The following is a 230,686-nucleotide window of genomic DNA, read 5'->3' as shown; positions in this document are numbered from 1 at the left end:
GAAGTACAGGAATACCCTACACTTTTAATTCTTGATGATAACGGAAAAGTACTTTTTCGTTCGATAGGTTACCTGGATGCAAGGCAACTGATGGCTTTTGGGAAAAAGGCTTTCAACAGCGTTTTAAAATAATGGTTATTGTATATCATATACAATTATGAAAAAGCCCTGAAGTCATCAGAAATCAAAATTGAACATTAAATTTACGTATGCTAATAACAGATTCTGGAAATAATACCACAGATAACAGTGCAGTTAACCCCCATCATTGGGTGAGCAGGTACGCCGATTACCTGTACACATACGCTGTTTTACGCATAAATGATGACGATTTGTCTAGAGACCTGGTACAGGAAACCTTTTTAGCAGCGCTTGAACAAATGCAGAATTTTAAAGGTATTAGCACAGAAAAGACCTGGCTTACGGCGATTTTAAAAAACAAAATAATGGATGTGTATCGGTCGAGGTCGAAAGGCCTTGTAAAAGGCGTTAAGAGCATAAATCCTGATGGCATTGATACCGGTTTTTTCGATGATGATACCGGCCATTGGAATGATCAGCACCGGCCTGCAAATATGGGTATTGAACAGGCAGACGCTGTGGAAAATAAGGAATTCCAGCAAATCTTAACAGCCTGCATGAATAAGCTGCCTGATCTATGGCGTGCGGTATTCTCTATGAAGCACATAGATGATGAAAGCACTGAAATGATTTGCAGTGAACTGAAACTCAGCTCGTCAAATTTTTGGGTCATCGTTCACAGAAGTAAGATCAATTTGAGATCCTGCCTTCAAAAAAACTGGATTTAAATCAATACAGATGAAAGAATTAAGCGAAGCGGAGTTAAAGAAAATAGACTACAATTGCAGAAAGGCGACTTTTTTAATTGAGAAGCAGCAAATTGCAAATATAACACAGACGGAAAAAATGGAGTTAAAGATACACCTGGCCGGATGTTCCATTTGTGTAACCTTCATGCAGCAAAGTGCGGTGATTAACCAGATGGCCAGGAAACTTTTTGATCCGGATTCCGGGGCATTGAAACTGGCTAAAGGATTTAAAGAACAGCTCCAAAAGCAAATAAATAGTCAACTTTTATAGCATTTATGGAATAATTATCACTCCGGCCCGGCTATACCGGTCGGCACTGCTCCGGCTTTTCTGTAGTTAACCATGAATACACCTGTAGAAGTGAGTTTACGCTCAACGATTTCAAAAGCTGCGGGTATGGCTCCATCATTAAAGAGGCGTTTGCCTTTTCCTAATACTATGGGGTGTATGTTGAGCCATAACTCATCTACCATATCGTGCTCAAAAAGGAGTTGAACAACCTCGCTGCTTCCCCAGATTTTGATATCTGAGCCTTCAGAATCCTTAATTTCTTTTATAGCTTCGATGTTTTTTAAGAAGACTACATTGCTCCATTCGGTCGTTTTTACTGTATTTGTAAGTACATATTTAGTTACTTCGTTAATCCCTGGCCAATGATCAGCGTGGGCAGGCCAATATTTCTCCCAAATATCAAAGGTCTTACGGCCCAGAAGCAAGTCGGCCCGCTCCAATTGTTTTTGCATAATGACTGCTGAGTCCTCATCACCATAAGGTGCAACCCATCCACCGAGTTTGAAATCGTTAGACATGTCCTCCTCCGGACTACCCGGACTTTGTATCACCCCATCTATGCTAATGAATGACAGAACGGTTATCTTTCTCATTTCCCTGATTTTTATCCTTTATTTATAATACAAAGTTCCACCATTTGATTCAAATAATAGAGGTGTACACCTGACATTTTAAAGGGCGAAACACGACAGGATAATAGATTGTCTTGGGGCTTAGATTCTGTGGCCTTTTATACCCGTGTTCGTAACGCTTGATATCGGTATGCGCTGCAAGGCATGTCGAATAATGCAATACCAAATTATCTAAGTAATTTATTTTTCTTTACTTTTAATATGCTATGAGAAAATTATTTCTAACCTATATACTTCTCTTTGCGCTTAGTGCAGGTGCTCAGGAAAATAATATTGACTTATCCGAACTTAAAAAAAATGGTGCAAAGGTAAGTTTAAGCCAAAAAATTATTAGCCTGTCCTGGCCAGCTGGTCGAGATCAAATGGGTAAAATTACTCTGGATCTTGAAAATGGCCATGCATTGCTTAAAAGTATCCATCTGGGAAGAGGAAAGTTATTAAGAGAAATTGCATCGGATCTAGATCCGGCATTCGTACTCACGATAGGAAAACGTTCATTGAGCCCGTTAAGTGGGGGCTGGGATGTGTTTTTCGATCGCGTACCTAAGAAACCTTTTCAATCCTACCCGGTTATCCTTAATAAAAGAAAAGCAAAAGTTAGCTCTAATGGGCAGCAGACGGTAATTTCTATTGAAGGGGCTAAAGCTGATCGTTTCATGGGTTCGGTTGAAATAACCCTGTATAACGGAAGTCCACTTTTTAATATTGCAGCAGTATTATCCACCGATTCAGATTCTACGGCAATACTTTATGATGGGGGCTTAGTCAACAATAATGCTTTATGGAAATCGATGGCCTGGGCGAACGTTCATGATAAGCTTCAGCGGGTATCGACTTCGGCGGCAGATACCAGCAGGAATATTGAAGTAAAATACAGGACCATTATCGGAGAAAATCCTGAGGGAAGTTTAGCTTTATTTCCACCGCCACACCAGTATTTTTATCCTCTTGATGAAGCGTTTAATTTAAAATTCACCTGGTATGGGAAAAATTTCCATAAACTCATTCCAAAATTTGGAATGGGAATCCGGCAAGATCCTTATGGTGATAATAGGTATGTGCCGTGGTTTAATGCACCTCCAAAAACACAACAACGCTTAAATTTTTTCTGTTTATTAGATACGGGTAATGCGGCTTCGGCTTTAGCGGAGGTGAAAAAATTTACGCATAACGATTCATACAAACCAGTAGACGGTTATAAAACATTAGCCACACATTTCCATAACGAATTTATTTCAGAGGTGGTTCTTTCAGGCAAACCCGTACCAGAAAAACCTGAATTTGTTGATGTGTTTAAAAAACATGGAATAGATATCGTGAAGCTCGCAGAGTTTCACGGACCAGGGCATCCGAAAGGACCTGATAACGACCGACTAAGAGAACTCAGTGCGCTGTTTGAGCAAACCAAACGTTTGTCTGATGATAGTTTATTGCTCTTACCTGGTGAGGAAGCAAATAATTTTTATGGGGGACATTGGTTGGCCTTCTTTCCAAAGCCGGTATACTGGGTGATGTCGCGAAAGCCACAAGAATCGTTTTTACGTGAAGACCCGAAGTTGGGTAAAGTATATCATGTCGGAAACAAAGAAGAGATGCTTAAATTACTGGAATTGGAAAAAGGCCTTGCATGGACAGCCCATGCGAGAACAAAGGCTTCAACAGGATATCCGGATGCATATAAACAGGAGGACTTCTTTAAATCAGAAACTTTTCTGGGCGCTGCCTGGAAAGCAATACCAGGGGATCTTTCTATTCCGACCCTCAGCCAGCGTGTTTTAAGATTGATGGATGATATGGCGAATTGGGGCTTGCGGAAGCATGTGATCTCCGAAGCAGATATTTTCACTGTCACCCATCAGAACGAGATGTATGCACATCTTAATGTCAATTATCTGCAGCTAGATCACCTGCCAAAATATGAACAAGGTTGGCAGAGTGTTCTGGATGCGATGCGCAAGGGAAAGTTTTTTGTTTCAACAGGAGAGGTGCTTATACCCGCATTTACTATCGATGGTAAAAAATCCGGAGAAACCCTGACCTTACCCGCCAGTGGAAATGTAAAGTTAAGTATGAGTTTAGACTGGACTTTCCCGATGAACTTTATTGATATCGTATCAGGAGATGGAAAGCAAATTTATCGTAGGCGCATCAATTTAAATAATACCCGTGCGTTTGGCAGAAAAGATTTCAGCTGGCAAATAAACCTTACAGGCCGTGAATGGGTTAGAGTTGAGGCTTGGGATATCGCGGCAAATGGCGCTTTCAGTCAAATGATGTGGCTGGATAAGTAGCGTGATTTCCTTTGCAAGACTAGTTCTAACACATGTTCTCGGACCGTAAGAGCTCTGCCCGTTCTGATACTATAAACCTGAAGGAAGAGCATCATCATTCCTTAAAGATTTTGTAAACCAGACCAGACAGTTTAATGGCCGTTTGCCTTCCCTTTCTTCCCGGACAGAACGCTTCAAAATCATGCGGAGCGTAAAAGTTTAACGGCTTGATGTTAATTCTGCTAATCAAAAGAATATAGATGCCGCCACCATCCTCAACAAAGACGTTCGTAGTTTTTGTTACCGGGCATCCGGAACCTTCTGCCGCATCGTCTTTTATTTCCCAGAGCCTCAGCTTTACCACATCATTCCACAGTTTTTTGATTGTATCCGGGTCAATATTCCTGATAATAAAGTAGCGGTTGAGTGCCACAGGTTCATTTGCATAGTCACTATAGTCTTTAGTTAAAATTGCCCGGCCAATTGCCCTCGGTACTTTGCTGTTGATTTTACGATGTTTCGGACGCTCGTATGCATAGGCATTTATGGTGTCTCCCTTTTTGCTTAAGAAGTGCAATAGCGGACCGTGGTTCCATACGCTGGGGTACTGGATGATGATCGTGGTATCCGCAAGCTTTTGCATGGTATTTGCAATTTTACTATCGTTAAGCTGCGTTTGCGCACTTCCAAATAGGAACATGCTTAATAGTAAGAGAAGGGCTAAACAGGTTTTCATGATTTAAAGATGTGGAAGGTGGGTAGAATCCATAATGTCTCCTTATCTTTTTCCTCTGCTAAACATGCATATCTCTTTATTACATTTGCTCCATTATGTATTTGTTATGGCTTCTTCTATGTTCTATGAATTTTGTCCATCAAATGAATTTAAAGAAAGACAATATGCCCCTTCGCCATAGACTTTATGTAATTTATTTTTTGTAAAACTTTGATGCATAACCACTTTCGTCTAAGAACTTTTTAAAGTCTTTTATGTGAAGGATATCTGATATCGCTTTTTTCCTATCGGTTGCTTTTTCATAATAGGCTTCTGTAATTTTATATCCAACCCAGTAGCCAAGGTCAGGCGGGTATCCATTTTTGGGTTTGTAATTATACATCCAATCATGGCTATCCTCCCGATCGTGCATGATTGCTGTGAACTCCAGCCATAATTTAGCTTCATTCGCATTGCCATAACGATGTGTTTGTTTATTTGGGCCTCCGCCAGAAATGAGCTCCCCTATGAAATCAGCACTGCCTTCATCAATACAAGCAGCGAGCAGATCCAGACTTCTCTTTGGAATACTATCCTGCTGGTAGTGGATAAGTTCATGTGCAACAATATAGGGAACTGACGCTGATTGAATCATTTCGGCTCCTATGATTAAGCCTTTTGGATTGGAGTGCCCTCCGGAATTAAACCGGCCAATCACGAAATATACATTAGGGTAGACTGCCTTAGGATAAAGATACTTTAATGCCATAAATGCCGCCCTGCATTGCTTCTCATTGTCTAACATGCTCAGGCTGTTCAGCCTGGCTTTTTCATAGTCATTTTTCCGTTCCCGAATTGTGTTAAGAAGAGCAGTTGCATTTTCTATTCTGCCTTTCATAAATGCCCGTACACCGGCGGAGCCCTGTTTTAGATAGCTATCTTCAAAAGGGTTGGTCTGTGGTTCTGTACCCATCTTATCAAACGCTTTCCAAAAGTTAGTTACGTCTGTTGTTACAAATGATGCCTTAAGCGGATCGGAAACAGATTGTGCAGAGGAAAAATCGGAAAAGAAGATGATGGCAAAAAGTGTTAATAAAGCATTTTTCATATTAATTGGATAAATCTAATCTAAGACGATATAAATTTAAAGTAGGTTGCAGTATCTACGTTATTTGAAATGCATTAGTCACAAGCGGGACCCTTGAGCCAGACTGAATATAACAATAAAAGGGATTTTTAATCCATGCTACAAATCTTCAATTTTCAAAAGCCGATTTAGCAGATTACAAACAGGTCAGACAAGGAGTGTCCTTACGCTTTACTTGTCAAGAAGCCTTCTCCACAAATTCCCCTTTTTCTGATGCCACCTGATTTCCCCATTCAACGATTGCTTTTAAAACAGGTATAAGTGTTTTTCCGAAGTCCGTCAGGCTGTAGACGACTTTAATTGGTGGCTTTTTGCCGTATACCGTTCTTGCTATCAATCCGTCTTTTTCCAATTGCTTCAACTGCAAACTTAAGGTCATTTCGGTAATATCTGGTGCCTCTTTTCGAAGTTCGCTATACCGTTTTTCGCTATCCTGTAAATGATACATAATCACAGTCTTCCATTTACCGCCGATCAGGTCCATCGCAAGGCTCACTGTACAGGGATAAATCTTTCCTTTTAGTTTGATGTGATCAGCAATACACTCTGTTTTCATTTTTTTATCCGAGCTATCCATTTGGATAGTTATTGCAAATATATTTTACTAACAATAGTTTTGCAACTAAAATTTTTATAGTATAAATAAACGAATAAATTATGGCCCTAATTATTTTGGCACATCCTGATTTTGAAAAGTCATTTGCCAATAAAACCATCATAGAAGAAGTAAAGAAGAGCAGCCTGAATGTGTCCATCAGAGACATTTCGGGCTTATATCCAGATTATAAAATCGACCCAATTGCTGAGCAGCGCGCATTAGAGGAACATGAAACCATAGTTTTTCAATATCCCTTTTATTGGTATAATATGCCGGCGATATTAAAGCAATGGTTCGATGTGGTGTTTGAATACCAGTTTGCATACGGTTCCAGGGGCGACAAATTAAAAGGTAAGAACTTTATACCAAGTTTTACTGTCGGTGCCCCCGAACATGGATATAAAACATTAGCGGAGCATCATTTTCGGATAAATGAATTTTGTAAAAACATGGAACAAACGGCCTATTACACACAAATGAATTATATAGATCCCATTTATTTTCATGGTACCTCTTTAACAGCGGGACATACAGTGGAAGAAGTAACTGCAAAAGCAAAAGACCATGCAAAAAAATTGATAGCCAGTTTGAAGGTATTGGAGTAGAAGGCTTTCAATGTTTTTCTTATAAAACTTAATCGACATCAGTAGCCAACCCGCTGAAGCATTTATACTATAAGGAGAGTTGCGTTATGTTGCACCCAATTGCAAAAAAAAATATAAATGGAGTGCGAAAAAAGCGTCTGCTCATTTTTTAAATGGCAGGCGCTTCATGTTATCAACTTAAATTATTTAAGATTTGATGAATTCTAATATGTCTTTATTAATCGTTTCGGCTTCCGTAGTTGGCATACCATGTGGAAAACCCGGGTATGAAATCAATTTTCCATTTGGTAAAAGTTTTGCTGCTCTTGGTGCCTGGTTAAAAGGAACAATCTGGTCGTCTTCGCCATGTAGTACCAAAACCGGGATCTCCACGCTTTTTAAATCTTCTGTAAAATCAGACTCTGAAAATGCCTTAATGCCTTCATAATGCGCCAAAACTGAGCCCATCATGCCCTGGCGCCACCAGTTGTGTTTAACGCCCTCTTCAACTTTTTTACCATCACGGTTCCATCCGTAAAACGCTATCGGGAAATCGTAAAAATACTGTGCCCTGGTAAAACCTGTACCTTGACGAATTTCATCGAAAATTGCCAATGGAACGCCTTCTGGATTGCTTTCGTTTTGAATCATAATCGGGGTAACTGCGCTAATTAATACCGCTTTAGCAACACGTTCTTTTCCATATTTAGCTACATAACGAATTGCTTCTCCACCACCTGTTGAGTGCCCAATGTGGATGGCATCTTTTAAATCGAGGGCCTCCGTTAGTTCAGCCACATCGGCAACATAAGTATCCATGTCATTACCCGTTGCACTTTGGCCCGAGCGACCATGGCCACGGCGGTCGTGCGCGATTACCCTATACCCTTGTTTTAAGAAAAACATGAGTTGAGTGTCCCAATCATCCGCAGATAATGGCCATCCGTGGTGAAAAACGATTGGTTGACCTGTTCCCCAATCTTTGTAATAAATTTCTGTTCCGTCTTTTACTTTAATTGTACTCATGGTTTGATTGTTTAATTCAAAATAGTTATGATGTAATTTAACTCTCGCCTGCAATTCTGGTGGAATAGAAAAGCGGGCAGCTGCCAACACCATTATAATACAATATAAGTGCCTTTTTATAAAGCAATGATAATTAGGGTTTTATGATTTTTGCTTTCTTTTTCAATTACGTTATATCGTTAATTTACGAAGCTTTCAGTAAAATGGGGTGAGACAACAGTAGTGAGACGCTGTCAATCAACGAACTCAAATTTTATTCCCAGCTTCTTGATTTTAGAATTTAAGGTTGTGGATGGAATCTTAAGCATTTCTGCCGCCCCGCCAGTACCAAATATTTTACCGCTACACTTTTTTAAAATGCTGAGAATATGCTCTCGTTCCATTTCTTCCATGGTTTTAATTTTAAAATGCTCAGTTTCCAGAAAATCGATCGGAGCAGCTTTACCAGGTAGATTTACGGTTGTTATGGTGTTTCCCTCAGTTAATAACATCGTTCTTTCTATCAGGTGTTCCAATTCCCTTATGTTTCCGGGCCATTCGTATTGATGCAGGTTGAATAATGCCTCGCTTGTTATGGAGCTAACGGATAGGGATGATTTTTTCTGGTATTTGTTGATGAAATGTTCTACCAGCAATGGAATATCCTCTTTTCGCTGCCTTAATGCCGGCAACTCTATGGGGAAGACATTTAACCTGTAATACAAATCCAAACGGAAGCGGCCTTCAGCAACTTCTTTTTCGAGGTTTCTATTGGTCGCCGTAATAATGCGAACATTTATTTTCCTGGTGTAATTTCCGCCTAAACGCTCAATTTCTTTTTCCTGCAACACCCTTAATAATTTTACTTGTGCCTCTAATGGCAATTCGCCAATCTCATCCAAAAAAATAGTGCCACCATCTGCTTGTTCAAATTTGCCGATGCGTTTGCCATTTGCACCCGTAAAGCTTCCTTCGGTATGGCCAAAAAGTTCGGAGTCGATAAGGCTCAGCGGCAAGGCTGCGCAATTAACGGTTATCAAAGGCTTGTGTTTACGCAACGACAAGTTGTGAATCGTTTGTGCAATCCTTTCCTTCCCGGTTCCGCTTTCTCCCAAAATGAGCACCGATGTGTCATTTGGAGCAACTGCTTCGATTTTTTTGAAAACACTTTGTAACAAATGGCTGTTGCCAATTATACCATCGAAGCCCTTAAAGATTTCTGCTGCGGGTTTTTGTTTAACAGTTGTTCTATCCGTGCCGTTGATTGCAGTTTTCGGCACTTCAATTACAGCATCTTTTGTGTAGATGACTTTATCAACAACTTGTGTCAGGCTAGTTTTTAATTGAGTGATGATTGCCTGATGTGTATTGGTATATATGGCTGATAATTGATGGAAGAATATGGCCTGAAAAACTTCCTCATCTCTTTTGAATTCGGTAAAAACGGCAGATTCCAGATTGTAGCTATCTGAAAGGGATTGTACCCACAACGAATTCATTCTTAGTTTCCTAAAATCGTAACCGTTAAATATAACTTTTCCATTGTGCTCAATGGCTGCGTTATTCCAGGCTTTAAAATCGCGTTTAGCAGTATTGGTTTCCTTTAATAAATCTTCCTGATTCAGAATGTTGAAACTTCCATTAGCTAAGCGTATAATATTAATGTCCTTTGCGCTTGTTTTCGGATTGGATCTGGTAATCCAGAGAAAGTTAAATGGGATAAGGGTTTGCAAAACGTTGCTTATTTGCTTTAGTTTTTCAAAACCTGATTCGTTTTTTTGAATGATAAGCTCAATTTGTTTCGTGACTGATGTCGCTTCATGTTGAGCATATTTTAAATTTTCCTCATGTCTGTACGCTGCAATATCCAGCATAACCATCAAATCCTGCTCGCGAAAAGGTTTTACAAGAAATCCGTAGGGCAGGGTAGCCTTTGCAGCCTCTAAAACCGTTTGGTTGGTATTCGCGGATATATATATGAATGGGATATTCATTTTAGTAAGCTGCGCTGCCAAATCTATTCCGGTTTCGTTGCCTTGCAGAAAGATATCAAGCAAAACCCACGATGGTTCCTTTGCGGCAATTAATTCTAATGCTTTTACCACCGATGGTGCTATGCCGCAAACCTGGTAGCCCGCTTTTTCGAGCATCAGACTCAAATCGTTAGCAACAATAAATTCATCTTCTACAATCAGGATTTTTTGTTTCATGTTATTCATCAGAGCGTGTTTCAAAACCATTATTAATTGATAGTAGCGTTTGTTAATAGTATGCTACAAGCGTTTTATATTCAATTTTTTAATTTTAGAGTTCAGTGTCGTTGCTGGTATGCCTAATAATTCTGCGGCACCACCGCTGCCGGCAATCTTTCCTTTACATAGGTCTAAAACTTTCATAATGTGTTCTTTTTCATTATCGATAATTGTTTTTATACCATTTTGCGTACTTGGAGCGTCAGATGGATCGATTTCCAGCTGACTTGCGTCTAGTTTGCCTTTTGAGGAAAGCAGTATACTACGCAGAACAACGTGCTCCAGTTCTCTGATGTTGCCTGGCCAATCATAGTGCATTAGCCTGTCAATATAATCCTGAGGAATCTCCGGAATGTTTTTACCCACGGCATTGGCATGTTTTTGTACAAAATAATCAATCAACAAGGGTATGTCAGTTTTTCGTTGTTGAAGTGTTGGCATGTGAACCGGGAAAACATTAAGCCTGTAAAACAAATCGAGCCTGAACCTGCCCCTGGTGATTTCCTTTTCTAAATTAAGATTTGTAGCCGCAATGATTCTAAGGTCGACGGAAATAGGTCTTCTACCGCCAATACGTTCAATTTCTTTTTCCTGTAAAACCCTTAGCAGTTTGGATTGTAAATCGAAAGGCATTTCTCCGATTTCATCAAGAAAAATAGTGCCGCCATCGGCTTCTTCAAATTTTCCGATCCTCGTATTTATGGCTCCTGTAAATGAGCCTTTTTCATGTCCAAATAAAATAGATTCGACCAAATCGGGCGGCAAAGCGGCGCAATTTACCGCTACAATGGGTTTGTTATTTCGGTGAGATAAGCGATGCAGACTCTTCGCAATCTCCTCTTTTCCTGTTCCGCTAGCTCCGGTAATCAACACGGATGTATCGGTTGGCCCCACAATTTTAATTTTATCCAAAACACTAAGCAACGCGGTACTTTTACCAATGATATTTTCGAAAGCCTTTATGGTAGTTGGTTTGCTACCGCCCGTAGCAAGTCCTTTTTCTGTCGCTTTAGCATCTGCTTTCTCCATCTCAATCATGTGAACGAGCTTCTTTTCTAAAGTGCCCGAAAGGAAATTGAGTAATTCCATGTGGGCAGGCTGGTAAATGTTTTCCGTTCTGCTGTAAAATGAAAAACTAATCTGGTCGCCATTTTCAAGGTGATAGGTTTTGACCATATTTGCGTTAAGGCTGTAGGTAACGGCAATAAGATTTTTCATTGGTGCGGCCTTTTTTACGGCTTCAAAGTCGCCGCCAATGTAAATCGAATCGGCTGTGGTTTCGTGTACGAGCTTATTTAGTTCGTTATACTCATTTTTACTTAAACCGGTATAGGTCAAAAACTCATCCACATTAAACATGTCATACTGATCGAAGTGCTTTCTGGTAATTCCAATTTCACTGTAGCGTTTACCATCTTTTGCGATACCGGAGAGGGCAATAAAATCAAAAGGAATGTAGGGCTGAAACGCACTGGCAATGGCAAGGATTTTCTTTTGCCAGGTTAACGACTTTAATGAAATATCGATAATAAAATCCTGCATGAAAAGCTCGCTGCTCAATTTCATATTGTTGCTGTTTTCTTTGCGATACCTTGCAATATCGATACTGAGCAGCACATCACGGTCGCGGTATGGCTTTACTATAAAACCATATGGACAGGTAGATTTTGCTGCTTCCATCACTTTTTCGTTAGAATTAGCTGAAATGTAAATAAAGGGAATCTCCCTTTTCATTAGGTCATGAGCCAAATCAATTCCCGTAAGTTTGCCTTTCAGGTATATATCAAGAAGCACCAGATCCACAGCTTGAGTTTCGAGTATGATGTGGGCGTTTTTAACCGAGTTGGCAATGCCAGCTACCTGATAACCTGCGCGCTGTAAAATCATTTGTAAATCGTGAGCAACAATAAACTCATCTTCAACTATCAAAATTCTTTTAATCATCATTTATTCGTTAAAAAGCTTTACATCCTCCGGTGTATTCTCAAAAGTTAGGCTTACCAGGACACCTCCGTTATTTTCCATTCTAAAAACGCCATCAATCTGTGCACTTAATCCTTTCATTAATGTTAAACCCAGCGTGGGGCTTTGTTCATAATCAAAATCCGGTGTTAAGCCTATGCCGTTATCTTTAATCATCAACTGATAAAGGCTAGGTTCCTTTTCTTTCAAACTGATTTCAATTTTTCCGTACTGGTCATCTGGAAAAGCATACTTGAAAATATTCGTTATGGCTTCATTGATAATTAAACCGAGAGGAACGGCTTTTGAAATATCCAGTTCGAGGTTCAAAATGTCCAGCTCGAAGTTTATTTTTTTATCATCAGTAAGACTTTCTTTAAGATATTCTATCAGTTCTACAACATAAGGTTGGATGTTTATAGTTGATACCGTATCTGTTTGATAGAGTTTTTGATGGATTAAGGCAATGCTTTTTAACCTATGCTGACTTTCTCTTATTGCTTCTATAGCCGCTGCATCTTCGAGGTAATAACTTTGGCTGTTTAACAAGCTCATGGTAAGTTGTAAATTATTTTTAACCCGGTGGTGAACCTCTTTTATCAGACTTTCTTTATCTTCAATCAGCTTGTTTTTTTGTTTAACATTTACTTCCAGCTCGGCATAGGCGAGGTCTATATCTGCTTTTTTCCTTAACAAAGTATCATGAAGCTTCTGTTTTAACCTAAACCTGCCATAGATTAATGCTAGTACGACGGTTAAAAAAGCTAAGCCGGCTATGGTTGCATTTTTAATTAACTGAATACGGTTAAGCTCCTGGCTTTGCAGCTGTGATTTTTTCCGCAAGATTTCATTTTCGTTTTCCTTTTGTGATGCCTGGAACTCAATTTGCAACCTTTCAATGGCGTTTAAATTTTCCTGGCTCAGCATAGAATCCCTCAGTTTATGAAAAGTTTGCAGGCGAACAATTGCTTCTGCCGGCTTATTTGTCGACATATCGATTTTGTATAGAATTTCATTTAACCTAATTTGCCTTGGCAAAGTCATGCTTATCTGATTTTCCCTTGCCATTTCGGCAAACTTCAGGGCCAGCTGGTACTGGTTTTTGGCAAAATAATATTCACTTACTGAAAAGTAAATAGAGGTTTGAAATGTATTGGAGTAAGTTTTTAATTTAGAATCTTCAAGTAATTTATCGAAATATCTTTTGGCTATGTCGTATTTCCCTAGTGCCGTGTAACACTCTCCAAATCCCAGAAACATAAAACACTCATGTCCGCTGGAGGGATCGTTAACTTCAATCCAGGTCTTTTCGAGAATTGACAATGCTTTTTTTGCCTGGCCTAATTTTATCATCTGACTTGCAATTGAATATGCAGTAACAAAGCGGTAAGGGTCTTTTTTGTCCTGCCGGATTAGAGTTTTGCTATACCAGGCAATACTTTCATTTGATTTACCCATTGCTTCATATGCCGATCCAACGCGGTTCAGATAGGTGTCCAGTACTTCTTCACGGTTTGTTTGAGCAGTTTTTACACTTAAAAGCGCATAATTCAACGCTTTGCTGAGTTCTCCCTTTCTTTCATAAACAGCCGAAAGTAAGTCGTATGCCATTGGCAAGTCCGGAAGTTTAAATTTTTTATCCAGTGCGATAACTTCAGCGAGTTCTTTTATAGCTAAATCAAACTGCTCTTCCTCCAGATGGAAATCGGCCATTGATTTTAAAAGGGTAGCTTCCCTATATTTTTCGTCAAAAGTTGTCCCGACTTCCTTGTATAATTCGTATGCCCTGACGGCCCTATGGTAAAAGGTCTTGTTTTTATAATCCGACGTTGTATCGGGTACATTTCTGTAGTAAACAAACCAGCCATTCGCCTCCAAACGTTTGTTGCCTATTGCTTTTGCAATTGCAATGGCCCTTTCGTAAACAATACTTTGTTTATTTCTTAAATGCTGCTCGCCGTAAAATCCGCCATAAACCATCAACGTATTGTATTCGCTTTTTGCTGAATTGATTTGTTTGCTTAACAACAATGCTTGTTTAAGATATCTGGAAGCGTTGGCTAAGTTTTTGCCTTCATTCGTGCCTTGTTTGAGGAAGTGTTTGGCGAGACTGTTAAGGTACTTAACACGATTGGTATCCGGGTTCGATTCTTTAAGAAGTGAAGTTAATCTCTGAACAGAGTCCTTTGTTTCCCTGTTCATTGATGGGTTTTGGCCGTAAATCGAATTGTTTTTAATAAGAATTAAAGCGGAAACACTGATGCAAATCAACATTTTTTTAATGTAAAGATTAGCAGGTGAATTTTTTAGCAATAGGTTAAATCTCATTATGGACGATTACTTATTTAGAATGTGTTCCCTTTTAATTTTTAATTTTTTTATTTTCGAGTTTAGCGTTGTTGCTGGTATATTTAACATTTCGGCGGCGCCGCCAATACCTGATATCTTTCCCTTACAGCGTTTTAATACCGAAAGTATATGATCTCGTTCGTTTTCGTGGATAGTCTTTATTTTTTGCTCGTCACCGATGCTGACGTGCTCATTTCTATCAATTTTTGGAAGGTGGATATCCTTTAGGACAGTGTCCGGGCTAAGTAAAATGCTTCTTTCTATTAAATGTTCCAATTCCCTGATGTTTCCCGGCCATGAATATAACATGAGTTTGTTTAATGCACTTTTTGAAATCCCGATTACCCGGCGACCGGTTTTTTTTGAAATGCGCCCAATAAAATGTGCCGTCAATTGGGCTATGTCTTCTAGTCTTTCTCTGAGTGGGGGCACAGAAATTGGGAATACATTTAAGCGGTAGTATAAGTCGGCCCGAAAGTTTCCCTTTTCTACTTCTTTTAATAAATTTCTATTAGTGGCGGCAATAATTCTGATATTCGTTTTAATTATACCCTTGCCGCCAATACGCTCAATTTCTTTTTCCTGGAGCGCTCTGAGTATCTTTACCTGTAATTCCAGCGATAATTCCCCAATTTCATCTAAAAAAAGTGTGCCGTTGTGGGCGAGCTCAAATTTGCCGATGCGACGTTCTGTTGCGCCGGTAAAACTACCTTTCTCATGACCGAAAAGTTCGCTTTCTGCCAAACTTGAAGGCAGTGCGGCGCAATTAATTTTAACCATCAACTCATTTTGTCTTGGCGAAGCATTGTGAATTGCCCTGGCAATAAGTTCTTTTCCGGTTCCGGTTTCGCCTAAAATGAGCACGGTGCTGTTCGAGCTGGCCACATGTTCAATCAAATGGAAAATTCCCTTTAGCGATTCGCTTTGACCGATAATTTCAGAATGCTTATATTTTTGCTGAATTTCCTCCTGTAAATAGCTTTTCTCGTCTTCCAGCTTTTGTTTGTATTCATTAATTTCATTGAGCTGGCGTTCAATTTTTTCATTCGCCAGGATGTTCGAAATCGCTATTGAAATCTGAAGGGAAATGCCATAGAGTAGATCGAAGTAAATGTTCGATATGCTATTGAGGTTTCTGCTATATAAATAGAAGAAACCAATGCATCCGGAGGCATCGATCATTTTCAAACCGATCATTTCTTTAATGCCTCTATTGTGCCAAAAAGCCAGCCACGCGGGCGCGTCATTCCAGGTAAGAACTTCTTCAACGTTAAAAACGATAGGTTTTTGTGCTGAAATCATGGCTCTGCACATGCCGTCGTCAAGACTATATTTTCTTGACGATTCGGGTGGAATCCCGGCAGTTTTTGGGAAATCTCCTTTTTGATTGTAAACGAAAGCGCTGTGTGTTTCCTTGTCCTCGTTTATTAAACAGATAACAAAATCATCAAAAGAAAATAGTTTTTTGAGTTTTTGGTCGATTACCTTAAAAAGGTCATGCTTATTTCTGATTGAAGCAATGGAATTGCTCAACGATAAGAGTACTGTGTTTTCCTTTTCTTTCTGTTTGAGCTTTTTCGCTAAAACGACATTTTCGTTTGCAAGGGATAAGTGATCATCAGCGCTACTGCCGCTATGCTTATCATTTTCGAATAAATTACCCTTGCTTTTCATTCCGCTAAAGTAGGCTTTATAATTTTAAATACTCATTTTGACGCATAAAAAAAAAGTAGCGAAATTTCGCTATATGTAATTTTTATTAACTGATAATTAGATGATTAAATGAATAAAAATACATTTATTATTTCGCTTATTTTCGTTAATATGCTATTTAATCAGGTGATTATATCCTCCTTGTAAAACCCTTTATCGTTTGTTTTTAAAATTTCAATGTTCAGGCCTATGCTATGTTATCGCAAAAGCTTTCTCTTGCCGAATTCGGGTTCTGGTTTCGTAAATCGACGATATATGGTTAAACAAATTTTACAGAATTTTCGTAAGTAATTGTTTTTGAGTGTATTGTCTGGTGGTATGTTTCTTGGAACAGTGGGGTAAACAAAAATAATTTATTATGAAACCATCACCAGACTTATTATCTCCGGAAAATCATGCATTAGTATTGATCGATTTTGAGGGACAAATGGCTTTTGCAACGAAAAGTATCTCCATTACCGAACTTCGCACCAATGTGGCCATTATTTGTGGCGCATCGAAAATCTTTAATGTACCAACTATTGTAACCACAGTTGCTGAAGAATCTTTTGCTGGCCCTGTTTTTCCTGAAATTGAAGAATTTTATCCTCAGGCTACTTCAGGTTATATCGATAGAACTTCAATGAATACCTGGGAAGATGAGCCTGCTTACAAAGCGATTACAGGTACGGGAAAAAAGAAAATCGTTTTGGCGGGCCTTTGGACAGGCGTGTGTATTGTTGGTCCGGCTTTATCGGCAATATCAGAGGGATATGATGTATTTGTTATTACCGATGCTTGCGGCGATGTAAGCACTGAAGCACATGAAAGAGCAATTCAGAGAATGGTACATGCCGGTGCAAAACCAGTTACATCTGTACAATACATTCTTGAGCTGCAAAGAGACTGGGCCAGAACAGAGACTTATGTGCCGGTAACCGATTTGATGAAAAAATACGGTGCAGGTTATGGAATCGGCATTCAGTACGCACACAAAATGGTTAAACACTAATTCTCACAATTATAAAATGAGAATTAATTATCCCCGTAAGCTGCTTAAAGTAACCATTTGTTTCTGCTTTTTAACAGCAGTGGCATTTGGCCAAAGCATTAAGCTAATGCGCTACGATGAGGATTATAGCAAGCTGAAAGATTCGGGCAGGAACTTTTACAATACACTAAAGTTCCTGCCGCTTTCAGCCAATAAAAAAGTTTACTTAAGCTTAGGTGGCGAAATCAGAGAAGAATTTGGTGGTAAAGTAAACGAGGACTGGATAAAAGACCAGGGTTTTAACAAATCTTTTCTGCAGCGTTATTCGCTTTATGCCGATTTGAATATTGGAGAAGGGCTTCGTTTTTTTGCTCAGCTAAACAGTGCCTTAGAGAACGGCAGCAAATATGGTCCTTCGCCGGTAGATGAAGACCGGCTTGCGGTTCAGAATCTGTTCGCAGAATATAAAATACGTAAAGATTCGTCAAATACTTTATCGGTTAGAGTCGGGCGACAAGAGCTAAATTATGGTTCGGGAAGATTGATCTCAGTAAGAGAAGGAACCACTGTCCGCCAGTATTTTACGGGCGCTAAATTAATGTACGCGACGCCACGGTTCGCTATTGATGTATTTGTATTAGAGGCTGATGAAGTGAATTTTGGCGTTTTTGATAATCGTCCAAGCCATCAGGCTAATTTGTGGGGTGCTTATTCAAACCTCATCATCCCGAAAGGCGGAAATTTCGATTTCTATTATTTAGGTATCAGAAGAGATAATGCAGAATTTGAAGAGGGGACGGAAAAGGAAATAAGGCATACACTGGCAACGAGATATTGGAAAAATGGAGGTGGGTTTATCTATAATTTAGAGGCCGCATATCAGTTCGGGAATTTTGGCGAGGGCGATATCAAGGCCTGGACAATGGCCATTGAGCTGGGTTACACCTTTGAGGAAATGAAGTTTAGGCCATCAATCAATTTACGAAATGACTACATCTCGGGCGATAAAATTGCGGGCGATGGAAAACTGCAAACCTTTAATCCCTTGTACCCAAAGGGTGGTTATTTTGGTTTTAATCCACTTATCGGACCATCAAATTTAATTGATTTACACCCATACGTAACGCTCCAATTAACAGATAAATTAAGTGCCCAGGCCGACGTGGTTTTTAACTGGCGGTATGCCTTAGGTGATGGTATTTATCGCCCGAGTGGAAATTTTAATACAGCCGGTTCGCTTTCCGATCATCGCTTTATCGGTACAACTTATTTGCTTAGTGCAGATTATAAATTCAATAATCAATTCTCATTTAGTTGCGGAGGTCAATATTTCAAGGTTGGCGATTTCATTAAAGACATTGTACCGCAATGGGATAACTCTATATTTTTTAATACCCAGGTATCATTCAAATTTTAAAAATAAGAACATGAAAAATAACATCACGAAACTAACAAAATCAATAAGCCTGATTATAATTTCTGTATGGATTACAGGAGCAGCAGCATTTGCGCAAACCACCACGGCAATTGGAACGGCCAAAGTTTGGGGTACAGTTGATGGAATAGCCATTGAAGGTGTGGTTCAGGGACCATCGGCACAGGTGAGCGATTTACAGATTGCCTGTGTTTTCGAATACACCGAGGGCGACATCTTTAACACACCGCCAGCACTTCCGCCAGCCTTAAATGGCTTGGTGCACTTAGACCAGGATATGAAAGGTTTACTGACTGAAATACGCAAAAGCGGAAAATTTTTGGGCCATGCTCATGAAACATTGCTAATTACGCCTCCCAAAGGCACTATTGGTGGTAAACGCCTGCTTTTAATCGGTCTTGGAGATAGAAATAAATTTACGCCGGAATTAATGACTGGTGTTGGAAGTGTTGCCATGAGAGAGGCTCTCAAACTGGGTGTAAGCAATTTTTCCTTCGCAAGCGATTTGAAAGATGCCGGTATTGACTCGCCAACGGCATTAGTTGCCGGTAATGTAGTTAAAGGAATTTTCGAAGCTTATCGTACCCAGCTTTGGTTGAAAGACAAGCAAATGGTGATTCTAAAACCAATCTCAAAAGTAATTCTTTTAGCTGGTCCGGCTTTTTTTACCACTGCCGGCGAGGGCATTCAAGCTGCTATTTCGGCAATAAAAAATTAATGATTAAAACGGAGAAATATGATAGTCGCAGATATGATTTTGTTCAATGGTAAAATACACACCATTGCTAAACATCAGGGAAAAATTACAGCCGTTGCCATAAAAGAGGGAAAGTTTGTTGCTGTTGGTAACGACGCCGATGTGATGGCATTTTCGGGCTCGAATACAAAGCTTGTAGATTTAAATAAAAAACGTGTGGTTCCAGGAATTAATGACTCACACATCCATTTAATTCGTGGCGGTTTGAATTTTAACCTGGAACTGCGTTGGGATGGTGTGCCGTCACTTGCCGATGCTTTGCGCATGTTAAAAGAGCAGGTCGATATAACGCCATCGCCGCAATGGGTACGCGTGGTAGGCGGTTGGTCGGAGTTTCAGTTTGCCGAAAGACGCATGCCTACCTTAGCGGAAATTAATGCCATTGCGCCGGATACGCCGGTTTTTATTCTTCATCTTTATGACAGGGCTTTTATGAACAGGGCCGCATTAAAGGCTGTTGGTTATACAAGAGATACACCTGCGCCTCCGGGCGGAGTAATTCAAAGGGATGCCAATGGTGAACCTACAGGATTGATTATTGCCAGTCCGAATGCCATGATTTTGTATTCCACACTTGCAAAAGGTCCGAAACTTTCCCACGAACATCAGGTCAATTCTACCCGTCATTTCATGACAGAACTGAACCGTTTTGGCATTACCAGCGTAATCGATGCCGGTGGTGGTTTTCAAAATTTTCCCGATGATTATAAAGTTGTGGATGAATTGAATGCACAGAAACAACTTACTGTTCGCATAGCTTACAATTTGTTTACTCAACGCCCAAAGCAGGAATTCGAAGATTTCGACAACTGGACAAATACCGTAAAATTGTATCAGGGCGATGATATGTATCGCCATAATGGGGCAGGCGAGATGTTGGTTTTTTCAGCAGCCGATTTTGAGGATTTTCTTCAGCCACGACCAGACCTTGCCGATAATATGGAGCCGGAACTGGAGCGTGTTGTGCGTTTGCTAGTCGAAAAAAGATGGCCATTCAGGTTGCATGCCACTTATAATGAAAGCATCGGCCGATTTCTAAATGTTTTTGAAAAAGTAAACCAGGATATTCCTTTCGCAGGTTTACCATGGATATTCGACCATGCTGAAACGATTGACGAGCGAAATATAGAACGCGTAAAAGCTTTAGGCGGGGGTATTGCGATTCAGAGCAGAATGGCCTATCAAGGCGAATACTTTACCGAACGCTACGGGGCGAAATCAGCCTTACAAACACCACCTGTTAAAAAGATGCTCGAAACGGGCGTTCCCGTTGGCGGTGGCTCTGATGCGACAAGGGTAAGTAGTTATAACCCCTGGGTATCGATGTTTTGGCTAACGGCGGGTAAAACCATTGGGGGCTTAAAGATCTACAATGAGGAAACCGTTCTTAGCAGGGAAACTGCCTTGGAACTTTACACCAGAGGCAGCGCCTGGTTTTCCAATGAGCAGCAAAAGAAAGGCGATATTCAGGTCGGAATGCTTGCCGATTTAGCCGTTTTAAATCACGATTATTTCGAAGTTTCCGATGAACAAGTAAAAAGTATCGAATCAGATTTAACTGTAGTCGATGGCAAAATTGTATATGCCAAAGGTGATTTTTCTTCCTTTTCGCCGCCCAAAATCCCGATTCTGCCAGATTGGTCGCCAACCAACAATTATAATGGTTATTACTCTGCATCCACGCACAAAACCAATCAGCAGGGCAAAACAAAAGGGCTAAATGGAGCGGCATCGGTTCTTGCGATGGTACATTCTTGTGTTGGCAGCTGTAATGTTCATAATCATAACCACGATGCGGTGCGGACAAGCAATTTGCCGGTCAATAATTACACTGCTTTTTGGGGTGCATTGGGTTGCTCATGCTTTGCTTTTTAACCTATGGAAAATGTTATAAAATACCTGCTGTCTTCAGATTTAGGATCAGAGGTAAACAATTGGGCAGTTTTAGTTTTTAGGGTGCTGCTTATGCTGGAGCTGTTCAGGGTTCACGGCATGAAAAAGTTTCGTGTTCAAAACGGCGAGAAAGAGCACGTACCAAATCCTTTGGGTTTGCCTGATAAGTTAAATGGTTTGGTAGCAACTTTTTCTGATACGGTAGTGCCATTTCTTGTTGCTTTGGGCGTTGGAACACGGGTTTTTCTTTTACCATCAATAGGGGTAACTGCAATTGGTTATTTCGTAGTACACAGAAAAGATTCAGTTGAAGTGCGCGATGTGCCTTACATGTACACACTGGCAATGCTGTTTTTATGGGTAATTGGCCCGGGAACTTTTTCAGTTGATAATTATTTACTTAATCACATTTTTAATTAATACTAAACAAATCAAAATTATGGAGGCTAAAATTGGAATCAGCGCAGATAACCTTGCCAAGGTTGCGCACTCGTTAAGCAAAATTCTTGCAGATGAATACGTTTTATATACAAAAACCAGGAAAGCACACTGGAATGTTGTTGGTCCGGATTTTTACAATAAACACAAGTTTTTTGAGGAGCAATACACGCAATTAGAAGATATTGTCGACGCCGTGGCAGAGCGTATCCGCAAGCTGGGGCATTATGCACCGGCATCGCTTAAGCAATTTTTAGAACTAACACATCTAACCGAAGATGATCGCGGTAACAACGATGCGCCGACTTATATTAAAACATTGCTTGCCGACCATGAAAGCATTTTAATCCATTTAAGAGAAAACATTGATAACTATGCCGATGCACTAAAAGATGCCGGAACAAGCGATTACATTACAGGTTTAATGGAAACCCATGAAACCATGGCCTGGATGTTAAGGGCACATTTATCTTAAACAAAATGGAAGAAAAACAGAATAATATCTGGTTCGTAACGCTGGTTTTAACCATCATAGCCGGCTATTGCGATACCATAACTTTTGTAGCCGCAGATAAAATTTTCTCGGCACATGTAACCGGAAACTTTATCGTGTTCGCCTACCAGATGATTAAGGGTTCGGAGGGCGACGCATGGATTAAACTGTTAACATTCCCGGTTTTTATGCTGTCGGTAATGGTTGGCGGATGGATATCAGCAAGGTTTTCGAACAGGCATTTTCTGCTTTTGTGTGAGGGCATTATCCTTTTACTGGCCGGTATAATTACTTATTCGCTTGGCTACATTGAAAATGGCGAAATCACCTGGCCAATGTACCTGGTAACCATGATTGTGGTTTTTGCCATGGGTTTACAAAATGCTTTCGGAAAACTTTTTGCAAAAGAAACATTCGGTCCAACCACTATGATGACGGGAAATGTAACGCAGTTTGCACTCGATATCAGGTCCTTCTGTAATTCAGGGTTTAAGAATGCCGATTTCCTTTCAGGCGTAAACAAGGGCTTAGTTACGCTCGGAGGCTTTTTGATAGGCTGTTTACTCGGCGCATGGGTTGGCAGGCTTTTCGGCCTTGGTGGCATTTTATTGCCGGGAGTTGCCATGGTCATCTGCTATTATGTTTCCAAACCTTTATCAACAGAAGTTAAATCTTAGTTGGTGGCGATAAAAAGAGTAAATAAAAACCACAGTTGATGCATTAATGAAACAGCAATGGAAAATCAGGAATATAGTATCAGAAATAACGAAGTCAATTTACAATTTGAAATCGAGGTGGAGGGCGAAATTGCCTATTTAACGTACCGGTTTTACAAAAAGAATATTGCTTTCATGCATACTTTTGTGCCCGAAAAACTGGCTGGAAAAGGCCTTGCATCCGCCCTGGCTAAACACGCGTTTGATTATGCAAAAACACATAAAAAACTGGTCATGGTTTATTGTCCTTTTGTCTCAAATTTTATTAAAACACATACCGAATACTTACCGCAAATAGATAAATCTTATCAGGGCAGGTAAATAATTTATTACTAAAAATACTAAAATTATGAATAACAATATTTTGGGTCTGCATCACATAACCGCGATTGCAGGCAATGCACAACAAAATTTCGATTTTTATACGAAAACCATGGGTTTAAGATTGGTTAAAAAAACGGTGAATTTTGATGATCCAGGAACTTATCATTTGTACTATGGCGATGAAGCTGGCCATGCGGGTACCATCCTTACTTTTTTCCCCTGGGATGGAATCGGCCCGGGTACTGAGGGTGTTGGAATGGCAACTGAAATTGGTTATTCGGTACCTGCCGGAAGCCACGAATTCTGGTTGGAAAGATTTGGCGTTGCAAACGTAAAAACCAAAGAAATTGTAGAGCGTTTCGATGAGCAGGTACTGGCATTTAAAGACCCTGATGGCTTATCGTTAAGCTTAATTGTACCCAAAACTGCCGATAGCAGAGCGCCTTGGGAAACCAGTGAAATCAAAAAAGATACCGCAACCAGAGGTTTTCATAGCACCACCTTAACCTTGCAAAGCATTGATGAAACAGCAAAAGTTTTAACCGATTTATTTGGCTATCGCTTATTGGCGCAAGAGGGAAATCGTTACCGCTTTATTACGGATACGGTTGAAAATGCGGCCATTGTCGATTTACTCGAAGTTCCATCTGGCCACCGTGGTAGAAATGCTGCAGGCACAAACCACCACGTCGCTTTCCGAGTAAAAAATGAAGATATACAAATGGAAATGAGAGAGCAGATTTTGAGTAAAAACCTGCAAATTACCCCGAAAATAGACCGCGATTATTTTTACTCACTTTATTTCCGTGAACCGGGAGGGGTACTTTTCGAAATTGCAACAGAAAATCCAGGCTTTACCGTTGATGAGCCTTTAAATGAATTGGGAATGCATTTAAAATTGCCACACCAACATGAGCATTTACGGGATGATTTGAATAAATTACTTCCAAAATTAAATTAAAGGTTATGGCACAGGTAAAATTAAACACTCAGCAAGGCGAGCCAAGTTCATTCGATATTTATGATGAGGATGGGAAAGTTGGTGAAATGATTTTTGACATCGAAGGAACAAATTTAACGGTTTACCACACGGAGGTAGAGCCCGAAAAAGAGGGTTTGGGTTACGCGAAGCAATTGCTAGATGCAATGGTCAACTACGTTCGCGAAAACAAGTTAATGGTCATTCCAATGTGCCCTTATGTGCATATCCAGTTTAAGCGGCACGAAGATTTGTATAAGGATATCTGGAATAAAATAAACGAAGAATAGGAATGAAAGAAATTATAAAATCGGGTCTGAGCATCAGCGAGGCAAAAAAAGTGCTGATTATGATTCATGGCCGCGGTAGCAATGCACAAGATATTTTATCGCTGGCTACAGAACTAAATGGAGGTTCTTTTGCCCTTGTTGCGCCGCAAGCACCTGGAAACAGCTGGTATCCGCAATCATTTTTAGCGCCGAGAACAGCAAATGAGCCGTCGTTTTCTCACTCGCTAAAGCTAATAAACGATGTGGTTTTATACCTCGAAAGTGAAGGCTTTCAAAAATCACAGATTTACTTTTTAGGTTTTTCGCAAGGTGCCTGCTTGTCTTTAGATTACGTTGCCAGCCACGCAGGTCGTTACGGTGGGGTTGTGGCCTTTACCGGGGGCCTAATTGGTGAGGTGGTAGACCATCGCAACTATCACGGCGATTTTGATGGAACACCAATTTTTATTGGCAGCAGCGACCCCGACATGCACGTGCCGGTAGCAAGGGTAAAAGAAAGTACGGCTTTGCTCGAAAGCATGGGCGCCAGGGTCACCGAAATCATCTACCAAAATATGGGGCATACCATTACCCAACATGAAATTGAGCAGGTTAATAAGTTAATTTTTAACGATTAGCTTGTAGAATATGGAAAAGGAAACCGCCAGGATAGAGGCTTTTAGTGATGGTGTTTTTGCAATTGCGATTACCCTGCTGGTGCTAGAACTTCATATCCCTGAGCTTAAAATGGGGGATACTTCTATTCATTTACTTGAAGCGTTGAAAAAACAATGGCCAGGTTATGTCGCCTTTATTATTTCCTTTTTTAGCATTTTTATTGTTTGGGTTAACCACCACAAAGTATTCAAACAGATTTACAAGCGAAACACAGGGCTCATGTTCGCCAACGGACTTATCTTGTTCCTGGTTTCGCTTGTTTCCTTCCCGAGCGCACTACTAACCAGATTTTACTTAAGCGGTTCGAAGCAGCTTTCGGTTACCATTTATACGGGCATGTTTGTACTGGTTAACCTTGCTTTCAATTTGCTGTGGCAACAGGCTAGCAGCGATAAAAAATTACTGCGTCCGGGAATTAGTGATACAGCAATCCGGGAACTTCGAAACAACTACCTCTATGGTTTCCCAACTTATCTTGCGGCATTTATTACCTCCTTTTTCTATCCGGATGCGGCTTTGCTCATCTGCATCTTATTATGGATTTTCTGGGCAATATCTTCAAAGAAAATTAACTTTAGCGAATCACCTGTTGATTGATTGGTGATCCTAATGAAACATATAGCTATCCGAAAAAATTACGAATAAACGGCCTTTAAACCACAAAAATAAACAGGTTCCTTTGTTCTGTTCCATCCCCGAAACAGAACTTTAAGTAAGAAAGCATGTAGTTAACCACCCTATAGTAACAGCAGGGTTTCCTAAGCCTTCATAGGATGCTGTCGTTGAAATCTCCTTTGATCCTTCGAGGATTTTACCACCTTTTTTAATTCGGAAAATTATTTAACAAAAATTCATCTGGATGAAGCTCTGCACAGAAAAAACCCTCCGGTTTTCACAGGAGGGTTTGCAGGCCCAGCGGGGTTTGAACGCCGTTACCGCACTACTGGAAAATTACCCCCGTCGATATGGTAATTTGTGCCTGTGATATAAGAGGCATTCGGAGAAACGAGGAAGTACACCAGTTCTGCAGTCTCCTCCGGGCCGGCCATTCTGCCCAGCGGTACACCGCCCACACGGTTGAAAAGATTCTGCGTCATTTCATCCACTGAAATTCCTGCATTCTTTGCCAGATCATTAAGAAAGCTGGACATGGCTTCGGTTTTGTTGAGGCCGGGCGATACCGTTACAACCCGCACGCCCTGTGGCGCCACCTCGTCTGAAAGGGTTTTGCTGTAAGCATTCAGGGCCGCCTTGGCCGAACTGTACGCCATGGTAGATTCCCATATTGGGAATTGGCCGCTGGTAGAGGAGATGTGAATGATAACACCATTTTTGCGGGCCAGCATCTGGGGAAGCAATGCTTTGTCCAGTCTGACAGAAGAAAATAGGTTTACTTGAAATGCCTGGTCCCAATGTTCATCACTTAGTGTACTGAAGCCACCTCCCGGAAAAGTGTTTGCACCCATGTTGTTGATCAGGATGTCTACGCCGCCAAATTGTGCCGTAATTTCTTCTGCTACCCGGGTTACATCCTCCGGCCGGGACAGGTCTGCTGAAATGAAGTGATAAGGCAAATCTGCCTCATCCGGCTGATTACGTGCCGTAATGATCACGGTAGCACCTGCCGCTGCTAATCTGGCTGCAATCGCTTTGCCTATCCCTTTTGTACCACCAGTTACAAGCGCGGTTTTGCTGGCGAGATTTTGATCCATTTTTTCTTGATTATCCATATTCCTGAAATTAGTTTACTTTTGTTTCGCAAAGAAACTAAAGCCTGACCAATCATTCTGGAATCTGCCTGATATTAGTGGTTACCCCCGATGAAACTAAAGGCAAATAGTGGTAACATAAAGGTAACCAATGAGAAAAGCACTTCAAAACCCCGACAACTGCGCCGTGGTACGCACGATGGGATACATCGGCGGGAAATGGAAACCCATCGTATTGATCAGGATATTTACTGTTGGAAAAATCCGTTTTGGTAAACTGGCGGTACAAATGCCCGATATTTCCCGGAAGATACTGACACAGCAGCTCAAAGAACTGGAAGAAGACCGCCTGATCATACGGCACAGCTATATGGAAAAGCCACCGCGGGTAGAGTATGAACTGAGCGAATTGGGCAAAACGTTGATTCCGGTGCTAAAAGCGATGAATGACTGGGGAGAGCGGATGGAAAATCCGGATGCATGTCCAACATGGAATCCGGTTATATGATTCAACAGTGCTATGCTGGTGCGAGTTTTTAACTCGTACCAATATAAAGCCATATTTCTGATACTGTTCGTAGCATCTCGCTACGAATTTTGTTTGTCCTGGGCCGAACCGGCTTTGATAATGCATTCCGAATCCCGATAGCTATCGGGATGTAGGCCGGGTTGGAGTAGAACGGGAACACAGTGCTAAAGCTTAGCTAAGTGGAAAAGCACCAGTAGAAGGGCAGGAATAGTTGATGAACCACCCCAACCCCTCCTTGAAATAAGGAGGGGAGTTTTCCCTGTGCTAGTGCGAGTTTTTAACTCGTAACACTACATGAAAAAGCCATAGTTCTAAAATTTATAATTTCTTTTCAGGAAAAAATTGCCTGGAAGTTGAATTATAATTATTGCACCATAAAACTTACCGTTTTGACGGATTGTTGATTAGCAGAGAGTAGAATAATTTTATTGTTCGTATTAAATGAAAAAGCAGGCAGCATTGTGTATGAACTAAGTTCAACATCGAGTGGTTTTGCAAAGTTTATGGGATTTTCCATCAAGCCATCATTGGTAATAGATATAGCAACAGGTACTTTCAGGTTAGTTCGGGATGGATCATTAACGTATTTGCCGTACTGATCGTTATAAATTACGGTGAGTTTGTTATTTATGATTCCTGAAGCAAAGGTTAAATCATAGCCTGTGTTTTTGCCATTCCAGTTTCTGTTAAGTTCCATTTCAAATTTTTTGTTACCATCAGGGCTGTAGCCCGTAACAACAATATTTTGGTATTTAAGGCTGGTATTTCGCTCTGTAGTATATTGAGCCAACTGCGTTGATGTTGCGCGATCCATCTCTGACTTATATTGTTCTCCCAGCAAATAAAAGGTATCTCCGTTAAACTGTAAGTCTTTCGCCACAAGATTGGTAATCTTTTTTTCAGATTTAAAAGTTTTTACTTCATTGGGTACAGCTGAATTAAATGTCCAGGTTCCTGCAATTGCGGGGTCTCCGACCGAAAATGTACTCTTTGTTTGCGTATAGCCTGCTATAATCAACTCACCTTTAGGATTTAGCTTACTGGTATAGCTCATATTTTTTATAGTTGGATCTGAAATCATTACAGGTATAATGCTTGGCCCGGTTTTTTCTGAAAACTGAAGCAGAACCGGATACCGATAGGTTTTATCATTTTCAATTTTGGTAAGGTAAAAATCAGCGTTATTGGAAATGAAAAATTCATCAATGTAAAGTTCTTTTGTAAAGCCCTGAAAGCTGAACTTTCCCTTTGACGTTTCTTTGAGGTTTTCATCAAACAGAAAGTATTCTATCTCGTCTGCTACGTCTTTTTGATGTGGGCTAATCGCCAATACAGCGAGTTTTTTGTTATCTGGGCTAATTGCAATTCTAAATCTGCCTGCATTTAAGATTTTTGTATAACGAATAGTTGCAATTAACTGGCCTGTGGAAGAAAGATTTCCAGCCCCATCAATTGTTCTTGCTGTGAGGCTGTTAATGCCTTCATTTTTATTCTGGTTATCCGTGAATGCAATCGGACCATTACCAATCGCGACAACCTTTGTTAGTCCGGACATGTTGCCCATAACGCCCGGATTGACCATGATTTCCTTTGGACTGCCCAACAACCCGTTTTTATCAACACTGATGAGTGTCGTTATTTTATTGAATTTTTCCGTTCTTTGGAAAACGAAATAATCGCTTTTTGCTGTTTTATATGTTAACAATTCAGCATCTTTACTGGCAGTGAATGTTGAACTGTTGCTCCCCTGGATAGCTTTAATCTGAGCAATGGAAGACATGCTGAAAAGAAATAGAAATAATAAGATGTAGTTTTTCATTTGAACGTTCTTTAATTTAGTGATTGTCTTTTTTTAAGTTCGGCGAACCTGATATCATAGTCCAGCTTTATTCTTCTATCCTCATTAGCCATACTCATGACATTTATTTTCTCCAGGTTTATCTGGCCCTCCCGGACATTGCCGGTTGCATAATAAGCTTCCAGTAGATTGAAATAGATGCCCATTGCGATTTCTTTATTAATCCGGCTTTTTTTGTTATTGAAATCAGCCTCTTTTAACGCAGAAATCCAAAGTGCGCAGGCTTTATTTAATTTCACACCAGCGCTGAGCTCGTCCTGCTGCAGCAGGAGTAATCCAGACGATGCTTCATTGAATGCAGTAGTGAGGTCTTTATAATTATCGTCTGCATTTTTTATGTAGTACAAATTAACCGTCCTTTTCACACTGGAATAACCATACCGGTCATTAAGCAGGTTACTTAAAAACTTAAAATTTTCCTGGAGTATCTTTTCTTCGTTTGTTTTAATGAGTAGCTCAGAATTTACTGTTGTGTACCGGTCAGAGCTTGGAGATTTATAAATTTTATAACTATTAAGCTCAGGCGGGGTAAGGCTCAAAATTTCTTTTCCTGCCGGATCATAAACTTTAACAGCCATAGGATGACGGTACGAAAATTCATTGTGGTAAGAAATTATTTTTTTTGTGCTTGAACTTCCGTTTGCAAATACTAAACGGCTATCTTCCTCACTGACGTTTCGGGGAACGGTATTGTCGAAACCATATAGCAGGATTAAAATTTTTATTGCATTTTCTTTTTCCTTCTGAAAACCATCTAGTTGGATATAAGTATCTGCCAGTGTCTGATAATCATAGGAAGATTGCAGTCTTGGAGGGTCAATATTTTCAAGATAAGGCTTCGCTATGATTTCAGGTTGAGGCTTACCACTTTCTAAAAGAGATTTTTCAAGAATTTTAGTCCCGAGCTTTTTTTTATTGTATTCGGTAATTGCCTTAGCGTACCTTTCATTAGCATCTTTCTGTAAACCTGAATAGGCAGCCATTTCTTTGTCGAATTTAGATTGAGCCATTTTTTTTTGCGTATGGTAATCATCAAGCAACTGTTTGTTCTTCGTTTCGTACGCGGCTTCGATATTGACCTGGTAATTCCTCGCGCCTTTCAGAGACGATGAAGGCAGACGGTTATAACTATAGATGATGCTTTCAGTTTTCAGTTTTTGCGCATAAATAGCGTTGCAAAAAAATGTGAAGCATAGCCAGGATATTGCCTTAATTATTGCTTTCATGTAGATTGTAAGTAAGTATTGATTGTTACTGTTTTTTCAATTCCACATGGGTATTATATTCATTAATAATACTTTCCATATTTAGAATACCATAACCTTTTTCTTTGCCGTCTACTTTTTTGGCAAGTTCAGCGTCGTCGTTAATTAATTTTAGGATGCTTTTTCTAAATGATAAAGCAAGAGAAGATGGGTTTACGGGTTCCTCATCACCCTTTGCCCAAAGCATTTGCGCATTGGGGCTATAATAAATATAGGTTGAGATTGCACCTGGTTTGGAGAGATATACAAAATGTTGTTCCGCTTTACCAAATTTCAGCGTGCCGCTATAGCTCATGCTTTTATACTGTTGATTTTCTACAGAAAATCCTTTTAACTCGGTCGGCTTATAGCGTTTGCGCGTCCGTTCATCACGATAGTCCGAATAATAAATGCACTCTTTCTGATTGTCTATGTTATTACCATTCAAAATATAACCGTTGAGCAATTTTCCATCAAGAGTTGTTATGGTTCCGGGATAAATTTTAAAAGATAATTCCGGCCTGGTGTAATCCTGTGCATGCAGAGTAAGGGACAGGCTCACCATCAGCAGGAGCCCTGTAATTATTTTTTTTATCATGTAGCATTAATTTAAATTGTTTAAAAATACGAAAAAAATCATATATATGGAATCTATTGGACTACATAACACGTGACGGAAAGCCATATCCTTTGAAATTCGATGGCTAATAGTTGTCTCTACGATGGTGTTTTCGAGCTGGCTATGTTGACAGAAACAGTGGATTGAAGGGATACAGCAACCATATTCCCATTGAAAGTTATTCATTTATCAGTTTTTGTTTCACCAACCGAAAAACCGGCCTATAATTTAATTTATATGAAGAAATTAAGAAGATGAAATTTAGGCTGGTTGGTGAGCCACCAACAAGGTAATTAAATTTTTATTTAGTTTATGGTGCCTCTGTTCGTGTCCTCACGAAACGAAACTATACTAATGGTTCGTGAGGACACGCACCATGGCGAGGCAGAAGGCTTTCCCAGCCCATCCTTTCTAGCGCAGTCGAGAAAGCTTTTTACGGAGCAATTATGTCAATAACTGGACAAATATAAGATCGTAGCGGGACGCTACGACCAGTATAAGAGTTATTTTCCTTATAATTTATTAAGGCAGCAACTTTACCGGGTCCAGGTTGTATTCCAGTTTCCAGCGATCCACGACCGGCTGTTCCAGAGCGATCTGGCGGTATTCATCCGGGCTCATGATCGGTACGCCGTAGATAATGGGATAATTTCGCTTACAGCTGCCGCAGCTCAGGATACCTTCAATCACATTCTGGTCAATATCCTGTGTGAGTATTTGTAATTGCAGGTCCTGCTTATCGAAGGGGCAGCACAATTTGGCTATGGTATTTAGTTTCATAAATTGTTAACTTAATGCGTTTTGATATAATTTTACTTTGGTGAAAGGATCAGCTGCGCTCATAATACCGGAGATCACGGCCACCCCGTCAAAGGGTGTCAGTTGCCGTAGCGACAGCATATTTTCAGGCGTAATCCCGCCTGAAACGAATAAAGGCATATTGGTCAGCTCAACGGCGGTTTTAACGAGCGATGGCATTACAATCGTGCAGCTTCCCGCGGAGGCGGAGGGGAACATGGCGCAGAACGAGATGTAGTCCAATCCATTTTTATCAGCCCATCGTACCACTTCCAGGTCTCCTGAACAGGTTATCCCAGCAATAAAGGATCTCGCTACTTTTTGTTTTATATCATCGTAATCCGGGGGCAGGGCATCAAAATGTACCCCATCCAGTTCGGGCGTGCTGATCAGCAATTCCCAGTCGTTATCGATGAGCAGTGGTACCCGGTAAAAACGGCATATTTTGGAGACGGCGGCAACGCAGGCCTGCTTATCTGATCCGGGTAACCAGTGGTTCCATAGCTGTACAGCGTTGATGCCCGCTTTTAAAGCAGCTTCCAGTCTGGCAAGCATCAGCGAACTTTCCATAGCCGGATCGATCACCAGGTAAACGCCTCCGGTTATTTTTAGCTTGTCCGTCATTTCCAGCCTTTTTTTAAGGCCCCAAAAAAAGCAGCCCAATAAGGGTCCTTTTCATAATAGGGCATGGGTTCATCCCGGCCTTCCGCAACCAATCGTGCGCCTTTGATACTTTCTGTAAACTCGCCGATTACGGTGGCTTTGATCTGCTTATCGGCAAGCGCCGACAATACCTGTTTTTCGCCTTCGGGCCGCACCGCCATCACCATTGAGCCTGCACCAATACAGTAACGTTCGTCGATACCGAACAGGCCGGTTACCTCTTGTTGAGCCTTACCCGAAGGTAAAGCCTCGTTAACGACTCGTACGCCAAGGTCCGATGCCCTGCTCATTTCATAAACCGCGCCCAGCACACCGCCTTCGGTAACATCGTGCATGGCCCTAACCATGCCTGTTGAGGCTGCTGCCAGGGCGTCTGGTAAGGAGGAGGTTTGGTGAAACATTGCGCAGCACTGGTCGTAAACTTCTTTACCCAATTTGCTTTGTACCGTTTCCGGGAAGCTCATGGCTAAAATGGCTGCCGAAGATAGGGCGCATTCCTTAGTTACGATGATCAGGTCACCGGCTTTAGCATTACTGCTCACAAGGATATCGTTCAGCGGCGCGGTCAGCAGCATGGTGCCGCCTCCGGCAATCGTGGAGTGCTGACCTTCAATGCTGCCGGTATGTCCGCCAGTTATGGCCACACCGATTGCCTTACAATAACGATGAACATACTCCCAGTAAATGGTAAATTCCTCATTGCTTAACCATGGCGGCAGGTTGAGCACCATTTGCGTGTACATCGGGGAATGCCCGGTGGTGGCCATATCGTTGGACATCAGGTGCACCGACAACCAGGCCGACTCCATAAGTCCTAAGGATGGAATAAGGGAAAGCGGATCACTCGTCATCGCCAGGCCGGTACCGTTGCCAATATCAATTACCGATACATCTACGCCGAAGCCTGGTCCGTGCAGGATATTGGAGCGGGCGAAGCCCAGCCGTGGTAAAATCAGTTCATCAAAACCGCCGCCCGATATTTTTCCGGAAAATTGAGACATGCGCTCTTAATCGTTAAATTTTACATACAAACCGAAAAAATCGCCTACCGGCACGCTCCACTGCTGCACGGGGAACCATTCAGGCAATCCGGTACAAGTCCATTCCAGGCTGTAACTGCGGCCCTGCAAGGCTTCATGTATCTTTTCGGTTAATAATTTTGGCGTATAAAAGGTCGCCGTTACATAGAATGGGTTCTTACCAAATAATTGCTGTACCCTGCGGCGCAGTACCTTAGGTGAATTCCGGTTCATCATGCCGAAGGCGATACCATGCCGGCCCACGCGGGCGGCTTCCCGTATCACTTTAACCGGATCACGGTAATATTCGAAGGTGGTGATAAAAGCCAAGGCATCAAAGGTATGGTCCTTAAAGGGCATGTAATGCGAATCGGCATTTACCAGGTCGCCTTTAAATAAATGCACCGCCTGCCCCAGCATAAAAGGGGAGAGGTCGCCACCTGTCGCTTCGATGCCAATCTCCTGCCACCAGCGGGTAAAACGCGTAGTGCCACAGCCAAATTCCAGTAACTCCTTCACCCGTGGGTCTTTACCCAGCAGCTGTGCCATTACCTTCTTCTGCCATACTTCCGCACGCTTATAGCGCCCTTCGTACCATTGTTCGTAAGTGTCGGTGTGTTCGCGGTTAAAAAACCACTCTTTTCGTCCCTGCCAGTTAGTGAGCTTTTTGGTCATCAAACCAAAATCGCCCTGTTGCTTCAATTCCATTTTCAAAAGGTATTTAAATGTAAAAAGCCTTGCTTCCATTTGCTACGGGGAACGTAGCAGAAACAAGGCTTTCTTATTGAACGGCAACAATGCTGCTGATAAACAATCCTGGCCATGCATCCCTACGCCGGTATTATCCGTATCAGGTTTATCGGGTATCATCTCAGCCTCGCTTTTCAGCAAAAGCACCCCGTGCAAGTAGGCGCAAGGTAAGTGATATTTAAAACATTTGCAAATCAACAAGATGGTTGCATGACCTCAAAAATGCCCTCCATATTCCTTCCTGGTTAAAGCGAAACGGTTTTACGAGAAACAAAAAAAAAGTTTCTGTAGAAAATGTTTCTCCTGGAATAATTTGAATAAAAATTTAACGCATGAAAGATTGAGGGAGAAGCAGGATTGAGATTTGCAGGCCCCGCCATCTAGCGCAAGCGTCCCGCTTGTGCTTAAGTTTTATTATTTTTTTTAGGTTTATATTTTTACTTGCATAAGCTTTGCAATTTCTATATACATTACAAGCTTGTTTAGCATAGAATTTCATGATCCATGTTTATTTCATTGAAAATTTGAATATATTAGTCACAAGCGGGACGCTTGCGCCAGACTGGGGAGGTGTTGATAATGAAATGATTAATATTATTATTAATTGAAATAAGCTCTTCACTAGCGCAAATCATTAGTGGGCATGGGAATGTGAACTGGCTGACTTGTGCCTTCATAATACTTAGCTGGCAAATCTTATTAAGATATACTTAGCATTTTTACCATAATTCGGTTGAAGCAGGACTATTAGCAATCCATCAGATTAATGTATAGTATCGCTATAGATTATGAAGAAGGTAAAGGATTGATAGATATTGATCTGTTAATTTAACGAAAGCACAAGTCGGTTGTTTGCTTAGGCCGAGACTCTAGACTTGCGCTAGATGGGATTACAGATTTAACTTAAGTTAAAGGATATTTACTTAGAAATAAGAAAGGCGAAATACAAAGAGTAATAAGATTCAAATTATGATAAGACATATGCTTCCCTCTAGTATCAATTAATATGCTTTTTTTATTAAGCAATGGTTCTCACCTTTTTAATTTATGATATACCCCCTAAAGGTAAAAATGCAAATTGTTAAACTTTAGAATGGAGATTCAATTTCTGAGTCTTCAATTTTAATCTTAAACTTTCTAATAAATCCTAAGATTGGATCATCTTTATCAATTGAATCAATATCGCCACCAACTTCCTTTGTAAAAAACTCAGATAAATCATTCTCATTAATTTTTTCCCCAAGTAATAATCCAAGAGTAAATGATAATTTAATGTCAAATTCATTTCTAGGACTGGTTCTTGCTGCTCCAATTCTTGCTTCCAGCTCAATAATATTTTGTGAAGAAGAAATTTTTGAATTTTCATTAAGTAATTCACATAACGCCCAACATTCGTTTCTATATAAATGGTATTCTTTTTCAATAGACCATTTGAATAAAATTGCATCAACAAATGCTTGAGTTAGATTTTTAGGCAAAATTTTTGATTTAGCCGACCAGATAATTGCCCAACACAATGAGAAAGACAAATGTCGATTTGTTGAGAATTTTAAAAGGTCAAGTACCAGCTCAAACAGCTCTTTAGGGGGAGAAAGATCTTTAGATCTTTGGTTAGACGGAAGTGATATTTCAAATGCATAAACCATCAATGCGAGAGAACCGCAACATTGTTGATCATATTGCTCATTTTTAAGTAATGATAAAATTTGCGGATAAATTCTTGTGTTTTCCCCTGCAAATAAGTCAAACAAGTAAATACCCCCAAGAGTAGAGCCTAATTCAGAAATATACCTTTCATCAGTTTCAGAGAAAAAACACTCAAAAATTTTTCTTCTAAAAGCTGGTCCAAATTTGTTCTTAAGTAAGATCTCATTTACTCCGTTATCTAATATATTATATGTATTCTTAGAAAACCATTCTAAGCCTTTGTTAAGTAGATCAGGGGTTATTTGAACTTCATTAGCTAAACATAATGACAGTAGGGTTGGTGCCAACTTTTCTGTCTTTCTTTCGTGTAGTTCTGCATTCTCAGCAATATCTTTTGATTCATCAATAAGGAAATTTATTAATTCTTTAGCATTTCTCTCAAGTAATACAGCAGCCAGAGGTATAACCTCTTTCCAATTTTCATTGTTTACATGAGCTTTTAAAATATCAACGACTTCTAGATTGATTTCTTCCATAGGAAGATATTTTTTTACAACTGCTTTAGCTGTTAAATATTCTTGAAAGCTCAAATGTAAAAACTCGTAAACTGCAATTAATCCCGTACCTACCTTTTTATGCCCAGAAAGAATTAGTAAGCTACTTCTTGATTCTACTCTTTTGATAAATTCTGCAGGACTAATATTTGTGTATCCTAAAATTTCTGGTAGTTGTTTTCTTGCATCAATTAAACACTTGCTAAGTTCGTCGCCTGTTATCGTTTGCTTTCCATTTTTTGTCATCCAATAAGCTACAAAACAAAGTTGGGGTTCAGCTTCCTCTATATCTAAAATTTCATGCCCCTCTACATTCCATGTAACAAGAAGCAATTTTATCATTTCTTGATATAAGATACTTCTCTTGGTTGGTAAATATCCAGCCCATCTTTTAACAAACATTAGAGTGGTTAGCAATAACGGATTTTCAGCTAAAGCTTTGATACGATTATCTTTCAAAATAAGTTCACTTAATTTATTTGCCTCAATTTTTGTGTTCTCAGAATCATCTAAAATCGCTGTATGCCATTTTAGACATAATTCTTGAATCTCAAAACTATTAAGGTTTGATACAGCATACTTTTGACAATAAGAAGCTAAAGAACCAGCCACTACCCTGAAACCTGCTTCCCTTGACGTTACTATAATATTTATATTGGGATATGTGGCAATAAAAGTTCTAAGTTGGTTTATAAAAATAATTCTATTTTGATCCTCGGCTATCTCATCCAAGCCATCAATCAGTAGTAGTGCAGTACCATTTTGCAATGAGTTGGACACTAAGCGCTTAAATCCTTCAGTGCATGATTGAATTTCAGCTCTGGCCGGAATAGCATGAATTATATCTGTTATACTCCAACTGACCTTTTCTCCTAATTCCCTACATCTTAAAAAAATAGGAAACCAATTTATTTCTGGTAACCCATCATTAATTTTTTGTCTTCTTTCAGGAAATGCATATGAAATTGCTATCCTCTTAATAAGAGTTGACTTGCCGCCGCCTGGTTTCGCCAACAAAGCAAGACGGGTGTTCTTTGACAACAATGTACCTATACTCTCACGTATATTTCTACGTCTTTTCAAACCTTCTTTTTCGCCTTCCATTTGAGAAGACGTAAAGTGTAATGGGATAAAGATATTTTCAAGCTTTACTCTAACAGAACCAGCTTCTTTATCCGTAGGGAGCCCCTCAAAATGTATATCTCCCAATTCATGATCGAGATATTTGAAGTATTTTTCAGAAGTTTCCCTAAGATTATCAGTTACATGGTTTTCAGCATTTATTAGCTCCAAATCTGAAAAAAGTTTATTTGATTCTAGATCTTTTAAAATAATCTCTTCCGCTAATTCTTTCAATAAGGGCTTTCCTTCTGCATGAACAAATGCAACATGAGTAATATTCTGTGAGGTATAAGAAGAAAAGTATATTGCCCAAATCCATCCTTTATCATATGCTAATAAGTCCATTTGGTCAAAAAGCACCAAATTTTTAACATACTTAGATACAGCTAAAATTGCTTTTTCATAGGTAACAAGAACTTTTCCTTTTATCAATTCATCAACAAGTTTTTCTGGCTTTATTAAAATTACTCTAGAATTATTGAACTCGGTTTCCTGCTCAATAGCGGTCTCCTTAAAACCAGAAACTGATATAAAATAACCAACAAGACCTGCATCAGGATTGGCTGACTTCCCAAGTTTTCTTTTTTCTGCATCAATAACCCCTACAAATTTATTAATATCAGCTCCTCCAATGGTCGCGGCATGGGCTTTACATTCAGCAATTGCGACCTTATTTTCAGTACGATGCCAAGAATTTAGATCTATTTCTCTACCAGATTTATGAATATTTATTCTTGGCTCATCGTACCCAAGGGTGTGGAAAAGATCTTTCATTAATCTTCCAAACAGATCACCCTTCTTATTGGAATCATTTTCTAGTATTTCTACATTTCTTAATCTCATGAATAGCGTTATTTAAATTACAATGATAATTATTAAAATTGTAAACATGTAACACCATTTTATGCTTAATTTTTTAATTCATATTATATTTCTAAAAACCTCTTCAAAATTATCTAAATCTAATTGAAGGTAACTACATAAAAATCGTAGTTTCAGAATTCTATGACTAGACAGAAACTCATAATTCTTTTGACCTTAACTTATTTGAAGATAATAGGTTAGTTTGGAATGAGGCATTGCAAATGCTATAATATTTAGAATATCGATAGCCTCACTGGCGCAAGTCTTAGTGGGCGGGGAGTGTGGGCTGGCTGACTTGTGCCTTCATAATACTAAGATAGCAAAACTCTTATTAAGATGTACTTAGCATTTTTACCATAACCCGGTTGAAACAGGATTGGTAGCATTGCGTCAGATTATTTGTACAGTAGCGCTATAGCTTGTGAAGGAGGTAAAGGATGGATAGATATTGATCTGTTGATTTAACGAAAGCACAAGTCGGTCTTTTGCTTAGGCCGGGGCTCTAAGACTTGCGCTAGATGGTATTTTAAATAACTAATGAGAAACTTATAACTTGAGGGTATGAAGCCCCTCACTGGCGCAAGTCTTAGTGTGCGGGGAATGTGGGCTGGCTGACTTGTGCCTTCATAATACTTAGGCGGCTAAAATCTTAATAAGCTGTACTTAGCCGCGTTAAGCTATTTTATAAATTGATGATCTGCTATAATTCTTTTATGATTATGAAGTGGTGGGATTGATAGATATTGATCTGTTGATTTAACGAAAGCACAAGTCAGTCGTTTGCTTAGGACGGAGCTCTAAGACTTGCACTAGATGGGCTAGATGGGGTTTTTAAACTGCGCTGGTAGAACTATCAACTGCAAGTATAAACCTATCAACTGCAAGTATAATGTTGTTAACTGCGCTGATAGAACTATCAACTGCAAGCATAAACCTACCAACTGCAAGTATAATGTTGTGAACTGCAAGCATAGAACTATCAACTGCAAGTATAAAACTACCAACTGCAAATATAATGTTGTTAACTGCGCTGATAGAACTATCAACTGCAAGTATAATGTTGTGAACTGCAAGCATAGAACTATGAACTGAAAGTATAGAACTATCAACTGCGAGCATAATGTTGTTAACTGCGTTGATAGAACTATCAACTGCAAGCATAAACCTACCAACTGCAAGTATAATGTCGCGAACTGAAAGTATAGAACTATGAACTGAAAGTATAGAACTATCAACTGCGAGCATAATGTTGTTAACTGCGTTGATAGAACTATTAACTGCAAGTACAAAACTATCAACGGCAAGTATAGAACTGCCTTCATTTGTGCACCATTCTTCAAAAAAATTTCGTTAATTATTTTATTGTTTTTATCTTAGTTGTGCAGAACAGTAATTAACAATATCTTTTAACTTAATCGGAGAAACATAAATAAATTAAAAATTTCGCAATATTCCTGAGTGAGCGGCTTAGACCCGCATCTTTCAATATCTCTGAAAAGAGTTAATTGTTGTTCTGCAGCACTCAGGAACTTTTTTATCAAATGTTATGCAGAACAACAATTGTAAAAACCCAAACACACAGTTCCCAAATCAGGTAGCAGCTGTAACAGAATTCCGGAAACTGATTGAAGCCTATTTCGATATGGTTAGTTTATCGGAAGTGAATCAATTCCTTACTGAAATGCTTAGCGCAGCTATCGGGCCCGATCCGCGCTCTGGCAAACGCAAACCCATTACCATTGCCAACGCCCTTTATGATGTAAATAATATCATCAGCCTGCTTACCAAAACAAAACTTTTGGCCAATGAAGAAACCTTTCAGCGTTATGCCATAAATCCGGCTTATCACCTACAAGCTGTTGGCCAATTTGATGTGGCGCATCTTTCTGAATTATTATATGTTGGATTAAATGCCTACATCTTTCAGGATGAGGATTTTGAAGGCGCAACCTTAAAATTTTCTGCCGAAATTACTGCCGCATATAAAATGATTTATGATTGGCTGTCAGACTGCGATGCCTGGTGTAATGCTGTTGAGTGTTATGAATATAATGAAACTGCCGGTTTAGCAGCTACCCCGCACTGGCGCAAGTCTTAGTGGGCAGGGGAATGTGGGTTGGCTGACTTGTGCCTTCATAATACTTCGCTGGCAAAATCTTATTAAGATGTACTTAGTATTTTCACCATAACCGGTTGAAGCAACGGGAAATTACTTTTAAAACATTTGTAAAAATTAATTAGACACGGAAGCACAGAAATCACGAGGAGATTAAAGTTTTTCCGTGTTTCCGTGGCAAACACAATGCTTAGGCATGCGCAGAAAGAGGAAGAATTATCAGAGAATAGTTAAAGCGATTTCCCTGGGTTGAAGCAGGATTGGTGGCATTCCGTCAGCTTATTTGTATAGTAGCGCTATAGATTATGAGGAAGGTAAAGGATTGACAGATATTGATCTGTTAATTTAACGAAAGCACAAGTCAGTCCTTTGCTTAGGCCGGGGCGCTAAGACTTGCGCTAGATGCGGAACGCTTGCGCCAGACTGGGGTCTTCAAAATTTGGCTGTTATACGGTAGTTACAATTTACCAAGCCATATAATGTCTTGACAATACTTCACTTCTACTTTTCCTAATCTCCCCAATCAAATTTAAAGGTTATGGATTTTATTGTTATTTTTGTGTAGAGCAGTTTTCTGTTAACATGCTTGTTAAACTAAGAGTAATGACAGTTGCGACGAAAAATATTATAGACACATATTCTTCCTTATTTGAGGGTTTGGATTCATTTACCAAACTGGAACTAATAGAACGTCTGTCAAGATCACTAAAGAAAGAAAAGGACACCAAGGAAAAAGCATTTTTTAAATCATTTGGTGCTTTCCCTGAAGGCAAATCGGCTGAAGTTATTAATGAAGAGATCAAAGCATCCAGAACTTTCAGGGATAAAGACCTTAAATTCTAATGCAATATCTTTTAGAAAAAGTACCTGCGTATTCTATTTAAGAGGTAAACTTGATCTTGCTTCTATCATACCCCTCACTGGCGCAAGTCTTAGTGGGCAGGGTGAATGTAGGCTGGCTGACTTGTATCTTCATAATACTTAGCTGGCCAAAATCTTATTAAGATGTACTTAACCGTTTTTTTTATAAATTGATGATCTGCTATAATTCTTTTATGATTATGAAGTGGGGGGATTTATAGATATTGATCTGTTAATTTAACGAAAGCACAAGTCAGTCCTTTGCTTAGGCCGGGGCGCTAAGACTTGCGCTAGATGGGGAATAAATATCGATGATGGAAGGGCTTTATCGACTGTGTATTTTTTCTATCTTTAGCTAATTTTTAAGTTAAATTACGCATGCAACAGTCTGTATTAATTCGCAACAACGTAAATATTACAGGAGATGGAAAAGAAGTGATACTTTTCGCTCATGGCTTCGGATGTGACCAGAATGCGTGGCAGTTTGTTGTAGATGCCTTCATAGATGACTATAAGGTTATCTTATTTGACTATACTGGTTCTGGTCAGTCAGATATTAATCAATACATTTCAGCCAAATACAGCACTTTAGATGGATATGTTCAGGATGTGCTTGAAATATGTGAGGCATTGGATTTAAGAGATGTAATTTTTATTGGTCACTCTGTAAGCAGCATGATCGGCGTTTTGGCAGCAAATTTAAAGCCGGAATACTTCTCCAAGCTCGTTCTCGTAGGCCCTTCCGCGAGGTACCTGAACGACGGCGATTACATAGGTGGATTTGAGAAAGATGATTTGGAAAATCTATTTGAATTTATGGATAGTAATTATCTTGGCTGGTCAAGTACGATGGCGCCTGCGATTATGGGCAATGCAGACAGACCTGCCTTGGGGGGATTTTTGACGGAGAGCTTTTGTTCAACAGACCCCAAAGTAGCCAGGGACTTTGCAAGGGTCACTTTTTTTTCTGACAACAGGGCCGATCTATCAAAACTTAAAATACCAAGTCTGACTCTACAATGTGCTGAAGATATTATCGCACCAAACAGCGTCGGGAAATATGTTCATCAACATGCTCCCGGTAATGAGATTGTTATGTTAAATGCTACAGGACACTGCCCGCACATAAGTGAGCCCGAGGAAACAATTCGTGCCATAAAAGCGTTCATCAACTAATACAATTCCATTAACAAATCGATGAACGGCAAAAACAGGTACTGGAAACCCTCATTGATACAGATGAGTTATATCATAGCGCTCCATGTGGCTACTTTTCCCTATCACCAAGAGGAGAAATTCTTAAGATAAACAAGACCTTGCTGAATTGGTTAGGGTATACCGAATTAAACTTACTTGATTCCCGTTTTTCAACGCTCCTACCAAAAGGAGGACAGATGCATTTTGAGATGTTCTTTTTTCCTATGCTGAAAGTTGATGGCATTGTAAAGGAACTCAGCTATGATATTCTAAGAAAGGACAAAACTCCACTATCTGTGCTTCTGAACGCAAACACTATCCTTGATCAGAACGGTAACATCCGGGCGATTAATGTCGTGGTTACCGATGTTACCGAGCGCCGAAACTATGAAAAAGAGCTCTTAAAGGCAAAAAACCTGGCAGAAAACGAACAGAAAAGACTCGAGTTCATGGCAGACCTTGCTCCGGAGATGATTTGGACGGCGTCATCCACAGGGCGAATCAGTTATGTCAATGCCCGTTTTTGTCGATACTTCGATTGTGAAGAAAAGGAAACAAGAACTTTATTTGTCCTTTCCAAGGTTCATAAAGAAGATTTGAAACACCTGCTTCGCAGCTGGTATAAGAGTCAGTCTACAGGCATGGAGCTAAATGAAACCATCAGACTCATTAACCGAGATGGGAATTATGAATGGCACCGGGTGAAGGCAGCCTTGTTCGTCGAAAAAAACGGAGATCAGACCAACTGGTTTGGGTCTTGTACAAATGTTGAGGAACATGTCAGGCAACTTAAGAAAAAAGATGACTTCATTAATATTGCAAGCCATGAACTCAAGACACCGATTACGAGTTTAAAAGCTGTTCTTCAGCTTATGCAGCGTATGAAGGCCGAAACCAGTGAGCGAATGTCGGGCCTGATCGATAAAGCCAACCATAGTGTTTCAAGAGTCACCGAAATGGTTGATGACCTGCTCAATGCCAGCCAGATGAACGAAGGTCAGCTGAAATTAAACAAAAAAATATTTAATGTCTTCGATATGATTGGTGCATGTGTGCATCACCTCCGTTTAGAGAATAATTATCAGATTAGTACTATTGGCGACGAAAACATATGTGTCACAGCTGATGAGGGCCGCATTGAGCAAGTAGTAAATAACTTTATCACTAATGCAATTAAATATGCCCCACAAAGTCAGCTTATCACTATAAATGTGGTGGCTATTCCAGGATTTGTTCGTGTGGAGGTTATCGATAAAGGGGATGGTATACAGCCAGATAAGATTCCATATCTGTTTGATCGCTATTATCAGGTCAATTCAGCTGGCAGCAAATATTCGGGGCTTGGCTTGGGCCTATTCATCTGTGCAGAGATTATCAGACAACATGGCGGGCAAATAGGAGCAGAAAGCAAAATCAACGAGGGTAGCTTATTCTGGTTTACCCTGCCATTATAGTTATATCTTTCATCTTTGAACTATATTTTATCCGCAACATATTCCCTGCTAGTCCAGGCATAAGGTGATTGGATAAGTTATGCTGGTACGCGTTTTTAACTCGTACCAAAATAAAAGCCATTTAGAAAATTTAGAATTGCAATCTCAAATTTCATAATTTTTGAGACATAATAACTTTTCGAAAACTTAATTCGTTTTGAAGATATGCGTCAGAAATCCCCACACTGGCGCAAGTCTTAGTGGGTAGGAGAATTTGAGCTGGCTGACTTGTGCCTTCATAATACTTAACTGGCCAAAATCTTATTAAGATGTACTTAGCCGTTTTTTTATGAATTGATGATCTGCTATAATCCTTTTATATTTAAGCATGAGTACAAAATATAAGTTTCATGAACCAACAGGAATATATTTTGTTTCTTTTGCTGTGGTAGGCTGGATTGATGTTTTTACCCGATCAATTTACAGAGATCTTTTACTGGAAAGTTTATCTTATTGTAGAAAGGAAAAGGGTCTTAACCTGCATGCCTGGGTAATTATGAGCAACCATGTTCATTTAATTATAAGCAGTAGGGAAGATTATCTATTGCCTGATATTATGCGTGATTTAAAGAAATATTCATCATTCAGGATATTGAAAGAAATAAAAGAAAACACGATGGAAAGCAGGCGTGAATGGATGCTTTATCTGTTTTCAAAGGCCGGGCAACAAAACAGGAATAATAAAAACTTTCAATTTTGGCGACAGGATAACCATCCTATCCAACTGGATCCGCATCTCAATATGTTTGAAGAACGGATTAACTATCTTCACGATAATCCGGTTGAAGCAGGATTGGTGACAAGCCCGTCAGATTATTTGTATAGTAGCGCTATAGATTATGAAGGAGGTAAAGGATTGATAGATATTGATCTGTTGATTTAACGAAAGCACAAGTCGGTCCTTCGCTTAAGCCGGGGCTCTAAGACTTGCGCTAGATGGGAAATTTTTTAGCGTATCAGAAAATTGAAGGAGGACCAGGATTTTTTATAAGCTAGGCTATACTTCCTGGCCATACACTATTCTTACAAAGGAATAGCAAATACCTAATAACAGTAAGAAATAAACAGTCTTTTTTCTCTTAAAGACCAAATAAATGGCACATGAAGTTAACGCTAGCATCACTATTCCTTCAATTAACATTACTTTTGAATAAAGCCGCCCGCTTTCATAATACCAGGGATTACCGTTAAATATATAATTATTCGCTTTCTTTTCTATAACAACCGACCACCATTCGGACATCCCAACAAAACACCAAAAGGCAAATAAACAGATTGTAGATAAACCTGCTGCAAGTAAAACGCCTGCTTGAAACTTTGGTGCTAAAATATCCATTTTATTTTTTAGGTTAGGTTAGTTTTATATTTCCCATCTAGCGCAAGCGTCCCGCTTGTGCTTAACTTTTATTAGCTTTTTTAGTTTTATATTTTAATTGTATAAGCATTTGCACGTTGTGACAACACATTAGGTCACTGTTGAAACTTCTTATTGGCTAGGCAAGTTGAATAATTTGCTTGTTTAAACAATGGCCTAACTGCCAACGAAAGGCGTTCCGGTGCCAGTTTCGAGGTAGGCTTTTAAGCTGGTTACAAAGGAATGCCACCCATCTGAACAAATCTTATAACATCCAACATCGGGTGTAAGTCCTATATGTTTCAGCAATAAATTTGTTTTGCCCGCTTGTTCTGATATATGCCATTCTATCGTTGTATGCAGCCATTCTTTTTTATTTTCAAGTTCTGGTAAATCGATTAAAGTGTCGATAACCTCCCAGACAATAATTTTATCAGAAATTATTTCTTTAACAAGCATGGTTTTGAAAACGGCGTGTCCAAAACGTACGGTAAAGACATTTCTAATATTGTTAGACTCACCTTCGAACATGGAGGTCCACCATGAAGGAATCTCTTCTGTGATGCCTTTAAATACCTGATGAACCGGCGCTTCAATAATCGTGTTTAGTTCATAATTATTTTGTTCGGGATGGCTTTTTGATAATTTGTTTATAAGTTGATTCCATCCATCTTTGAAATTAAGCAGCGAAAAATGGGGATTGTCTTTAGGAAAGGTATCTATCCCGGTATGCTTAAGGATCAGCAAGGTTTTGCCGGATTCTTCTGTAAGTTCGAACTTTACGATTGAAATCCCGGGATAGCCTTCGTACCTCCAGCTGTAGCTGAGCATGGTTCCAGGAATTACTTCAGTTACCTCACACAAATGCAAATAATGAACATCATCTTTATGACCTCCGGAAAATTGAAATTTAAATCCAACTTCAGCTTTAAAGTCTCCAAAGTCATAAAACCAATCTTTGATTTCATCGGGATCGGTCAAGGCCTTCCAGACTTTATCTTTACTTGAGTTAAATAGTCGTTCGATTACGATTGTATGATTATCCATCTGCTTTTTATTTAATTAATTTCATTTTTTATCCAGATGCGCTTGAAGTGCGTCTAATTTATCCGTCCAGAACCTTTTGTATTGGCTAATCCAATCCGAAACCTCGACTAAATTTTCGAGTTTTGCCTCGCAGAAACGTTCTCTCCCAACCGAATTAACTTTAATCAATCCGCACTCCACCAGGATTTTTATGTGTTTAGAAATTGCTGGTCTGCTGATATCAAATTTCTCAGCAACAGCATTTAGATTCATTGTCTTTGTATTGAGTAAATTGATAATTTCCCTTCTGGTGGGATCAGAAATTGCCTGAAATACATCTCGTCTCATTTTATGATATTTAAAAATCGTGTAATCGTTCGGTTACAAATATATATATTACCAAATGGTTACGCAAATTTATTTGTCAATGCGCTTTCTTAGCACACAGAAGTTTGTTTTGTCGTTTGCGAGGCAAATTTATAAATGATAGGAATACGCCTGCTAGTGCGAGCAGATTGTAATTAGATAAGTTGTGCTGGTGCGTGTTTTTGACTTGTGCCAATAAAATCTATTGTAAATTTGAATTGCGGTCTTAAATTGTGTAAGCTCAATTATTTTCTAAGAAAATACTAAGAACCGCTTTAAAACCTATTTTTTCCAAATGTTTTAAATCCAACTCCGAAAGTTAGGAGTGGAAAGAACAAGAAAAATTTGGTCGGGAAAGACAGCAAAATTTAAAGTTCCTGCCGAACAAACCACTCCACATACTGTGGCAGGACGGTACCAGCATAATAAGGCAAATTCATAAGTAAATATGGTTTTCGACCCGGTGTAATTGCTTTCTCGATATTGAAATTGCCTGCATACATTCGTATAGCATAAGGATGATCAGCAGCATCTATGAACTGGTGAAGTGATTTCAGACTCCCCGTACTTCCCGATTTTACTTCTATAGGAATAACCAAATCCTTCCATGTAAAAAGTAAATCAACTTCTGCATTTGACTGCGTTTTTTCCCTAACCCAGAAATTTGGCTTATGTGCTGATATACTTTGAAGAGATATAAGTTCCTGTGTTATTAAATGAGGTATAACGGCGCCTTTGTAAGCACTATTCAAATCGTTCATAGCTAACATTTCTAGTTGTATTCCAAGAGAATAATTAACCAAACCAGTATCCAGAAACTGCAAGCGCGGCGATTTCTTCAAGTCTGTTTTTAAAGGTGGACGTAAATCTGTTGTGGGATAAATCAATCGGATTATTTTAGCATCATCAAGTGTTCTGAACGCTTCTCCTACCTCCCTTGATCGGTAATTGGAATTTCCAAACGACTGAAATTTGACACGTTCATCAAGATAAAGTGGAGCAGTGTCCATCAGATGTTTAATAATCTTTCTTTCAGTATCATTAGAGGTGTACTTCTCAACATCATTTTTATATGTCCCCCAAATGCTTTCATACGTCCTTGGCAAGTCTGAAAGGTTCTGTTGCTCTATATCTATCTTGATTACTTCCGGCATTCCACCAATAATTGCGTAACGATGAAAAGCATCCATTGACAATTTATGAGCAACGGGCTTTACCGGAACAGACAGTAAGTATTTTAACAGATTTTCTTTGTCTATAGCCTTTAGGTATTCTTGAAAAGGATGAAGGTATAAGAATTCCACTCTACCCACTGGGAAACTTTGTACCTTTTGCATTGCAAACTCCAAAAGAGAACCAGCGCTAATCACGTGAAGTTCTGACAATTCTTCATAGAAGTAGCGCAATAACTGGATTGTTTTAGGACTTTCCTGAATTTCATCAATAAAAATAAGCGTATCAGAGATAGCAGACGACGGGATAGCATGTGCTAAAAACAACGCTTCTAAAATCGTTTGAACATCATCAAAATAATGCCTATCATCAAGCTTTTCCAGATTGAGTATAATTTTATACTGATAAGTTCTGGCAAAATTTCGAATCAGTGTCGTTTTCCCAACCTGTCGTGCACCTCTTATGATGAGCGGCTTACGATATCACTTAATTTCCAACTATTAAGATAACTTTCAATGTTTCTTTTAAATGACATAGATGGATTAATTTTTGCGTTTGTAACAAAACAAACCCATATTGACTTACATTTTGTAACAAAACAAACCAATAACAGGCGAGTTTTGCAATAAAACAAGGCCAATTACAATGGGGTTTTGGTATTTTAAAGAATTAAATACGAAAATTATGGCCTGGAAATAGAATCAGACAAAAAAAGCCGATTTTCTTATCGAAAAACGGCTTTTTAAGCAGTGGGCCCACCTGGGCTCGAACCAGGGACCAAAAGATTATGAGTCTTCTACTCTAACCAGCTGAGCTATAGGCCCCGAAAAAAACATCGTTTTTTGCGATTGCAATGTTACAAATTTGCTTTCGATTTTGGAAAAATTTTTAACTAAATTTCAAAAAATATTATTTTAACTTCATTCTCAGGTATTTACCAATTTCTAAAACAAAAACATGAATAAAATAGTATAGTTGTCGTTATTGTAAATTATTTATTCCTTTGCTTTGATGCCGCTGTAAATCTTAATTTATGAAATTTAACGTAATTTTATAGCAAATACGGAGTTTGGCACTGTCAGGAATAATTTCCATCAAACAATTAATTAGAAACACCCACATGGATTATAACCAGCTACAAATAGATGTAGAAAAACACGTTATCAATTATTTTAATACCCACCAGGATTCACGACTGGTTTACCATAACCTTCAGCATACCAAAGATGTTGTAAAAGCATCCCATCAGATTGCAAATCATTATCAGTTAAGCGATGAAGATTTTTTTATCATTACGGCTGCGGCCTGGTTTCATGACACCGGCTATTTTGAAGACGCTTTAAATCATGAAGTTAAGGGGGCCGGACTTGCCAACAAGTATTTAGAATCCATTGGTGTAAAAGAGGAGATAAGGGCTAAGGTTTCAAATGCCATATTGAGCACTAAAATCCCTCAAAAACCGACGAACCAGTTGGAAAACATTTTGTGCGATGCGGACCTGTTTCATTTGGGTAACGAAGATTTCAGGAAAAAAGGCAAACTGATGCATAAGGAAGCTGAATTAATTTACGGTAAAGACATCAGTAAAAATGAGTGGCGCATAAAAGACATTCAGTTTCTCGAATCGCAGCATTACCATACAGATTATGTCAGGTTGTTGCTCGACGATCAGAAACAAAAGAACATCGATAAAATAAAGAATAAGCTTTCCGAACAGAAAGAACAGGTGGATTTCAATGAAGCACCAACGGCACTGACAACGCCCGCAGTTATCGTTCAGGAAAAAAATAAAAAGGACAAAAAGGAAAAGAAAGATAAGGATGAACGGCCTGATAAAGGCATTGAAACCATGTTCCGAATCACCTCAGCGAACAACCAGCGCTTAAGCGACATGGCCGATAATAAAGCACACATTTTAATTACCGTGAACTCCATTATGCTTTCTTTAATAGTGAGTTTACTCTTAAGAAGGTTGGAAGATCACGGGAACTTGATTATTCCTACCTTTATTTTGCTAATTGTGAGCTTAACCTGTGTTGTCGTCTCCATTTTATCGACCAGACCAGCCATCCCACCGGGCGTTTTTACACCGGAGGATATGGATAACAAAAAAGTTAACCTGCTTTTCTTCGGCAATTTTTATAAGATGTCGCTCCCTTCCTATACCGATGGCATGCTTAAAGTAATGAACGATAAAGATTTTTTATACGGCACTTTAATTACAGATGTTTATTCGCAAGGCGTTGTTTTGGGTAGAAAGTATAAATTAATCAGGCTGGCCTATAATATTTTTATGTTTGGTTTAATTGCCGCAGTTTTAGCATTTGTTGTGGCTTATGCAGCTTACGGTAAACTTTAATGGGACAAAAAACAGAAACAGCTTTGTTTAACAGGGATTTAAGCTGGCTCAAATTTAACGAGCGCATTTTAATGGAAGCGGAGCGGGAGACGGTTCCGCTGTTGGAAAGAATAAAATTCCTGTCTATCTTTTCCTCCAATTTAGATGAATTTTACCGCGTTAGGATGCCGGTTTTGCTGGCCCTCGAAAAATTAAGTAACCGGGAGGATAACGATATTAAAATCGAAGCCGATTTACTGAATACGGCAAACGCACTCATAACCGATCAGCAGCAGCGTTATGGAAAAACGTTAAAGGAAAACATTATTCCACAATTAAAGGCCAATCACATTAACCTGGTTTACGGAAAACCTTTTCCTGCTGGCATAAAAAAACAGGTTACCCGGTATTTTTTAAGTCAGGTTCTGGCGTTTATGCAACCCGTGTCCCTTACTTCGGAAACGAATTTTTTCCCTTCAAATAATGCACTATACTTTTTGGTCACCTTGAATAAAGAAGGCAATGAGCAGTCTGTTATTTTAAATATACCCTCAAATGAATTAGCCAGGTTTTATAAAGTTGAACTGGAAGACGAAACTTACGTGGTTTTCCTGGACGATATTGTTCGGTTTCACCTGGATTTAATTTTTAAGGATGCCGAGATAACCGGTTGTTTTAGTTTTAAAGTTACCCGCGATGCGGAAATCGACTTAAAAGATGAATATTCAGGAAGCCTGTCAGAACAATTAGAAGCCCAGCTTTTAAAAAGAGATTCGGGCCTTGCTACCCGCTTTCTTCACCAGCCGGGCATTCCTAAAAATGTATTGGTTTTACTCAAGAAGATTTTTAACCTTAAAAAAGCCAATATGGTGGAAGGCGGCCAGTACCATAATCTTAAAGATTTTATGGGATTTCCGGTCAGCAATTCTAAACTTTCTAATGCATCCTGGCCGAAATTATGCAATACGGATGTTGTAAATGGCAGTTTAACTGATGAGATTGTAAAAAATGACATCATCATCCATACGCCTTATCAAAGCTACGACAGCGTTTTACGTTTTTTTAATGAAGCAGCCATCGATCCGGATGTTCAGGAAATTTACCTGACGATTTACCGCGTGGCAAGCGATTCGAAAATCATCAATGCACTGATAAGTGCGGCAAAAAATGGCAAGAAGGTTTTCGTATTGGTGGAGCTCAAAGCCCGTTTCGATGAAGCAAACAACATTAAATGGGCAAAGAAGATGAAGGCTCAGGGCGTTGAAATTGTGTACAGCGTAACCGCCTTGAAAGTTCATGCAAAAGTTGCACTGGTTAAGCGTAAAACCGGGAATAGAATGCTGTATACGGGTTTACTGGCGACCGGAAATTTCAATGAGAGCACGGCTGCATTTTACACTGATCATATTCTGATGACGGCGAATAAAGCCATTTTAAGGGAAATTGAGCTCCTGTTTATTTTTCTGGCAAAAAGGGTTAAGCCTTCCTCAGCAGATTTGATAAAATTCGAACATATTTTAGTGGCGCAATTTAACCTCCAGCAAAAATTTATCGAATGGATTGACCGGGAAATTGCCCATGCAAAGTCTGGCCATGAGGCATCAATTACGATTAAATTAAATAACTTGGAGGAGAAAGTTTTAATCAATAAACTTTATGAAGCCTCGCAGGCTGGCGTAGAGATTACGATGCTGGTTCGTAGCATTTGCAGGTTAATTCCCGGCGTAAAAGGCCTTAGTGAAAACATTAAAGTTATCCGCATTGTCGATCGTTACCTGGAGCATGGCCGTGTGTTTATCTTCAATAATTTAGGTAAGCAGGAAGTGTATCTCGGCTCTGCCGATTGGATGAACCGTAATATTTATCGGAGGATCGAGGTTTGTTTTCCGGTTTACGATGAGAAAATTAAGACCGAAATTTTGAATTTGGTCGACATCCAGAAACAAGACAATGTACAAGCCGTTGTTATTGATGCGCAAATGAATAACATCCCAGTTAAAAAGGATGGAACGCTTATTGCATCACAACACGATATTTACGAATTTTTAAAAAATTAGCTTAAACATCCGATGAAAAATTTTAAATTGTATACCAGCTCTGTGCTTTCCGCCTTACTACTGGCTTTCTTTTGTATTTCATGTGCGAACGGGGAAAAAAAGGATAAAAACAGTAAAAAGGAAGTTAAGGAAGAAACAGCGCAATCTGCTTTGCCTTACGACCTTGAAAATCCTGTTAAATACAATATGCCTCAAAACCTGTTCGAAATTTCGGGCATTACATTTCACAATGGCGATCCCAAACAGGTTTTTGCCATTCAGGATGAAGATGGGGATTTGTTTTATCTAGGTTTGAACGACAAAGCATCTAAGTTTACAAAATTTGCTGGCACAGGCGATTATGAAGATTTAGCCATCCTGAAAAACCAGGTTATTGTACTTAAAAGTAACGGCGAGCTTCATATTTTTCCACTTTCAGGGATTGACAAGCCAGAGGTTGATAATGTGGTTAAAGTCAAAGATTTGGTTCCAAAGGCGGAGTACGAAGGTTTAGCTGCCGATGAGAAAGCGGGTAAAGTATACATTCTGACTAAAGCCAGCAAGGCTGACGATAAAAATAAAGCTACCAGTATTTATGCTTTCGATTTTGGTGCGGATAATTCTTTAAAGCCTGCAGGCGAATTCAGCTTGTCATTTGATGACTTAGAAAAGCTTTCCGGAGAGAAAAAAGTTAAATTTAAGCCTTCCGCCTTAGCGAAAAATCCGGCTACAGGGGAGTGGTATATTTTATCTTCAGTAAACAAGATGCTGGTTATAACCGATGCCGATTTTAAAATTAAAGCAACTTATTCATTAAAAGGCGGTAACTTTAATCAACCTGAAGGTATTGCTTTTGATAAGGATAGCAACCTGTACATATCCAATGAGGGTGGTACATTAGCTTCAGGTGATATTTTACAGTTTAAGCTTAAGAAGTAATTGATTTGAGGCTGTGTTATGAATATAGAATTATCAGCCTGAGCTTGTCGAAGGAATGTTTAAATGCCTAACAAAGCGTTTCAACAAGCTCAACTTGATAATGCTCGGGTAAATCACCATTAATGATACAGCCTCATATACAACCATATACCTTGATATATGGTATACCTAATCCAACATTATGATTAAAAATTTTACGCTATCTATATTTTTTCTGTTCATCAACTTAATCGCATTCGCACAAAATGACATAAAATACCGTGTCATATTGTTTGGCGATGCAGGTGAGATGAATCCCGCCCAGATGCAGGATTTAAAAAATGCTGCTAAGCAAATCATTCCCAAAAAAACCACCGTTGTTTACTTGGGTGATAATATTTACCCAACAGGAATGGGTTTGCCGGGTAGTTTGGAAGAGGAAGACACTAAGAAAATTTTACAATCGCAATTTGCACCCATGCGGGAAAAAGGTGCTGCGGTTTATTTTGTTCCTGGCAACCACGATTGGGACAAATCCGGACCAAAAGGTTTAGCGAAGATTAAAGCACAGAATGATTATTTAAAACAGCAGAATGACCCGCTGTTAAAACTCATCCCTGAAAATGGCTGCCCGGATCCGGTGGCCATAAATTTAACAGATAAATTAACCATAATTGCATACGACAGCGAATGGTGGCTCTTTCCTTACAATAAATCCAATCCGAACGGCGAATGCGAATGCCGGACTAAAGATGAGGTTTTAGTTAAAATGGAAGATTTACTGGAAAAAAATAAAGGTAAAGTCATCCTTCTGGCATCACACCATCCTTTTCAAAGTTACGGTCCGCATGGTGGTTATTTTAACCTGCGCAATCACTTTTTCCCTTTAACTTCTTTGAATAAAAATCTATACATCCCAATGCCAGTTATTGGCTCTGTTTATCCGCTTTTGCGTTCCACTTTACTGAGCCCTGAAGATTTAAATCACCCAGCTTATAAAGACCTGATAAAATCGGTTACCGGCGTATTTGGTGATTACCCCAATGTAACTTATGTGGCGGGCCATGAACATGGATTACAGCTTATAAAAGGCAAGCAGTTGCAGATCGTTAGCGGTTCCGGCTCAAAGGTTTCTCCGAATAAGGAGGGTAAAACATCGTTGTTTCACGAGATGCAGCAAGGATATGTTATTGCCGATCAGTTAATGAACAACGATATGCGTTATACCTATTATGTTTATGCAGATACCTGCGTAAATCAGGTTTACAGCTATACCAAGAAATTTGAAACTGTTAATCAAAAGATAAGAAACCGGGATAAGCCCATTGTTGCGGATAGCATAATGGTCAGCATTAAGCCCGAGTACGATAGCGTTGGCCGTTTCCACCGTTACATTTTCGGGGAAAATTACAGAAAGGAATATGCACAAAAAACCAAAGTTCCGGTTTTAAGGGTTTCGCAAATAGCGGGTGGCTTGAAAGCAACGCAAAGGGGCGGAGGGAATCAATCCAGGTCGTTAAGACTGGAAGACAAAAACGGCAAGGAGTATGTTTTACGCAGCGTGGAGAAATTTCCGGAAGTGCTTTTGCCTGAACAGTTGAGGCAAACCTTCGCCAAGGATATCATAAAGGATAACATGTCGGCACAGCATCCTTTTTCGGCCTTAGTAGTGCCGGAACTGGCAAAAGCCGCTGGTATTCCGCATAGCAACCCCATAATCGGATGGGTTTCGCCTGATGATAACCTTGGAGAATATGAATCTGCCTTTGCAAATACCTTATGCCTTTTAGAGGAGCGTGAACCGGTGGGTGAATCAGACAGTTCTCCAAAAATGGATAAAGAACTAACGGATGATAACGATAATACGTTAGATGGGCCGGCATGGCTTAGGGCCAGGGCATTTGATGTATTATTGGGCGATTGGGACAGGCACGAGGATCAATGGCGATGGAAAGAAACCAAAAAGGATGGCGGTTCACACTATGTTCCGGTTCCCCGGGATAGGGACCAGGTCTTTTTCAGATCAGACGGCGCCTTACAACGCTACACGCAGTCTTCTTCTTTATTACCGATGATGCAGGGCTATGAACGGGATATTAAAGATATTAATTGGTTTTTATGGGAAGGCCGCGAAATCAGTAGTCGCTGGACAGCCAACATCAGCAAAGCCGAATGGGACAAAACGATAATAGAGTTTTGTTCGCTTTACAATGATGCCGTATTTGAAAAAGCTTTAAGGAAACTTCCTGAACCCAGTTACTCGCTTCACCACGATGCGCTCATCGCGCAGATGAGGAACCGGATCGCTAAACTGCCAAAGTTGATGGATGATTATTACCATTTTTTCAACAGGATTGTCGATATTGAAGTAACCAATAAAAATGAACTTATTGAGGTAACAGATGCACCTGAAAAAGCTTTAAAGGTTAAAATCAATAAAATTTCCAAGGAAGGAAATATAAAAGATGAACTGTTTAACCGCGTCTTCGATCCAAAAGTGACTGAAGAAATTCGAATTTACATGCATAATGGTAACGATAGTCTGATATTGAATAATAAAACATCAGCTATCAAAATCAGAATTATTGGTGGTAAGGGAAATAAAATTTACGATTTTGCAAACAGCAATGGTACGGTGAAACTTTATGGCAGGACAGATAAAGCAACCTACAAAGGTGATGATGATGATAAAATCAGGAAAATTATTTCTAATGATACATCAAACTTCAGTTACATTCCAAAAGATATGTACCGCAGGCGATCATATAATTTAAATGCTGGTTACAATAATGATGATGGAATTTTACTTGGATTAGTTTACAAACAAACGAATCCCGGATTCAGAAAACAGCCTTACGGCAATTCACAAACGGTTTCTTTTCTACATTCTTTTTCTACGAAGGCATTCAGGTTTAATTACAGAGGCGAATGGTTAAAAGCGTTAGGCAAGGCAGATTTTTTAATTAAAGCCGATGCTTATGCACCGAACAATACCCAGAACTTCTTTGGCGTTGGTAATGATACGCGTTTTGATGAACATGGCGATGAAATTAGATATTACAGGGCGAGATTTAACCTTTACCAGGTCGATCCTTCTATCAGGTGGCGCAGGCCGAAATCAACGTTTAGTGTGGGCCCATCATTTCAGTATTATAAGTTAAACCAGGAAGATAATGAGGGCAGATTTATTACAAGTGGCGCGCCATTGGGTTCTTCAGATAGCTTAAATGTTCGCAATGAAAAGATGTTTGCAGGTGCAATTGTTAATTTTACGAATAATACCCGCGACAATGATTTACTGCCAACACTGGGTAGTTATGTAGATTTTAAATTGCTGGGTTATAAAGGAATTAACAAATATTCAAATTCCTTCGGGCAGTTTACGGCAAGCATTGCATTGTTTAAAAACCTGGATGGACGTAAAGCATTTATCCTGGCCGACCGTTTTGGTGGTGGTATTACGGTAGGGAAACCGGCGTTTTATCAGTCGCAATTTCTAGGCGGACAAGGGAACTTACTCGGTTACCGTCAATTCAGGTTTGCCGGCGATCACAGTTTCTATAATAACCTGGAACTTAGGGCTAAACTTGGAGATTTGGTTAGCTATGTACTTCCGGGTCAGGTTGGCTTATTGGGATTTTATGATGTGGGCAGGGTATGGACTAGGAATCAGAGTTCTGATACATGGCATCATGGTGTAGGCGGCGGTGTCTACTTTGCGCCTGCATCATTAACAGTTGTCCGTTTTGTAGTGGGCCATTCGAGCGATGGCTGGTACCCTTATGTGTCGCTGAATTTCAGGTATTGAGTGCGTAATTTTTAGAAAACCGTAACAAAATCAGATTTTTTTAAACTAAAAGAAGGTTTTAAGCGTAAGTATATATAGGAGATGTAAAAATAGTATTACGTTTTACAGACTATATATGGCCTGGGCTGTTTGTATCTTTGTACACTATATTATTTTTAACTATTAATTTTACGTCTATAAAACACATATACTCATGAATACCAATGTAATACAAATACATAAAAATGAATGTATTCATTGCCAGGTAGAATCAAACTTGTCTTTCAGACCTTTAGTGAACTATTTGAAAAACAGGCTTAAAACCGAAAAAACTGTTAAGTCTGAGTTTTATAGGTTTTTATTGGAGAAGATCGAAAAAGAAAACGCTTTACTCGGTAATATAACTGCACAGGAATTATCAAAACATAAGGAAACATTAGAGTTAATTTTTACAATTCTAACGCCCTTAATGGCAAATGAAAACGAACTATTCTGGGCATTGAGTACACCTGTACCCGATGAAATTTTCTTTAGCACAAATGCGTTTTACCAGTTTTTTAAAGATCACGACCCTAAAAATAAAGTTAACAAGGATAATAATAATGATCCTTCCGAAGTAAAGCATTTAAAATTCATCTATAATTTAATTCTGGATAGATTTTATAATTTCACTTCTGTTTTAAAAAATGAGATTATCTATGCCCATGTTAACCCGGAGAATAAGCTCACCCAATATTACAACATTCAAAACGATACGCAGTTTATCGACATTCAACATAAAGGTACTTTGCCTGAATTGGATTTTGAGGTACTCGCGCAGCATTTTCAGGATGGAAGTGAAATAGACTATCTCACTAAAGTTTTACCCTTAAAGAAATTTACTTTTGAAGGTTTTAGTGTAATTTCCATAACCGACGTAACCTTACAGCATGCTATAGAGGGGATCAGAAGTGCCTTAGTTGATCATAATTATCAAACTGAAGCCTATAACCATGTAACCCAGGCACTAAAAACCCTTAGTGGAAACGGAGATTTTGAATTTGGCCTGATGCCTTTCTTAACGGTTAATAATAAGCTCGTCTTTGATAATCAGGATTTTTCGCAAAGCATGCTCATTAATTCGGCGAAGGCATCGAACATGGAAGAGGAAGTTTTTTATTCTCTTGTTGATAAATATAAGGAAGATCCCCGTCCGATTTTCGTGAGTTCAATTAACGAGGATCAGATGGCTAAAGATCCTTTTCTACGTGTATTGAAAGCCGCGGGTGTTTGTTCTTATTCGGTTTTACCTATTTATTATAATAAACAATTAGCAGGTGTGCTGGAAGTGTACTCAAGCAAGGAGGTTGTCGTAGATGACAAATTATTATCCCGGTTGCGTCCTGCGTTACCTTTAATTGGTCAGCTCTTTCAATATAGTATTGAGGAGTTTAATGCAAAAATGGATGCCGTTTTAATGGATAAGTTTACTGCATTGCAACCTTCTGTACAGTGGAAATTTAACGAGGCCGTATGGCACTTTATACAACAAAACAAGAAAAATAAAAAGCATACCCAGATAGAAACGGTGATGTTTAAAAACATGTACCCTTTATTTGGTGCGGTCGATATCCGTAATTCTACAACCGAGCGTAACCAGGCACTGAAAGAGGATATGCATGTTCATCTGTTGAACATTATTAAAACATTGAAAGGTCTTAGAAAATTTGTTTACCTGGATCTTATTGATAAGCTTATTTTTAATTGCAACGACTGGATTGTTCGCATCAGTAATGTGGCATCAAGTAATGAAGAAATGTTGCTTAATGAATTTTTAGCTGCCGAAGTTTACCCTTTCTTTTCTGTAATTAAAGTGAACCATCCTGATACAGCAGAAATCATCGATGATTATTTTTCGGAAATTCGCCCTGAAACTGGCTTGTTTTATGAAAACAGACGAAAACTTGAAGTTTCGATGCAAACCATCAATATGGAAGTGAGTCAGTACCTCGAAACTGCACAGGCGAACCTTCAGTCTTCTTATCCATGTTATTTTGCTAAATTCAGAACCGACGGCGTGGAATACGACATTTACATTGGTCAGGATATTGCACCGAATAAACCTTTCGATCTACTTTATTTAAAAAACATCCGTTTGTGGCAATTGACTTCGATGGTGGAGATAGCCCGTTTATCCAAAAACTTAATAGGAGAAATGCCAAGGCCGCTGGAAACTACACAATTGGTGTTTATCCACTCAAACTCAATTGACATCAGTTTCAGGAATGATGAGCGTAGGTTTGATGTAGAAGGCGCTTACAATATTAGGTATGAAGTTGTAAAAAAACGAATAGATAAAGTATTGATTAAAGGCACTTCGGAACGATTAACCCAACCAGATAAAATAGCGATGGTTTATTTTAATGCTGAGGAAGCTAAAGAATATTTCGAATACATTAAATATTTACAGGATCAGGGTTTGTTGAACGATGATTTGGAACAGCTTGATTTGGAAGAACTACAAGGCGTTTCAGGTTTAAAAGCCCTGCGCGTTGGCGTTAAATATTTAAATAAAGCCAAAAGAAAACAATCTGAAACTTTAAAAGAAGAAGAAGATTTAAGTATTAAATAAGCAATAAGAGGGAAAATATTTCCCTCTTATTGCTTTAACCCTCCGCTTTTAAAAAGTTCAAAAGCCGTTTGATAATTTGCGATAGCCTGATCAGTAAAAGACTTTGGTAAATGTGTCTTTTTTTGTTCGTTTTTTGATTTGTCGTAAATAAAGCTCTCTGTTTTTTGGTGCGGACTCAAAACCACAGCGCTATCATTTCTCATGTACACCAGCTTTTGATAAGTACCTAACACTACCCTTGGTTTGTAGGCTGCATCAAACACATTTTTTCCGAAAAAACCATTTGTATATTTCCATCCTAAAAGGCTCCATAGTGTAGGAAATAAATCTATTTGAGAGGTCATTTTATTAACCTTCATTTCAGGCAAATTTTTCAGGTTCAAAATCATACACGGAATCTGGTATTTTGAGATGTCAATTTCATTTTTTCCAGCACTACTTGCGCAGTGATCAGCTACAAGAATAATTACCGTATTCTTAAACCACGGCCTGTTTTTAATTTTATCTATGAACTTTCCGATAGCATAATCCGTATACCGAACAGCAGCTTCCCGCGAACCTGAAGGTAAATTAATTTTGTTCGAAGGGAAGGTGTATGGCCTATGGTTTGACATGGTCATAACAAAGTTATTAAACAGCTGACTTTTTTTGTATTTCAAATCGGCATCTTTAATTACCATGTTAAAAATATCTTCATCACATATTCCCCAGGCATTTTCGAATGTAACATCCTTATCCTGAATGATTGTACGGCTTCCGTCGTATGTTTCATCAAGTAGTTTTCTTCCCCGGTCTACAATGTCGTAGCCGTTAGTTCCGAAGAAATGATTCATGTTGTCAAAATAGCCGTCGCCGCCATAAAAGAAGGTGTTTATGTAACCTTTTGTTTTAAATACATGGCCAACGGAAAAAAGATGTTCATTATCCATTCTTCTGACAATGCTGCTTCCTGGCGTTGGCGGAATGCTGAGTGTTAAAGCCTCCATACCACGAACCGTCCTCGTACCTGTAGCATACATGTCGCTGAAAAAAATACTGTGATTTGCTGCTGAATCTAAAAAAGGGGTTAAGTGTTGGGTATTTCCATAATGCGCTAAAAAGTCAGCGCTCAAACTTTCGATTACGATCGTAATCACATTAGGCTTATATTCTGATTTGTCGTTGTTTATCCTTCTTTTGATTGATAAACCCCTGCTCAAAAAGTTGCTGTTATTTTCTTTGAGTTCCCCTCTGATTAATTCAAACGCTTTTTTATCATTAATTAAGCTGTAGAAATCCTGGTAGTTTAATTCATTGTTTTTGAAAGCCGCAAAAAAAGAATAAATCCCAGCTTTACTTAATTCATTTGCATAGCGGTTATTTCCGTGTTCTGCCCAGCTGTTTTTTACAATAAAGCTAAAAGTAATTGTTATTAAAATTAATGAGAGTGAAACCTGACTTCTTTTTTTTAAAGAAATTGTATCTTCAAAATTCGTTCTGAATATTTTTAATTTAAAAAATATAAAGGTGATGCATGATGCCAGAAACACGATTAAGGTTATCAGCAAAGGCAGGGGATACGATTCATTGATGTTGTGAATAACTTCGTAAGTGTAAATCAAATAATCTACTGCGATGAAATTAAACCTGCTTTCAAACTCTTGCCAAAAAGTTAGTTCAGCGAAAAATGAAAATAAAGTGATAACAACAAAAACAAAAAACAGGACTGGTGTAAACACCTTATTCCATCTTTTTTGATAAATTGTATTGGGTAAGACAAGCAAAAACAAGGCATAAAAAGATAACAGCAATAGCCCGGTACCAATATCAAAAAATAATCCTGTGCCAAAAACTTTAATTATCTCAATGAAACTGAAGCTAACGTGTCGGCTTGATGCAATGAATAGTATGATTCTTATGAGAAAAGAGAAGAATACAAAATAAAATAAAAAAGCAAAAAGAACACTGTACCTGCTCTTGAATAGATTCGTCATTTGGTTAGCAATTTTGCGCAAATTACATTTCCATTCTGAAGAAATTCTGAAGATTGAAATAAAAAAGCGACGAATAAAATCCGTCGCTTTTAAAAAATATATAGTCGGTTTATTTTACAAAGCTGCGATCTCGGTTACTACTGATTCAGCTGAACTGATATTCGTTTTCAAAGCAGCGAATCTGTTGATTGTTAATTTAGGCGTTTTACCCATTATCAAGGTGTGGTTATCTGTGGAACCACTTAATTTTAAATCAGAGTTGCCTGAGATTACAGTATATAATCCTTCAGTAGCTGAATTGATGTCAGCCTGTGCATTTCCGCTCAGGAATATCTGGAGATATTTTGACTTTATTTTACCGTTGGTTTTTACAACTGCATTTTCAGATGCCTCTATTCTGAAGATGTCGTTCACGTAAACAACCAGTTTTGCTACATCTTTATCGGCCGACGTGATTCTCAATACATTACCTTCCTGCGTAATTTTTGCTTTTCCGATATTATCATCTGCGTAGGTTACGCCTTCGTTTTGTCGTTGAACTAAAGTAATTTCTACATTTCCTTTAACAATAACTCTTTTAAAGGGAGTTGCTGATGCGGATACAGTAGTAGGTTTTTGCTCGGCCGCCATTACGCTGGTTGCGAAAGCAGTTGAGGTTAAAACGATTGCTGTTAGAGATGTTGCGATTAAGGTTTTGATTGAGGTTTTCATAATGCTGCTATTTAATGTTTTTAAATTTCGTTTTTGGATTGTTTGTAGATAAGACGCCAATCATCCGAAAACGTTGCAGCTAAATTCTTCGTTTTATACCAGCATCAATAACTAATCGACGAACAGGTTTAAAAATCAGACCAAATGGTAATGTCATCATTCAAGCAAAAAAATGGGTATATGAGTGAACGGTTCTTTTTCTTATATTTAAAGAAATATTGAATACAGCTGTTTATGAAGAAAAAGGTTGTTTTGGTTCAGGATAATAAAGACATCCTGGATATTATGGACCAAGTACTGGATGAAGAAGGTTTTGAAGTAACTGCGTCATTGTCAACTGCTCCCATAGAAAAAATTGATGAGATTGATCCCGATGTTGTTGTTATTGACGACAATATTAAAGGACAAAAGAAAGGTTCCAAAATAATTAAAGAATTAAAAACTAATCCCGAGACGGAGGATATTTCCGCCGTTTTAACCTCCACATCTGAAAAATTACCGCAGATTGCGGAAGAAAATAAAGCCGACGACTTTATACAAAAGCCATTCGATTTAGATCATATGATAGAAGTGGTGAAGAAAAATGCCTAAACTTCCTTGATAGCCGGTTTAAAGGTGCTCGTTTTCACAGTGGCTTTTAAATCATGAAGGATGGTGTAAAGGCCGAAATTAGTTCTGTTTACATATATAAAATGCTTAACACCACGGGCTTGTTTAAATTCTGGCATTCGGGAAATTTTTTCGCCATATTCATACAGCTTTTCGAAAAATTCACTTTTACTAAAATCAAAAAACTCATTGATGTAAGGTTTTGCAAATAACTCAATCATCTCTTTGTAGGATTTATAGTAAAATTCAACTTGAGTTTCTGTATCCTCTTTATGAATCATGTCAAGCTTACGGAAAGCATCAATCGTTTTTTGCTTATCCAGAATAACATCTGTGGAGATCAGGGAGAAAAATGGGTAATAGAAATCGTCAGGCATTTCTTTGATGCAGCCAAAATCAATAACACCTAGTTTCTCATCGGGCGTAATCATAAAATTGCCTGGATGAGGATCTGCGTGTACTGCTCTCAATTCATGTTGCTGGAAATTATAAAAATCCCATAGAGCCTGGCCAATTTTATTCTTTAATTCCTGAGATGGATTAGTTTTTAAAAATTCCTTCAAATGCAACCCATCAATCCAGTCCATTGATATGATGCGTTTACTGGACATTTCAGGGTAATACTTTGGGAAAACAACGTTATTAAGGTTTTTACAAGCTTCCGAAAATTCTATCGAACGTTTTACTTCCAGTTCGTAATCCGTTTCTTCCAGCAAGCGCTCCTCAACTTCTTTAATATAAATATTCAGTTCTTTTTCCGACATTCCAAGCAGGCGAAAAGCGAAAGGCTTGACTAATTTCAGGTCGGAAGAAATACTATCGCCTACGCCGGGATATTGGATCTTTACCGCTAATTTTTTTCCGTTCAAAGTAGCCTGATGAACCTGGCCTATTGACGCTGCATTTGTCGAATTTATATTGAAGCTATCGTATAGCTTATCAGGCGTTTTACCGAAGTTCTTGGTGAAAGTTCTTACAATCAGCGGTCCGGAGAGCGGCGGCGCGTTGTATTGCGATTGGGTAAACTTGTCGACATAAGATTTTGGGAGTATGTTTTTATCCATACTGAGCATTTGGGCTATTTTTAAAGCGCTGCCTTTTAATTCGCTTAAAGACTTATAAATATCAGTTGCATTGTCTTCATTCAACTGGGCTCTATCCATTTCAGGATTGAATAATTTTTTCGAATAATGTTTGATGTAGTTTCCCCCAATCTGGAAACCAGTTTTAACAAATTTTGCGGAACGTTCTACTTTGGTTACCGGAATGCTATCTTGTGTCTTCATCTTTTAAAATCCCATACGCTCTTTGAACCTGCCATTTCTGCTCAAAAACTTCCCATACTCAAATAAATTATCAATGGGAGAGTGCTGAAATAAATCGAAAGTTACATTAATGCCCTTTTCAATTGCCTCATCCGTTTTTTCAAAACCATCACTATCATCATTTATCCAAAAATTTATAATGAAAGCAAATTGAATCCATAAGGCATCTTTATACCTTTTACTTAAAAACTTACGCTCAGCAAGCTCCCCGCTTTCAAGGCCTTCGTTAATAATATCTTCAGCAAAATTTTCGAATATTGGTTTTACGCCGGCGAGAACATTAGGTGTGGAAAATTTTCCATTATAATTTTTCAGGCTGTAAATAACAAAGCTTCGCTGGTTTTTTAAATTTTCTGTGTAGCTATAAAAGAAAGAAAGCATTTTTTCCCTCGCAGAATACTGAAACCAGACATCCTGTTCTTTTATCTTTGTAATGGTCTCAAAAGTTAAATCGAACCAAATGTTTTTTTCGATGCTTTCAAATGAAGCATAAAACTGATAAAACTCAGCTTCGGTAATCTTTATTTTTTTTGAAAAGCTGTAAACCGATTTAGGTTTTTCATTATTAGTTAAAACGTAATCGAGGTAGGCCTGACGGATTTGTTGAGCAGTTGCCATATTAGCTGTTTTTACAAGTATAACGTTTATATCACGAGCTTGTTTCTCTCCCGCAGGTTTTGTTAATCATCATTTTGTAATAATCATTTTCAAAATATTTGAAAGTTAATGTTGTGCCTTTAAATTGATTATTGGCAATTTGTTGTACATTCACAAGAAAAGTTATGTCGGTAATTGAAATTATTCTAATCTGTGTTGTTGTTTTATTAATTTTCGGCGGTAAAAAATTGCCGGAGTTGATGAAGGGCATCGGTAAAAGTGTAAGGGAATTCAAGGAAGCTAAAAAACCACCTGTAGATGGATTAAATTAAAACTTTAATTTCTTTGAAATGTTCCTATTTAAAAATATTATGGAAGATCCTAAAAACACCGCAGGTAATCAGGAAAGCAATGAAAGTGCTGAAAATGGTCTGGACCGATGGAATGACCGGCTGGAGGAGAACCTGGAATCCAATGAGCAAAATAATGTCTCGGCTGATGAAAAGGCTAAAACATTTTCTGAAAACGAGGGTAGTGGTAATCAATCTGATGAATCAGAAGAGTCCTAATTCCTTAATGGTATCTTAAAAGTAGTCGATAAAGGTTGATAAATTTCTTCGATATCATATCTCGCCCAATAATCAATCTATAATGCCCATCATTCTGGTAGTTTATAAAATATAATTTCTAAAATTGTAGAATTTCAAAATTATGTTTCAAATAAAATATTGTTCATAAAATACTTAATGCCTTTGCTTAATTTTGTATTATGTGGTACAATAACATTCTAGAAACCATTGGCAATACGCCCCTGGTTAAATTAAATACAATAACAAAAGGTATTCCAGGAACTATTCTGGCGAAAATAGAGACGACTAATCCTGGCAACTCGATCAAAGACCGTATGGCGGTGAAGATGATTGACGATGCCGAGCGCAGTGGTAAGTTAAAACCTGGTGGCACCATCATTGAAGGAACTTCAGGGAATACAGGTATGGGTTTGGCTATGGCTGCTATTATTAAGGGTTATAAATGTATTTTTACAACTACGGATAAACAGTCAAAGGAAAAAGTGGATGCACTGCGTGCTTTTGGTGCGGAAGTGATTGTTTGCCCTACGAACGTTGAACCTGAGGACCCAAGGTCTTATTATTCAGTATCTTCCCGTTTAGAGCGTGAAGTTCCGAATTCCTGGAAACCAAACCAATATGATAATTTAGCAAATACAGCTGCGCATTATGAACAAACCGGTCCGGAGATTTGGGAGCAGACTGAAGGTAAAATCACTCATTTAGTTGTTGGTGTGGGTACTGGCGGAACAATTTCCGGCGCTGGCAAATACCTTAAGGAAAAAAATCCTGACATTCAGGTTTGGGGAATCGATACTTATGGTTCGGTTTTCAAAAAATATAAGGAAACCGGCATTTTTGATAAGGACGAAATTTATCCTTATATCACAGAGGGAATCGGTGAAGACTTTTTACCGGCTAATGTGAACTTTGATGTTATTGATTTATTTGAAAAAGTAACGGATAAGGACGCAGCATTAATGACCCGAGATATAGCCCGTAAAGAAGGAATTTTTGTAGGAAACTCTGCCGGTGCGGCAATCGGTGGCTTAATCCAGTTGAAAGATAAATTAAAGCCTGAAGATGTGGTTGTGGTTATTTTTCATGACCACGGCAGCCGCTACATGGGCAAAATGTATAATGAAGACTGGTTACGCGAACGGGGCTTCTTACAGGATGAAAAATTAACGGCAAAATCAATTTTGGCTAAAAAAGAAGCGACAGAAATTGTAACGCTTGATGCAACAAAATCTGTTCTGGAAGCCATAAATACAATTAAGTCGATGAACATTTCTCAAATTCCGGTAACCCAGCAAGGCATGATTGTAGGTAAAATTGCAGAAAGTGATATTTTGTCGGCTTTACTGGAAAACCCTGGTTTGAAATCAGCACCAATTTCAGAAATCATGACTGCGACTTTCCCTTTTGTTGATTTGAACACCTCAATTGACAAAATTTCATCATTGATTAATAAAGAAAATTCTGCCGTGCTGGTTGAGGATGAATCTGGGAAAATTGAAATTATTACCCAATATGATGTTATAAATGCGATATCTGGTTAGTTAAGGAAGATTGCAAATGGGGAATAGTAAATAGATAATAGGAAATGGAGAAGTGGAAATGCAGTTAATCCTAAGATATATCTAGTCTAAAACGGTCGTCATTGCGAGGCACGAAGCAATCTTAATGCTTTGGGTTTAATACTTACAGCTAAAAAGATTGCTTCGTGCCTCGCAATGACGAGAAGCCAAAAAAACGCCCAGATAAATTATTATCCGGGCGTTTTTGCTTAGTGCTATTTAAGCTTTGGTCTTTCACCTTTAGCCTTTCAGCTTTTATCTTTCCGCTTAATGAGATGGTGCATCTGCATTTACACGCTTAATTTGCGCACCCAGGGCGCGTAAACGCGTATCAATGTCCTGGTAACCCCGCTCAATTTGTTCGATATTATAAATGGTTGATTTGCCCTCAGCTGATAATGCAGCGATTAGCAAGGATACCCCAGCTCTGATGTCAGGAGAAGTCATGCTGATGCCGCGAAGTTGGTATTTTTTATCGATTCCATTAACGGTTGCACGGTGCGGATCGCAAAGAATGATCTGAGCACCCATATCAATAAGCTTATCCACGAAGAATAAACGACTCTCAAACATTTTCTGGTGGATTAAAACGTTTCCTTTCGCTTGTGTCGCCACAACCAAAACAATGCTCAATAAATCGGGCGTAAAGCCCGGCCATGGCGAATCGGCAATGGTTAGAATCGAACCATCAATGAAAGTATCAATTTCATAGTGCTTTTGCGATGGCACAAAAATATCGTCGCCTCTGCGTTCTAATTTAATACCTAATTTCTTGAAAACTTCAGGTATTACTCCAAGTTCATCATAACAAACGTTTTTTATCGTGATTTCAGATTCAGTCATTGCCGCCATACCAATGAAAGAGCCAATCTCAATCATGTCAGGCAACATTCTGTGTTCTGTACCACCTAAAACTTTAACACCCTCAATGGTTAATAAATTTGAACCAATACCAGAAATCTTCGCACCCATGCGATTTAGCATTTTGCATAGTTGCTGTAAATAAGGTTCGCAGGCTGCGTTGTAAATTGTAGTTGTACCTTTAGCCAAAACTGCAGCCATTACAATGTTTGCTGTTCCTGTAACAGATGCTTCATCAAGCAAAATATAAGCACCTTGTAAATTTGTTGCATCAACGTTAAAGAACGCTTTTTTGCTGTCGTATACAAATTTAGCACCTAACTTTTCGAAACCGATAAAATGGGTGTCCAATCTTCTGCGGCCAATTTTATCGCCACCAGGCTTAGGTATTGCAGCTTTGCCAAAACGAGCCAATAGCGGACCAACAATCATAATTGAACCGCGTAAACCGCCGCCTTTAGCTTTAAAGGTGTCAGATTCGAAGAAGTTTAAATCAATATTTTTGGCCTCGAAAGTGTATGTGTCTTTATTGATGCGCTCTACTATAACTCCTAAATCACCCAATAATTCGATTAATTTATTTACATCCTTAATGTCTGGAATGTTGCTGATGGTTACTTTCTCTTCGGTAAGCAAAACAGCGGATAAGATCTGTAAAGCCTCATTTTTGGCACCTTGGGGAGTAATTTCGCCTTTTAATTTAATTCCGCCTGTTATTTCAAATGCGTTCATATATTTTTTAGTATCAAGTAGTAAGTAACAAGTAATGGGTATCAGGTATCAGGTATCAAGTATTGAGTATCAAGATTTGGTAATATTTAACCTTTCGCCCTCTACCTTCAACCATTAACCCTTTAATTAATATTTAGGTTTATTATTGTTGTTGCGGCCGCGGTTATTGTTATTATTGTTTTGACGGTTTTTGCCTCCGTTATTGTTGTTGTTATTATTATTGCGACCTCTGTTGTTGTTAATATTCTGTCGAGGATTTTGTGCCCTGAACTCAACTTTAGCCAGGTTAACACCTTCATCAAGTGATAATAAGCCGCCTGAAAGGTATTTCAAATCTTTAATGATCGTATCATCACTTACATTATCCTTGTTCCAGGTTACGTAAGCCATTTTCATAAAGTTTGCAATTCCCTGAACCATCGCTTTTTTATTTTCAGGATTTTCTTCGCGCATGGCTTTTTCAATCAGATTCTCAACCGTTTTACCATAATGTTTGTAGGTAATTCGTTGTTGAGGATAGGGAAGTGGTTCTGGTTTTTTAAAGGCATTTTCAGGCAAAGGCTTCGGGTAAGGGCTTTCCACATCAATCTGGTAACCAGATATAATGTGCAAATGGTCCCAAAGTTTATGCTTAAAATCGGCAACATCACGTAAATGCGGTTGCAGAAATCCCATCAGGTCGATAACCGCCTGGGCATATTTATTACGTTCTTCAATAGTGGGCAATTCGCAGATATACTTCACCATATTCTGAACGTTGCGGCCATATTCCGATAAAATCAAATGGCTGCGCGTCGTATTATAATCAAAATTCATGTACAGATAATTTAATGGATAAATTTTCCGGCGATACGAATTATGAAATAACCAGAGGAGATTAGGTTATGAATTCACCGAAATGTCTATTGCCGGACTTTCGTTATTTATGGTACAAATATAAATTAAAAATTACGATTTCAGAGTTACGATTTAGATTTTATTTTGGGACGGGCGTTCAGAGGTTCTTTTGATTTTTCGTTCTTGCTACTTCATTTCCTGGCTCTTTGTTCACTTTGGGCTTTCCGTTCTATTAGGTTTATTTAAAAAGGAAGCTGCTTTTCGGAAACTTTATTCGTCATCTCGACTGCAGCGCAGCGTAATGGAGCGATCTTTGGAAGAGTCATTACCGACAAGCAGAAAAAGATTTCTCCGCTACGGTCGAAATGACGATTCCTCAATTTCCGTGTATTCCGTGTTTCTTTGGCAAAAAGCTACATCTCATCACTATTCTTCGGATAATCAAAAAATACCAATTCCCCAGTTCCTCTGCTAACCATTGTCCACGAATCAAAAGGAAAAGACATTAACACCATACCTGAAGTAGGAATATTGTATATACCTGCATCACTTAGTTCATTGGCTAAATCTGTAAAACCCGGGTTATGTCCAAACATAATAACCGTATCGGCCTCGTCATCCAAGCCATTTACAACTTTTAACAGCGTCTTGGTATTGGCTTCATAGATCGATGCCTCGTATTGAATATCATCAGCCTGATAAGCTTTTGAAAAAAACTTTGCCGTAGATTTTGCACGCTTTGCCGGGCTACTTACCATCAAATCGAAATGAAAACCACGTTTTATCAAACGTTCTGCCATTTCGGGCGCATTTTCTTTGCCACGTTTGTTTAGCGGTCGGTCGAAATCTTTTAAATCTGCATTTCCCCAATCCGATTTTCCGTGACGAACCAGTAATAATTGTTTAGCCATTTAGTTTTTCTATAATCTTATCAACAATTGTGTGAGGATCAATTAAATCCATACAACTTGCAACACCACATAGACATGGTTTGTTTCCATAAATAGAATTTGGTCTTTCGGGGTGGTCAATTTGGATGCAATCGCTTTCCAATTGTCCATAGCCTAAAAAACCTGCATAGGGGTGTGTCGGTCCCCAAATCGAGATTACAGGAACACCAACTAAGGAAGCCATGTGCATACCGGCGGAATCCATACTCAGCATTAAATCCAGGTTGGATATAATAGCAAGCTCCTCTGTGAGGCTAAAACTTCGGATTAAATTATGAGTGTTAAAGTAAGCTCTGGCCCATTGTTCAGCAGTTGCCTGTTCGGTTTTTCCACCACCAAAAATAAAAAGCTCGTAGCCCAAAGCGCTCAATAAAGAAATTACTTCCTCCATTTTCTCTAAAGGATAAACTTTGTAAATGTGTTGCGCAAAAGGGGAAATGCCGACTTTTTTGGTTGCTTTATTTCTGAAAAATTTTCCAGCTTTGGCAGGAATCTCCAGCGGAGATTTTTTGAGTTTGTGGTTTAATTTGACATCGAAACCGAGTTCCCGAAAAACATCGGCATAACGTTCCACGGTTTGGCGTAGTTGTTTAAATATTTTATTGACGGAACGTGTTAACGCTTTTTTCTCTACTCTTCCTTTGTCAATGCGTTTGATTCTGGTTCCCGTCAGCCGGAAGAAAGTAGAAACAATCCTGCTCCTTAAATTATCATGTAAATCGGCAACTGCAGTCGGTTTATATTTTCGGAGTTCCCGATATAACTTGTACAGTCCGTTAATTCCCTTGTGAATGGTTTCAGGTTGAATGGCATGAAAAGTCAGATTTTCAATTCCATCGAAGAATGGTTTAAAAGCCGCCCGACTTACCATTACGGTTTCTATTGATGGATTTTGCTCAGAAAATTCTTTTAAAACAGAAGCGACCATCGCCACATCGCCCATAGCCGAAAAGCGTAAAACGATAATTTTTTCTGTTAACATGCCTTTATTGATGGTTCCTCTCTGTAACAAAGTATTTGTCTTTATTCTTTGCTCCTTTATCTTTTTTCTCTATACAAAACCGGGTTCAAACTTGGGTCGTTGTACATTTTCATTTGTTTATATACTTTCATATACTTTTTGCCGGACTCGATATCCGTTAACAATTCATCAATGCTGGTCGATAAATCTTCGCGTTGGGATAATAAAATGTCGAGTTTAGTCTGGCACTGCTGGCGGTGTTCAGCTGATGCACTTTCCCTTTCTGCCTCTTCCTGCATGTGGGAAATTTTTAAAGCCAGAATTGAAAGCCTGTCTATTGCCCATGCCGGGCTTTCTGTATTAATTCTCGCGTTTGGCAATGGAATAATTCCCTGGTAAAGATTTAAAAAATAGCCATCGATAAATTCAACCATATCCGTACGCACCTGATTTTGTGCATCGATGCGTCTTTTCCAGTTTAAGCCCTCAACAGGGTCGATTTGAGGATTGCGAACAACATCTTCCATATGCCATTGTGCGGTATCAATCCAGTTTTTAATATAAAGAAGGTGTTCTAAACTTTCAGCATCGTATGGGTTTTCAACCGGATGGTCAATATCATCAAACTGGTGGTAGTCTGCGATAACCTGACTAAATATGCGGTTGGCAATTTCACTTATCATGGGACAAAGATATTAAAAGATTAAATAGATTATTTCCTTCGGGGTGATTATGCAGATTTATGGATTGCACAGACTTTTAAGTTAGGATTAAAACTTGTTGTTAAAAATTTGTTTTTCCTAACCGCTAACCGCTAACCGCTAACCGCTAAACTTCTTTCATCAAAATAGGCTGTTATTTCTTCCAGAGAAAATGCGTTTAAACATTTGTCAGCGCTCAAGCCGCCTTTGCGGGCTACTAAAATACCGTAACGCATGTCGTGGAAACCCTCTGTTCTGTGTGCATCAGGATTAACAGAAAGCAAAACCCCTTTTTCCAGCGCGTAACGTTGCCAGCGCCAATCCAGATCTAACCGTAGCGGATTTGCGTTGATTTCAATAACGACATTGTTTGCAGCACATGCATCAATAATTTTTTTGTAATTGATAGGATAACCCGCACGGCTTAGTAGTAACCGGCCCGTCGGGTGGCCCAAAATTGTAGTGTATGGATTTTCAATTGCTTTCAGTAAACGGGCAGTTGCTTTAACTTCATCCATACGTAAATTGCTGTGCACAGATGCAACAACGAAATCAAAAGTTTTCAGTACTTCATCCGGATAATCCAATGAACCGTCACTCAGAATATCGCTTTCAATTCCTTTGAATATTTTGAACGGTGCTAATTTTTTATTCAGTTCCTCAATTTCCTGATGCTGTCCGAAAACGCGTTGTTCGTTTAATCCTTTGGCATAAACCGCAGTTTTTGAGTGGTCGCAGATGCCCAAATATTGTAAATTCAACGTTTCTTTGCAATAAACAGCCATTTGTTCTAGCGTATGTACGCCGTCACTCCAGGTAGAGTGGTTGTGCAAACTACCTTTTAAATCTTCGTAAGTAACCAGCTTAGGAAGTTCATTTTTTGCAGCCTTTTCAATTTCATCAAAATCTTCTCGAAGTTCAGGTTCGATGAAAGCTAATCCAGCTTTGCTGTAAATTTCCTCTTCGTTTGAAAAAGGACCATCACCTGCTAGTTTGAGCACTTTTTCAACATGTTCCGTATTTCCAGTCAATGTAAACCATTCCAGGTAAAAATCAGATTTGTTTACTACATAAATTTTGATTCTTATACCGGTGGCTGTTGTTGTAATAAATGCATCTTCGCCGGCAATTAATGAAAGTGGCTCAAATGATTCCAGGTTAACCTTAACGGATTCTATCTGTTCAGCACCAATAACAAGTTCCAGCTCGTCAATGATTTCGCATGCCCGCCGATATTGTCCTGCAAAGGCCAGTAATGAGTGTTTGTCGACTTTTGCCAACCATTCTGCCAGCTGATCATGTAATGTATTGGCAAATCCTTCTACCTGAGCATAGAGAAACCGTCCGTTTGCCGCCAGTTTAAATTCAATTGCATTTTTTATTTCTTCCTGTGTTTTCAAACCAAACCCCTTAGCCTCAATTAAGCGGTTTTCGTTACAGGCATAATAGAGCTCGCCAATGCTTTCTATTCCAAGCGTACGCCAGATGATTAATATTTTCTTCGGCCCAATTCCTTTAATACCGAGCATTTCGACAACACCTTCTGGCGTTTGCTGAATGATATCGTTTAGTTCTTTGAGTTCGCCGGTTTGTAATAACTCAATAATTTTACCCGCCAGACTTTTACCAATTCCATCAATTTTATCAATATCCTCTACAGGTTTATCTTTTAAAGCAAAAGGCAATTTATCAACCTTGAAATAAGCATTTGCTACTGATTTAATTTTAAACGGATTTACCTCATGTAATTCCATTAACTGTGATAGAAGGCGTAAAGTACGGGCGATGGTTTTATTCTCCATAAGCTGTAAAATTAGAAAATAAAGCGTTAAAAATTCTAGCTTACGAATTTTTCAAACAGATTTATTGAGGCGTTGTTCTGCAGGGATGAAAAATATAAAAGTTCTTGGCTTTGGTTTGTTCATCGGATTTGCTGCTTGTCAATCCTCCCAAAATTCCGGTAATAACATTGACTCAATTGCATCGGTTGCAGCAGGAACTGATAAGATTGTGGATTCGGGCTTGCTAATTGTCCCGGTCGTTCAGTAGGTGATATTTCTTTAGGCGAAGACATGAATAAAGTAAGTGCTAAACTAGGTCGGCCAGATGATGGCGATGCCGCAATGGGCAAAGCCTGGGGTATTTGGTACAGTAAGGATTTAACATCCGGGCAGCGGAATGAATTCGCAATTTACGCTTCGTACAAAGATACTTCGATGCGTGTGAGAGATGTAAAACAAATTCGGATTACATCTCCGGAATATAAAACGCAGGATGGTTTTACAACAGGGTTTTAAGAATCTAATACAAGATTGAAATTCCCGACGATGGAGCGGATTTCGGCTTATATAAATGAACAAAAGGATAATGTTATCATTTATGATGTTAAAAAGGATGGAATCGGATTTGAATTTTTAAAAGGAAAAGTGTTTCTATAACCGTTCATCCGAAGAATCAATCCGTTAATGGGACTTATTTAACGCTACACCCGGAGTGGAAACAGTTAGAGTAATGGGAAATGGCAAATAAGTAATAGAAAATAGGAAATGGCAAATAGGTAATAGAAAATGGGGAATGGCAAATAAGTAATAGAAAATAGGGAATGGAAAATGATAATAGAAGATGGATGACGGTGTATTCCGTTTTCCATCTTCCATCTAGTATTAAAATTATTTTATTACGGCTTCAAATGGCATTCTGGCCTGAATCCCGGAACTAGCCATAACCTTTTTCATTTGCTGGTAAAGCATGTAATTATCACCTAATTCCTGTTTTGTATAATAGGTTTTAATTTTATCTGTACTTTCTTCTAATAAAGATTTCAAAGGGTCGATAACATCAGGATATTCTACCACTTTATAGTTTTTAAGCTTAGCTTTTTTGGCGGCAGATTTTATTGCATCGTTAAAACTTCCAATTCTATCGGCTAACCCAATTTGAACGGCGTCGGTTCCAATCCAAACATGACCGCCGCCAATGCTATCGATATAAGCTTTACTTTTCTTCCTCCCATCGGCCACACGACTTACGAAACCACTGTAAATTCTATTTAATTCATTTTGGATTATAAATCTTTCACCTTCCGTCATCGGACGGTTAGTTGCCATGATATCAGCATATTTACCTGTTTTCACCCCATCAAATGTAATGCCCAGTTTGTTGGTCATTAGGTTTTGGAAGTTTGGAATAATACCAAACACACCGATTGATCCTGTAATGGTATTCGGCTGAACGAAAATACTATCAGCAGCGCAGCCAATATAATATCCACCTGATGCCGCGACATCACCAAATGAGGCAATAACCGGTTTTTCTTTCTTTGTCAAAACAATTTCTCTCCAAATTACGTCAGATGCCAATGCACTGCCACCTGGTGAATTCACGCGAAGCACAATGGCTTTGATGTCATCATCTAAACGGGCTTTACGAATGGCCCTTGAAATTCGCTCAGAACCAATCTGGTTATCAGAGCCTTCTCCTCCTGTAATCTCTCCATTCGCATAAATTACGGCTACCTTATCCTTCCCGGAACCGGCAGCTGTATTGTTTTTTAAATAGTCATTTATAGAGACTGAACTTATATTCTGCTTTTTGGTTTTACCTGATAGTGCTTTTAGTTCTTCCAGTATTTCGTCTTTATATTTCAGGCCATCAATCATCTTGAAATTTAAAGCATCTTTAGGTGCCCTGATTTTATAATTGTCAGCAATGCTGTAAAGACTGTCTTTTTGAATATCTCTGGTTTGTGCAATATCCGTTAAAAAAGTATTGTAAAGTCCCCCTACATAAGCCGTAACCTGTTTGCGGTTATAATCGCTCATTTTGTCTAAAATAAATGGCTCGACAGCACTTTTGTAATTACCTACACGAATAACCTGCATTTCCACGCCAACTTTTTCGAGCGTGCCTTTGAAAAAAGTTAACTCAGAACTAAAACCTTTGAATTCTAACGCCCCTTCCGGATTTAAATAAACCTTATCTGCCGCTGATGCAATGTAATAAGCACCCTGGGTGTAAACTTCACTATAGGCCAATATTTTTTTATGAGATTTCTTAAAGTCTATTAATGCATTTCTAACTTCGCGCATGGTTGCAAAACCCGCATTCGGACTGCTAACATTTAGGTAAATGCATTTTATATTATCGTCGGTTTTCGCCCGCTGTATGGATTTTAAAAGATCACTTAAACCGAGACCATCCTTTTCTTCACCACCTACAATGGGAAGATTCCCAAAAGGATTTTTTGGTGTACGTTCTGTTATGGCCTGATCGAGGTTTAGATACAGAACTGAATTTGTACCCACACTAATTGTTTTATCATCATCGATCGACGAAATGGCAGCAACTATAATAATGAAGCAAACAAAAAACAGGATTACAACAGATAGGAAAAAGCCTAACATTGATGCAAATAAATACTTAAAAAAATCTCTCATTTAAATGTTTTAATTTTGTGGCGTAAAGATATAAAAATACAAAGTTTAAATATGGCATTAGAGCATACAATTGCTTATTTGTTACTGGGTGGAAATTTGGGCGACAGAAAGAAAAACCTGGAGCTGGCGATTCAATTTTTAAATAAGGAGGCTGGAAAAGTTGTATCCATTTCATCTATATATGAAACAACCGCATGGGGGAAAGTAAATCAACCTGATTTTCTGAACCAGGCGATTGCCTTAAGTACAAATTTGAGTGCTTTAGAACTGCTGGACAAGGCGCTGGAAATTGAGCGGAAATTAGGCAGAATCCGGAAGGAAAAGTGGGGAGAAAGGTTGATAGATATCGACCTTATCTTGTTCGGAAATGAAGTTATCAATATCGAAGGAAAACTTCAAATTCCACACCCACACATGCAAAACAGAAAATTCGTTATGCAACCGCTTGCAGAAATTGCTCCTGATATAAATCATCCCGTTTTAGGCAAAAGCATTTTAGAAATGGCTGAAAATATTTCCGACAATTTAGAAGTGAACAAGTTGTAATTAAATTATGTTTTTTTTAATCGACAACGGTGCTCTATGTGCTGGTAAATATAAAATAACGCAAATACCAAATAGATTTTATGGCAGTTAATCTGGTGTTACTCCTCTGAAATGTAAGGCAGACATGGTTATATAGAGTACCAACACAAAAGGAATTGCTGCGAATTGTAAAGCGGCAATTAAAACCGTCGATAAGATTAGAAAAATAAACTTGATTTTGTTTTTTGCCCAGCTTAAATCACTAAACTTCAGAGAGAATATTTTTATTTCGCTAACCAGTAAGAAGCTTGTAACCGAAGTAATGGAAACAAGCAGTATGGTAGATCCGATAACCGCGGGATAGTCGATGCCTATAAAAGGTAATGAACAGATGAAAAGTGTGTTCATCGGCGTATTTAGCCCAATAAAATCTTCGGTTTGCCTTTCATCATTATTAAACTTTGCCAGGCGCAAAGCGGAGAAAATTGTAATTAAGAAACCTAAATACGGCAAATAAGCCGAAGTGTAATCACTCAGTTTAAAAAGCTGAAACATGATAACCCCGGGTAGGACGCCAAAGCTTACCATATCTGCGAGAGAATCCAAATCTTTCCCAATTGCTGATTTTACATTCAATAAACGGGCGATCATTCCATCGAAGAAATCAAAAATACCAGAAAGAATAACGAAATATGCTGCAATTTGTAAGTCGCCCTTAAATGCAAGAACGACTCCAATACAGCCAGAAAAAAGGTTTGCACAGGTAATCGCATTAGGGATATGCTTTTTCATTTATTTTGAGTTGAAAGTACAAAGTTAAAAGTTTAAAGTGGCTGGATTCGCATTTCGAAAACTTTCAACTTTAAACCTTCAACTTTTAACACTCTACTAGCTATTCATCGAAATAAGAAATTCTTCGTTGCTTTTTGTGCCTTTTATCTGTGCCTGTACAAATTCCATTGCTTCCTGGCTATTCATGTCTGCCAGGTGGTTACGTAAAATCCAAACGCGCTGTAAAATGTCTCTGTCTAACAATAAATCGTCTCTACGTGTGCTTGATGCGGTAATGTCAATAGCCGGGAAGATACGCTTGTTCGATAATTTACGGTCTAATTGTAACTCCATGTTACCAGTACCTTTAAATTCTTCGAAGATAACCTCATCCATTTTAGAACCTGTATCCGTCAATGCAGTAGCCAGAATTGTCAAGGAACCACCATTTTCAATGTTACGGGCTGCACCAAAAAAACGTTTTGGCTTATGTAATGCATTTGCATCAACACCACCTGATAAAATTTTACCAGATGCAGGTGCAGTTGTGTTATAAGCACGGGCTAAACGGGTAATTGAATCCAGAAGGATAACTACATCATGCCCGCTTTCGACCAAACGCTTAGACTTTTCTAAAACGATGTTGGCAATTTTTACGTGACGTTCAGCTGGCTCATCGAAGGTAGAGGCAATAACTTCTGCTCTAACGCTACGAGCCATATCCGTAACCTCTTCCGGGCGTTCATCGATTAATAGAATAATTAAATAAACTTCCGGATGGTTTTTAGCTATCGCATTGGCAACTTCTTTCAGTAAATTGGTTTTACCTGTTTTCGGCTGTGCTACAATTAAACCACGTTGTCCCTTACCAATCGGCGTAAATAAATCCATAATACGGGTAGAGTAATTGCTGTTATCCGTAAATAAATTCAATTTTTCTGTCGGGAAAAGTGGTGTTAAATAATCAAATGGAACACGATCGCGAACTTCGGCAGGGATTCTGCCGTTAATGGTTTCGACACGAACCAATGGGAAATATTTTTCGCCCTCTTTCGGTGGACGGATACTACCTTTTACGGTGTCGCCGGTTTTTAATCCAAAAAGTTTAATTTGTGATTGTGATACGTATATATCATCAGGAGAAGTTAAATAGTTATAATCAGCAGAGCGTAAGAAACCGTAACCATCAGGCATAATTTCTAAAACCCCCTCGTTAGTGATTACATTATCGAAATCTAAATTAGAATAACTGTTTTCGTTTTTATGGTGATTTCCACCTCCAGGTTGTTTTTGCTGGCGATTATCTTCACGCTGCGGTTTTTCTTGCTTTTCTCTTGGTTCTTGTTTTTGTTTCGGAGCCGCCGGAATCACTTCTGCACTTTCCTCAATTAAGGCAGAAATTGGTTTGGTGCCGCCATCCTCTGGTTCCACAATTCGGTCTGGTTGTCTTTCAGGTTGTTGCTGGTGTTGTGGCTCATCAAATAAAGTTACCGAATCTCTTCGTCTTTCGATAGGCGCTGCAGGTTCATCCTTACTTAATCTTGCTCTTTTTTTTACTGGTTTCTCCGGGCTGGAAACGGAAGTAGCTGAAGCAGCAACTTTCGGTGCCTTTTCGGTTTTAGCAGTTTTCGTTTTTGGTATTGGTGCTACAGCGATAGGCTCATTTTCACTATATGGGTCTGCATCGGATTTAGCAGCATTTATAATTTCTTGCTGATGTAAAAGCACTTCAACAAGATCAATTTTTCTGAGGGATTCGGCACCTTCAATGCCATAAGATTTTGCAAGCTCACGTAATTCTGGTGTGAGCTTATCATTTAATTCTGTTTTGCTAAACATTCTAAATATATATGTTTCAAGAAATTTTTCTTTTACTTATAACGGATGTCCTGTTATAAATCTGCATAGGCCTAAATACATAAATTGTGCAAGCCCGGCGGTTAATTAAGCATAATTCTTTAAGGTTATAAAACTAAATGAGTTGGTTATTTGGATGTACTCAAATGTTTCATAAATTGTTTATAAGCTAAATACAAAGCGGCAATCGCTTTCAAAAAATGGTAACAAAAAACAAGTCTTGATAAATTTTTCTGGGATATTCAGATAAACGGTTGAGGAATTATGGTGCAATTGTATGTATTTGAAACGTAATCTGCAAGAAAAAGTTTAAAATGTTTAAAAAATAGTTGCGGTGAGGATTATTTCTTCTTTATGAAAACTTAAAAAAAAACCCATATTTGCAGCAAATAAGCCCTTATATGACTAAGCAACAACTTTTTGAGCAGATACAAAAAAAGCGTTCATTTTTATGTGTTGGATTGGATTCCTCGCTGGATAAGATCCCTAAGCACCTGCTAAAATACGAAAATCCTATTCTGGAGTTCAATAAGCAAATTATTGATGCCACTAAAGATTTGTGTGTTGCTTACAAGCCAAATACTGCTTTTTATGAATGTTATGGCAAAAAAGGATGGGAAACACTTATTGAAACATTTAAATACATTCCCCAGGATGTTTTTTCCATTGCGGATGCCAAGCGCGGCGACATCGGTAATACTTCTGCTATGTATGCAGAAACTTTTTTTAATGCACAATCTTCTGAGATGAGTTTTGATTCGGTTACGGTTGCCCCATACATGGGAAGTGATTCTGTTATGCCGTTTCTTACGTTTAAAGATAAATGGGTTATCCTGTTGGCGTTGACATCAAATTCAGGCCACGCCGATTTTCAATTACAGGAAATTGGCAAAGATAGATTGTTTGAAAAAGTATTAAAAACATCGCAACAATGGGCAACTGATGAGCAGATGATGTACGTTGTTGGCGCAACCCGAGGTGCTGCATTTGCAGATGTACGCAAGTTGGTGCCAAATCATTTCCTTTTGGTTCCTGGCGTCGGAGCACAGGGCGGTAATTTACAGGAAGTTTGTAAATACGGATTGAATTCGCAATGCGGATTATTAATCAACTCTTCACGCGGAATTATTTATGCAGGCAGTGGCGAAGATTTTGCAGAAAAGGCCAGGGAAGAGGCTATGAAATTACAAAAAGAAATGGAACAAATACTGGTTACTGCTGAATTGGTCTAGTTCAATAATTAACCACAGATAGACAGGATAAACACAGATTGAAGGCGGGTATAAATTCGAGAATATTCCTATATTGTTTGGATGTTGAGCCAAAATGAAATAACAGAAAAAATAATTGGAGCCGCTTATAAGGTTTCAAATGCTTTGGGATGTGGTTTCTTGGAAAAGGTTTACGAAAATGCGCTATTCATTGAAATTAAAAAAACTGGCCTAAATGTAATTAAACAACATGCTTTACAAGTTTTTTACGACGATCAAGTTGTCGGAGATTATTTTGCTGATTTATTTGTAGAAAACGAAGTTGTGGTTGAATTGAAAACTGTTACGATGATTACAGATATTCATCAGGCTCAATTAATGAATTACCTAACTGCCTGTAATAAACGCTGTGGTTTGATTATTAATTTCGCCAAACCTCGTATTGAAATAAAAAGAATGGTCAATGGCTATTAATCTTCAAATATCTTTGTTTATCTGTAATAGCTGAAGTTTAATATTAACATTAAAATTTTTTTTACCCTGAATTTAGAAAATACCAGGAATGATTAACGCCTATTAATCCTTGAAACATCTGCGTTTATCTGTGTCCATCCGTGGTTAAAATATTACCCTTACTATGAAACCCAAAATAGATTTAAAACTCATACTTGCCTTAACCGGCGTCGCCCTGATTTGGGGAACAACTTATTTGGGTATTCGTGTCGCCGTAGAAAGCATTCCTGCCTGGTACGTAACGGCCATTCGCCAAACGATTGCCTCCTTAATTATTCTGATCATCCTGATAAAACAGAAAGAATTGAAGTGGATTGGCTGGAGCAGTTTTAAGAGACAAATTTTACTTTCAATCTTAATGGTTGTTATTGCAAACGGCATGACAACCGTCGCCGAAAAAACAATTCCAAGTGGATTAACTTCTTTGATAAATGCCACTTCTCCACTTTTGGTCTTTCTGGGTTGTGTTTTCCTGGGGATTCAAAAACCCAGTTTAAAGGGTTTTGTAGGTGTTTTTGTTGGTTTTCTCGGTATTGTTTTCATTTTTAGGGATGGCATTAGCGACTTGCTTGAGCCAGGTTACCGAAATGGAATTTTATCCCTTGTAATAGCTGTTTCCGGTTGGACAATCGGAACTATTTATTCGAAAAAACACAGCGGAAAACCCCAGTATATATTCCTGAATCTTTTTTATCAGTTCGTGTTCTCTGCTATTGTTCAATTCGGTTTAGCCTTGATTTTTTCTGGCACAGCAGATGTAAGTTCCTGGAAGACTGAAAGTATTTTTGCTGCGGTTTACCTTGCGGTATTTGGTTCCGTTTTAGGATATTTTTGCTATCATTATGCATTGAAAAAAGTTTCTGCATCTGAAGTGTCGATACTTACTTATTTTAATACAGTAATCGCAATATTTTTGGGATGGTTAATTTTAAATGAGCATGTTGATGTGGATTTAATCGTAGCAACAATTTTGATCATTGCTGGTGTTTTTATCACGAATTACAGGAAGAGGACCGATCCTATAGGTTGACAGTGTATAGGCATCGCCATGAATATATTGTGGGTCAGATAAAATAAGATGCTGAAACAAATTCAGCAGGACGATTAGTTTTTTCTAAAACTTTTAGGAATATTCCCTATCTTTAAGTATGAATTTTTCGGAAGATTTTTTGCATTATGTTTGGCAATTCAGGTCGTTTGACAACAATGAGCTGAAAACTGCTGATGGCGAAAGTCTGAAGATCATACATCAGGGTTTTCTAAACAAAAATGCCGGACCGGATTTTAATAATTCTAAAATACAGATAGGCGATACAGTTTGGGCAGGGAATTTAGAAATTCACATTAAATCTTCTGATTGGTTAAGGCATAACCATCAAAGCGATTCGAGTTATGAAAATGTAATTCTTCATGTGGTTTATGAAAATGATGTAAAAATTAAAAGAATTGATGGTTCAATTTTACCTGTGCTGGAACTAAAAAACCGGATTGCTGAAGATTTGATTGAAAAGTACGAAACACTGTTTCTTACGTTAACAGATTTTCCTTGTAAAGCACAGATTAAAACCGTCGATAAACTGATTATCGATTCATTTGTGTCACGAACATTATTCGAAAGATTTGAGCAAAAAACGTATGTTGTATCAGAGACACTAAAAGAGTTGAATGGAAATTGGGACGAAACTTTCTATCGTTTTATGGCTCGTAATTTTGGTTTTAAAATAAATGCATTACCTTTTGAACTCGTTGCGAAAGCGATTCCTCAACAAATATATGGAAAGCATAAAGTTAATCCATTACAAATCGAGGCGTTGATTTTCGGTTCAGCCGGCTTTTTGAATGAGAAATTTGTAGAAGAATACCCTGTTCGATTGAAAAAGGAATTTGAATTTTTACAGAAAAAATATAACATTAAGCCCATCGACGTTTCGATTTGGAAATTCATGCGGATGCGCCCGCAGAACTTTCCAACACTACGCCTGGCGCAATTCGCTGCATTAATTGTAAAAGCAAATCATTTATTTTCTAAAGTGCTGGACATAAGTGTCGTTGCTGAACTTCGCGAGCTGTTCGAAAATTTGCCCGTAAATGTTTATTGGAAAACGCACTATCATTTTAAGAAAGAAACAGATGGTGTTAACATCCAAATTGGCAAAGCGTCAGTCGATAATATTTTATTAAACACGGTTGCATTGTTCTTATTTACTTATGGCAAACAGTCCGGAACACAATTTTATATCAACAGAGCGATTAAATTGCTGGAAAGTTTGCCGCCGGAACGAAACGCAATAACCGACAGGTTTTTACAGGCTGGCGTATTAATGTATAATGCCTTTACAACACAAGGAATTTTGCATTTGAAAAAGCACTATTGTGATGAGAAAAAATGCCTATCTTGTGGAATTGGATTAAAGATTTTGAAACAAGCTTAATTGTTTAATATTTATCAAACTTTATACTTTTCTATCGGTTTAGTCATTATGGAATTCCCGCACGAACTTAAGGAACTTTACCCTGATGAAATTATCGAAGTTAGAGGCAATGCTGATGCTTTAACGGTGATTTTGCATGCAGGAGTTGATATTGAAAAATTCAAAAATGATTTGAAAAAGAAGTATTCTGGTTTAGAGGAACAGCAGACTCTATTTATAAAACATGAAAACAGGCAGGATTTTGAAAAATTGATTTTAGAATAACCGCGCTTCCAAGTAAACTTTTAACCAATTATTATTGTTAAATTAGATTAAGGATTTCGCTTTCTTCAACTTATATTGAATTAGGATTTAAATAAGCTTATAATGTTCCAAAGAATCATCACATATTTTGAGCAGCAAAGTTTTGGAGTTTCTACATACCTTGCAAATAAGCTTAACATGAGTACAGCAAGGGTGCGTTTGTTTTTTATTTATTCCTCTTTTCTAGCTGTAGGTTTCCCAATACTGTTTTATTTTCTGGCTGCAGTTGTCTTAGATATCAGAACCTATATGAAAAAAATGAGGTTGAGAATTTGGGAGTAAACCCCAAACCCCTAAAGGGGCTTTCCATTCTACCGTTTGTATAATGCACTTAAATTTTCTTTGTCTTTAATGTGAAATACAGTTTTAAAAAGAAAAGTCTTTTCTCTCTAAAAGACTTTTCTTTTTGTAAATGTGTGCTTGACTTTGTCTATAAACGGCATTCGTTCATTTGCACATAGTCTTTGCTACATGGTTTTCATTCCCCCTTTAGGGGGCTAGGGGGTTAATCTTCTCTTAAAATCTCTGCAATTTCACGAAAGCCTTTTTCTGCCGCTAAATCAGCTGGAAGTTTTCCGCCTTCCATACGCAAACTAACCTCGGCTCCATGTTCTAAAAGCAGAATAATTAGCTCGATATTTCCTAATTGAGCAGCCGTATGCAGGGGTGCCAAGCCTGCCTTCTGGCAAACATTTGGATAGGCGCCTGCATCGAGAAGTAATTTTGTAATGTTAATGTTATTTGCCGCAACCGCTGAATGTATGGGGAAAACATTGAATCCGTTTTTGGATGCCAGATTTACATCAGCGCCCTTTAGAACTAAAAATCTGGCCAAATCTTCGTGTCCGAAGTAACAGGCTAGGCCTAACGGTGTAAAACCATCTTCAGAAAATTCGTTAACTGCACCAGGATTTTGAAAAATGAGTAAAGTTGCAGCATCAAATTTTCCGACTGCGCAGGCTTCAAATAAAGTTAGACTGTCTGCGAACTCTGCAATTAAATTTGCGATTTCTTGTTTCTTGTAATAACAAGCTAACAATAAAGGTGAAACATTATGAGAAGTATTGATGTTTGCAAGTTCTGGGTTTTGAAGCAAAATTTCTTTTACTGCTTCTAAATTCCCTGCTTCTATTTGTTGTTCGAGCTGCGCTATGTTCATATGATTTTACCAAATAACCGACTTAAATTAACGAAAAATTAATAGCGTGCAGAAATTTTTGGTGAAAAAATGTGAAAGAATGAGGTAACTAACAAAACGTGTTTTTGCATCTTTAAGATTACTAAGAAAATCTTTTATAATAAAAATCCCGTTTTACCTCTCCAGGTAAAACGGGATAAACCTAAAACAAAATCCGCTTCATTTGAAAAACGTAACAATTTGTGTATTGTTAATTGATAGACAATTTTTTCTGTTTAAGGTTTAATGCTGGCTGTTAATTTTATTAATTTAAGGCTGCTCTAAAACGCAGGAGATACAACTATATATTTTATATTTGTTCAACATTAAATTATTAGGATAGAAAATGGCGGCCAGGGGAAACCAGTTTAAAACCAATACATTCAGAGATAAAGGCGCTGAAAATGCACCGGGGAGAGGGGCTTCAAGTCGCCTTCCTAAAGAGAGAAGAGAATATTTGCCAAGTTTTGACTTGCAGGACGGGCGCGCTGTGAAAATCGTAGGTCTGTTTTTTGTTATACTTTCCCTTTACTTTTTAATTGCTTTTACGTCTTACTTATTTACCTGGCAAGATGATCAGAGTTATGTAATCGACGCTAACGGAGGTTGGTCAAACCTGTTTAAAACAACTGAAGAACTCAAAAATTCGGGCGTTAATGTTCCTATTGTGCAAAACTGGCTAGGTAAATTTGGCGCCCTATTGTCACACCAATTTATTTATGAGTGGTTTGGCATTGCTTCTTTTTTATTTGTTTTGGCATTCTTTATTATCGGTTACCGGTTGTTATTTAAGGTCAAAATTCTCTCTATCTCCAAAACACTAGGCTACAGTTTTTTCTTTTTATTATTTATTTCATTAACATTAGGCTTTGCTCATAGTTTCTGGTCTGAATCACCACATTATGTTGAAGGGGAGTTTGGTTATTGGAGTAATAAATTACTAGCTGCTCAAATTGGTGCAGCCGGAGTAGCTGGATTAATCGCTTTTGCCGGATTAACAATTTTAATTATCGCTTATAACATCGATTTTAAATTTCCCGAACGTAAACAAAAGGAAGTCTTCCTGGATAATGAAACACCAGATTATGTAAACGAGGTTCGTGAGCGGTTTGCACAAAATCGAGAAGTTGAAGAATCATCAGAACCAATTGAATTCCCGGTGCGTGAGAAAACACCATTGAATAGCGAGCGCAGACAACAAAACGTGGTGATACAACCAAGTCGTTACGAGGCAAAGGAAGACGGGGAAGAGGTAATTGCGCCTGTAAACTTATCGCCTTTAGCCACTAATTTACCTTTAGCAACCTCGGCGGCTATGGCGTCTGCAATGCCTTTAACGGTAGAGTCAGCAATTGAAGAAGAAGAAAAAGAGCCAACTTTTATAATCGAGAAGACCGAAGAAGAAAAAAAATCGGAAGATTTGGTTGAGCAGTTTGGAAATTATGATGAAAAGCTTGATTTGGCCGGCTATAAGTATCCAACCATAGATTTGTTAGAGAATTATGGTACCAATAAAATTTCAGTAAATGCAGAGGAACTGGAAGCTAATAAGAACAAAATTGTAGAAACGCTTAATCATTACAACATTGAAATCGATAAGATTAAGGCTACGATTGGTCCAACCGTTACGCTTTATGAGATTATACCTGCGCCTGGTGTAAGAATTTCAAAGATCAAAAACCTGGAAGATGATATTGCGCTTTCATTAGCGGCATTAGGCATTCGTATAATAGCGCCAATGCCGGGGAAAGGTACAATTGGTATCGAGGTACCTAATCAGCATCCGGAGATGGTTCCAATGCGTAGTATCCTTAACACAGAGAAGTGGACTTCAAATACGATGGATTTGCCGATTGCTTTAGGTAAGACCATCAGTAATGAGGTTTTTATCGCAGATTTGGCTAAAATGCCTCACTTACTGGTAGCAGGTGCAACAGGTCAGGGTAAGTCTGTCGGTATTAATTCTATTTTGGTTTCACTGTTATTTAAGAAACATCCTGCCCAACTCAAATTTGTGTTGGTCGATCCGAAAAAGGTTGAGCTGACTTTATTCAATAGGATTGAACGTCATTTCCTGGCTAAACTTCCGGGAGAAGCTGATGCGATTATTACGGATACTAAAAAGGTTGTTAATACCTTGAATTCTCTTTGTATCGAAATGGATCAACGCTATGATTTATTGAAAGATGCGCAGGTTAGAAATTTAAAAGAGTACAACGATAAATTCATCAAGCGTAAGCTTAATCCAAATAACGGACACCGATTTTTGCCTTTCATTGTACTTGTTGTAGACGAGTTCGCTGATTTGATGATGACAGCAGGTAAAGAGGTTGAGGCACCAATTGCACGTTTAGCACAGTTGGCCCGTGCAATTGGTATTCATCTGGTTCTTGCTACGCAGCGTCCTTCAGTTAATATAATCACAGGTACCATTAAAGCCAATTTCCCTGCCAGGTTAGCGTTCAGGGTGCTGTCAAAAATCGATTCTAGGACCATCTTAGACAGTGGCGGAGCAGACCAGTTGATTGGACGTGGTGATATGCTTTTATCTACAGGTAGCGACTTAATCAGACTACAGTGTGCTTTCGTTGATACGCCGGAGGTTGATAGAATCTCTGAATTTATTGGCAATCAACGTGGTTATTCAGATGCCTATCAATTGCCTGAATACATTGATGAGGCTGGAGAAGGTAGTAAAGCAGACTTTGACCCGAACGAACGGGATAAGTTTTTTGAAGATGCTGCAAGACTTATTGTATTACACCAACAGGGATCTACTTCATTGATTCAACGCAAATTAAAGCTAGGTTACAACCGCGCTGGCAGAATTATCGATCAATTGGAAGCAGCAGGTATCGTTGGTCCGTTTGAGGGAAGTAAGGCTCGTGAAGTTTTATATCCCGACGAGTATTCTTTGGAACAATTCTTGAATAGTATGGACGACAAGAATTAGATTAAACCAACGCTTAGTAATCTACTCTAACATTCAAAGAAAATTAAATACACCACATGAAGAAATTAATTTCAGCATTAATGGTTGTTGTTGCATTTACAACATCAACTTACGCTCAAACAGATGCAAAAGCCAAAGCTATTTTGGCAGAAGTAAGTAAAAAATACAAGTCATACAATATTGTTAAAACCGATTTTACTTTCACGTTAGAAAACCCGAAAGCAAAGGTGAAAGAAACACAGCAGGGTACGCTCTATGTTAAAGCGAATTCTAATAAATACAAGGTAGCCATGACAAATCAGGAACTATTCAGCGACGGCAAAAGCCAATGGACCTATCTCAAAAAAGACAAAGAAGTGCAGGTAAGCAGCATTGATCCAAATAGTGATGCAATAAATCCTGCTAAAATTTTTACTGTTTATGAAAAAGGCTTTAAATATGTTTATACAGGAGATCAAAAAGTAGGTGCAAAAACGTATCAAATGATTGATTTGACACCTACTGATACAAAGAAATCAATTTTTAAAGTGCGTTTAAGTATAGATAAAGCGGCTAAACAAATTGCTAATGTTGTTTTGTTCGATAAAAATGGAAATAAATACACTTACAATGTGAAAACTTTTTCACCTAATGTAAAAATACCGGAAACCACGTTTGCTTTCGATGCCAAAAAATATCCTGGCGTTGAAGTTGTTGATTTAAGATAATTTTCTTTCTCAATTTGAATAAAGAATTTTTTGAAAGGTTCAGTTGGAAACACCTGAACTTTTTTTGTTAACCACCTGAGACACCTAAGCAGGCCAATTATTCATTTATAGTTAATCGCTAATAAACCTTTCCCGGTTAATTTCTGATCTTATTGCACATTTCATACCTATAATGATACTATATGACTAGATGTAAGTATTCAAGTCAGGTGCTTAAATTATACTTATGATAAAAAAAAGCTATAGTGATCTCAGGTATCTAGGTGGTAAAAAAGGATAGTTAAAGTTGTGCTTGACTAATACTTCTTATAATTTAATGACCAACAACCGTTGCTTCAGATGATGCCTCAATTTCTGTTTTTATGTACCTCCTGCCAACTAATAGACAAATCAGAGCGATAAAGGCAGCAGCTGTCATAACTAGTGGCATCGGAACAACTGAATGCTCGCTGAATAAACTTACCATTACCGAAGCTAATGCACCTAACCCCATTTGAAGTGCACCCATCAAAGCTGATGCACTGCCAGCATTTTTACTGAACGGTGCAAGGGATAAAGCTGCTGCGTTTGGATTAATAAATCCTAAGCAACATAAAAATAGAGCGATAAAACCAATTGTTGAATACAGGTTCAGCCAATCGTTTAATGCGAAAACTAAGAATATTAAACTGAATAAGCATTGTGCTATTAGCGCACGGGTTACAATCTGCTTACTGGTAAACCATTTTAAAATTAAACTATTTATCTGACTAGATCCTATGAAAAACACAGATAACAGAGCAAATATCCATCCGTAGCCAGTTTTGCTTACTTCATAAATTTTCATAAAAACCTGCGGCGATGAAGATACATAAGCAAATAAACCCGAAAAAGTGATCGAGCTGATTAAAGCGTAAGTCGAAAATTGCGGGTTCTTCAAAACTGTTAAAAAGCTGTTTAGTATCGGCTTAGGTTTTAAAGAATAATTTGGGTCGGGTTTATAGCTTTCAGGTAATTTAAAAATAGATGCGAGCAGTATAAGTATAGCCATAAAACCCAAAAATACAAAGACATATTGCCATCCTAAAGCTGAAATTAAATAGCCACCGGCGGTCGGCGCAAGCATTGGCGAAACTGCGATAACCAACATCAATGAGGCAAAGACTTTCGGACTTTCCTCCACAGAAAATAAATCGCGAACCATGGCAACAGAAGCAACTGCGGTAGCGCAACTACCAATAGCCTGCACAAAACGTAAAACAATAAGCTGGTTAACATCGGTGACCGCTAAACATAAAAATGATGAAAGAATGTAAAGTGATAAACCAAAATATAAAGGCTTTTTGCGGCCAAACTTGTCAAGTAAGGGCCCGTACAAAAGTTGACCGGCCGAAATACCAATAAAAAAACTGGATAAGGATAATGCCACTGTAGATTCTGTGCTTTTCAAATCATCGGCGATGTCTACGAAACCCGGTAGATACATGTCAATCGAAAAAGGTCCGAGCGCAGCTAATGAACCTAAAATTAATATGAGATAGAAGTGTTGTTTCTTAGCCATTAAGATTTCCGGTTTTGGAGTTGCAAAGATTAGGAGATTTAAGTTATTAAACTATTTTTAAGGTCGAATGATTGTAAAAAGTATTGATATTAAAAATTAATGTTGAAAAGCTGAATCTGATTTGATTTATTTTTAGATTTATACCTTATGACTTTTAAAACTAAAGAAAGCCGTTTACTTCTCATCCTGGGAAGTTTTTTTGTGGCAAATGCAATACTATCAGAGTTTATCGGTGTCAAGTTGTTCAGTGTTGAAGAAACACTGGGCTTCAAAAAGTTTGACATCAATTTGTTTGGTGTGCCGAATCTTTCGTTTGTAATGTCTGCTGGTGTATTAACCTGGCCAATCATTTTTATTATGACTGATATCATTAACGAGTATTTCGGAGTAAAACAAGTCAGGTTTTTATCTATTCTAACCGCTATTTTAATTGCCTTCGCTTTTTTAGTCGTTTGGGGTTCTATGCATTTAAGCGCTGCAGATTTCTGGATACATCAAAATATAAATGGCGAAGATTTGAACATGAATAATGCTTTCGCAGGTATTTTTGGACAGGGTATGTGGATTATCGTCGGTTCGATAATTGCTTTCATCGTTGGACAACTTGCTGATGTTTTAATTTTTCATCGGATCAAAAAAATAACAGGAGAAAAGTCGCTTTGGTTAAGAGCAACAGGTTCAACTATAATATCGCAACTTATCGATAGTTTTGTGGTTATTTTTATTGCTTTTTATTTGAATCCTCAATACCATTATAGCTGGCAAATGGTGGCTGCTATCGGATTGGTCAATTATACATATAAGTTTTTTGTTGCTATATTAATGACCCCGATTTTATATGTTGTGCATGCAATAATTGATGGTTATTTAGGAAAAGATTTAGCGCGGAAATTAACTGAACTGGCTGGTAGAGGATAAGTAATTCAAAAAATATGAAAATAAAATTTTTCTTTTTTATCGCTTTTACATTATTGTATGCCTGTAAAGAAAAGACACATCAGGTGGCCAACAATCAACCAAATATTCAAGGCACCTGGAAATTAATTTCAGGAACTATTACGGATAGAAAATCAGGTAAAATAACTAATTACCTCGCGAATTTCAATATGATTAAGATTATCAACGACACCCATTTCGCTTTTCTAAAACACAGTAAAAACCCTGAAGACAGTACAGGCTTTGATGCCGGAGGCGGAACTTACCTGTTAAATGGCAGCACTTATACAGAGCACCTTACGTATTATAAAAATAAAAACTGGGAAGGGAAAACCTTCGATTTTAAACTGAGTTTAGCAAAGGATACCTTGATTCAAACAGGTTTGGAAAAAGTTGAAAAGGAAGGTATCGACAGGGTAATTGTTGAGAAATATGTTAAGGAAAGCAATTAACGCAAAGGTCGGAATCGCTCCAGCCTTTGCGCTTAACAACAAAACAAATAAAAAAATTAACCTTAAAAAATTCTTAAAGCGCAGCTAATTCTGCCGCATATACATTTTCAGCAACCTGTTCCTGCCGGTAAATCTGCCTGCCTGTGTAGGCAACAAATACGTCTTTATCTAAAAGTAAATCACGGTTGTTAATTAAGCTTTCTAATTTTACTGTACCGATTACGTATTTGTATTCGCTTGCAGCATAGCGTTCGCTGATGTTATCAAAGGCTAACAGGCTAATTAAATCGTCATCAATATAACGCAGATAAACTTCCAATAGAACATCTTCCGTATGCTTTACACCATTTTCCGAGTGGTATTTTTTATATTCATAACGATAATCATAACGTAATGCGGCAATGTCAGAAAGTACGGCAGCACCGGTCGGGTGACCACCAGCCCCTTTGCCAAAGAAAAACTGTTTATCAGCAAAAGCGGCCTGAACGGTTACTGCATTATATTCATTTTCTACATTATATAAGAAATCATCTTTAGCAACCAGTTTTGGCAAAACATAGGTAACAATATCTTTAGTATTGACCTTACGGGCTGTTGGAACTAGCTTTATCTTTAAGTTTTTCTCTCTGGCATATTTAATGTCATGGTGAGAAAGATTTTGAATTCCAATATTTAATATAGCATCTGGATTTACAAACAGGCCGTATGCATGTGCGGTAGCAATCGCCAACTTATATTTTGGATCATATCCACCTACGTCTAAAATTGGGTCGGTTTCTGCAAATCCCAGATCCTGAGCTTCCTTTAGTGCAGAATCGTAGCTTTGATTTTCGTTAAATATCTTAGATAAGATGTAATTCGATGAACCATTGAAAATGCCGCTCAACGCGTGAAAAAGCTCGTTGTCATAGTATTCTTCCAAGTTTCTGATGATGGGAATACTACCGCAAACAGCGCCTTCATATAGTAAAGATGTACCGTATTTCTGTTGTAAGTTCACCAACTCATTCAAGTGCGTAGCAATCATTTTTTTATTTGCCGAAACCACGTTTTTGCCGTTTTTCAATGCATTGGTTACGATATCATAAGCGGCATCGGCATCATTTATCAATTCTACAACCGTATTAATCTCTGAATTATTCAGAATCTCATTTTTATCGGTGGTGAACAAGTCTTTGTTCAATGTACGTTTCTTTCTTGGGTCCTTAATGGCAATTTTAACGATTTCAAGGTTAAGGCTCTGGCTTTGAATGATGTCCAATAAGCCTTGTCCTACGACTCCAAAACCAAATAATCCAATTTTTAAATTCTTACTCATGTGCTTTTAATAATATCAAGTAGCTGGTATCAAGTATCAAGATTAGATGCCTGTGAGTTCGCCACTATATTGTTTTATATTTTATCTTAATCTGCCACAAAAACACAGATTCATAATGAACAGGATTTTAGTTTCCGCGATTCAGCGTTCCGTGGCTGATTAACTGTTATTTAATTCTCTGTTCTTTAGCTTTCTACTTTAATCTTTCTGCCTTGGGCTTTTCGCTTTAAGCTTAGGCCGTATGTTGTAACTTAATTATCTTCTTGTTTTTGCTTTCCTTAATGAAATTTCCGATGATGTTCGTTAAGGCATTCGTCTCGATTAGAAATCCATCGTGGCCATACTCAGAGTATATCGTTGCAAATTCGGCATCCTTAATATTATCAGCTAAATATTTCTGCTCCGAAATCGGGAATAAGAAATCGTTTTCAATTCCGATAACTAAAGTATTTGCCTTAATTAACTTTAAAGCTTCTGATATCGATTTACGATTTCGACCAACGTTATGACTATCCATCGCTTTGGTCAAATAGTAATAGCTGTAAGCATTAAACCGGTTTATCAACTTTTCTCCCTGGTAATTTTGGTAAGAAGATGCCCTGAAATTATCAGTTTTGTCGTTCACGCTTTCTAATTGGGTATTACCATAGGCATGGTAAGTTCTATAGCTTAAAAGGGCGATGCTGCGAGCGGTTTTCAAGCCTTTGCTACCACCGTCAGGCTGATTTGCATAGAAAGTTCTATCGGTTGTAATCGCTAAACGCTGGCTTTCGTTAAATGCAATTCCCCACGGAGAATGAACGGCATTTGTAGCAACTAAAATTAAATTTTCTATTCTAGCTGGCTCTATTATTCCCCATTCGACAGCTTGCTGACCGCCTAGAGATCCACCGATTAACAATCTTATGTTTTCAATTCCCAGATGATTAGCCAGTAACTGGTGTGCTGAAACGAAATCGCGAATGGTAAACTGCGGAAATGATAGATAATAAGGTAAGCCAGTTACTGGATTTGTGCTTATAGGATTTGTTGTTCCATAATTCGAGCCCAAAACATTTGCACAAATGATATAATGTTCCTGGGGATTGAACAATGCATTTTGCCCGAACAAACCTTCCCACCATTCGAAAACATCGGCATTTGCGGTTAAGGCATGGCAAACCCAAACTACATTATCTTTATTAGCATTTAGCTTTCCAAAAGTTTGGTAAGCGATTTGCAGGTTGCGGATACTCTTTCCGCTTTCTAATTTAAATTGTTTGGGATAACTGTATGTGGATGCTGTGCTCATTATAAAAGTGATATCTTAACTAAAATCTGTTGGTTTAAGCTTATAATCTTTCGGTCGTTGTTTGAGCGCCGATAACAGCAAAAGCCTGCTCAAAATCTGCTTTGATATCGTCTATGTGTTCAATACCAACTGAAACCCTTAAAGCATTAGGTTTAACGCCTGCAGCCAATTGCTCTGTTTCACTTAATTGTTGGTGTGTTGTTGCCGATGGCTGAATAATTAAAGTTTTGGCATCGCCAACATTTGCGAGGTGAGAAACTAGTTTTAAACTATCAATAACTTGCGTAGCATTTTCTTTAGTGCCGTTTAACTCAAATGATAAAACGCCACCAAAACCGTTGTTTAAATATTTTTTTGCCAGATTGTTGTATTTGCTGCTTGCCAAACCTGGATAATGCACTTCTTTAACCAGCGGATGATTTTCCAACCATGTCGCCAATTCCAAAGCGTTGTCTACATGACGTTGTACACGAAGCGATAGCGTTTCGAGCCCCTGTAATAAAAGAAATGAATTGAATGGAGAAAGGGCAGGACCTAAATCCCTTAACCCTTCAACACGGGCCCGGATGATGAATTGGATGTTGCCAAATGGCCCACCGATTCCAAAAACATCATTAAAAACCAATCCGTGATAACCTTCGGATGGTTTAGTAAACTGTGGGAATTTCCCATTTCCCCAGTTATAATTTCCTCCATCAACAATTACGCCGCCGATGCTGGTTCCATGTCCGCCAATCCATTTTGTAGCGGATTCCACAACGATATTTGCACCATGCTCGAGCGGCTTAAACAAATATCCGCCAGCGCCGAATGTGTTATCTACTATAAAAGGAAGGTCGTATTTCTTTGCAATTGCAGCAATTTTTTCAAAATCCGGAATACTAAATGCAGGATTTCCGATAGTTTCCAGATAGATGGCTTTTGTTTTTTCAGTAATTTGTTTCTCAAACTCTTCAGGCACATCGGGATTCGCAAAATCAACGTGAATACCTAAACGTTTAAAAGCAACTTTAAACTGGTTGTATGTTCCACCATAAATATGTGATGATGACACTATATTATCACCTGCCTCCAGTATATTATGCAACGCAATAAACTGTGCTGCCTGACCCGAAGCGGTAGCCAGAGCCGCAACACCGCCTTCTAATGCGGCGATTCTTTTTTCGAAAACGTCCGTTGTTGGGTTCATCAAACGGGTATAGATGTTTCCAAACTCCTTTAGTGCAAATAAATTGGCACCATGTTCCGCATTCTTAAATCCGTAAGACGTAGTTTGATAGATTGGAACCGCTCTTGAACCTGTTGTTGGATCTATTTCCTGACCAGCGTGTAATTGTAGTGTTTCAAATTTATATGAGATTGACATAATTCTAAATGATTGATTGAGTGAATTTTTGAATGCTTTAGTCATCAGATTCTGGTTGTAAAATTATAATCCTGAATCAAGATAATTTTTAGGGCGTATCCCGCTTTACCGGGACCTTCCAATTTGAAAAAAGAAACAAAAGAGGAAGATTTTTAAATTACTGTATGCAACAGCACATACAAGTAATCACCTGCATTCCAAAACAAATCGATATAACAAAAGAGTTTTTTACCGGTTTGAGGCTCAGATTAAGGTCGCGTTGCGATTGAAGATTTAGTTTTTTCATCAGTTTCTAATTTATATCTCCAAATAACACCTGTTATTCGGTCTGGAATTGGCACCTTCTCTTCTGAGGGTTGCCAGTGGGTCACAGAGCCAGTCTCTCGCCACTTCTTTATAAATCAATCTGATTAAGATTGACTTTTATTTAGTTATCTACCAAATAATATTTCAAATGTCAGAATTATAATCGAAATAACAAAACTTAATTCTGATAATTTGTTAAGTTATTGTGAATGAAAACTTTAGTTTTTATGATGTAAAACATAATGCAAACTAATATAAACTTAACCTTAAAACTTTTATGTTTGTGGAGCCTATCTAATCATGATGAAAAATTTAAAATCTATTCCCCTGTTCTTGCTTTTCGCAGCTTCAGGATTAACCGCTCAAGCCCAATTCGGCGGATTAAAAGATAAATTATTAAAAGTTGGAACGGCTCAGGGAGCCAAGGCCCTCGGAGTTGATAAATTCCTAAAGCAACCGGCAGCAATCACAACCTCCTTTGAAGACGTAAATCGTGAAGGAGAGAAAATGCCTGATTTTAATGCAGGTGCAAAGTTTCAACCGCTATATCTATTGCCAAAAAATCCTGACGGAGGTTACGTGTTGTGTGAAGGATTTTACGAAATGACGAATAAAAGTTATTGTTTAAAAGCGGGTACTTTTGCGCCATCGAAAGGCGACGGATATATGTTTGCGCCTGTTTTAGGTCCGAAAGAAGAAGTTGTTGTTACCGTTTTAAAAAGTGCAGAAAAACATCCGGAAGTTGATCAGCATGATATACAAGCTTTGTTATGGGCGATTATAGCAAGAACCAAGTTTTCTGATTTTAACGGAACGATAAAACTAACAGCCTTGAAACTTTTAACGACAACACAATTAACCCAATTAGAGGGTGGGGCATTGGGCATTTTACCTTTTGATGTAATGGAGAAAGCTAAAGATCAGCTTCCTTCAGGAATTAAAGCCGTCTTTGAGGCAGAAAATAATATTCGCCAGTTGGTTTCTTCAGGTAATTACACTTACGCTGATATGGAAAAATATGCCATCATTGCGGGAATGGCGCCACCCAGAGCGGATGTGCCGAGCGGTATATGGACAAAACATCCTGATGGTTATTACGTTCGTTATTTCCCTTCTGGTTATTCGATAACGAAAGTACAGGTATATGTTCCGAAAGAATTGTTAGCCAATGGAAATAAGTTGATTTATGATGCGGCAGGTGATATTGCATGCCCCGGAAATACAGGTTCGCAGCGCCTGGCACAAACCAACGAACCGCTAAATGCAAATTATGCTATTAAGTTGGTCACTAATTGTAATCCAAAAAACTAAAAGGCTTAAATATTTTTCGATGTTTTATTGTTAACAAGATAGCGATATTTCAGTGGTATCTTTATTCGTATTCAAAAATTAGTTTACGATTTCAAAAAATCAATGTTTCGCTTTAATCCGGTAAATTTCGTTCTTTTAACGGCAGACCCTTTAAAAACTTTTTTGAAAACTTCGTCAGTAATTTCTGTTAATTCCTGTGCATTTAATTCAAGTAAGCCATTTTCTGGTTTAAAAGCGGGTTCAGTATGGGCTTTTGAAAAGCGGTTCCAGGGACAAACATCCTGACAAATATCGCAGCCAAACATCCAGTTGTCCATTTTACCATTGAACTCGTTTGGAATTTCATTTTTTAGTTCAATGGTTAGGTAAGATATGCATTTTGTGCCATCAACCACCTGTGGTGCAATAATAGCATCTGTAGGACAGGCATCTAAACATCTTGTACAGGTACCACAATAGTCGCTTTGAAAAGGATGGTCATAATCCAGCTCTAAATCGACTATCAGTTCTGCAAGAAAAAAGAACGAACCATTTTGCTTACTGATGAGGTTTGCATTTTTTCCAAACCATCCAATTCCTGAACGTTGTGCCCATGCCCGATCTAAAACAGGAGCTGAATCAACAAAGGCTCTGCCAGATACCTCGCCGATATGTTCTTCAATAAATAACATTAAGGTTTTTAGCTTATCTTTTATAACCGTATGGTAATCCTGACCATAAGCATATTTTGATATTTTGGGTGCATCAGCATCCGCCTGCTTATCTTCTGTATAATAATTAAGCGACAGAGAAATAACCGATTTTGCTCCATCAACTAATAGGCGTGGGTCTAAACGTTTATCAAAATAATTTTCCATGTACTTCATTTCGCCATGGAGATTGCTTTTCAGCCAGTTTTCTAATCTTGGGGCTTCCCCCTCTAAAAATTCTGCTTTAGAAATGCCACAGGCCATAAAGCCAAGCCGAATAGCTTCATCTTTAATTAGCCTACTATATCTCGCAGAGTTATTATACATTATTTGCAAAGATAAGGCTTACAATCAAAAACCTTTTGACTAATTGCTTGTTGTTGTTCTGAAAGCTAAAATAATTAATATGGCCGCAGAACTTCATTCGTCTACATCGGAAGACTTTCGGGTTCATCTAACGCAATAATTTAATAATGGAAAACATAGATCCAAAACATACGGAAAGTGGAGAAGCTCCAAAACCGATAGAAAAAGATTACGAAAACCATAAAGAAGATCCAGGACCGGCAAAGCCAGCAGTTACAGAAAAAGATGAAAACGGGGCGGGGTCGGTACTTAAATGGATTTTGCCGATTGCCGTAATTATTGGTTTAATCGTTTGGTTTGCGATGAGAAAATAATAGCTTTAGTAAAATTAAAATGCCGGTTAGTGATGTGACCGGCATTTTTTTTAGATTTTATTTCAATAATTTGGTTTGATATAAATCCCGTCTTCTGTCTTTTAATACTTTCACTGTTCCATAATGGTGCAGTTCATCAAGAAGGTGCAAATCCACATCAACTACCAATACCATTTCAGTATTTGGTGTGGCTTCAGCTTTCACAGCGTTTGTTGGAAAAGCAAAGTCGGATGGTGTAAATACCGCGGACTGGGCAAATTGGATATCCATATTATTTACTTTCGGTAAATTACCAACACAACCCGCAATAGCCACATAGCATTCATTTTCAATAGCTCTGGCTTGTGCACAATGCCTAACCCTTGTATATCCATTTTGCGTATCTGTTAAAAACGGAACAAATAGAATCTGCATACCCTGGTCGGCATAGAGCCTGCTTAATTCAGGGAATTCTACATCATAACAAATCAGAATGCCAACTTTTCCGCAATCTGTATCGAAAACCTTGACCTTATCGCCGCCAATCATTCCGTAATATTTTTGCTCATTTGGTGTGATGTGTATTTTACGGTATTCGTCTATTTTGCCCGTTCTATGGCACAAATAAGTAGCGTTATAAAGTTTACCGTTTTCGAGCAAGGGCATACTGCCTGTTATAATATTTACATTATAGCTTAAGGCGTATTCATGCATTTTATCAACAATTTCCTGCGTTTTTTCGGCCAGTTTTCGCATGGCCTCAATTTCCGGGAGATGGTTATAAGGTTGTAACAATGGCGTATTGAACAATTCAGGGAACATGATAAAATCTGATTTGTAACCACTTAATGCGTCAACGAAAAATTCAACCTGTTCGTAGAAAGCAGACATGTCTGGAAATAGCCGCATTTCCCATTGAACTAAACCTAAACGAATGGTCATTGCGGAGCGGGCAGATGCATCCAAACCTTGGTAATAAATGTTATTCCATTCAATCAATGTGGCATATTCTTTCGATTCGTGATCTCCCGGTAGATAGTTCTTTAATACTTTCCTAACGTGAAAATCATTCGAAATCTGGAAGGTTAGCGTCGGATCATAAATTTCTTTTGCTTTTACTTTATCTATATATTGCCTCGGACTTAAAGTACCTGCATAGGCATGATAGCCCGGAATTCTGCCTCCGGCAATGATGCTTTTCAGGTTTAAGCTTTCGCAAAGCTCTTTCCGCGCTTCGTATAACCTTCTTCCCAAGCGCAGTCCGCGAAATTCCGGATGTACAAAAATTTCGATTCCATATAATGTATCGCCATTTGGATCATGCGTAGTAAAAGAGTAATCGCCGGTTATTAATTTATAGGTATGTCTATCGCCGTATTCGTCGTATTCTACAATAATAGCTAAGGAACAGGCTACAACTTTATCGTCCACAGCAATACAAAGCTGGCCCTCAGGAAATATTTTTAAGAGTTTCTCAATACTTGATTTTGGCCAGATGGAACCGCCCATGCTATCATAGGCTTTAATCATTGATTCCCTTAAATCGGCATAATCTTCAAGCGTTAGCTTGCGTAATTCAATATTCATAATTTGTTGGTTTTACATTTAATCAACGGAATAGGGGTTTAAATGTTTTGGAATAATATTGAAGCCACGGATTTACAAATTTTATTTAATCTGTAAATCTGTGGCAATAACTTAATATGGAATTGTGATTAGCTATACGTGTAGTGCTTACATTTAAATCCGGGGAAATACCTAAAACAGCTTTCCAGTCTGGCCCGGATAATTCTTTTTAAGATGTTTGTACGCTGCCTCAGTTACTTCACGGCCACGCGAAGTGCGCATGATATAACCTTCCTGAATCAAAAATGGTTCATAAACTTCTTCTATAGTACCTTCATCCTCACCAACTGCAGTTGCTATTGTTTTCAAACCTACCGGACCGCCTTTAAATTTATCAATAATGGTTACCAGTATTTTATTGTCCATTTCATCCAATCCATGTTCGTCCACGTTAAGTGCATTTAAAGCATAGCGGGCAATTTCCGTATCGATAGTACCATTCCCTTTAATCTGGGCGAAATCACGGGTCCTTCTTAAAAGTGCATTGGCAATACGAGGCGTTCCGCGACTTCTCCTGGCTATTTCATAGGCCCCTTCATCGCTTATAGGTGTTTTAAGAATATCAGAAGAACGTAGTACAATCGTAGTTAAAAGTTTTGCATCATAATATGCCAAGCGGGCATTAATACCAAAACGGGCGCGCAGTGGCGCAGTTAATAAACCGGAACGGGTGGTTGCACCCACTAAGGTAAAAGGATTTAAAGAGATTTGTACAGAGCGTGCATTTGGTCCGGTTTCCAGCATAATGTCGATTTTAAAATCTTCCATTGCCGAATACAGGTATTCTTCTACCAGGGGTGACAAACGATGGATTTCATCAATAAATAAAATATCGCCGGTGTCTAAACCTGTAAGCAAACCAGCCAAATCACCAGGCTTATCTAAAACAGGGCCCGATGTCACTTTAATACCGGCAGCCATTTCATTTGCTATGATATAGGATAATGTGGTCTTTCCTAAACCAGGAGGGCCGTGGAGCAAAACATGATCTAAAGCCTCACCACGAAGCTTTGCCGCCTGAACAAAAATCCGGAGATTTTCCATAACTTTCTCCTGCCCGGTGAAATCTTCAAAAGCCTGTGGACGCAAAACCCTTTCAATATCCCGCTCCGTAGGGGTTAAACTGCTTGCTTCCGGATCAAGATTTTCATTCATAAAGCAAATATAAAATTAAATGCTAAAAAAATTAGGATTTTTTGAATTTGTTGGAAACAATCAAATCTTTCGAGCCTGGCATATATTGGTAAAAGCCTTCACCTGTTTTAATGCCTTTTTTACCCGCTGCAACCATATTTACAAGTAAAGGACATGGTGCATATTTTGGGTTTCCGAAGCCATCGTACAAAACTTTAAGAATGGCCAGGCAAACATCCAGGCCAATGAAATCAGCTAACTGCAACGGACCCATTGGATGTGCCATGCCGAGTTTCATTACGGTGTCGATTTCATAAACACCGGCAACACCTTCATATAAAGTATAAATTGCTTCATTTATCATTGGCATCAAAATTCTGTTCGCCACAAAACCAGGATAATCATGTACTTCAACGGGAATTTTATGAAGGTTTTCTGAAAGCAACATTATTTTTTCAGTTGTTTCCTTGCTCGTTTGATAGCCCCTGATCACTTCAATTAGTTTCATCACAGGAACAGGGTTCATGAAATGCATTCCAATTATTTTATCACCACGGTTTGTTACTGCTGCAATTTGTGTGATTGATATTGATGAAGTGTTTGACGCTAAAATTGCTTCAGCAGGAGCAAAGGCATCTAAATCTCTGAAAATTTTAAGCTTCAGTTCTGTATTTTCGGTGGCAGCTTCAATAACTAAATCAGCGGTGTTTACACCAGTTTCAATAGAGGTGAAGGTTTTAATGTTATTTAAGGTTTCCGATTTTTTTTCTTCAGTTACCGCTCCTTTGATTACTTGTCTGTCAAGATTTTGACTTATTGTTCGTATCGCCCTGTCTAAAGCATTTTTATTGATATCTACTAAATTTACCTCAAATCCAAATTGAGCAAATATATGTGCGATACCGTTTCCCATTGTTCCGGAACCAATGATTGATATTTTTTTCATTATTTTCATTTATCTGTTCAATCCAGCTGTGGTAATATAGCCTTATTTTGATTTTTTTTAATCTTTTTTTAACCTGATTAGAATACCATTATAAATTTAAATACTATTTTTATATAATTGTATGTATTAAAAATATTACTGTTGATTCGTATTTTAATGTAAAATTTATTTATCACTCAGTATAAATAATTCGTGAATTAAGTTAATAATAATTAGTTAAATAGGGACTTAGCCGGATGGCCGGTCTCTATTTTTTTCTATATTATTTTAAATTATATTTCTATGGGGCTAATCTTGACTTAATCCAGCTGCCTTTGATTAACTCAAAATTTATCCTGTCGTGTAACCTGCTTCTTCTCCCTTGCCAGAATTCTATCCTTGTTGGTTTAACAATATAGCCACCCCAGTGTGCGGGCTTAGCGATTGTTTTGCCTTCACTTTTTGATTTTAGTTCGTCAAATTTTTCTTCTAAAAAAGTTCGGTTTGGTATAACCTGACTTTGAGGTGAAGCTACAGCACCAATCTGGCTAGCCACCGGACGTGTACCAAAATAGGCTTCAGAAGTTTCTTTGTCCAATTTTTCAACAGTTCCTTCAATTCTTACCTGGCGTTCTAAATCAGGCCAGAAAAAAACCAGGGCAGCAAAAGGGTTTCTTTTCAACTCTTTACCTTTAGCGCTTAAATAATTGGTAAAAAATCTGAAACCATCTTCATCAACGCCTTTAAGTAACACAATTCTTGCATCGGGTCTTCCTGATTTGTCTGCTGTTGCCAAAGTCATTACATTGGGCTCATAAATCTGGGCCTCAACGGCTTGGTTAAACCATTTTTGAAATTGGGCGATCGGATTGTTATCTACGTCAGCTTCGTCTAACGTGGCGCTTTTGTAATCTTGGCGCAGGTTTTGTAGAATTTCATTTGTAACTTGCATAAAACAAAAATAGGCATCTTTTATGGTGCTGCAAATGATTATCGTCATGCTTAACAACATTAAACCCAAAACTGGCCGTTTACTTATTTCAGAACCGTTTATGGCCGACCCTAATTTTAAAAGGTCTGTTGTTTTATTAACTGAACACGGAGATGAGGGCACTGTGGGTTATATTTTAAATCAGGTTGGTAATTTGCTTTTAAAAGATGTAATTCAGGATTTATGGGCTGCCGGTAACCAGATTTATTTTGGAGGTCCTGTAGCTGCAGATACTTTACACTTTATTCACAGAGCTTACGATAAATTACAAAGTGGAGAAGAAATCGGAAACGGGATTTATTGGGGTGGAAATTTCGAAACGCTGAAAATCCTCATTAATACAAATGCTATTGATGAAAACGAAATCAAATTTTTTATGGGCTATTCTGGTTGGGATAATGGACAACTGGAACGGGAATTAGACCAGAACGCGTGGATGGTCAGTGATATTTCTCATCCTGATATTATCTTTGGAAATGATGATGAAAAATTGTGGAGAGATGTAATTGTAAACTTGGGTCCGAAATATGCCCATGTAAGTAAATTTCCGGTAGACCCAAGTTTGAATTAAATGATACTGGCCTGAAGGCCGATGATTATACTTTTAGTGGTTCGCAAATATATATGGAACACTCAGACTACAAGCTATCTGCACTTTCTTCAACTTTTCTCCTCAATTCATTTTTATATTCCTGCATTTTAACAGTTAAAGATTCGTCGGCTGTTGCTAAAATTTGTGCGGCTAGTAAACCGGCATTTTTCGCGGCATTTAAGGCTACAGTGGCGACCGGAATACCATTTGGCATCTGTAGAATGGATAGAATGCTGTCCCAACCATCAATAGAATTGGAAGACTTAACAGGAACACCAATAACGGGCAATGTTGTAATGGAGGCCACCATGCCTGGCAAATGTGCTGCGCCGCCAGCACCAGCTATTACAACTTTCAATCCCCTGCTTTGTGCTTCTTTCGCATAGTTAAACATTCGTTCAGGTGTCCTGTGTGCAGATACTACCGTAATTTCATAACTGATTCCGAATTCTTTCAATACATCAGCAGCATCCTGCATAACAGGCAGGTCAGATTTGCTACCCATGATAATTCCAACTTTAGCACTCATTTTATATGTCTTAACTTAAAATTCTAAGCCTTTGCTCTTTGTCCTTTATTCTTTACTCTTTGATCTTCTACGCGATCACTTTTAATGTGTTTTGTACGTACCTCGCTTTTTCGATGGCTTTTTCACGGTCGATATCAACTACAGTTACATGTCCCATTTTTCGGAACGGTTTAGTGTATTTTTTTCCATAAAGATGAACGAAAACACCATCAATCGCTAAAATTTTTTCCAAGTTCTCATATTTAGCCACACCATCCGATCCTTTTTCGCCAAGCAGGTTTATCATAACGGCGTTTGTAATGCTCGACGTATCGCCCAGAGGTAGGTTATAAATTGAACGTAGATGCTGTTCGAACTGAGAAACATAGTTGCCCTCGATTGTTTGGTGACCGCTGTTGTGCGGACGAGGTGCAACCTCGTTTACGAGCAACTCCCCATCACTGCAAACAAACATCTCAACTGCTAAAATACCAGTGATATTCATTGATGAAGCAATATTTTTGGCGATGTTCTCGGCTTTCTGTTGTAAACTTTCGGCATAAGTGGAAGGCGAAATCAAGAATTCAACAAGATTGGCCTCAGGATTAAATTCCATTTCAACCATCGGGAAAGTTTTCATATCACCGTTGGAATTGCGGGCGACAATTATAGCCACTTCTTTTTCAAAATCAACTAATTTTTCGATGATACAGGGGGCATCAAAAGCTTTGTCTAAATCGCCTGCATTATTAATTTTCATAACGCCTTTGCCATCGTAGCCATCCTTCCGAAGTTTCAGGATATATGGAAAAGGAATATGACTATTTTCCATATCTTCCTTTGTGTTTACAATTTGGAAAGGAGAAGTAGGGATATCATTTTCTTTAAAAAATTGCTTTTGAACACCTTTATCTTGTATCAAGCGGATTACCCTCGACTGAGGAAAAACCTGTTTTCCCTCTTTCTCTAATTGCTCCAAAGCCTCGATATTCACTTTTTCAATTTCTATCGTGATAATGTCTGCTTTCTTTCCGAAGTTATAAACGGTATCGAAATCAGTTATTGAGCCGTTTTCGAAATAGTTTGCGATGTGTTTACAAGGTGCATCAGGATCTGGGTCTAAAACTAATGAAGTTACATTGTAATTTATGGCTTGCTGGATGAGCATCCTACCCAATTGTCCGCCACCTAAAATACCTAATTTTAATTCGCTAATCTGTTTTGCCATGCGCTTGAAAATAATGCTACTTTTGCACAAAAGTAACCATAATAAATTTATCGATGAATGCTGATGCAATAATTATTGGTGCAGGTGCATGCGGATTAATGTGTGCCGTGCAGGCCGGCTACCTCGGAAAGAAAGTAATTGTGCTTGAAAAGAATGATAAGCCCGGCGCCAAGATTTTGATTTCGGGTGGTGGCCGCTGTAACTATACTAATCAATTCGCATCCGCTGAACAATTTATATCCACTAATCCGCATTTCATCAAATCTTCATTTACACAATGGTCGGTTGATGATACGATCAGTTTTTTTGAAACTTATGGTATTCGCGGCAAGGAAAAAACCTTAGGGCAATTATTCCCTGAAGATAAAAATGCCAGAGATGTGGTTCAGGTTTTTACTTCGATTTGTGCAGATTTTGGGCAGGAAATCCGTTGCAATGCTGATGTCAAAGAGATTAAAACACTAACAGAAGGATTTATGGTTACCTATGAAAAAAACGGTAAAGAGGTCGTTTTAACTTCTGGAAAACTCGTTATCGCGACTGGTGGCTTACCAATTCCAAAGATGGGAGCAACAGATTTTGCATTACGATTTGCACGTAAGCACGATTTAAAAATTGTGGAAACGGCCCCGGCTCTGGTGCCTTTAACCATCACTGGAAAAGACGAAGAGTGGTTCGCCCAATTATCTGGAAATTCTGTGTTTTGTGAAGTGAGTAATGGTGAACAGTCCTTCGAAGAAAATATTTTGTTTACACACTGGGGTTTAAGCGGACCAGCAATTTTGCAAATATCTTCGTTCTGGAGAAGGGGTGAAGTGATTAAACTGAACTTATTGCCACATCAGAATATAGTGTCGCTTTTGAATGAGGAACGAAAATCTAATGGGAAAACGCTATTATCAACCTTATTGAACCGTTTTTATACAAAGAAATTTACAGATGCTTTAGACAAGTTTTTACCTTTGACTAAAAACGTTGCTTCCCTAACGAGTACTGAAATCCAATTGATTGAACAAACAATACATGAGTTCAGGGTTAAACCGGCTGGTGATAAAGGTTATGATAAGGCTGAAGTAATGCGTGGTGGCATCGATACAAGTGAAATTTCATCTAAAACGCTGGAATGTAAAAAAATACCGAATTTGTTTTTTGGAGGAGAATGCTTAGATGTTACAGGCTGGTTGGGTGGCTATAATTTTCAATGGGCTTGGGCAAGTGGTTTTGTAATCGCACAGCATATCTAATGAATAGTTCAAATTTATGCGTCATTGCAAGGCGTGAGGCAATCTTAATAAGATAATCCTGCGATGTAATCTAATTTTAGGACGACTTCAATGACGACTGATGGTCACAAATAAACATCAGGCATAATTTCCCAGGCCCAGGGTTTTTTAAAAGTTTTAAATGTCCTCAATTGAGAAAAATATAACACTTCACTTATTGTTCGGTTAGAAATCGCCCTCTGGTGGAGGTTACCTGTGGTAGTGAATAATTCGCGGGTTTTAAAATCGTAAACCCTTTCCGTCATGTCGCCGGTGTTTTGATTGAAATACAGGTTTATAGCACTTGTTAAAAACCAGTCTTTCTTTTCATATTTGAAGGTATATCCCAGTTCCCAGCGCCATTCGGATCCCCCTTGAAATCGCAGGTATAATTGCTGATCTTTGATGGATATTGGGTTAAGGGGTTCTCCGATTTTGCCGCCTTCCCCGGATCTTAATATGAAATCATTATTCTGAATAGATAAATGGTAATTACCCGAAGCAAAATCCATGAAAAATATGGCCAGAATACGGGGCTTTTGAGTTTCTTTAATGATAGCCGAATTATTATCACCATAAGTCCTTATTTCATCCGTAACTTCATTAGATTCAAATATGACAGCCAAATCATCAGTGCCATCGTTGTTCAAGTCTCCGGTAGCTTTCTGTAGCATTGTCCAACCGATGGGGGTAAGCTGTTTAACTGAATTGCCCAGTGCTTTTATCCTTGGAAATAAAAATGTTTTTTGGGCAAATGTGTTTTGGGCAAATAGGACTAATAAAAAGCCGTAGAAAAATTTCATTCAGGATTTACAAGGTTGATCTGTTTTTAAAACGTTCTTATCTGGGATTTAGTTTGCTGAACTATTTTCAGATTTATAATTTAATGACAACCAAAATACAGCATCGAAAACTATTTGTGTATATATTCGTATATTAAAACAAAAACGATGATAAACACAATCCTAATTTTATTAAATTTTTTGGTGCCAACACCGCCTAAAAATGTTTACGATTTCAGCTTTAAAACCATAGATGGCAAAGAAATTAAATTATCTAAGTTTAAAGGCAAGAAAATTCTTATTGTTAATACCGCCTCAAAATGTGGCTTCACACCTCAGTATGAAGATTTAGAAAAACTTCAAAAACAGTATGGTAAAAAAGTCGTATTAATTGGTTTTCCGGCAGGCAATTTTGGCGGACAGGAATTTTCCACAAACGCTGAAATTAAAGAATTCTGTACCGGTAAATATAATGTTTCCTTTTTGTTAGCTGAAAAAAGTAGTGTTAAAGGTGAGGACATAAACCCGTTATTTAAATATCTTACTAGTCAAACCAATACTGAAGAACAAGGTGATATTAAATGGAATTTTGAAAAATTTCTGATTAACGAAAAAGGCGAACTTGTTCACCGTTTCCGCTCAAAAACCAAGCCTACTGATGAGGCAATCACAAAGAATCTTTAAGCAATAAAAAAATGTAATAAGGATAATGGAAAATAGTTTCCGTTGTCCTTTTACATTTTAAATGTTACTTCTAAAGATGGGAGCTTACGCTGATTAAACTAAAAAGCCGCCACCCAACAAATCGTTTCCTTCGTAAAAAACAGCAGATTGCCCAGGCGCAATTGCAGATACATTGTGATCGAAAACCACACGCATTTTATCTTTCTCCTGAACGATAGTACTTAGCATCCCCGCATCTTTATAGCGAATTTTAGTAATTACATCGCTCATTGGCTCTTCTATACTCGCATATTTGATGAGATTGATATTTCGAACCATTGCTTCTCTGCGTTCCAGTTCTTCGGCTTTACCTAAAACGACTGTATTGCTTTCAGGCAAGATTTGGGTCACAAACATGGGCTCTCCAAAAGCCACACCCAGTCCTTTACGCTGACCTATGGTGTAAAAAGGATAACCTTTATGCTGACCTACCACCATGCCGTTGTTCAAAATAAAATTGCCGCCTGCAACCCGGTCCTCTAAATCTTCAACTTTATGTTTTAGAAATGCCCTGTAGTCATTATCTGGTACGAAGCAGATTTCATAGCTTTCCGATTTTTTCGCCAATTCTTCCTGTCCCATATCTAAAGCCATTTGCCTGATTTCTGATTTGGCAAAACTCCCTAAAGGAAATTTTGTACGCGAAAGATTTTCTTGCGAAACGCCCCATAATACGTAAGATTGATCCTTATTTTCGTCTTTACCTTTAGATATTACATAACGCCCACTGTCTTGCTGACGAATGTTCGCATAATGGCCGGTCGCAATAAATTCGCAATCCAATTTATTGGCACGTTTTAATAGGGCTTCCCATTTAATGTGGGTATTACATAGAACGCAAGGGTTCGGTGTTCGGCCGGCCAAATATTCATCAACGAAGTTATCGATAACATAATCACCGAATTCATCACGTATATCTAAAATATAATGCGGAAAGCCATAATTTACAGCAAGCGTACGGGCATCATTAATGCTGTCCAGCGAACAACAACCAGTTTCTTTACTACTACCACCGGAAGATGCATAATCCCAGGTCTTCATAGTCAATCCGATAACTTCATAACCCTGTTCATGCAACATAACTGCCGCTACTGAACTATCTACCCCGCCACTCATGGCTACCAGAATTCTACCGTGTTTGCTCATTCTATTTACTATAATGTGCAAAAATAAGGTTTATTTACCTCATTTTCTTTAATACTGGTCAGCCACTTGTAAAAAGCCATTTGTATTTTTTGTGTTGGTTAAACGTTTTAGCAGAGAATTTTAATAGATTTGTTTTAAGTTGATATCTTCCATTAAATAATAAATAAAGTTAAACTTAAAGTTAACATGATTAAAAAATTTATGCTGCCGGGGCTTTTAATTGCTGCCTTAACAGCATCCGCGCAACAGAATCTGGTAAAGTTTGTAAAACCCATAATTGGTACGTCAAAAATGGGGCATACCTATCCTGGGGCAACTGTGCCCTTTGGTGCTGTACAATTAAGCCCAGAAACAGATACATTGTCATATGAAGTAAATGGTAAATATAATGGCGATGTTTATAAATACTGTGCGGGATACAAATATGAAGACAAAACAATAACAGGCTTTAGTCACACGCATTTTAGCGGTACAGGACATTCCGACTTGGGCGATTTTTTAATTATGCCGACACAAGGCAGGTTGCAAATGAATCCCGGAACTGCATCCGATCCAAAATCAGGTTACCGGTCTGCTTATTCACACGCCAATGAGGTTGCAGAAGCGGGTTATTACAAAGTTAAACTGGATGATGATAATATTACTGCCGAACTTACAACAACGAACAGGGTAGGAATGCATCGATACACTTTTCCTAAATCAGATCAATCGCATATTATTTTAGATCTGATGGCCGGAATTTACAACTATGATGATAAAACCGTCTGGACCTATGTTCGAGTCGTTAACGATACTTTAATCACAGGCTATCGCCAAACAAATGGCTGGGCAAGAACAAGAACAGTTTATTTTGCCATGAGCTTCTCTAAACCTTTTAAAAGCTACGGACGTAAAAGTTACGACCCTAAACAGGCTTACCGTGGCTTTTGGGGTAAGTTTAATCAGGATAAGAACTTTCCTGAAATCGCCGGAAAAAAGATAAAAATGTTTTTCGATTTTGATACTCAGGAAGGTGAACAGGTAAAAATCAAATTTGCATTATCTCCGGTAAGTCAGGAAAATGCCTTGCAAAATATGCGTGCTGAAATATCAGGATGGGATTTTGATAACGTAAAAACACAAGCACAATCTACCTGGAACAAAGAACTGAACAAGATTCAGGTTACAACATCCAATACTAATAAAATCAATTTTTATACGGCACTTTACCATGCTTTTATCAATCCGACAACGTACACGGATGTAAATGGAGAATATAAGGGCTTAGACCAAGGCATTCACAAAGCTGAGGGTTTTACAAATTATACTACCTTTTCACTTTGGGATACTTACCGTGCTTTGCACCCCTTCTTCAACATTATGCAGCCAGGTAGAAGTAACGATATGGTTAAATCGATGATGGCGCATTACGACCAAAGCAGTTTGCATATGCTGCCAATCTGGTCACACTATGCAAATGATAACTGGTGTATGAGCGGCTACCACAGTGTTTCAGTAATTTCTGATGCGATTATAAAAGGAACATATAACGGCGATCCAAACAAAGCTTTAGACGCCTGTATTGCTACGGCCAAGCACCGCGACTACGAAGGAATAGGATATTATATGGATTTGGGTTACATCCCTGCTGAAAGAAGTGGTGTATCCGTGTCAAATACTTTAGAATATGCTTATGATGACTGGGCGATTGCACAACTGGCCAAAAAATTAAACCGAACCGATGTTTATAACGAGTTCATTAAACGTTCTAACAACTGGAGAAATAATTACGACGGTGCTTCCGGATTCATGCGCCCGAGATTAGCTGATGGGACGTTTAAAAAGGCGTTTGATCCTAAAGATACTGAAGGACAGGGATTTATTGAAGGTAATAGCTGGAATTATAGTTTTTTTGTGCCACATGATCCAACCGCAATGATTGAACTTATGGGTGGTAAAAAGAAATTTGCAGCCAGGTTAGATTCGTTGTTCAGTATGCATTTGCCGGATGAGTTTTTTGCACATACCGAAGACATTACCCGTGAAGGTATTATCGGAGGATATGTTCATGGCAATGAACCTGCGCACCATGTCGCTTATTTATACAACTGGACTGATGAGGTTTATAAAGGTCAGGCGCAAATCCGTCATATATTAAATATGCAATATAAACCTACAGCTGATGGGCTGGGCGGAAACGATGACTGCGGACAAATGAGCGCTTGGTACATGTTTTCATCAATGGGTTTTTATCCTGTATCACCAGGTTCTGATATTTATTCTTTAGGCAGCCCATTGGTTAACAATGCAATTTTGAAATTGGAAAATGGTAAAACATTTACGATAGAAGCTGTTAATCAAAGTGATAAAAATGTTTACGTTCATAAAGTGCTCCTTAATGGGAAGGAAATTACTAATCACCAGATTAGACATACTGACATAACAAATGGAGGAAAGCTGATTTTTTACATGTCGCCGAAACCTAAAAAATAATTCGAGAAGGCTGTCTGTTGAACTTATTCGACAGACTACCTAGTCACATCCCGCTAAGCCGCCCGATAATTTAGGGCGGCTTTTTTATTGTTTAAATTTATAACGTTTAGTTGTCAGCGCCTCTATATGGCTTCATTAAATGGTTTCTTTGCCTAAAATGGTCTTTATGGGGATCTTTTTCAGCAAAATAATTCTATTTTAATGTGAGTACAACTATAGATTGTGCGGGTAAATTAATTTTCAATTGGTTGCCTGATTTTTTCGCCCCTGAGAATGCTGTATTGTGTATTTTATCTGGATTGGAAAACGTATTAACGTCCGTGAGTTCTGCTGAAGTTAGGATTTGACCGCTTACCGTATTCCATTTTAATCCATCTAAATCTGTAGTTAAAGAAATTTTGTTTTTCGGATCTAAATTTACCAGGGAGATGTGTATAGTTCCTGTTGAATCTTGAGATGCTGAAATATTCAATGCAGAAATTTTATTATTTCCAACTATATATTCAGGACTGGAAAACTTTATTGGAAGGTATTTAGCATCCTGATGAACCTTGTACAAATCAAAAACATGGTATGTGGGGGTTAAGATCATTTTATTTTTTTCAGTCAGGATTAGTGCCTGCAATACATTAACGGTTTGAGCCAGGTTTGCCATTTTTACCCTATCGGAATGGTTATTGAAAATATTTAATGTTGTTCCCGCTATAAGTGCGTCCCGCAGGCTGTTCTGCTGGTACAGGAAACCTGGGTTTGTTCCAGGTTCTACATCAGTCCAGACGCCCCATTCGTCCACAACAAGTGCTACTTTCTTTTTTGGATCGTATTTATCCATTATGGCAGAATGTTTAGTAATCAGCTCTTCCATTCTCAAACAATTTTTCATGGTATTAAAATATTGTTCTTCATTAAAGTTTGTTGCCGATCCCTTTGCGCTCCAGTTACCTGTTGGGATGGTATAATAATGTAAGGTGAGCCCCCACATTCCGGTACCTATTTTTTTCATACAGGTTTCGGTCCAGTTGTAGTCGTCTCCATTTGCGCCACTGGCAATTCTTTTCAACGGACTACCGGGATAGTCTCTCGCATAAGTAGCATATCTTTTATACAAATCAGTATAGTAATCGGGTGTCATATTTCCTCCGCAACCCCAACTTTCGTTGCCTACGCCCCAGTAGGTCACTTTCCATGGCTGTTTCCGGCCGTTTTGTGCCCTAATCGTGGCCATTGGGCTAACACCATCAAAATTGAGGTACTCTACCCATTTAGCCATTTCTTCAACTGTTCCGCTGCCAACGTTGCCTGCAACATATGGCTCACATTTTAGCATGTCGCAAAGTTCCAGAAATTCATGTGTGCCGAAACTATTATCTTCTGTTACACCTCCCCAGTTCGTATTAACCATCTTTGGTCGCTCATTTCTAGGGCCAATGCCGTCTCTCCAATGATATTCATCGGCAAAACAGCCACCCGGCCAGCGCAGATTCGGTATATTTATTTTTTTTAACGCTTCAACTACATCAAGTCTTATCCGGCCTTTATTGGGAATCGTGGAATTTTCCTCTACCCAGAACCCATCGTAAATACACCGGCCTAAATGTTCGGAAAAGTGTCCATATATATGTTTACTTATTACCCTTTCATTTGCGGTTTGTACTGTCAACTTAACATCCGTTTGGGCGGTCGCACGGAATGTTAGGCATATGATGATAAATAATAAAATTTTTTTCATGAAATACTATTTTAAATATGGGATTTTAACCACGCTGAATGAATAGGGTTTTAACGTAAGCTGCAGCTTTTTATTTGTAACGACAATGGATTTCCTTTTCGGACTAACTGCATCCGGACTTTCGAAAGAATTCAATTGATTGAGGTTATTACTGGCCATTTCATCTAAGTACCCATTTTTCTTAAAATTCTTTTTTCCGTCCAGTGTGAAAGTGACTTTCTGTGCTTTTTCTGTTGTATTGGAAATTTTAATTATTAACTCCTTAGTAATTATATCTGTTACTGCTGAAGCATACAAGCCATCCTGACCAGTGATGTTTTTCCCATCAAGCTTTGCTGAGATTACATCTGTTCCTTTATTGGTAGAGAAAAGCTTTTGAACGTAGTAATCGGGAGTTCCGTAAGTTTTTAGATTATCGACCCAAATCATATCCGGCGCCCATTGCCATGCGTCGACATGTGCAAAAAGCGGAGCATAAGATGCCATTTGTACCACATCTGCATTTCGCTCAAGTCCTGTCATCAGAGAAGCAGCTGCTAATGCACTTTGCCAATTATTTCTATTGCTTCCAATCACCTCTCTATCGGCATGAACGGCGTACTCACCCACAAAAACTTTAGAACCTTCTCTTGGGTAATTGTCGTAACGGCCTGCATTTTTCAGGAACCAATCTGCAGAGCGATAGTAATGTTCGTCTATGAGATCGGCCTTTGAATTTCTAAGTGAGGTGTTTAACAGGTTAAAACGATCGCCCTCAGGGTCCGTGCCAGAACTATTTATAAGCTTAAAATCAGGGTACTTCGTTTTTATCGCTTTTGTAAAAATAGCAAGGCGTTCCAGGTACTGCGGTCCCCAGTTTTCGTTCCCGACGCCCATCATTTTTAAATTGAATGGTTTTGGATGGCCTAAATCGGCCCTCATTTTCCCCCATTTGGTAGTGGTATCGCCATTTGCAAACTCAATCAGGTCGAGTGCATCTTGTACGTATGGATCAAGTTCATCTAAAGCTGCCACTTCGCCGGTATTGAATTGACAAGCCATACCGCAATTTAAGATTGGAAGTGCATCAGAACCAATATCTTCTGCGAGTTGAAAATATTCAAAGAAGCCCAGTCCGAAGCTTTGGTAATAGTCGGGCGCAGGGCGGTGTGCGAATTCTGTATTCCAACGATTCATAAGCAGTTGTCTGTTTTCAATCGGACCGATTGTTTTTTTCCACTGATACCTGTTTGCCAGATCTGTGCCCTCAACAATACAACCACCTGGAAAACGTATAAAACCAGGCTTCATATCTGCAAGCATTTTAACCATGTCGGCACGTAAACCCTGTGGGCGGTTTTTCCAGGTATCGCCAGGAAACAACGATACCATATCCATATCTATTTGTCCTTTACCATCAAATAGTATGGTGAACCTTGCTTTAGCATCAGTTTCTTTAGCTATAAAGCTTGTTGCCTGCTTTTTCCATCCACTAACAGACTGCTCAGGCACCAGAGTTCCTTCCCCAATAATTTTGTTATCGGAAGATACCAATTGCAAACGTAACCTTATGCCAGGTGTATTCAGGCGATAAAGCATCGAAAAGTCATATCGAAGCCCCTTTTTAACACCGATACCTTTAAAGCCTTCATTTATTAAACTTAAATTTCCATTTGAAGTATTAACCTGAATGTATCTCGGATTAGCCGAGTTTTCTTCTTTACGATTTACGACTAAAATATCACCTTCATTAGCTTTTTCCCGTTGCACAGCCCAGCCCATTAATGGCTTGGAAAATTCAAAAGATCTGTTTTTCAATAATTCAGCATAAATGCCTCCATCGGCACCAAAGTTAATGTCCTCAAAAAATACACCCCACATATTTGGTTGTACTTTTGCAATTGATTTGTCGGTATTAATCGCAATGGTTTTTACGGTTTGGGCATGTAAGTCAGCATTAAAAAGACGAATCAACATGCACAAAATGGTTGAATAGAGTACGTATCGTACGTTGGGATTTAATTTCATAAATACTATTTGGAAAGAATATTATGATAAAAATAAAATTTTTAATGTAATAAACGTTATTTGTACGATTATTTTTAAAATGTATGCGATATGTTAAAGGGTTTGCATACACAAAAAGTTAGCGGGTCGCCACTCAAAGGTTTTAGAAATTATAACTTCTCGTTGTAAGCAAAAATTCATAATAGACTCTAACTATTTCGATATAGAATTTAATGATTATAAATTTCATATTAATAACCTAATTTTATGTAATTCATAAACGAAAATTATTAAAATATAAAATATGGAAAATGAATCAAATGACATCAGCAAATGCCCGTTTCATAACGGAAGCATGAAGCACAATGCAGGCGGAGGCGGTACCAGGAATAATGACTGGTGGCCAAATCAGTTAAAACTAAATATTTTACGTCAGCATTCTTCATTATCGAATCCAATGGATAAAAGTTTCAATTACGCAGAAGCTTTTAAAACACTTGATTTGGATGCTTTGAAGCGTGATCTTCATGCACTGATGACAGATTCGCAAGATTGGTGGCCAGCAGACTTTGGTCATTATGGTGGTCTTTTTATCCGAATGGCATGGCATAGCGCCGGAACTTATCGGGTAGGAGACGGCCGGGGCGGCGCGGGCGCCGGTTTACAGCGTTTTGCGCCACTTAATAGCTGGCCAGATAATGTGAGCTTAGATAAAGCGCGCCGGTTACTATGGCCGATAAAACAAAAATACGGCTCTAAAATATCATGGGCAGATTTGATGATTCTCACCGGAAATATAGCTCTAGAATCGATGGGTTTTAAAACTTTTGGTTTTGCAGGTGGTCGGGAGGATGTTTGGGAAGCGGATGAGTCGGTTTACTGGGGTTCAGAGAAAACCTGGCTAGGTGGCGATGTCCGGTATGCGCATGGCTCCGACGGTGCACACAAAGCACATGGTGTTTTAGTGAGTGATGATGACGCAGATGGGGCTGTTCACACAAGAAATTTAGAAAAACCGCTTGCCGCCGTACAAATGGGGTTGATATATGTGAATCCTGAAGGACCTGACGGAAATCCTGATCCCATTTTAGCTGCGAAGGATATTCGTGATACTTTTGGCCGCATGGCAATGAATGATGAAGAAACAGTGGCTTTGATAGCAGGAGGGCATACCTTTGGCAAAACCCATGGTGCTGCACCTGCTGAACATGTTGGAAAAGAGCCTGAAGCTGCCGGAATCGAGAGCCAGGGATTCGGATGGAACAACAGTTATGGTTCAGGAAAAGGTGCGGACACAATTACGAGTGGATTGGAGGTGACATGGACCACAACGCCAACTAAGTGGAGCAATAATTTTTTTGAAAACTTATTTGGTTTTGAATGGGAGTTGTCTAAAAGTCCGGCAGGTGCCCATCAGTGGAAGGCGAAAAATGCTGAGGCCATTATTCCTGATGCCTTCGACGCTTCTAAAAAACATCTGCCAACTATGCTCACGACTGATTTATCGTTGAGATTTGACCCTGCATATGGAAAGATTTCAAGGCATTTCCTCGAAAATCCGGATGATTTTGCTGATGCTTTTTCCCGTGCATGGTTTAAATTAACACACCGCGATATGGGGCCGTTATCCCGTTATTTAGGACCTGATGTACCCCAGGAAGAATTGATCTGGCAAGATCCAATCCCCACCCTTAACCATATTCTAATAAACGACATTGATATTCAAAACCTTAAAGAAAATATTCTGTCTTCAGGTTTAAGTATTACGGAATTGATATCAACAGCCTGGGCTTCCGCATCAACCTTCCGCGGTTCCGATAAAAGAGGTGGCGCAAACGGTGCACGTATCCGGTTAGCTCCGCAAAAAGACTGGGCCGTAAATAATCCTATTCAACTGCAGAAAGTATTAAATGTTTTAGAAAAAATACAGCAGCAATTTAACGGTTCACAACTGGATGGTAAAAAAGTTTCCATTGCTGATTTAATTGTTTTAGCCGGTTGTTCTGCAATAGAGAAAACTGCTGAAGCTGCTGGTTACAACATAAAAGTTCCTTTTACACCTGGCCGTATGGATGCGTCACAAGAACAAACCGACGTGGAATCGTTTAGTTATCTTGAACCTCTTGCCGACGGTTTCGTAAATTATCGCAATTCAAAGCTTTCCGTTTCTACAGAAGAGCAGCTCATAGATAGAGCGCATTTGCTTACCTTGACCTCAACCGAATTAACAGTCCTTATAGGAGGATTTAGGGCACTCGACATCAATTATGATGGTTCTAAAAACGGAATTTTCACTAATAATCCGGGCGTATTAACAAATGATTTCTTTATTAATTTGTTGGACATGAATACTTCCTGGAAATCGATTTCAGATGACAATGAAGTTTATTTAGGTAGCGATCGAAGTACAGGCCAACCGAAATGGACAGCCACACGCGCCGACCTGGTATTTGGTTCAAACTCAGAATTAAGAGCAATTGCTGAAGTTTACGGAAGTTCGGATGCTAAAGATAAATTTGTATATGATTTTGTATCGGTATGGAATAAAATCATGAATTTAGACAGATTCGACTTAAAATAATTTATAATGAAATAGATTAAAGATTTAAAGAAACCCTGCTGCACTCAACGTATAGACTACATGTAGATGTCTCATAATGGGTGATTTCCGGGCTCTTTAAATCTTTTGTCTTTTTAATAGGTGGCACTTCAATAGGATAGCCCTAAAATTTTTTTTTATACGGCTCGCTATAAATTAATTAAATCATCAATTATTTATTTAATCTTACTAGAAATCGGGATTAAATATTTAAAATGATTTTAGGTGTTTAATTTAACTTTTCCGGCACCTATTTTTATCTTATCAATTTATCTGGTAATAAGAAACTTCTAACCTGAGCATCTTGTTCCTGGTGTTTCCTGTAGTTTCTAAAAGCACATTTCAACATTACAGAGTTTTCAACATTAATGTAAATCGATTTTACACTTTTCGTGTTCATGGACTTGAATTAACAATAGAAGTCTATCAAAATAGATATTAAAAAAAAAATGTTGGCAACATTATGCTCATTTCTGTATAACTAATGAGTAATAATTCTATTTTTGTGTTAATGGGGAAAAGTAAAACAGACCTTAAAACATTTTTAAGCCGGGTAAAGCAGCTTAGAGGATTTGGAGATATGGATGCCTACAAAGCAGCAACGGATTTTAAAAAAATGTCGGAAAGCGAGGCTGATGAAAGTATTTCTGATATTATTAACGATTTTTCCAGCATGTCAACCTACGACAAAGCAAAAAGGGCACTCATAGATAAGGTTGAGTCAGAATTAAGAAAAACTGGTAAATAATTTATTTCTGCCTTCGCTGCAAATAAGTTTAAATGCCTGGATATCTTTTCTTAAAAAAACAATCATCGACATACCAATACCATTTTCGCTGTAATTGCAAAATTAGCGCTTAAATTCAATAGAGTTCCGAAAAACTCCGTCCACAATATTTTCTTTTATTAATCGGTTTAATGCCTAAATAAAAAAAGCATGAAAAACCGTAAGTATAAATAAAATAGCGGCTATCGCTTGTAGTACGATTAATGTCTTTTTTTTCATTTATTTTAGAAGACTTTTTTCACTTATACGATGAGAAGAAGAAATGTGCGACATAATCATAAAATTGCAGATCAAAATCCTTTCAGATTAATAATAAGTGTTACATTTTGAGAAAATATGATGAAAATAGCTAGTTACAATGTGAATGGCGTTAATGGCCGGCTTCCCGTTCTTCTACGATGGTTAGAGGAAACTAAGCCCGATGTGGTTTGTTTACAGGAATTAAAAGCACCGGATGAAAAATTTCCTCTGGCGGAAATAAAATCAGCAGGTTATAATGCCATTTGGCATGGGCAAAAAAGCTGGAACGGCGTTGCTATATTAGCAAGAGGCCGGGAAATCAAAGAATTGAGAAGGGGATTGCCAGGGGATGATGAAGATATGCAGAGCAGATATATTGAAGCGATGATTGATGATGTCGTTATAGGCTGTCTTTACTTACCCAATGGAAATCCAGCTCCCGGCCCCAAACTCGACTATAAATTGGCTTGGTTTGAACGATTAACAAATCATGCATCCAAACTTTTGGAATATAATTTACCAGTTGTGCTTTGTGGCGATTATAACGTTATGCCTGCTGACATAGATGCTTATAAACCAGAACGTTGGATTAATGATGCCTTATTTCGTCCTGAAGTTCGGGCCGCATTTCATAATTTAGTGGCTCAGGGCTGGACCGACGCCCTCAGAACGCTCCATCCTGATGAGGTGATTTACACATTTTGGGACTACTTTCGTAATGCATACGGCCGAAATGCGGGTTTAAGAATTGATCATTTTTTGCTAAGCCCTTTACTTAAAGAAAGGTTACTTGCCGCAGGCGTTGATAGAAATGTAAGAGGATGGGAGAAGACAAGCGACCACGGGCCTACATGGATAGAAATTAAGTAGCAATTTATTAGGTGCGCTTTGTATTCTATCTGTTACAGGTGATTTTAAATTTAAATAAATCATTAATTTAAAGCATCAAATCTTAAACTTATGGATACCTTAAAAGACGGAAAGAAAATCACTGCATTCCTGAACAAGATCAAATCCAAATGGCCGGGAAAAATTGAACGATTTGAATTTAAAACTGCTACGGTAATTTATGTTCACCTCAAAGAAGGAATTTCGAGCATCGATTTCCTGAGTAGCTTATCACATCATGTTGAGAAGCTTGTGGATTTTACTGTGCCAATCATATTATACCATGTTGAAAGTGATGGAATCAGCTTACGTTCCCATCCGATAAACTGGTATTCATCATTAAACAGATGAACTGGATAGTTCAGTAAAATAATTTACTAATATATACCAGATAAGGAATAAGACTAATGGATACCTTTGAATTGATAATTACCGGGAAATCTTTTTCGCAGCGTATTTATTGAATTTAGGTGGCGACTTCATAGCGCCTTCCTCTGCTATCTTAATGGTTAGTATATTTCCCTTGAAAGATTCTCCGTTTAGCATTGAAATAATATTGTTGGCGTCAGTAAGTTTTGGAATCTCCAGGAAAGCATATCCCTTACATCTTCCGGTTGCTCTATCCCTAACAATTTTAATTGTATCTATCTCCCCATGCAGACTTACCAGAATGGCTAAATCCATCTCCTGAATATTGTCTGCTAAACCGCCAATAAAAATTTTAGTCATAAAAAGTATTATTATAATTCAGGCCTTAGGTTGATTTAGTATTTGCGAACAAGATAAAAATGAAATTGTTCTTATTGAACCGCAAAATAAAACAATTGTGTGTTTAAAACAAAAGAAAACGAACTTGAAATTGAAGATTAAATATTTTAAGCCAAAATCTTAGTCAGGCAATATTAAGAATTTATTATACACTGTTGCTTATGACATATTTGATATTAAAATAGATTCAGCTTTGCCGTTTACTTAAAATTTCTTTATCCCTCGGCTTAAAGCTTTAATAATGGTACCTCCATCATAGGAAGTTTAATCGTTTTTTTATTGACATGTAGTTTGAAAAAAATAAAGTTTCCAGTGTAATTTTTCAGGTAATAATTGAACATAAACGGGTAACTGTCTGAATAAAAAGTGACTATACCCCTATATTCAAGAAAAACATTAAAAGGGATCGGTTGTTGTAAGTCAATATTAAATTAAAAATATTAATAAAATAATAAGTTATGAAATTTTACAAGTCAATCCCTTTAGCGTTTTTTGCTTTAGTGCTCATATCGGGCTGTGTAAGCAATAAAAAATATGCCGAATTAGAAACAACTTATGCTAAACTTCGTGAGCGTAATCAGGAATTAAGCAATAAATATCAGGATAGTCAGAGAGAGCTTACAGGTTCAAATAGCAGGGTTAAAAGTTTGGAGGAACAAATCGCTTCCGAAAAAGCAAATATATCGGCGTTGCAGGATGCGCTAAACAAATGCTTAAGCTCCAGCAGCCAGGGAAATGTTAATATTTCGAAATTGGTTGATGAGATTAACAGTTCCAATAAATACATCAAACAATTAATTAATGCCAAGAATAAAAGTGATTCACTTAATATGGTGTTAACAAATAATTTAACACGTTCGTTAAGCAGAGAAGAATTAGGCGATGTCGATGTACAGGTTTTAAAAGGCGTAGTGTATATATCTTTGGCAGATAACATGCTTTATAAATCTGGTAGCTATGAAGTATCTGATAAAGCAGGAGAAACTTTGAGCAAGATCGCCAAAATTATTAAAGATTACGATACTTATGATGTGTTGATTGAGGGTAACACAGATAATGTTCCAATTGCCCAAACAAACATTAGAAATAACTGGGATTTAAGTGCGCTGAGAGCCTCGTCTGTTGTTCAGGTATTGCAAACCAAATATGCTGTAGATCCTAAAAGATTAACGGCTGCGGGCAGGGGCGAGTTTAATCCTATAGCAGATAATAATACACCAGCCGGGAAATCTAAAAACAGGCGTACCCAAATCATAATAACACCTAAATTGGATCAATTTATGGAATTAATTGGTAAGGCTCCAGAAACTTCTTCTGCACCAAAACAATAGTTCTATTCATATAAAAAGAGGCTCATCATCATTAAACTAGCTTTGTTAAGCTTTGCGGGCTAAGGCATATTTAGGTATTATCTTGTTCGATAACATTAATAACACCTGTTAAGAATTTTTGATATGATGTAGCTTCTTTTTTATAGTATGACATCGCAATTGTATTACGGCAGTTTGTAAAATTGCAAATCTGATGATTGGATTATTAGGCCATCCCGCAATTAAACGGACAAGTGATGAAAAACGGATTCCGGTTTTGTCTTATTACTTATACTAATTACCATCGGTAATCAATATATTATAGGATACGCACACATTATAGGTTAAAAAGTTTTAATTATTTTTAAAATTAATTAATTGTTAATCAGTTACATATGTGTGTCTGGGAAAAATTGTTATGTTTTTGTTACAATTTGATGGTTCAGCCTAAGCTTTTTTTAAAAAAATATATATATTTGTTCTTACCCTTTCGAGGGTATGTTTTTCATAGGTAGATGTAGGGTCGAATACTTGTATTCGGCCCTTTTTTATTTGGTATAACATTATATTTGTTTCATAATGAAAAAGAAAAAAATAATAGTTGCCGTAACAGGTGCCAGTGGTTCAATATATGCAAAACTGCTTTTCGATAAATTGTCTGAGCTGGATGGACAGATAGAAGCAGTTGGAGTAGTGATGAGCGATAACGCAAAAGACGTATGGCTGTTTGAGCTTGGAAACGAGGGTTACAGCGATTATAATTTTACATTTTATAACAAAAATGATTTTAATGCGCCATTCGCTTCAGGTTCCGCTAAATATGACACCATGATAATCGTGCCCTGTTCTATGGGTACATTAGGCAGAATAGCGCATGGAATCTCTAATGATTTAATTTCCAGAGCAGCTGATGTTGTACTCAAGGAACGAAGGAAGTTAATTGCAGTTGTCCGTGATACTCCATTTAGCTTAATTCACATAAATAATATGAAAATTATAGCTGAAGCAGGGGGAATTATCTGCCCGGCAAATCCGTCCTTTTATAGTCTGCCGAAAACAATCGAAGAAGTAGCGGAAACTGTCGTTAACCGTGTTTTGGATATCGCAGGTTTCGATTTGGAAAGTTATCGCTGGCAGGAAAAATAGTATCAATTAATGATTTTCAGGTGGAGTTAACTTAAATTGACAAATTACCAACTGAGTTGGTGAGCGAGAATCGCCACTGAAAACTAATTTTTAATTATCTTTGCAGGCTAAATGAAAAAAGTCGCATTCTATACTTTAGGTTGTAAGTTAAACTTTTCAGAAACGTCTACCATCGGGCGTTTATTTACTGACGCAGGTTATGCTGTAGTTGCGTTTCAGGATGCAGCAGACGTTTATGTAATCAACACATGTTCAGTTACTGAGCACGCGGACAAAAAGTGTCGTAAAGTCGTAAAAGAAGCATTAAAATATGCGCCTAACGCATATGTTACCATTGTCGGCTGCTATGCGCAGTTAAAGCCTCAGGAAATTGCAGAAATAGAAGGTGTAGACATGGTTCTGGGTGCTGCGGAAAAATTTAGGATTGTTGAATACATTTCAGATTTGACAAAAAATCCGAAAGCAATTGTTCATCAGCAGAATATAGAAAAAGTGAATCATAATTTTATTGCCTCTTATTCTATCGGTGACAGAACCCGTACTTTTTTAAAGGTTCAGGACGGTTGCGATTACCCTTGTACTTATTGTACTATTCCTTTAGCTCGTGGTGCCAGTCGCAGCGATACAATTGAGAATGTTGTTAATCGTGCGAGAATGATAGCGGAAAGTGGTGTTAAGGAGATTGTTTTAACGGGTGTAAATCTTGGAGATTTTGGAATTCGTAATGGACAGAGAGAGGATAAATTTTTCGATTTGGTCAAAGCATTGGATGAAGTAGATGGAATTGAGCGGATAAGGATTTCTTCGATAGAGCCTAATCTTTTAAGCAACGAAATTATTCAGTTTGTATCAACTTCGAAACGTTTCGTCCCACATTTTCATATTCCTTTACAGTCTGGTTCTGATAAAATATTAGGTTTAATGCGTCGACGTTACCGTCGAGATTTATATGTAGAACGTGTAGGGAAAATTAAAGAGGTTATGCCGAATTGTTGCATTGGAGTCGATGTTATTGTTGGCTTTCCCGGCGAAACAAAGGAAGATTTTCTTGATACTTATCAATTTCTCAACCAGCTTGATATCTCTTACCTGCATGTGTTTACTTATTCAGAACGAGAGTTAACTGCCGCAGCTGAAATGAAAGGCGTTGTTACAGCAAGCGAACGCAACGAGCGTAGTAAAATGCTCCATATTTTATCTGATAAAAAACGCAGGGCTTTTTATGAGTCTCAAATTGGTACTGAAGCTGAAGTTTTATTCGAAGCAGACCAGAAAATGGGCTTCATGCATGGTTTCACGAAAAACTATGTAAAAGTTCGTGCCAAGTACGACCCGATAATGGTTAATGAATTAAAAAGTGTTAAACTTTTGGAATTAACTGCGGATGGGGAAGTTGAAGTTGCTGAACTTGAAACGGTTTATGCCCATCATTAGCATTTTAGTATCAGGTGGTAAGTGTCAGGTAGCAAGTATCATGTATCAAGATTTGAGTATTCGATTACTACATATCGTGAATTTTTAGCCTTTCCGCTTTGGTCTTTACGCTTTGTCCTTTCTGCTTTGGTGTTTGAGCTTTCTGCTTTAACCTTTCAGCTTTACGCTTTCTTTACTATCTTCGCTTCAAATTATTTGTATGTTTCCTACCGTTTCACACTTTTTAGAGTACCTTTTTGGTATCGACTTACCGCTTCCATTTAAGACATTTGGTTTATTTGTAGCTTTAGCATTCGTGGCCGGTTATTGGGCCTTTGCTCAGGAGTTGAAACGTAAAGAAGCATTAGGCATACTTCATTCATTTAAAAAGAAAGTAACGTTAGGGCTACCAGCAAGTACAAGCGATCTTATTTTAAATGGTTTATTCGGTTTTATCATTGGTTATAAACTTTTTTATTTAATCACGAACTACCAGCTTGCTGCTGATAATATCGAAGTCGTTTTACTTTCCCTAAAAGGAAATATAATCGGCGGATTGGTTTTAGGTGGTTTGTTTGCTTATTGGGATTACAAAGAGAAAAATAAAGTTCAGTTGCCTAAACCTAAGGAGGTTGAAGTTACCGTTCATCCTTATCAAATTATGAGTAACCTCATTGTTTGGGCGGCAGTTTGTGGTTTTTTAGGGGCCAAAATTTTTGATGAATTAGAATATTGGGATGATTTTGTGCAACATCCAATAGAGAGAATCTTATCTGCCGGTGGTTTTACTTTTTACGGCGGCTTAATTTGTGGTGGTGCAGCAGTTTTATTTATAGCTAAAAAGCATGGTATAAAACCATTGCATATGCTCGATGTAGGCGGACCGGGCATGATGCTTGCTTACGCCGTAGGGCGGATTGGTTGTCATCTATCCGGAGATGGAGATTGGGGAATTGTTAATCCAAATCCAAAGCCGTTTTCCTGGTTGCCTGATTGGTTATGGTCTTACAAATATCCGAATAATGTAGTTGGTGAAGGCATTCCAATTCCAGGATGCACGGGAAAATTCTGCAACGAACTTGCGGAGGGTGTTTATCCAACGCCGCTTTATGAGGTTATTGTTTGTTTGATTCTATTCGCTTTTCTATGGAGCATTCGCGATAAAATAAAAGCACCTGGCTTAATGTTTGGTATTTACATGATATTAAATGGCGTTGAGCGGTTTTTTATCGAGTTGATCCGCGTAAATTCAAAATACCATGTTTTCGGTTTATCATTTACACAGGCAGAAATGATTTCAACGTTTCTTGTTATCGGTGGTATTGCTTTAAGCATTTATGCACTCAGAAATAAAAACAAACTCGCCTAATTTCTCAATAATTTCATTTAATCTCAACAACCTAAATCGGTTTGTTGTTAATCTATCATGAATTACGAATTACTATGCAATAAAGTCATTTCAATTGTAAAGCTAACCGGAAATTTTATCCGTAAGGAAGCAATGCAATTTGATGCAAATAAAATCGAGTATAAAGGCTTGAACGACATGGTTTCCTATGTAGACAAGACCGCAGAGTTAAAACTCGTTCAAAACCTTGAAAAACTAATTCCTGACGCAGGCTTTATTACTGAGGAGAAAACCATGAGTAGAGAAGGTAAAACTTACAAATGGATAATCGATCCTTTGGATGGGACAACAAACTTTATACACGGAATTCCGGCTTATGGAATAAGTGTTGCGCTTTATGAAGACGGGTTACCAGTTTTAGGCGTTGTTTACGAATTAAACAGAAGTGAAATGTTTTATGCTTATAAAGGCGGATGTGCATTTCTGAATAAAAAGGAAATTCAGGTTTCTGTTAATCCGGATCTAAAATCAAGTTTGTTGGCAACAGGTTTTCCATATTATCAATTTGATAAGCAACCTCAATATCTAAACTTGTTGGCGGAAATGATGCAGAAAAGTCACGGCGTTCGCCGGATTGGTGCAGCCGCAGTAGATTTGGTATATACTGCTTGTGGTCGTTTCGACGCTTTCTTTGAATTCAATTTACAACAATGGGATTTTGCGGCGGGATGCTTCATCATTCAGCAAGCAGGAGGAGAGGTGTTTGATTTTGCCGGAGGAAATGAATATTTTACTAAAAGGGAAATTCTTGCCACCAATGGGAAGCTAACTGCTGAAATGCTGGCTTCTATCAAGAAGTACTTTAATTAACAGATTAGTTTTTCCGCTGAATCCGCAGATTTTCGCAGATTCAATATCAATAGTTTAAAGGTTAAGTTATTTTGCGTATTTAGCGAATTCTGCGGGAGCCTTAAGCACTTGCAGATAGTGAAATATTCGCCTCAGGCGCAAAATACATATTAATTCTCCCGCTGAATCCGCAGATTTTCGCAGATTCAAAATCAATAATTCAAAGATTAAATTATTCTGCGTGTTCAGCGAATTCTGTGGGAACTTTAAGCATTTGCCGACAGTAAATATTCGCTTTGGACGCAAATCATGTTAAATTTCCCGCTGAATCCACATTTTGTAGATGCTTGAAGGTTTAAGTGATACGGCATGACAACCATATCTGCGGAACATGGGCATGCATACACACAAAAAAGCCCGCTACTGCGGGCTTCCTTATAATTTGAAAATTCGCTGTTTATAATGCTTCGGAAACTACTTCCGTCACCTCTGGAACCATTCTCTGAAGTAAATTCTGGATACCAGATTTAAGTGTAATTGTAGATGATGGGCAACCACTACAAGAACCACGAAGTTCTACGGTTACAACACCTTCATCAAAAGATTTATAAGTTATTGCACCACCATCTTGCTCAACTGCAGGACGAACATAATCGTGCAAAATCTGTTGTATCTTAATTTCAGTTTCAGACCCTTCAAATGCAGGAGCTTCTTCCGCAGTTGCGTCTTTTATTTTAAGTTCGGACTCAACAGCACCTTTAACAAATTCTTTTAATATAGCCTCAATATCAGCCCATTCTGCGTCATCAGTTTTCGTTATCGTAACGAAATTACTGGCAAAAAATACACCGGAAACAAAATTAAACTTGAAGAGTTCCTTTGCAAAAGGAGAATGCTCCGCACTTTCTTTAGTAGCAAAATCTTCGCTCCCGTTAATCAATAATTTATTAACCATGAATTTCATGGTTGCCGGGTTAGGCGTTTGTTCTGTATATACGTTAATGGTCATGTCTTAATCATTTATAATAAACAAAATTAACAAATACTGCCCAATTAAACTTTTATAAGCTGTCTGTTTAGCGTCAATTTAATTAACTAAAAAACGCCTGTATAATTAAATGGCGTTATGGCTCTTAACTGATTTTTAACTGTATCAGAAACCAGCAATCCTTCTATAAACTCAGCAATGCTGGCTGCATTGATTTTTGAATTTGTTCTTGTTAATTCTTTTAAGGCTTCGTATGGATTTGGATAGTTCTCTCTCCTCAATACCGTTTGTATCGCCTCGGCAACAACTGCCCAGTTATCATCCAAATCTGCATGTAAAGCAGTCTCGTTTAAAAGAATTTTATTTAAGCCACGTAAAGTTGAATTAATGGCGATTAAGGTATGCCCAATTGGTACACCTACGTTTCTCAAAACGGTAGAATCTGTTAAATCCCTTTGCAAACGTGAGATTGGAAGTTTTGCAGCAAAAAATTCAAATAATGCATTCGCAATTCCGGCGTTACCTTCAGCATTCTCAAAATCAATCGGGTTAACTTTATGTGGCATTGCGGATGAGCCAATCTCTCCAGCCTTGATTTTTTGCTTAAAATAATTTTTTGATATGTAAGTCCAAATGTCCCTATCCAGATCAATTATGATGTTATTAATGCGTTTAAAGGCATCACATTGTGCAGCAAACTGGTCGTAATGTTCAATTTGTGTGGTGTATTGAGCTCTTGATAAGCCTAAGGTTTCATTCACAAATTTATTGGAAAAATCAATCCAGTTAACTTGCGGATAGGCAATATGGTGTGCATTGAAATTTCCTGTAGCACCGCCGAACTTTGCACTGTTGGGAATTGCTTTCAAACTATGAAGTTGAATAGCAAGCCTTTCTGCAAATACCAGAAATTCTTTGCCCAGTTTGGTAGGTGATGCAGGCTGACCATGTGTGTGTGCAAGCATTGGAATGGCTGCCCATTCAACAGCCAGTTGATTGATTTTGTTGATTAATGATTCAATTGCCGGGTAATAACTCTCGGCTAAAGCCAATTTAATCGAATAGGGTATAGCGGTATTATTAATATCCTGGGAGGTTAATCCGAAGTGGATAAATTCCTTGTAATCGTTAAGAGCTAAAGCATCGAATTTACTTTTAATAAAATATTCAACTGCTTTGACATCGTGGTTGGTAACTTTCTCTGTTTCTTTAATTTCAAGTGCATCATTTTCAGAAAAATTTTGGTGAATTTTTCTCAATTCAGCATAAAGGGTTTTATCGAATTTTTCTAAGCCGGGCAAGTCAATTTCACAGAGCGCGATAAAATATTCAATTTCAATAAAAACGCGATATTTTATCAGGGCTTCCTCTGAGAAGTAAGCAGCCAAACCCTCCGTTGTCTTTCTGTAACGACCATCAATTGGTGAAATAGCTTGTAGCGATGTCAAGTTCATTATGAGTATTATAGTTATGCCGCAAATTTACTACAATTGATGGATTTTGTGGGGTAAGTGACCGAAAGAATTGTTCGCAAACAAAAAAAGGCTTTGAAATAAATCAAAGCCTTTCATGAATAACCTTAAACTATTTTTTAGCTGTGTCCGCTACCGTGGTATCTTTTACCATAGTATCTTTTGCAGTTGTGTCTTTAACAGTTGTATCAACAACAGTTGAATCTACAACCGTAGAATCAGCACCTTCAGCTTTTTTTTCCGAACAAGCAACTACTGATAGAGACAAAGCTAAAGCTAAAAAGCCCAATTTGAATGCATTTTTCATTTTCTTTTGATTTTTTTGTTTGGTTTTTTATTATTTAATTAATATCAACACAATTATAGTAAAAAAAGTAACGTTTTTTGAGCAAAAAAAAGACTTTAGATAAAATCTAAAGTCTTTTTCTATAAAATAAATTTAAAACTAGTGTTTTACTTCTGTTTTTTCAGTTGTTGCTTTAACTGTTGTGTCTTTAACTGTAGAATCAGTTACTGTTGTATCAACCGCGGTAGTATCAGTAACGATTGTAGAAGAATCAGTTACAGTAGTATCAGCACCACCTTCTTTTTTTTCTGAGTTACAAGCTGCAACTGATAAAGATAAAGCTAGAGCTAAAAAGCCTAATTTGAATGCATTTTTCATATTCGAGTTTTTTTTGTTTTATTTATTAATTACTCTTTATACCGGGTTTTAAAAAAGGTAACCCAAAAAAAATAAAAAAAATAAAAAGGCTTTAAGAAAACCCAAAGCCTTTTGCTATAAGTAAAGGTAAACTAGTGTTTAACTTCAGTTTTCTCAGTAGTTACTTTAACTGAAGTATCTTTTACAGTTGAATCAGTTACTGTAGTATCTTTTGCAGTAGTATCAGTAACGATTGTAGTTGAATCAGTTGCAGTAGTATCAGCACCTTCAGCTTTTTTCTCTGAGTTACAAGCTGCTACTGATAAAGATAATGCTAAAGCTAAAAAGCCTAATTTGAATGAATTTTTCATTTTTGATTTTTTTAAGTATTAATTAATTTATCATTAATGCCGCAAAGGTAGAAAGGTAACCCAACAATTTTTAAAAAAGTGAAAATATTTTTTTAAATGCAGGTTACCGTTTCGGTGTGGATACTATTTAGTCTTAAGTTAGTAGCTATAAATATTTTTTTATCTAATATTGGGTTACTATTTACAGAAAAACGTATTAATTGGTGAATAAGGATTTAAAGAGTTCAGTTCCAACAGATAGAGAGTTTATTTTAGGTATTCTAAATAACTCAGCAGATACATTAAATAAGTTATACAAGGCACATTTTGCGATGATTTTGCAATTTATTCTTAATAATAACGGTGATGAGGATGATGCAAAAGACGTTTATCAGGAAGCGATTATTATTTTACACAATAAAGTTAAAGAAGGAGATTTCGAACTCAGCAGCAAGTTAAAAACATATATTTATTCGGTATGTCGTCGTATCTGGCTGAAAAAATTGAGTCTAAATAGTAGGAAGTCAGGAAATATAACTGATTATGAAGATGTGTTTGTGGTCGAGGATGACATAGAACGCCATGAAGAAAGGGATGCCGCTTTTGTTAAAATGCAGTCCGCTCTGGAACATCTGGGTGAACCCTGTAAAACTATTATTCAGGATTTTTACATACATAGTTTATCCATGCAGGATATTTGTGAAAAATTTGGTTATACTAATACAGATAATGCAAAAACACAAAAGTATAAGTGCCTGCAAAGGTTAAAGAAAATATTTTTTCAACATTAATAATTGAGATGAGAAACGATTTAGAGTTAGATGCAATTATTGAAGATTATCTTTTAGGTAAACTCAATCCACAGGAAACTGAGGCTTTTGAACAGTTGCGACGTAAAGATGCAGCTGTAGATCATAAAGTTGTTTCACATAAAGTGTTCTTACATACAATGGAGGAATACGCACAACAATTGCTTTTAAAAGAGCAATTAGAGCAAATTCATTCAGAAATAGATGTTGATGGTCTTGTTGCAGAGGTTGCGCCTCATCCGTCCCGTATCGTTCAATTATGGCGTAAACACAAATCTGCAATCGCAGTTGCCGCTTCATTTATTATATTGTCATTAGTTTCTATTTATTCAATACAACACAACAGTCAGCAGACTGATAGATACGTTCAATTAAGTAATCAGGTAACCAATGCGCTAAAAACGCAGAACAGCTTAATCAGAAAGATTAACACAAATAATAATGCTGTTCCTAATAAGGCCGGAAATCCAGGTCGGTATGGTGGTACTGGTTTTGCTATTTCGACAAACGGCTATATTTTAACCAATTTACATGTCATTAATGGTGCCGATTCTATTTACGTACAGAATAGTAAAGGTGAGTCTTTTAAGGTTAAAGCAGTTTATACGGATGCCCAATATGACATGGCGATTTTAAAGGTTAGTGATAAGAATTTTTCTTATCTGTCATCATTGCCTTATACGATTAAAAGAGGTGGCAGCAGTATTGGTGAAAATGTGTATACGCTTGGCTATTCAAAAGATGACGCTGTATTGGGAGAAGGTTACGTAAGCTCTAAAAATGGGTTTATTGGCGATACAACTCAATATCAGGTTGCCATTCCGGTGAACCCTGGAAATAGCGGAGGGCCATTATTAGATAACAACGGTAATCTAGTCGGCATCATCAGCGGTAAACCTGATCAAACTGAAGGTGCAGCCTTTGCTATAAAATCGAAATTTATTTTAGAGGCCATGAGTGCAATTCCTCAAGATTCTTTAGGTAAGAAATTGGTAACAAACAAGAAAAGTTTATTATCAGGATTAAAGCGTACACAACAAATAGAGAGGTTGCAGGACTATGTGTTCATGATTAAAGTTTATTAATTACCCAAACAAATTAATATTTAAACCTTGAAGGCTAAGCCCTTCGGGTTTTTTTTATGCCTTACAATTTTATTGATTATATATAAAGTCTATCTTTTTAATATACTTTTTATTAAATTTGTCTGCATTAATTAAATTAATATTATGAGCATAAGATTAGGCGATACTGCACCAAATTTTCAGTCAAATACATCAATTGGAGAAATTGATTTTTACGATTACCTGGGTGATAACTGGGGTGTTTTATTTTCGCACCCGGCAGATTACACACCTGTTTGCACGACAGAATTGGGTCGTACAGCTGCATTGAAAGGTGAGTTTGAAAAGAGGAATGTGAAAGTTCTTGCCATTAGTGTAGACTCTGCCGAATCACACAAAGGCTGGATCAATGATATTAATGAGACACAAAATACTTCTGTAGAGTTTCCAATAATTGCCGACCCGGATAGAACCGTTGCAAATCTTTATGACATGATTCATCCAAACGCATCAGAAACGCTAACCGTTCGGTCTTTGTTTGTTATCAGTCCTGATAAAAAGGTAAAATTGATTATTAGCTACCCGGCTTCTACAGGCAGGAATTTTAATGAGGTTTTAAGGGTAATTGATTCGCTGCAGTTAACGGCAAATTATAGTGTTGCTACACCTGCAGACTGGCAAGACGGTGAAGATGTTATAGTCGTGAATAGCATTAAAACTGGAGATATACCTGAGAAATTTCCAAAAGGCCATACCGTGGTTAGACCATACTTGCGCACAACACCTCAGCCAAATAAATGATTTTTATGCTACGGATGGTGCATAATTCTCACTACGTAACTAAAGTGAGGATGCATTATGTCTATAAATTATTATATTTGATAGTTTTGTTTTGAGATTGGCGCTTATTTGGCATTTTTTTTAAATATAAATTCAAATTAGTTGTGAATAGTTAGAAGCAAGGCGATATGGGTCCTGTTTTTTTACGCAATTTTTAATTTTTATATGGCTACTGGAAAAGTTAAATGGTTTAATACTCAAAAAGGCTTTGGTTTTATTGTTCAGGAAGACAATAAAGATTTATTTGTGCATTTCAAAGATGTAATAGGCGGCATCGAAAGCTTAAAAGAAAATGATCAGGTAGAATTCGAAATAGCAGAGGGAAGAAAAGGTTTGCAAGCTGTAAACGTGAAAAAAGTTTAGAGTTTTTGACATCATATAAAGCTTTTCTATGAATTGTCAGCTTTAGTAATATTGAATTATTAAGGCTTTTAGGACTATGTTTTCTCCATGGCTATTCTTGCTAAAGATTAAAAATTCATCTTTGCCGGGCTTAATTTTGTATTTTTTTACCAGTTCTTCCGGGTTTGAAGGGTAGTTTCTGACAATAACATTCCCTACCAATGATTTTTGTTTTTTTAAATCTCCGGTGGTTATTATTTCTTTAATTTCGAAAATCCTTCCAGGAAATTTCTTTTGAATATGATTTGACACGTATAATTGAGTTTGCGGGTGAAGTTTAAGTAAATTATAGTGTACGCCGATTGAGTTAAATGCGCCTGTTTTTAAAAGTGCTGTATCGGGTTCATACAAATACATTTCTGCACTGATTACTTCTGCAAAGGAAACATCGCTAAACTCATTTTTCAGCGTAATAAATTCCTTCTCTTCCTGATTTAAAGTCGTCGCAATAATTTTTGGTTCTGCCGTAAATCCTTTATCAATTATCCAAATCAATTCTTTGCACTCGTTTTTGATGCTTAGGACATGAACTTCACTAACGTTCTTTAACTCCGAGAGGCCGGCTGAGATATCTAGTAAGGGAGCTGTTTTAATAATTATGCGGTCCGTTTTAGAAAGGAGCAAATCAAGATTGCCTGCTACATTTGGCGTACAATCTTTTAGCATAAAGACTTTACCTTTTTCAGCACGTCTTGCAGGGTCGATATATATTGTGTCAAATTTATTCTTTGAATTTTCGATAAATTCAAGTCCGTCAATAGCTTTAAATTTAATGTTTCTGAAACCTAATATTCCAGCATTATATTCCGCAACTTCGGATAGTTCTGTGTTGATCTCGCAGTGAATAACCTGCTCTACATGTTTTGCAAAAGCAAGTGCATCAACGCCAAACCCACCAGTAACATCAATTAAGGACTTTCCTTTAACTAATTTTGCCTTATATCTTGCTGTAATTTCAGATGATGTTTGCTCAATGGAAAGTGCAGCAGGATAATAAATGCACTCCTTGATAAACCATGTAGGTAACTTTTTTTCTGATTTCTTTTTTGCTGTAATCTGGTTTGCGAGTTCAGCAGAACTTATACCGGCGAAAGGACTTTTAGCTAAAGCAATCGTATTTACATCTGCACTCAAATGTGAAATAATATAATTTTGTACTGCCTTGTCTAAAATTTTTCTATTCATTTGTCAGGTTATGTGCTGATGCCTTAATGATTCATCTTGAACCCTTTTGATTAGTTGGTTTATTTATGAATATTTCTTGCCGCGGAGCAATAAAAAATAAGTTTAAGCTTTATTTTTCATTACCATTTGGCAAGTATGTCTGCTTTTTACTTCAAGTAAAATATCTTTGTCAACTGTAACTCTTTCAATAGTTTGCTGGTTATAATATCGAATAGTTACAAGTTCCAAACCTCTATTGTATTTCACTGTAAACTGCGCCGAGAGTGCCTGAGTTAATTCTGCAATCTTTACTTCATTGTCATCCACGCTAACTGAAAAACTAATTGCAGAGTTTAACATCGTATTTATTTTGATTTTATGCTGATGAAAAAGCTCAAATATGTTACTCAGGTTTTCTTCAATTATAAAAGAGTAATCTTTTGGAAAAATCGAAATAAGGGCCTGATTTACTTTGAAAATAAAGGAGGGGACAGGTAATGGATTATTGTCTTTTGTAATAGCTGTTCCGCTACCTTCCGGTTGAATAAATGAACGAACGAAAAGCGGAATCCCTTTATTTTGCAAGGGTTTTATCGTTTTTGGATGGATAACGGTTGCACCGTAATAGGTTAATTCAATTGCATCATGGTAAGAAAGCTGGGGGATTTTTTCTGTTTCATCAAACCATTTAGGGTCGGCATTTAACACGCCTGGAACATCTTTCCAAATGGTTAGAGCTTCTGCATCTAAGCAGGATGCAAAAATTGCTGCCGAATAATCCGAACCCTCTCTGCCTAAAGTTGTTGTATAATTTTCACTCGTGCCGCCAATAAAGCCTTGTGTTACAATAATATTTTGATGTATCAGAGGCAGTAGATCTTTCTGAATGATCTGTTTTGTTTTATCCCAATCCACCTTTCCTTCCCGATAGGTGTTATCAGTTTGGATGTAATTTCTTGCATCAACCCAGAGTGCCTTATTGTTGCTTTCATTTAACCAGGCGGCAATTATTTTGGTTGAAACAACTTCGCCGATAGAGACAATCTGGTCGTAAATATAATCTGGATTGTTCTCAGGCTCATCTTCAATCAACCAATCTATTTCTACAAATGTATTGGCTATATCATCATATACAGCGCTTGCTTTTTCTTCAAATAATTCCTCTATTAAGTTGAAATGAAAATGTTTAACCTCGTCAAGAATTGCATGTACTTTATCAGATTGAGCCAGATAAGCAAATGTGAGCTCCTCTAACTTATTGGTAATTTTTCCCATTGCCGAGATTACAATTAGCAATTCGCCTTTTTTATAATTGCGAACAATATTGGCCAAATTTCTTACACCATCGGCGTCTTTAACAGAGGCACCACCGAATTTAAAAATATCCATAATTTAAAATTCATTAACCTGCTCTTTAGAAAAAGATGCATTTAACCAACCTTCTTCAAGCCGAGCTTTATATTTGTTGTAGAAATTTATTGCAGGTTCATTCCAGTTTAAAACCTGCCATACCATTCCGCTATAATTGCCATTTTTTGTTTCTTCGATTACCTTTTCAAAAAGCACTTTACCAATACCTTTACCCCGGTGTTCTTCGGTTACAATAAAGTCTTCCAAATACAAACGGCAACCTTTCCAGGTAGAATAACGAGTGTAATAAAGTGCGAAACCTACAATTACGCCATCAACCGTTGCAACAAATGCCTTCCAAATCGGGTTTTCCCCAAATCCGGCATCAATAAAATGTTCAAGAGTTACCGTCACTTCTTCAGGCGCGCGTTCATATACCGCGAGTTCATTTATAAGTTCCAGTATTCTCGCACAGTCGTCTTCAACTGCTGTTCTAATAATTAAGTCCATCTCCTATATTAATTTGCCGAAACATCGGCTTTAAAATGTTTGGTAATTCTTTTCCCGAAAATGGCACTTCCTATTCTAACCATCGTGCTTCCCTCTTCAATTGCAATTTTATAGTCTGAACTCATGCCGGTTGATAGCGCTTTAAAATGGTCGTCTTTACGGAAAAAACTTACCTTCAACCCATCGAAAAATACTTTTAACTCATGGAATTCAATAGCAATTTGTTTCTCATTTTTGGTGTTTGTCGCAATCGCCATTAAACCAACTATCCTGATATTTTTAAATTCTGCATATTCATCAGAGCGTAAAAGTTCGATTATCTCGTCGTGTCCTAAGCCAAATTTAGTGTCCTCATCTGCAATATAAACTTGTAAAAGGCAATCTATAACACGTTTATTTTTTGCCGCTTGTTTATTTATTTCTTGTAGCAATTTCAGGCTATCAACACCATGAATCAGGTTAACAAATGGCGCAATGTACTTAACTTTATTGCTTTGTAAATGACCAATCATGTGCCATTCAATATCTTGAGGAAGTTGGGAATGCTTATCAACCATTTCCTGAACATGGTTTTCGCCGAAAACTCTTTGTCCGGCGCTATAAGCTTCCAAAATGGCTTCGGTAGTTTGTGTTTTTGAAACAGCAATCAACTTGACGCCGTCAGATTCCACTTCACTTTTATACTGTTTAAGATTATCAGCTATGCTCATTTATAACTATTTTTGTGTAAAATTAATAACCTTGCCGCAATTTGGGCAATAAATATATTTTAAATTGAAAACGAGAAGATTGATATGTGCTGTAATGGCCCTGGTTGCATTAGCTGGTTGTAGGCAAAAAATGCCACCGAACATTATTGCTCCTGATAAAATGCAAAATATATTATATGATATACATGTAGCTGATGGCTATATTTCTATGATAGCAATGGCAGATTCATCAAGAAAAGTAGCTGCTGCATATTATAAAGGTGTTTATAAAAAATTCGGAATAGATTCTGCAAAATATGCGCAAAGTATGAATTACTATTATAAACATCCTCAAGATTTGGAAAAGATGTATAAGAGTATTGCCCAACGTTTAGGGAAACAGCAAAAAGCCATGGAAAAGGCCGATTCAATAGCTAAATCAAAAAGAAAATTTGTCCCTGCAGTTAAATAGTATGTTATATCCCGAAAATTGTTTAGAACGTTTAGGATTTTTAGAAATCAGGCAGCTAATAAGTAAGCACTGTTTAAGTCCGATGGGACAGGCGATGGTGCAGAAAATGCAGGTAATGAATCGTTTTGACCAGATTGACAAATTTCTTCGTCAGACTAATGAGTTTAAAAGCATTTTGCAAAATCAGGAACCGCTACAAATAAATAGCTTTTTTGATATTAAAGCGCTCGTAGAAAAGATTCGTGTTGAAGGAACCTATTTGCAGGAAGACGAATGGTTTCAGATTTACACGTCGCTTCAGACGGTATTTTCTGTATTGAGATTTTTTGAAGAAAGGGTAGAGGTTTACCCAACTTTGGAAGCATTATTTGAGCATTTGCCGATAGAAAAAAACATCCTTCGGAAAATTGAAAATGTGATTGATGCCAAGGGGAAAATAAAACCAAATGCATCAAAAGAATTACAGGAAATTACGGCCTCCATTTCTAAAGCTGAACAGGATGTGCGTAAACGCATGGATTCTATTTATAAGCAAGCCATTGCAAATAACTGGGTTGCCGACGGCAGTTTAACGATTCGTGACGGCCGGATGTGTATCCCTGTTTTGGCCGAAAATAAGCGAAAGCTTAAAGGTTTTGTTCACGATGAATCTGCAACCGGACAAACGGTTTATATAGAACCTGAAGAGGTTTTCGCACTTAATAATAAACTTCGAGACTTAGAATTCGATAGGCGCAGAGAAATCATAAAGATATTTATTGCATTGACAGATGAATTGAGACCATATTCTCCATTGCTGTTATCATACCATGGTTTTTTAACAAAGTTGGATTTCGTAAGGGCAAAAGCGATGTTCGCCCTCGATATTGAAGCTGAAATGCCGGGTTTGTTAAAGGAGCCCAAAACGAAGTTAATTAATGCAAGACATCCATTATTAACGCTTTCTTTTGCTATAGAAAAGAAAACCGTTACGCCACTAAACATTCATATCGATGCCGAAACACGTGTCGTTTTGGTTTCTGGCCCGAATGCGGGGGGGAAATCTGTTTGTATGAAAACGGTTGGGTTGTTACAGATTATGTTACAAACAGGCTTGTTAATCCCCGTTGATGCCAATTCTGAAGTCGGTATATTTGAAAATATCTTCGCCGATATTGGAGATGACCAGTCTATCGAAAGCGATCTGAGTACATACAGCGCACATTTAAAGAAAATGCGCTACTTCGTGGAACATGCATCCTCAAGAACAATGGTTTTAATTGATGAATTTGGTACGGGTACCGATCCACAATTTGGTGGGCCAATGGCTGAAGCTGTTTTAGAAGTTTTAAATAACAAGAAAGTCCGCGGCGTAATTACAACACACTATTCAAATCTGAAACTTTTTGCAGGTAATACCTCAGGACTGGAAAATGCATCAATGCTTTTCGATAATTCGAAAATGAAACCGTTGTACATTTTGGAAATGGGTAAACCCGGAAGTTCTTATGCCTTTGAAATTGCCCAGAACATTGGTTTGCCTAAAGAAGTTATTGAACTTGCTAGACAAAAAACGGGTTCAAATCAAAATAGGGTAGATACCATGTTGGTTGATTTAGAACGTGAAAAGAAGACGATTTATGATACTAAGGTCAGTCTGGCAAATCAACAAAATAAAGCTAAAAACCTGGTTGCCGAAAATGAAAAACTAAGGGCTTTCCTCGATGAAAATAGACGTATTTTGATTAAAGAAGCAAAACAAGAAGCTCAGAATATTATAAAGAATGCTAATAAGCTTGTAGAAAATACCATAGCTGAAATTAAGGAAAAACAAGCCGATAAGGCAGTTACCAAAGAACTGCGTGATAATCTTCAAAAGGAATTGACTAAAAATACGGTTCCTAAAGAGAAACCGAAACCTCAACCTGTTGTTGTTGGTGGAGAAATAGAAGTAGGGGATTGGGTGAAATTTATTGACAGTGAAACGACTGGGACTGTCCTTGAAATTAACAGAAATGAATTGGTATTAGCAATTGGCGATTTGCGTTCGAATGTTAAAAAGAACCGCGTGCAGAAAATTAGTAATAAAGAAGCAAAAAAGGTGGCGCAAAGTAGTGCTGGTTCTTTCGCCGGAAGAATGAATGAAGCCGTTTCGGGATTTAGATCGGAACTGGATCTCCGCGGAAAAAGAACTGAGGATGCACTTTTTGAAGTTGAGAAATATTTAGACAAAGCCATTATGCTCGGTTTTCCATCTATCAAACTGATTCATGGTAAGGGTGATGGCATTTTAAGGAAAATGATTCGTGAATACCTAAAAAAATACAGTCAGGTGAACAGAATGGAGGATGAACATGCCGATAGAGGCGGAGATGGAATCACTTATGTTTATTTAAATTAGCCTTTAGCCGCCTGCCGGCACCTTTCTCCAAAAGAAAAGGATTCAGGAGCGGGGTTTCTGCTAAAACTATATTGCCATAACGCTGTTATTATGAAAACGTTACAATTATGAAAGCAATTTTTACATCCCTTGTTGTACTCTTATTGTTTACAACTTGCAAAAAAAATAATAATGGTGGAAACGACGGCGGTAATCTGCCTGATGTTGAATTGAAGAACAGGGTAGTTGTTTCAGGGTTACGCTTTCCCTGGGGGATGGTTTATGGACCTGACAGCTTTATTTGGTATACAGAAAGGGGCGGAAAAATTAGCCGGTTAAATCCAGCCAACGGTCAAACTTCGACTTTATTAACCATTTCTGAAGTTCGGGAGAATGGGGAGGGCGGTTTACTTGGGATTGTACTAAATCCTGATTTTTCAACAAATCCCTGGGTATATGTAGCTTACAATTACGGAAATAGTTACAAGGAAAAAATTGTCCGTTATACTTATGCTGGTGGGGCACTTACGAATCCGATAACAATAATCGATAATATTGGTGCGTCTTCAATTCATAACGGGTCGAGATTATTAATTGTTGGTGGAAAGCTTTTTATTTCAACAGGAGATGCTGCTGATACTAACACCCCTCAAAATGTTAATTCAACTTCAGGGAAGATTCTAAGAGTGAATCTGGATGGCTCTATTCCTTCTGATAACCCATATGCAAATAATCCTGTTTGGTCTTACGGACACCGCAACCCTCAAGGTTTAGTGCAGGTTGGTAATAAAATATTCTCGTCAGAACATGGTCCAGATTCAGATGATGAAATTAATGTCATCGAAAAAGGCAGGAATTATGGTTGGCCAAATATCAAAGGCTTTTGCAATGAGGCTGCTGAGCAATCTTTTTGTTCCGCAAATAACATCGCCCAACCCTTAATTGCCTGGACACCGACTATAGCTCCAAGTGGTGTGGCCTATTACAATTCAGATTATATTCCGCAGTTTAAAAATTCTTTGTTGCTGGCAGTATTAAAAAACACGAAATTAATGCAGCTTAAATTGGACGATGCTCAAACAAAAATTGACGGAACTAAAGATTTCTATGTAAATGCCTATGGTAGAATGAGGGATGTTTGTGTGTCCCCGGAAGGTAAAATATATGTTTGTACCAGTAATGGAAATGATGATAAAATTATAGAAATATATAAATAACTATTTTTTATCCTTACCTGGGCATTTTTTACAACGCTTACCTTTTTTATATTTTTCGCAGCATTTTTTGTGTTCTGCTGTGCAACTAAATATAAAGCCAATTCCCTTTTGAAATTCAGGGTCGGTTGGGATTCTGAAATCTCCGTTATCTCTTTCGTTAAACATCTGATTACAAAGGTAGAGTAATTTAGATTAATTCCAATTTATTATTCCTCAAAGGTGTTTTATAGCAATTACCGCCGGGCACCCATTTAAGTTTTAAAAAGCTATTTGCTTTCTGTATTTTAGAGGCCTAACCAAAAATTCGTAAAATGATAAATAAAGTTGTATCAGGAGCTGAGGAAGCCATTCGGGATATTCCTGACGGGGCTACCATTATGTTGGGCGGTTTCGGTTTATGTGGTATTCCGGAGAACTGCATTAATGCTTTAGTGATCAAGAAAACTAAAAATTTAATTTGTATTTCGAATAACGCTGGGGTAGATGATTTCGGAATTGGACGAATGCTAAAGCAACGCCAGGTTAAAAAAATGATATCATCCTATGTTGGAGAAAATGCAGAGTTTGAGCGACAACTTTTGAGTGGGGAACTGGAAGTAGATTTAATTCCACAAGGTACATTAGCAACCAGATGCCTAGCAGCAGGTTACGGGATGCCGGCAATTTTCACGCCTGCGGGTGTAGGAACTGAGGTAGCCGAAGGAAAAGAGGTAAGAAATTTTGATGGAAAGGATTATTTAATGGAATATGCCTTTGATGCCGATTTTGCAATCGTTAAAGCATGGAAAGGCGATACTGCCGGTAACCTGATTTTCCGTTCAACCAGTAGGAATTTTAATCCGGTAATGGCTATGGCAGGAAAAATAACCATTGCAGAGGTGGAGGAACTTGTTGAGGCAGGTGAATTGGACCCGGATCATATTCACACGCCAGGAATTTATGTTCACAGGATTTTTCAGGGAAAAGACTACGAAAAGCGGATTGAACAAAGAACTGTCAGAAAAGCGCAGTAGTTCATTACTCCATGTTTGTTGTTTATGGTTTATTTGTTCTTATGAAAAAAGAATTCTGGCCGCATCACCATTAACCACGGAATATAAAAATAAATCAATTAACAATTTATCAAATCAATTTTAAAACCGCTCGTTTATAGAATGGCTTTTACAAAAGAAGAAATCGCACAACGTATTGCTAGAGAAATAAAAGATGGTTATTATGTAAACCTGGGTATTGGAATTCCAACCCTCGTTGCAAATTATATACCGAAGAACATTAATATCGTATTACAATCTGAAAATGGTTTATTAGGTATGGGGCCTTTCCCATTTGAAGGCGAAGAAGATGCCGATCTGATTAATGCCGGAAAGCAAACCATAACCACTTTACCGGGCTCCTCTATATTTGATTCCGCGATGAGTTTTGGCATGATTAGGGCTCAGAAAGTTGACTTAACTATTTTAGGTGCGATGGAAGTTTCTGAATACGGAGATATTGCCAATTGGAAAATTCCCGGAAAAATGGTAAAAGGAATGGGAGGTGCGATGGATTTGGTTGCCTCTGCGAAGAATATAATTGTTGCAATGCAACATGTGAATAAGGCAGGGGAAAGTAAATTATTGCCTAAATGTAGTTTACCATTAACAGGTGTAAAGTGCATCAAAAAAATCGTAACCGAGCTCGCCGTACTTGATGTATTGCCCGAGGGTGGATTTAGATTACTGGAACGTGCGCCTGGTGTTAGCATAGACCATATCAGACAATCTACTTTAGGAAGGTTGGTTATAGAAGGTGAAGTGCCGGAAATGAAATTAGATTAGCTCTTGGAATGGATCCAATGGCTAAACTAAACTTTCATATTATTTCCATAGAACATCATAAATGGCACATGTTTATCTGAGTGAAGCTATTTTTAAATACGCTGCGACCAGTTTACAGCTATCGGTGCTGTAGTATGTAGATAATGGTAGATAGCGCAAACTTTCCAAAATCATGGGATTGACCATTCAGTTTGCCTTTTTTCTGCTGAGATTGAAACCAGGAATAACTTCGAAATTTCAATCATAAATCACGTTTAAGGCCAATCGATAGCTGAAGTAATTTATTACTGATTTTACCGCCAATAACCAATCATAAGTTATTGCATTAATCCAGAAAATCTATTATTTTGACTTTGATTCTAATTTTGGATTGTGAAAATTGCATTATTGGAGATTTTTAATCCACTTATGGCGCTGGAGTTATAATGAACCGTGTATTTTTTTCCTGCTTCCAGTTGGTAAGCTTTCCGAAGATCAACATTAGCAACGAGGGTGTCCTTTGGGTTTACCGTTAGGTAACTGTCTATCGGCGGCGGCATCATTCTCTTTGCCATTGGTCCGGTATATGCAGCTTCATTTCCTTGCTCATCTTTGATATCAAGATATTTGCTCATCAATGGCTCAAACGGGGTATGCCATTTGCAAAAAGATTTACCAGTTGAGTTTTCATTATGTATGACAAATCTTAAATTAACTTTTTGTCCGGCCTTTATGATATTTACGCTCGATAGGGTAACATATAAAGAATCTCTTGAAGTACTAGAGGATTCTTCTGTTTTTATAGTACGTACTTTTTGACTACAGCCTGCAAGTGCTATTAGCAATGCCGGTATAATAATTTTTAATTTCATCGTATCAGTTTTAGTTCGAAAACGATCGATTAGGATTAAATGCTACACCTGGATTTTAAGTCTAAGATTAACAGGTATTTAATTTTTATACTGATACTATCGTAAAGTTAAACCAGGTAAGGTGAACAGGATAAATGCAGACGGCAGATGGGAGTGTATCTAAAATTCCTTTACCTGGTGGCGTAACCACATCAATATCGGGTATTGGGATGTTCTACCCTGATAAAACAAATTCCCAGGGCGTTGGTGTCAAAATTGACTATGAAGTGAGGCCGACCATAGATGGGCTAAAAGCAGGTGTCGATGAAATACTTGAGAAAGCGATCAGCATAATTCGCCGTCGAAGTTGAATTGGCAGCAATTCATTTCATGTTAATGCCTTTAAGGTCAATTCGGATGCCGCTCAAATGTATTTTTATTGGATGTCCAAATGTGAACTTAAGGGTTATAGCGTTACTTGTCCATTAAAAGGCTAACCAGCTCTTTTAATTCCTCAACCTCTTGTTCTAATTTGGTGATACGATTTTCTAATTCCTCATTCGAATGGGAAATTATTGACTGTGCTGTTTGTGGTTGTTGTTCTTCATCCTCCGGTTGTTCACCGAGCAAATGAATAAATCTTGCTTCCTTTTGACCAGGTTTTTTTGGCAAAAGTTGTACAAAAGCAGGTTCCTCATCAGACAGTTTTCGTAATTGCTCCAAGATTTCCTCAATGCTTTCAAATTCATAAAGTCGGCCAGAATTACTATTAATTTCCCCAGGAGTTAATGGTCCACGTAAGAGTAAAAGGCAAAGGATAGAGAGTTCTGATGGTACCAGGGGATAAACAATACCTAGATTATGCTTGTATTTAATCACTCTGCTTGAACCGCCTGTTGCAGTGGATATCAAGCCCTTAATTTTTAAGGAATTTAAAGTGAGTATAACGGTTTCTTCATCATAATTGACTACCGGATTTCTAGCACTTTTTTGATTACACGCTGCGGTTAAACTGTTTAAAGTCATAGGGTAATAATCAGGCGTGGTTCTACTTTTCTCCATTAACGAACCTAAAACGCGTTGTTCTTCTGCAGATAAATCGGGTAGCGGTTTAACATCTTCCATTTGATAAAAATAGAAATTGAGTTAACATTTACGAAATTATTTTGTTATAAAGAGATTCTTCTTTAATCACAGGAATGCAGGTCAACTTTAAAACCTTTGAATCTGCTCTTCTGACGGTAAATTTCTCAACCTCTGTTGAATTCCGGCTTAGATTGCTTACACTTTCTGCATGGGAATTGGTTACACAAATTTTACTGGATAGAATAATTCTAAATTTCTTAATTAAGGTAATTTACGATTTAGATTGACGAACTTTAAGAGCAACAACAATTCAAAACATATTCTATGCAATCATCTGATAAGGAACCAAATCTGGGCGATTCAAGAAGGGATTTTCTCAAGAAAAGCTCCCTGATTACCGCCATCGCCTTAACACCATCAGTGGCTGTCAAAGCTGCAGAAAACCAGGCTGATGAGCGTTTTGCCGAACTTTTCGAAAAAATTCCGCTTAATCTTACCGTAAATAATAAAGCTTATACAACATCTATTGAGCCGAGGGTAACGCTTTTGGATTATCTGCGTGAAGAACTTCATTTAACGGGAACTAAAAAAGGTTGTGACCATGGTCAGTGTGGTGCTTGTACCGTTCATGTAGACGGGGAGCGTGTAAATTCTTGTTTAAGCCTCGCGGTAATGAATGAGGGAAAGAAAATTACTACAATTGAAGGCTTGGCAACTGGAACAGAATTACATCCTATGCAGGCTGCATTTATTAAACATGATGGGTTTCAGTGCGGTTATTGTACCCCGGGACAAATCATGTCTGCTGTCGCTTGTGTAAATGAGGGGCATACAAGTTCGAGAGCAGAGATCAGTGAATATATGAGTGGAAATATTTGTCGTTGTGGTGCGTATCCAAATATAGTTGACGCAATTGTTGAGGTTTCGAAAGGGGGAAAAAAGGCATGATAAACTTTCAATATTTAAGAACCACTTCGGTAAAAACGGCATTATCTTTATTGGCAAAGGATAAGAATTCTAAGTTTCTGGCGGGGGGCACAAACCTGGTCGATTTAATGAAGAGAGGGGTTACCACACCAGAAAAATTAATAGATATTAACCATGTTCCTTTAAAACAGATTGAACTTATTGGTAATAAAATTATTATTGGTGCTTTGGCCTCAAATACAGCTGTTGCAGAAAATACATTGATACGAGAAAAACTCCCTCTACTTGCAATGGCTTTAAATGCTGGTGCATCTGCTCAATTAAGGAACGTGGCTACAGTTGGTGGTAATATGATGCAAAGAACACGTTGCGGCTATTTCTACGATACCGAAATGCCTTGCAACAAACGTCAGCCTGGTTCGGGCTGTGGTGCAATCGGCGGTTTCAATAGAATGCATGCTATTTTAGGTACATCAGACAAATGTATAGCTGTTCATCCGAGCGATATGTGTGTTGCGTTAACGGCTTTGGATAGTGTTGTCGTGCTTGCAAACGCCAAGGGTGAACGCAAAATGTTATTTAAAGATTTTCATCGCCTGGCAGGAGATACGCCTCAGTTAGACAATAATTTGAAAGCTGATGAAATGATAGTTCGTTTGGAAATCCCGACAAATAATCTTATTAAAAATTCTCATTATTTAAAGGTTAGAGATCGGGCATCTTACGCTTTTGCGTTAGTTTCTGTAGCTGCTGCATTGGAAATTTCGGATAACAAAATAACTGACGTTCGCCTGGCGATGGGTGGCGTTGCACATAAACCCTGGCGCTTAACGGCTTCAGAAAACTTTTTGAAGGGGAAAGAGGCAACAACTGAAAACTTTGAACAAGCTTCAAAACTGGCAATGACTGATGCCAAAGGATTCGGAGAAAATGATTTCAAGCTCCAAATGGCTCCCAATTCAATTATTGAAGCATTAACCATAGCAAAATCTAAAGCTTAACCATGGAGAGACGACTTTTAAAAGATGAAAATGACCGTGTAGATGGCATTTTCAAGGTTACAGGGAAAGCTAAATACTTCGCGGAATATGAATTGCCCGGATTAGCTTACGGCGTTTTAGTAACCAGTACCATTACTAAAGGTAAAATAATTTCGCTCGATACGAAAGCTGCTGAAAAAGCACCCGGCGTGATTTCTGTGTTATCGCATTTAAACAAACCAGCAGCTCCCGCGTACGAACAAGAGGGCGGGCCTGCAATGAAGATTTTTTATACAGATAAAATCTTTTTTAACGGACAGCCGATAGCGATCGTAGTTGCAAATACTTTCGAACGGGCAACATATGCTGCATCATTAGTTAAGGCTACTTATGCAAAAGAAGATTTTAATACCAATTTTGAGAAGGCTGTCATTGATGCAAAAGCTAAAAAACTTCAAGGCCAGCCAGATTATAAGAGAGGCATAGAAAACGCCTATAAAACTGCTGAAGTTCAAATTGAGGCAAAATACCACCTTCCAATCGAAACGCATAACCCAATGGAATTGCACGGTATAATTGCGGATTGGCGACCGAATAATCAGGTAACCGTTTACGCGAAAACGCAAGGTGTAAAAGCGACGCAAGGTACCATTGCTAATGTTTTTAAAATTCCAATTGAGAATATTCAGGTAAATTCTGAGTTTGTTGGTGGTGGTTTTGGTATGGCCTTAAGAACCTGGCCTTTGGAAATTGCTACTGTTATGGCATCCAGGCATATCGGTAAACCGGTGAAAGTAGTGATCACGCGTATGCAGATGTTTACGATGGTCGGCAATCGTCCCGCGGCTGTACAAACTATTGGTTTGGGTGCCAATAGAGACGGAATTTTAACAGGAATAACACATAGAGCTTTTGGTGAAACCTCCGTTTATGAAAACTTCACAGAAGGTGTTGTAAATATGGCGAAGTTCATGTATCAGTGCGATAACGTAAATACCCAATACACGGTCGTTCCAGTGGATTTAAGCGTACCCATCTGGATGCGCGGACCAGGTGAGGCAACTGGTGCTTTTGCATTGGAAAGCGCTATTGATGAAATGGCCCACGCGTTAGATATGGACCCAATTGAATTCAGGATTAAAAATGACCCGGAGAAGGACCAACAGCGAAACAAGCCATTTTCAGACAAAAATATTAAAGAAGCTTACCGGATTGGTGCTCAGAAAATTGGTTGGAAAGAACGTAGAAATAAACCAGGAAGTTTAGTTGACGGACAATGGAAGATGGGTTATGGGGTGAGTATTGGTGTTTTCAATGCGAACAGGGGCAGAGCCAGTGTAAAAGGGATTTTGAAAGCCGATGGAACATTGGTTTTACAAAGCGCAACCAGCGATATAGGCCCTGGAACGGGAACCGGAATGACTTTAATTGCAAGTAAACTATTAGGCATTCCTGTAGATAAAATCAAATTTGAATTAGGCGATTCTTCATTACCTCCTGCGCCAAGTCAGGGAGGTTCGGCTACTCTTTCTACCGTTGGATCGGCTGTGAATGATGTTTGTTCAAGCTTGAAATCTACAATTTCAGAATTAGCTGCTAATTCGAATATGGATGCAACTTCAAATTTTGTAGATGTATTAAAGAAAAACAATTTACCATCTATTGAAATTACGAAACAAAGCCAGGCCGGTAAGGAACGTGAAGAATATTCGATGTATTCTTTTTCCATTCACTTTGTCAAAGTAAAGGTAAACAGTTTAACCGGGGTAGTGAAGGTTGATAAAATCGTATCAGTTGGCGACTCAGGGAAAATTGTCAGTCCTAAAACTGCCAGAAGCCAAATGGTTGGCGGTGCCGTTGGTGGCATCGGAATGGCTTTAACAGAAGAGGCTATCTTAGACCACCGTTATGGAAGGTACATTAATAATAATTTTGCAGATTACCATGTTCCTGTAAATGCAGATGTGCCTGAAATCGAGGTTCATTTTATCGACAAACCTGATCCGCATATTAATCCGATGGGCGCAAAAGGTATGGGTGAGATTGCCTTAATTGGTTTCTCTGCCGCCGTGGCCAATGCTGTTTTTAATGCCACAGGAAAAAGAATCAGGACCTTACCAATTACACCCGACAAAATTCTGGCAAGCGTTTAACATGCTGAAATTGCGAAATATTAAAGGCGAACCAATTTGGTTCGCCTTTAATATTTGGGCTAACTGTATTCTTCGAATTTCTTTAGTACGTGGCAGCCAATTTTAACGCATTATAAGCGTTAACTACTCCGCCACTAATCGACAAATCAGCAAAAGGAACAGAAACTTTTGGCGCATCAGGACCTTCACCTTTAGAATAGTCTACATTGTGGTTAACTTTAATTACTGATTTCACAATAATTTCTTTAACCTGTGCTGCGGTTAATTTTGGGTAATAAGAACGGATGAGGCCAGCCAAACCTGCAACCACGGGTGAAGCCATGCTTGTACCATCTAAGTCTTTATATTTAGAATCCGGAACGGTTGAGTATATCTTAACTCCTGGCGCAAACACATCGACCTGGGTTTTGCCAAAGTTTGAAAAACTTGCTTTAAGGGTTTCATTATCATTAGGACCTGAAGCGCCAACCGTAATCCACGATGCAATCGTTTTTTCATCTAAATCTTTATGGTTGGGAAAGTTATTTTCGGTATCAATATCCTTATTTTCATTACCTGCCGCCTGAACAATTAATACATCCTTCGACGCAGCATATTTCATGGCTTCATTTACGACAGCTTTATTCCAGCTGTATGCTTTTCCAAAGCTCATGTTTATTACTTTTGCGCCGTTATCAACCGCATAACGAATGGAATTTGCAACATCTTTATCGCGTTCATCTCCATTAGGTGTACAACGAACGCCCATGATTAGAACGTTATCTGCCACACCTTTGATGCCAAGTTTGTTTGTTCTGTCGGCGCCTATAATGCCAGCCACATGTGAACCATGCATCGCATCCGGACCTTTCACATCATTGTTTCCGTAATATTTCTCGTTGTCATTATTCGGGTCGTCGCCAACAACATCGCGCGGGTTATAATCGAGATTTAAATTGTAATTGGCTTTTTCTGAATAATATTTTAAGCCTTCGGTAATCTGGTCGGCATAGAAATCAGTAAAGCTGCCTTTTTTTAGCTCTTCTGATAAAACTTCCTGAATACGGGCATCCGCATTAGATCCAGGTTTAAATTTTGCAAAATCCTCAGCGGTTGGATTTGCCTTTCCTATTTTTTTTACAACAGCATCCATCGCATTTTTGAAACCCGTTAAGCCTGCTAAATTTGCATTAGCTTCACCAAGTTGTTTTTCTAAATCAGAACGCATCACTTTAAATGCTTCGTAGTCCTTCTTATCTTTCTCTGCAACATTTGCATCAGTCGTAGTTGCAAATCTCGCCATATCACGACGAACCAAGCGAGTTAATTCTAGGGTCTCATGATCAACAGAACCTTTAGGACCTCCGATGAAATTCCATCCATGGATATCATCCACGTATCCGTTTTTATCATCATCCTTACCATTGCCGGCAATTTCTTTCGTGTTAACCCACATTACCCGTTTTAAATCCTCATGTTTATCGTCGACGCCACCATCATTAACAGCAACAATTACTTTTGTAGATTTTTTACCCTTAAGGAGTTCCTTGTAGGCCTTTTCAGTGCTGATTCCGAACACAGAATCGGTCTTCAAATCCAGATTTTGCCAGTTCGCTTTTTGAGCAACAGCAAGAAACGGTGACAAAATTATAACTGCGCAACTCAGCAGTATATTAAAAATTTTACGCTTATTCATTTGTGTTTTTTTGTTAATTAACGGCAAAATATAGGTTTAATTTTCTTAATTATAAAAACTTAACCGAAAATGATTTTCCCGGAACAATTGATTTTGATTTGTTGAGTAAACAAAAAGCAGAATCCGTTTTAATGAATTCTGCTTTACTTAACTTTTAAATTATTTATTATTTGACCTTTAAAGCGAGTTGCTTTGCTTTTTCTGTATGGCCTTCGATTACAGCTAAAGTATTTGTAGCCCAGGTTTTTAAAGATGCATCTTTATTTTGCTTACCTTGTTCAAAAAGTTTAACCGTTTTTTCATGATCGGTAACCATCATGGCGACATAATGTTTGTCAAATTCATTTCCATTCATCTTTTTCATGGCGTCCATGTGAATTTGTTCATCAGCAGGCAAAGCATCGGGCGTAATTATTTTCTTTTTTGCAGCTAAATCTTTTAGTTCTTTGTTTGCTTTTGTATGGTCGGTAAGCATCTGTTGTGCGAAATTTTTTACCTCAGCACTATTTGCATTTGTGAGGGCAATTTTTGCTGCTTCAACTTCCATAATACCACCAACAGCTGCTTTTTTTAAGAACGTAGCACCATCATCATCTAATGCAGTTTCAGTACTTTCTGATCCCGCAACATGAACACCGTTAACCATAGTCGTATCACCTGAGACGCTGTCTTTTGTGGTAGAAGATTTTTTATCTGCTTCCTGACAAGCCTGAAGAGTTATGATTGCGGAAAGGGCTACACCTAAGAATATCTTTTTCATCGTTTTTTATTTTGTTTGATTAGAAAACAAGAAAGCCGTAAAAAGGTTTTCAGCAGGATATAGTTGGCTAAACTCTTTCTTTTTAGTAAATGTTTTCTACAACAATTGCCATTTGCCTTTCGGGATTTTTTAGCGAAGAGAAGCCAAATTGGCGGTACAATTCATGAGCATCTAAAGTTGCCAACTGATAGCGGCGTAATCCCTGCAAATCGGGGTGAAAAATCATGAAAGCCATAAGTTTTTTCGATAAGCCCAAACCGCGGTAATTCTGTGTTACATAAACGTCGCATAAGTAAGCGAAAGTTGCTTTATCTGTTACCCAGCGGGCGAACCCTATTTGTTCATTATCTTTATATATGCCAAAACAAAGTGAATTTTCAATTGATTTTTTTACGGTTTCTAATGGAATGTTTTTTGCCCAGTACGATTCCTTACTTAAAAAATGATGAACAGCGTTGATTTTGAGAAGTTCCTTGTTATCCGAAAATATAAATCCGTTTTCACTTATTTCCATAGCTAAAATGTAAAAGGTAAAATGTAACACGGAATACTATCATCATCATTTCAATTGTACTAATTTCATCAATGATGGAGTATTTGTCGAAATTTAATCTTGCAATCCTAAAATCCTAGTCTTAGTTACGCATATTAATGTACTGTAGCGGTTGACCGAAATCTTCATTACGACAAAGATTGATCACAGCCTGTAGGTCGTCGATTTTCTTTGCTGTCACACGAACCTGATCATCCATAATGGAGGGTTGAACTTTTAAGCCACTTGTTTTAATCTTGGCGACAACTTTTTTTGCCGCTTCCTTATCTAAACCTTCTTTAATGCTAATTTCCTTGCGAATCATATTACCTGAAGCCTGATGTTCATCGCCAAAGTCTAAACTTTTAGGATCTAAATTTTGTTTCATCATCCTGGAAATAATAGAGCCTTCTATCGCTTTCAAGCGCATATCATCTTCTGTAACAATGGTAATCACGTTTGTTTTTTTATCCAAATCGATGGTGCTCTTAGAACCGCTAAAATCGAAGCGATTCAGGATTTCCTTTTTCGCATTATTAACCGCATTGTCAAGTGTTTGCGCATCAACTTTACTTACAATATCAAAAGAAGGCATAGTTTTGGCTTTAAAAGTAAAAAAATAAGTAGATTTAGTAGATAATTACCATCAGCACAAAAAAACGAAAAATATTATGAAAACCACTAAGCCAGGCACTCAAAAAAAAATAACTAAAAAAGAAGCCAAAAAACAATTGGAAGAATCTTTAACGACTCAATTTTTAGAAGTTGTTAAAAGTTTGGGTCACGATGCTTCGGAGATAAGCTCAGAAATCGGGAAAGCCAGTAAGAGGGTAGCAAAAAAGCTAACTAAAAAGTTTACAGTGATTAAAGCAGATGTAGGGCATAAAATAGACGACTTAATAAAGTCTGCGAAAAAAGTAGAGAAAAAAAATAAAAAACCTGCTGACAAAGTAGTCAGTAAAGCCGAAAAAGTCGTGAAAAAGGCGGTTTCTAAAGCGAACCCAGTTGTTCAAAGTGTTAAGGTAGCAGCTATTGCAACAGAGGAGAAGGCAGAAAAAGTTTTAACAAAACCTAAAGAGCAGGCGCCCTTGACTGTTGGAAAAAACACACCATCAGTTAAAAAAGTTGGTTTAAAGTCGACTTCCAAAACGGAGCAGGATACACCCAAAGCTGGGAAAGCTGCGGACGCAACAGATAAGGCGGTTTCTGACGTAAAACCGGCAGTTAAGAAACCAACGAAAGCAAAATAACTAAATAATTTATTAATATTATTATAGTTGTTATTTAACACCAACTTAACAAATTAATTTGCAGTTTTGAGCGTCCCTGCCATGCGGGGATTTTATTTTTTTAAATGAGCAAAAAGAAAATTCCTTTTTTCAATCGCGAAATAAGCTGGTTATATTTTAACGAACGTGTTCTCCAGGAAGCAGCTGATGAGACTGTGCCATTGATCGAACGGATCAAGTTTTTGTCGATATTTTCCTCCAACCTCGAAGAGTTTTACAGGGTGAGGGTAGCAACAATTACCCGATTAACAAATCTAAACGAAAAGGCAAAAGCACTTCTGGGTTTTAATCCTAAGAAAATACTCAATGAGATTAAAAATATTGTTGTAAGGCAGGAACGTAAATTTGAACAGCTTTTTCAGGCGACCTTAATTAATGAATTGGCGCAAAACCGGATATTTATTCTCAACGATACCCAGTTGAATGTAGGTCGGGGTGAATTTGTAAAAAATCATTTCCGTGATAAGATTCTTTCCAACGTTGTCCCAATCATGTTGGATATGGATAAACCATTTCCTGAACTGAAAGACAGGTTTTTGTATTTTTTTGTCAAATTATCCAAAAAAGATACAAAGGTTAGGGAGAAATATGCTTTAATTGAAATTCCACCAAACTTGCCGCGTTTTCTTGTTTTGCCTGAAACTAACGGTCTTAAATTTATTATTCTTGCCGAAGATATTATTCGATACTGCCTGGATGATATCTTTTATATTTTTTCATATGATAATCTTGAGGCCTACTCTATTCAGCTTACACGAGATGCGGAATTGGATATCGATAAAAATATCAATGACAAATTTATTGAAGATTTAAAAAGTAGCTTAGAAAAAAGAAAGAAAGGTAAACCAATGCGATTGCTTTATGATTCAGCCATGCCCCTGAACATGCTCACCGTTTTGGTGAATAAGTTGAAGCTGGAAGCAGAAAGTTTAATTCCTGGCAACCGTTATCATAAATTCGGTGACTTTATTGCTTTTCCAAACGTTGGTGGTAAGGAACTGGAATACGCACCAAATATACCCTTAAAGGTTCATGGTTTGCACCGTACGCAAAGTGTTTTTGCCAAAATAAGCCATAAAGATTATCTCATTAATCTCCCATACCAGTCTTACGATTACATCATTTTATTTCTGCGGGAAGCCGCAATCGATCCAAAAGTGACCGATATACAAATTACGTTATATCGTTTGGCCGAAAATTCAAAAGTGATTAATGCTTTAATAAACGCAGCAAAAAACGGAAAAAATGTTTCTGTGTTGCTGGAACTTAAGGCCAGGTTTGACGAACAGGCAAATATTTTCTGGACGAGCAGGTTAATGGAAGAAGGCGTAAAAGTTAACTATGGTTTAACAGATTATAAAGTCCATTCAAAAATCTGTTTGGTTAAGCGAATCGAAAAGGATAAGCCCGTTTACTATGCTAATTTAGCCACAGGAAACTTTAATGAGAAAACTGCAGGATTGTATTGCGATCACAGTATTTTTACAGCAAAAAAAGAGATTACCAACGATTTGGTAAAGCTTTTTGATGCCTTATCAAAGCGAACAGTGACTAAAGGGTTTAAGCACTTAATTGTTTCTCCATTGGAAAGCAGATCAAGGCTTATTAATTTTGTTAACAGGGAAATAAGGAATGCAAAAGCTGGTAAGCTTGCATATATACTTTTGAAGGTTAATAGTTTAGCTGATGAAGGAATTATTAGTAAGCTCTATGAGGCGAGTAATGCAGGGGTTAAGATTCAACTTATAATAAGGGGGATTTGCTGCCTTGTACCCGGCGTGAAAGGCTTTAGCGAAAACATTACTGCCATCAGCATAATAGATAAATTTTTAGAGCATGCCCGGGTCTATATCTTTAGTAATAATGGCAAAAATGATATGTACTTGTCTTCTGCCGATTTAATGAGCAGGAACTTTGAGCATAGGGTCGAGGTTGGCTTTCCGGTTCTGGATCCGGATGTGAAACAAGAAATTCAGGATATCATTGATTTGCAGCTGCAGGACAATACAAAGTCAAGGCAGATTAACGCACAGAATAATAATAGGTACCATAAAAACAGGTTAAGTAAAAAAACACGGGCACAGGTTGATATTTATAACTACCTGAGAACAAAGCATCAATAATATGTTAAGATATGCAGCTATCGATATCGGTTCGAATGCGGTGAGGTTACTTATCGCTGATATCAGTAAACAGGACGGATTATTCAAATACAAAAAAAATACCTTGATTCGCGTGCCTTTACGTTTGGGTGATGATGCATTTCTAGATCAAAAAATATCTCCAAAAAAAGCAGGTGATTTGGTGAAAACGATGGTAGCGTTCAAGAATTTAATGGATGTTTATCATGTAACCGAATACCTGGCCTGTGCCACATCCGCAATGCGTGAAGCTTCAAATGGACAGGAAATTGTTAATCTTATTAAGGAAGAAGCCAATCTTACGCTCGAAATTATTGAAGGACAACGTGAAGCTAATATTATTTATGCTAACCACATTGAACAAAATTTAGATGAAAACAGAACTTACTTATATATAGACGTTGGCGGAGGTAGTACAGAGCTTTCGGTTTTTGTGAAAGGTATACCTGAAGCATCAAAGTCTTTTAATATCGGTACCATACGAATGCTCGATAACCAGGATAAGGAGGAAACGTGGGACGAAATGAAGGATTGGGTTAAAGAGCATACCAAAGCCCATAAACACCTTGCTGGTATCGGAACGGGTGGTAATATAAATAAGCTTTTCCGCATGGCCGATGAAAAAGATGGCGCACCTATGTCCCTGCAAAAGTTAAATGCCTTATACAATCGATTAACAAGCTATTCATTGAAAGAAAGAATACAAGTTTTGGAATTAAATCCGGATAGAGCGGATGTGATTATTCCAGCTTGTGAAATTTATTTAACCTTAATGAAATGGACGGGGATTAAACAGATTTATGTACCTAAAGTCGGTATGGCAGATGGTATCATTAATCTCCTTATTGAAGAAAAATTGAACTGAGTCTGAATAGATATCTAAGAAGCTTCTTCATAAATCATTTTTTAGAATAAAAAAACGGAATAATCGAGTAGATTATTCCGTTTTTCTCTATAAAATATCTGGTAAATTAATTTCTTCGTAACTTATCGGTTTTAGTTAACTTTCGATTAATTTCGCTGCTGCTTCATCGACAAACCAGGTTAATTTTCCATCAATGGGATCTATCAGCTGTGCAGGATAAGTATCGAAATCTTTTTGTTTATCCACAATTACGTGGCTTAACGCATTTGCTTTGTTTTCTCCAAAGGCAAGGAAAGCTACGTTTTCCGCCTTATTAATTAATGGTGCAGTGAAACTTATACGATAAGTATTTAGCTTTTCTACAAAAACCGATGCGACATTTACTTCTTCGTCTTTAACTAATGTTGTATGTGGGAAGATAGAAGCTGTATGTGCATCATCGCCCATACCTAACAAAATCAAGTCAAAAACAATATCATTACCTTCAAAGTGCTTATCAATCGCTTTTTTGTATTCAATAGCAGCTTTTTCCGGTGCTAAGGTCGTATCAACATAAAAGATATGGTCCTGGGCAATATTCAAATTATCAAAGAAATATTTCTTTGCCATTAAACCGTTGTAATTATCATCAGTTGACGGCACATTTCGCTCATCTCCAAAGAAGAAATAGACTTTCTCCCAGTCAATTCTGTCTTTACAATCTATGGATAAGATTCTGTATAATTCTTTTGGGGAATTACCGCCTGTCAAAACAAAATTAAACCGATCATTCTCTTCAATTGCCATTTCAGCAATTTTAATTACATAGTCGGCTAAATCCTGGTTTAATTCTTCCGGTGTTTTATAAATAAGTAGATTCATATCTAATTTGGTAACGTCATTGTGAAGTACAAAGCAATCTTTAACAATCGCTATCTATTAGTGTGATAAGATCGCTTTGTACCTCGAGCTGATGAGTTAAATTTATTCTTTATTCTTTAAAGGCAGGTTAAACCAATGAAATCCATCTCTTGCGATAAGTGCTTCCGCTTCCTCAGGGCCCCAGCTATCGGCCGGGTAGTTGGGAAAATTGATTGATTTTTTGCTTTCCCAAGTGTTCAATATCGGCATTACCAATTCCCAGGCCGCTTCCACCTGGTCGCCGCGCATAAACAACGTTTGGTCGCCCATCATGGTATCAAGTAATAATGTTTCGTAAGCCTCAGGGGTATCGCCTTCGTAAGTACCTTTGTAATCAAAAACCATATCAACAGGGTTGAGCACCATGTCTAAGCCAGGTCTTTTTGCCTGAACCTGCATGCGTATGCTCATTTCCGGTTGAATGCTGATCACCAACCTGTTTTGCTGCCAGTTTTCAGTAACGTCTGAAGAGAAAATCTGATGAGGAACATCCCTGAATTGTATGGTAATGAGGGATGAAGTTTGATTCAGCCTTTTTCCTGTGCGAAGGTAAAACGGAATGCCTTGCCATCTCCAGTTATCAATATGAAATTTAACGGCCGCGAAAGTTTCCGTATTAGAATGGGGATCTACGCCTTTTTCCTGGCGGTAACCAGGTACTTCTTTTCCTTCTACCCAACCTTTGCTATACTGACCGCGAACGGTTCCAAAACGGATATCTTCTGAAGAAAAGGGGCGCATGGCTTTTAAAACCTCCACCTTTCGGTTTCTGATTTCATCTGCATCAAAGGTAATTGGCGCTTCCATACCGATTAAACACAGCAATTGAAGCAAATGGTTTTGAATCATGTCCCTTAAAGCTCCCGCACCTTCGTAGTAGCCTCCGCGATCCTGAACGCCGAGCTGTTCTGTTACTGATATCTGAACATGGTCTATATAAGAACGATTCCACAAAGGCTCAAATAAAGCGTTTGCAAAGCGGAACGCCATCATATTTTGCACGGTTTCTTTTCCTAAGTAATGGTCGATGCGATAGATTTGTTTCTCTGTGAAGATGGTACTTAAAAGTTTGTTCAATTCTTTAGCAGATTCTAAATCATGACCAAAAGGTTTTTCGATTACAATCCGGCTGTTGTCTTCGTTTTGCGTTAATTTATACTTTTGTAAACATTCGGCAATAACAGGGAAGAAATTAGGGGCAACCGCTAAATAGAAAATTACCTGCGTATTTGATCCATATTCTTTCTGGTATTTTTCTACTGCTGCTTTTAAATTTTCAAATGTTTTCGGTTGAGCAAAATCTGTGGGGCAATAGTGAATGGTATTTCCGAACGCTTCCCATTTTTCTTTATTGACTTTTCCAGACCGGGAAAATTCATTTACAGCATCTTCTAAAGCCTTTTTATAGCTGTTGTCGGTAAACTCAGTTCTTCCGGTTCCAATGACAGCAAATTTATCAGGCATATAGCCTTCAATAAATAAGTTATAAAGCGCAGGGGCAAGCTTGCGTTTATTTAAATCGCCTGTACCTCCAAATATTACGAATATTGTTGGATTTAATGCGGTATTTGATTTCATCTTTGTTTTTTTAATCGGATAGTTAAGATAATTTATTCCAATCGGCATGGAATACGCCTTCCTGATCGATGCGCTCAAACGTATGTGCTCCGAAGAAATCTCTCTGTGCCTGAATTAAATTTGAAGGCATACGGCCAGTTGTAAGGGTATCAAAGTAGGTTAGGGTAGAGGCAAAAGCCGGTATGCCCAAACCCGCATTTATACAGGCTGAAACTGTTTTGCGTGTTCCGTTAAGGGTCCCTTTTATAATATTTTGTACACCCTCGTCGGCAAACAGATGTTCAAGGCTGTTGTTCTTTTCGTAAGCCTGGTAAATATCCTCAAGGAATTTAGCTCTGATGATGCAGCCACCCCTCCATATTTTAGCGATTTCCTGCAATTTTAGATCATATTGATATTCTTTTGAAGCCTGAACTAATAAGTGCATTCCTTGTGCGTAGGCACTAATCATTGAGAAATAGAATGCATCTTCCAGTTCCTCAATTGTAATATCAATTTTAGTGTCTTTTTTTCCAAAGCCTTCTTCAAGCGATACGCGTAATTGTTTGAACTTAGATAAATCCCGGTTAGAAACCGCTTCGTTAATCGTTGGGATTGGTAATTGCAATTCCATTGAAACTTCTGAAGTCCACTTTCCGGTTCCTTTTGAACGGGCTTCGTCTTTAATCTGGTCTAACAAATCCATTCCGGTATCACCATCTTTAAAAACAAAGATTTCCGTGGTGATTTCCATCAAAAATGATTGAAGCCTGCCTTCATTCCATTTTTTAAAAACTTTATAAATATCGTCATTGCTGTAACCCAGGCCATTTTTTAGGATTCCATAGACCTCAGCAATCAATTCCATGATTGCATATTCGATACCATTATGCACCATTTTAACAAAGTGACCGGAAGCACCTGGTCCAATGTAGGTTACGCAAGGGTCGTTGTTTACTTTAGCAGCGATGGCATTAAGAATGTCTTTTACAACATTGTAAGCCTGTTTATCGCCGCCAGGCATCATACTTGGTCCAAATCGTGCCCCTTCTTCACCACCGGAAATCCCCATTCCAAAAAAATGCAAGCCATCTTTCTCCAGTTCATCCACTCTGCGGTTCGTATCGGTAAAATGTGAATTTCCACTATCAATAATAATATCCCCTTTAGTTAAAAGGGGCTTCAATTCTGCGATAACACTATCTACAATAGGTCCGGCAGGTACCAATAAAACCAAGGTTCTTGGCGTTGCTATACTGCTGATAAAATCTTTTATATCATTAAAACCTTTAAGATTGTGATTTTTACCTTCTTCTTCCAGTTTCGAAATCATTTTATGATCCTTATCATATCCTGTAACCGAAAAGCCTTTGTCAGCCATGTTTAACAAAAGGTTTCGGCCCATTGTACCTAAACCTATCATGCCCAATTTATATTGTTTTGAATTGTTATCTGTCATTTTATTTTTGATATATGCCAAATTTAGTTTTTCCAAATTAATATTTTCATTTAGCGCTGTTAAATGATTGTAATAATACGCTCAATTATTTCTTTGGCGTTAACGTGGTGATGTTATTTCCATCCGCTAACTTCCAAAGTTTTGCACCACCTTTAATGCCATCCCGGTTGGAAACAACTCTAATGTTATCTTCAAGTTTAAAATCGATCTGTTTTGAATTTCCTCCGCCTATGTATAAAGTATCATAGTTGAAAACCGTTTTATAAATTTCTATAACTTTTTTTAAGCGTTTGTTCCATCGTTCAGAACCTATTTTTTCAAAAGCTTTATTGCCAATGTAATCGTCATAATCTTCTTCTTTGTTTATTGGAAAGTGGGCAAGTTCAAGATGAGGAAGCAGATTGCCATCGAATAATAAGGCTGTTCCGAATCCTGTACCTACAGTGAAAACGATTTCAAATCCTTTTCCCTCAACAACACCTAGTCCTTGTTGGTCTGCATCATTTACTAATCTTACAGATTTATTCAGCGTATTTGCAATGCGCTGTCCTAAATCGATGTCCTCCCATTTATTTTTAGCGAGGTTCGGAGCAGTTTTAACAATTCCATTTTTAACATAACCAGGAAAACCAACTGAAACTTTGTCGTAAGTGTTTGGAAAAGGCTTTATAAGTTCAACAATGCCGGAAAGAATATCTTTTGGCGTGGCGCCATCGGGTGTCTTTAACTTCAGGTATTCAGAAGACATATTCCCATTTTCGTCTAATAACACAGTCTTAATACTTGTACCACCAATATCAATAGACAAAATATTGGAATTTTCAGCTTGTTTTTTGGTTGCCATAATTATGCTTTTAATAAGTCGAAGTTCTATAAATAAATCAGAACAACAAATATAAAATGTGATTAGAGGTAATTTCGGTGTAAATAAATAATCTATTTAAACTATAGATTTACTATTATATTTTTAAGTTTGTATTGTCACAAGCTAAAAAGCACGGTATGTTCACAGTAAATTATCTCGCATTTGCAATTCCAGCGTTTTTCCTTTTCGTATTTATGGAGTACAAGTTGGCTCAACAGCAAAAGAGGCGTTCTGTATTTAAATATGAGAGTTCGGTTGCAAATTTTAGTGTTGGTATTGCGGAACGGTTACTTAACTTGTTTATAGCGGCGAGCTTTTATCAGGTATATAATTGGATTTACACGAATTATGCAATTTTTGAAATCCCGAATACATGGTATATATGGATATTTTTGCTGCTTGTTACGGATCTGGTATGGTATTGGTACCACAGGTTAGGCCATGAGATAAATTTTTTATGGGCTGCTCATATTGTTCATCACCAGAGTGAGGAGTTTAATTTAACCGCTGCCGCAAGAATTACAACAATTCAGGCCCTTTTTAGAAATGTATTTTGGTGTATTTTGCCCCTGTTAGGCTTCCATCCGAATATGATTATTGTGATTTTATTGGCCCATGGAGCGTATTCATTTTTTACGCATACTCAGCTTGTTGGTAAAATCGGGTGGTTAGAACATATTTTTATTACGCCGTCGCTTCATGGTGTTCATCACGCGTCAGATGAAAAGTATCTTGATAAAAATTATGGTGATGTATTTGTCTTTTGGGATAAAATTTTTGGAACATTCCAAACTGAGGAGGAGCCGCCAAGATATGGTTTAACCCATCCGATTAAGAGCTATAGTTTTCTATGGCAGCACTTTCATTATTACCTTGAGATTTTAGAAGCGTATAAGCGTGCGGATGGATTTAAAAGTAAATGGAATGCTGTTTTTGGTAGCCCTGCATTGATGGATCAAAATATCAGGCCTCAATTGGAACTTAAATACCAACAGAATAAGACGAAAGACAAAAAGATAAAATTAAAAGCTTATGTTAATTTCCAGATGGTATTAACAGTTATGCTTCTAACCGTAACAACTATGTTTTTTGAGTCGATTTATCCGCTAACTGCTGCTTCTATATTAATATTTGTTATGCTTACGTTAATAAATATAGGTGCGCTTATAGAGCAACGTAAGTGGGTTTATTACCTGGAATGTTTCAGGTTAATTTTCGTTTTTGCATATGTATTCTATGTCTTTAATATTTTTGAGTTGTTGATCTTTCCAGTCGTTGGATTAATTACCATAGAACGAACTTTTGCTTTAAGTTCGCTTTACAATAAATACATATTGAAGTACAGAAATAACAGAAATTAAGCATTTCCCTTTCTTTCGATTTTTTTTGCATGTTATTGTTACAATCCAAATGTTTCGTATTGTTTTTAATTTTAAACTAAGGGTAACAAAACTATTACTCAATAAACCGACTTTTTATAACCGTCTATTTTTTTTATAGAAACAGTGATTTTGTAGTCTATTTGGACGATATTCTGTTTTACATACATCAGGAATCTGTATTTTTTTCATCTCCTTAGCACCCGTCCACTATTCTACTCTTTGATTTTGTTAAATTGTTTTTAGTTTCGTTTTGTTTTATTAATTTTAATTAAGAAACATTAAATAATATAAAGCTAATAAAACGCAATATTACGAACCTTGTTTTCATAATTTTAACGGTTAGTTAATATTTATTTAATGTTGATGAGGTTATTTTGCCGGCGTCCGGATTCAAATAACTTAATTAATTAGTTCCTATAATACTAACCGGATATAACAATTATGAAAGAAATTTCTACAAAGAAGAAATCCAGATTTCAGTGGGTGTGGCCAGTAACGGGAGGCATTCCTGGTAATTTCGAAAAGCACAATCAAATTTTTATTTTAAACCGATGTTGGATTAAAGTTTTAACCTTATCATTATTTACCACATTGTCTTGTTTCAATAATGTTTCTGCGCAACAAACGCAACCGAATATTACTGTAAAGGGAATCGTTCTGGATGAAGATGATAACCAGCCTTTAATTGGTGTTACCCTCACAGATGTCAATAAAAAGACATTAGGTGCTACAAATAATGATGGTAACTATTCCGTTTCTGTTCCTAAAGGTACAACAATTGTATTTAATATGCTGGGCTACACGGCTGTGAGGAGGGTTGTTGAAAAAAGCGAGAATAGTTTCACCGTTCGTCTGAAATCATCTTCCAGTCAGTTAAATGAAGTTATCGTTACGGCTTTGGGCATAAAACGTGAGGAGAAATCCTTAGGATATGCTGCAACAAAAGTAGATAGTAGTGCTTTCACAAACGCCGTTGCCAGTAACTGGACTGAGTCTTTATCTGGAAAAGTTGCTGGTTTAAATTTAGTCAGGAACAGCGGGCCTGCTGCCTCCAATAAAATTATTTTAAGGGGAGAGAATAATCTGACTGGTGATAATGAGGCTTTAATCGTAATAGATGGTGTTGTAGCCAGTAGTTCTGCCCGACGTACTGCTGCGTCATCAGGCGGGGTTTATGGTACATCCGGAGATATAATGCCTCCGGATTTTGGTTCCGCGCTGAACGATTTAAATCCTGATGATATAGAAAGTGTTACCGTTCTGAAAGGTCCGGGTGCCTCGGCACTTTATGGACAACGTGGCGCAAATGGTGCAATTATCATCACAACAAAGTCTGGCGGTAAAAACAGTAAAAAACTTAACATTGCATTTACTTCCAACAGTACCTGGGAAGAGGTGAGCAAAAGTCCTGATATTCAAAATCAATATGGACAAGGCCAATTCGGTGTTTCCTATTTTTCATATGGTACAACTGAAGACGGTCCAAGTACAAACGGTACCAGTGCTACCTATGGAGCACCGTTTGCAAACGGTGGAATGTATTATCAATACGACCCACTTACAAAAACAAAAGCGTTAAACAGAACGCCCTGGATGGCTTATGATAATCCTGTTGATGCCTTTTTTCAAACCGGTTTCGAATCTTCAAACTCCGTTAGTTTAGACGGAACATATAAGAAAGTAGGTATGCGTTTTTCTGCTAGCCATGGAAGTAATGAATGGATTGTTCCAAACACTGGTTTGGAGCGCACTTCAGCTGCTTTTTCTGCCAATGCAGATGTAACCAAAAAATTGAATATTAACTTTAAAGCAGCTTACAATAACAGGCATAGCGATAATTTACCTGCCACCGGTTACGGTAATCAATCTTTGATGTACTGGTTCATGTTTGCCCAGCCTAATGTTAATACGGATTGGTATCGCGATTACTGGGCGCCTGGTAAAGAAAACGTTCAGTTTGTAAACATTACTACGACTAATCCCGAAAGTCCTTATGCAATTTCTGAACAATATATAAATAAACAACGCAGAAACGGTGTTTTGAGTAGCTTGCAGGCTAATTATAAGTTTACAGACGAACTTAGTTTACTGGTTCGTGGTTCAATTGACTATAACCATGATATTCGTGAAACCCAACGTCCATGGGATGCCGCAGGTAATAAATTTGCCCAGGGTTCTTACCGGTTGCAGGACATCAATTCATATGAAGTAAATGCTGATTTTTTATTGAAATATGATAAAAAAATATCAGAATCAATAAGAATGATTGCAAATGTGGGTGGCAGTCAGATGCGTAATCAATACAGCAAATCTGAACTTCGCGCCGATGGTTTGGTTATACCCGGTGTATATAGTTTAACCAACAACGCAAATCCATTAGTTTCGGTTCCGGATACTGCCCGTTATAGAATTAACAGTTTTTACGCTGCTGTATCATTAAGTTATAAAAACTACCTCTATCTGGACCTGACAGGTCGCCAGGATTGGAGTAGTACCTTAGCAACACCATTCAGAACGGATAATGTCGGCTTCTTTTATCCATCTGCAAGTGCATCTTTTGTACTCTCTGATTTCTGGAAATTGCCATCTCAGATTAGTTTCTTCAAATTAAGGGCCTCAATTTCACAGGTCGGTAGCGGTGGGACTACACCTTACCGTACCGCGTATAATTATAGTCTCGCATCTAATGGCATCTATCCTGATAGCGCCATGACAAATCCCACAATCTTACCAAATCCAAATCTTAAGCCACTTAAAACGACCACAATTGAAGTTGGTACAGAACTACGCTTATTTAAAAATCGTTTAAATTTTGATTTTGCAGCCTATTTAGGTAATACAAAAAATCAAATCCTGAGTCGGATTGTGGATCGGGCAACCGGATATAATGTGGCTGTCTTTAACGTTGGTAAAGTTGAAAACAGAGGTATTGAACTTGCTGTAAACGGTACGCCGGTTCAGGCAGGTAAATTTAAATGGGAATTAACGGGAACTTTTACAGCTAACCGCAATAAAATAGTTGAACTTGCAGATAGTTCAGTTGTGTTGAGAACGGGTGCATTGGGTGGCGGCCAGATTGTGGCAAATGTTGGAGGTAGTATGGGAGATTTGTATGGTAATGGTTACTTGCGTTCGCCGGATGGTCAGATTGTATATGATGCTACTACCGGAAATGCAAAAACATCAGCGGGCCTGATTTATCTGGGTAATACCATGCCCAAGTTCAGATTCAGTTTCGGCACCACTTTAACTTATGGCCAATTCAGTGTTAATGGTTTATTTGATGCTCAACTCGGTGCCGTTGCACACTCACTTACATTCTCACGAATGGCTGCACTTGGCAAATTGAAACTAACCTTGCCAGGCAGATATAATGGTGTAACAGGCGATGGCGTAATTCAGAATGCTAATGGTACCTACCGTCCAAACGATGTTGTTGCAACAAATCTCGAGAGTTTTTACACTTCACTTTACGGTTCAGATCAGGCTGAAGGAAGTGTTTTCAGGACAGATTATTTAAAATTCAGGGAAGCAAACATCACTTTTTCATTTGGTCAGATTTTCTTAAAGAAAATTGGTTTTACCAAGTTAACAATCGGTGCGTATGGACGTAATTTGTTTATTTGGTCGCCATGGCCGGCATTCGATCCGGAGTTTGGTACTTTATCAGGAACAGATATCGTACAGGGCTTTGAAACTGGACAGCTGCCCGCTACTAGAACTTATGGTGTACGTTTAGTTGTAGGTTTATAAAGAGAATATTATGAAAATGATAAATAAAAGAACAATATATATATTACTAGCAGTTGTCAGCCTGTTTGCTTTCTCTTGCAAAAAAGATTTTAACGAGGTCAATACTGATCCGATAGGTAAATCCGCAGTTTCGGCAAGCCAGCTTTTAGCGCCTGCTCTGGTAGATGTGTTATCAGCGAATATGGTGCGAAACCGAAACTTTAATAACGAGTTGATGCAGGTAACAGTTGATATCAGCGATGCCGAAGGTAAAGTTTTCAGGTATGATGTAAGACGTACATGGGCAGATTATACCTGGAATGCCTGGTATGTTGAACTAACTAATCTACGTGATATTTATACAATTGCAAACAAACCCGAATCATTAAACGCATCCTACAAAGGCATCTCACTAATCACTCAGGCCTGGGTATTTCAATTGCTGACCGACGTATATGGCGATGTGCCTTATACCCAGGCTAACCAGGGAAAAGAAGGGGTTTATGAACCGGTTTTCGATAAACAAAAAGATATCTATCTGGATTTGTTTAACAAATTGGAAGAAGCCAATAAGCTATTGTCTGAAGGAAAAGCAATAACGGCAAGCAGCGACCCGGTTTATCAGGGTGATATAAATAAATGGCGTAGATTTGGTAATTCATTGTATTTAAGGTTGTTGCTAAGGATTTCAGGCAAATCAGAAGTTAGTACTCAAGCTATTGCCAAAATTAAGGAAATCGCGGAAACCAATAAGGGTAATTATCCAATAATGGAAAACAATACGCATACCGCCAAAATTCTCTGGAACGGTACCAACAGTAGTACGTCCGTTTATTCGTCCCCCTTTATGATTAGCGTGCGTGCGGTGGATTTTAGAACTCCAGCAATTACGAACTTTTTTATTGGTAACCTGGCGAACTGGGCCGACCCGCGGGTAAATACGACTTTTGGCGTGAATGGCGTAAGCAGATTGGGCATCGCACCTGGACCTGCCGGTTTGATTGGCGTACCAAGCGGTTACGATGCCGGTACCTCTATAATAAAACAATCCTATTTTTATTCCGACGCACAAAATGCAGGGGTTACGTTGCAAACCGATCCTTATACGGGAATTATAATGAATTGTGCGGAGGTGGACTTTATTTTGGCTGAAGCCGCTGCAAAGGGCTGGATTTCCGGGACCGGTGAAAGTTATTATTTGAAAGGTATTGCCGACGCAATCAATTATTGGTTGCCTACACGGTTTACGTCTGTATCCGATCCAGCGCTTGCCAGCTACGTTGTTGCTGCAGATATTAACTGGAATAACAATCTTCCTTTGGAAAACTCGGCAATAAATTCATCAAGTAAAATGCAGTTAATTCATTTACAGAAATATTATGCAATGTTCCTGGTCGATTTTCAGCAATGGATTGAATATCGAAGAACCGGCCATCCATTTCTACCAAAAGGGACGGGATTAGCAAATGGAGGTAAAATGCCTTCCCGGTTAAATTATCCGTTAGTTACACAATCAACCAATCCGACAAGCTATAAAAATGCAGTTGCCGTTCAGGGAGCTGATGACATTAATACGTTGGTTTGGTGGCAAAAACCTTAATCATATCAAAAATAATATGAAAAAGATAATACTTTATATCAGTGCGATAATTCTGTTTTGTGGCACTTGGATTGGATGCAAACGCGAAACCGATTATGTCGGCGTATCGGTGAGCCCTTATATCTCTAATTTCGATTTACGCAAACTATTCAAGAATGCAGATTTAACATTAAATACTGAAAATTTAGGAGGAGCAGATTTTATTAAAGGCGTTGTAATCTCCAATCAAACGGCAAATAATACCCCTTCTGGTTTACTTATTGTTCAAAACAGCCGGATTGCAGGTAGCGGAATCGATTCGTTAAGAGGTATGGCCATTAACATTGGTGCCGATGCTGCAAAATTTGTTCCTGGAGATTCCGTTCATGTGAGGGTTACAGGGGCTACACTAAAGAAGGTGAGTGGAATGTTGCAGCTTTCTGGTGTCCTGGCTTCTAATATTGAAAAAAAGGCTTCCGGTAGACCAATAATCACCAGAGCAGTAAGTACAGCATCCCTGGCTAGCCGCCCGGAATTTTATGAAAGTACATTAATTACGATAAGCAAAGGAAATGTAAATCCTGTGCCTGCTACGGGAGAGAAACTCGTGGGCAATAAAACCATCAACGACGGATATGGAACCGCGACTTTGCATACGGAGACTACCGCAACGTTTGCAAATGAAGAATTAACACCATTTGCCGATTTTACGGGAATTGTTTTCAATACACCAACCGGCCCACAACTTTGGCCTCGCATTTTCGATGATGTATTTCCACTTGCAGTTATAAAGCCATCTGCATTAGTTATCACCGGTTACTTAACCGACCCTAGTGGACCTGATAATAATTATGAATACATCCAATTTAAGGCTACAAGGGATATCGATTTTGCAGCAACCCCATATTCAATAGTTACCTGCAACAACGCTGGTATTTTGGTCGCACCTGCAACAGGTTGGGCTTTAGGTGGTGTAAGAACTTATAAAATCAATATTACAAGGGGTACAGTTAAAAAAGGCCAGTTTTGCTATGTTGGCGGTAATAAGAACATTTGGGGTTCGGGCTCAACAGATATTTCATCGGCTGTTTGGATCAGCAGTACACAATATTCTACGGTTAACGGCGCAGATTTCGGCACGGCAACGGCAAACCTTTTGGCTAATAGTGGAAACGTGGCGGGTATTGCGGTATTTGAAGGGACTAAGGTAGATGGAAACAGTATTCCGCTCGATGTAATTATGTATGGCGGTAATGGTGCTGTTTATTCTGCCGGACCGCCGGAAGCCGGTTATCGAATTACCAATACAGATAAATACAGCACCATTCAAAATAGAAAAGCCGTGGCATTCTATGGAGCAGGAACCAATACAAGCAAATTTTCTTTTCCTTCTACCACAGGAAACTTCACTACTCTTGGGGGTGTATATGATGCTAAAACAGGATTATGGAGTACAGGAAGAACAGCTCAATTTATTGCCCTCACTGGTTCTTCCGCATTATCTACTATTGAAACTGCAACTGGTTTCACAACAATTGTAAATTAAATCACATCATCATCGGCTAAATAAATTAGCCGATGATTTTTTTTAAATCATTCTTCAAATACGTAAAATGAATAGAAGATCCTTTATTCAGAAATCTGCTCTTTTAGGAACGACACTTTTCGTAAGCCTAAAGTCGTTTTCTTTTACCAACCTGTTAGATAACAAAATTTCCGGTAAAATTACCAGTAAGGGTAAGGGCGTAGCAAATGTGGTTGTTTCTGATGGCTTCAATGTTGTTCAAACTGATAGATCAGGAAATTATGCAATTGATATAAATCCACTGGCAAAATTTGTTTGGATAAGTACGCCATCAGGCTACGAGTTTAAAACTGAAAGTTACATTGCTAAACATTACGAAAGCGCATTGGGAAAAACCAACCTAAATTTTGAGTTAATATTGTTAAAACAAAATGATAATCGGCACAATTTTATCATTTGGGCCGATCCGCAGGTAAAAAATAAAAAGGACGTTGCACAAATGATGGAGACTTCAGTTCCTGATACCATAAAAATGATTAAGTCAATGGATTCAAGAATTCCAGTTCATGGAATTACCGTTGGCGATATTGTCTGGGATAATCATGAATTGTTTACCGATTATAATAAAGCAGTTACTGAAATGGGCATTCCGTTTTTCCAGGCTTTAGGCAATCACGATATGGATTACAGAATGGGGGGTGATGAGACTTCAGATAAAACTTTTCAGGAACACTACGGTCCAACATATTACTCTTTTAATAGAGGTAAAGCGCACTATGTAGTTTTGGATGATGTTCGTTATTTAGGTACCGAAAGAAATTATGATGGATTTATTTCCCAGGCTCAATTAGATTGGCTGGCAAAAGATCTGAAATTTGTTTCGAAAGATGCTTTACTTATTATTAATCTTCACATCCCCGTACATAATGCGGTAAAAAATAACGCTGAATTCTACGCGGTTTTAAACGGATTTACGAATGTTCACATTATGTCCGGGCATACACACTACAATCGAAATGTAATAACCAATGGTATTTTCGAACATAATCATGGTGCCGTTTGCGGCGCTTGGTGGACAGGCCCAATTTGTGAAGATGGTACGCCAAGAGGTTACGGTGTTTATGAAGTTGATGGCACTAAATTGAAATGGTTTTATCAGCCAACAGGCTTATCAAAAAAAGAACAAATTCATATTTATGTCGATGATTTAACAAACCAGAAGCGACTGATAGCTAACGTCTGGAACTGGGATCCTGAATGGAAAGTAGAATACTTTTTAGATGGAAAAGCCATGGGTGCATTAGAACAGCAGAAAGGCTATGACCCTTTATCAGTAAGTTTATATAAGGGTGATAAATTGCCCGCGGGAAGAACATTTCCCGAGCCAAGCAAAACAGATCATTTATTTGTGGCACATTTCGAACCATCAATTAAAAAGGTAAAAGTTGTAGCAACTGATAGATTTGGAGAAAAGTTTGAGGCTGATTTTACTGCTTAATTTAATAAGAAAACATCATGAAAATCTCGAAATCCTTAATTGTGATTTGTATGGCTGCTTTAACATTTGGAGCGAATGCACAAGTTCCAAAATTTCCATCTTTTAGTGCAGAAGCACATCGTGGTGGGAGAGGTTTATGGCCGGAAAATACCATCATCGCTATGGAAAATGCAATGAAAATTGAAGGTATTACAACTCTTGAAATGGATACGCATATTACTAAGGACGGCAAGGTTGTGGTAACCCACGACGATTATTTAAGCCCGGGTTTTATGCTTACGCCCGATGGAAAAGATATTCCGGCTTCAGACGCTAAAAGGTATCCCATCTTTCAAATGGATTATAGGGAGTTAAGAGCTTTCGATTTGGGAACAAAACCTTTGGCTGGTTTCCCTCGTCAGCAAAAAATTAAAACTCACATTCCTTTGCTGGAAGAATTAATCGATGCTGTACAAAAAGACATAAAGCTTAATAAACGAAAGCAATTTTTTTATAATATTGAAACGAAGTGCGATGCAAAAGGGGATGGTATAACCAATCCGGAACCTGAAGTTTTTGTTAAGTTATTGATGGGTGTCATAAAAAAGAAAAAGATAATGCCCTATGTGGTAATTCAGTCTTTTGATAAAAGAACAATTCAACTTATTCACGAAAAATATCCAGATGTAAAAACTTCATTCCTGGTCGCAAATAAGAAATCTTACGAGGAAAATATTGCGGATTTAGGTTATAAACCATTTATTTTAAGCCCGGTTTTGCAGATGGTTACTGAAGAACTGGTGAAAAAAGCACACAATGATGGTGTGAAGGTAATCCCATGGACGGCTAATAAAATAGAAGACATGAACGCGTTAAGGGCATTGGGTGTCGATGGGATAATTTCCGATTATCCAGATGTGCTGATTCAATCAAAATAATTATCTTTAATTAAATTTACTATATGAAGTTGTTCCTGAATAAGATTTTCTTAATAGCCTGCTTAACCACTGCATTTTGTATATCGAATGCAGATGCTCAGATCGTCAAATGGGATAGCACTTATCGCCCTGGTAAATTTATTGAATTAGTTAATAAATTCGAGGCAGAGCCTAAAACTAAAAAAGAATATATATTTCTTGGAAATAGCATAACCGCTGGAACCGACTGGGCTAAACTTTTAGGCTTACCACAAGCAAAAAACCGGGGAATTTCGGGTGATATTACATTCGGTGTTTTGGAACGGCTGCAAGAGGTTATAAATAGAAAGCCTGCTAAGCTGTTTATTTTGATTGGTATAAATGATATTTCAAGAAATATTCCTGATAGTGTTATTGTTCGTAATTATAAGACAATAATTGCCAGAGTTAGAAATGGTTCAAGGAGAACACATATTTACTTTACTACACTTTTACCTGTTAACGCATCCTTCGAAAAGTTTAAAAATCATTATGGTAAGGATAATCACATTCTTTGGCTGAATGATGAAATAAGAAAGCTGGCCTCAAAAGATGTAACTGTAATCGATTTATATCCGGTTTTTGTGGACGATAATAAACGTTTAAAGGCTAATTTAACAAAAGATGGCTTACATCTCATTCCTGAGGGCTACAAAGTATGGGCTGATTACCTTATAGCGAATGATTATTTAAAGAGACAATAAACGACCTGATATCTTCACGTTTTCCTTGTTTGCATTTTCAAGTAGCGGAATATAACCTAAGCAGGTAACGTTGCTATATTGTAAGATATAACGTTGTGTTTCAGAGTTTTCAACGCCATTAAAAATGAGGCCTTTTATCTTAATACCATATTGTTTAAGCAAATTTATCGACATTAAAGTGTGGTTGATGCTGCCAAGATAATTCTGAGACACCAAAATTACCTCAACATTTAAGGCTTTTATCAAGTCTATCAAAAGTTCTTTTTCGTTTAACGGAACCATTAGCCCCCCGGCGCCTTCTATTATCAAGTGATTATCCGTTTCAGGAATCTTAATTTTGGGTATTGCAATTTCAATGTTATCTAGTTTTGCTGCTTGGTGAGGAGATAATGGGCTATTCAGCCTGTAGCTTTCAGGGTGAATAAATGTATTTTTATTCGTTATCAATTGCTTAATCGTCAGACTGTCGCTAAGCTCAAGGTCTCCCGATTGAATTGGCTTCCAATAATCTGCTTCCAGTTTTTCGGTTAGTACAGCACTAACTAGTGTCTTTCCGATTCCGGTTCCAATACCAGTTACAAAATATTTAGCCATTGTTTTGTATGTCTTTTAAATGTTCTATTAGTGATTTAATTTGTTCGTCAGTATTATAGCTATGCAGGCAAATCCTCAAGCGCTCCTTTCCGGCGGGAACCGTAGGACTTAAAATGGCTCTTACATCAAAACCTTTTGATTGTAGCTTCGAGGCAGCCAGTTTAGTCGCTGCGTTTGAGGAAAATATAACGCCCTGAATGGTACTCTGGCTTTCCATGGCAGTGATTGCATGTTGCTTAACCAAGTTTCTGAAAAGTTCAATCTTATCTAAGATTGTCGAGGGATTAACTTTATGAAGTAAAATGTATGCGCACTTGACCGAAATGATGTTATGAATAGGCATTGCGGTGGTATATATAAACGAGCGCGCAAAATTAATTAGATAACTTCGTAAATTTTCACTACCCAGAACAATCGCTCCGTGTGCGCCCATTGCCTTACCAAAAGTTACAATCCTGGCAAAAACTTTATTTTCTAAATATAGCTGACTAACGAGGCCCTTGCCCTGTACCCCAAAAATACCTGCTGCATGTGCTTCGTCTACTATTAATGCTGCGCTGTATTTTTCACATATCATCGAAATTTCCTTTAAAGGCGCAAAATCGCCATCCATCGAGTAAACACTTTCGACCACTACAAAAACATTTCCTCTGGCTACTTTGATTTTTTCCTCTAAATCGATTATGTTGTTGTGAAGAAATTTATACCTGGTTGCGTAACTTAATCTCGAGCCATCTATCAGACTGGCATGGATAAGCTCATCGGCAATAATTGTATCGCCACGCTGAGGAATACTCGAAAGCAGGCCAACATTAGCGTCATAGCCAGAATTGAAAATTAAACCACTTTCTGCTCTATGGAAATCGGCAATATACTGTTCGGTTTCCTCTATGTAAATCGTATTTCCACTCAGCAATCGAGAACCGCCCGAACCATTTTTATAGTTATTTATTTGTCCAAGCTGCTCTTCTACAAGATTTTTTAGCGCTACAGAGTGCGCGAAGCCAAGGTAATCATTGGAACAAAAATCTATAGGAGGGAAGTAAGTACTGAGTTTCCTGATGGATAAATCGGATTTTCTTAGATCCAGTTTATTTGCAATACATCGTTCGATTTTATTCATTTTGCCAAAAATAACGAAAGCGTTCCGTTTTATGGAACGCTTTCGTTATTTCAAATAATTTATGCCTAACCTTGTGTTGGTGGATTCGAAACTACAGGTGCTTTATCTTTTCTACCTCGTTCCATTCCGCTCCTCATTTTTTTCCCTTTTTCTTTTGCTTCGGCTCTGAAAGCATCTAATTTAGTTTTTTGTTCACTAGTTAAAATGTTGTCAAGATCAGCTTTTCTCTTTTCTAATTCTGCTTTATGATCCTTCATTCTGGCTTTTCTCAGGGCTTTGTCTTCATTACGAAAAGCATCAGCTTTCTTCGCACGGTCTAACTCAACTGCGTAAACTTTTTGTTTTTGTGCTGCAGTTAAATTTAGTTTCTTTTCCATCATCCCGGTAGCTCTTTCAGCCCGCTGTTCAGCAGTAAGGTTTACCATTGGTCTTCTTGCTCTCCTGGTCGAATCTTGGGCGAAAACTGCAGTAAAACCCATCACTGCAACCGCCAAAGTTAAAATTAGTTTTTTCATTGTTATGTGTTTAAACTAATAGATACCAAAATGGCTTGCAGGTTTAATTCTATTTTGTTAAAAGATGTTAATTCTTGTTTAATTGCGAAATCGACTTTTGCATTTGAGACATCATTTGCGTCAGGGTTTCAATTGTAGGGTCTGGTGTAGGTTCTGGCAACGATGTAGATATATAGGCCTTTGCTTTCCATATTTCTAAGATATCGTCTGCAGCGATGGTATACGGGTCATAAACTTTATTATCTGAGATTAATTTAAGGTCCTTATTTTCCCTGAAACGATTTCCTGCGCGTTTGTAAACAACGCCTTCGTTTTTACTGATTATGATATAGGTTTCTCCGGTTTTTACTTCACTCCAGTTCTCTAAATATTCACCGATAATGACACTTCCTGGTTGAACGGGAAGCATACTATCGCCCATAATTTCGAAAGCGCGAAAAGTTCCCTGACGTAAAGCCGGAATTGGCAATTGAAATTTAGGTAAATCACTTATATATTGAGGATCGGAAAAGCCGTTTAAATAACCCGCGCTTGCTTTAACCGGAACGAGTTCTATATTTTCATTGTCATTCGCATCCACTGAAATACTTAGCACCCTCAGATTAGAACCAGAACTTTTAGGTTTAGGTTTCCAGCTGTCAGAAATCTTTTCGTTTATGAATTCATCAATGGTTAGGTCGAAATATTCAGCTATTTTTTTTAGTAATTCATATTTCGGCTCGGCCCTGTCTTCCTCATAAGCGCCAATAAGCGATCGCTTAATTTCCATAATGTCTGCGAACCCTTGTTGTGTATGGCCTTTTTTCTTTCTTAGGTACTTTAAATTATTCGAAATATTTGACATAAAAATAAATTTTAAAATAAATTTGGTTTTACTAAAATAATTAGTAATTTTATGCTCATAAAGTTAGTAATATTATTTTGATTTGCAAGTAGGTATACTAATTAGTTTAGTTTTAATTTTTAAACAGGTCATTATGAAAAAGTTTGTTTACATTGTTACGGATAGAAATCGTACAAGCATGCATGTTGGCATGAGTTCAGATTTGATTAAGACATTAGATTTTTATAAGCAGATGCCAAACTTATTTTTCGATAATGGCAAACAATTAACTCGTTTGGTTTATTTTGAAGAATTTAAAACAGAAGCACAGGCTTTGAACCGTTTTAAATTGGTTAGCAGATTTACCCGCATGCAAAAAGAGCGTCTCGTTAGATCATGTAATCCGGATTGGATAGATTTAACAGTTGGTCTGGATTTTGAAAATATCTTATTGCATAGAAATATCACCAATCAGGTTAATATTGCTTTTAATAGCTTATCTTAAGTTATCGGGGTATTTCTCCTAAAAATAGGTATGAAGCAGTCTCACAAATCAATTTATTTTTGAATTTATCAAGGAGCCTGTCGGACTTTTTTTAAAATTCGATTTTTGAAGTCTTTTCAACAACTGTGGTAACGTCAAGTATTTTGAGACAAGCCATTTTGCAGTTAATGTGAGTCGATTTTTATTTTTTCTTTGAAATCGTTTTCCAGGTCTTGGAGGTTTTTTAAATATAATTTTTTATCCATAAAAACTTTTGGATTGTAAGCATCTCCTGGTTTACGTTTCTCGTGAAGATTAAATTGGCTTGCATGCGAAGCAACCCATAGATTGAAATCGATATTTTTCATTGCCTTAAAAGTTTCTGCGTAGTCTCTTTCAATATTCCGATAGGAAGCTATGTCTGAAAATTTTCTATCTGTAATTATAGAAGGCATATTAGCAATCAGAATTTTGTATTCTGAACTTTTATCTTTTGTATTAAACAGGAAACTGCATGAACCTTTAGTATGACCTGGATGGTGAAGCATGGTTAAAACCGTGTTACTTAATTTAATTTTATCATTATTTTTCAAAAGAACATCAGGCTGAACAGGCTTAAAAGTTACACCATATTTTCCCATTTCGTAATCAGTTGCGCCACCTGTTTTAAGAATATCCGCATCTTGATCATCAACATAAAGTTTTGCACCGGTTTCCCTTTTAATCGCTGTCAAAGCACCGGTATGATCGAAATGAGCCTGCGTTAGGAGTAATATTTTGATTGATTTATAATCAAAACCCAGTTTTTTTATATTCTGTTTTATTATAGGTAGTGAATTGGCCAGACCAGTGTTTATTAATATGCTTCCCGCATTGGTTACTATCAGGTACGAAGCCAGGTCGTAGGTACCAACATAATAAAGATTACCCGCAATTCTAAATGGTTGTGTAGCCTGCGACCATTCCTTCGGATTATTAAGTGGCTCTTTTACAGTTTGGGCAAAGCCCGATAATCTGAAAAATAACATAATGAGGAAAAGTATCCTTTTCATAAGTCATATCATAATTAAATTAATCATTAAGGTTCAATTCTAAACCATGTTATGACAATTCGTTTACCAGCCGGGAGCAAAGGTTAAACCAAACACCCCGGTTTTAACATCCTTACGTTGAAATGGAATCGCGTAATAGGGTTCCAATACGAAATAACCAAAAACGTTTACGCGTAATGAAATTCCGACACTCATCACCGGAACCCTTTCATTGCTGGTTTGATTCGTGCCCACAACCTGTCCGTTGGGATCTAAAATTGGCGTAAACGTATAAGTCGGCTCACCTTTGAAGGCGACTTTTGTATCATTTGTCCAGGCCACGCCTGCGTCGAAAAATAAATTTAAGTCTGTAAATAGAAACTTTGAAGGTATGGCTGTTAGTTTTTTCGGACCTGTAAATGGTAAACGGACTTCAAAATTGAATACAGCCAGTTTACTTCCACTTAACTGGTTAATATCATAATTATTTCCTATAGATGAAGAGCCATTTTTGTAAATTGAATTGGCTTCATAACCACGGACTAAGTAAGGATATCCAACATACATTGGATACAACCTATCTGCGTCATTACCGATTCTTAAGACATTATACGACCGGGCAGCGATTGTTATTGGCTTGATTCGCCAGTATTTTCGTAAATCGGCTGTAACTCCTGAAAATTTATATGTTCCAAAGTAAAGTTCTCCACTAACCCGATACCTGAATCCATCAAGTGGCGCAGTTAATCCAAAAATTGAATTGTCTCCTATGAAACCTGCATTCAGTTGGTATAAGGTAAAGGAATTAAATGGCACGCCATAATCGATTGACGCTTGTTCATTTGACAGTTTACTTCTTTCGGAACCAAGATAATAGCCGTCTGTACTGTAGTAATTGCTATATCTATCGATGCGATAACTATAATGTGAAAATGCCCCACCTAACTCAAATCGATGAATTTTGCTGAAAGGGTAAGAACCAAATAGCTGCACCTGGTCTTCGAAAGTTCTGATGATATCGGATCGATAATTAACGGCATCTGTAGTTGTATTTCCGTTAGGGAGTTTCTCAAAACCATAAGAACTGAAACCTGAAACATAAGGAATGTGAGATACCGCGGCGCCCCAGTTAATTCTGCTCTTTTGATTAATATAGCCAACTAGTCCCCCAAAGTCATAAATTTCACCGTTAACAGATAGGTTAGCTATAATCTGGTTTCTTCCAAGTATATCACTAAACATACCGATAATTCCACCTTGTACACCAGTTCCAAAACGGCTTGTCGAAACGCCAACACCACTATTAGCTAGATAATCCAACCTGAATTTAGGTTTGTAAGGAACGGTTTTCATGGAATCGGCTACAATTTTTTCAAATCTTTCGAAGTTATTCAAGTTGGAATTGATAATGTTAACACCGATATTTTCCATCGGAGGAAGTATGGCAGCATCAAAGTTTTCTTCCTGGTTATTAACTTTTTTTGATTTAAAGCCATCTAGCTTTGCATTGTAGAGCGTATAGCGCTGGTAGCGGTAATAGCTATAAATAATATCGTTTGTTTGTGAAACTGAAATGGCAGGAGAAAATTCCGTTATACCACTGATACCTGTGAAATAATCAGTCAGTTGGTCTACAGAATTATCCGCAAATGTATATTTATATAAATTTCTGAAACCATCTCTGTTAGACAGGAAATAAATATTTTTACTATCCGGAGAGAACTGAGCATTAAGATTATTAGCGCCTGGAAATACGTTAAGATTATTGACTGTTTTAGAGGCAATGTCGAATATCGCTAGATTTATCGGGTTTACTGCGGTAATATTTTTATTTTGAATAGCAGCCCTGTCTGAAGAAAACACGAGTTTAGTGCCGTCGGGAGCATAACTTGGTGCGTAATCTGAGAAAATATCGTTAGTAATTTGTGTTACTTGCTTCGTATCCAGATTATATGAAAAAATATCACTCTGACCTTCAACCATTCCTGAAAAAGCGATGTCTTTCCCATTAGGCGACCATGTTAGATTACCAAATTGTGTTACCGCCCCCATAGCCGTCTGAGATATAGTAGATCCATTGCTTACATCAATAATCAGCATCTGGTTTTTACCCTGGCTAAAAATACTGAATGCAAATTGTTTGCTATCAGGAGACCATGCGCCCGCAGATTCAATAAAGTTAAAATCATCAATATGTCCATTTGAGATTTGACTGGTTAGTTTTCTGATTATTCTTCCCGTTTTAGCATCTGCGAGGAATAAATCGATACCAAATAGATCCTTTTCAGACATGAAAGCGACATATTTTCCATCGGGACTGATAGCAGGTGCAACATTCATATTTCCTGCATTTTTATTATCGATTATTTTTGTTCCTGTGATTTTTATTTGTGAACTATCAGCCTTTAACATCGGCTTATAGTGAGCGTCTATCGTATTTTTCCATAAACCTGATAATGTTTTGTCGTCATAACCGAACATATACTTTATTGCATTCTCATAACCATATTTTGCAGTGTTTTTGAACAAAGGAACAATGGTTGTGTCGCCGTATTGAGATCCTATATAAGTCCAGAATGCCTGGCCATACCGATATGGGAAATACTTATTAGAATTCGTTAAATCCTTTAATGATGGGATATCCCGGTTGAGCATAGCGTCACGCATCCACATTGATGTAAATGCATCTCGTTTACCGATAGATAGATATTCTGCCATGCCTTCAACCATCCATAAGGGTGTTTGACCAACATTTTCCAGGCTTATAGAATCTTTTTCAAGTAATAAATGATATTGAAATGCATGTACTAATTCGTGTCCCAGTACGTGCCTGGTCTGACTATTTAATTCCATTACGGGCATTATTACCCTGTTTTTTAAAGCTTCTGTCATACCGCCTGTTCCAACACCTACTTCTCCATTAAGTGCTGTAGTTTGTTGGAAATCAGGGTGGTTATTGTAAAGAATTATTGGATTTTTTTTTAAAAATGTATCCCTGAAAACTTCCTGATGCATTTTATACCAGGTTTCGGCGTCCTGAGAAAATTTCTTTAATAAGCTTTCATTTTTGAGATAATAGTAGATTTCAAAATGTGGTGTCTGTAACACTTTAAAATCGAGGTTTTTGTACCTTACTTTATTTTGGCCAAAATATTGCGCCTGAACAGAAAAGGAGAGTTGAGTTAAAAGCAAAGCAGTTATAAATTGCTTTAAAATAGTAACGCTTATTTTCATACGTTTTAGTTTGATTTATGCAGTATAATTATGAACTGAACTAATATTATTGTAAATAGAAAATAGCGATTGTTCAAATCACTATTTTTATTTAACAGTTTTCAAGAAAATCAGTAGTTATACTAATTATTGCCGTTTTTCTTTTTCTCACGTTCTTCCTGCCGCTGTTTTCTTTTTAGGTCCCGTTCTTCTTTTTTGGTTAATGGTACAACTGCGGGCTGGACAGGTGTTTCAGGCTCCGGCTTTTTATCGTCTTTTTTTACTTCAGTTTCTGTGGGTTGTATCGGCGTTGCAGTTTCGGGAATTGAAGGATCTGCAATGTCAGTCGAATCTACTAAAACACTATCGGCAGATGTTGTATCTTCAACAATTCTTGGACTTGGGCAATTGATTGTTCTCGTGATATCGACCGTAGCTTTAGGGAAAGCTCCGTAGGTATAACCCGAAGTTGGATCATGATAGACCTTTTCCATAAACTTCGCGAAAATAGGCAATGCAGTTCTCGAACCTTCACCTTGTTCTCCGTTTTTAAAATGTGCCGTACGTTCGTCGCAACCAACCCATACGCCCGTAACCAAATCTTTGGTAATTCCCATATACCATGCATCGACATAATCAGACGATGTACCGGTTTTGCCACCAATTTGATTGTTTTTTTTCCATAAATCCCATTCCCACAAAGCTTGAGACGTACCACCAGGCTCTTCCATCCCGCCGCGGAACATGTATAACATTAACCAGGCAATTTCTTCTGTTAAAACCCTTTTAGTTTTTGGCTTAAAGTCGTCAATTACGTTATCGTCCTGATCTGTGATTTTTTCAACCAAAATTGGGTCGGTTTTAACACCTTTGTTTAAAAATGTACTGTATGCTTTAACCATTTCGTAAACGGAAACATCATTGGAGCCTAAACTAACAGATGGTACAGATTCTAAATGACTATCGATACCACACTCATGTGCCCACTTGACTACATTGTCCCAACCTACCTTTTCTGTTACCTGTGCGGTAATTGTGTTTACCGATTTGGCCATGGCCCAGCGTAAGCTCATATCCCGGTAGCTAACGCTGTAATCCGCATTTTTTGGTTCCCAGTATTTAGTTTGCCCTTTATCTTGGTAAGCAATCTTAACAGGCTTATCTGTAAACTTATCACAAGGATTCATACCCTGTTCTAAAGCAGTTAAATAAGCAAACGGCTTAAAAGTCGAACCAGCTTGTCTTTTGGCTTGATTTACATGATCATATTTAAAAAACTTATGGTCGATGCCACCAACCCAAACTTTAATTTTGCCACTTGCGGGTTCCATAGTCATCATTCCTGTATTCAGAATTTTACCATAATATCGGATGGAGTCAATGGTCGAAAACAACGTATCCCTGTCGCCTTTATAAGTAAAGATTTGCATCTTCTTTTTTTTATTGAAGTATGCTAAAACCGAATCTGGACTGCCCGGAAATTTTTTTTGAAGGAGACCGTAAATCGGTAAATTTTTCATTGCCCTATCCGGATAATCTACTTTCTGCTTTTCAGAATCATACCAGGGATCTTCATTACCCCATACGCTGTAAAACCTGCGTTGTAATGTTTTCATCTGTTCCTGAACCGCTTCTTCAGCATATTTCTGAAGTTTTGAATCGATGGTTGTGTATATTTTTAAGCCATCTTCATATAAATCGTAGCCATTGTCTTTACACCATTTTTCCAGGTATTTTGCAACTGCTGCACGCAAATAAGAGTCGCCATCACTACCATCCTCCATTTTACCTTCCTTGAGTTTGATCGGTAAATTCGACAATTCAGCTAAACTATCTTTACTCAAATACTTGTACTTGTTCATTTGATTTAACACCGTATTACGCCTTACTAAAGCTCGTTCAGGATTCTTTGTTGGGTTATAATACGACGTTCCTTTTAACATTCCGACCAACAAAGCAGACTCATTGATTGACAAATTTTTGGCTTCTTTATCAAAATAAATACGACTGGCCGTTTTTATTCCATAAGTATTATTTCCAAATGAAACCGTATTTAAGTACATGGTGATGATATCATTTTTGGAATAATTTGATTCCAGTTTAACAGCTGTCAACCACTCTTTTAATTTAAATACAATTGTTCTAACCAAAGGTATTTTTGAGAGAAATCCTTGAGACTTATTATAACGGGTGCGGTATAAATTCTTAGCTAGTTGCTGAGTAATGGTGCTTGCGCCACCGTCTTTACCAAAACCAACAACAGCCCGTCCCACCGCCTGAACATCGATACCCCAGTGTTTGTAAAAGCGAACATCCTCAGTTGCAACTAATGCATTTAAAACGCTTGGCGCAATTTCACTATAGTTAACCGGAGTTCTGTTTTCTTTGAAATACCTTCCGATAAGTTTTCCATCCGATGTATATAACTCAGACCCGACCCTCAATGTAGGTATTTTGATGTCATGATAACTTGGTGAATAACCAAATAGCCATAAAAAGTTAAGTTGAAGCGCAGAGAAGAATATTATTATAAAAAAAACACTGATTGCCGAATAACGTAAGTACTTGTTTTTTATCTCTTTAAACATATTGGTTAAGATGATGTATTGAAAAATGCTTTGGTGTTAAATATAAAAAACTATAAATGCAAATTAACGTATTAAATTTACTTATTTTTTAGTCTATATTTAAATAATTGATTGTGCGATTTAGAATATGAAGAACGAATTTAAAAGCCTGGTTGTACGTGGGACTAACAACTTTTCTATAAAAAAGGCTAAAACTGATTATACAGGTGATTATAATAAAGAAACAGCTAAAGATGCCCTGATAAAGTCAAAAATTGAGGTTAACCGGCTACAGGAAAAACTGTATGCGTCCGGTACTCACGCACTTCTGATTATCTTTCAAGCAATGGATGCAGCAGGGAAAGATAGCGCGATAGAACATGTTATGAGCGGTTTAAATCCACAGGGCTGCCAGGTTTTTAGCTTTAAAGTACCAACTGCTGAAGAATACGAACATGATTTTTTGTGGCGGCATTATAAAGCTCTGCCGGAAAGAGGGCGAATAGGCATTCACAACCGGTCACATTATGAAAACGTTTTGGTTTGTAAAGTACATCCAGAATATATTTTAAGCGAGAACATTCCAGGTTATTCCGTTTTGGAAAATATAGATAAAGATTTTTGGAAACAGCGCTATCAAAGTATCCGGAATTTTGAAGAACATCTACTCGCAAATGGAACCCAGATATTAAAGTTTTTTCTGAATGTTAGCAAAGAGGAACAGAAAAAGCGATTTCTGGATAGGATAGAAGACCCCTCAAAAAACTGGAAATTTTCTTCAGGGGATATAAAAGAAAGGGCATTGTGGAATGATTATATGAAAGCCTATGAGGAAGCGATTAACGAAACAAATACTAAAGATTCGCCCTGGCACATTATTCCCGCTGATAAAAAATGGTTCGCCCGCTTAGCAATAAGTGAAATTATTGAAGAAAAATTGAGGAGTTTAAATTCGAAATTTCCTGTTTTGGGGGAGGAAGAGCAGGTTAAATTAAATGAGACGAAACTTGCCTTATTGGCAGAATAAAGAGTTAATTGATTTGAAAGCCTTAAGAGCCTACTAATCCTATTTTTGCTAAAAAAAAGATAATGAAATTTTATACTTATTTAATATCCATTTTAACTATTATACTTCCTTTTCAGAAATCTATGGCTCAGAAGAAAAATGAGAAGTCGGCAGCAGTTTTAAATCACATAGCTGTTTATGTAGCTGAATTGAACGTTTCGACAGATTTTTATAAAAGCGTTTTTGATTTAGCTCAAATACCCGAGCCTTTCCACGATAATAAGCACACCTGGTTTAGTCTTGGAAATGCAGGTCAGCTACATCTAATAGAAGGGGCCAGGCCTAATGAAATTTATGATAAGAATGCGCATTTATGCTTCAGCGTATTTTCTATAGATGATTTTATAAATAAATTAAAAACCAGGAATATAGAATTTGAAAATTGGGCCGGTACAAAAATGGAAGTCACTTTAAGGGTGGATGGCGTCAAACAAATCTATTTCAAAGATCCCGACGGGCATTGGCTGGAAGTCAATAATGCAAGATAATTTAATTAATAATCCTGCCACACGAATTTAATATAACCATCATTTAAAAAAATGATTAAATTTGATGTTTAATTGCTTGTTGTTAAATGAGTAAAAAATCATGACCGAATTAAATCCAGAACTCTTTTGCCATATTGGTAATTCATCGAGAGACATTTTTTTTATTTTTAACGTTGAAGAAAATTATTTTTCATACTTAAGTCCAGCATTCGAAGTTATTTGCGATACAGCGATTGATTATGTTAAAACAGATCCTTCGTCGCTCTTAAAATTCATTCATGATGAAGATAAAGCACATGTTTTAGATTGCTATAATGAATGTATTGGTGAAGATGTTCCACGTAAATATGAATTCAGGATTTTTTGCAGCGAGACGCAGATAAAATATCTACGCGTAAGCACTTACCCGATCATGATGGATGGAAAGCTGACGCAGCTTGCAGGAATAGTAGAAGACGTTAGCGTAGCTAAACATAACAATTTCCATATCGAAAAAATTAATGCACGCAAGAATACTGCGTTGGAAATAGTTTCTCATGACTTGAAAGAACCTTTGGCAATGATTAGTATGGCAGTTTCTGACTTGCTAAACAATAAACTTTTCAATGGTCAGGAAAGGATCCTTAAGTCATTAACATTTATAAAGGATATGTGTGAGCGCAATATCCTTTTGATTAGAAATTTAATCAATTACGAATTCTTAAAATCATCGGAAGTTGAAATTCGTAAAGAACGTACAGATTTAGTTAAGGAAATTAAAGACGTGATTGGCTTTTATCAGCATGCAGAATTAAATTTATTTAGAAATTTCGAATTCGTAAGTTCTGATAAAAAACTTTATGCAAAGATAGACAGCATGAAGTTTATGCAGGTGATTAACAATTTGATATCCAACTCAATTAAATTTACACATGCAAATGGCAATATAAAAGTTGTCGTAAAAGACAATGGTGAAACCGTCTTAATTATGGTAAGTGATAATGGAATCGGCATTCCAGACCATTTGCAGCCATTTTTGTTCGAACGTTTTAGCATAGCAATGCGTGAAGGTTTACATGGAGAAGACTCCTGGGGCTTGGGTATGGCCATCATTAAGTCGATTGTAAATCTGCACGATGGAACAATCTCGTTTGAAAGTGTAGAGCATGTGGGCAGCACCTTCTACATTACAATTCCCAAATAATCGTTATTGTATTTAAATTTATTTTCTGACTCGACAAGAGATTTTCAATATTTTGTTCATTATACATGAATAGTTATTGATTGCTATATCATTCTGGTATTCACTTTATTCATACCTTATTAATATTTAATGTTTTATATAATTTAGTGTCAATCATTAAAGCTTATCAGGATTGAAAGCGTGATTAATTTAGAGGATTGCAGGTTATTTCTTAACCTGCAATTTTTATATGCTCAAATCAGAACATTTAAAAATTTTTATGGTCATAAAAAAAGTTAATTCGAATACGCCGACCTGGGAATTGGAACGTATAAAGGAAGGGGATATAATAACCCTGCAGAATGGCAAATTTGGCGAAGTTTCAAAGATACAAATCATAAATTCGGGAAGTCAGAAAAAATATTTCTATAAATTGAAAAATGATGGGACGATCTTTATCTTAAGATAAATAAGAAAACCTTGCTTTTGCAAGGCTTTCTTACTGGTTCAATGCTTTGATATGGTGTGCCTGCCCTTCGCGGATGCCCCGCTCACAGGACTTATTTTTAGGGTGAAACTTTAATGACAACAATTTATGAATTGAAAGGTTTTTTACATAAAAAAATTATAAACACCTGTTGAAAACTGTTGATAACTTTAAATGCTTTTAATCTATTAAATCAGTGAAAATAGGGTCGGTGTAGTCTGAAACTACTTTTAAGACATTTGGATAGTTTAAGAATTCTTCTGCATTATGTGCTGTACTTAACACGATACATTTCATATTGGCACGCAACGCCGCTTCAACCCCTTTAGGTGCATCTTCAAGAACTAAACAATCTTCAGGCTGAACGCCTAATGCTTCAGCGCCCTTCAAGAAGGTTTCAGGATTTGGCTTACTGGTCTCTACATCGTTAGCACTAACGATCGCTTTGAAATAGGAACGTATATTCAATCCATCCAATACAAAATCGATATTGAAAGGTATAGCTGCGGAACCGATCGCCATTAACATGCCTGATTTTTCTGCATTAATTAGAAACTGGCCCAAACCCGCTATTAAAGATAAATCCTGAGCATAGCCCAGTTGATAAATTTTTTCCTTTTTTATAGAAATTTCATCAAGCTGTTCTTGAGTAAAATAATCATCTCCAAACACCCTTTTGAGCAGCTCATCGTTTTTGCCGTACATCTGTTTTTTAACCTCCTCATAACTGATATTCGCATTTAAGTCGTCATTTAGAATTTGATACCATGCTTTATTATGGTAGTCCATATCATCTATCATTGTTCCGTTAAGGTCGAAAAGAAGGGCTTTGGGTTTAAAATGCATAGCTTTTTAATGTAGAGCAAACTTACAAAATCCAATTGTTTATTATAAATTATGATGGTTTTAAGCCGCCGATAAATTATATTTATTCTAAATATTTTTTTATGAGATATCTAAGTTTCCTCTTTGTTACTTTTATTGCATTACTGCTCTTATCTTGCAAGCTAGATAAGTCAGGTCAATTTGCAGCTAATGGTCCAAAAATTTTATGGGATGATAGCATGATTAAATTATTGCCATCCGATTTAGATACCACGATTATTGTTTTCGACGCTAATAATAAGCCACTCAAATTTAGAGAATATATTAAACCTGTCTTTGATAATGTAGCTGTAATTTACACTGAGGATGGTAAATGGAGGTTACAGCGGTTTACCAAAACCGGCCTGGATTCGCTAAATAAAGATGATTTAGCTCCTGGCAGATCTAACAGATTTATTGCTTTTAAACATCCAGATACTTCAAATAACGTTAAGGATAAGTTGAGAAAAATAGCAAACACACTTTCTATGGCCGATTACATACTTGTGGTTAAAAGCACTCGAAAAATGTATGTGAAAAGAAAAGGTGTGGATGTTTTAAAATTCAACATTAACTTAGGGGGGAGGCCTTTGGGTAACAAGGAGTTTGAGGGAGATAGAAAAACGCCTGAAGGTATTTATCACCTCGATATGAAATTTGAGAGGGTAGATAAATTTTACAAGAGCTTTTTTATTTCTTATCCAAATGCGTCAGATAAACAACGGGCTATGAAAAAGGGGCTTAAACCAGGTAGCAATGTGTTAATACATGGAACAAGCCCCGAAAGATTATATTCTAAAGATTGGACGAATGGTTGTATTGCATTAAAAAATGATGAAATGGATTCACTGTTTAATTATGTAATGGATGGAACCTTAATAGAAATCAGGAAATGATTATTAGCCACGCTCGTCTTTAGCATAGGTTTTTAAATACTTTTTCAGCATTTCTCTGGCAACAAATATCCGGGTCTTAACGGTTCCAAGTGGAATTTGGAGCATATCAGATATTTCATGGTATTTGTAACCTTCAAAATAGCGTACAAAAGGTGTATGATATGCTTCAGGTAAACTTGCTAATGCTTTATTGATGTCTCCCACTACAAATTTTCCTTCAGCATGATTTCTTGTCGCGCTATGCGCTAAATTAATTGAGGAAATTTCGTCCGTTTGCGTTATCAATGCCCTTGTTTTAGCTATCTTTCTGTAGTTGTTAATAAAAGTGTTCCTCATAATAACAAACAACCAGCCTTTAATATTTGTTCCTTCCTGGAAATTTTCGTAAAATCTAATGGCTTTAACTAATGTATCCTGAACTAAATCATTGGCATCTTCGATGTCATTTGTAAATTTTAATGCGTGCGATTTCAGTGAAACTGAATGCGCATTTACTAGGTGGTTAAATTCGAATGCAGTCATGTTTTTATAGGTTTTAGGTACCTATTGTTTAACAAAACTTATACCATGACTATATAATTAGTAGTTTAAACCAAATCAATTATTGGTCTATAAATGCCCCATATTTTTATTTAGGCTACTATTCTTCTGGGTAACTCTGTTTTTAAAGCAATTAAATAGCGTATAAATACCCTGCTTTTTAGTATTTTATTCAAATTTAAGTATTAAGCACTTTGTACTGTAGTGTAGCCATTATATAAGCTGTTTATGTATTTTCATTATAATTAGCCCATTGATTAAAATTTTTGGCTTTAATCCTAGCCATAAACATCAATATCAAGATACGCATGAGGTATGGTAGACCATGGTTAATTATATACTTTTCTTTTTCAGGTAAAAATAGGTAAGGGGATATAAGCAAATTAAGCCCAAGAAAAAACCTCCTAAAGTATCCGTAAACCAATGGGCGCCAAGGTAAATTCTGGATGGGGCGATCATTACAATCAGGAATATGGATATAATAATGACTAAACGCCTCCATACTGCTGGTATGGTTTTTAAGTTTTTCATTAAAATGATTAAGAAACCGAAAAACAGGACATAAGATAATACATGTCCACTTGGAAAACTTTGAAATCGATTGATTTCTACTAAACGTACATAGAAGCTTGTTGGCCGTGGCCTATTAATTAAATTCTTTACGGCCAATATGATTAAGCCGGAACAAAGAATTAACGTAATAAAATAGCTTTCCCTTTTAAACTTATTAAAATAAAAAATTGCAGCAACCACTAAAACGGAAACCAGAGACCAGGGTAGTTCTCCAAATACACTAATTGAAAGCATGAGGTAATCCAACCATTTTGACTGATATTTCTGTACATCCTGAGAAACTTTAATATCGAAAGGAGTAATTGGATTAAGGGAGATAAAAACACCAAGTGTAATAAAAGAGATCAACAGGATAAGAAAAATTGTAATTATAAGTTTTGGGTTTTTAAGCATAATGTAGTGAATATAGCCTCAAATCTATAAAATTTATCATTTTCTACGTTCAAAACCCGCACTTCTTTTAGGTTCTTACTCAAGAATTAATAAAGTTGGTTGTGTAGACAGGGTTCAGTTCGCCACATTTTAATTTTTTCAGATTCCCTTAAAAGGGTTGTGACAAATACACTAAAATAAAGCTATTCAAGATTGAAGAAAACATAAGTCCAGAACAATTGTTGAATAGCAACACAAACGAGTAATAGGGTATGGAAAAATGCGGTCTGGTCTGGTTTAAAAATGATTTAAGACTACATGACAACGAAGCATTGATAAGAGCCCAATCGGCATGTGACTCACTCTTGTTTTGTTATTGCATTGAGGAGAAAGATTTTAAAATGTCAGTTCACGGTTTCCCAAGGTATGATATCGTCCGTTTCAAATTCATGGAGCAATGTGTAACTGATTTAAAGGACAATCTTGAAGCCTTAGGAGGCCATCTCGTTATTGGGGAAGTGTCTGCAATGATTACTATACCGAAGCTGATCGAGGAATTTAACATAACGGATGTGTATGCGGAAGAGGAATATGCCAGCTACGAAATGCAACTGGTAGATGACCTGACGAAAGCACTGCCAAAAACCCGCTTTCACTTTTTCTGGGGTAAAACGCTTTATCATAAGGAGGATATACCTTTCAAAATTGACAAAATTCCGCTCACTAGCAAGGCTTACAGAATCGCGGTAGGGAAATCCGCTGCTCCCCGGGATATCTTTGATATACCTAAGCCATTTAAATTTGAAAATAAAGTACAATCTACTGGATTCCCCTCGTATAAACTTTACGGCTATGAAAAAAGTGACTATGAAAACTCAAAACCTTTGGTTATTGGCGGGGAAAATGCTGGATTGAAAAGGATTGAATATTATACTTTCAAATCCGAACTGCTCACAGGATATAGGTGGAGCAGAAATCGGTCAGATGGTTTGGATTACAGTTCAAAATTTTCTCCATACCTGGCGTTGGGTTGCGTATCACCTAGATTAATTTATCAAAGAGTAATGGAATATGAAGAACAGGTAAAAAAAAACCAGAGCACCTGGTGGCTTGTCTTCGAACTGGTGTGGAGGGATTATTTTACGTTTAAGGCAATTCGCGTTGGCAATAGCTTATACCATACGAAAGGTTATCAAAACAAGGAATTTAAATGGGAGAATGATCCATCTGAATTCAGGAAATGGTGCCAGGGAAAAACTGGTATTCCATTTGTCGATGCGCACATGCGACAGCTTAACCAGACCGGGTTTATGAGCAACAGAGGACGTGTAAATTGTGCAAGTTATCTTATACATGACCTCAGGATAAACTGGACCTGGGGCGCGGCGTATTTCGAATCCAAACTAATCGATTATGATGTAAGTTCAAACTGGATGAACTGGCATATGCAGGCCTTTGAAATTTGGTACACCAATCCCGTTCACCAAGCAAATAAGTATAAAGCGCAGGACTTTATCCGTCGGTGGATACCCGAACTTTCTGGAAGGGATGATATTGAAGTTTTAATACCTTGGGAATTTGACATACCCGATTACAGTGCTCCTATTAAAGTCTATGATAAATGGAACAGGGCAATTAACTTAATCCGTAATGGACAGGATAAGTTGAGCAATTCTTAGATTTTTTGTGCGACAATCAGTGACGTATTACTTATGAGCACTATTATATTATCAAAAATTTCAGGCACGATGAATTTTGCTGGTCGTTTTTAAATTATTAAAAAGTATTCTTCTATTTCAGGGTTATACAGACCGGTGCGATGATGCGCACTAGTTGGCTTTACTTATAATAACGATTTACTTTAAGGTTATATTTAAAACATAAGGTCTGAACGTTATGTCTTCTTTATCGCGAAGATGAAGCGCTAGCCGGGGGGCTTCCTTAGATTGAAAGACCTAATACAAAGGTTGACTTGCTTACTCAGACCAACTTTTTTCTTTGTATTAAGGAAATCAGAAAAGCCCTGATTGCCTATAGGGAGGTGAGCGTTCAGCAGAAAATTATTTTTGAAGCTATGTGATGCATTTCCTCTCTTATGGATATTAAATAACTAAAGGATTCTACCATTTTATCAAATGATTGGTTCTTACTGTTTGTTGATTTATGATGCAGAACAGGGGAGTCCTCCGGATTGCCTGGTCAGACAATCCGGACTAAAAACTATGGACATTCCTCTAATCGCTAATTAAATATATCTATTTATCAAATTTTCCAGATATTCCTGTCGTCCGCTTATCGAAGCAGGTTCACCCATTTGTACAGCGATGTCTCTTAATTCTTCTAATGAAAGCTTTCCATTTTCGAATGCTTCCCCATGTGCATCATCGAAAGACCGGTATCGGTCGCTTCTAACTTTTTTATAGTCTGACTTTGTTAAAATTGCATCTGCCGTAAGCAATGCTCTAGCAAAAATATCCATACCACCAACATGAGCATAAAAGAGATCTTTAGAATCGGTTGAGTTTCTGCGTATTTTAGCGTCGAAATTAACCCCGCCTCCCTGAAGACCTCCACCTTCGAGTATGATGAGCAGCGATTCTGTGAGTTCATTGATATCATTTGGGAATTGATCAGTGTCCCAGCCATTTTGATAATCACCTCTGTTCGCATCAATTGAGCCTAAAAGATTATTATCTACGGCTACCTGAAGTTCATGCTGAAAGGTATGGCCTGCAAGGGTGGCATGGTTCACTTCCAGGTTCAGCTTAAAGTCAGCGAGTAGGTCATATTGCTGAAGAAATCCTTTAACCGTTGCTGCATCGTAATCGTATTGATGTTTAGATGGCTCACATGGCTTAGGCTCAATGAAGAAAGTACCGTTGAAACCTTGTTTTCTGGCATAATCTTTTGCGGTATGTAAAAATCGGGCCAGGTGTTCCTGTTCCCTTTTCATATTCGTGTTAAGTAGGCTCATGTAGCCTTCACGTCCACCCCAGAAAACATAGTTTTCACCTCCAAGCGCAATGGTGGCATCGATTGCTGCTTTTACCTGCGCAGCGCCGTGAGCAAGCACATGAAAATCTGGATTTGTGGCGGCGCCATTCATGTAACGGCTGTGACTGAATAAATTTGCAGTGCCCCAAAGTAACTTCACACCACTATCCTTTTGCTTTTGTTTCGCGTATTCTACCAGGATATTCAGTCTGCGCTCATTTTCAGCTACGTCATTTCCGTAATCGACAACATCTACGTCATGAAAGCAATAATATGGCATCTGCATTTTAGTAATGAATTCAAAAGCCGCATCCATCTTGTCTTTAGCCCGCTCAATAGGATCTGTTTTTGTTTCCCAAGGGAAGAAATGTGTTGGCCCACCAAATGGGTCGCTGCCATTTCCATTAAATGAGTGCCAGTAAGAACAGGCAAATTTAAAATGCTCATTCATGGTCTTGCCCGCAACTATTCTGTCTGCCTCATACCACCTGAATGCTAATGGATTATCGCTCTCCAACCCTTCGAACTGAACCTGGTTTATCCCTTTGAAGAATTCTTGGCTTCCTGTAACTATTTTTGTCATCGCTTTAAATTTTTTTTATTAAATGATTGTATTATCTAAAATTTCTTTCCAGTCCGTATAGACTTGTTCATATGGGCTTTGTTGCTGGGGTTCAACCCGTCGGATTAATTCGTGTTTACAGAAAGCCTCTCCCGGATCCCTATAAATTCCTGCGCCTATTCCCGCGCCCAATGCAGCACCCACACTTCCATTGTTATCATAAAGCTCAAGTGGTACCCCGGTTAAATCTACGAAGGCGCGTGCAAAAACATCGCTAAGGAATAAATTGGCACGGCCAGCCCTGATTACATTAGGTTCAATTCCATTTTCGCGCATGATGTCTAAACCATATCGGAAAGAACAGGCGATACCCTCCTGTACCGAACGGAATATATCGCTTTGGGTATGTGTATTTAAGTCAATTCTATGAAATTGAGCTCCAGTAAACTTGTTTCCAAGCATTCGCTCTGCACCATTTCCAAAAGGCAACACTCGAATGCCTTTACTGCCGATAGGCGCGGAAGCGGCCATCTTATTTAATTCACTATACTCAAGATTCGGTGCAAAATTATGCTTAGTCCATCGGTACATACTTCCTGTTCCATTGATACATAAAAGTACACCTGTATGTTTCTGTTCCGGAGCATAAGTTACATGTGCGAACGTGTTAACCCTCGACTGTTTATCGTAACTTAAATTATCGCTAACGCCATATATTACACCTGAGGTGCCTGCAGTTGCAGCAACTTCGCCCGGTCTGAGCACATTTAATGAAAGTGCGTTATTAGGCTGATCGCCGGATTTATACGCGACCGGGATACCCACGCTAAGTCCTAGCAAGCTTGCCACTCCCTCTTTTAAATAGCCATGATCGGAGAAAAGCGGCTTAACCTGAGGAATTAATGTGCGATCAATTCCGAAATATTCCATTACATCACGGGATATTTCGTCGTTTCTGAAATCCCAGAAAATTCCTTCGGATAAGGCGGATATACTTGTTGTAATTTCTCCCGTAAGTTTCATGGAAATGAAATCACCGGGCAACATGATTTTATCTATATTTTGGTAAATTTCAGGCTCATTTGCTTTTATCCAGGCGAGTTTAGAAGCGGTAAAATTTCCCGGAGCGTTCAGTAAATGGCTTAAGCATCTTTCATGGCCGATGCTATTGAATGCATCTTCCCCAATTTTTACCGCCCGGCTATCACACCAGATAATGCTGTCGCGCAAAACACGCTGTTTTTTATCGACGACGACCAATCCATGCATCTGGTAAGCAATGCCGATTGCCTTGATGTCTTTTGGATTATATAAGCCTGTTTCGTTGAGCTTTAAGATTGCCCGTTGGGTATTCTGCCACCAATCTTCTGGCGACTGCTCTGCCCATCCTGCTTGCAGAGACTTAATTTCCACTTCGTTTTCCGGGTAATGTGACATTGCCAAACAATGCTGACTGGCTGCATCAACCACCGAAACCTTAACTGAAGAGGTACCTACATCAATGCCTAATAAATACATATTTTAATTTTTACTGGGGTTAATAATATATACACATTTACTTTTTAATGGAGATACTTATGAACGTAACGCTTCCAAAAAAAAAAATTGAAGATTTTTAAATAGGTATTCATTTGTTTCCAGAAAAGTTCTGAAAATTTTTTCATCATCATAACAAATGGTTTTTACATTGACGCTAAGCTATGCACTTAGTTTTGTAATGACAATTACTTTTCAGGTCAAATCTTCAGATTATTAAATCCTACGTTAAATCTCAAACCATCTTATAAGATATATGATTCAAGGTATATGATGTTACGTATGACCCTGAACGAAGTTTTATACAAGAATTACTTGGATTCCATTCAAACTTAGTAAAGAAAATTTGCCAGAGAAAACAGTGTTGGATTTTGTGGCGCCCGGAGAACAATAACCGGAAGCAGATCATCAACTTTTTAAAGTATTTCCTAATCAGGAAATTTTGGCGACCAGTTCTGGAGATCAGCAGAGAATGGCGGACAGTTAGCTATCTGCTGGGAAATAAAAATTATTTTAGACACCAAGTCCTATCAATCGCATGCTTTGTTTTTAATGCGATGAGCAAGAAATCTGAGTTGAATTCAGACAATGGATAATTCCGTACCGAAATTGCGGTATATTTTAATTATTTTAAATACCCAGAATGGGAATTATCGCGTTGCCACATAGTTAATCAATCTTCGGCGAAACCAATAGATAAAGGTAAGTTGGTCAAATAGTTTAGACATGATGGGATAAGATAATTGCGCATTAAGAACTTACAAAGTGCGGTACAGCAATGTGCTTTATTGCTGAGGTTCCGGGGGTGTGCCCATGCTGGTACTGTCTTCTGCGGTGCCGATTCTGCTTTTTGCAGTCCCGTCTCCACCAAAAGAATCCAGTCGTGAACTGTCGGTTGCCGTTTTATCTGCAACAGAGTCCTGAACAGCAGAATTCTTTTGTTCCGGGGACCCGCAGGCAATGAACAAACTACAAAATAATAATAGTGAAACTAACCTAATTGGATAATTCATTTTTCTCAAATTTAAAGCGTAAGTCAAAATTAATTACTATCGATTTAACGACTATTTTTTTACCATTCTATATAATGGGATTTTCACCAAATTGGTTGCATGATTCCTATAATTAACTGGAAAAAAAGCGAACACCTTTTTAGGGATGTCCGCCCTTCTCATTAACTGTAAACCACACCCATCCAGATGTTTAAAGACATTACAAATTTATTAATCGAAATTTAATTTGAATATTAAAATGGCGAAACGGGTATTTAAAAACCCATTTTCAGTATTCGGCTCATAGATACCGTATTAAAATCGGAGCATGAAAGACTGCAGCTATTTGTCCCACCAAACTGGCTCGTAAATTAGGGTCGTACCCGGAAAATTCTGGTTGGTTGTAATCTCGCTGTTTGGATAAAGGAAACGGAGCGGCATACGGCCGCCGCCAATGGTCGACGCTGCTGAGGTAACTAAAAATTCCGGATAACCTGTACGGCGCCATTCGGTCCATGCCTCGAAACCTTGGAAACCGCACATGGCATAATATTTTTGTAAGATTATGGTACGGATATTACCTGCTGTTGTTCCTGGTAGAACGGCGTCGGGAGCGTTTGCCAGATACGCCGGAGCTACGTCCGGAATGCCTAAAGCACTAAAACTGCTCTGAACGCCGAACCGATATAAAGCTGCCAGATTTCCGGAAGCCCAATTTCTGGCTACGGCCTCGGCTTGTAAAAAGTAACTTTCAGCACCCGAAATAAGTTTAACCGGGGCTGTAGCCGAAGCCGTGTTTATCGCATTGCCACCAACCAAAGCCGATGGTGGCGAAACCTCTTTGTCGGTGTTGGTGCTATAGCTGCCCTGTCGTATTGATGAAATAGTGTCGGCGCCCGCTAAAACATCGTAAAACCTGTACAGTCGTGGATCCTGATTTCGTAAAAAGGCATTAACAGCTGTAGTGCTGGCCACAATATTCTGTGTCCTTCCTAAACCAATGGTTTCATTATAAAGTGGGTTTTCATTGCCGCCTGTAGAAGCGTAGTTTAGGGCTGCATCACTTTCTAAAAATCCGCCGGTTGTACTATAAAGCTGCGCGATGCCCTGCTGAGCGGTGGCTGGTAAAACCTGGCTCAGGCGCAGGTATGCCCTGAGCTTAAGGGTACGGCCAAAACGAATCCACTGACCAGCATCGCCCTGGAAGAGCAGATCTTGCGAAGCCGGTGAAACTGCATTTGCAACACTTAATAATATAATTCCGCGATCTATGTAATTAAAAATGCTATCGTATACTACTTGCTGCCTTTCATACCGCGGGCTAGCAATCACATTTCCCTGCAAGGCTTCAGTAAGTGGAATATCGCCGAAAGCATCAGTCGCAAGCTGAAAAGTATATGCCTTTAACAAAAATGCCATACCTTTTATGTGCTCGGCATTAGGCGTATTGCTGTTGATGATAAGCTGCAGATTTTCGAGCGAAGATCGGTAAATATTGATCCATGGTTGGTCGAAATTGGTGTTAGTTACCCGATACTGATCAATGGTTCGGTATTGTGATGAGGATGGGCTTTGGGTCCAGTACTGTGCCCAAAAGTTACCATAAATTTGGAAGTTGTTTCCAACCAGCTGTCCAACAGCGGCTTCTGCGGCAGGCAGTAATAGCTGCGGTGATGCATTAACAGGGTTATTTGGATTTTCATTTACGTCCAGGAATTTTTTACAACTGTAGAAAGACACCGTTAAAATGGTCGCGAGCACCATTACCGTCAGTTGGTAAGTTTTAAATTGGTTCGTTTTCATAATCGTATTTTAAAATGATGCTCTTAAATTGATACCATAATTTCTTACCGATGGCTGGGCGGTGTAGTCAAATCCCTGGGCATTGCCTGCACCCGCTGAATTGACTTCGGGATCGGCAAACTGGTTTGATTTTGGTGTCCAGATAAATAAATTATTGCCAAACAAACCAACGCTTAACGCCCCAAACGGGGTTTTATTTAGAAATGACTTTGCGAATTGATATGAAATGGATAACGTACGGAGTTTCACAAAAGAAGCATCAACTATATGCTGACCTGCCACAAGATCAGAGTAATAATCTTGTTTGTTATAGGTTGCAGTGGTGTTGACCACCATGTTACCTTGTGCATCTCTATAAACAGAATTTGGAAACAGCACACCTATACGCGGCCCGCCAGATTCGGCCGATGTACCGTTGAAGCCGGTAATATCACGGGTTCGGGAATAGAAAACGCCGCCGCGCTTTGTATCAAATAAAGCCGACAAAGAAAAATTGCCATAGCGGATATTCGTTCCAATCGAAGCCTGGTATTTCGGGTTATAGCTACCTAAATATTCCGCTGCTGGTGTTTGCAACGGAATCCCCGTTTGTCGGTCGATAACCGTTCGGCCTTCTTCATCTCGTAAATTATTTACGGCATAAAACTCACCATAAGGCCGGCCAACTGCAGCAACAATAGACATGCCCGAATAGCCGCCAATGGTTACCTGCTCAATGCCTGGCATAAGTTCTACAACTTCGCTGTTATTTTTCGTGTAAGTTGCAAAAAGCTCTACCGAAAAACCACTGTTCGTTTTAATCGGGGTTCCCCTCAAACTTAATTCCACGCCGCGATTTCTAACCTCGCCTGCGTTGACTACACTAAACCCAAAACCTGTAGATGTTGGTATAGGGATGCTTAGAATCTGATTTTTAGAATTATTGCTATAATAACTGAAATCAACTGACAGCCGGTTATTGAATAGGCCTAGTTCAGTACCAACCTCAAAAGAATTTGTTTTTTCTGGCTTCAAATCAGGGTTTCCAATAGTAGAACCTGCCATTAAAGCCGCTACATTGCCAAAGGGAAAAGTGGTGCTTCCAAACCCACCGATGATTTCCGCCCGCGAAAAGGTCGTCATCAGCTGATAAGGATCGGTATCATTACCAACTTGGGCATAGCTCGACCTAAGCTTTCCGTAACTTAAAAAGCCGAAGGCCTCGTTATCTTTAAGTAATTCTGAAAAAAGAAACGACAAACTCACACTTGGATAAAAAAATGAGCGGTTTGAAGCTGGCAGGGTCGAAGACCAGTCGTTCCGTGCAGTAGCTTCGAGGAAAAGCATCTTACGAAATGATAAATTTAAGTCAGCATAAAGGCCTATTAATCTTCGCTTACTTAAATAATCACTTATCACATTAATTGGCCCATTGCTATTTGCCAGATTGTACCAGCCAGGAACAACGAGGCCCCCGCTGGCATTAGTTGCCTGGCTATTTGTAGATGTATTTCGCTGGCGTATGTTATTGCCAATCATTAATGAACCTTCGAAATTATCGTCGAATTTATGGCTTGCTGTTATCATTAAATCGTGAACCAGTTCATTTACATTAAACTGATCTATCTGATAAGAGCCATTATTTATAGCGGGATTGGCGCTTGCTGAATAATTTCCCGCTTCATCAGCCGGAACAAACGAATATTTTGGCGATTCCTGCCTGCGCCTGTCGGTATAAGTGTCAATACCCACACGTTCCTTTATATCGAGCCAATCGAACGGTTTATAACCTATATTGAAATTTCCGGTTATGCGGTTTACCTCATTGATGTTATTGTAGTTTGCCAAAATCCAGTAAGGGTTCATCGTGTAGGCACCATAATAGCCGTAGCGATCATCTTGCCTGATTCCGTTTGAATCCGTGTAGCCATATCCGTAGAATTTATTATTTAGATCCTTCAAATCCTGCAATGGAATATCACGGGGCGTTTGTAAAACATTATTGTAGACCGATCCACCGGCTTGTCCGCCGGCGACCTGGTTGCTGTTGATATGAGAAAAATTGAAAGCAATCCCGGCACTAAACTTATTCGAAAAAGCAGCCGTACCGTTAAAACGAACATTGTAACGGTCGTAAACATCCTTATTGCCAGGAAATATGCTATTCGAATTAAGTGAATTTAAGCCTAAGAAAAAACTTGTTTTCTCCCCGCCGCCAGAAAAAGACAGATTGTTGTCGGTGCTAAAGCCGGTTTCAAAAAAGTTTCGGACATTGTCTTCAAAAGCCTGGTAGGGTTTGGTTAAACGCGTACCATCTATCTGTTGTCCCCATGGCTGCACCTCACCTGTGAAAGGTGCCCCCCAACTCCAGTTTTCTTTTGGGTCGTTGTAATAGCTGGCATTTCCTTGCGCATCAATATTGGTATAGTAGCCCTGGCCGTATTCATTCTGCAGATCCGGTAGCTTTAAAACAGATGAAAATGCATTCGAAGTGCTGAACGTAATTTCCATTTTTTTTGCACCCTGCTTACCGCTTTTGGTGGTGATGATTAATGCTCCGTTTGATGCCCGCGAGCCATAAAGCGCTGCGGCGGCCGGGCCTTTTAAAACGGTAACTGATTCGATATCCTCCGGATTGATGTCGTTGCCGCGGTTACCAAAATCCACACTACTTAACGAAGAGCCACCGCCAATTACACTTGAGTTATCAATCGGGAAACCATCCACTACAATCAGGGCTTGGTTATTTCCTGCTATTGATGAACCGCCACGAAGTACAACCCTCGATGAAGCACCGGGTGTATTTGAGGTTGTCGTAATATTAACCCCGGCCACATGACCAGTCAAAGAATTGATAACATTAGGGTTTTGCCCCTGTGTCAGTTCTGCGTTGTTAATGGTTGGTGCCGAGTAACCAAGGGTACGCTTTTCCCTACGGATGGCGTTTGCGGTAACAACTACCTCATTCAGCTCACGGTTATTGGCTACAAGTGCTGCATTAACTATATTCGAATTCCCAACCGGGATACTTAAGACTGCATAGCCGACAGAACTGAATTGTAAAGTGGCCTGACCGGCAGTAATAGTTAAACTGTAACGACCATCAGACCCGGTCGCCACACCGGTTGTTGTTCCGGCAACACGTACGGATACACCTGGAATTGGCCCACCATCTGCCCGGTCGGTTACCAGGCCGGTTATGGTTCGTGTTTGGCCAGATAATTTTGTAATGGCCAACAACGATAGCAACAGTATTATATAGAAAATTCTCATATTAGTTTGTTTAGGCGAGGTGAATTATTGCTGAGGCAGCAAACCATCTCTGATCATTCTATCGATTAAAATTTTCGGATATACGCGAGCAAAGTTTTCTATTGTCCCGGGGTTTACGCTTTCTGATTGGGCCGACCAGATAAGCCTGTCGGATTGAACATCGTATACGTTCGTTTCCATGAAATACGTTTTATCAGTTACATAATACCCCGGATCATAAAATGCAGTTCGCCAGTAATTGAAATATGAATAAAAACCGCCGTACCATCGATAAGCAGTAAAGGGTGAATAAGTGGCGCTTCCCGGTACATAACGGGTTTCGCTTTCTTTGTTGATAAGGGCCACTGTTAAAATGGAACCGGCACCCGTTTTTCTTATCTCTGAAACCAGTATTTCTCTTGAAGGGGTAGTTTGGTAAAACTCAGGATTGAAATGTGAAGTGCTTTTTATTGCCGGAATATTTCTTGCTGCTGCCGCCTCGGCCAGTGCGTCCTCGAGTGTTGTTCTGAGTTCGATATTCCGGCTTAGCGAAGCAATAAAAACGCTCTTACCACTTATTGGTTTGCCTTTTGCCTCTGGCGCAATCCATGAACCCGTAATTCGTGTAGAAGGACTACATGCGGTGATTAGGCTAATGTTGCCTGACGCAACTAGCAGGCATAATATCCTATAGGCTGTTCGTTTCATAAAATTTTATAGATATATTAATGTGATAGAAAAAACCAAGTCGTTTTTAAAAAAGTTTGTTCGTTGGCTACGCATTATTTATAGGGGAATACCCAAAAAAAAAGCGTATTTGTAGCGAGGCGATTATGAGGTTGCCACGTTCCGATCGTTACTGGCGATCGGTTTAATCATAATTAAGCTTTTTGTATGAGAATGAAATAGCTTTAGTTTTCTGACTAATTTGGCCTGGAAAAAACAATGATAAGCGGTCAATAGAATTTTATGACTCTATTAAGAAGTAGTCTAAGTTTTCATCTGCCATTTATGTTTTATGCATCGCTAATGTTTCTAATAAGAAACAAATTGATAACTGATTTTAAAATATCGTATACGACGTGTGCGGTTTATTACAGACCCGGCTAACGTATTTATAACCAATAAAATAAAAAATACCTGATCTGAAATTTAGAAGAACTTTTTTCTAATACGCTTTGTCTTTACAATAGTTTTTAACTACCAGATAAAAACTTAAACCTCAAAAAGAAATAGCAATGAAAACTGAAGTAAATGAAACACAGGTGAATTTTGACGACGTTCAGGATTACCAAACAAATGTAGTGGATTCAAACTATCTTATAGACAGTTTAACGTCTGAGTTTCCCGGACCAGGAGAAGAATCTGACGATGATATTGATGAACCACTAATTGGAGATGACGACGATGATTTATCTGATACCGAAGATGACAGTACAATCCTCGATGATGACGATGATTTAAGTAATATAGATGATGAAGATTCTATAATCGATGGTGCCGAAGATGATTCAGGTGATATTGGCGAAAATGACCTTTCAGTTGATGATGAATTAACCGATGACGATGAAACACAAATTTGATTTTAAAAAATGAACTTAAATTATGGAAACACAAAATCAACAGCACAGTGAAGGGAAAGTTGCGCATGCCATTGAAGAACAGACTGCAAAACTGCCATCAGACGTTTTCTTATGGGCCGCCCTGGCATCGATGGGTGTGTCACTAACCTTGAAATGCCTTGGTCACAGGCATAACGCACTCTTTGTTGGACAATGGGCCGCACCGTTTTTATTATTAGGGGTATATAATAAAATAGTAAAAACGGAAGGGCATGACCAGGTATCATAGATAACCCGAATAATAGAGAATAAAAAAGGAAAGCTTATTTTAAGCTTTCCTTTTTTATTGTATCAAGTCTAAACATGTTATACGAATTTACTGTGTTCAGGTACGGCTAATGCTTTAAAATTTTCGGCCAGTTTCTTTAACTCCAGTCTGAGTTGTGCACCCTTCATAACTTGTCCATGGCCAGAAATTACAGTTGCGGGGCGTAAATCCCTAAGTTTTTTTACGGTTTCCTCCGCTGCAATCCAATCGGTAGTCAGATACCTTGGCGGACCATTTACTTCTTTTTTCTGAACAAGAACTTTGTAGAAGGAATCCTGTCTTACTGTTATAAATGCATCAGCAGATAATAATATCCGGTCGGTTATCCGAAAGAAAACCACCTGCCCTGGCGAATGCCCCGGAGCATGTATCCAATGCCAGCCGATTGCTTCAGGTACACTTCCATCAGCAGGAAGCCTTATTAGGAATTCGCTGATATCTATGGGCTCATGCGGATACAAGCCTGATAATTTGGCCAGCAAACCCCCTTCTACACTTGCATCTGGTTCGGGATAAGCCTTTTTATTGGTAAGGTAAGGAAATTCAAACTCGTGCGCGTAAACCGGAACCTGCCATTTTTCTAATAAAGATACTATACTGCCAACATGGTCGAAATGACCATGAGTAAGCAATATCGCTTTGGGTGGATGGTTTATGCCAAAGCGTTGCTCGGCCACTTCTATGAGTTCATCGCCACAGCCAGGCATGCCGCAATCTACCAATACCCAATCCCTATCTGGAAAACCAAGCATAATTACATTAACAATCTGGTTGGTATAATAATAAACATCTGGCAAAACTTCGTGGCCATGTCCACTCGAAAAAGAGGTCATCGGAATAGATTTACTGTCGCTGCTCTGTTTCATCTCTAAAAATATTAAGTTTACAAATGTGGATCTAGCCGTTCCGATCGCCGTCTCTTGGTTCCCTGCCTACGTTCGGCGGAACACCAGTTTCATCTTCATGGTTTACCGGCTTGTTTGCTGCATTTGCCTGGAGATTTTCCAATTGGTCATCATGGTTTGCACCATCAATTATATTTTCATCTGGTCTGCGTACAGGCGTACCAGAAGCATCTACCGTTTCTGGCCTATCTTTCAATTTTTTATTATTTTCCATAATTCAATTTTATCGTGCATAATTTATAATACCCTTTTTAGTTTATCCTAGCATCGTATTATCCGGTATAACTTAATCGATGTTGAAAATATTATTGATACGAATCAGATTCTAAAAATTAACAATGTTTTTCTTCAAGTGATTATGAAACTAAGCTAACCATAATGAAAAACGTTACAGATTTCGTAAATACCCATTTGAGTTTTTTAAATACGCATTTTATTTAGGGAAATCCACATAGGAAGATAGGGTTGATGATTTGCGAATTGTCATTTGATCCGTGTAAATACAGGTTATTTTGCGTATTTATTGCAAAAACGGGCGTAAATAAAAATATGTTTTATATAAGATAAACTAGTCTATATTGATTAATCTGATTTTATGAAACTTAAAGAGCGAATGTTAGCCGAATTGGCAAAGACTTATGAGCCATCATCTTTAATTGAAAAAAGATTTGGAAGATATGACATCGCATTCAAAACCGATGAGGGCGGTCGTCCGATCTTACTTTTTATGGGAGTAAAGGACGAGAATGGTCACATACGCGGCGAAAGGTATGCCAGAAGACTGAAATTTAATGACGCAGGTGAGGTCTTAAAAGATCACTGGGAGCACAAAGGTAAAGCTATACCTTAATGCCCTTCCCGCAAGTTGGCGGAGGCTTTAAATCGATCAATTAGTAAAGGTAAGTGTCATTAAAGTTAGGACATGAGATTGCCCGGAACCCTTGAATTCAAAAAAGGCCCTCTTAAATGATTAAGAAGGCCTTTTAGTGTATTTTTTGAATTAAGCTCTCCCCGGATATTGCTGTAAAGCGATTTCCAGGCAGTCCATTGCTTTGTTCAGATCTTCTGTGTTTAATACATAGGCCATTCGTACTTCGTTTTTACCGGAACCTGGTGTATAGTAAAAACCGGTCGCTGGTGCCATCATAACCGTCTGGTTATCGTAATCAAACTCTTCTAAAATCCACTGGCAGAATCTGTCCGCATCATCAATCGGGAACTTTGCAACTACATAGAATGCACCACCCGGATTTGGGCAGAAAACACCATCAATTTTATTTAAGCGGCCAACCAACGTATCTCTACGAAGCGTATACTCGGTATTCACTTTCTCAAAATAACTGTCCGGCGTATCAACAGCTGCTGCTCCGGCAATTTGTTCTACCATACCCGGACTCAGTCTAGCCTGTGCAAATTTTAAACCTGAAGCGATAACTTCTTTGTTTTTCGTAATTAAACAACCTAAACGAGCTCCGCATGCACTATAGCGTTTGGAAACCGTATCCATAATTACAACGTTTTCATCCAGTCCTTGCAAATGCATTGGTGAAATAAATTCCCGTCCATCATAACAGAATTCTCGGTAGGCTTCATCAGAAAATAAAAATAAATCGTACTTCGTACAAAGTGTTTTTAGTGCTTCTAATTCTTCTCTGGAATATAAATATCCGGTTGGATTGTTCGGATTGCAAATAATTATGGCCTTGGTTTTCGCTGTAATTAATTTTTCGAATTCTGAAATCGGTGGCAATGCAAAACCATTCTCAATGTATGATAATATGGGTTTAACTATGACATTACTCATGCAGGCAAATCCATTGTAATTTGCATAAAAAGGTTCAGGAATAATGATTTCATCGCCCTCATTCACACAAGTTTGCATGGCGATTGTTATGGCTTCTGAACCACCAACCGTAACCAATATATTTTCAGGCTTGATATCGTAACCTAATTTATTATAGTACTCGGTTAGTTTCTCACGGTAGGCTAAAGTACCTTCAGAGGGTGTATATGCCCAGACATTAAAATCAATGTTTTTGATGGCATTTAACATGCCTTCAGGTGTTTCAATGTCTGGCTGGCCTATATTTAAGTGGAAAACTTTTTTACCATCTTTTTTTGCTTTATCAGCAAAGGGAGTTAATTTTCTGATTGGCGATGCAGGCATCTGCAAACCTTTTTGTGAAATTTTCGGCATGGCGCAAAAATAAAAAAGTCCCGCTAAAAACCGGGACTTTTCAAATATTATTGTTTTAAAATTTACTTAGATGCTGAAGCAACAGTTTCACCTTTAATGTAAAGTACTTTTACAGGCGTTTTAGCATTTGATGTAACAGTTACTGTTTTAGTAAAAGGTTGAGGTGCGCCTGCTGCACTAAATGTAACAGAGATAGTTCCTGTTTCACCTTTTTTCAAAGGAACAGTTGTATATTTTGGAACTGTACAGCCACAACTTGCTTCTGCTTTAGTGATGATTAGCGGCTCTTCGCCAACATTTGTATATTTGAAATCGTAGGTTACAGGCTTATTAACTGTAATTTTACCGAAATCATGCGTTTCAGCTTCAAATTTAAATTCAGCAGGCTTGGATTGCGCATTTGCAATTAAACCAAAGCCCATTACCATAGTTAATAATACTAAGATCTTTTTCATATTGTTATTTTGAAATCGTGTTTAAATTATTAAAACAAATTTAATATTTATAAGATGAAACAAAAACTATTCCACTTATTTTTTATTAATCCATATATAATTTTACAATTGAGGATAAAGGCAAACTTTTAATTTTCCATATATTTGCCTCAACCAATATTTGATTGCATGCTAAATGAAAAATTGATTACCAACTCTATAGATACTTCTGAGCTCAGTTTTAATGATTTTAAATCCATTGTAATTAATGATTATAAATTGGCATACGAAAGCAGACAGGCCAGTGTTTTAGGGCGTAGGGAAGTATTAACAGGGAAGGCTAAGTTCGGTATTTTCGGTGACGGAAAGGAAGTTCCTCAGATCGCCATGGCTAAAGCATTCAAAAACGGCGACTGGCGTTCCGGTTATTATCGTGATCAAACTTTTGCATTTGCAGCTGGCATTTCTACAATTAAGGAATTTTTTGCGCAATTGTATGCCAATCCTACAGAGGGTGCCGATCCTTTTTCCGGCGGCAGACAAATGAATTGCCATTTCGCAACCAAATCTATTAATGAAGACGGAAGCTGGAATGATTTGATGCAGATTAAAAACGTTTCTTCGGACATATCGCCAACCGGAGGACAAATGGCCCGACTGGTTGGTTTAGCCTACGCATCAAAATTGTTCAGAAACAACAGGGAATTAGATTATTTAAAAAATTTTTCTGTTAACGGCAACGAGGTCGCTTTTGGAACAATTGGCAATGCGTCCACCTCAGAAGGCGTTTTTTTTGAAGCGATTAATGCTGCGGGCGTTTTACAAATTCCTATGGCAATTTCCATTTGGGATGATGCTTACGGCATATCTGTTCCCGCAAAATACCAGACAACAAAGGAGGACATTTCTGAGGTTTTAAAGGGTTTTCAGCGTGACGAAAAAAATCAGGGTTACGAAATTTTCAAAGTTAAGGGTTGGGATTATCCTGCATTGTGTGAAGTTTACGAAAAAGCAATAACCATTTGCAGGGAGGAGCACGTACCTGTTTTAATACACGTTACAGAACTTACTCAGCCCCAGGGTCACAGCACATCAGGTTCTCATGAACGATATAAATCAAAAGATAGACTAAGCTGGGAAAATGAACATGACTGCATTTTAAAAATGCGCGAATGGATGCTGGATTCTGCAATTGTATCAGAGGAGGAAATTGCAGAAATAGAAAAAAATGCGAAAATTTTTGTTCGCAATGCACAGAAAGAAGCCTGGAATGAATTCCTGGATAGTATGAAACCCGAGCAAAAGCTGGTGGTCGATTACATCTCAGCAATGGTAGGAAACCAACCTGAACTGGCTAAAATTTCTTCTCATCTCGCTGCTACTGCAGATGCACAGCGACGGGAAATTTTTACAGCTGCCCGTAAAGCAATCAGGTTGTCTGCTGGAAAACCTTCGGCAGAGCGGGATGCACTGGTAAACTGGTATAAAAGCCAATACAAATTAAATTACAACAGGTATAATTCTAAATTGCATACGAATGGCAATGATAGTCCTGAAAAGATTTCCATTGTGGATGCAATTTATGATGAGTTTTCTAAGGTGGTTGATGGACGCGAGATTTTAAATGCATGTTTTGATGAGAATTTTGCCCGTGACCAGCGACTGGTCGCTTTTGGTGAAGATTTAGGAAACATTGGGGACGTAAACCAAGGTTTTGCCGGTTTACAGACAAAATATGGCGAATTGAGGGTGACCGATACGGGTATTCGCGAAATGACAATCATGGGGCAGGGTATTGGCATGGCCATGCGCGGCTTAAAACCAATTGCCGAAATTCAATATTTAGATTACCTTATATTTGCATTAAACGTTCTTAGTGATGATTTAGCTTCCCTTTCTTATCGCACTAAAGGCATACAGAAAGCCCCGGTTATCGTTAGAACCAGGGGCCATCGCTTGGAGGGCATATGGCATTCCGGATCGCCAATAAGCATGATTCTTGGTGCGTTGAGGGGCTTGCATGTCTGTGTGCCTAGAAACATGACGCAAGCAGCGGGCATGTATAACACACTGTTCAGGGCCGACGAGCCTGCTATAGTTATCGAATGCCTTAATGGTTACCGTTTAAAGGAAAAACTGCCTAATAATGTTGGTGAATTTACCATTCCACTAGGAAAAGCCGAAGTTTTGGAGAAGGGAACTGATATTACAGTAATATCATATGGTTCTACATTAAGGATTGTTCAGGAGGCTGCAGAAGAGCTCGCCGCTATGGGTATTTCTGTTGAAATAATAGATCCTCAAACCTTATTGCCTTTTGATATAGGCAACATTTGCGCTGAGTCCCTTAAAAAAACAAATAAGCTTTTAGTAGTTGATGAAGATGTTCCTGGTGGTGCGTCAGCCTATATTCTGCAACAGGTTTTAGAAAATCAGAAAGGCTACTTTCATCTGGACGGACAACCTCAAACATTATCTGCAAAGGCACACAGGCCGCCGTTCGGTTCTGACGGCGATTATTTCAGTAAACCATCAGCTGATGATGTAATAGAAGTTATTTACCAGATGATGCATGATACAAATCCTGCAAAATTTCCTGCGCTTTTTTAAAGCAAGACTTAATTTATTTATAAAACAGATTTATATCTGCAACTGCCTCATATGAAAGTCTTCCTGTCGATCCAACAGCTATTGGATGTAGCCTAGCGAAATGCCTGCCTGTCGCAAGCAGGGAGAAGCCTTTGAAGTTGGTTTTGTGAATTGAGTTATCCTTGAGGCTGATATGGTTTATCGCCTGTGTTTCTTTTCGCCAGTATAATTTTTCTCGCCCGCCTTAATTTCCATTTGTAAATCATTTTCTTCCGGAGGTACCGGACAACGGTAACCTTCACTGTATGCACAATATGGATTGTAAGCTTTATTGAAATCGACTTCAATTTTATTATTCACAATTTCTTTTGAACTTAAATCAATGTAGCGGCCACCGCCATAACTTTCTTTTTTGTTGGTTTCATCAGTAAACGGAAGGAATAGTAAATCTTTGTAAGCAGGATTGTTAGCTAGGGCGATGCTTTTGTACAAAGTCATGATAGTTGCTTTGCCGTTTAAACTGAAATTTATTTTCGCATAGCGATAAAACTCCTTGCTTGTACCATCGTAAGTTGGCATTTTGAAAACCTTTTCATTTTTCAAAATTTTGACTTCAGCAATCACCTTGTAATTGCTGTCAGCATCATAAAAATGAAGATTCTGAAAATCACTTTCTTGTAAAGGCGAATTAGATTCTTTGATAAAATCCTGTTTGTAGTTTTCGCGATGTTTAACGATTTGCTCGTGGTAGGATTGAGAGAAAACGTCTAAGCTGATGAATAAAAGGAGGAAAGGCAGAAGTCTCGTCATGTTTTTTTTGTTTTATGATTTAGAAATGCAGTCTTTTCGATCCGATAAATAGCGGATGGAGTGCAACGGAACGGAGAAATCTTTAAATCAAGTTATTTCCAAAAATTTCTCCACTGCGGTCGAAAATGACGACCAACATTTATATCACATTAACTTTATTTCTCAAAAATTGGTCGGCCAAAACCAGTGCCGCCATTGCTTCTACAATTACTACTGCTCTGGGTACTACACAAGGATCGTGACGGCCTTTACCTTTAATCTCTGACGCTTCACCGGCAGCATTTATGGTTTGTTGGTTATGCATAATGGTGGCAACGGGCTTAAAAGCGACTTTAAAAGTAATGTCCATCCCGTTGGAAATGCCACCCAGAATGCCCCCGGCATGGTTCGTAACCGTAATAAAGCCCTTCCCTTTTGGGGAAGGGTTTGGGATGGGGCTATCGTTATGTTGAGAACCTCTCAACTCACTTCCAGCAAAACCTGAACCATATTCAAAACCATGAACAGCGTTGATACTCAACATGGCTTTACCTAAATCCGCATGTAATTTATCAAAAACCGGCTCGCCTAGGCCGGCCGGACAGCCTTTAATTACACAGCCTATTTTACCACCAACAGTATCGCCATCTTTTCTGACTGAATCGATAAATGCAATCATTTCATTTGCTGTCGCAGGATCTGCACAACGAACGATATTTTCTTCCCGAATCTCTAGCAAAGCTGATAAATCGTTGCTTTCTAAATTTGGTGCCTCGATGGTTCCAACTGAAGTTACATGGGCAAATATCTCAATGCCTTGTTGCTTTAAAAACAATTTGGCAATTGCACCTGCGGCAACTCGGGCAGCAGTCTCACGGGCCGATGAACGACCGCCACCACGGTGGTCCCGAATGCCGTATTTTGCATCGTACACGTAATCCGCATGACTTGGACGATAAACATCCACATTGTGACCGTAATCCTTTGAACGCTGGTCTTCATTTGGAATTAATAAAGCAATCGGTGTCCCCGTGCTTTTTCCCTCAAAAATACCCGATAAAATTTGAACTGTATCGCTTTCTTTTCTTTGCGTAGTAATTTTCGACTGACCAGGTTTACGCTTATCCAATTCTGACTGAATAAAATCCATGTCAATATCCAATCGCGGCGGACATCCGTCAATAATTACCCCAATGGCTACACCATGAGATTCGCCAAAGGTGGTTATGCAAAATAGTTGTCCGAATGAGTTGCCTGCCATTTTGTAAGTATAAAGTAATTAGTATTTAGTCGTTAGATTGATTTTTCTTAGTAAAAATGATTTTAAGTTGCGATTTTTGCATCCAGTCTTGATACTTTATACTAAATACTTTTTACTAAAAAGCCAGCTTTTTTCAAATCTTCCCAGAAATAAGGATAAGATTTCTCTACTACATGCATTTCTTCAATTTCCACTTCGTTGATTAATAGTGCAAGCGGCGCAAAAGCCATGGCCATACGGTGGTCTTCGTAGGTTGCAATGGTAATTTTCTCAGGGAAATATAATTCATCAGTATTAAGCGTATAAACCAGATTATCTTCGCTTAAAGTTACTCCAATTTTAGCAAGCTCATTCTGTAAAGCGGCAATACGGTCGGTTTCTTTGATTTTCAACGTTTCTAAGCCCGTAAATGACATATTTTTACCCAACGCAGCAGCAATAACCACGATAGTTTGTGCTAAATCAGGACAAGTTTTTAAATCAAGAATTTGTTTAGTATCTAAGGTTAATCCTAAGTTGCTGATGGAAATTCCTTTTTCGGTTTTTTCTGTCGCAATACCAAAAATCTTCATGATTTTTTGGATTTGACTGTCGCCTTGTAAACTTTTTTCTTTTAAAGCAGGTAAACTGATTTCAGCGGCATCAGCCAAAGCTGCAATGCTGTACCAGTAAGATGCTGCGCTCCAATCAGGCTCTACAATTAAAGTTCCTGGTTTAAAGGCTTGCGCTTTTATTGAAATGGAATTGCCCTCCCATGAATGTTTAATACCAACCTCAGCCAACATATTCAAAGTCATATCTACATACGGTTTTGAAGTCAGCTCACCCTCGATCTCTAAAGTTAAGCCTTGAGGTAGGATAGGAGCAATCATCAGCAATGCTGAAATATACTGACTGCTCATATCTCCTTTAATTTTAACTTCAGCAGTTTTCTGGTTTAATGGGCCAATAATATTTAACGGTGGAAAGCCATCATTCTCCGCGTAAGAAATATTTGCCCCTATTGTTTTTAGGGCATCAGCTAAAATACCAATCGGACGTTGTTTCATCCGCTCGGTGCCTGTTAACAGGAAGTTTCCATTTTTGGCAGAAAGATAGGCCGAAAGAAAACGCATTGCCGTTCCCGCAGGGCCAACGTCAACTGTTTTAGATTCCTCAATTTCTACTTCTAACTCTTCTTCCAGATTATTTAAAATTCCGTTCAATGTTACCGTATCAGCAGCATTCGACAGGTTTTCTACTTTAACCAATTTGTTGCTTAATGCACTGATTATCAATGCTCTATTGCATTCGCTTTTCGAGCCTGTTAACTGGATTTCCGTATTAATATTCTTGGTTCCTTTGAAAGAAACTAAGGCGTTTTTTGACATTTTTGGCCTCTCCCTAATCCTCTCCAAAGGAGAGGGAACGTGATTCGTTTATAAAATTTATTTTTGCGCTGATGTTATCTTTAGAGTTTAGCTTTCAAGCTGTCGTTTTAAGATTGCTTCGTACTTCTCGATAACGTGTTGTGTTAGACTTTGCTTTTTACTTAGTCATTAAACTTTGGTCTTTCAGCTTATTTAGGCCTTCACTTCATTATGTTGCTCAGCAGCAATTCCTTGTGCAGCTTTACCAGCATTCATAATTTCAGTTTGTTTACGAATAGATTCGCCGTGCATCAATTCTAAGAATTTCTCTGTGAAGTTTAAATCTAATTTAAGAGCCTTGGCAAAAGCATGACCTTTTTTAATGATGGCATCCCAACGGTTAACCTGCAGAATCGTAACTTGGTTATCGCGTTTGTATTCTCCGATTTTCTCAACGATTGCCATGCGTTCAGCTAATTTTTGCAGTAAGATATCGTCAATTTTATCGATGTTTTTACGTAAATCGGCTAATTTATCAGCGAAAGCTTCGTTTGGTGCTTCAGGTTCACGAACAGTTAAGCGATCTACCAAATCTGATAAAGCAGCTGGGGTAACTTGTTGCTTAGCATCTGTCCAGGCAACTGATGGGTCAACATGAGATTCAATCATCAAACCCTGCATGTCTAAATCCAAAGCTTTTTGAGAGATGTATGGGATTAGCTCACGGTTACCACAAATGTGACTTGGATCGTTGATGATTGGTAAATCAGGGCATAAAGTTTTCAGTTGGATAGCCAGTTCCCACATCGGTTCGTTACGGAAAGAACTTTTCTCGAATGAAGAAAATCCACGGTGAATAGCACCAATTTTTGTGATTCCTGCGCCATTGATACGCTCAATTGCACCAATCCACAATTGTAAATCAGGGTTAACCGGGTTTTTAATCAACACAGGTACATTATGACCTTTTAAAGCATCAGCAATTTCCTGAACTGTGAACGGATTTACGGTAGAACGTGCGCCAATCCAAAGGATATCAACACCTGCAGCTAAAGCCTCTTCAACATGCTTTGCATTTGCAACCTCAACAGCAGTTGGTAAACCAGTTTCTGCTTTAGCACGTTTTAACCATTCTAAACCGATACTTCCAATACCTTCAAATTCTCCCGGGCGCGTACGAGGTTTCCAGATACCGGCTCTTAAAACGGATACTTTACCAGTTGCGGCCAATAAATGTGCAGTAGTTAATAATTGTTCTTCAGTTTCGGCACTGCATGGTCCGGAGATGATTAATGGTTCGTTGTTAACGTTTAACCAGGTGTTTAAAGGTTGGATGTTTAAATTAAGTTTCATGATTTATGGCTTGTAATATTTTTAATTCGATTGTTTATTGCTTTATTGTTGCTGATTCGTAATTCTAAAATCGTAGTTCATCTATACTTTATCATTCTTTAAATATTCTCCTAGGATATTAAAGTTCGAGGTGTATTTTAATGCTTTTCGAACAGCCTTATCGTATTTTTCGGTGCTTGGCCATTCTAAGTCGACGTAAAAATAATACTCGTTTCTTTTACCTAAAACCGGCATAGATTGTATTTTTGTTAAGCTTACATCCTGTTCTGCGAAAATATTTAGTACAGTTGCAAGTGAACCGGCTTTATGGCCAACCTGAAAACAGATTGATGCTTTGTTAATTTTCTTACCCTCATCTGTTTTGTCCTTCTTGAGTATAAGAAAACGGGTATAATTTTTCTTATTCGATTCAACACGGCGTTCCAGAATGTTCAGTTCATAAAGTTCTGCGGCTAAGTTATTTGCAATTGCCATTGTGTCGGTCAATTTTTCGTCCTGAATACGTTTTGCGCAAGCCGCAGTATCATTACTCTCCACGATTTTAATATGCGGGTAATCGTAAAAGAAATCGATGCATTGACGGATGGCGATGGGGTGAGAAGTAACCACTTTAATATCTTCAAACTTTACGCCTGGTAGCGCCATTAAGTGCAATTGGATAGGCAAATAAACTTCCCCGACTACCGAGAAACCATAATCGCGTATGAGGGTGTAGTTTGGTAATAAGCTACCAGCAATGGAGTTTTCGATAGCCATCACTACGAAGTCGGCATCATTTTTCTCTAACTTATCGCAGGTTTCTTTAAAGGAATTGCATTCTACCGTCTCAATGTTTTTACCAAAGAACTTGTAGGCTGCTTCTTCATGAAAAGATGCTTTAATACCTTGAATTGCTACTCGTTTTATCGTTTCCATTTTTGCGTAAAACAAAAAAGTCCCGGCTGTTTGCCGGGACTTTTTTATACATTTTAATATTGTTATCTATCATTTTGCATATTAGCCCCGGCTCTTACTAAAATAGTAAAAGTAACCAAAGTAATATGTGTTGAATAATTTCATTTTCGTTTTTGAATGAGCCAAATGTAATAACAAAATTTAATTTGTCAATAGGAAAGTTGAAATATTTTTAATAAAATTTAATTTTTTTTGATTTAGACTGTTTTGGAGATGGGTATGAAATGGAAGTTTAACATCATTTAAAGGCTGTCGATAATTGAGATTGTTAGGCGATTTACAGGTATGCTCCTTGTATCCCCCGCTGGCGGGGGAATTGAAGGGGTGGTGCTTGAGTTTGTAGATTTTTTATTAGATAGGAAAAATCTTCCCCCTCGCCTCCGCAAAGAGGGGGCGAGCGTGGTGCAGAATCAACCATTTCCAAAATCCGCTTTAACAAAAAAAACGGCCTGTAAAATACAGGCCGTTAATATTATCCAGTCGAACTTAGCGTTCTTTGTTTTTCATCAAAATCTTTAACGTTGTTGTTTGCCAACGCTTCCGCCTCATGCAATTCCTGCTGCATTATTTTCGCAATTTTCGTGCTTCCATCGTGGCTCCAGCCTGGAGGATTGAAAATGTATTTAACCTTATCCATAAAAGTCGGGGCTTTTTTAACATCCGCAGATAGGGCGATAAATTCATGGAAAATAATGTTAACCGGGCCGGTATCTTTTGGTTGCGTAGTCAGACCGTATTTTATTTTATCTTCTGGCAATTCAGCCTGAAAGGTACCAAACCATCTATCCCAAAGAATTAAAACCATACCCATATTTTTATCCAGGTAACGCACATTACTGGCGTGATGAACCCGGTGGTGCGATGGCGTTACGAAAACATATTCATACCATTTAGGGAAGTTGATTTTATACTGTGTATGTACAAGGTTACCATAAATCTGCGTAACCAGGTAAGCAAAAAGAATATCCATTGCCGTGAAGCCCATAAATGCCAAAGGCAAATAGAAAAACACGCGGTACAATGGTTCAAAAACAGTTGAGCGGAAACCAGTTGTTAAGTTAAAGTGCTCTGATGAATGGTGTGTAACATGCATCGCCCAGAAAAAGCGAACATAATGGCCAACCGTATGTAGAAACCAGTACAGGAAATCCTGTGCTAAAATTAAAACCAACCAATAAATCCAAACATTGGAGATTTGAAACAAACGGAATTGGTAGCAATATTCGAGCAGAAAAAAGGTAGCCGTTTTCATCCCTAAATTGATGATCACCGCTGCGATCATTAAATAGATATTGGTCCAGGTATCGCGTTTGGTGTATAGTTTTTTGTCATGCGCATAACTAAAATACATTTCAACTAAAGTTAAAACGATAACAAAGCCAAATAATCCGCCAACAGAAATATCACTTCCGGTAAATTTCATCTTATAAGCTGTTATAATAATCTAAACTGTTTCGAATGTCGGCTGTGCTTACACGGCAGTTGAAAGTACATTTGCCTGTTGTTTCTAAAAGCGAGAACAAAATATTGCCATCCTCATTCTTTTTATCGCTCTGCATCAGCTCAAAAAGGGTGTCAAAGCTTTCTTTTTTAATTTGGTATTTTGGATACAGCGATAAAATATAATCGCTGATGTCTTTTAATTCTTCTTTTGTTAAGCCACTGTTTTTGATGGATAAAGCTGCCTCGCAAATGAAGCCAATAGCGATTGCCTCGCCATGCGTTAGGGGATTTTCGTCGTTTGCCAAGGAGTAACTTTCCAAAGCATGACCAATTGTATGGCCGAAGTTTAAAATCTTACGCAGGTTTTTTTCATGTGGGTCGATGGTTACCACCTCGTTCTTAATTTCTACCGAACGATAAATATCCTCTGCCGATGGCGTTAAATAATCCGTTGATTTTAATTTTTTATAGTAAGCTTTATCGTAAATTAAACCATGTTTAATCATCTCGGCAAAACCCGATAAAAGTTCACGTTCAGGCAAAGTTTCCAAAAATTTTGTTTCAATGAAAACCATTCGCGGCAAGGTAAAAGTACCTACCATATTCTTGACGTTATCGATATCGATACCCGTTTTGCCTCCAACAGAGGCATCGACTTGTGAAAGCAGGGTAGTAGGGACGTTTATGAAATCAACACCGCGTTTATAGGTTGACGCAATAAAACCGCCCATATCAGTAATTACACCGCCACCTAAATTAATCATCAAACTTTTGCGGTCGGCCTCGAAATCTAAAAGGGTTTTCCAGATGCCGATACAGAAATCGATGTTTTTATTTTCTTCTCCCGCAGAGGTTTCGATTAAATCAAAATCAGCAAAATCATCCATCATCGATTGAAAAACCGGTAAACAGATTTCGCTGGTATGCTCATCAGCAAGGATAAAAACTTTACTATATTGATTACTTTCTAAAAGGGTTTTCAAGGCCTCTAAATTGCTTTCGAAATAAAGCGAATGGCCTGCACTTGTTAAAGTCTGCATTATATTACTTCGATTTTATCCTGTTCAAAAGTGATGATATCGCCAACCCTTACTTTATAGCGTTTGCGAAATTCCACTTCTCCGTTACATTTTACCAGGCCGTCCATCACGGCAGCCTGAGCATCACCGCCGGTACCAACTAATCCGGTGGCTTTCAACAGCTGGATTAACGGAATATATTCGCCTTCTAATTTGAATTGTATCATTTTGCTGCAAAAATACGATTATTTCGAGGTTTTACGTTCGTAGAATGGATGCTTTTTATAATTTTGCATCCATCTGACTTATTACATACTAAATGATTGACCCAATCCCCAATAAACAACCCAATTTCGATAATACAGAAGTTGCTTTTCGTCAAAAAACCAATGCAGAATTAAAAAAGGCGTATTGGCTGTTTAAAATGATTAGCAGCAACTTTTTAACTAAGGTTGGCCCGCCAATAACTAATTTCTTTTTAAATATCGGTTTACCAATTCAAGGCGCCATAAAAGCAACCATTTTCCAGCAGTTTTGTGGTGGCGAGACCATTTCCGAATGTGATAAGGCGATAGCCCAGCTGGCCAAAGGTGGGGTTGGAACCATTTTAGATTATTCTGTTGAGGGCGAGGAGGAAGAAATCGTATTCGATGAAACTTGTCAGGAAATTATCCGAACCATTCTTCGTGCCGACGGCGATGTCAATATTCCAATTACTGTTTTTAAAATTACGGGCATTGGCCGTTTTGCTTTGTTAGAAAAACTGGATACAAAACAAACTTTAACGGCCGATGAGCAGGCAGAGTTTGATAAAGTAAAACTGCGTTGTGAAATGATTTGCCGTACGGCTTATGATAAGGGCGTTCCGATCATGATTGATGCTGAGGAAACCTGGATTCAGGATACAATTGATGAATTGGCCTTAGACATGATGCGTAAATTTAACCAGGAACGCATTATCGTTTACAATACTTACCAAATGTATCGCCACGATAAATTGGCTGATATGAAGGCAGACCACCTGATTGCCAAAGCCGCTGGTTTTATTTTAGGTGTGAAAATGGTTCGTGGTGCCTACATGGAGAAGGAACGCAAACGTGCAGCTGAAATGGGTTACCCATCACCAATTCAACCCGATAAAGAATCATCGGATAGAGATTATAATGAGTCTCTGCGATATTGCGTAGACCATATTGAGGAAATTGCCATCGTTTGTGGAACACATAATGAAGAAAGCAGTCGCTTGCTGACTTATCTTCTGGATGAGAAAAAAGTAGCCCATAACCATCATCACGTATATTTCGCACAGCTTCTGGGTATGAGTGACAATCTGAGCTTTAATCTTGCCGATGCGAACTACAATGTTGCGAAGTATGTTCCATACGGGCCTATTAAAGCGGTTATGCCATATTTGTTCAGAAGGGCACAGGAAAATACATCAGTTGCCGGTCAAACAGGGAGAGAGTTGGGTTTGATTGAAAGGGAGTTGAAAAGGAGAAGGCTATAGTATACATTCTTTTCCGTGTCTTCTGTATTTCCGTGGTAAAACCTCAAAGAGGATCACAAGTTAGAGGGCTTGCAGTATTTATCCTGTAATGGACGGCGCAGAAATTAAGAGTGACTTTATGAATCATTGCCGTTGGTTTAATCAACGAATTTGAATAATTGACTAGCTTTTTTTGACCACAAAACTTTGCTTGCCACTGAGTAAATCGTAGAAAAGAATAAAGTCGCTGGCTAAGCTGTAGCCGGGGTATTGAAACGTAGCTGGTTTATTTTTCTCAAAAAAGAAATGGCCAACCCATGCAAAACCATAACCCACAACTGGCATGGCTAAGAAAAATCGCCAATCATGAAACAGAAATCCGGTAAAGAAAGCTAATAAAACCAAACCTGTACCTATAAAATGTAATATGCGAGAGGTTGTATTAACATGTTCTGATAAATAGAATGGATAAAATTCCTTAAGCGATTTAAACCTCTTTTCTGCCATAACTTACTTTACAAAATTCCGTTAGCTTTCAAAAACGATTCCAGTTGTGCCGGTTTTTCAGTCATTAAAAGCGTATTTAACCCCACTTTTTTTGCACCTTCAATATGTTGCGGACTGTCATCAATAAATAAAGTTTCGGCAGGGTTCAGGTTATTTTCTTTAAGAACCTGTTCAAAAATATTAGTATTCGGTTTGCGCAATTTCATGTGCTGCGAGAAATAAGCTTTCTCAAAGTAGTCGTCGTAATTATTCAGATCGAAGGTGGTTTGCAGGTAGTTTATTATCCAGTCGTAGTGGATTTCATTGTTGTTGCTTAACAAAAATGTACGGTATTTTTCTTTCACTTTAAGCAACAAATCATGGTTTTCCTGTATGGTGCCGATTAACAAACTATTCCATGCTTCGTCAATTTGTGCATCTGTAAGTTCTGGTTTATTTGCAGCTTTTCGAATGCCAGCCCTAAATTCAGCCGGTGAAATCGCTCCGGTTTCAAGATCATCAAATAATTGATTATGCGCCTTATGGGCGAAAAAGTTTTCAATATCGGTAATTCCTAATTTCTTAAATGAATCTTGTGCTATTCTGAAATCGATATCGAAAATTACGTTTCCGTAATCAAAAATGATGTTTTTAATATTTTGCATGGATGGCATTTTTATTAGCCACAAAGATGTTCAATAAAATTATTTTTTTAATTTAAATTCCCAAAAAAACTTAGTTTGCATTAACAAATGTTTTTCATCTTCTTTATTTCTATCAGATTTCCATCTGTCAAATGGAAGAGGAACAGCCAAAACGCATCGTCATTACTAATTTCAACTTTTTCAACGGTTCCATTAACGCCTTTTTTATTTCCAATATGATGATCTTTGTTAATTTCTAATAATGTAGATGTTGGGGTGTTCTTATCGATAAGTAACATGGCGTATTAGTAGATATTATTTTTGATTATCATTTTTAAATCGTTTATTTTCTGATTGTTATTGTTCTTCCAGTAACCAAATGAAATACGAATGTCCGGTATAAAGCATCCTCAATAACTTCTATACCTTCTACCAGTCCGGTTTTGCTGAATGTGTCGGTAACCATATCACCCTTTTTTACATCCAGCAGTTCTTCATTTGAGGTTTCACTATTCAATCTCTTCATTTTACAAAGATAATCTTCTGCAGAAAGATTGATCATGATTTTTTTGTGGATGTGCGTTCGATAACAAACAGAATGTTCGATATCGGTCAAATATTTATTTCTATAAATCGCTATACTATTGATTTTCAATATATTAATGTTGGCACTTCGCTTGTAAAGGCCTATTTAAAAAATATTAAATGGACAAACTCATTGAAGAAGAAGTTTTATCAGCGAAGAAGAAGAAAACTTACCTCATTATTTTTATAATCTTAATCACATTAGTGATCAGCATTTTGTTAATCCGTTATTATTTCAAATCCGCTTTAACGGGTGCAGATATCACCACGGCTAAAGTAGAAACCGGCATCATAGAAAATACCATCAATGCCACCGGTGAAGTACTTCCTGAATTTGAGGAGGTGTTAACAAGTCCGATAAGTGCATCTATTAAAAATGTTTTAATGGATGCCGGTAATAAAGTTAATAAAGGACAATCGGTTTTATTGCTTGATAAATCAGTTAGTCAGGCTGATTATGGAAAATTGCAGTTCCAAATGGAATCTAAAGAAAATGAGATAAGAAAGCTGAAACTGGATTTGGAAAAGAGTTTTTACGATATTAAATCTAACAACAGCATTAAACAATTACGAATCAGCAACCTGAAGGATGCAGTTGCTTCTGCAAAGCGATTACTTAAAGCAGGCGGTGGCACAAAAGAAGATGTGGAGCGTGCTGAGCTTGATTTAAAAGTTGCCGGTTTAGAAAAACTTCAGCTCGAAAACGAAATTAAAAGCAAACAGCAAACCATGAAAATCGAAATCAGGGAAGCTGAAATTGCTTTGGCAATCCAGAAAAATGAATTAAATGCTTTGAAACGTAAACTCGATTTGGCTGATGTAATTGCAACGAGGCCTGGCGTAATTACCTGGGTTAACAAGAACATTGGTTCTAGCGTACATGAAGGTGATGCTCTGGTTAAAATTGCCGATTTGAGCGGTTTTAAAGTTGCAGGCAGCATGTCTGATAACCTTTTAGATAAAATCCACACCAACATGGCGGCGGTTATTCGGATCGGCGATACCCAGCTCCGTGGTTCCGTTGTTAATATATCACCCGCTGTAAGCAACGCCACTGTATCTTTTGATATTCAGTTAAATCAAAAGGATAGCAAAGTGTTACGTCCCAATCAAAAAGTCGACGTTTTCCTGGTAACATCGACAAGAAATGGTGTTTTAAGGGTCGCCAACGGACCAGCATTTAACGGTTCCAACTCCCAAGAAATATTCGTGTTAAAAAATGGCGTCGCCGAAAAAAGGATAGTGAAAACGGGCTTAAGTAATTTCGATTATGTAGAAATTATAAGTGGGCTGAAAGCCGGAGATGAAGTCATAACGTCGGATATGGGCGATTACAAAAATTCGCAAACAGTAACCATAAGTAATTAAGATAATGAGAAAGTTATTACTTATTGGTTTAATATTGATGTTGCATCTGGCCGGTTTTGCAATTGCCAGAATAGATACCTTGAAACTCACTTTGCCTCAGGTTGTTGAAATGGCTAAGGCAAATTCTATTGCTGCGAAACAAGCCATCACGGTTAAGGAAACAAAATATTGGGAATGGAGAACTTACAAGTCCAATTACCAGCCTCAGTTAGCTTTAGAGGGGGTATTACCTGGTTACACCAAAACCTATACGCAAGTACAGCAACCCAATGGAACGATACTTTTCCAACCTGTTCATTATGACAATTCCTCACTAACTTTAAATTTTAGCCAGAGTATTGCGGCAACAGGTGGAACAGTTTATGGCACGACACAATTGCAAAGATTTGACGATTTCGATCGAAATAATGTACTTTATAATGGTATACCGTATGGAATTGGTTATACGCAGCCGATTTTGCAATTCAACAGTTTGAAATGGGATAAAAAGATAGCGCCATTAAAATACAACGAAAGCAAACAAACTTATATCGAAACCCAGGAGAAAATTTCCATAACAGTAACGGAATACTTTTTCGATTTGTTACTGGCACAGGTCAACCTCGATATTGCAGAATTAAATTATTCGAATACAAAGAGGATTCTCACGATTGCCGATACAAAATTTGAGCTTGGAAAAATTTCGAAAAATGAGATACTACAGCTTCAATTAGAGGTTTTGAATTCTCAAAAAGCTGTTGGAACCGCCAAACGCGATGTGGAAATAGCAACATTAAACCTTCGGAGTTATACAGGCATTGAAGGTGCAGACAGAATTAAATTAAATATGCCTCAGGTGGTTGCAGATATGTCTGTTGCTACAGAAAAGGTTTTAGCTGAAGCTTTTGAAAACCGTTCTGACGCTATTGGTTTTATCCGCCGATTGACTGAAGCCAAAAGAGACGTTGCAAAAGCCAGAGGGGATAATGGTTTAAAAGCCACTTTAAACGCAAATCTGGGCTTCTCAAACGCTGGTTTAACGGCCTTCGATATTTATCGTAATCCTAAAAATCAACAATCGATAGAAATTCAGCTTTCCATTCCGGTAATGGATTGGGGAAGATCTAAATCGCGGACTAAAACCGCTCAGGCAAACGAACAATTTATAACCTACGCAGTAGAACAGGACAAACAGACTTTTAAGCAGCAGATTGTAACACAGGTAACGCTTTTTAATATGATGAAAGAGCAGATTAAACTAACAAACGCAGCAGAGAAAATCGCAGCTGAAAAGTATAAGATTGCGAGTGAGCGTTATGTTTTAGGAAACCTGAGCATAACCGATTTAAGCATTGCCTTTCAGGAAAATGACAGGGCTAAGAGAGATTATGTTTCATCGCTTCGCGATTTCTGGGGTGCCTATTATCAACTTCGGTATTTATCGCTTTATGACTTTGAAAAAAATATAAAAATAACTTATTAATAAATCTTAATTACTAAATATACATTATGATACGCTTACAAAACATTGAGAAAGTTTACCGGACCGAAACGGTAGAAACGCTGGCGATAAACAGCATCAGTTTAGATATTGCAAGGGGAGAATTTCTATCCATAATGGGGCCATCAGGTTGTGGTAAAAGTACGTTGCTTAACATTATGGGCCTGCTCGATGAGCCATCTAAAGGCAATATAAAAATCGATAACCAGGACATCAGTAGTTTTTCTGATAAAAAACTGGCCAATTTCAGAAACCAAAAATTGGGTTTCATTTTTCAGAGTTACCACCTGATTAATGATTTACAGGTGCTTGATAATGTAGAATTGCCGCTTTTATATCGTACTTCATCACCAAAGGAAAGAAAAGCACTGGCAACTGAAGCATTGGAAAAAGTTGGTCTAAGTAACCGTTTGAAACACTTTCCAACACAGCTTTCCGGAGGGCAAAGGCAGCGCGTAGCCATTGCCAGGGCTATAGTGGGTAAGCCGCAAATTATTTTGGCCGATGAACCCACGGGAAACCTGGATAGTGCTATGGGAAACGAAATAATGGAAATCCTTATGAACCTGAACAAAAACGAAGGCACTACGATTGTAATGGTTACTCATGATGAAAGCATGGCGCAGAAAACCCATCGGCTGGTGCGTTTATTTGATGGTTCTCAAGTTCAATAAACTAAAATTATGCTAAAGAATTACTTTAAAATCGCTATAGCTGTATTGAAACGAAGGAAATTCTTCACCTTCATCAGCTTATTTGGTATCAGCCTTACGTTAACCATTTTAATGGTAGCCACTGCACTGGTAGATAAAATGTTTAACCCGGGCTATCCCGATTACAATCAAAATCGATCACTTTATGTAGAGCGTATAGAAATAAAAAATAGCAAGGAGGGTTGGGTGAACATGAGTAACCTGTCGTTTTATTTTTTTGAACATTATGTTTCTAAATTAAAAACGGTTTATAAAATGGCCATTTCATCTGGTCAGAAATCTTCAAATGCCTATGTAAACAATAAGAAACTGGTAATAGATTACAAATATACCAATGCAGATTATTGGAATGTTTTGGCATATAAATTTCTGGAGGGTAAAGCCTATGGAGATAAAGAAATTAAAAGTGCTGACAGGGTTACTGTTATTACAAAAAAAACCAAAGAAGCATATTTTGGAGATGAAAAATCGGTCGTTGGCCAATACATTTCTGCAGATAATATTAATTACCGTGTGATTGGTGTTGTGGATGACGTTTCGGGTTCCGCTCGCAATTTTACCGGCGGTATGTACTTGCCTTATTCACTTTCTAAAGATAGTCAGGAAACAGGCTTAATGGGCCAATATAATGCTGTGCTTTTAGCGCGTACAGAAAGTGATGTTTCAAAAATGAAGAACGAATTTGCTCAAATGATGAAAAAAGTTCCGATTCCACCAGACTTTGATAGTATATATTGCAATGCAGATGAATTTAAAACGAGCGTTACCCGGAGAATGGCGGGAAACTCGACCAGTAACGGCGTGGCAAAAGTGATTACGTTGGGTAGCATTTTCGTTTTACTTTTCCTGTTGCTGCCGACCATTAATCTGGTTAACATCAATATTACCAGAATTATGGAACGGTCTTCAGAAATTGGTGTGCGGAAAGCATTCGGTGCATCGTCCAAAACCTTGGTTTACCAGTTTATCGTAGAGAATTTAATCCTCACGTTTATTGGCGGAATCATCGGTATTTTTCTCTCCATATTGGTGATTTACCTGATTAACGAATCAGATTATGTTCCAAATTTCAATCTCTCCATGAATTTAACGGTATTATTTTTAAGCCTGCTCAACTGTGTGTTATTTGGCTTAATTTCTGGCGTTTATCCGGCCTGGAGAATGTCTAAATTAAATATTGTTAAAGCGTTAAAGGCTTAAGCCCCTATAAAAATACCATTATGTATAAGCATCTGTTTAAATTAATATGGAATAAAAGGAAACAAAATTTCCTTTTCCTAACCGAAATTCTAATTTCCTTTCTGGTTGTTTTTGCCGTTTTTTCCTACTTAACCTATTATTATAAGAATTATACAAAGCCACTTGGTTTTGATTATAACAGGGTTTGGGCAATTGGCTATGGCGGTGGCCAATTGTCTAAAAATCCTGACACTTTGAGTATCTTTTATGAAAATCTGAACAAAGCATTAAAGGCCATGCCTGAAATCGAAGAGGTTAGTTTTTCAAGTCCGAATTATCCATATTCGGATAGTTTTATGAGTGCCGGATTAAGCCAGGGCGGAAAGAAATTCAATAATATCAGTGACTTCCATGTTGGCAGGGACTATCAAAAAGTATGGAATGTTGGCTTGGTTGACGGAAGATGGTTTTCTAAGGAAGACTTAGTTAGCAAAGATAAAGGGATTATAATTAATGAGACATTTAGTAAAGAGTTGTTTGGAACAATAAAAGGGGCGGGGAAACTAATCGGCGATTTCGACAATAAAAATAAATTGAAAATAATTGGTGTAGTCAATGATTATAAGGCAAACGGCGATTTTGTGCCCGGGAATAATGTTATGTTTAGTCAGCTTGATACTGCTTATTTAAAGTATACGAGTACATTATTAATAAAAGTTAGAGAAACCGCTGATGCTACTTTTGAAAGTAAGCTTTATAAGTTTATGGCAACCATGATGCGCAGTGCAGTAGAAATTCAACATGTAGATGAAATGCGTGATGCAAGAAATAGAGAAACGATCATCCCTGTACTACTATTTATCATCGTCGCAAGTTTCCTAATAATTAATGTAGCATTAGGTTTGTTTGGGGTTCTTTGGTATAATATAAATAAACGCAGGGGCGAGATAGGTTTGCGAAGGGCAATTGGGGCAAGCGGAAATTCTGTGTCTTATCAACTTGTTATGGAGGCCATTATACTCGCCACCATGTCATTAGCTGTAGGTTGTTTTTTTGCTATTCAGTTCCCGCTATTAAATGTTTTTGATATTCCGGCAAGTGTATATATCATCGCAATATTATTATCTGTCCTTTTTATTTATGTTTTAGTTTTTATTTGTTCCTTGTATCCTGGAAAACAAGCTGCGGGTATTCATCCTGCCGTTGCATTGCATGAAGAATAACTTATCTTAACTTTGAATATGATATTAATTGTTGATGATGATTTAGCGGTAAGAACATCACTTTCACTTCTTTTACAGAGAACTGGTAAAGAGGTTGTCACATCTGATAATGCAATGCAGGCTTTCGAGGTGATTGCAACCCGAAAGCCTGAACTTGTAATTTTAGACTTAAATTTTTCTATTGATACATCAGGAACGGAAGGCTTGAGTTTACTTCAGAAAATCAGAACATTTGACAGCGTTGTTCCCGTAATTTTAATAACAGGTTGGGCAAGTATTGAGCTTGCCGTAAGGGGAATGAAGTTAGGCGCAAATGATTTTATAAACAAACCTTGGGATAATGATTATGTGCTTCAATCCGTAGAAACGCTGCTTCAACTTAAAGAGAAAAAAACAGTTCTCCGAAACAGAAAAGAACTCGATAAAAAATATAGTTTTAAACAAATAATAGGTGAAGATACGAGCCTCTTAAGTATTCTGGAAACCATCGGCCGGGTGGCCTCAACAAATGCATCTATCTTAATTACCGGCGAAAGCGGCACCGGTAAAGAATTAATTGCCGAGGCGATACATGAAAACAGCAATCGGTTAAACAAACCTTTCGTAAAGGTAAACCTAGGCGGTATTTCTTCTTCTCTGTTCGAGAGTGAAATGTTTGGTCACGTTCGTGGGGCCTTCACCGACGCGCGTTTTGATAGGATGGGTCGTTTTGAAATGGCCAATAAGGGAACGATTTTTCTTGATGAGATTGGCGATTTAGAAGCCTCAAGCCAGGTAAAATTGTTGCGTGTTTTGCAGGATAGAACTTATGAAGTTTTAGGCAGCAGCCGAACTAAAACGGTTGATACCAGAGTGGTTTGTGCTACAAATAGGAATCTGAATGAAATGGTGGCCTCAGGCTTGTTTAGAGAAGATTTGTTGTATCGCATCAATTTAATCAATATTCATTTGCCTGCGTTGAGAGAACGTCCGTCAGATATTCCACTGTTAGTTAATTTCTTTATTGATAACTTGAAAGAGATTTATGGCAGGCCAGATTTATCGGTTGCTGCCCATTCCCTGCGCTGGCTGCAACAATTGCCTTTGCCCGGCAACATTCGCCAGTTGAAAAACCTGGTTGAGCGTACCGTTTTAATCAGTACTAAAAGTGAGTTGGGAATCGATGATTTTCAATCTCAATTGAATTTGTCCCCTTTGAAAAATGATAAAGTAAAATTGCCGGGCGTTGGCACCATGACTTTAGAGCAAATGGAGGCTGAAATGGTAAAACAAGCCATGAACTTTCATAAAAATAGAATAACAAAAGCTGCTGCATCTTTAGGTATCACGCGTAACGCGTTGTACCGCCGCTTAGAAAAACATCAAATTCCGTTTAATGAAACTGAAGATTAAATATATCCTGTTTATTGTTATTCTTCATGTCATTTGTCTGGTGATGAGCTATTTTGTTTTTGAAACACATAAACTCATATTCTTGCTTGCGGAAGTTTTTATCTTAGTATCTGTAGTCATATCAATAAGTCTTTATCAGCAGTTAATTAGTCCGCTTACTTATTTAAAACAAGGTATTTCAGCTATTAAGGATAGGGATTTCAATGTTAAATTCTTATCGACAGGAAAAAAAGATGTTGATGAACTGGTTGATGTTTACAACCGTATGATTGATGAGTTACGGACAGAAAGAACCAAGCAGGAAGAACAACATTTTTTTCTTGAGAAATTGATTCAAACATCGCCAACCGGAATTATAATATTGGACTTTGATAAACAGGTTAAACAAATAAACCCGAAAGCCACAGAGATTTTAATTTCTAATCCTGATGTACTCAACCAGCAAATTCATCCAATGCCAACCGGAACATCTAAAATGCTTCGTACTGATGGATTACATACTTATAAAATTCAAAAATCAAGGTTTATTGACAGAGGTTTTGAGCGTATTTTTATAATGATGGAAGAGGTTACTGCTGAGATTTTCGCCGCTGAGAAAGGTGTGTATAGTAAGGTTATCAGAATGATGGCTCATGAGGTAAATAACACCGTTGGCCCCGTTAATTCAATTATCAATACCGCTTTAGCGCACAAAAAATTATGGCAGAATGATTCAGAAACGATGCTCAAAAATGCTATGAAAATCGCTATTGACCGGAATCAGAACCTGAATGTTTTTATGCGCAATTTTGCTGATTTAGTTAAGCTTCCTAAGGCAAACCGGAAAAATATCGATTTAAATGAACTCATTAAATCAGTTTCCGATTTAATGCATTTTCCTGCAATCGAAAGAAGTATTCAATTTAATTTGGAGTTACCTACCAGTACTTATTTCATTTCAGCGGATGCCGAGCAGATGGAACAGGCGCTAATTAATATCATAAAGAATTCTATTGAAGCAATCGAACAGCATGGACTGATAACCATAAAATTGAATCCAAATCGTCGGGAACTGTTAATCACCGATTCCGGAAGGGGCATATCCGAGGAAAATGCAGAACAATTATTCAGCCCTTTTTTCAGTACAAAAAAAGATGGGCAAGGTATTGGTTTAACGCTAGTAAGGGAAATTTTGCTCAATCACGGGTTTGAATTTTCACTAAAAAGTTATAGCACGAATCAAACAGTATTTACCATTCTATTTTAGTTTCTATTCAGATACAAAAAAGGGTTGTCATAGATAAGGTGATTTTATTCCAATTAAGAATACGAAAAAAATCTTTTAGTCTTTTTAATGTCATTTATAAAATATACCTTACAGAATGGGCGATACACTTAATTTTATACTTGGCGTTGTTTTCATCGCAGGTGGTTTTAGCGTTTTCTGTGTAATTTTTGGCGGTGGAAAAAAAGGCTGATTGTTAGATCATCTAGGCTGATGTAATTGATTGCCTTTGCTTTAGCAAATTCTTTTGCATAGGCTTTTTAACATTCCAGGGGTAGTTAATCATCTTCGAATAAATAGCCACTATAAGCCAGGCCTATAGCTACGCTTTTAAAATTATCTCCTGAGTTTATTGGGATGTGAGGAAATTTATTTCTGAATAATGTTTGGATGGCCTTTACCATAGATGTTCCGCCCGTCATAAACAAACAGTCTATCTCCCGGGGATTTATATTGTGGGTGTGCAAAAATTTGTCCATATATTCACTAATTCTTTGAATATCTTTATTGATTACGGCATCATATTCATTTATCGTAATCATCTCATTAATTTCGATGCCCAAATTAGAATATTTAAAACCAGACGATTGGCTGTCAGATAATTCTATTTTAGTTCTTTCAATAGATTGAAAGAGGGAATAACCTAAATTATGCTCAATTAGCGTGATAAGGTTTTTAAATTTTTTATCGTAACCGGAGAAATAATAATAGTCTTCGATATCTTTTTGGATTTTCTGGCCGTTAAAAAAATTCATTTTATCCCAAGAGCAAATATTTGCAAACAGTGATTTAGGAACATTTAATATTTGTCCGCGGGTGGCCTCATATTGTGTATTTTTTCCAAAATAAGGTGTTCCTTTTTCCCACATGAATGCCGAATCAAGACTGTCTCCGCCTATGTAGATTCCGCCGGATGCAATCATATCATTTTTGCGATCTTTTGCCCCAACTTTTTCGGGGTCCAAAATGAGGTAAGTGAAATCTGTAGTGCCACCACCCAAATCGGCAACCAAAACCTTTTCCTTTTTGCTAATTGTTTTTTCGTAGGCAAATGCCGCACCGATGGGCTCAAATTGAAATCGTACATTAATAAAACCCGCAGTTTCCGCTGCTTTTTTTAAGCGAGTTTGAGCAAGCGTATCCTTTTGATTATCATCATTATCAAAGAAAACAGGTCGGCCAATTACAGCTTTTGTGCAATTAAACCCAATTATCTTGTCGGCAGTTTCTTTTAAATCTTTTAAAATTAGCGTTACTAAATCTGAGGCGTTATACCTTTTGTTCTGAATCCGGGTTTCGGTAAAGGTAGTTCTGGAAAGAATCTGTTTAATCGATTTTATGAACCGTCCCTCCATACCGTCATTCAGGTATTCTTCTATTGCTTTTTCACCCACAACACAGTTTCCTTCATCAGCAGATGTTAAGGCGTGTCTGAAATAGATAAGCGATGGAATGGAGATGGTAGAAATGATTTCTTTTTTATCTTCATCAAAGATAGACAGTGCGGAATTGGTCGTGCCAAAATCAATTCCATATAAAAATTTACTCATCGCAGTCGTTCAAAAATTAGTGGTATTGTTTAATTGGGCTGCGAAAGTATGAAATTAGTTTTATTGTTCTACAATTGGATAAACGGTTTTGCCGATTATATCAAATAGTAAATCACCATTTAACTGATTAATC

At 38.0% G+C, this 230,686-nt stretch carries 208 protein-coding genes, 1 tRNA gene and 2 riboswitches (2 of these 211 cut by a window edge); of the genes, 101 read left to right on the top strand and 108 right to left on the bottom strand.

Annotated features, from left to right (window positions below; all coding sequences use genetic code 11):
- The 3 genes from ASF92_RS07205 to ASF92_RS07195 all read left to right on the top strand — a co-directional run.
- Window positions 1-132 carry the final stretch of a thioredoxin fold domain-containing protein gene (locus ASF92_RS07205; protein ID WP_056090073.1) on the top strand. 348 nt of this gene lie to the left of the window's left edge, so the window shows 132 of its 480 coding nt (coding positions 349-480); its start codon lies off the left edge, out of view; the stop codon is at window positions 130-132.
- 77 nt (window positions 133-209) lie between these two features.
- Window positions 210-809, top strand: coding sequence for a sigma-70 family RNA polymerase sigma factor (locus tag ASF92_RS07200; protein ID WP_056090071.1), 600 nt, complete (start codon window positions 210-212; stop codon window positions 807-809).
- Between the two features lie 10 nt (window positions 810-819).
- A complete protein-coding gene (locus ASF92_RS07195; protein ID WP_056090067.1) occupies window positions 820-1,101 on the top strand; it encodes a hypothetical protein in 282 nt (93 codons plus the stop codon).
- Between the two features lie 17 nt (window positions 1,102-1,118).
- Here the strand turns inward: ASF92_RS07195 and ASF92_RS07190 are convergent, their stop codons facing one another.
- On the bottom strand, window positions 1,119-1,715 hold the full coding sequence (locus tag ASF92_RS07190) for a dihydrofolate reductase family protein (RefSeq protein ID WP_056090064.1): 597 nt from the start codon (window positions 1,713-1,715) through the stop codon (window positions 1,119-1,121).
- Window positions 1,716-1,960: 245 nt separating this feature from the next.
- Here ASF92_RS07190 and ASF92_RS07185 point away from each other — a divergent pair, with 245 nt between their 5' ends.
- The gene (locus ASF92_RS07185) at window positions 1,961-4,045 is read left to right on the top strand and encodes a hypothetical protein (RefSeq protein WP_056090062.1); all 2,085 of its coding nucleotides are present in this window, start codon (window positions 1,961-1,963) and stop codon (window positions 4,043-4,045) included.
- Window positions 4,046-4,139: 94 nt separating this feature from the next.
- Here the strand turns inward: ASF92_RS07185 and ASF92_RS07180 are convergent, their stop codons facing one another.
- From ASF92_RS07180 to ASF92_RS07170, 3 genes are all read right to left on the bottom strand, one after another.
- Window positions 4,140-4,760 (bottom strand): hypothetical protein, encoded by a 621-nt coding sequence (locus tag ASF92_RS07180; protein ID WP_157263768.1) that lies wholly within the window; start codon window positions 4,758-4,760, stop codon window positions 4,140-4,142.
- 193 nt (window positions 4,761-4,953) lie between these two features.
- On the bottom strand, window positions 4,954-5,847 hold the full coding sequence (locus ASF92_RS07175; protein WP_056090055.1) for a DUF2268 domain-containing putative Zn-dependent protease: 894 nt from the start codon (window positions 5,845-5,847) through the stop codon (window positions 4,954-4,956).
- A 217-nt stretch (window positions 5,848-6,064) separates the two neighbouring features.
- Window positions 6,065-6,442 carry a helix-turn-helix domain-containing protein gene (locus tag ASF92_RS07170; protein ID WP_056091074.1) on the bottom strand — a complete coding sequence of 126 codons (378 nt, stop codon included), beginning with the start codon at window positions 6,440-6,442 and terminating at the stop codon, window positions 6,065-6,067.
- A 101-nt stretch (window positions 6,443-6,543) separates the two neighbouring features.
- On the opposite strand from ASF92_RS07170, the gene ASF92_RS07165 reads away from it, so the two are divergent.
- Window positions 6,544-7,089, top strand: coding sequence for an NAD(P)H-dependent oxidoreductase (locus ASF92_RS07165; protein ID WP_056090052.1), 546 nt, complete (start codon window positions 6,544-6,546; stop codon window positions 7,087-7,089).
- Between the two features lie 186 nt (window positions 7,090-7,275).
- Here the strand turns inward: ASF92_RS07165 and ASF92_RS07160 are convergent, their stop codons facing one another.
- The 5 genes from ASF92_RS07160 to ASF92_RS07140 form a co-directional block, all read right to left on the bottom strand.
- The gene (locus ASF92_RS07160) at window positions 7,276-8,094 is read right to left on the bottom strand and encodes an alpha/beta fold hydrolase (protein ID WP_056091071.1); all 819 of its coding nucleotides are present in this window, start codon (window positions 8,092-8,094) and stop codon (window positions 7,276-7,278) included.
- Between the two features lie 233 nt (window positions 8,095-8,327).
- Window positions 8,328-10,283 carry a sigma 54-interacting response regulator gene (locus ASF92_RS07155; protein WP_056090049.1) on the bottom strand — a complete coding sequence of 652 codons (1,956 nt, stop codon included), beginning with the start codon at window positions 10,281-10,283 and terminating at the stop codon, window positions 8,328-8,330.
- Between the two features lie 63 nt (window positions 10,284-10,346).
- Entirely contained in the window at window positions 10,347-12,272 is a 1,926-nt protein-coding gene (locus tag ASF92_RS07150) for a sigma 54-interacting transcriptional regulator (protein WP_082489483.1), read from the bottom strand.
- Window positions 12,273-14,615, bottom strand: coding sequence for a histidine kinase dimerization/phosphoacceptor domain -containing protein (locus tag ASF92_RS07145; protein ID WP_056090046.1), 2,343 nt, complete (start codon window positions 14,613-14,615; stop codon window positions 12,273-12,275).
- Window positions 14,616-14,624: 9 nt separating this feature from the next.
- A complete protein-coding gene (locus ASF92_RS07140) occupies window positions 14,625-16,310 on the bottom strand; it encodes a sigma-54-dependent Fis family transcriptional regulator (protein ID WP_082489482.1) in 1,686 nt (561 codons plus the stop codon).
- A gap of 397 nt (window positions 16,311-16,707) precedes the next feature.
- Here ASF92_RS07140 and ASF92_RS07135 point away from each other — a divergent pair, with 397 nt between their 5' ends.
- Genes ASF92_RS07135 through ASF92_RS07080 form a run of 12 tightly spaced genes read left to right on the top strand, consistent with a single transcriptional unit; the run spans window position 16,708 to window position 25,898 of the window.
- Window positions 16,708-17,340, top strand: a complete 633-nt coding sequence (locus ASF92_RS07135; RefSeq protein WP_056090043.1) for a hydrolase — start codon at window positions 16,708-16,710, stop codon at window positions 17,338-17,340.
- Window positions 17,341-17,356: 16 nt separating this feature from the next.
- On the top strand, window positions 17,357-18,736 hold the full coding sequence (locus ASF92_RS07130; protein ID WP_056091062.1) for an alginate export family protein: 1,380 nt from the start codon (window positions 17,357-17,359) through the stop codon (window positions 18,734-18,736).
- A 10-nt stretch (window positions 18,737-18,746) separates the two neighbouring features.
- Window positions 18,747-19,472, top strand: coding sequence for a M17 family peptidase N-terminal domain-containing protein (locus tag ASF92_RS07125; RefSeq protein WP_056090040.1), 726 nt, complete (start codon window positions 18,747-18,749; stop codon window positions 19,470-19,472).
- An 18-nt stretch (window positions 19,473-19,490) separates the two neighbouring features.
- Complete coding sequence (locus ASF92_RS07120; RefSeq protein ID WP_082489481.1) at window positions 19,491-21,386, top strand: amidohydrolase; 1,896 nt, start codon at window positions 19,491-19,493, stop codon at window positions 21,384-21,386.
- Window positions 21,387-21,389: 3 nt separating this feature from the next.
- The gene (locus tag ASF92_RS07115) at window positions 21,390-21,824 is read left to right on the top strand and encodes a DoxX family protein (protein ID WP_056090036.1); all 435 of its coding nucleotides are present in this window, start codon (window positions 21,390-21,392) and stop codon (window positions 21,822-21,824) included.
- 19 nt (window positions 21,825-21,843) lie between these two features.
- Window positions 21,844-22,317, top strand: coding sequence for a Dps family protein (locus ASF92_RS07110; protein ID WP_056091054.1), 474 nt, complete (start codon window positions 21,844-21,846; stop codon window positions 22,315-22,317).
- A 5-nt stretch (window positions 22,318-22,322) separates the two neighbouring features.
- Window positions 22,323-23,012, top strand: a complete 690-nt coding sequence (locus ASF92_RS07105; protein WP_056090029.1) for a YoaK family protein — start codon at window positions 22,323-22,325, stop codon at window positions 23,010-23,012.
- Between the two features lie 57 nt (window positions 23,013-23,069).
- Complete coding sequence (locus ASF92_RS07100; protein ID WP_056090026.1) at window positions 23,070-23,372, top strand: GNAT family N-acetyltransferase; 303 nt, start codon at window positions 23,070-23,072, stop codon at window positions 23,370-23,372.
- A 28-nt stretch (window positions 23,373-23,400) separates the two neighbouring features.
- On the top strand, window positions 23,401-24,336 hold the full coding sequence (locus tag ASF92_RS07095; protein WP_056090023.1) for a ring-cleaving dioxygenase: 936 nt from the start codon (window positions 23,401-23,403) through the stop codon (window positions 24,334-24,336).
- A 5-nt stretch (window positions 24,337-24,341) separates the two neighbouring features.
- Window positions 24,342-24,644 carry a GNAT family N-acetyltransferase gene (locus tag ASF92_RS07090; protein ID WP_056090020.1) on the top strand — a complete coding sequence of 101 codons (303 nt, stop codon included), beginning with the start codon at window positions 24,342-24,344 and terminating at the stop codon, window positions 24,642-24,644.
- A gap of 2 nt (window positions 24,645-24,646) precedes the next feature.
- A complete protein-coding gene (locus tag ASF92_RS07085) occupies window positions 24,647-25,261 on the top strand; it encodes an alpha/beta hydrolase (RefSeq protein WP_056090017.1) in 615 nt (204 codons plus the stop codon).
- A 10-nt stretch (window positions 25,262-25,271) separates the two neighbouring features.
- A complete protein-coding gene (locus tag ASF92_RS07080) occupies window positions 25,272-25,898 on the top strand; it encodes a TMEM175 family protein (RefSeq protein WP_056090015.1) in 627 nt (208 codons plus the stop codon).
- A 335-nt stretch (window positions 25,899-26,233) separates the two neighbouring features.
- On the opposite strand, the gene ASF92_RS07075 is transcribed toward ASF92_RS07080, so the two are convergent.
- Entirely contained in the window at window positions 26,234-27,031 is a 798-nt protein-coding gene (locus ASF92_RS07075) for an SDR family oxidoreductase (RefSeq protein ID WP_056090011.1), read from the bottom strand.
- Window positions 27,032-27,161: 130 nt separating this feature from the next.
- On the opposite strand from ASF92_RS07075, the gene ASF92_RS07070 reads away from it, so the two are divergent.
- A complete protein-coding gene (locus ASF92_RS07070; protein ID WP_056090009.1) occupies window positions 27,162-27,518 on the top strand; it encodes a helix-turn-helix domain-containing protein in 357 nt (118 codons plus the stop codon).
- A 385-nt stretch (window positions 27,519-27,903) separates the two neighbouring features.
- Here ASF92_RS07070 and ASF92_RS07065 read toward each other — a convergent pair whose 3' ends face one another.
- The 9 genes from ASF92_RS07065 to ASF92_RS07025 form a co-directional block, all read right to left on the bottom strand.
- Window positions 27,904-29,358: a hypothetical protein gene (locus tag ASF92_RS07065; protein WP_157263766.1), complete on the bottom strand. Its 1,455-nt coding sequence runs from the start codon at window positions 29,356-29,358 to the stop codon at window positions 27,904-27,906.
- Between the two features lie 11 nt (window positions 29,359-29,369).
- On the bottom strand, window positions 29,370-30,623 hold the full coding sequence (locus ASF92_RS07060; RefSeq protein ID WP_056090002.1) for a hypothetical protein: 1,254 nt from the start codon (window positions 30,621-30,623) through the stop codon (window positions 29,370-29,372).
- A gap of 25 nt (window positions 30,624-30,648) precedes the next feature.
- Window positions 30,649-31,239, bottom strand: coding sequence for a hypothetical protein (locus tag ASF92_RS07055; RefSeq protein ID WP_056089999.1), 591 nt, complete (start codon window positions 31,237-31,239; stop codon window positions 30,649-30,651).
- 543 nt (window positions 31,240-31,782) lie between these two features.
- Window positions 31,783-32,040: a Trm112 family protein gene (locus ASF92_RS07050; RefSeq protein WP_056089995.1), complete on the bottom strand. Its 258-nt coding sequence runs from the start codon at window positions 32,038-32,040 to the stop codon at window positions 31,783-31,785.
- A gap of 6 nt (window positions 32,041-32,046) precedes the next feature.
- Window positions 32,047-32,682 (bottom strand): thiamine phosphate synthase, encoded by a 636-nt coding sequence (locus tag ASF92_RS07045; protein ID WP_056089992.1) that lies wholly within the window; start codon window positions 32,680-32,682, stop codon window positions 32,047-32,049.
- Window positions 32,679-33,722 (bottom strand): AIR synthase-related protein, encoded by a 1,044-nt coding sequence (locus ASF92_RS07040; protein ID WP_056089989.1) that lies wholly within the window; start codon window positions 33,720-33,722, stop codon window positions 32,679-32,681. The genes ASF92_RS07045 and ASF92_RS07040 overlap by 4 nt, the downstream gene beginning before the upstream one ends.
- Before the next feature lie 6 nt (window positions 33,723-33,728).
- Window positions 33,729-34,487, bottom strand: coding sequence for a class I SAM-dependent methyltransferase (locus ASF92_RS07035; protein WP_056089986.1), 759 nt, complete (start codon window positions 34,485-34,487; stop codon window positions 33,729-33,731).
- 63 nt (window positions 34,488-34,550) lie between these two features.
- Window positions 34,551-34,651: riboswitch (TPP riboswitch) on the bottom strand.
- Between the two features lie 927 nt (window positions 34,652-35,578).
- Window positions 35,579-38,656: an NACHT domain-containing protein gene (locus ASF92_RS07030; protein WP_056089983.1), complete on the bottom strand. Its 3,078-nt coding sequence runs from the start codon at window positions 38,654-38,656 to the stop codon at window positions 35,579-35,581.
- Window positions 38,657-39,508: 852 nt separating this feature from the next.
- On the bottom strand, window positions 39,509-39,922 hold the full coding sequence (locus ASF92_RS07025; protein ID WP_056089981.1) for a hypothetical protein: 414 nt from the start codon (window positions 39,920-39,922) through the stop codon (window positions 39,509-39,511).
- A 301-nt stretch (window positions 39,923-40,223) separates the two neighbouring features.
- Here ASF92_RS07025 and ASF92_RS07020 point away from each other — a divergent pair, with 301 nt between their 5' ends.
- The 5 genes from ASF92_RS07020 (at window position 40,224) to ASF92_RS07000 (ending at window position 45,227) form a co-directional block, all read left to right on the top strand.
- Window positions 40,224-40,775 carry a hypothetical protein gene (locus ASF92_RS07020; protein ID WP_056089978.1) on the top strand — a complete coding sequence of 184 codons (552 nt, stop codon included), beginning with the start codon at window positions 40,224-40,226 and terminating at the stop codon, window positions 40,773-40,775.
- 621 nt (window positions 40,776-41,396) lie between these two features.
- Window positions 41,397-41,636, top strand: coding sequence for a hypothetical protein (locus ASF92_RS07015; RefSeq protein ID WP_056089974.1), 240 nt, complete (start codon window positions 41,397-41,399; stop codon window positions 41,634-41,636).
- 396 nt (window positions 41,637-42,032) lie between these two features.
- Complete coding sequence (locus tag ASF92_RS07010; RefSeq protein WP_056089971.1) at window positions 42,033-42,830, top strand: alpha/beta fold hydrolase; 798 nt, start codon at window positions 42,033-42,035, stop codon at window positions 42,828-42,830.
- A gap of 17 nt (window positions 42,831-42,847) precedes the next feature.
- Window positions 42,848-44,305, top strand: coding sequence for an ATP-binding protein (locus ASF92_RS07005; RefSeq protein ID WP_369817088.1), 1,458 nt, complete (start codon window positions 42,848-42,850; stop codon window positions 44,303-44,305).
- A 367-nt stretch (window positions 44,306-44,672) separates the two neighbouring features.
- Window positions 44,673-45,227 carry a transposase gene (locus tag ASF92_RS07000; RefSeq protein ID WP_056089964.1) on the top strand — a complete coding sequence of 185 codons (555 nt, stop codon included), beginning with the start codon at window positions 44,673-44,675 and terminating at the stop codon, window positions 45,225-45,227.
- A 114-nt stretch (window positions 45,228-45,341) separates the two neighbouring features.
- On the opposite strand, the gene ASF92_RS06995 is transcribed toward ASF92_RS07000, so the two are convergent.
- From ASF92_RS06995 to ASF92_RS06975, 5 genes are all read right to left on the bottom strand, one after another.
- Window positions 45,342-45,680 (bottom strand): hypothetical protein, encoded by a 339-nt coding sequence (locus ASF92_RS06995; RefSeq protein WP_056089961.1) that lies wholly within the window; start codon window positions 45,678-45,680, stop codon window positions 45,342-45,344.
- Between the two features lie 195 nt (window positions 45,681-45,875).
- Entirely contained in the window at window positions 45,876-46,745 is an 870-nt protein-coding gene (locus tag ASF92_RS21190; RefSeq protein WP_197413244.1) for an SRPBCC domain-containing protein, read from the bottom strand.
- A 21-nt stretch (window positions 46,746-46,766) separates the two neighbouring features.
- Window positions 46,767-47,072: a helix-turn-helix transcriptional regulator gene (locus tag ASF92_RS06985; RefSeq protein ID WP_056089959.1), complete on the bottom strand. Its 306-nt coding sequence runs from the start codon at window positions 47,070-47,072 to the stop codon at window positions 46,767-46,769.
- A 386-nt stretch (window positions 47,073-47,458) separates the two neighbouring features.
- Window positions 47,459-48,691, bottom strand: coding sequence for an ATP-binding protein (locus ASF92_RS06980; RefSeq protein ID WP_231729777.1), 1,233 nt, complete (start codon window positions 48,689-48,691; stop codon window positions 47,459-47,461).
- Between the two features lie 322 nt (window positions 48,692-49,013).
- Window positions 49,014-49,087 (bottom strand) — tRNA-Ile (locus ASF92_RS06975).
- 296 nt (window positions 49,088-49,383) lie between these two features.
- Here ASF92_RS06975 and ASF92_RS06970 point away from each other — a divergent pair.
- The 5 genes from ASF92_RS06970 to ASF92_RS06950 all read left to right on the top strand — a co-directional run bounded on the left by ASF92_RS06970 (window position 49,384) and on the right by ASF92_RS06950 (window position 59,953).
- The gene (locus ASF92_RS06970) at window positions 49,384-50,622 is read left to right on the top strand and encodes a Pycsar system effector family protein (RefSeq protein WP_056089954.1); all 1,239 of its coding nucleotides are present in this window, start codon (window positions 49,384-49,386) and stop codon (window positions 50,620-50,622) included.
- Window positions 50,622-52,658, top strand: coding sequence for a polyphosphate kinase 1 (gene ppk1 / locus ASF92_RS06965; protein ID WP_056089951.1), 2,037 nt, complete (start codon window positions 50,622-50,624; stop codon window positions 52,656-52,658). The genes ASF92_RS06970 and ppk1 (ASF92_RS06965) overlap by 1 nt, the downstream gene beginning before the upstream one ends.
- Window positions 52,659-52,670: 12 nt before the next feature.
- The gene (locus tag ASF92_RS06960) at window positions 52,671-53,576 is read left to right on the top strand and encodes an SdiA-regulated domain-containing protein (protein WP_231729760.1); all 906 of its coding nucleotides are present in this window, start codon (window positions 52,671-52,673) and stop codon (window positions 53,574-53,576) included.
- Between the two features lie 181 nt (window positions 53,577-53,757).
- Window positions 53,758-57,363: a BamA/TamA family outer membrane protein gene (locus ASF92_RS06955; RefSeq protein ID WP_082489479.1), complete on the top strand. Its 3,606-nt coding sequence runs from the start codon at window positions 53,758-53,760 to the stop codon at window positions 57,361-57,363.
- 193 nt (window positions 57,364-57,556) lie between these two features.
- Window positions 57,557-59,953: a GAF domain-containing protein gene (locus ASF92_RS06950; RefSeq protein ID WP_056089949.1), complete on the top strand. Its 2,397-nt coding sequence runs from the start codon at window positions 57,557-57,559 to the stop codon at window positions 59,951-59,953.
- 26 nt (window positions 59,954-59,979) lie between these two features.
- Here the strand turns inward: ASF92_RS06950 and ASF92_RS06945 are convergent, their stop codons facing one another.
- Both ASF92_RS06945 and ASF92_RS06940 read right to left on the bottom strand, forming a co-directional pair.
- Window positions 59,980-61,926: an LTA synthase family protein gene (locus ASF92_RS06945; RefSeq protein WP_056089946.1), complete on the bottom strand. Its 1,947-nt coding sequence runs from the start codon at window positions 61,924-61,926 to the stop codon at window positions 59,980-59,982.
- Between the two features lie 114 nt (window positions 61,927-62,040).
- The gene (locus tag ASF92_RS06940) at window positions 62,041-62,637 is read right to left on the bottom strand and encodes a GIN domain-containing protein (protein WP_056089943.1); all 597 of its coding nucleotides are present in this window, start codon (window positions 62,635-62,637) and stop codon (window positions 62,041-62,043) included.
- A 234-nt stretch (window positions 62,638-62,871) separates the two neighbouring features.
- Here ASF92_RS06940 and ASF92_RS06935 point away from each other — a divergent pair, with 234 nt between their 5' ends.
- Window positions 62,872-63,228: a two-component system response regulator gene (locus ASF92_RS06935; RefSeq protein WP_056089940.1), complete on the top strand. Its 357-nt coding sequence runs from the start codon at window positions 62,872-62,874 to the stop codon at window positions 63,226-63,228.
- On the opposite strand, the gene ASF92_RS06930 is transcribed toward ASF92_RS06935, so the two are convergent.
- Window positions 63,225-64,532, bottom strand: a complete 1,308-nt coding sequence (locus ASF92_RS06930) for an AarF/ABC1/UbiB kinase family protein (RefSeq protein WP_056089937.1) — start codon at window positions 64,530-64,532, stop codon at window positions 63,225-63,227. The genes ASF92_RS06935 and ASF92_RS06930 overlap by 4 nt on opposite strands.
- Before the next feature lie 3 nt (window positions 64,533-64,535).
- Complete coding sequence (locus ASF92_RS06925) at window positions 64,536-65,189, bottom strand: TetR family transcriptional regulator C-terminal domain-containing protein (protein ID WP_056089934.1); 654 nt, start codon at window positions 65,187-65,189, stop codon at window positions 64,536-64,538.
- Between the two features lie 164 nt (window positions 65,190-65,353).
- On the opposite strand from ASF92_RS06925, the gene ASF92_RS20775 reads away from it, so the two are divergent.
- The 3 genes from ASF92_RS20775 to ASF92_RS06915 all read left to right on the top strand — a co-directional run bounded on the left by ASF92_RS20775 (window position 65,354) and on the right by ASF92_RS06915 (window position 67,299).
- Window positions 65,354-65,500 carry a twin-arginine translocase TatA/TatE family subunit gene (locus ASF92_RS20775; RefSeq protein WP_082489478.1) on the top strand — a complete coding sequence of 49 codons (147 nt, stop codon included), beginning with the start codon at window positions 65,354-65,356 and terminating at the stop codon, window positions 65,498-65,500.
- Window positions 65,501-65,518: 18 nt separating this feature from the next.
- Window positions 65,519-65,737 (top strand): hypothetical protein, encoded by a 219-nt coding sequence (locus ASF92_RS06920; protein WP_231729759.1) that lies wholly within the window; start codon window positions 65,519-65,521, stop codon window positions 65,735-65,737.
- A 200-nt stretch (window positions 65,738-65,937) separates the two neighbouring features.
- Complete coding sequence (locus ASF92_RS06915) at window positions 65,938-67,299, top strand: pyridoxal-phosphate dependent enzyme (protein ID WP_056089929.1); 1,362 nt, start codon at window positions 65,938-65,940, stop codon at window positions 67,297-67,299.
- Between the two features lie 285 nt (window positions 67,300-67,584).
- On the opposite strand, the gene murA is transcribed toward ASF92_RS06915, so the two are convergent.
- From murA to ASF92_RS06885, 6 genes are all read right to left on the bottom strand, one after another.
- Entirely contained in the window at window positions 67,585-68,910 is a 1,326-nt protein-coding gene (gene murA / locus ASF92_RS06910; protein WP_056089926.1) for a UDP-N-acetylglucosamine 1-carboxyvinyltransferase, read from the bottom strand.
- A gap of 126 nt (window positions 68,911-69,036) precedes the next feature.
- Window positions 69,037-69,726 (bottom strand): DUF4290 domain-containing protein, encoded by a 690-nt coding sequence (locus tag ASF92_RS06905; protein WP_056089923.1) that lies wholly within the window; start codon window positions 69,724-69,726, stop codon window positions 69,037-69,039.
- A 434-nt stretch (window positions 69,727-70,160) separates the two neighbouring features.
- Window positions 70,161-70,658 carry a histidine phosphatase family protein gene (locus ASF92_RS06900; RefSeq protein WP_056089920.1) on the bottom strand — a complete coding sequence of 166 codons (498 nt, stop codon included), beginning with the start codon at window positions 70,656-70,658 and terminating at the stop codon, window positions 70,161-70,163.
- Window positions 70,651-71,679 (bottom strand): glycosyltransferase family 9 protein, encoded by a 1,029-nt coding sequence (locus tag ASF92_RS06895; RefSeq protein WP_056089916.1) that lies wholly within the window; start codon window positions 71,677-71,679, stop codon window positions 70,651-70,653. The genes ASF92_RS06900 and ASF92_RS06895 overlap by 8 nt, the downstream gene beginning before the upstream one ends.
- A 56-nt stretch (window positions 71,680-71,735) precedes the next feature.
- Entirely contained in the window at window positions 71,736-72,341 is a 606-nt protein-coding gene (locus ASF92_RS06890; protein ID WP_056089913.1) for a DUF4254 domain-containing protein, read from the bottom strand.
- A gap of 131 nt (window positions 72,342-72,472) precedes the next feature.
- The gene (locus ASF92_RS06885; RefSeq protein WP_056089911.1) at window positions 72,473-74,161 is read right to left on the bottom strand and encodes a DNA polymerase/3'-5' exonuclease PolX; all 1,689 of its coding nucleotides are present in this window, start codon (window positions 74,159-74,161) and stop codon (window positions 72,473-72,475) included.
- A gap of 85 nt (window positions 74,162-74,246) precedes the next feature.
- Between ASF92_RS06885 and ASF92_RS20985 the strand changes: the two genes are divergently transcribed.
- On the top strand, window positions 74,247-74,408 hold the full coding sequence (locus tag ASF92_RS20985; protein ID WP_157263762.1) for a hypothetical protein: 162 nt from the start codon (window positions 74,247-74,249) through the stop codon (window positions 74,406-74,408).
- A 23-nt stretch (window positions 74,409-74,431) separates the two neighbouring features.
- Complete coding sequence (locus ASF92_RS06880) at window positions 74,432-74,656, top strand: hypothetical protein (protein WP_056089908.1); 225 nt, start codon at window positions 74,432-74,434, stop codon at window positions 74,654-74,656.
- A gap of 372 nt (window positions 74,657-75,028) precedes the next feature.
- Here the strand turns inward: ASF92_RS06880 and sppA are convergent, their stop codons facing one another.
- Window positions 75,029-76,795, bottom strand: a complete 1,767-nt coding sequence (sppA, locus tag ASF92_RS06875) for a signal peptide peptidase SppA (protein ID WP_056089907.1) — start codon at window positions 76,793-76,795, stop codon at window positions 75,029-75,031.
- Window positions 76,796-76,846: 51 nt separating this feature from the next.
- Between sppA and folK the strand changes: the two genes are divergently transcribed.
- Complete coding sequence (folK, locus tag ASF92_RS06870; protein ID WP_056089903.1) at window positions 76,847-77,341, top strand: 2-amino-4-hydroxy-6-hydroxymethyldihydropteridine diphosphokinase; 495 nt, start codon at window positions 76,847-76,849, stop codon at window positions 77,339-77,341.
- An 87-nt stretch (window positions 77,342-77,428) separates the two neighbouring features.
- On the opposite strand, the gene pssA is transcribed toward folK, so the two are convergent.
- Window positions 77,429-78,112: a CDP-diacylglycerol--serine O-phosphatidyltransferase gene (gene pssA / locus ASF92_RS06865; protein ID WP_056089898.1), complete on the bottom strand. Its 684-nt coding sequence runs from the start codon at window positions 78,110-78,112 to the stop codon at window positions 77,429-77,431.
- 96 nt (window positions 78,113-78,208) lie between these two features.
- Complete coding sequence (gene rho, locus ASF92_RS06860) at window positions 78,209-79,930, bottom strand: transcription termination factor Rho (protein ID WP_056089895.1); 1,722 nt, start codon at window positions 79,928-79,930, stop codon at window positions 78,209-78,211.
- Window positions 79,931-80,349: 419 nt separating this feature from the next.
- On the opposite strand from rho, the gene pyrF reads away from it, so the two are divergent.
- The 6 genes from pyrF (at window position 80,350) to ASF92_RS06830 (ending at window position 84,689) form a co-directional block, all read left to right on the top strand.
- Complete coding sequence (gene pyrF, locus ASF92_RS06855; protein ID WP_056089892.1) at window positions 80,350-81,180, top strand: orotidine-5'-phosphate decarboxylase; 831 nt, start codon at window positions 80,350-80,352, stop codon at window positions 81,178-81,180.
- Window positions 81,181-81,261: 81 nt separating this feature from the next.
- A complete protein-coding gene (locus ASF92_RS06850; RefSeq protein WP_056089889.1) occupies window positions 81,262-81,633 on the top strand; it encodes a GxxExxY protein in 372 nt (123 codons plus the stop codon).
- A 163-nt stretch (window positions 81,634-81,796) separates the two neighbouring features.
- Complete coding sequence (locus tag ASF92_RS06845; RefSeq protein ID WP_056089885.1) at window positions 81,797-82,702, top strand: DMT family transporter; 906 nt, start codon at window positions 81,797-81,799, stop codon at window positions 82,700-82,702.
- Window positions 82,703-82,820: 118 nt separating this feature from the next.
- Complete coding sequence (locus ASF92_RS06840) at window positions 82,821-84,104, top strand: DUF2851 family protein (protein WP_056089881.1); 1,284 nt, start codon at window positions 82,821-82,823, stop codon at window positions 84,102-84,104.
- Between the two features lie 48 nt (window positions 84,105-84,152).
- On the top strand, window positions 84,153-84,368 hold the full coding sequence (locus ASF92_RS06835) for a hypothetical protein (protein WP_056089878.1): 216 nt from the start codon (window positions 84,153-84,155) through the stop codon (window positions 84,366-84,368).
- 102 nt (window positions 84,369-84,470) lie between these two features.
- Window positions 84,471-84,689, top strand: a complete 219-nt coding sequence (locus ASF92_RS06830; RefSeq protein ID WP_056089875.1) for a PspC family transcriptional regulator — start codon at window positions 84,471-84,473, stop codon at window positions 84,687-84,689.
- Window positions 84,690-84,912: 223 nt separating this feature from the next.
- On the opposite strand, the gene ASF92_RS06825 is transcribed toward ASF92_RS06830, so the two are convergent.
- Complete coding sequence (locus tag ASF92_RS06825) at window positions 84,913-85,566, bottom strand: ankyrin repeat domain-containing protein (protein WP_056089872.1); 654 nt, start codon at window positions 85,564-85,566, stop codon at window positions 84,913-84,915.
- A 364-nt stretch (window positions 85,567-85,930) separates the two neighbouring features.
- Here ASF92_RS06825 and ASF92_RS06820 point away from each other — a divergent pair, with 364 nt between their 5' ends.
- Both ASF92_RS06820 and ASF92_RS06815 read left to right on the top strand, forming a co-directional pair.
- Window positions 85,931-88,537 (top strand): DNA translocase FtsK, encoded by a 2,607-nt coding sequence (locus tag ASF92_RS06820; protein ID WP_056089869.1) that lies wholly within the window; start codon window positions 85,931-85,933, stop codon window positions 88,535-88,537.
- Window positions 88,538-88,593: 56 nt separating this feature from the next.
- Window positions 88,594-89,244 carry an outer membrane lipoprotein carrier protein LolA gene (locus ASF92_RS06815; RefSeq protein ID WP_056089864.1) on the top strand — a complete coding sequence of 217 codons (651 nt, stop codon included), beginning with the start codon at window positions 88,594-88,596 and terminating at the stop codon, window positions 89,242-89,244.
- Window positions 89,245-89,557: 313 nt separating this feature from the next.
- Here ASF92_RS06815 and ASF92_RS06810 read toward each other — a convergent pair whose 3' ends face one another.
- Window positions 89,558-90,784: a multidrug effflux MFS transporter gene (locus tag ASF92_RS06810; protein ID WP_056089861.1), complete on the bottom strand. Its 1,227-nt coding sequence runs from the start codon at window positions 90,782-90,784 to the stop codon at window positions 89,558-89,560.
- A 147-nt stretch (window positions 90,785-90,931) separates the two neighbouring features.
- Between ASF92_RS06810 and ASF92_RS06805 the strand changes: the two genes are divergently transcribed.
- Both ASF92_RS06805 and ASF92_RS06800 read left to right on the top strand, forming a co-directional pair.
- Window positions 90,932-91,702 carry a queuosine precursor transporter gene (locus ASF92_RS06805; protein ID WP_056089858.1) on the top strand — a complete coding sequence of 257 codons (771 nt, stop codon included), beginning with the start codon at window positions 90,932-90,934 and terminating at the stop codon, window positions 91,700-91,702.
- Between the two features lie 14 nt (window positions 91,703-91,716).
- Window positions 91,717-92,172 (top strand): hypothetical protein, encoded by a 456-nt coding sequence (locus ASF92_RS06800; RefSeq protein WP_056089855.1) that lies wholly within the window; start codon window positions 91,717-91,719, stop codon window positions 92,170-92,172.
- Between the two features lie 73 nt (window positions 92,173-92,245).
- Here the strand turns inward: ASF92_RS06800 and ASF92_RS06795 are convergent, their stop codons facing one another.
- The 3 genes from ASF92_RS06795 to ASF92_RS06785 form a co-directional block, all read right to left on the bottom strand.
- On the bottom strand, window positions 92,246-93,490 hold the full coding sequence (locus ASF92_RS06795) for a homoserine dehydrogenase (RefSeq protein ID WP_056089852.1): 1,245 nt from the start codon (window positions 93,488-93,490) through the stop codon (window positions 92,246-92,248).
- Window positions 93,491-93,722: 232 nt separating this feature from the next.
- The gene (gene metX, locus ASF92_RS06790) at window positions 93,723-94,781 is read right to left on the bottom strand and encodes a homoserine O-acetyltransferase (protein WP_056089849.1); all 1,059 of its coding nucleotides are present in this window, start codon (window positions 94,779-94,781) and stop codon (window positions 93,723-93,725) included.
- A 40-nt stretch (window positions 94,782-94,821) separates the two neighbouring features.
- Window positions 94,822-96,147, bottom strand: a complete 1,326-nt coding sequence (locus ASF92_RS06785) for an O-acetylhomoserine aminocarboxypropyltransferase/cysteine synthase family protein (RefSeq protein ID WP_056089844.1) — start codon at window positions 96,145-96,147, stop codon at window positions 94,822-94,824.
- Window positions 96,148-96,441: 294 nt separating this feature from the next.
- Window positions 96,442-96,550, bottom strand: a riboswitch (SAM riboswitch).
- A gap of 203 nt (window positions 96,551-96,753) precedes the next feature.
- On the opposite strand from ASF92_RS06785, the gene ASF92_RS06780 reads away from it, so the two are divergent.
- Window positions 96,754-97,764: a hypothetical protein gene (locus tag ASF92_RS06780; RefSeq protein ID WP_157263760.1), complete on the top strand. Its 1,011-nt coding sequence runs from the start codon at window positions 96,754-96,756 to the stop codon at window positions 97,762-97,764.
- An 83-nt stretch (window positions 97,765-97,847) separates the two neighbouring features.
- Here the strand turns inward: ASF92_RS06780 and queG are convergent, their stop codons facing one another.
- A complete protein-coding gene (gene queG / locus ASF92_RS06775) occupies window positions 97,848-98,780 on the bottom strand; it encodes a tRNA epoxyqueuosine(34) reductase QueG (RefSeq protein ID WP_056089838.1) in 933 nt (310 codons plus the stop codon).
- A 146-nt stretch (window positions 98,781-98,926) separates the two neighbouring features.
- On the opposite strand from queG, the gene ASF92_RS06770 reads away from it, so the two are divergent.
- The gene (locus ASF92_RS06770) at window positions 98,927-99,133 is read left to right on the top strand and encodes a hypothetical protein (protein ID WP_056089835.1); all 207 of its coding nucleotides are present in this window, start codon (window positions 98,927-98,929) and stop codon (window positions 99,131-99,133) included.
- A 57-nt stretch (window positions 99,134-99,190) separates the two neighbouring features.
- Here the strand turns inward: ASF92_RS06770 and ASF92_RS06765 are convergent, their stop codons facing one another.
- From ASF92_RS06765 to pdxH, 4 genes are all read right to left on the bottom strand, one after another.
- Entirely contained in the window at window positions 99,191-100,699 is a 1,509-nt protein-coding gene (locus ASF92_RS06765; RefSeq protein WP_056089832.1) for a bifunctional GNAT family N-acetyltransferase/carbon-nitrogen hydrolase family protein, read from the bottom strand.
- A gap of 171 nt (window positions 100,700-100,870) precedes the next feature.
- Window positions 100,871-101,893: a Holliday junction branch migration DNA helicase RuvB gene (gene ruvB / locus ASF92_RS06760; RefSeq protein ID WP_056089829.1), complete on the bottom strand. Its 1,023-nt coding sequence runs from the start codon at window positions 101,891-101,893 to the stop codon at window positions 100,871-100,873.
- Between the two features lie 31 nt (window positions 101,894-101,924).
- On the bottom strand, window positions 101,925-102,818 hold the full coding sequence (locus ASF92_RS06755) for a 3-hydroxybutyryl-CoA dehydrogenase (RefSeq protein ID WP_056091043.1): 894 nt from the start codon (window positions 102,816-102,818) through the stop codon (window positions 101,925-101,927).
- A gap of 280 nt (window positions 102,819-103,098) precedes the next feature.
- Entirely contained in the window at window positions 103,099-103,749 is a 651-nt protein-coding gene (gene pdxH, locus ASF92_RS06750; RefSeq protein WP_056089825.1) for a pyridoxamine 5'-phosphate oxidase, read from the bottom strand.
- 46 nt (window positions 103,750-103,795) lie between these two features.
- On the opposite strand from pdxH, the gene ASF92_RS06745 reads away from it, so the two are divergent.
- Window positions 103,796-104,359: a YqgE/AlgH family protein gene (locus ASF92_RS06745; RefSeq protein WP_056091038.1), complete on the top strand. Its 564-nt coding sequence runs from the start codon at window positions 103,796-103,798 to the stop codon at window positions 104,357-104,359.
- Window positions 104,360-104,426: 67 nt separating this feature from the next.
- Here ASF92_RS06745 and purE read toward each other — a convergent pair whose 3' ends face one another.
- Together purE and ASF92_RS06735 are read right to left on the bottom strand one after the other, a co-directional pair.
- Window positions 104,427-104,909, bottom strand: coding sequence for a 5-(carboxyamino)imidazole ribonucleotide mutase (gene purE / locus ASF92_RS06740; protein WP_056089821.1), 483 nt, complete (start codon window positions 104,907-104,909; stop codon window positions 104,427-104,429).
- A gap of 67 nt (window positions 104,910-104,976) precedes the next feature.
- Window positions 104,977-106,116, bottom strand: coding sequence for a 5-(carboxyamino)imidazole ribonucleotide synthase (locus tag ASF92_RS06735; protein WP_056089819.1), 1,140 nt, complete (start codon window positions 106,114-106,116; stop codon window positions 104,977-104,979).
- Window positions 106,117-106,169: 53 nt separating this feature from the next.
- Here ASF92_RS06735 and ASF92_RS06730 point away from each other — a divergent pair, with 53 nt between their 5' ends.
- Window positions 106,170-107,360, top strand: a complete 1,191-nt coding sequence (locus tag ASF92_RS06730; RefSeq protein ID WP_056089816.1) for an aminoacetone oxidase family FAD-binding enzyme — start codon at window positions 106,170-106,172, stop codon at window positions 107,358-107,360.
- Between the two features lie 104 nt (window positions 107,361-107,464).
- Here ASF92_RS06730 and ASF92_RS06725 read toward each other — a convergent pair whose 3' ends face one another.
- On the bottom strand, window positions 107,465-108,181 hold the full coding sequence (locus ASF92_RS06725; protein WP_056089813.1) for an FG-GAP repeat protein: 717 nt from the start codon (window positions 108,179-108,181) through the stop codon (window positions 107,465-107,467).
- Between the two features lie 147 nt (window positions 108,182-108,328).
- Between ASF92_RS06725 and ASF92_RS06720 the strand changes: the two genes are divergently transcribed.
- Window positions 108,329-108,844 (top strand): glutathione peroxidase, encoded by a 516-nt coding sequence (locus tag ASF92_RS06720; protein ID WP_056089810.1) that lies wholly within the window; start codon window positions 108,329-108,331, stop codon window positions 108,842-108,844.
- 93 nt (window positions 108,845-108,937) lie between these two features.
- On the opposite strand, the gene mnmA is transcribed toward ASF92_RS06720, so the two are convergent.
- Complete coding sequence (gene mnmA / locus ASF92_RS06715; protein WP_056089806.1) at window positions 108,938-110,029, bottom strand: tRNA 2-thiouridine(34) synthase MnmA; 1,092 nt, start codon at window positions 110,027-110,029, stop codon at window positions 108,938-108,940.
- Between the two features lie 186 nt (window positions 110,030-110,215).
- Here mnmA and ASF92_RS06710 point away from each other — a divergent pair, with 186 nt between their 5' ends.
- Window positions 110,216-112,501, top strand: a complete 2,286-nt coding sequence (locus tag ASF92_RS06710) for a GH92 family glycosyl hydrolase (RefSeq protein ID WP_056089803.1) — start codon at window positions 110,216-110,218, stop codon at window positions 112,499-112,501.
- A gap of 193 nt (window positions 112,502-112,694) precedes the next feature.
- Here the strand turns inward: ASF92_RS06710 and ASF92_RS06705 are convergent, their stop codons facing one another.
- Window positions 112,695-114,230 carry an alpha-N-arabinofuranosidase gene (locus ASF92_RS06705; RefSeq protein ID WP_082489477.1) on the bottom strand — a complete coding sequence of 512 codons (1,536 nt, stop codon included), beginning with the start codon at window positions 114,228-114,230 and terminating at the stop codon, window positions 112,695-112,697.
- 6 nt (window positions 114,231-114,236) lie between these two features.
- Complete coding sequence (locus ASF92_RS06700) at window positions 114,237-116,237, bottom strand: alpha-L-arabinofuranosidase C-terminal domain-containing protein (protein WP_231729758.1); 2,001 nt, start codon at window positions 116,235-116,237, stop codon at window positions 114,237-114,239.
- Between the two features lie 283 nt (window positions 116,238-116,520).
- Here ASF92_RS06700 and katG point away from each other — a divergent pair, with 283 nt between their 5' ends.
- Window positions 116,521-118,797 (top strand): catalase/peroxidase HPI, encoded by a 2,277-nt coding sequence (gene katG / locus ASF92_RS06695; RefSeq protein ID WP_056089798.1) that lies wholly within the window; start codon window positions 116,521-116,523, stop codon window positions 118,795-118,797.
- Between the two features lie 274 nt (window positions 118,798-119,071).
- Here the strand turns inward: katG and ASF92_RS20980 are convergent, their stop codons facing one another.
- Entirely contained in the window at window positions 119,072-119,215 is a 144-nt protein-coding gene (locus ASF92_RS20980) for a hypothetical protein (protein ID WP_157263758.1), read from the bottom strand.
- A gap of 84 nt (window positions 119,216-119,299) precedes the next feature.
- Here ASF92_RS20980 and ASF92_RS06690 point away from each other — a divergent pair, with 84 nt between their 5' ends.
- The 3 genes from ASF92_RS06690 (at window position 119,300) to ASF92_RS06680 (ending at window position 121,081) form a co-directional block, all read left to right on the top strand.
- The gene (locus ASF92_RS06690; protein ID WP_157263756.1) at window positions 119,300-119,563 is read left to right on the top strand and encodes a hypothetical protein; all 264 of its coding nucleotides are present in this window, start codon (window positions 119,300-119,302) and stop codon (window positions 119,561-119,563) included.
- 378 nt (window positions 119,564-119,941) lie between these two features.
- Window positions 119,942-120,712 (top strand): exodeoxyribonuclease III, encoded by a 771-nt coding sequence (gene xth, locus ASF92_RS06685; protein ID WP_056091035.1) that lies wholly within the window; start codon window positions 119,942-119,944, stop codon window positions 120,710-120,712.
- A 90-nt stretch (window positions 120,713-120,802) separates the two neighbouring features.
- A complete protein-coding gene (locus tag ASF92_RS06680) occupies window positions 120,803-121,081 on the top strand; it encodes a hypothetical protein (protein ID WP_056089791.1) in 279 nt (92 codons plus the stop codon).
- 78 nt (window positions 121,082-121,159) lie between these two features.
- On the opposite strand, the gene ASF92_RS06675 is transcribed toward ASF92_RS06680, so the two are convergent.
- A complete protein-coding gene (locus ASF92_RS06675) occupies window positions 121,160-121,459 on the bottom strand; it encodes an RNA-binding protein (protein ID WP_056089787.1) in 300 nt (99 codons plus the stop codon).
- 497 nt (window positions 121,460-121,956) lie between these two features.
- Between ASF92_RS06675 and ASF92_RS06670 the strand changes: the two genes are divergently transcribed.
- The 5 genes from ASF92_RS06670 (at window position 121,957) to ASF92_RS06650 (ending at window position 127,585) form a co-directional block, all read left to right on the top strand.
- Complete coding sequence (locus ASF92_RS06670) at window positions 121,957-122,829, top strand: OmpA family protein (RefSeq protein ID WP_056089782.1); 873 nt, start codon at window positions 121,957-121,959, stop codon at window positions 122,827-122,829.
- 558 nt (window positions 122,830-123,387) lie between these two features.
- Window positions 123,388-123,954 carry a UbiX family flavin prenyltransferase gene (locus ASF92_RS06665; RefSeq protein WP_056089779.1) on the top strand — a complete coding sequence of 189 codons (567 nt, stop codon included), beginning with the start codon at window positions 123,388-123,390 and terminating at the stop codon, window positions 123,952-123,954.
- A 111-nt stretch (window positions 123,955-124,065) separates the two neighbouring features.
- A complete protein-coding gene (gene mtaB, locus ASF92_RS06660) occupies window positions 124,066-125,388 on the top strand; it encodes a tRNA (N(6)-L-threonylcarbamoyladenosine(37)-C(2))-methylthiotransferase MtaB (protein ID WP_056089776.1) in 1,323 nt (440 codons plus the stop codon).
- A gap of 199 nt (window positions 125,389-125,587) precedes the next feature.
- The gene (locus tag ASF92_RS06655) at window positions 125,588-126,736 is read left to right on the top strand and encodes a prolipoprotein diacylglyceryl transferase (protein WP_056089773.1); all 1,149 of its coding nucleotides are present in this window, start codon (window positions 125,588-125,590) and stop codon (window positions 126,734-126,736) included.
- Window positions 126,737-126,793: 57 nt separating this feature from the next.
- Complete coding sequence (locus tag ASF92_RS06650; RefSeq protein ID WP_056089772.1) at window positions 126,794-127,585, top strand: inositol monophosphatase family protein; 792 nt, start codon at window positions 126,794-126,796, stop codon at window positions 127,583-127,585.
- 436 nt (window positions 127,586-128,021) lie between these two features.
- On the opposite strand, the gene ASF92_RS06645 is transcribed toward ASF92_RS06650, so the two are convergent.
- From ASF92_RS06645 to ASF92_RS06625, 5 genes are all read right to left on the bottom strand, one after another.
- Entirely contained in the window at window positions 128,022-128,573 is a 552-nt protein-coding gene (locus tag ASF92_RS06645) for a NifU family protein (protein WP_056089769.1), read from the bottom strand.
- Window positions 128,574-128,659: 86 nt separating this feature from the next.
- Window positions 128,660-130,006: an adenylosuccinate lyase gene (gene purB, locus ASF92_RS06640; RefSeq protein ID WP_056089766.1), complete on the bottom strand. Its 1,347-nt coding sequence runs from the start codon at window positions 130,004-130,006 to the stop codon at window positions 128,660-128,662.
- Between the two features lie 130 nt (window positions 130,007-130,136).
- Entirely contained in the window at window positions 130,137-130,331 is a 195-nt protein-coding gene (locus ASF92_RS06635) for a hypothetical protein (protein WP_056089763.1), read from the bottom strand.
- A 138-nt stretch (window positions 130,332-130,469) separates the two neighbouring features.
- The gene (locus tag ASF92_RS06630) at window positions 130,470-130,688 is read right to left on the bottom strand and encodes a hypothetical protein (protein ID WP_056089757.1); all 219 of its coding nucleotides are present in this window, start codon (window positions 130,686-130,688) and stop codon (window positions 130,470-130,472) included.
- Between the two features lie 131 nt (window positions 130,689-130,819).
- Window positions 130,820-131,038: a hypothetical protein gene (locus ASF92_RS06625; protein ID WP_056089753.1), complete on the bottom strand. Its 219-nt coding sequence runs from the start codon at window positions 131,036-131,038 to the stop codon at window positions 130,820-130,822.
- A 203-nt stretch (window positions 131,039-131,241) separates the two neighbouring features.
- Between ASF92_RS06625 and ASF92_RS06620 the strand changes: the two genes are divergently transcribed.
- The 4 genes from ASF92_RS06620 (at window position 131,242) to ASF92_RS06605 (ending at window position 134,093) form a co-directional block, all read left to right on the top strand.
- Complete coding sequence (locus tag ASF92_RS06620) at window positions 131,242-131,808, top strand: RNA polymerase sigma factor (RefSeq protein WP_056091032.1); 567 nt, start codon at window positions 131,242-131,244, stop codon at window positions 131,806-131,808.
- 8 nt (window positions 131,809-131,816) lie between these two features.
- Complete coding sequence (locus tag ASF92_RS06615) at window positions 131,817-132,911, top strand: serine protease (RefSeq protein ID WP_056089750.1); 1,095 nt, start codon at window positions 131,817-131,819, stop codon at window positions 132,909-132,911.
- A gap of 144 nt (window positions 132,912-133,055) precedes the next feature.
- A complete protein-coding gene (locus ASF92_RS06610) occupies window positions 133,056-133,691 on the top strand; it encodes a peroxiredoxin (RefSeq protein WP_056089747.1) in 636 nt (211 codons plus the stop codon).
- A gap of 204 nt (window positions 133,692-133,895) precedes the next feature.
- Window positions 133,896-134,093 carry a cold-shock protein gene (locus ASF92_RS06605; protein ID WP_056089744.1) on the top strand — a complete coding sequence of 66 codons (198 nt, stop codon included), beginning with the start codon at window positions 133,896-133,898 and terminating at the stop codon, window positions 134,091-134,093.
- Between the two features lie 42 nt (window positions 134,094-134,135).
- On the opposite strand, the gene ASF92_RS06600 is transcribed toward ASF92_RS06605, so the two are convergent.
- The 4 genes from ASF92_RS06600 to ASF92_RS06585 form a co-directional block, all read right to left on the bottom strand.
- A complete protein-coding gene (locus ASF92_RS06600; protein WP_056089741.1) occupies window positions 134,136-135,317 on the bottom strand; it encodes a class I SAM-dependent methyltransferase in 1,182 nt (393 codons plus the stop codon).
- 102 nt (window positions 135,318-135,419) lie between these two features.
- Complete coding sequence (locus tag ASF92_RS06595; protein WP_056089738.1) at window positions 135,420-136,685, bottom strand: aspartate kinase; 1,266 nt, start codon at window positions 136,683-136,685, stop codon at window positions 135,420-135,422.
- A 3-nt stretch (window positions 136,686-136,688) separates the two neighbouring features.
- Window positions 136,689-137,156 (bottom strand): GNAT family N-acetyltransferase, encoded by a 468-nt coding sequence (locus tag ASF92_RS06590; protein WP_056089736.1) that lies wholly within the window; start codon window positions 137,154-137,156, stop codon window positions 136,689-136,691.
- Window positions 137,157-137,164: 8 nt separating this feature from the next.
- Entirely contained in the window at window positions 137,165-137,866 is a 702-nt protein-coding gene (locus ASF92_RS06585) for a YggS family pyridoxal phosphate-dependent enzyme (protein WP_056089734.1), read from the bottom strand.
- A 64-nt stretch (window positions 137,867-137,930) separates the two neighbouring features.
- On the opposite strand from ASF92_RS06585, the gene ASF92_RS06580 reads away from it, so the two are divergent.
- From ASF92_RS06580 to ASF92_RS06560, 5 genes are all read left to right on the top strand, one after another.
- Window positions 137,931-138,317: a DUF4296 domain-containing protein gene (locus ASF92_RS06580; protein ID WP_157263754.1), complete on the top strand. Its 387-nt coding sequence runs from the start codon at window positions 137,931-137,933 to the stop codon at window positions 138,315-138,317.
- Between the two features lies 1 nt (window position 138,318).
- Window positions 138,319-140,697, top strand: coding sequence for an endonuclease MutS2 (locus ASF92_RS06575; RefSeq protein WP_056089726.1), 2,379 nt, complete (start codon window positions 138,319-138,321; stop codon window positions 140,695-140,697).
- A gap of 107 nt (window positions 140,698-140,804) precedes the next feature.
- Window positions 140,805-141,893 carry a sorbosone dehydrogenase family protein gene (locus ASF92_RS06570; protein ID WP_056089721.1) on the top strand — a complete coding sequence of 363 codons (1,089 nt, stop codon included), beginning with the start codon at window positions 140,805-140,807 and terminating at the stop codon, window positions 141,891-141,893.
- A 311-nt stretch (window positions 141,894-142,204) separates the two neighbouring features.
- Window positions 142,205-142,906 carry a CoA transferase subunit A gene (locus tag ASF92_RS06565; RefSeq protein ID WP_056089718.1) on the top strand — a complete coding sequence of 234 codons (702 nt, stop codon included), beginning with the start codon at window positions 142,205-142,207 and terminating at the stop codon, window positions 142,904-142,906.
- Between the two features lie 141 nt (window positions 142,907-143,047).
- On the top strand, window positions 143,048-143,710 hold the full coding sequence (locus ASF92_RS06560) for a CoA transferase subunit B (RefSeq protein WP_056089715.1): 663 nt from the start codon (window positions 143,048-143,050) through the stop codon (window positions 143,708-143,710).
- 359 nt (window positions 143,711-144,069) lie between these two features.
- Here the strand turns inward: ASF92_RS06560 and ASF92_RS06555 are convergent, their stop codons facing one another.
- Window positions 144,070-144,561 (bottom strand): hypothetical protein, encoded by a 492-nt coding sequence (locus ASF92_RS06555; RefSeq protein WP_056089712.1) that lies wholly within the window; start codon window positions 144,559-144,561, stop codon window positions 144,070-144,072.
- A 134-nt stretch (window positions 144,562-144,695) separates the two neighbouring features.
- Here ASF92_RS06555 and ASF92_RS06550 point away from each other — a divergent pair, with 134 nt between their 5' ends.
- Window positions 144,696-144,911, top strand: coding sequence for a hypothetical protein (locus ASF92_RS06550; protein ID WP_056089709.1), 216 nt, complete (start codon window positions 144,696-144,698; stop codon window positions 144,909-144,911).
- Window positions 144,912-145,014: 103 nt separating this feature from the next.
- Here ASF92_RS06550 and ASF92_RS06545 read toward each other — a convergent pair whose 3' ends face one another.
- A complete protein-coding gene (locus tag ASF92_RS06545; RefSeq protein WP_056089706.1) occupies window positions 145,015-145,665 on the bottom strand; it encodes a YceH family protein in 651 nt (216 codons plus the stop codon).
- A gap of 285 nt (window positions 145,666-145,950) precedes the next feature.
- On the opposite strand from ASF92_RS06545, the gene ASF92_RS06540 reads away from it, so the two are divergent.
- The 3 genes from ASF92_RS06540 to ASF92_RS06530 are packed head-to-tail and all read left to right on the top strand — an operon-like array spanning window position 145,951 to window position 149,686.
- Window positions 145,951-146,574 (top strand): (2Fe-2S)-binding protein, encoded by a 624-nt coding sequence (locus ASF92_RS06540; RefSeq protein WP_056089703.1) that lies wholly within the window; start codon window positions 145,951-145,953, stop codon window positions 146,572-146,574.
- The gene (locus ASF92_RS06535; protein ID WP_056089701.1) at window positions 146,571-147,554 is read left to right on the top strand and encodes a xanthine dehydrogenase family protein subunit M; all 984 of its coding nucleotides are present in this window, start codon (window positions 146,571-146,573) and stop codon (window positions 147,552-147,554) included. The genes ASF92_RS06540 and ASF92_RS06535 overlap by 4 nt, the downstream gene beginning before the upstream one ends.
- 2 nt (window positions 147,555-147,556) lie before the next feature.
- The gene (locus ASF92_RS06530) at window positions 147,557-149,686 is read left to right on the top strand and encodes a xanthine dehydrogenase family protein molybdopterin-binding subunit (RefSeq protein ID WP_056089698.1); all 2,130 of its coding nucleotides are present in this window, start codon (window positions 147,557-147,559) and stop codon (window positions 149,684-149,686) included.
- Window positions 149,687-149,768: 82 nt separating this feature from the next.
- Here the strand turns inward: ASF92_RS06530 and ASF92_RS06525 are convergent, their stop codons facing one another.
- From ASF92_RS06525 to ASF92_RS06510, 4 genes are all read right to left on the bottom strand, one after another.
- Window positions 149,769-151,361 (bottom strand): S8 family peptidase, encoded by a 1,593-nt coding sequence (locus ASF92_RS06525; RefSeq protein WP_056089695.1) that lies wholly within the window; start codon window positions 151,359-151,361, stop codon window positions 149,769-149,771.
- Between the two features lie 166 nt (window positions 151,362-151,527).
- A complete protein-coding gene (locus tag ASF92_RS06520) occupies window positions 151,528-152,121 on the bottom strand; it encodes a DUF4142 domain-containing protein (protein ID WP_056089693.1) in 594 nt (197 codons plus the stop codon).
- An 82-nt stretch (window positions 152,122-152,203) separates the two neighbouring features.
- Window positions 152,204-152,635, bottom strand: a complete 432-nt coding sequence (locus ASF92_RS06515) for a GNAT family N-acetyltransferase (protein ID WP_056089691.1) — start codon at window positions 152,633-152,635, stop codon at window positions 152,204-152,206.
- Window positions 152,636-152,756: 121 nt separating this feature from the next.
- A complete protein-coding gene (locus ASF92_RS06510; protein WP_056089688.1) occupies window positions 152,757-153,248 on the bottom strand; it encodes a YajQ family cyclic di-GMP-binding protein in 492 nt (163 codons plus the stop codon).
- A gap of 76 nt (window positions 153,249-153,324) precedes the next feature.
- On the opposite strand from ASF92_RS06510, the gene ASF92_RS06505 reads away from it, so the two are divergent.
- The 3 genes from ASF92_RS06505 (at window position 153,325) to ASF92_RS06495 (ending at window position 156,948) form a co-directional block, all read left to right on the top strand.
- Window positions 153,325-153,903 carry a hypothetical protein gene (locus tag ASF92_RS06505; protein ID WP_056089684.1) on the top strand — a complete coding sequence of 193 codons (579 nt, stop codon included), beginning with the start codon at window positions 153,325-153,327 and terminating at the stop codon, window positions 153,901-153,903.
- Window positions 153,904-154,007: 104 nt separating this feature from the next.
- A complete protein-coding gene (ppk1, locus tag ASF92_RS06500) occupies window positions 154,008-156,065 on the top strand; it encodes a polyphosphate kinase 1 (protein WP_056089680.1) in 2,058 nt (685 codons plus the stop codon).
- Between the two features lies 1 nt (window position 156,066).
- Window positions 156,067-156,948, top strand: coding sequence for an exopolyphosphatase (locus tag ASF92_RS06495; protein WP_056089677.1), 882 nt, complete (start codon window positions 156,067-156,069; stop codon window positions 156,946-156,948).
- Between the two features lie 135 nt (window positions 156,949-157,083).
- On the opposite strand, the gene pgl is transcribed toward ASF92_RS06495, so the two are convergent.
- The 4 genes from pgl to ASF92_RS06475 all read right to left on the bottom strand — a co-directional run bounded on the left by pgl (window position 157,084) and on the right by ASF92_RS06475 (window position 161,708).
- Complete coding sequence (gene pgl / locus ASF92_RS06490) at window positions 157,084-157,809, bottom strand: 6-phosphogluconolactonase (RefSeq protein ID WP_056089674.1); 726 nt, start codon at window positions 157,807-157,809, stop codon at window positions 157,084-157,086.
- A gap of 102 nt (window positions 157,810-157,911) precedes the next feature.
- On the bottom strand, window positions 157,912-159,426 hold the full coding sequence (zwf, locus tag ASF92_RS06485; protein ID WP_056091030.1) for a glucose-6-phosphate dehydrogenase: 1,515 nt from the start codon (window positions 159,424-159,426) through the stop codon (window positions 157,912-157,914).
- A gap of 22 nt (window positions 159,427-159,448) precedes the next feature.
- On the bottom strand, window positions 159,449-160,864 hold the full coding sequence (gene gndA, locus ASF92_RS06480) for an NADP-dependent phosphogluconate dehydrogenase (protein ID WP_056089671.1): 1,416 nt from the start codon (window positions 160,862-160,864) through the stop codon (window positions 159,449-159,451).
- 85 nt (window positions 160,865-160,949) lie between these two features.
- A complete protein-coding gene (locus ASF92_RS06475; RefSeq protein ID WP_056089669.1) occupies window positions 160,950-161,708 on the bottom strand; it encodes an ROK family protein in 759 nt (252 codons plus the stop codon).
- 158 nt (window positions 161,709-161,866) lie between these two features.
- On the opposite strand from ASF92_RS06475, the gene ASF92_RS06470 reads away from it, so the two are divergent.
- From ASF92_RS06470 to ASF92_RS06440, 7 genes are all read left to right on the top strand, one after another.
- Window positions 161,867-163,090, top strand: a complete 1,224-nt coding sequence (locus tag ASF92_RS06470) for a sterol desaturase family protein (RefSeq protein ID WP_056089665.1) — start codon at window positions 161,867-161,869, stop codon at window positions 163,088-163,090.
- A gap of 462 nt (window positions 163,091-163,552) precedes the next feature.
- Complete coding sequence (locus ASF92_RS06465; protein WP_082489476.1) at window positions 163,553-166,864, top strand: SusC/RagA family TonB-linked outer membrane protein; 3,312 nt, start codon at window positions 163,553-163,555, stop codon at window positions 166,862-166,864.
- Between the two features lie 16 nt (window positions 166,865-166,880).
- The gene (locus ASF92_RS06460; protein ID WP_369817087.1) at window positions 166,881-168,443 is read left to right on the top strand and encodes a SusD/RagB family nutrient-binding outer membrane lipoprotein; all 1,563 of its coding nucleotides are present in this window, start codon (window positions 166,881-166,883) and stop codon (window positions 168,441-168,443) included.
- Between the two features lie 16 nt (window positions 168,444-168,459).
- Window positions 168,460-169,968 carry a DUF5689 domain-containing protein gene (locus ASF92_RS06455; protein ID WP_157263752.1) on the top strand — a complete coding sequence of 503 codons (1,509 nt, stop codon included), beginning with the start codon at window positions 168,460-168,462 and terminating at the stop codon, window positions 169,966-169,968.
- A gap of 67 nt (window positions 169,969-170,035) precedes the next feature.
- On the top strand, window positions 170,036-171,445 hold the full coding sequence (locus ASF92_RS06450; protein ID WP_056089659.1) for a calcineurin-like phosphoesterase family protein: 1,410 nt from the start codon (window positions 170,036-170,038) through the stop codon (window positions 171,443-171,445).
- A 17-nt stretch (window positions 171,446-171,462) separates the two neighbouring features.
- Window positions 171,463-172,362, top strand: coding sequence for a glycerophosphodiester phosphodiesterase family protein (locus tag ASF92_RS06445; protein ID WP_056089655.1), 900 nt, complete (start codon window positions 171,463-171,465; stop codon window positions 172,360-172,362).
- 23 nt (window positions 172,363-172,385) lie between these two features.
- Window positions 172,386-173,084 (top strand): GDSL-type esterase/lipase family protein, encoded by a 699-nt coding sequence (locus tag ASF92_RS06440; protein ID WP_056089652.1) that lies wholly within the window; start codon window positions 172,386-172,388, stop codon window positions 173,082-173,084.
- Here the strand turns inward: ASF92_RS06440 and bioD are convergent.
- From bioD to ASF92_RS06420, 4 genes are all read right to left on the bottom strand, one after another.
- A complete protein-coding gene (bioD, locus tag ASF92_RS06435; protein ID WP_056089650.1) occupies window positions 173,070-173,678 on the bottom strand; it encodes a dethiobiotin synthase in 609 nt (202 codons plus the stop codon). The two genes, ASF92_RS06440 and bioD, sit on opposite strands and share 15 nt — an antisense overlap.
- Window positions 173,671-174,801, bottom strand: coding sequence for an 8-amino-7-oxononanoate synthase (locus ASF92_RS06430; protein WP_056089647.1), 1,131 nt, complete (start codon window positions 174,799-174,801; stop codon window positions 173,671-173,673). Before ASF92_RS06430 ends, bioD begins: the two co-directional genes overlap by 8 nt.
- Before the next feature lie 65 nt (window positions 174,802-174,866).
- On the bottom strand, window positions 174,867-175,316 hold the full coding sequence (locus ASF92_RS06425) for a hypothetical protein (RefSeq protein ID WP_056089643.1): 450 nt from the start codon (window positions 175,314-175,316) through the stop codon (window positions 174,867-174,869).
- 67 nt (window positions 175,317-175,383) lie between these two features.
- A complete protein-coding gene (locus tag ASF92_RS06420; RefSeq protein ID WP_056089641.1) occupies window positions 175,384-176,160 on the bottom strand; it encodes a LexA family transcriptional regulator in 777 nt (258 codons plus the stop codon).
- 133 nt (window positions 176,161-176,293) lie between these two features.
- Here ASF92_RS06420 and ASF92_RS06415 point away from each other — a divergent pair, with 133 nt between their 5' ends.
- Window positions 176,294-176,644, top strand: coding sequence for a GIY-YIG nuclease family protein (locus tag ASF92_RS06415; protein WP_056089638.1), 351 nt, complete (start codon window positions 176,294-176,296; stop codon window positions 176,642-176,644).
- 164 nt (window positions 176,645-176,808) lie between these two features.
- On the opposite strand, the gene bla is transcribed toward ASF92_RS06415, so the two are convergent.
- The 3 genes from bla to ASF92_RS06400 all read right to left on the bottom strand — a co-directional run bounded on the left by bla (window position 176,809) and on the right by ASF92_RS06400 (window position 183,455).
- A complete protein-coding gene (gene bla / locus ASF92_RS06410; protein WP_056089635.1) occupies window positions 176,809-177,675 on the bottom strand; it encodes a subclass B3 metallo-beta-lactamase in 867 nt (288 codons plus the stop codon).
- A 63-nt stretch (window positions 177,676-177,738) separates the two neighbouring features.
- Window positions 177,739-180,888, bottom strand: coding sequence for a basic secretory protein-like protein (locus tag ASF92_RS06405; protein ID WP_056089632.1), 3,150 nt, complete (start codon window positions 180,886-180,888; stop codon window positions 177,739-177,741).
- A 122-nt stretch (window positions 180,889-181,010) separates the two neighbouring features.
- Window positions 181,011-183,455: a transglycosylase domain-containing protein gene (locus tag ASF92_RS06400; protein ID WP_056089628.1), complete on the bottom strand. Its 2,445-nt coding sequence runs from the start codon at window positions 183,453-183,455 to the stop codon at window positions 181,011-181,013.
- 127 nt (window positions 183,456-183,582) lie between these two features.
- On the opposite strand from ASF92_RS06400, the gene ASF92_RS06395 reads away from it, so the two are divergent.
- From ASF92_RS06395 to ASF92_RS06385, 3 genes are all read left to right on the top strand, one after another.
- Window positions 183,583-184,461 carry a polyphosphate kinase 2 family protein gene (locus ASF92_RS06395; protein ID WP_056089626.1) on the top strand — a complete coding sequence of 293 codons (879 nt, stop codon included), beginning with the start codon at window positions 183,583-183,585 and terminating at the stop codon, window positions 184,459-184,461.
- Window positions 184,462-184,523: 62 nt separating this feature from the next.
- Window positions 184,524-184,988: a VOC family protein gene (locus ASF92_RS06390; RefSeq protein WP_231729757.1), complete on the top strand. Its 465-nt coding sequence runs from the start codon at window positions 184,524-184,526 to the stop codon at window positions 184,986-184,988.
- Between the two features lie 100 nt (window positions 184,989-185,088).
- Entirely contained in the window at window positions 185,089-186,171 is a 1,083-nt protein-coding gene (locus ASF92_RS06385; RefSeq protein WP_056089622.1) for a PAS domain-containing sensor histidine kinase, read from the top strand.
- Between the two features lie 646 nt (window positions 186,172-186,817).
- On the opposite strand, the gene ASF92_RS06375 is transcribed toward ASF92_RS06385, so the two are convergent.
- Window positions 186,818-187,483, bottom strand: coding sequence for an HAD family phosphatase (locus tag ASF92_RS06375; protein ID WP_056089616.1), 666 nt, complete (start codon window positions 187,481-187,483; stop codon window positions 186,818-186,820).
- Between the two features lie 101 nt (window positions 187,484-187,584).
- Here ASF92_RS06375 and ASF92_RS06370 point away from each other — a divergent pair, with 101 nt between their 5' ends.
- Entirely contained in the window at window positions 187,585-188,397 is an 813-nt protein-coding gene (locus ASF92_RS06370; protein WP_157263750.1) for a murein L,D-transpeptidase family protein, read from the top strand.
- Window positions 188,398-188,400: 3 nt separating this feature from the next.
- Here ASF92_RS06370 and ASF92_RS06365 read toward each other — a convergent pair whose 3' ends face one another.
- Complete coding sequence (locus tag ASF92_RS06365) at window positions 188,401-188,919, bottom strand: RNA polymerase sigma factor (RefSeq protein WP_056089610.1); 519 nt, start codon at window positions 188,917-188,919, stop codon at window positions 188,401-188,403.
- 351 nt (window positions 188,920-189,270) lie between these two features.
- Window positions 189,271-189,903, bottom strand: a complete 633-nt coding sequence (locus ASF92_RS06360; protein ID WP_056089608.1) for a phosphatase PAP2 family protein — start codon at window positions 189,901-189,903, stop codon at window positions 189,271-189,273.
- 251 nt (window positions 189,904-190,154) lie between these two features.
- Here ASF92_RS06360 and ASF92_RS06355 point away from each other — a divergent pair, with 251 nt between their 5' ends.
- A complete protein-coding gene (locus ASF92_RS06355) occupies window positions 190,155-191,561 on the top strand; it encodes a DASH family cryptochrome (RefSeq protein ID WP_056089605.1) in 1,407 nt (468 codons plus the stop codon).
- A gap of 566 nt (window positions 191,562-192,127) precedes the next feature.
- Here the strand turns inward: ASF92_RS06355 and xylA are convergent.
- The 6 genes from xylA to ASF92_RS06325 form a co-directional block, all read right to left on the bottom strand.
- Window positions 192,128-193,459: a xylose isomerase gene (xylA, locus tag ASF92_RS06350; RefSeq protein WP_056089603.1), complete on the bottom strand. Its 1,332-nt coding sequence runs from the start codon at window positions 193,457-193,459 to the stop codon at window positions 192,128-192,130.
- Between the two features lie 18 nt (window positions 193,460-193,477).
- Window positions 193,478-194,956, bottom strand: a complete 1,479-nt coding sequence (locus tag ASF92_RS06345; RefSeq protein WP_056089600.1) for a xylulokinase — start codon at window positions 194,954-194,956, stop codon at window positions 193,478-193,480.
- Window positions 194,957-195,759: 803 nt separating this feature from the next.
- Entirely contained in the window at window positions 195,760-195,987 is a 228-nt protein-coding gene (locus ASF92_RS06340; RefSeq protein ID WP_056089598.1) for a hypothetical protein, read from the bottom strand.
- A gap of 321 nt (window positions 195,988-196,308) precedes the next feature.
- Entirely contained in the window at window positions 196,309-197,769 is a 1,461-nt protein-coding gene (locus tag ASF92_RS06335; protein WP_056089594.1) for a SusD/RagB family nutrient-binding outer membrane lipoprotein, read from the bottom strand.
- 9 nt (window positions 197,770-197,778) lie between these two features.
- Entirely contained in the window at window positions 197,779-201,021 is a 3,243-nt protein-coding gene (locus ASF92_RS06330) for a SusC/RagA family TonB-linked outer membrane protein (protein WP_056089590.1), read from the bottom strand.
- 24 nt (window positions 201,022-201,045) lie between these two features.
- On the bottom strand, window positions 201,046-201,708 hold the full coding sequence (locus tag ASF92_RS06325) for a hypothetical protein (protein WP_056089585.1): 663 nt from the start codon (window positions 201,706-201,708) through the stop codon (window positions 201,046-201,048).
- 530 nt (window positions 201,709-202,238) lie between these two features.
- On the opposite strand from ASF92_RS06325, the gene ASF92_RS06320 reads away from it, so the two are divergent.
- Window positions 202,239-202,583, top strand: coding sequence for a hypothetical protein (locus ASF92_RS06320; RefSeq protein WP_056089582.1), 345 nt, complete (start codon window positions 202,239-202,241; stop codon window positions 202,581-202,583).
- Between the two features lie 22 nt (window positions 202,584-202,605).
- On the top strand, window positions 202,606-202,851 hold the full coding sequence (locus ASF92_RS06315) for a hypothetical protein (RefSeq protein ID WP_056089578.1): 246 nt from the start codon (window positions 202,606-202,608) through the stop codon (window positions 202,849-202,851).
- Between the two features lie 77 nt (window positions 202,852-202,928).
- On the opposite strand, the gene ASF92_RS06310 is transcribed toward ASF92_RS06315, so the two are convergent.
- Entirely contained in the window at window positions 202,929-203,756 is an 828-nt protein-coding gene (locus tag ASF92_RS06310) for an MBL fold metallo-hydrolase (protein ID WP_056089573.1), read from the bottom strand.
- A gap of 31 nt (window positions 203,757-203,787) precedes the next feature.
- Complete coding sequence (locus ASF92_RS06305) at window positions 203,788-204,009, bottom strand: hypothetical protein (protein WP_056089570.1); 222 nt, start codon at window positions 204,007-204,009, stop codon at window positions 203,788-203,790.
- Between the two features lie 399 nt (window positions 204,010-204,408).
- On the opposite strand from ASF92_RS06305, the gene ASF92_RS06300 reads away from it, so the two are divergent.
- The gene (locus ASF92_RS06300) at window positions 204,409-204,645 is read left to right on the top strand and encodes a hypothetical protein (protein ID WP_231729756.1); all 237 of its coding nucleotides are present in this window, start codon (window positions 204,409-204,411) and stop codon (window positions 204,643-204,645) included.
- 150 nt (window positions 204,646-204,795) lie between these two features.
- On the opposite strand, the gene ASF92_RS06295 is transcribed toward ASF92_RS06300, so the two are convergent.
- Both ASF92_RS06295 and ASF92_RS06290 read right to left on the bottom strand, forming a co-directional pair.
- Window positions 204,796-205,992: a pyridoxal phosphate-dependent aminotransferase gene (locus tag ASF92_RS06295; RefSeq protein WP_056089564.1), complete on the bottom strand. Its 1,197-nt coding sequence runs from the start codon at window positions 205,990-205,992 to the stop codon at window positions 204,796-204,798.
- 62 nt (window positions 205,993-206,054) lie between these two features.
- A complete protein-coding gene (locus ASF92_RS06290; protein WP_056089560.1) occupies window positions 206,055-206,447 on the bottom strand; it encodes a DUF1573 domain-containing protein in 393 nt (130 codons plus the stop codon).
- Window positions 206,448-206,615: 168 nt separating this feature from the next.
- Here ASF92_RS06290 and ASF92_RS06285 point away from each other — a divergent pair, with 168 nt between their 5' ends.
- Complete coding sequence (locus ASF92_RS06285; protein ID WP_056089557.1) at window positions 206,616-209,036, top strand: thiamine pyrophosphate-dependent enzyme; 2,421 nt, start codon at window positions 206,616-206,618, stop codon at window positions 209,034-209,036.
- A gap of 177 nt (window positions 209,037-209,213) precedes the next feature.
- Here ASF92_RS06285 and ASF92_RS06280 read toward each other — a convergent pair whose 3' ends face one another.
- The 8 genes from ASF92_RS06280 to ASF92_RS06245 form a co-directional block, all read right to left on the bottom strand.
- A complete protein-coding gene (locus tag ASF92_RS06280) occupies window positions 209,214-209,825 on the bottom strand; it encodes a DUF1684 domain-containing protein (RefSeq protein ID WP_056089555.1) in 612 nt (203 codons plus the stop codon).
- A 139-nt stretch (window positions 209,826-209,964) separates the two neighbouring features.
- Window positions 209,965-211,065 (bottom strand): chorismate synthase, encoded by a 1,101-nt coding sequence (gene aroC / locus ASF92_RS06275; protein WP_056089552.1) that lies wholly within the window; start codon window positions 211,063-211,065, stop codon window positions 209,965-209,967.
- 101 nt (window positions 211,066-211,166) lie between these two features.
- Complete coding sequence (aroA, locus tag ASF92_RS06270) at window positions 211,167-212,435, bottom strand: 3-phosphoshikimate 1-carboxyvinyltransferase (RefSeq protein ID WP_056089550.1); 1,269 nt, start codon at window positions 212,433-212,435, stop codon at window positions 211,167-211,169.
- 192 nt (window positions 212,436-212,627) lie between these two features.
- A complete protein-coding gene (locus tag ASF92_RS06265; RefSeq protein ID WP_056089547.1) occupies window positions 212,628-213,767 on the bottom strand; it encodes a chorismate mutase in 1,140 nt (379 codons plus the stop codon).
- 81 nt (window positions 213,768-213,848) lie between these two features.
- On the bottom strand, window positions 213,849-214,682 hold the full coding sequence (locus ASF92_RS06260; RefSeq protein WP_056089545.1) for a prephenate dehydratase: 834 nt from the start codon (window positions 214,680-214,682) through the stop codon (window positions 213,849-213,851).
- A 511-nt stretch (window positions 214,683-215,193) separates the two neighbouring features.
- Complete coding sequence (locus ASF92_RS06255; RefSeq protein WP_056089542.1) at window positions 215,194-216,144, bottom strand: sterol desaturase family protein; 951 nt, start codon at window positions 216,142-216,144, stop codon at window positions 215,194-215,196.
- 1 nt (window position 216,145) lies between these two features.
- The gene (aroB, locus tag ASF92_RS06250) at window positions 216,146-217,204 is read right to left on the bottom strand and encodes a 3-dehydroquinate synthase (protein WP_056089539.1); all 1,059 of its coding nucleotides are present in this window, start codon (window positions 217,202-217,204) and stop codon (window positions 216,146-216,148) included.
- On the bottom strand, window positions 217,204-217,410 hold the full coding sequence (locus ASF92_RS06245) for an RNA-binding S4 domain-containing protein (protein WP_056089536.1): 207 nt from the start codon (window positions 217,408-217,410) through the stop codon (window positions 217,204-217,206). Before ASF92_RS06245 ends, aroB begins: the two co-directional genes overlap by 1 nt.
- Before the next feature lie 92 nt (window positions 217,411-217,502).
- Between ASF92_RS06245 and ASF92_RS06240 the strand changes: the two genes are divergently transcribed.
- Window positions 217,503-218,690, top strand: a complete 1,188-nt coding sequence (locus tag ASF92_RS06240; protein ID WP_056089534.1) for a proline dehydrogenase family protein — start codon at window positions 217,503-217,505, stop codon at window positions 218,688-218,690.
- Between the two features lie 162 nt (window positions 218,691-218,852).
- On the opposite strand, the gene ASF92_RS06235 is transcribed toward ASF92_RS06240, so the two are convergent.
- The 4 genes from ASF92_RS06235 to ASF92_RS06220 form a co-directional block, all read right to left on the bottom strand.
- On the bottom strand, window positions 218,853-219,176 hold the full coding sequence (locus ASF92_RS06235; RefSeq protein WP_056089533.1) for a DUF962 domain-containing protein: 324 nt from the start codon (window positions 219,174-219,176) through the stop codon (window positions 218,853-218,855).
- 8 nt (window positions 219,177-219,184) lie between these two features.
- Window positions 219,185-219,820: an HAD family phosphatase gene (locus ASF92_RS06230; protein WP_056089530.1), complete on the bottom strand. Its 636-nt coding sequence runs from the start codon at window positions 219,818-219,820 to the stop codon at window positions 219,185-219,187.
- Between the two features lie 80 nt (window positions 219,821-219,900).
- Window positions 219,901-220,098, bottom strand: a complete 198-nt coding sequence (locus ASF92_RS06225; RefSeq protein ID WP_056089527.1) for a hypothetical protein — start codon at window positions 220,096-220,098, stop codon at window positions 219,901-219,903.
- Window positions 220,099-220,142: 44 nt separating this feature from the next.
- Window positions 220,143-220,361, bottom strand: coding sequence for a hypothetical protein (locus ASF92_RS06220; RefSeq protein ID WP_231729755.1), 219 nt, complete (start codon window positions 220,359-220,361; stop codon window positions 220,143-220,145).
- A 143-nt stretch (window positions 220,362-220,504) separates the two neighbouring features.
- On the opposite strand from ASF92_RS06220, the gene ASF92_RS06215 reads away from it, so the two are divergent.
- Genes ASF92_RS06215 through ASF92_RS06185 form a run of 7 tightly spaced genes read left to right on the top strand, consistent with a single transcriptional unit; the run spans window position 220,505 to window position 228,985 of the window.
- A complete protein-coding gene (locus ASF92_RS06215; RefSeq protein ID WP_056089525.1) occupies window positions 220,505-221,752 on the top strand; it encodes an efflux RND transporter periplasmic adaptor subunit in 1,248 nt (415 codons plus the stop codon).
- 4 nt (window positions 221,753-221,756) lie between these two features.
- A complete protein-coding gene (locus tag ASF92_RS06210) occupies window positions 221,757-223,214 on the top strand; it encodes a TolC family protein (protein ID WP_056089521.1) in 1,458 nt (485 codons plus the stop codon).
- A 26-nt stretch (window positions 223,215-223,240) separates the two neighbouring features.
- On the top strand, window positions 223,241-223,906 hold the full coding sequence (locus ASF92_RS06205; protein ID WP_056089520.1) for an ABC transporter ATP-binding protein: 666 nt from the start codon (window positions 223,241-223,243) through the stop codon (window positions 223,904-223,906).
- A gap of 9 nt (window positions 223,907-223,915) precedes the next feature.
- Window positions 223,916-225,145 (top strand): ABC transporter permease, encoded by a 1,230-nt coding sequence (locus ASF92_RS06200; RefSeq protein ID WP_056089518.1) that lies wholly within the window; start codon window positions 223,916-223,918, stop codon window positions 225,143-225,145.
- 20 nt (window positions 225,146-225,165) lie between these two features.
- Entirely contained in the window at window positions 225,166-226,347 is a 1,182-nt protein-coding gene (locus ASF92_RS06195; RefSeq protein ID WP_056089513.1) for an ABC transporter permease, read from the top strand.
- A gap of 18 nt (window positions 226,348-226,365) precedes the next feature.
- On the top strand, window positions 226,366-227,739 hold the full coding sequence (locus tag ASF92_RS06190) for a sigma-54 dependent transcriptional regulator (protein ID WP_056089511.1): 1,374 nt from the start codon (window positions 226,366-226,368) through the stop codon (window positions 227,737-227,739).
- Entirely contained in the window at window positions 227,723-228,985 is a 1,263-nt protein-coding gene (locus tag ASF92_RS06185; protein WP_056089509.1) for a PAS domain-containing sensor histidine kinase, read from the top strand. Before ASF92_RS06190 ends, ASF92_RS06185 begins: the two co-directional genes overlap by 17 nt.
- Window positions 228,986-229,281: 296 nt before the next feature.
- Here ASF92_RS06185 and ASF92_RS06180 read toward each other — a convergent pair whose 3' ends face one another.
- Together ASF92_RS06180 and ASF92_RS06175 are read right to left on the bottom strand one after the other, a co-directional pair.
- A complete protein-coding gene (locus ASF92_RS06180; protein WP_056089506.1) occupies window positions 229,282-230,553 on the bottom strand; it encodes an Hsp70 family protein in 1,272 nt (423 codons plus the stop codon).
- A gap of 60 nt (window positions 230,554-230,613) precedes the next feature.
- Window positions 230,614-230,686, bottom strand: the final stretch of a protein-coding gene (locus tag ASF92_RS06175; RefSeq protein WP_157263748.1) for a hypothetical protein. It continues 290 nt past the right edge of the window; only the last 73 of its 363 coding nucleotides appear in the window; its start codon lies beyond the right edge, outside the window — the gene reads right to left on this strand; the stop codon is at window positions 230,614-230,616.

It is taken from the genome of Pedobacter sp. Leaf176 (assembly GCF_001424305.1).
Taxonomy (GTDB): Bacteria; Bacteroidota; Bacteroidia; order Sphingobacteriales; family Sphingobacteriaceae; genus Pedobacter.
Note: the sequence above shows the minus strand (reverse complement) of the source record. Positions and strands in the feature narration are given on the sequence as shown.

What these genes read in the sequence shown, in the direction of transcription:
- ASF92_RS07035 (WP_056089986.1), bottom strand. Translation starts at nt 34,487, where the DNA reads ATGGAAGCAAGGCTTTTTACATTTAAATACCTTTTGAAAATGGAATTG.
- ASF92_RS06235 (WP_056089533.1), bottom strand. Translation starts at nt 219,176, where the DNA reads ATGGCAGAAAAGAGGTTTAAATCGCTTAAGGAATTTTATCCATTCTAT.
- ASF92_RS06850 (WP_056089889.1), top strand. Translation starts at nt 81,262, where the DNA reads ATGTTGAGCCAAAATGAAATAACAGAAAAAATAATTGGAGCCGCTTAT.
- ASF92_RS06200 (WP_056089518.1), top strand. Translation starts at nt 223,916, where the DNA reads ATGCTAAAGAATTACTTTAAAATCGCTATAGCTGTATTGAAACGAAGG.
- ASF92_RS06385 (WP_056089622.1), top strand. Translation starts at nt 185,089, where the DNA reads ATGACCGAATTAAATCCAGAACTCTTTTGCCATATTGGTAATTCATCG.
- ASF92_RS06630 (WP_056089757.1), bottom strand. Translation starts at nt 130,688, where the DNA reads ATGAAAAATGCATTCAAATTAGGCTTTTTAGCTCTAGCTTTATCTTTA.
- ASF92_RS06210 (WP_056089521.1), top strand. Translation starts at nt 221,757, where the DNA reads ATGAGAAAGTTATTACTTATTGGTTTAATATTGATGTTGCATCTGGCC.
- ASF92_RS20775 (WP_082489478.1), top strand. Translation starts at nt 65,354, where the DNA reads ATGTCGGTAATTGAAATTATTCTAATCTGTGTTGTTGTTTTATTAATT.
- ASF92_RS07185 (WP_056090062.1), top strand. Translation starts at nt 1,961, where the DNA reads ATGAGAAAATTATTTCTAACCTATATACTTCTCTTTGCGCTTAGTGCA.
- ASF92_RS06345 (WP_056089600.1), bottom strand. Translation starts at nt 194,956, where the DNA reads ATGTATTTATTAGGCATTGATGTAGGTACCTCTTCAGTTAAGGTTTCG.
- zwf (WP_056091030.1), bottom strand. Translation starts at nt 159,426, where the DNA reads ATGAAATCAAATACCGCATTAAATCCAACAATATTCGTAATATTTGGA.
- ASF92_RS06890 (WP_056089913.1), bottom strand. Translation starts at nt 72,341, where the DNA reads ATGATAAGTGAAATTGCCAACCGCATATTTAGTCAGGTTATCGCAGAC.
- ASF92_RS07060 (WP_056090002.1), bottom strand. Translation starts at nt 30,623, where the DNA reads ATGAAAGCAATAATTAAGGCAATATCCTGGCTATGCTTCACATTTTTT.
- ASF92_RS06575 (WP_056089726.1), top strand. Translation starts at nt 138,319, where the DNA reads ATGTTATATCCCGAAAATTGTTTAGAACGTTTAGGATTTTTAGAAATC.
- ASF92_RS06365 (WP_056089610.1), bottom strand. Translation starts at nt 188,919, where the DNA reads ATGACTGCATTCGAATTTAACCACCTAGTAAATGCGCATTCAGTTTCA.
- ASF92_RS07175 (WP_056090055.1), bottom strand. Translation starts at nt 5,847, where the DNA reads ATGAAAAATGCTTTATTAACACTTTTTGCCATCATCTTCTTTTCCGAT.
- ASF92_RS07190 (WP_056090064.1), bottom strand. Translation starts at nt 1,715, where the DNA reads ATGAGAAAGATAACCGTTCTGTCATTCATTAGCATAGATGGGGTGATA.
- ASF92_RS06280 (WP_056089555.1), bottom strand. Translation starts at nt 209,825, where the DNA reads ATGACGAGACTTCTGCCTTTCCTCCTTTTATTCATCAGCTTAGACGTT.
- ASF92_RS06770 (WP_056089835.1), top strand. Translation starts at nt 98,927, where the DNA reads ATGGAAAACATAGATCCAAAACATACGGAAAGTGGAGAAGCTCCAAAA.
- pdxH (WP_056089825.1), bottom strand. Translation starts at nt 103,749, where the DNA reads ATGCAAGTTACAAATGAAATTCTACAAAACCTGCGCCAAGATTACAAA.
- pssA (WP_056089898.1), bottom strand. Translation starts at nt 78,112, where the DNA reads ATGAAAAAGCATATCCCTAATGCGATTACCTGTGCAAACCTTTTTTCT.
- ASF92_RS06725 (WP_056089813.1), bottom strand. Translation starts at nt 108,181, where the DNA reads ATGAAATTTTTCTACGGCTTTTTATTAGTCCTATTTGCCCAAAACACA.
- ASF92_RS06625 (WP_056089753.1), bottom strand. Translation starts at nt 131,038, where the DNA reads ATGAAAAATTCATTCAAATTAGGCTTTTTAGCTTTAGCATTATCTTTA.
- ASF92_RS06475 (WP_056089669.1), bottom strand. Translation starts at nt 161,708, where the DNA reads ATGGCAACCAAAAAACAAGCTGAAAATTCCAATATTTTGTCTATTGAT.
- ASF92_RS07055 (WP_056089999.1), bottom strand. Translation starts at nt 31,239, where the DNA reads ATGATAAAAAAAATAATTACAGGGCTCCTGCTGATGGTGAGCCTGTCC.
- ASF92_RS06830 (WP_056089875.1), top strand. Translation starts at nt 84,471, where the DNA reads ATGTTCCAAAGAATCATCACATATTTTGAGCAGCAAAGTTTTGGAGTT.
- ASF92_RS20980 (WP_157263758.1), bottom strand. Translation starts at nt 119,215, where the DNA reads ATGAACACGAAAAGTGTAAAATCGATTTACATTAATGTTGAAAACTCT.
- sppA (WP_056089907.1), bottom strand. Translation starts at nt 76,795, where the DNA reads ATGAGAGATTTTTTTAAGTATTTATTTGCATCAATGTTAGGCTTTTTC.
- mnmA (WP_056089806.1), bottom strand. Translation starts at nt 110,029, where the DNA reads ATGAGCAAACACGGTAGAATTCTGGTAGCCATGAGTGGCGGGGTAGAT.
- ASF92_RS07165 (WP_056090052.1), top strand. Translation starts at nt 6,544, where the DNA reads ATGGCCCTAATTATTTTGGCACATCCTGATTTTGAAAAGTCATTTGCC.
- ASF92_RS06935 (WP_056089940.1), top strand. Translation starts at nt 62,872, where the DNA reads ATGAAGAAAAAGGTTGTTTTGGTTCAGGATAATAAAGACATCCTGGAT.
- ASF92_RS06795 (WP_056089852.1), bottom strand. Translation starts at nt 93,490, where the DNA reads ATGAGTAAGAATTTAAAAATTGGATTATTTGGTTTTGGAGTCGTAGGA.
- ASF92_RS07065 (WP_157263766.1), bottom strand. Translation starts at nt 29,358, where the DNA reads ATGAAAAACTACATCTTATTATTTCTATTTCTTTTCAGCATGTCTTCC.
- katG (WP_056089798.1), top strand. Translation starts at nt 116,521, where the DNA reads ATGGAAAATGAATCAAATGACATCAGCAAATGCCCGTTTCATAACGGA.
- ASF92_RS06530 (WP_056089698.1), top strand. Translation starts at nt 147,557, where the DNA reads ATGGAGAGACGACTTTTAAAAGATGAAAATGACCGTGTAGATGGCATT.
- ASF92_RS06370 (WP_157263750.1), top strand. Translation starts at nt 187,585, where the DNA reads ATGAGATATCTAAGTTTCCTCTTTGTTACTTTTATTGCATTACTGCTC.
- ASF92_RS07170 (WP_056091074.1), bottom strand. Translation starts at nt 6,442, where the DNA reads ATGAAAACAGAGTGTATTGCTGATCACATCAAACTAAAAGGAAAGATT.
- purE (WP_056089821.1), bottom strand. Translation starts at nt 104,909, where the DNA reads ATGAGTGCTAAAGTTGGAATTATCATGGGTAGCAAATCTGACCTGCCT.
- ASF92_RS06220 (WP_231729755.1), bottom strand. Translation starts at nt 220,361, where the DNA reads ATGATCAATCTTTCTGCAGAAGATTATCTTTGTAAAATGAAGAGATTG.
- ASF92_RS06455 (WP_157263752.1), top strand. Translation starts at nt 168,460, where the DNA reads ATGAAAAAGATAATACTTTATATCAGTGCGATAATTCTGTTTTGTGGC.
- ASF92_RS06325 (WP_056089585.1), bottom strand. Translation starts at nt 201,708, where the DNA reads ATGAAACGAACAGCCTATAGGATATTATGCCTGCTAGTTGCGTCAGGC.
- ASF92_RS06680 (WP_056089791.1), top strand. Translation starts at nt 120,803, where the DNA reads ATGGATACCTTAAAAGACGGAAAGAAAATCACTGCATTCCTGAACAAG.
- ASF92_RS06505 (WP_056089684.1), top strand. Translation starts at nt 153,325, where the DNA reads ATGAAAACCACTAAGCCAGGCACTCAAAAAAAAATAACTAAAAAAGAA.
- ASF92_RS06590 (WP_056089736.1), bottom strand. Translation starts at nt 137,156, where the DNA reads ATGGACTTAATTATTAGAACAGCAGTTGAAGACGACTGTGCGAGAATA.
- ASF92_RS06495 (WP_056089677.1), top strand. Translation starts at nt 156,067, where the DNA reads ATGTTAAGATATGCAGCTATCGATATCGGTTCGAATGCGGTGAGGTTA.
- ASF92_RS06970 (WP_056089954.1), top strand. Translation starts at nt 49,384, where the DNA reads ATGGATTATAACCAGCTACAAATAGATGTAGAAAAACACGTTATCAAT.
- ASF92_RS06510 (WP_056089688.1), bottom strand. Translation starts at nt 153,248, where the DNA reads ATGCCTTCTTTTGATATTGTAAGTAAAGTTGATGCGCAAACACTTGAC.
- ASF92_RS06565 (WP_056089718.1), top strand. Translation starts at nt 142,205, where the DNA reads ATGATAAATAAAGTTGTATCAGGAGCTGAGGAAGCCATTCGGGATATT.
- ASF92_RS06320 (WP_056089582.1), top strand. Translation starts at nt 202,239, where the DNA reads ATGAAAACTGAAGTAAATGAAACACAGGTGAATTTTGACGACGTTCAG.
- ASF92_RS06805 (WP_056089858.1), top strand. Translation starts at nt 90,932, where the DNA reads ATGACTTTTAAAACTAAAGAAAGCCGTTTACTTCTCATCCTGGGAAGT.
- ASF92_RS06245 (WP_056089536.1), bottom strand. Translation starts at nt 217,410, where the DNA reads ATGATACAATTCAAATTAGAAGGCGAATATATTCCGTTAATCCAGCTG.
- purB (WP_056089766.1), bottom strand. Translation starts at nt 130,006, where the DNA reads ATGAACTTGACATCGCTACAAGCTATTTCACCAATTGATGGTCGTTAC.
- ASF92_RS06885 (WP_056089911.1), bottom strand. Translation starts at nt 74,161, where the DNA reads ATGGAGAATAAAACCATCGCCCGTACTTTACGCCTTCTATCACAGTTA.
- ASF92_RS06460 (WP_369817087.1), top strand. Translation starts at nt 166,881, where the DNA reads ATGATAAATAAAAGAACAATATATATATTACTAGCAGTTGTCAGCCTG.
- ASF92_RS06745 (WP_056091038.1), top strand. Translation starts at nt 103,796, where the DNA reads ATGCTTAACAACATTAAACCCAAAACTGGCCGTTTACTTATTTCAGAA.
- ASF92_RS07020 (WP_056089978.1), top strand. Translation starts at nt 40,224, where the DNA reads ATGCAGAACAACAATTGTAAAAACCCAAACACACAGTTCCCAAATCAG.
- ASF92_RS06615 (WP_056089750.1), top strand. Translation starts at nt 131,817, where the DNA reads ATGAGAAACGATTTAGAGTTAGATGCAATTATTGAAGATTATCTTTTA.
- ASF92_RS06260 (WP_056089545.1), bottom strand. Translation starts at nt 214,682, where the DNA reads ATGGAAACGATAAAACGAGTAGCAATTCAAGGTATTAAAGCATCTTTT.
- ASF92_RS06180 (WP_056089506.1), bottom strand. Translation starts at nt 230,553, where the DNA reads ATGAGTAAATTTTTATATGGAATTGATTTTGGCACGACCAATTCCGCA.
- ASF92_RS06915 (WP_056089929.1), top strand. Translation starts at nt 65,938, where the DNA reads ATGTGGTACAATAACATTCTAGAAACCATTGGCAATACGCCCCTGGTT.
- pyrF (WP_056089892.1), top strand. Translation starts at nt 80,350, where the DNA reads ATGACTAAGCAACAACTTTTTGAGCAGATACAAAAAAAGCGTTCATTT.
- ASF92_RS06785 (WP_056089844.1), bottom strand. Translation starts at nt 96,147, where the DNA reads ATGTCAATCTCATATAAATTTGAAACACTACAATTACACGCTGGTCAG.
- ASF92_RS06905 (WP_056089923.1), bottom strand. Translation starts at nt 69,726, where the DNA reads ATGAATTTTGATTATAATACGACGCGCAGCCATTTGATTTTATCGGAA.
- ASF92_RS06675 (WP_056089787.1), bottom strand. Translation starts at nt 121,459, where the DNA reads ATGACTAAAATTTTTATTGGCGGTTTAGCAGACAATATTCAGGAGATG.
- ASF92_RS06650 (WP_056089772.1), top strand. Translation starts at nt 126,794, where the DNA reads ATGAATTACGAATTACTATGCAATAAAGTCATTTCAATTGTAAAGCTA.
- folK (WP_056089903.1), top strand. Translation starts at nt 76,847, where the DNA reads ATGGCATTAGAGCATACAATTGCTTATTTGTTACTGGGTGGAAATTTG.
- ASF92_RS06955 (WP_082489479.1), top strand. Translation starts at nt 53,758, where the DNA reads ATGATTAAAAATTTTACGCTATCTATATTTTTTCTGTTCATCAACTTA.
- gndA (WP_056089671.1), bottom strand. Translation starts at nt 160,864, where the DNA reads ATGACAGATAACAATTCAAAACAATATAAATTGGGCATGATAGGTTTA.
- ASF92_RS06930 (WP_056089937.1), bottom strand. Translation starts at nt 64,532, where the DNA reads ATGAAGACACAAGATAGCATTCCGGTAACCAAAGTAGAACGTTCCGCA.
- ASF92_RS06290 (WP_056089560.1), bottom strand. Translation starts at nt 206,447, where the DNA reads ATGAAAAAGATCTTAGTATTATTAACTATGGTAATGGGCTTTGGTTTA.
- ASF92_RS06390 (WP_231729757.1), top strand. Translation starts at nt 184,524, where the DNA reads ATGAAATTTTATACTTATTTAATATCCATTTTAACTATTATACTTCCT.
- pgl (WP_056089674.1), bottom strand. Translation starts at nt 157,809, where the DNA reads ATGAATCTACTTATTTATAAAACACCGGAAGAATTAAACCAGGATTTA.
- ASF92_RS07130 (WP_056091062.1), top strand. Translation starts at nt 17,357, where the DNA reads ATGAGAATTAATTATCCCCGTAAGCTGCTTAAAGTAACCATTTGTTTC.
- ASF92_RS06195 (WP_056089513.1), top strand. Translation starts at nt 225,166, where the DNA reads ATGTATAAGCATCTGTTTAAATTAATATGGAATAAAAGGAAACAAAAT.
- ASF92_RS07145 (WP_056090046.1), bottom strand. Translation starts at nt 14,615, where the DNA reads ATGAGATTTAACCTATTGCTAAAAAATTCACCTGCTAATCTTTACATT.
- rho (WP_056089895.1), bottom strand. Translation starts at nt 79,930, where the DNA reads ATGTTTAGCAAAACAGAATTAAATGATAAGCTCACACCAGAATTACGT.
- xylA (WP_056089603.1), bottom strand. Translation starts at nt 193,459, where the DNA reads ATGACAAAAATAGTTACAGGAAGCCAAGAATTCTTCAAAGGGATAAAC.
- ASF92_RS07010 (WP_056089971.1), top strand. Translation starts at nt 42,033, where the DNA reads ATGCAACAGTCTGTATTAATTCGCAACAACGTAAATATTACAGGAGAT.
- aroB (WP_056089539.1), bottom strand. Translation starts at nt 217,204, where the DNA reads ATGCAGACTTTAACAAGTGCAGGCCATTCGCTTTATTTCGAAAGCAAT.
- ASF92_RS06960 (WP_231729760.1), top strand. Translation starts at nt 52,671, where the DNA reads ATGAAAAATTTTAAATTGTATACCAGCTCTGTGCTTTCCGCCTTACTA.
- ASF92_RS06550 (WP_056089709.1), top strand. Translation starts at nt 144,696, where the DNA reads ATGCAGACGGCAGATGGGAGTGTATCTAAAATTCCTTTACCTGGTGGC.
- ASF92_RS06330 (WP_056089590.1), bottom strand. Translation starts at nt 201,021, where the DNA reads ATGAGAATTTTCTATATAATACTGTTGCTATCGTTGTTGGCCATTACA.
- ASF92_RS06570 (WP_056089721.1), top strand. Translation starts at nt 140,805, where the DNA reads ATGAAAGCAATTTTTACATCCCTTGTTGTACTCTTATTGTTTACAACT.
- ASF92_RS07135 (WP_056090043.1), top strand. Translation starts at nt 16,708, where the DNA reads ATGAAACCATCACCAGACTTATTATCTCCGGAAAATCATGCATTAGTA.
- ASF92_RS06925 (WP_056089934.1), bottom strand. Translation starts at nt 65,189, where the DNA reads ATGGCAACTGCTCAACAAATCCGTCAGGCCTACCTCGATTACGTTTTA.
- ASF92_RS06560 (WP_056089715.1), top strand. Translation starts at nt 143,048, where the DNA reads ATGGCTTTTACAAAAGAAGAAATCGCACAACGTATTGCTAGAGAAATA.
- ASF92_RS07105 (WP_056090029.1), top strand. Translation starts at nt 22,323, where the DNA reads ATGGAAGAAAAACAGAATAATATCTGGTTCGTAACGCTGGTTTTAACC.
- ASF92_RS07040 (WP_056089989.1), bottom strand. Translation starts at nt 33,722, where the DNA reads ATGTCTCAATTTTCCGGAAAAATATCGGGCGGCGGTTTTGATGAACTG.
- ASF92_RS06545 (WP_056089706.1), bottom strand. Translation starts at nt 145,665, where the DNA reads ATGGAAGATGTTAAACCGCTACCCGATTTATCTGCAGAAGAACAACGC.
- ASF92_RS07000 (WP_056089964.1), top strand. Translation starts at nt 44,673, where the DNA reads ATGAGTACAAAATATAAGTTTCATGAACCAACAGGAATATATTTTGTT.
- ASF92_RS06945 (WP_056089946.1), bottom strand. Translation starts at nt 61,926, where the DNA reads ATGACGAATCTATTCAAGAGCAGGTACAGTGTTCTTTTTGCTTTTTTA.
- ASF92_RS07125 (WP_056090040.1), top strand. Translation starts at nt 18,747, where the DNA reads ATGAAAAATAACATCACGAAACTAACAAAATCAATAAGCCTGATTATA.
- ASF92_RS06430 (WP_056089647.1), bottom strand. Translation starts at nt 174,801, where the DNA reads ATGAATAAAATCGAACGATGTATTGCAAATAAACTGGATCTAAGAAAA.
- ASF92_RS07140 (WP_082489482.1), bottom strand. Translation starts at nt 16,310, where the DNA reads ATGAAAAGCAAGGGTAATTTATTCGAAAATGATAAGCATAGCGGCAGT.
- ASF92_RS06815 (WP_056089864.1), top strand. Translation starts at nt 88,594, where the DNA reads ATGAAGAAATTAATTTCAGCATTAATGGTTGTTGTTGCATTTACAACA.
- ASF92_RS06520 (WP_056089693.1), bottom strand. Translation starts at nt 152,121, where the DNA reads ATGAAAAAGATATTCTTAGGTGTAGCCCTTTCCGCAATCATAACTCTT.
- ASF92_RS06515 (WP_056089691.1), bottom strand. Translation starts at nt 152,635, where the DNA reads ATGGAAATAAGTGAAAACGGATTTATATTTTCGGATAACAAGGAACTT.
- ASF92_RS06185 (WP_056089509.1), top strand. Translation starts at nt 227,723, where the DNA reads ATGAAACTGAAGATTAAATATATCCTGTTTATTGTTATTCTTCATGTC.
- ASF92_RS06735 (WP_056089819.1), bottom strand. Translation starts at nt 106,116, where the DNA reads ATGGCAAAACAGATTAGCGAATTAAAATTAGGTATTTTAGGTGGCGGA.
- mtaB (WP_056089776.1), top strand. Translation starts at nt 124,066, where the DNA reads ATGAAAAAAGTCGCATTCTATACTTTAGGTTGTAAGTTAAACTTTTCA.
- ASF92_RS06940 (WP_056089943.1), bottom strand. Translation starts at nt 62,637, where the DNA reads ATGAAAACCTCAATCAAAACCTTAATCGCAACATCTCTAACAGCAATC.
- queG (WP_056089838.1), bottom strand. Translation starts at nt 98,780, where the DNA reads ATGTATAATAACTCTGCGAGATATAGTAGGCTAATTAAAGATGAAGCT.
- ASF92_RS06465 (WP_082489476.1), top strand. Translation starts at nt 163,553, where the DNA reads ATGAAAGAAATTTCTACAAAGAAGAAATCCAGATTTCAGTGGGTGTGG.
- ASF92_RS06295 (WP_056089564.1), bottom strand. Translation starts at nt 205,992, where the DNA reads ATGCCGAAAATTTCACAAAAAGGTTTGCAGATGCCTGCATCGCCAATC.
- ASF92_RS06655 (WP_056089773.1), top strand. Translation starts at nt 125,588, where the DNA reads ATGTTTCCTACCGTTTCACACTTTTTAGAGTACCTTTTTGGTATCGAC.
- ASF92_RS06635 (WP_056089763.1), bottom strand. Translation starts at nt 130,331, where the DNA reads ATGAAAAATGCATTCAAATTGGGCTTTTTAGCTTTAGCTTTGTCTCTA.
- ASF92_RS06225 (WP_056089527.1), bottom strand. Translation starts at nt 220,098, where the DNA reads ATGTTACTTATCGATAAGAACACCCCAACATCTACATTATTAGAAATT.
- metX (WP_056089849.1), bottom strand. Translation starts at nt 94,781, where the DNA reads ATGAGCACAGCATCCACATACAGTTATCCCAAACAATTTAAATTAGAA.
- ASF92_RS07050 (WP_056089995.1), bottom strand. Translation starts at nt 32,040, where the DNA reads ATGAAACTAAATACCATAGCCAAATTGTGCTGCCCCTTCGATAAGCAG.
- ASF92_RS06730 (WP_056089816.1), top strand. Translation starts at nt 106,170, where the DNA reads ATGAATGCTGATGCAATAATTATTGGTGCAGGTGCATGCGGATTAATG.
- ASF92_RS06645 (WP_056089769.1), bottom strand. Translation starts at nt 128,573, where the DNA reads ATGACCATTAACGTATATACAGAACAAACGCCTAACCCGGCAACCATG.
- ASF92_RS06895 (WP_056089916.1), bottom strand. Translation starts at nt 71,679, where the DNA reads ATGTTAACAGAAAAAATTATCGTTTTACGCTTTTCGGCTATGGGCGAT.
- ASF92_RS06995 (WP_056089961.1), bottom strand. Translation starts at nt 45,680, where the DNA reads ATGGATATTTTAGCACCAAAGTTTCAAGCAGGCGTTTTACTTGCAGCA.
- ASF92_RS07015 (WP_056089974.1), top strand. Translation starts at nt 41,397, where the DNA reads ATGACAGTTGCGACGAAAAATATTATAGACACATATTCTTCCTTATTT.
- ASF92_RS07195 (WP_056090067.1), top strand. Translation starts at nt 820, where the DNA reads ATGAAAGAATTAAGCGAAGCGGAGTTAAAGAAAATAGACTACAATTGC.
- ASF92_RS06595 (WP_056089738.1), bottom strand. Translation starts at nt 136,685, where the DNA reads ATGGATATTTTTAAATTCGGTGGTGCCTCTGTTAAAGACGCCGATGGT.
- ASF92_RS06555 (WP_056089712.1), bottom strand. Translation starts at nt 144,561, where the DNA reads ATGAAATTAAAAATTATTATACCGGCATTGCTAATAGCACTTGCAGGC.
- ASF92_RS06405 (WP_056089632.1), bottom strand. Translation starts at nt 180,888, where the DNA reads ATGAAAATAAGCGTTACTATTTTAAAGCAATTTATAACTGCTTTGCTT.
- ASF92_RS06835 (WP_056089878.1), top strand. Translation starts at nt 84,153, where the DNA reads ATGGAATTCCCGCACGAACTTAAGGAACTTTACCCTGATGAAATTATC.
- ASF92_RS06315 (WP_056089578.1), top strand. Translation starts at nt 202,606, where the DNA reads ATGGAAACACAAAATCAACAGCACAGTGAAGGGAAAGTTGCGCATGCC.
- ASF92_RS06605 (WP_056089744.1), top strand. Translation starts at nt 133,896, where the DNA reads ATGGCTACTGGAAAAGTTAAATGGTTTAATACTCAAAAAGGCTTTGGT.
- ASF92_RS07100 (WP_056090026.1), top strand. Translation starts at nt 23,070, where the DNA reads ATGGAAAATCAGGAATATAGTATCAGAAATAACGAAGTCAATTTACAA.
- ASF92_RS06215 (WP_056089525.1), top strand. Translation starts at nt 220,505, where the DNA reads ATGGACAAACTCATTGAAGAAGAAGTTTTATCAGCGAAGAAGAAGAAA.
- bioD (WP_056089650.1), bottom strand. Translation starts at nt 173,678, where the DNA reads ATGGCTAAATATTTTGTAACTGGTATTGGAACCGGAATCGGAAAGACA.
- ASF92_RS06355 (WP_056089605.1), top strand. Translation starts at nt 190,155, where the DNA reads ATGGAAAAATGCGGTCTGGTCTGGTTTAAAAATGATTTAAGACTACAT.
- ruvB (WP_056089829.1), bottom strand. Translation starts at nt 101,893, where the DNA reads ATGAATGAAAATCTTGATCCGGAAGCAAGCAGTTTAACCCCTACGGAG.
- ASF92_RS07200 (WP_056090071.1), top strand. Translation starts at nt 210, where the DNA reads ATGCTAATAACAGATTCTGGAAATAATACCACAGATAACAGTGCAGTT.
- ASF92_RS06690 (WP_157263756.1), top strand. Translation starts at nt 119,300, where the DNA reads ATGAGTAATAATTCTATTTTTGTGTTAATGGGGAAAAGTAAAACAGAC.
- ASF92_RS07160 (WP_056091071.1), bottom strand. Translation starts at nt 8,094, where the DNA reads ATGAGTACAATTAAAGTAAAAGACGGAACAGAAATTTATTACAAAGAT.
- ASF92_RS06700 (WP_231729758.1), bottom strand. Translation starts at nt 116,237, where the DNA reads ATGAAATTAAATCCCAACGTACGATACGTACTCTATTCAACCATTTTG.
- ASF92_RS06585 (WP_056089734.1), bottom strand. Translation starts at nt 137,866, where the DNA reads ATGAGCATAGCTGATAATCTTAAACAGTATAAAAGTGAAGTGGAATCT.
- ASF92_RS06230 (WP_056089530.1), bottom strand. Translation starts at nt 219,820, where the DNA reads ATGCAAAATATTAAAAACATCATTTTTGATTACGGAAACGTAATTTTC.
- bla (WP_056089635.1), bottom strand. Translation starts at nt 177,675, where the DNA reads ATGAAAAGGATACTTTTCCTCATTATGTTATTTTTCAGATTATCGGGC.
- ASF92_RS06720 (WP_056089810.1), top strand. Translation starts at nt 108,329, where the DNA reads ATGATAAACACAATCCTAATTTTATTAAATTTTTTGGTGCCAACACCG.
- ASF92_RS20985 (WP_157263762.1), top strand. Translation starts at nt 74,247, where the DNA reads ATGAAAAATATAAAAGTTCTTGGCTTTGGTTTGTTCATCGGATTTGCT.
- ASF92_RS07120 (WP_082489481.1), top strand. Translation starts at nt 19,491, where the DNA reads ATGATAGTCGCAGATATGATTTTGTTCAATGGTAAAATACACACCATT.
- ASF92_RS07150 (WP_082489483.1), bottom strand. Translation starts at nt 12,272, where the DNA reads ATGATGATTAAAAGAATTTTGATAGTTGAAGATGAGTTTATTGTTGCT.
- ASF92_RS07090 (WP_056090020.1), top strand. Translation starts at nt 24,342, where the DNA reads ATGGCACAGGTAAAATTAAACACTCAGCAAGGCGAGCCAAGTTCATTC.
- ASF92_RS06840 (WP_056089881.1), top strand. Translation starts at nt 82,821, where the DNA reads ATGAATTTTTCGGAAGATTTTTTGCATTATGTTTGGCAATTCAGGTCG.
- ASF92_RS06395 (WP_056089626.1), top strand. Translation starts at nt 183,583, where the DNA reads ATGAAGAACGAATTTAAAAGCCTGGTTGTACGTGGGACTAACAACTTT.
- ASF92_RS06190 (WP_056089511.1), top strand. Translation starts at nt 226,366, where the DNA reads ATGATATTAATTGTTGATGATGATTTAGCGGTAAGAACATCACTTTCA.
- ASF92_RS06800 (WP_056089855.1), top strand. Translation starts at nt 91,717, where the DNA reads ATGAAAATAAAATTTTTCTTTTTTATCGCTTTTACATTATTGTATGCC.
- ASF92_RS07025 (WP_056089981.1), bottom strand. Translation starts at nt 39,922, where the DNA reads ATGCTCGCAGTTGATAGTTCTATACTTTCAGTTCATAGTTCTATACTT.
- ASF92_RS06255 (WP_056089542.1), bottom strand. Translation starts at nt 216,144, where the DNA reads ATGAAATTTACCGGAAGTGATATTTCTGTTGGCGGATTATTTGGCTTT.
- ASF92_RS06445 (WP_056089655.1), top strand. Translation starts at nt 171,463, where the DNA reads ATGAAAATCTCGAAATCCTTAATTGTGATTTGTATGGCTGCTTTAACA.
- ASF92_RS06205 (WP_056089520.1), top strand. Translation starts at nt 223,241, where the DNA reads ATGATACGCTTACAAAACATTGAGAAAGTTTACCGGACCGAAACGGTA.
- ASF92_RS06450 (WP_056089659.1), top strand. Translation starts at nt 170,036, where the DNA reads ATGAATAGAAGATCCTTTATTCAGAAATCTGCTCTTTTAGGAACGACA.
- ASF92_RS06765 (WP_056089832.1), bottom strand. Translation starts at nt 100,699, where the DNA reads ATGAATATTGAATTACGCAAGCTAACGCTTGAAGATTATGCCGATTTA.
- ASF92_RS06300 (WP_231729756.1), top strand. Translation starts at nt 204,409, where the DNA reads ATGTTAGCCGAATTGGCAAAGACTTATGAGCCATCATCTTTAATTGAA.
- ASF92_RS06610 (WP_056089747.1), top strand. Translation starts at nt 133,056, where the DNA reads ATGAGCATAAGATTAGGCGATACTGCACCAAATTTTCAGTCAAATACA.
- ASF92_RS07075 (WP_056090011.1), bottom strand. Translation starts at nt 27,031, where the DNA reads ATGGATAATCAAGAAAAAATGGATCAAAATCTCGCCAGCAAAACCGCG.
- ASF92_RS06285 (WP_056089557.1), top strand. Translation starts at nt 206,616, where the DNA reads ATGCTAAATGAAAAATTGATTACCAACTCTATAGATACTTCTGAGCTC.
- ASF92_RS07080 (WP_056090015.1), top strand. Translation starts at nt 25,272, where the DNA reads ATGGAAAAGGAAACCGCCAGGATAGAGGCTTTTAGTGATGGTGTTTTT.
- ASF92_RS06780 (WP_157263760.1), top strand. Translation starts at nt 96,754, where the DNA reads ATGATGAAAAATTTAAAATCTATTCCCCTGTTCTTGCTTTTCGCAGCT.
- ASF92_RS06425 (WP_056089643.1), bottom strand. Translation starts at nt 175,316, where the DNA reads ATGAAAAAACTAATTTTAACTTTGGCGGTTGCAGTGATGGGTTTTACT.
- ASF92_RS06335 (WP_056089594.1), bottom strand. Translation starts at nt 197,769, where the DNA reads ATGAAAACGAACCAATTTAAAACTTACCAACTGACGGTAATGGTGCTC.
- ASF92_RS06535 (WP_056089701.1), top strand. Translation starts at nt 146,571, where the DNA reads ATGATAAACTTTCAATATTTAAGAACCACTTCGGTAAAAACGGCATTA.
- ASF92_RS06950 (WP_056089949.1), top strand. Translation starts at nt 57,557, where the DNA reads ATGAATACCAATGTAATACAAATACATAAAAATGAATGTATTCATTGC.
- ASF92_RS06670 (WP_056089782.1), top strand. Translation starts at nt 121,957, where the DNA reads ATGAAATTTTACAAGTCAATCCCTTTAGCGTTTTTTGCTTTAGTGCTC.
- ASF92_RS07180 (WP_157263768.1), bottom strand. Translation starts at nt 4,760, where the DNA reads ATGAAAACCTGTTTAGCCCTTCTCTTACTATTAAGCATGTTCCTATTT.
- ASF92_RS06820 (WP_056089869.1), top strand. Translation starts at nt 85,931, where the DNA reads ATGGCGGCCAGGGGAAACCAGTTTAAAACCAATACATTCAGAGATAAA.
- ASF92_RS06665 (WP_056089779.1), top strand. Translation starts at nt 123,388, where the DNA reads ATGAAAAAGAAAAAAATAATAGTTGCCGTAACAGGTGCCAGTGGTTCA.
- ppk1 (WP_056089951.1), top strand. Translation starts at nt 50,622, where the DNA reads ATGGGACAAAAAACAGAAACAGCTTTGTTTAACAGGGATTTAAGCTGG.
- ASF92_RS07110 (WP_056091054.1), top strand. Translation starts at nt 21,844, where the DNA reads ATGGAGGCTAAAATTGGAATCAGCGCAGATAACCTTGCCAAGGTTGCG.
- murA (WP_056089926.1), bottom strand. Translation starts at nt 68,910, where the DNA reads ATGAACGCATTTGAAATAACAGGCGGAATTAAATTAAAAGGCGAAATT.
- xth (WP_056091035.1), top strand. Translation starts at nt 119,942, where the DNA reads ATGAAAATAGCTAGTTACAATGTGAATGGCGTTAATGGCCGGCTTCCC.
- aroA (WP_056089550.1), bottom strand. Translation starts at nt 212,435, where the DNA reads ATGTCAAAAAACGCCTTAGTTTCTTTCAAAGGAACCAAGAATATTAAT.
- ASF92_RS07085 (WP_056090017.1), top strand. Translation starts at nt 24,647, where the DNA reads ATGAAAGAAATTATAAAATCGGGTCTGAGCATCAGCGAGGCAAAAAAA.
- ASF92_RS06880 (WP_056089908.1), top strand. Translation starts at nt 74,432, where the DNA reads ATGAATAAAGTAAGTGCTAAACTAGGTCGGCCAGATGATGGCGATGCC.
- ASF92_RS07115 (WP_056090036.1), top strand. Translation starts at nt 21,390, where the DNA reads ATGGAAAATGTTATAAAATACCTGCTGTCTTCAGATTTAGGATCAGAG.
- ASF92_RS06710 (WP_056089803.1), top strand. Translation starts at nt 110,216, where the DNA reads ATGATTAAAAAATTTATGCTGCCGGGGCTTTTAATTGCTGCCTTAACA.
- ASF92_RS07070 (WP_056090009.1), top strand. Translation starts at nt 27,162, where the DNA reads ATGAGAAAAGCACTTCAAAACCCCGACAACTGCGCCGTGGTACGCACG.
- ASF92_RS06360 (WP_056089608.1), bottom strand. Translation starts at nt 189,903, where the DNA reads ATGCTTAAAAACCCAAAACTTATAATTACAATTTTTCTTATCCTGTTG.
- ppk1 (WP_056089680.1), top strand. Translation starts at nt 154,008, where the DNA reads ATGAGCAAAAAGAAAATTCCTTTTTTCAATCGCGAAATAAGCTGGTTA.
- ASF92_RS07030 (WP_056089983.1), bottom strand. Translation starts at nt 38,656, where the DNA reads ATGAGATTAAGAAATGTAGAAATACTAGAAAATGATTCCAATAAGAAG.
- ASF92_RS07155 (WP_056090049.1), bottom strand. Translation starts at nt 10,283, where the DNA reads ATGAAACAAAAAATCCTGATTGTAGAAGATGAATTTATTGTTGCTAAC.
- ASF92_RS06440 (WP_056089652.1), top strand. Translation starts at nt 172,386, where the DNA reads ATGAAGTTGTTCCTGAATAAGATTTTCTTAATAGCCTGCTTAACCACT.
- ASF92_RS06375 (WP_056089616.1), bottom strand. Translation starts at nt 187,483, where the DNA reads ATGCATTTTAAACCCAAAGCCCTTCTTTTCGACCTTAACGGAACAATG.
- ASF92_RS07095 (WP_056090023.1), top strand. Translation starts at nt 23,401, where the DNA reads ATGAATAACAATATTTTGGGTCTGCATCACATAACCGCGATTGCAGGC.
- aroC (WP_056089552.1), bottom strand. Translation starts at nt 211,065, where the DNA reads ATGGCAGGCAACTCATTCGGACAACTATTTTGCATAACCACCTTTGGC.
- ASF92_RS06900 (WP_056089920.1), bottom strand. Translation starts at nt 70,658, where the DNA reads ATGGCTAAACAATTATTACTGGTTCGTCACGGAAAATCGGATTGGGGA.
- ASF92_RS06420 (WP_056089641.1), bottom strand. Translation starts at nt 176,160, where the DNA reads ATGTCAAATATTTCGAATAATTTAAAGTACCTAAGAAAGAAAAAAGGC.
- ASF92_RS21190 (WP_197413244.1), bottom strand. Translation starts at nt 46,745, where the DNA reads ATGGATAATCATACAATCGTAATCGAACGACTATTTAACTCAAGTAAA.
- ASF92_RS06310 (WP_056089573.1), bottom strand. Translation starts at nt 203,756, where the DNA reads ATGAAACAGAGCAGCGACAGTAAATCTATTCCGATGACCTCTTTTTCG.
- ASF92_RS06470 (WP_056089665.1), top strand. Translation starts at nt 161,867, where the DNA reads ATGTTCACAGTAAATTATCTCGCATTTGCAATTCCAGCGTTTTTCCTT.
- ASF92_RS06525 (WP_056089695.1), bottom strand. Translation starts at nt 151,361, where the DNA reads ATGAATAAGCGTAAAATTTTTAATATACTGCTGAGTTGCGCAGTTATA.
- ASF92_RS06400 (WP_056089628.1), bottom strand. Translation starts at nt 183,455, where the DNA reads ATGTTTAAAGAGATAAAAAACAAGTACTTACGTTATTCGGCAATCAGT.
- ASF92_RS06920 (WP_231729759.1), top strand. Translation starts at nt 65,519, where the DNA reads ATGTTCCTATTTAAAAATATTATGGAAGATCCTAAAAACACCGCAGGT.
- ASF92_RS06265 (WP_056089547.1), bottom strand. Translation starts at nt 213,767, where the DNA reads ATGAAACTTAATTTAAACATCCAACCTTTAAACACCTGGTTAAACGTT.
- ASF92_RS06340 (WP_056089598.1), bottom strand. Translation starts at nt 195,987, where the DNA reads ATGAATTATCCAATTAGGTTAGTTTCACTATTATTATTTTGTAGTTTG.
- ASF92_RS07045 (WP_056089992.1), bottom strand. Translation starts at nt 32,682, where the DNA reads ATGACGGACAAGCTAAAAATAACCGGAGGCGTTTACCTGGTGATCGAT.
- ASF92_RS06985 (WP_056089959.1), bottom strand. Translation starts at nt 47,072, where the DNA reads ATGAGACGAGATGTATTTCAGGCAATTTCTGATCCCACCAGAAGGGAA.
- ASF92_RS06705 (WP_082489477.1), bottom strand. Translation starts at nt 114,230, where the DNA reads ATGAAAAAAATTTTATTATTTATCATCATATGCCTAACATTCCGTGCG.
- ASF92_RS06825 (WP_056089872.1), bottom strand. Translation starts at nt 85,566, where the DNA reads ATGAACATAGCGCAGCTCGAACAACAAATAGAAGCAGGGAATTTAGAA.
- ASF92_RS06755 (WP_056091043.1), bottom strand. Translation starts at nt 102,818, where the DNA reads ATGAAAAAAATATCAATCATTGGTTCCGGAACAATGGGAAACGGTATC.
- ASF92_RS06415 (WP_056089638.1), top strand. Translation starts at nt 176,294, where the DNA reads ATGAAAAAGTTTGTTTACATTGTTACGGATAGAAATCGTACAAGCATG.
- ASF92_RS06305 (WP_056089570.1), bottom strand. Translation starts at nt 204,009, where the DNA reads ATGGAAAATAATAAAAAATTGAAAGATAGGCCAGAAACGGTAGATGCT.
- ASF92_RS06540 (WP_056089703.1), top strand. Translation starts at nt 145,951, where the DNA reads ATGCAATCATCTGATAAGGAACCAAATCTGGGCGATTCAAGAAGGGAT.
- ASF92_RS06845 (WP_056089885.1), top strand. Translation starts at nt 81,797, where the DNA reads ATGAAACCCAAAATAGATTTAAAACTCATACTTGCCTTAACCGGCGTC.
- ASF92_RS06240 (WP_056089534.1), top strand. Translation starts at nt 217,503, where the DNA reads ATGATTGACCCAATCCCCAATAAACAACCCAATTTCGATAATACAGAA.
- ASF92_RS06600 (WP_056089741.1), bottom strand. Translation starts at nt 135,317, where the DNA reads ATGAATAGAAAAATTTTAGACAAGGCAGTACAAAATTATATTATTTCA.
- ASF92_RS06810 (WP_056089861.1), bottom strand. Translation starts at nt 90,784, where the DNA reads ATGGCTAAGAAACAACACTTCTATCTCATATTAATTTTAGGTTCATTA.